This window comes from Bacillus sp. ISL-4 (genome assembly GCF_018613275.1).
Classification (GTDB): Bacteria; Bacillota; Bacilli; order Bacillales; family DSM-1321; genus Peribacillus; species Peribacillus simplex_E.
In genome coordinates, this window is sequence record NZ_JAGGQN010000001.1 from 1 (window position 1) to 213,146 (window position 213,146).

202 protein-coding genes, 1 tRNA gene, 1 other RNA gene, 9 pseudogenes and 1 riboswitch are annotated in these 213,146 nt (G+C 39.3%); of the genes and pseudogenes, 45 read left to right on the forward strand and 168 right to left on the reverse strand.

Annotated features, from left to right (window positions below):
• The first annotated feature begins 404 nt into the window (after positions 1–404).
• Positions 405–716 (forward strand): hypothetical protein, encoded by a 312-nt coding sequence (locus J7J00_RS00005; protein WP_214786361.1) that lies wholly within the window; start codon positions 405–407, stop codon positions 714–716.
• Between the two features lie 125 nt (positions 717–841).
• Here J7J00_RS00005 and J7J00_RS00010 read toward each other — a convergent pair whose 3' ends face one another.
• Positions 842–1,513 (reverse strand): hypothetical protein, encoded by a 672-nt coding sequence (locus J7J00_RS00010; protein ID WP_214786363.1) that lies wholly within the window; start codon positions 1,511–1,513, stop codon positions 842–844.
• A 345-nt stretch (positions 1,514–1,858) separates the two neighbouring features.
• On the opposite strand from J7J00_RS00010, the gene J7J00_RS00015 reads away from it, so the two are divergent.
• Positions 1,859–2,068 (forward strand): YqaE/Pmp3 family membrane protein, encoded by a 210-nt coding sequence (locus J7J00_RS00015; RefSeq protein ID WP_192208270.1) that lies wholly within the window; start codon positions 1,859–1,861, stop codon positions 2,066–2,068.
• A gap of 77 nt (positions 2,069–2,145) precedes the next feature.
• On the opposite strand, the gene J7J00_RS00020 is transcribed toward J7J00_RS00015, so the two are convergent.
• Positions 2,146–4,716 carry a helicase-related protein gene (locus J7J00_RS00020; RefSeq protein WP_214786365.1) on the reverse strand — a complete coding sequence of 857 codons (2,571 nt, stop codon included), beginning with the start codon at positions 4,714–4,716 and terminating at the stop codon, positions 2,146–2,148.
• A gap of 555 nt (positions 4,717–5,271) precedes the next feature.
• Between J7J00_RS00020 and J7J00_RS00025 the strand changes: the two genes are divergently transcribed.
• Positions 5,272–6,225 carry a sensor domain-containing diguanylate cyclase gene (locus tag J7J00_RS00025; protein ID WP_214786366.1) on the forward strand — a complete coding sequence of 318 codons (954 nt, stop codon included), beginning with the start codon at positions 5,272–5,274 and terminating at the stop codon, positions 6,223–6,225.
• Positions 6,226–6,508: 283 nt separating this feature from the next.
• Here J7J00_RS00025 and J7J00_RS00030 read toward each other — a convergent pair whose 3' ends face one another.
• Positions 6,509–6,688 carry a hypothetical protein gene (locus J7J00_RS00030; RefSeq protein WP_076369116.1) on the reverse strand — a complete coding sequence of 60 codons (180 nt, stop codon included), beginning with the start codon at positions 6,686–6,688 and terminating at the stop codon, positions 6,509–6,511.
• Entirely contained in the window at positions 6,689–7,432 is a 744-nt protein-coding gene (locus tag J7J00_RS00035) for a type II toxin-antitoxin system SpoIISA family toxin (RefSeq protein ID WP_214786368.1), read from the reverse strand.
• 321 nt (positions 7,433–7,753) lie between these two features.
• On the opposite strand from J7J00_RS00035, the gene J7J00_RS00040 reads away from it, so the two are divergent.
• Entirely contained in the window at positions 7,754–8,839 is a 1,086-nt protein-coding gene (locus J7J00_RS00040; protein ID WP_286201101.1) for an MBL fold metallo-hydrolase, read from the forward strand.
• Positions 8,840–9,156: 317 nt separating this feature from the next.
• Here J7J00_RS00040 and J7J00_RS00045 read toward each other — a convergent pair whose 3' ends face one another.
• The 4 genes from J7J00_RS00045 to J7J00_RS00060 all read right to left on the reverse strand — a co-directional run bounded on the left by J7J00_RS00045 (position 9,157) and on the right by J7J00_RS00060 (position 13,939).
• Complete coding sequence (locus J7J00_RS00045; RefSeq protein ID WP_214786370.1) at positions 9,157–10,104, reverse strand: DMT family transporter; 948 nt, start codon at positions 10,102–10,104, stop codon at positions 9,157–9,159.
• A gap of 377 nt (positions 10,105–10,481) precedes the next feature.
• Entirely contained in the window at positions 10,482–11,948 is a 1,467-nt protein-coding gene (locus tag J7J00_RS00050; RefSeq protein ID WP_214786372.1) for a sodium:solute symporter family protein, read from the reverse strand.
• Positions 11,949–11,965: 17 nt separating this feature from the next.
• Positions 11,966–12,187 (reverse strand): DUF3311 domain-containing protein, encoded by a 222-nt coding sequence (locus J7J00_RS00055; protein ID WP_214786375.1) that lies wholly within the window; start codon positions 12,185–12,187, stop codon positions 11,966–11,968.
• Positions 12,188–12,262: 75 nt separating this feature from the next.
• Complete coding sequence (locus J7J00_RS00060) at positions 12,263–13,939, reverse strand: amidohydrolase (protein ID WP_214786377.1); 1,677 nt, start codon at positions 13,937–13,939, stop codon at positions 12,263–12,265.
• 526 nt (positions 13,940–14,465) lie between these two features.
• Between J7J00_RS00060 and J7J00_RS00065 the strand changes: the two genes are divergently transcribed.
• Positions 14,466–14,792 (forward strand): YnfA family protein, encoded by a 327-nt coding sequence (locus J7J00_RS00065; protein WP_214786379.1) that lies wholly within the window; start codon positions 14,466–14,468, stop codon positions 14,790–14,792.
• 105 nt (positions 14,793–14,897) lie between these two features.
• Here the strand turns inward: J7J00_RS00065 and J7J00_RS00070 are convergent, their stop codons facing one another.
• The 4 genes from J7J00_RS00070 to ssrS all read right to left on the reverse strand — a co-directional run bounded on the left by J7J00_RS00070 (position 14,898) and on the right by ssrS (position 19,268).
• Positions 14,898–16,241 (reverse strand): MFS transporter, encoded by a 1,344-nt coding sequence (locus tag J7J00_RS00070; RefSeq protein WP_214786381.1) that lies wholly within the window; start codon positions 16,239–16,241, stop codon positions 14,898–14,900.
• Positions 16,242–16,934: 693 nt separating this feature from the next.
• Positions 16,935–17,123 carry a hypothetical protein gene (locus J7J00_RS00075; RefSeq protein ID WP_214786383.1) on the reverse strand — a complete coding sequence of 63 codons (189 nt, stop codon included), beginning with the start codon at positions 17,121–17,123 and terminating at the stop codon, positions 16,935–16,937.
• Positions 17,124–17,435: 312 nt separating this feature from the next.
• Positions 17,436–18,803 carry an MFS transporter gene (locus J7J00_RS00080; RefSeq protein WP_214786385.1) on the reverse strand — a complete coding sequence of 456 codons (1,368 nt, stop codon included), beginning with the start codon at positions 18,801–18,803 and terminating at the stop codon, positions 17,436–17,438.
• A gap of 277 nt (positions 18,804–19,080) precedes the next feature.
• Positions 19,081–19,268: non-coding RNA, 6S RNA (gene ssrS / locus J7J00_RS00085), on the reverse strand.
• Between the two features lie 365 nt (positions 19,269–19,633).
• Between ssrS and tatA the strand changes: the two genes are divergently transcribed.
• Positions 19,634–19,840: a twin-arginine translocase TatA/TatE family subunit gene (tatA, locus tag J7J00_RS00090; protein ID WP_048686086.1), complete on the forward strand. Its 207-nt coding sequence runs from the start codon at positions 19,634–19,636 to the stop codon at positions 19,838–19,840.
• A 326-nt stretch (positions 19,841–20,166) separates the two neighbouring features.
• Here the strand turns inward: tatA and J7J00_RS28760 are convergent.
• The 3 genes and pseudogenes from J7J00_RS28760 to bcaP form a co-directional block, all read right to left on the reverse strand.
• A pseudogene (locus J7J00_RS28760) lies at positions 20,167–20,628 on the reverse strand (methyl-accepting chemotaxis protein); the annotation flags it as partial.
• A 297-nt stretch (positions 20,629–20,925) separates the two neighbouring features.
• A pseudogene (locus J7J00_RS28765) lies at positions 20,926–21,465 on the reverse strand (protoglobin domain-containing protein); the annotation flags it as partial.
• Between the two features lie 158 nt (positions 21,466–21,623).
• The gene (gene bcaP / locus J7J00_RS00100) at positions 21,624–23,030 is read right to left on the reverse strand and encodes a branched-chain amino acid transporter BcaP (RefSeq protein WP_214786389.1); all 1,407 of its coding nucleotides are present in this window, start codon (positions 23,028–23,030) and stop codon (positions 21,624–21,626) included.
• A gap of 510 nt (positions 23,031–23,540) precedes the next feature.
• Here bcaP and J7J00_RS00105 point away from each other — a divergent pair.
• On the forward strand, positions 23,541–24,602 hold the full coding sequence (locus J7J00_RS00105) for a DUF3900 domain-containing protein (protein ID WP_214786392.1): 1,062 nt from the start codon (positions 23,541–23,543) through the stop codon (positions 24,600–24,602).
• 496 nt (positions 24,603–25,098) lie between these two features.
• On the opposite strand, the gene J7J00_RS00110 is transcribed toward J7J00_RS00105, so the two are convergent.
• The 8 genes and pseudogenes from J7J00_RS00110 to J7J00_RS00145 form a co-directional block, all read right to left on the reverse strand.
• The gene (locus J7J00_RS00110) at positions 25,099–26,022 is read right to left on the reverse strand and encodes an HNH endonuclease (protein ID WP_214786394.1); all 924 of its coding nucleotides are present in this window, start codon (positions 26,020–26,022) and stop codon (positions 25,099–25,101) included.
• Positions 26,023–26,259: 237 nt separating this feature from the next.
• A tRNA-Arg gene (locus tag J7J00_RS00115) sits at positions 26,260–26,333 on the reverse strand.
• Between the two features lie 369 nt (positions 26,334–26,702).
• Positions 26,703–26,870, reverse strand: coding sequence for a hypothetical protein (locus J7J00_RS00120; RefSeq protein WP_214786712.1), 168 nt, complete (start codon positions 26,868–26,870; stop codon positions 26,703–26,705).
• A gap of 44 nt (positions 26,871–26,914) precedes the next feature.
• Positions 26,915–27,442, reverse strand: coding sequence for a hypothetical protein (locus tag J7J00_RS00125; RefSeq protein WP_214786396.1), 528 nt, complete (start codon positions 27,440–27,442; stop codon positions 26,915–26,917).
• 1 nt (position 27,443) lies between these two features.
• Positions 27,444–27,998, reverse strand: coding sequence for an endonuclease NucS domain-containing protein (locus J7J00_RS00130; RefSeq protein WP_214786406.1), 555 nt, complete (start codon positions 27,996–27,998; stop codon positions 27,444–27,446).
• A gap of 476 nt (positions 27,999–28,474) precedes the next feature.
• A pseudogene (locus J7J00_RS28770) lies at positions 28,475–28,642 on the reverse strand (hypothetical protein); the annotation flags it as partial.
• 207 nt (positions 28,643–28,849) lie between these two features.
• A complete protein-coding gene (locus J7J00_RS00140; protein ID WP_214786411.1) occupies positions 28,850–29,359 on the reverse strand; it encodes a hypothetical protein in 510 nt (169 codons plus the stop codon).
• Between the two features lie 256 nt (positions 29,360–29,615).
• Positions 29,616–30,218 (reverse strand): recombinase family protein, encoded by a 603-nt coding sequence (locus J7J00_RS00145; RefSeq protein ID WP_214786413.1) that lies wholly within the window; start codon positions 30,216–30,218, stop codon positions 29,616–29,618.
• A 280-nt stretch (positions 30,219–30,498) separates the two neighbouring features.
• Between J7J00_RS00145 and J7J00_RS00150 the strand changes: the two genes are divergently transcribed.
• Positions 30,499–30,960 carry a hypothetical protein gene (locus J7J00_RS00150; RefSeq protein WP_214786414.1) on the forward strand — a complete coding sequence of 154 codons (462 nt, stop codon included), beginning with the start codon at positions 30,499–30,501 and terminating at the stop codon, positions 30,958–30,960.
• Positions 30,961–31,447: 487 nt separating this feature from the next.
• On the forward strand, positions 31,448–32,713 hold the full coding sequence (locus J7J00_RS00155; protein WP_214786416.1) for a hypothetical protein: 1,266 nt from the start codon (positions 31,448–31,450) through the stop codon (positions 32,711–32,713).
• Positions 32,714–33,002: 289 nt separating this feature from the next.
• Here the strand turns inward: J7J00_RS00155 and J7J00_RS00160 are convergent, their stop codons facing one another.
• Positions 33,003–33,464, reverse strand: a complete 462-nt coding sequence (locus J7J00_RS00160) for a hypothetical protein (protein ID WP_214786418.1) — start codon at positions 33,462–33,464, stop codon at positions 33,003–33,005.
• 399 nt (positions 33,465–33,863) lie between these two features.
• Between J7J00_RS00160 and sduA the strand changes: the two genes are divergently transcribed.
• Positions 33,864–35,003 (forward strand): Shedu anti-phage system protein SduA, encoded by a 1,140-nt coding sequence (sduA, locus tag J7J00_RS00165; RefSeq protein ID WP_214786420.1) that lies wholly within the window; start codon positions 33,864–33,866, stop codon positions 35,001–35,003.
• Between the two features lie 349 nt (positions 35,004–35,352).
• On the forward strand, positions 35,353–36,861 hold the full coding sequence (locus tag J7J00_RS00170; protein ID WP_214786422.1) for an HNH endonuclease: 1,509 nt from the start codon (positions 35,353–35,355) through the stop codon (positions 36,859–36,861).
• A gap of 307 nt (positions 36,862–37,168) precedes the next feature.
• Here J7J00_RS00170 and J7J00_RS00175 read toward each other — a convergent pair whose 3' ends face one another.
• Positions 37,169–37,585, reverse strand: a complete 417-nt coding sequence (locus J7J00_RS00175) for a hypothetical protein (protein WP_214786424.1) — start codon at positions 37,583–37,585, stop codon at positions 37,169–37,171.
• A 498-nt stretch (positions 37,586–38,083) separates the two neighbouring features.
• Entirely contained in the window at positions 38,084–39,220 is a 1,137-nt protein-coding gene (locus tag J7J00_RS00180) for a hypothetical protein (protein WP_214786426.1), read from the reverse strand.
• Positions 39,221–40,191: 971 nt separating this feature from the next.
• Here J7J00_RS00180 and J7J00_RS00185 point away from each other — a divergent pair.
• A complete protein-coding gene (locus tag J7J00_RS00185; RefSeq protein WP_214786428.1) occupies positions 40,192–40,923 on the forward strand; it encodes a M48 family metallopeptidase in 732 nt (243 codons plus the stop codon).
• An 80-nt stretch (positions 40,924–41,003) separates the two neighbouring features.
• Here the strand turns inward: J7J00_RS00185 and J7J00_RS00190 are convergent, their stop codons facing one another.
• The 6 genes from J7J00_RS00190 to J7J00_RS27745 form a co-directional block, all read right to left on the reverse strand.
• The gene (locus J7J00_RS00190; protein ID WP_214786429.1) at positions 41,004–43,940 is read right to left on the reverse strand and encodes a type I restriction endonuclease subunit R; all 2,937 of its coding nucleotides are present in this window, start codon (positions 43,938–43,940) and stop codon (positions 41,004–41,006) included.
• Positions 43,937–44,527, reverse strand: a complete 591-nt coding sequence (locus tag J7J00_RS00195; RefSeq protein ID WP_214786431.1) for a hypothetical protein — start codon at positions 44,525–44,527, stop codon at positions 43,937–43,939. Before J7J00_RS00195 ends, J7J00_RS00190 begins: the two co-directional genes overlap by 4 nt.
• 64 nt (positions 44,528–44,591) lie before the next feature.
• Positions 44,592–45,788, reverse strand: coding sequence for a restriction endonuclease subunit S (locus J7J00_RS00200; RefSeq protein WP_214786433.1), 1,197 nt, complete (start codon positions 45,786–45,788; stop codon positions 44,592–44,594).
• Positions 45,778–47,259, reverse strand: coding sequence for a type I restriction-modification system subunit M (locus tag J7J00_RS00205; protein ID WP_214786435.1), 1,482 nt, complete (start codon positions 47,257–47,259; stop codon positions 45,778–45,780). The genes J7J00_RS00200 and J7J00_RS00205 overlap by 11 nt, the downstream gene beginning before the upstream one ends.
• An 818-nt stretch (positions 47,260–48,077) precedes the next feature.
• On the reverse strand, positions 48,078–48,245 hold the full coding sequence (locus tag J7J00_RS27740; protein WP_286201102.1) for a hypothetical protein: 168 nt from the start codon (positions 48,243–48,245) through the stop codon (positions 48,078–48,080).
• Between the two features lie 132 nt (positions 48,246–48,377).
• The gene (locus tag J7J00_RS27745) at positions 48,378–48,677 is read right to left on the reverse strand and encodes a hypothetical protein (protein ID WP_286201103.1); all 300 of its coding nucleotides are present in this window, start codon (positions 48,675–48,677) and stop codon (positions 48,378–48,380) included.
• A gap of 390 nt (positions 48,678–49,067) precedes the next feature.
• On the opposite strand from J7J00_RS27745, the gene J7J00_RS00215 reads away from it, so the two are divergent.
• The 4 genes and pseudogenes from J7J00_RS00215 (at position 49,068) to J7J00_RS27750 (ending at position 51,961) form a co-directional block, all read left to right on the forward strand.
• Positions 49,068–50,198, forward strand: coding sequence for a site-specific integrase (locus J7J00_RS00215; protein ID WP_214786437.1), 1,131 nt, complete (start codon positions 49,068–49,070; stop codon positions 50,196–50,198).
• A 58-nt stretch (positions 50,199–50,256) separates the two neighbouring features.
• Positions 50,257–50,793: pseudogene (locus J7J00_RS00220) on the forward strand (DUF3898 domain-containing protein); the annotation flags it as partial.
• A gap of 205 nt (positions 50,794–50,998) precedes the next feature.
• Positions 50,999–51,136 (forward strand): hypothetical protein, encoded by a 138-nt coding sequence (locus J7J00_RS00225; RefSeq protein ID WP_214786441.1) that lies wholly within the window; start codon positions 50,999–51,001, stop codon positions 51,134–51,136.
• Positions 51,137–51,421: 285 nt separating this feature from the next.
• The gene (locus tag J7J00_RS27750) at positions 51,422–51,961 is read left to right on the forward strand and encodes a hypothetical protein (RefSeq protein WP_286201104.1); all 540 of its coding nucleotides are present in this window, start codon (positions 51,422–51,424) and stop codon (positions 51,959–51,961) included.
• 232 nt (positions 51,962–52,193) lie between these two features.
• Here the strand turns inward: J7J00_RS27750 and J7J00_RS27755 are convergent, their stop codons facing one another.
• The 9 genes from J7J00_RS27755 to J7J00_RS00270 form a co-directional block, all read right to left on the reverse strand.
• On the reverse strand, positions 52,194–52,913 hold the full coding sequence (locus J7J00_RS27755) for a peptidase G2 autoproteolytic cleavage domain-containing protein (protein WP_286201105.1): 720 nt from the start codon (positions 52,911–52,913) through the stop codon (positions 52,194–52,196).
• Positions 52,914–54,620, reverse strand: coding sequence for a serine-rich family protein (locus J7J00_RS00235; protein ID WP_286201106.1), 1,707 nt, complete (start codon positions 54,618–54,620; stop codon positions 52,914–52,916).
• A gap of 144 nt (positions 54,621–54,764) precedes the next feature.
• A complete protein-coding gene (locus J7J00_RS00240; RefSeq protein ID WP_214786443.1) occupies positions 54,765–54,902 on the reverse strand; it encodes an SPOR domain-containing protein in 138 nt (45 codons plus the stop codon).
• Positions 54,903–55,025: 123 nt separating this feature from the next.
• Entirely contained in the window at positions 55,026–55,361 is a 336-nt protein-coding gene (locus J7J00_RS28775; RefSeq protein WP_214786684.1) for an N-acetylmuramoyl-L-alanine amidase, read from the reverse strand.
• A gap of 79 nt (positions 55,362–55,440) precedes the next feature.
• Positions 55,441–55,668, reverse strand: coding sequence for a BhlA/UviB family holin-like peptide (locus J7J00_RS00250; RefSeq protein WP_214786445.1), 228 nt, complete (start codon positions 55,666–55,668; stop codon positions 55,441–55,443).
• A 325-nt stretch (positions 55,669–55,993) separates the two neighbouring features.
• Positions 55,994–56,872, reverse strand: coding sequence for a YitT family protein (locus J7J00_RS00255; RefSeq protein ID WP_214786686.1), 879 nt, complete (start codon positions 56,870–56,872; stop codon positions 55,994–55,996).
• A 111-nt stretch (positions 56,873–56,983) separates the two neighbouring features.
• A complete protein-coding gene (locus J7J00_RS00260) occupies positions 56,984–57,223 on the reverse strand; it encodes a hypothetical protein (RefSeq protein ID WP_214786447.1) in 240 nt (79 codons plus the stop codon).
• A 189-nt stretch (positions 57,224–57,412) separates the two neighbouring features.
• Positions 57,413–57,706 carry a hypothetical protein gene (locus J7J00_RS00265; protein WP_214786449.1) on the reverse strand — a complete coding sequence of 98 codons (294 nt, stop codon included), beginning with the start codon at positions 57,704–57,706 and terminating at the stop codon, positions 57,413–57,415.
• Positions 57,707–58,174: 468 nt separating this feature from the next.
• Positions 58,175–58,441, reverse strand: a complete 267-nt coding sequence (locus J7J00_RS00270) for a hypothetical protein (RefSeq protein ID WP_214786451.1) — start codon at positions 58,439–58,441, stop codon at positions 58,175–58,177.
• Between the two features lie 255 nt (positions 58,442–58,696).
• On the opposite strand from J7J00_RS00270, the gene J7J00_RS00275 reads away from it, so the two are divergent.
• On the forward strand, positions 58,697–59,449 hold the full coding sequence (locus J7J00_RS00275) for an alpha/beta fold hydrolase (protein WP_214786453.1): 753 nt from the start codon (positions 58,697–58,699) through the stop codon (positions 59,447–59,449).
• A 7-nt stretch (positions 59,450–59,456) separates the two neighbouring features.
• Positions 59,457–60,041, forward strand: a complete 585-nt coding sequence (locus J7J00_RS00280; RefSeq protein WP_214786455.1) for a TetR/AcrR family transcriptional regulator — start codon at positions 59,457–59,459, stop codon at positions 60,039–60,041.
• Positions 60,042–60,352: 311 nt separating this feature from the next.
• On the opposite strand, the gene J7J00_RS00285 is transcribed toward J7J00_RS00280, so the two are convergent.
• Entirely contained in the window at positions 60,353–61,957 is a 1,605-nt protein-coding gene (locus J7J00_RS00285; protein ID WP_214786457.1) for a phosphodiester glycosidase family protein, read from the reverse strand.
• Positions 61,958–62,233: 276 nt separating this feature from the next.
• Between J7J00_RS00285 and J7J00_RS00290 the strand changes: the two genes are divergently transcribed.
• Positions 62,234–62,548, forward strand: coding sequence for a hypothetical protein (locus J7J00_RS00290; protein ID WP_214786459.1), 315 nt, complete (start codon positions 62,234–62,236; stop codon positions 62,546–62,548).
• A gap of 115 nt (positions 62,549–62,663) precedes the next feature.
• On the opposite strand, the gene J7J00_RS00295 is transcribed toward J7J00_RS00290, so the two are convergent.
• Together J7J00_RS00295 and J7J00_RS00300 are read right to left on the reverse strand one after the other, a co-directional pair.
• A complete protein-coding gene (locus J7J00_RS00295) occupies positions 62,664–63,626 on the reverse strand; it encodes a peptidoglycan-binding protein (RefSeq protein ID WP_286201107.1) in 963 nt (320 codons plus the stop codon).
• A 166-nt stretch (positions 63,627–63,792) separates the two neighbouring features.
• Entirely contained in the window at positions 63,793–64,020 is a 228-nt protein-coding gene (locus J7J00_RS00300) for a hypothetical protein (RefSeq protein ID WP_214786463.1), read from the reverse strand.
• A gap of 532 nt (positions 64,021–64,552) precedes the next feature.
• Here J7J00_RS00300 and J7J00_RS00305 point away from each other — a divergent pair.
• The 3 genes from J7J00_RS00305 to J7J00_RS00315 are packed head-to-tail and all read left to right on the forward strand — an operon-like array spanning position 64,553 to position 65,613.
• Positions 64,553–64,918: a DUF2089 domain-containing protein gene (locus J7J00_RS00305; RefSeq protein ID WP_214786466.1), complete on the forward strand. Its 366-nt coding sequence runs from the start codon at positions 64,553–64,555 to the stop codon at positions 64,916–64,918.
• 13 nt (positions 64,919–64,931) lie between these two features.
• Positions 64,932–65,321, forward strand: coding sequence for an SHOCT-like domain-containing protein (locus J7J00_RS00310; RefSeq protein ID WP_214786468.1), 390 nt, complete (start codon positions 64,932–64,934; stop codon positions 65,319–65,321).
• A gap of 10 nt (positions 65,322–65,331) precedes the next feature.
• Positions 65,332–65,613, forward strand: a complete 282-nt coding sequence (locus J7J00_RS00315; protein ID WP_214786688.1) for a hypothetical protein — start codon at positions 65,332–65,334, stop codon at positions 65,611–65,613.
• A 627-nt stretch (positions 65,614–66,240) separates the two neighbouring features.
• Here J7J00_RS00315 and J7J00_RS00320 read toward each other — a convergent pair.
• On the reverse strand, positions 66,241–66,630 hold the full coding sequence (locus tag J7J00_RS00320) for a tautomerase family protein (RefSeq protein WP_214786470.1): 390 nt from the start codon (positions 66,628–66,630) through the stop codon (positions 66,241–66,243).
• A 407-nt stretch (positions 66,631–67,037) separates the two neighbouring features.
• Here J7J00_RS00320 and J7J00_RS00325 point away from each other — a divergent pair, with 407 nt between their 5' ends.
• Positions 67,038–67,952, forward strand: a complete 915-nt coding sequence (locus J7J00_RS00325) for an iron-hydroxamate ABC transporter substrate-binding protein (RefSeq protein ID WP_214786472.1) — start codon at positions 67,038–67,040, stop codon at positions 67,950–67,952.
• A gap of 92 nt (positions 67,953–68,044) precedes the next feature.
• On the opposite strand, the pseudogene J7J00_RS00330 reads toward J7J00_RS00325, so the two are convergent.
• The 9 genes and pseudogenes from J7J00_RS00330 to J7J00_RS00360 form a co-directional block, all read right to left on the reverse strand.
• Positions 68,045–68,209: pseudogene (locus J7J00_RS00330) on the reverse strand (immunity protein YezG family protein); the annotation flags it as partial.
• Positions 68,210–68,240: 31 nt separating this feature from the next.
• Positions 68,241–68,603 (reverse strand): annotated as a pseudogene (locus J7J00_RS00335) (T6SS immunity protein Tdi1 domain-containing protein); the annotation flags it as partial.
• Between the two features lie 58 nt (positions 68,604–68,661).
• Positions 68,662–69,168 carry an Imm6 family immunity protein gene (locus tag J7J00_RS00340; protein WP_214786474.1) on the reverse strand — a complete coding sequence of 169 codons (507 nt, stop codon included), beginning with the start codon at positions 69,166–69,168 and terminating at the stop codon, positions 68,662–68,664.
• 13 nt (positions 69,169–69,181) lie between these two features.
• The gene (locus J7J00_RS27760) at positions 69,182–69,436 is read right to left on the reverse strand and encodes a hypothetical protein (RefSeq protein WP_286201108.1); all 255 of its coding nucleotides are present in this window, start codon (positions 69,434–69,436) and stop codon (positions 69,182–69,184) included.
• 93 nt (positions 69,437–69,529) lie between these two features.
• Positions 69,530–69,856, reverse strand: coding sequence for a hypothetical protein (locus tag J7J00_RS27765; RefSeq protein ID WP_286201109.1), 327 nt, complete (start codon positions 69,854–69,856; stop codon positions 69,530–69,532).
• Positions 69,857–70,103: 247 nt separating this feature from the next.
• Positions 70,104–70,241, reverse strand: coding sequence for a hypothetical protein (locus tag J7J00_RS00350; protein ID WP_214786476.1), 138 nt, complete (start codon positions 70,239–70,241; stop codon positions 70,104–70,106).
• A 36-nt stretch (positions 70,242–70,277) separates the two neighbouring features.
• Positions 70,278–70,412, reverse strand: a complete 135-nt coding sequence (locus J7J00_RS27770; RefSeq protein ID WP_286201110.1) for a hypothetical protein — start codon at positions 70,410–70,412, stop codon at positions 70,278–70,280.
• Between the two features lie 216 nt (positions 70,413–70,628).
• The gene (locus J7J00_RS27775) at positions 70,629–70,967 is read right to left on the reverse strand and encodes a hypothetical protein (RefSeq protein WP_286201111.1); all 339 of its coding nucleotides are present in this window, start codon (positions 70,965–70,967) and stop codon (positions 70,629–70,631) included.
• 176 nt (positions 70,968–71,143) lie between these two features.
• The gene (locus tag J7J00_RS00360) at positions 71,144–71,482 is read right to left on the reverse strand and encodes a hypothetical protein (protein WP_214786691.1); all 339 of its coding nucleotides are present in this window, start codon (positions 71,480–71,482) and stop codon (positions 71,144–71,146) included.
• Here J7J00_RS00360 and J7J00_RS28780 point away from each other — a divergent pair.
• Entirely contained in the window at positions 71,400–71,597 is a 198-nt protein-coding gene (locus tag J7J00_RS28780; RefSeq protein WP_214786478.1) for a hypothetical protein, read from the forward strand. The two genes, J7J00_RS00360 and J7J00_RS28780, sit on opposite strands and share 83 nt — an antisense overlap.
• Before the next feature lie 66 nt (positions 71,598–71,663).
• Here the strand turns inward: J7J00_RS28780 and J7J00_RS00370 are convergent, their stop codons facing one another.
• The 5 genes from J7J00_RS00370 to J7J00_RS00390 form a co-directional block, all read right to left on the reverse strand.
• Complete coding sequence (locus J7J00_RS00370; RefSeq protein WP_214786481.1) at positions 71,664–72,134, reverse strand: DUF600 domain-containing protein; 471 nt, start codon at positions 72,132–72,134, stop codon at positions 71,664–71,666.
• Positions 72,135–72,145: 11 nt separating this feature from the next.
• Positions 72,146–74,149, reverse strand: coding sequence for a T7SS effector LXG polymorphic toxin (locus tag J7J00_RS00375; protein ID WP_214786483.1), 2,004 nt, complete (start codon positions 74,147–74,149; stop codon positions 72,146–72,148).
• The gene (locus tag J7J00_RS00380) at positions 74,146–74,436 is read right to left on the reverse strand and encodes a YwqI/YxiC family protein (RefSeq protein ID WP_214786485.1); all 291 of its coding nucleotides are present in this window, start codon (positions 74,434–74,436) and stop codon (positions 74,146–74,148) included. The genes J7J00_RS00375 and J7J00_RS00380 overlap by 4 nt, the downstream gene beginning before the upstream one ends.
• Entirely contained in the window at positions 74,436–74,864 is a 429-nt protein-coding gene (locus J7J00_RS00385) for a YwqH-like family protein (RefSeq protein ID WP_098373750.1), read from the reverse strand. The genes J7J00_RS00380 and J7J00_RS00385 overlap by 1 nt, the downstream gene beginning before the upstream one ends.
• Before the next feature lie 239 nt (positions 74,865–75,103).
• On the reverse strand, positions 75,104–75,352 hold the full coding sequence (locus J7J00_RS00390; RefSeq protein ID WP_214786487.1) for a hypothetical protein: 249 nt from the start codon (positions 75,350–75,352) through the stop codon (positions 75,104–75,106).
• Between the two features lie 381 nt (positions 75,353–75,733).
• Here J7J00_RS00390 and J7J00_RS00395 point away from each other — a divergent pair, with 381 nt between their 5' ends.
• Positions 75,734–76,138 (forward strand): hypothetical protein, encoded by a 405-nt coding sequence (locus tag J7J00_RS00395; RefSeq protein WP_098373752.1) that lies wholly within the window; start codon positions 75,734–75,736, stop codon positions 76,136–76,138.
• Between the two features lie 173 nt (positions 76,139–76,311).
• Here J7J00_RS00395 and J7J00_RS00400 read toward each other — a convergent pair whose 3' ends face one another.
• From J7J00_RS00400 to J7J00_RS00490, 19 genes and pseudogenes are all read right to left on the reverse strand, one after another.
• Positions 76,312–76,605, reverse strand: a complete 294-nt coding sequence (locus J7J00_RS00400; RefSeq protein WP_098373753.1) for a hypothetical protein — start codon at positions 76,603–76,605, stop codon at positions 76,312–76,314.
• A 344-nt stretch (positions 76,606–76,949) separates the two neighbouring features.
• Positions 76,950–77,975, reverse strand: coding sequence for a serine hydrolase domain-containing protein (locus J7J00_RS00405; protein ID WP_214786489.1), 1,026 nt, complete (start codon positions 77,973–77,975; stop codon positions 76,950–76,952).
• A 116-nt stretch (positions 77,976–78,091) separates the two neighbouring features.
• Positions 78,092–78,922: an ammonia-dependent NAD(+) synthetase gene (gene nadE, locus J7J00_RS00410; protein ID WP_214786496.1), complete on the reverse strand. Its 831-nt coding sequence runs from the start codon at positions 78,920–78,922 to the stop codon at positions 78,092–78,094.
• 34 nt (positions 78,923–78,956) lie between these two features.
• Positions 78,957–80,426, reverse strand: coding sequence for a nicotinate phosphoribosyltransferase (locus J7J00_RS00415; protein WP_214786498.1), 1,470 nt, complete (start codon positions 80,424–80,426; stop codon positions 78,957–78,959).
• Between the two features lie 61 nt (positions 80,427–80,487).
• On the reverse strand, positions 80,488–81,039 hold the full coding sequence (locus J7J00_RS00420) for a cysteine hydrolase family protein (RefSeq protein ID WP_214786500.1): 552 nt from the start codon (positions 81,037–81,039) through the stop codon (positions 80,488–80,490).
• Positions 81,040–81,053: 14 nt separating this feature from the next.
• Positions 81,054–81,818: an NUDIX domain-containing protein gene (locus J7J00_RS00425; protein WP_214786502.1), complete on the reverse strand. Its 765-nt coding sequence runs from the start codon at positions 81,816–81,818 to the stop codon at positions 81,054–81,056.
• Positions 81,819–82,012: 194 nt separating this feature from the next.
• Complete coding sequence (locus J7J00_RS00430; RefSeq protein ID WP_214786504.1) at positions 82,013–83,542, reverse strand: acyl-CoA carboxylase subunit beta; 1,530 nt, start codon at positions 83,540–83,542, stop codon at positions 82,013–82,015.
• A gap of 23 nt (positions 83,543–83,565) precedes the next feature.
• Positions 83,566–84,348 carry an enoyl-CoA hydratase gene (locus J7J00_RS00435; RefSeq protein WP_214786506.1) on the reverse strand — a complete coding sequence of 261 codons (783 nt, stop codon included), beginning with the start codon at positions 84,346–84,348 and terminating at the stop codon, positions 83,566–83,568.
• A gap of 19 nt (positions 84,349–84,367) precedes the next feature.
• Positions 84,368–85,267 (reverse strand): hydroxymethylglutaryl-CoA lyase, encoded by a 900-nt coding sequence (locus tag J7J00_RS00440; protein WP_214786508.1) that lies wholly within the window; start codon positions 85,265–85,267, stop codon positions 84,368–84,370.
• A 17-nt stretch (positions 85,268–85,284) separates the two neighbouring features.
• A complete protein-coding gene (locus J7J00_RS00445) occupies positions 85,285–85,497 on the reverse strand; it encodes an acetyl-CoA carboxylase biotin carboxyl carrier protein subunit (RefSeq protein WP_076371237.1) in 213 nt (70 codons plus the stop codon).
• A gap of 38 nt (positions 85,498–85,535) precedes the next feature.
• A complete protein-coding gene (locus J7J00_RS00450; RefSeq protein ID WP_214786510.1) occupies positions 85,536–86,885 on the reverse strand; it encodes an acetyl-CoA carboxylase biotin carboxylase subunit in 1,350 nt (449 codons plus the stop codon).
• A 12-nt stretch (positions 86,886–86,897) separates the two neighbouring features.
• Positions 86,898–88,535, reverse strand: coding sequence for an AMP-binding protein (locus tag J7J00_RS00455; protein ID WP_214786693.1), 1,638 nt, complete (start codon positions 88,533–88,535; stop codon positions 86,898–86,900).
• A gap of 124 nt (positions 88,536–88,659) precedes the next feature.
• Positions 88,660–89,802: an acyl-CoA dehydrogenase family protein gene (locus tag J7J00_RS00460; protein ID WP_141994231.1), complete on the reverse strand. Its 1,143-nt coding sequence runs from the start codon at positions 89,800–89,802 to the stop codon at positions 88,660–88,662.
• Between the two features lie 60 nt (positions 89,803–89,862).
• Complete coding sequence (locus J7J00_RS00465) at positions 89,863–90,516, reverse strand: TetR/AcrR family transcriptional regulator (RefSeq protein ID WP_214786695.1); 654 nt, start codon at positions 90,514–90,516, stop codon at positions 89,863–89,865.
• Positions 90,517–90,699: 183 nt separating this feature from the next.
• Complete coding sequence (locus J7J00_RS00470) at positions 90,700–91,458, reverse strand: hypothetical protein (protein WP_214786512.1); 759 nt, start codon at positions 91,456–91,458, stop codon at positions 90,700–90,702.
• A gap of 28 nt (positions 91,459–91,486) precedes the next feature.
• A complete protein-coding gene (locus tag J7J00_RS00475) occupies positions 91,487–92,533 on the reverse strand; it encodes a cytochrome d ubiquinol oxidase subunit II (protein WP_214786514.1) in 1,047 nt (348 codons plus the stop codon).
• A gap of 15 nt (positions 92,534–92,548) precedes the next feature.
• A complete protein-coding gene (locus J7J00_RS00480; RefSeq protein ID WP_214786516.1) occupies positions 92,549–93,910 on the reverse strand; it encodes a cytochrome ubiquinol oxidase subunit I in 1,362 nt (453 codons plus the stop codon).
• Between the two features lie 1,098 nt (positions 93,911–95,008).
• Positions 95,009–95,264, reverse strand: a pseudogene (locus J7J00_RS00485) (biotin/lipoyl-containing protein).
• A 604-nt stretch (positions 95,265–95,868) separates the two neighbouring features.
• Positions 95,869–96,375: an acyl-CoA thioesterase gene (locus J7J00_RS00490; RefSeq protein WP_214786697.1), complete on the reverse strand. Its 507-nt coding sequence runs from the start codon at positions 96,373–96,375 to the stop codon at positions 95,869–95,871.
• Positions 96,376–96,787: 412 nt separating this feature from the next.
• On the opposite strand from J7J00_RS00490, the pseudogene J7J00_RS00495 reads away from it, so the two are divergent.
• Positions 96,788–96,868: pseudogene (locus tag J7J00_RS00495) on the forward strand (hypothetical protein); the annotation flags it as partial.
• A gap of 2 nt (positions 96,869–96,870) precedes the next feature.
• Here the strand turns inward: J7J00_RS00495 and J7J00_RS00500 are convergent.
• A complete protein-coding gene (locus J7J00_RS00500; RefSeq protein ID WP_214786520.1) occupies positions 96,871–97,785 on the reverse strand; it encodes a proline dehydrogenase family protein in 915 nt (304 codons plus the stop codon).
• A gap of 72 nt (positions 97,786–97,857) precedes the next feature.
• On the reverse strand, positions 97,858–99,426 hold the full coding sequence (gene pruA / locus J7J00_RS00505) for an L-glutamate gamma-semialdehyde dehydrogenase (RefSeq protein WP_214786522.1): 1,569 nt from the start codon (positions 99,424–99,426) through the stop codon (positions 97,858–97,860).
• A gap of 848 nt (positions 99,427–100,274) precedes the next feature.
• Between pruA and J7J00_RS00510 the strand changes: the two genes are divergently transcribed.
• Positions 100,275–101,669: an amino acid permease gene (locus tag J7J00_RS00510; protein ID WP_214786524.1), complete on the forward strand. Its 1,395-nt coding sequence runs from the start codon at positions 100,275–100,277 to the stop codon at positions 101,667–101,669.
• Positions 101,670–102,077: 408 nt separating this feature from the next.
• On the opposite strand, the gene J7J00_RS27780 is transcribed toward J7J00_RS00510, so the two are convergent.
• Positions 102,078–102,203 carry a hypothetical protein gene (locus J7J00_RS27780; RefSeq protein WP_286201112.1) on the reverse strand — a complete coding sequence of 42 codons (126 nt, stop codon included), beginning with the start codon at positions 102,201–102,203 and terminating at the stop codon, positions 102,078–102,080.
• 184 nt (positions 102,204–102,387) lie between these two features.
• A complete protein-coding gene (locus tag J7J00_RS00515; protein ID WP_214786526.1) occupies positions 102,388–104,085 on the reverse strand; it encodes a sigma-54 interaction domain-containing protein in 1,698 nt (565 codons plus the stop codon).
• 823 nt (positions 104,086–104,908) lie between these two features.
• Here J7J00_RS00515 and J7J00_RS00520 point away from each other — a divergent pair.
• On the forward strand, positions 104,909–106,360 hold the full coding sequence (locus tag J7J00_RS00520) for a flavin monoamine oxidase family protein (RefSeq protein ID WP_214786698.1): 1,452 nt from the start codon (positions 104,909–104,911) through the stop codon (positions 106,358–106,360).
• A gap of 66 nt (positions 106,361–106,426) precedes the next feature.
• Here the strand turns inward: J7J00_RS00520 and J7J00_RS00525 are convergent, their stop codons facing one another.
• Genes J7J00_RS00525 through J7J00_RS00535 form a run of 3 tightly spaced genes read right to left on the reverse strand, consistent with a single transcriptional unit; the run spans position 106,427 to position 110,057 of the window.
• Complete coding sequence (locus J7J00_RS00525; RefSeq protein WP_214786528.1) at positions 106,427–107,539, reverse strand: Ger(x)C family spore germination protein; 1,113 nt, start codon at positions 107,537–107,539, stop codon at positions 106,427–106,429.
• The gene (locus J7J00_RS00530) at positions 107,536–108,630 is read right to left on the reverse strand and encodes a GerAB/ArcD/ProY family transporter (RefSeq protein WP_214786529.1); all 1,095 of its coding nucleotides are present in this window, start codon (positions 108,628–108,630) and stop codon (positions 107,536–107,538) included. The genes J7J00_RS00525 and J7J00_RS00530 overlap by 4 nt, the downstream gene beginning before the upstream one ends.
• Complete coding sequence (locus tag J7J00_RS00535) at positions 108,627–110,057, reverse strand: spore germination protein (protein WP_214786531.1); 1,431 nt, start codon at positions 110,055–110,057, stop codon at positions 108,627–108,629. The genes J7J00_RS00530 and J7J00_RS00535 overlap by 4 nt, the downstream gene beginning before the upstream one ends.
• 211 nt (positions 110,058–110,268) lie before the next feature.
• On the opposite strand from J7J00_RS00535, the gene J7J00_RS00540 reads away from it, so the two are divergent.
• Genes J7J00_RS00540 through J7J00_RS27790 form a run of 5 tightly spaced genes read left to right on the forward strand, consistent with a single transcriptional unit; the run spans position 110,269 to position 114,579 of the window.
• A complete protein-coding gene (locus J7J00_RS00540) occupies positions 110,269–111,795 on the forward strand; it encodes a spore germination protein (protein ID WP_214786533.1) in 1,527 nt (508 codons plus the stop codon).
• 18 nt (positions 111,796–111,813) lie between these two features.
• Positions 111,814–112,905: a GerAB/ArcD/ProY family transporter gene (locus tag J7J00_RS00545; protein WP_214786535.1), complete on the forward strand. Its 1,092-nt coding sequence runs from the start codon at positions 111,814–111,816 to the stop codon at positions 112,903–112,905.
• Complete coding sequence (locus J7J00_RS00550) at positions 112,902–113,987, forward strand: Ger(x)C family spore germination protein (RefSeq protein ID WP_214786537.1); 1,086 nt, start codon at positions 112,902–112,904, stop codon at positions 113,985–113,987. Before J7J00_RS00545 ends, J7J00_RS00550 begins: the two co-directional genes overlap by 4 nt.
• 39 nt (positions 113,988–114,026) lie before the next feature.
• Complete coding sequence (locus J7J00_RS27785) at positions 114,027–114,338, forward strand: RidA family protein (RefSeq protein WP_286201113.1); 312 nt, start codon at positions 114,027–114,029, stop codon at positions 114,336–114,338.
• Between the two features lie 34 nt (positions 114,339–114,372).
• Entirely contained in the window at positions 114,373–114,579 is a 207-nt protein-coding gene (locus J7J00_RS27790) for a RidA family protein (RefSeq protein ID WP_286201114.1), read from the forward strand.
• 122 nt (positions 114,580–114,701) lie between these two features.
• Here the strand turns inward: J7J00_RS27790 and cysI are convergent, their stop codons facing one another.
• A complete protein-coding gene (cysI, locus tag J7J00_RS00560) occupies positions 114,702–116,432 on the reverse strand; it encodes an assimilatory sulfite reductase (NADPH) hemoprotein subunit (RefSeq protein WP_214786539.1) in 1,731 nt (576 codons plus the stop codon).
• Between the two features lie 27 nt (positions 116,433–116,459).
• Positions 116,460–118,274, reverse strand: coding sequence for an assimilatory sulfite reductase (NADPH) flavoprotein subunit (locus tag J7J00_RS00565; RefSeq protein ID WP_214786541.1), 1,815 nt, complete (start codon positions 118,272–118,274; stop codon positions 116,460–116,462).
• A gap of 334 nt (positions 118,275–118,608) precedes the next feature.
• Between J7J00_RS00565 and J7J00_RS00570 the strand changes: the two genes are divergently transcribed.
• On the forward strand, positions 118,609–119,517 hold the full coding sequence (locus J7J00_RS00570; protein ID WP_214786543.1) for a LysR family transcriptional regulator: 909 nt from the start codon (positions 118,609–118,611) through the stop codon (positions 119,515–119,517).
• Positions 119,518–119,736: 219 nt separating this feature from the next.
• Positions 119,737–120,051: an iron-sulfur cluster biosynthesis family protein gene (locus J7J00_RS00575; protein ID WP_214786545.1), complete on the forward strand. Its 315-nt coding sequence runs from the start codon at positions 119,737–119,739 to the stop codon at positions 120,049–120,051.
• Between the two features lie 257 nt (positions 120,052–120,308).
• On the opposite strand, the gene sigH is transcribed toward J7J00_RS00575, so the two are convergent.
• The 3 genes from sigH to cuyA all read right to left on the reverse strand — a co-directional run bounded on the left by sigH (position 120,309) and on the right by cuyA (position 123,213).
• A complete protein-coding gene (gene sigH / locus J7J00_RS00580) occupies positions 120,309–120,959 on the reverse strand; it encodes an RNA polymerase sporulation sigma factor SigH (RefSeq protein WP_214786547.1) in 651 nt (216 codons plus the stop codon).
• Positions 120,960–121,604: 645 nt separating this feature from the next.
• Positions 121,605–122,108, reverse strand: coding sequence for a DinB family protein (locus J7J00_RS00585; protein WP_214786549.1), 504 nt, complete (start codon positions 122,106–122,108; stop codon positions 121,605–121,607).
• 106 nt (positions 122,109–122,214) lie between these two features.
• Positions 122,215–123,213 carry a D-cysteate sulfo-lyase gene (gene cuyA, locus J7J00_RS00590; RefSeq protein WP_214786551.1) on the reverse strand — a complete coding sequence of 333 codons (999 nt, stop codon included), beginning with the start codon at positions 123,211–123,213 and terminating at the stop codon, positions 122,215–122,217.
• A 562-nt stretch (positions 123,214–123,775) separates the two neighbouring features.
• On the opposite strand from cuyA, the gene J7J00_RS00595 reads away from it, so the two are divergent.
• Positions 123,776–124,489 (forward strand): GntR family transcriptional regulator, encoded by a 714-nt coding sequence (locus tag J7J00_RS00595; protein ID WP_214786553.1) that lies wholly within the window; start codon positions 123,776–123,778, stop codon positions 124,487–124,489.
• A gap of 197 nt (positions 124,490–124,686) precedes the next feature.
• Here J7J00_RS00595 and J7J00_RS00600 read toward each other — a convergent pair whose 3' ends face one another.
• From J7J00_RS00600 to J7J00_RS00690, 19 genes are all read right to left on the reverse strand, one after another.
• Positions 124,687–125,313, reverse strand: a complete 627-nt coding sequence (locus J7J00_RS00600) for a nucleotidyltransferase family protein (RefSeq protein ID WP_214786555.1) — start codon at positions 125,311–125,313, stop codon at positions 124,687–124,689.
• Complete coding sequence (locus J7J00_RS00605) at positions 125,306–126,355, reverse strand: XdhC family protein (protein ID WP_214786556.1); 1,050 nt, start codon at positions 126,353–126,355, stop codon at positions 125,306–125,308. The genes J7J00_RS00600 and J7J00_RS00605 overlap by 8 nt, the downstream gene beginning before the upstream one ends.
• 124 nt (positions 126,356–126,479) lie before the next feature.
• Entirely contained in the window at positions 126,480–127,745 is a 1,266-nt protein-coding gene (locus J7J00_RS00610; protein ID WP_214786558.1) for an MFS transporter, read from the reverse strand.
• 144 nt (positions 127,746–127,889) lie between these two features.
• The gene (locus J7J00_RS00615) at positions 127,890–130,268 is read right to left on the reverse strand and encodes a xanthine dehydrogenase family protein molybdopterin-binding subunit (protein ID WP_214786560.1); all 2,379 of its coding nucleotides are present in this window, start codon (positions 130,266–130,268) and stop codon (positions 127,890–127,892) included.
• Between the two features lie 13 nt (positions 130,269–130,281).
• Positions 130,282–130,758: a (2Fe-2S)-binding protein gene (locus J7J00_RS00620; protein WP_214786562.1), complete on the reverse strand. Its 477-nt coding sequence runs from the start codon at positions 130,756–130,758 to the stop codon at positions 130,282–130,284.
• The gene (locus J7J00_RS00625; RefSeq protein ID WP_214786564.1) at positions 130,758–131,627 is read right to left on the reverse strand and encodes an FAD binding domain-containing protein; all 870 of its coding nucleotides are present in this window, start codon (positions 131,625–131,627) and stop codon (positions 130,758–130,760) included. The genes J7J00_RS00620 and J7J00_RS00625 overlap by 1 nt, the downstream gene beginning before the upstream one ends.
• Before the next feature lie 63 nt (positions 131,628–131,690).
• Positions 131,691–132,140, reverse strand: coding sequence for an SRPBCC family protein (locus J7J00_RS00630; protein WP_214786566.1), 450 nt, complete (start codon positions 132,138–132,140; stop codon positions 131,691–131,693).
• Positions 132,141–132,541: 401 nt separating this feature from the next.
• Positions 132,542–133,501, reverse strand: a complete 960-nt coding sequence (locus J7J00_RS00635; protein WP_214786568.1) for a VOC family protein — start codon at positions 133,499–133,501, stop codon at positions 132,542–132,544.
• A 40-nt stretch (positions 133,502–133,541) separates the two neighbouring features.
• The gene (locus J7J00_RS00640; RefSeq protein ID WP_286201115.1) at positions 133,542–134,330 is read right to left on the reverse strand and encodes an SDR family NAD(P)-dependent oxidoreductase; all 789 of its coding nucleotides are present in this window, start codon (positions 134,328–134,330) and stop codon (positions 133,542–133,544) included.
• A gap of 43 nt (positions 134,331–134,373) precedes the next feature.
• Positions 134,374–134,883: an aromatic-ring-hydroxylating dioxygenase subunit beta gene (locus J7J00_RS00645; RefSeq protein ID WP_214786570.1), complete on the reverse strand. Its 510-nt coding sequence runs from the start codon at positions 134,881–134,883 to the stop codon at positions 134,374–134,376.
• A gap of 21 nt (positions 134,884–134,904) precedes the next feature.
• Positions 134,905–136,206: an aromatic ring-hydroxylating oxygenase subunit alpha gene (locus tag J7J00_RS00650; protein ID WP_214786572.1), complete on the reverse strand. Its 1,302-nt coding sequence runs from the start codon at positions 136,204–136,206 to the stop codon at positions 134,905–134,907.
• A 38-nt stretch (positions 136,207–136,244) separates the two neighbouring features.
• On the reverse strand, positions 136,245–137,030 hold the full coding sequence (nadX, locus tag J7J00_RS00655) for an aspartate dehydrogenase (RefSeq protein ID WP_214786574.1): 786 nt from the start codon (positions 137,028–137,030) through the stop codon (positions 136,245–136,247).
• A 16-nt stretch (positions 137,031–137,046) separates the two neighbouring features.
• The gene (locus tag J7J00_RS00660) at positions 137,047–138,492 is read right to left on the reverse strand and encodes an aldehyde dehydrogenase family protein (protein ID WP_214786576.1); all 1,446 of its coding nucleotides are present in this window, start codon (positions 138,490–138,492) and stop codon (positions 137,047–137,049) included.
• Between the two features lie 12 nt (positions 138,493–138,504).
• Positions 138,505–140,193, reverse strand: a complete 1,689-nt coding sequence (locus J7J00_RS00665) for a thiamine pyrophosphate-binding protein (protein WP_214786578.1) — start codon at positions 140,191–140,193, stop codon at positions 138,505–138,507.
• Between the two features lie 30 nt (positions 140,194–140,223).
• On the reverse strand, positions 140,224–141,015 hold the full coding sequence (locus tag J7J00_RS00670; RefSeq protein WP_098371927.1) for an SDR family oxidoreductase: 792 nt from the start codon (positions 141,013–141,015) through the stop codon (positions 140,224–140,226).
• An 82-nt stretch (positions 141,016–141,097) separates the two neighbouring features.
• Positions 141,098–142,036 carry a VOC family protein gene (locus tag J7J00_RS00675; RefSeq protein ID WP_214786580.1) on the reverse strand — a complete coding sequence of 313 codons (939 nt, stop codon included), beginning with the start codon at positions 142,034–142,036 and terminating at the stop codon, positions 141,098–141,100.
• A gap of 123 nt (positions 142,037–142,159) precedes the next feature.
• On the reverse strand, positions 142,160–142,693 hold the full coding sequence (locus J7J00_RS00680; protein ID WP_214786582.1) for a cupin domain-containing protein: 534 nt from the start codon (positions 142,691–142,693) through the stop codon (positions 142,160–142,162).
• A 287-nt stretch (positions 142,694–142,980) separates the two neighbouring features.
• Positions 142,981–143,796, reverse strand: a complete 816-nt coding sequence (locus J7J00_RS00685) for an IclR family transcriptional regulator (protein ID WP_214786584.1) — start codon at positions 143,794–143,796, stop codon at positions 142,981–142,983.
• A 428-nt stretch (positions 143,797–144,224) separates the two neighbouring features.
• Positions 144,225–144,476: a hypothetical protein gene (locus J7J00_RS00690; RefSeq protein ID WP_214786586.1), complete on the reverse strand. Its 252-nt coding sequence runs from the start codon at positions 144,474–144,476 to the stop codon at positions 144,225–144,227.
• Positions 144,477–145,268: 792 nt separating this feature from the next.
• On the opposite strand from J7J00_RS00690, the gene J7J00_RS00695 reads away from it, so the two are divergent.
• Both J7J00_RS00695 and yppF read left to right on the forward strand, forming a co-directional pair.
• Entirely contained in the window at positions 145,269–146,558 is a 1,290-nt protein-coding gene (locus tag J7J00_RS00695) for an MFS transporter (RefSeq protein ID WP_214786588.1), read from the forward strand.
• Positions 146,559–146,864: 306 nt separating this feature from the next.
• Complete coding sequence (gene yppF, locus J7J00_RS28595) at positions 146,865–147,047, forward strand: YppF family protein (protein WP_081112928.1); 183 nt, start codon at positions 146,865–146,867, stop codon at positions 147,045–147,047.
• A gap of 200 nt (positions 147,048–147,247) precedes the next feature.
• Here yppF and J7J00_RS00705 read toward each other — a convergent pair whose 3' ends face one another.
• The 8 genes from J7J00_RS00705 to J7J00_RS00740 all read right to left on the reverse strand — a co-directional run bounded on the left by J7J00_RS00705 (position 147,248) and on the right by J7J00_RS00740 (position 156,375).
• Positions 147,248–148,573, reverse strand: coding sequence for a GntT/GntP/DsdX family permease (locus J7J00_RS00705; RefSeq protein ID WP_098371922.1), 1,326 nt, complete (start codon positions 148,571–148,573; stop codon positions 147,248–147,250).
• Positions 148,574–148,628: 55 nt separating this feature from the next.
• Positions 148,629–149,351 carry a GntR family transcriptional regulator gene (locus J7J00_RS00710; RefSeq protein WP_214786590.1) on the reverse strand — a complete coding sequence of 241 codons (723 nt, stop codon included), beginning with the start codon at positions 149,349–149,351 and terminating at the stop codon, positions 148,629–148,631.
• Between the two features lie 17 nt (positions 149,352–149,368).
• Positions 149,369–150,382 carry a sugar kinase gene (locus J7J00_RS00715; protein WP_214786592.1) on the reverse strand — a complete coding sequence of 338 codons (1,014 nt, stop codon included), beginning with the start codon at positions 150,380–150,382 and terminating at the stop codon, positions 149,369–149,371.
• Complete coding sequence (gene dagF / locus J7J00_RS00720) at positions 150,375–151,130, reverse strand: 2-dehydro-3-deoxy-phosphogluconate aldolase (RefSeq protein WP_214786594.1); 756 nt, start codon at positions 151,128–151,130, stop codon at positions 150,375–150,377. The genes J7J00_RS00715 and dagF overlap by 8 nt, the downstream gene beginning before the upstream one ends.
• Positions 151,127–152,236 carry a DgaE family pyridoxal phosphate-dependent ammonia lyase gene (locus tag J7J00_RS00725; RefSeq protein ID WP_214786596.1) on the reverse strand — a complete coding sequence of 370 codons (1,110 nt, stop codon included), beginning with the start codon at positions 152,234–152,236 and terminating at the stop codon, positions 151,127–151,129. Before J7J00_RS00725 ends, dagF begins: the two co-directional genes overlap by 4 nt.
• Positions 152,214–153,317: an amidohydrolase/deacetylase family metallohydrolase gene (locus J7J00_RS00730; RefSeq protein WP_214786598.1), complete on the reverse strand. Its 1,104-nt coding sequence runs from the start codon at positions 153,315–153,317 to the stop codon at positions 152,214–152,216. The genes J7J00_RS00725 and J7J00_RS00730 overlap by 23 nt, the downstream gene beginning before the upstream one ends.
• 709 nt (positions 153,318–154,026) lie before the next feature.
• Positions 154,027–155,616 carry a long-chain-fatty-acid--CoA ligase gene (locus J7J00_RS00735; RefSeq protein ID WP_214786600.1) on the reverse strand — a complete coding sequence of 530 codons (1,590 nt, stop codon included), beginning with the start codon at positions 155,614–155,616 and terminating at the stop codon, positions 154,027–154,029.
• Between the two features lie 312 nt (positions 155,617–155,928).
• Positions 155,929–156,375 (reverse strand): MarR family winged helix-turn-helix transcriptional regulator, encoded by a 447-nt coding sequence (locus J7J00_RS00740; protein WP_214786602.1) that lies wholly within the window; start codon positions 156,373–156,375, stop codon positions 155,929–155,931.
• Between the two features lie 121 nt (positions 156,376–156,496).
• Here J7J00_RS00740 and J7J00_RS00745 point away from each other — a divergent pair, with 121 nt between their 5' ends.
• Entirely contained in the window at positions 156,497–157,684 is a 1,188-nt protein-coding gene (locus J7J00_RS00745) for an MFS transporter (RefSeq protein ID WP_214786604.1), read from the forward strand.
• Between the two features lie 340 nt (positions 157,685–158,024).
• Here J7J00_RS00745 and J7J00_RS27795 read toward each other — a convergent pair whose 3' ends face one another.
• From J7J00_RS27795 to J7J00_RS00865, 25 genes and pseudogenes are all read right to left on the reverse strand, one after another.
• Positions 158,025–158,156 (reverse strand): hypothetical protein, encoded by a 132-nt coding sequence (locus J7J00_RS27795; RefSeq protein ID WP_286201116.1) that lies wholly within the window; start codon positions 158,154–158,156, stop codon positions 158,025–158,027.
• 229 nt (positions 158,157–158,385) lie between these two features.
• The gene (locus J7J00_RS00750; protein WP_214786606.1) at positions 158,386–159,429 is read right to left on the reverse strand and encodes an oxidoreductase; all 1,044 of its coding nucleotides are present in this window, start codon (positions 159,427–159,429) and stop codon (positions 158,386–158,388) included.
• A 60-nt stretch (positions 159,430–159,489) separates the two neighbouring features.
• Positions 159,490–159,918 carry a DUF1801 domain-containing protein gene (locus tag J7J00_RS00755; protein ID WP_214786608.1) on the reverse strand — a complete coding sequence of 143 codons (429 nt, stop codon included), beginning with the start codon at positions 159,916–159,918 and terminating at the stop codon, positions 159,490–159,492.
• Positions 159,919–160,275: 357 nt separating this feature from the next.
• Complete coding sequence (gene nagE, locus J7J00_RS00760; RefSeq protein WP_214786610.1) at positions 160,276–161,751, reverse strand: N-acetylglucosamine-specific PTS transporter subunit IIBC; 1,476 nt, start codon at positions 161,749–161,751, stop codon at positions 160,276–160,278.
• A gap of 190 nt (positions 161,752–161,941) precedes the next feature.
• Positions 161,942–163,180, reverse strand: coding sequence for an exo-beta-N-acetylmuramidase NamZ family protein (locus tag J7J00_RS00765; protein WP_396020461.1), 1,239 nt, complete (start codon positions 163,178–163,180; stop codon positions 161,942–161,944).
• Between the two features lie 13 nt (positions 163,181–163,193).
• Positions 163,194–165,133: pseudogene (locus tag J7J00_RS00770) on the reverse strand (glycoside hydrolase family 3 protein).
• Between the two features lie 194 nt (positions 165,134–165,327).
• Positions 165,328–166,338 (reverse strand): MupG family TIM beta-alpha barrel fold protein, encoded by a 1,011-nt coding sequence (locus J7J00_RS28600; RefSeq protein ID WP_214786611.1) that lies wholly within the window; start codon positions 166,336–166,338, stop codon positions 165,328–165,330.
• Positions 166,335–167,705 carry a PTS transporter subunit EIIC gene (locus J7J00_RS00780; protein WP_214786613.1) on the reverse strand — a complete coding sequence of 457 codons (1,371 nt, stop codon included), beginning with the start codon at positions 167,703–167,705 and terminating at the stop codon, positions 166,335–166,337. Before J7J00_RS00780 ends, J7J00_RS28600 begins: the two co-directional genes overlap by 4 nt.
• Positions 167,706–167,737: 32 nt before the next feature.
• Positions 167,738–168,595, reverse strand: a complete 858-nt coding sequence (locus J7J00_RS00785) for a MurR/RpiR family transcriptional regulator (RefSeq protein ID WP_214786615.1) — start codon at positions 168,593–168,595, stop codon at positions 167,738–167,740.
• Between the two features lie 11 nt (positions 168,596–168,606).
• On the reverse strand, positions 168,607–169,515 hold the full coding sequence (gene murQ, locus J7J00_RS00790) for an N-acetylmuramic acid 6-phosphate etherase (RefSeq protein WP_214786704.1): 909 nt from the start codon (positions 169,513–169,515) through the stop codon (positions 168,607–168,609).
• A 385-nt stretch (positions 169,516–169,900) separates the two neighbouring features.
• Positions 169,901–171,082, reverse strand: a complete 1,182-nt coding sequence (locus J7J00_RS00795) for an ABC transporter substrate-binding protein (RefSeq protein WP_214786617.1) — start codon at positions 171,080–171,082, stop codon at positions 169,901–169,903.
• Between the two features lie 22 nt (positions 171,083–171,104).
• Positions 171,105–171,812, reverse strand: a complete 708-nt coding sequence (locus tag J7J00_RS00800) for an ABC transporter ATP-binding protein (RefSeq protein WP_214786619.1) — start codon at positions 171,810–171,812, stop codon at positions 171,105–171,107.
• Positions 171,805–172,569 carry an ABC transporter ATP-binding protein gene (locus J7J00_RS00805; protein WP_214786621.1) on the reverse strand — a complete coding sequence of 255 codons (765 nt, stop codon included), beginning with the start codon at positions 172,567–172,569 and terminating at the stop codon, positions 171,805–171,807. Before J7J00_RS00805 ends, J7J00_RS00800 begins: the two co-directional genes overlap by 8 nt.
• Before the next feature lie 2 nt (positions 172,570–172,571).
• A complete protein-coding gene (locus J7J00_RS00810; RefSeq protein WP_396020462.1) occupies positions 172,572–173,567 on the reverse strand; it encodes a branched-chain amino acid ABC transporter permease in 996 nt (331 codons plus the stop codon).
• A gap of 1 nt (position 173,568) precedes the next feature.
• Positions 173,569–174,432 (reverse strand): branched-chain amino acid ABC transporter permease, encoded by an 864-nt coding sequence (locus tag J7J00_RS00815; protein WP_214786623.1) that lies wholly within the window; start codon positions 174,430–174,432, stop codon positions 173,569–173,571.
• Positions 174,433–175,293: 861 nt separating this feature from the next.
• A complete protein-coding gene (locus J7J00_RS00820) occupies positions 175,294–176,982 on the reverse strand; it encodes a sigma-54 interaction domain-containing protein (RefSeq protein WP_309487117.1) in 1,689 nt (562 codons plus the stop codon).
• A 138-nt stretch (positions 176,983–177,120) separates the two neighbouring features.
• Positions 177,121–177,522 (reverse strand): MaoC/PaaZ C-terminal domain-containing protein, encoded by a 402-nt coding sequence (locus J7J00_RS00825; RefSeq protein WP_214786625.1) that lies wholly within the window; start codon positions 177,520–177,522, stop codon positions 177,121–177,123.
• Entirely contained in the window at positions 177,519–177,971 is a 453-nt protein-coding gene (locus tag J7J00_RS00830) for a MaoC family dehydratase N-terminal domain-containing protein (RefSeq protein WP_214786627.1), read from the reverse strand. Before J7J00_RS00830 ends, J7J00_RS00825 begins: the two co-directional genes overlap by 4 nt.
• 18 nt (positions 177,972–177,989) lie before the next feature.
• Positions 177,990–178,754, reverse strand: coding sequence for an SDR family oxidoreductase (locus J7J00_RS00835; RefSeq protein WP_098371902.1), 765 nt, complete (start codon positions 178,752–178,754; stop codon positions 177,990–177,992).
• A 20-nt stretch (positions 178,755–178,774) separates the two neighbouring features.
• Positions 178,775–179,950 carry an acyl-CoA dehydrogenase family protein gene (locus J7J00_RS00840; RefSeq protein ID WP_034312384.1) on the reverse strand — a complete coding sequence of 392 codons (1,176 nt, stop codon included), beginning with the start codon at positions 179,948–179,950 and terminating at the stop codon, positions 178,775–178,777.
• 26 nt (positions 179,951–179,976) lie between these two features.
• Positions 179,977–181,128: an acyl-CoA dehydrogenase family protein gene (locus tag J7J00_RS00845; protein WP_214786629.1), complete on the reverse strand. Its 1,152-nt coding sequence runs from the start codon at positions 181,126–181,128 to the stop codon at positions 179,977–179,979.
• 38 nt (positions 181,129–181,166) lie between these two features.
• Positions 181,167–182,768 carry a long-chain-fatty-acid--CoA ligase gene (locus J7J00_RS00850; RefSeq protein WP_214786631.1) on the reverse strand — a complete coding sequence of 534 codons (1,602 nt, stop codon included), beginning with the start codon at positions 182,766–182,768 and terminating at the stop codon, positions 181,167–181,169.
• Positions 182,769–183,103: 335 nt separating this feature from the next.
• A complete protein-coding gene (gene parC / locus J7J00_RS00855) occupies positions 183,104–185,548 on the reverse strand; it encodes a DNA topoisomerase IV subunit A (RefSeq protein WP_214786634.1) in 2,445 nt (814 codons plus the stop codon).
• Positions 185,538–187,502 carry a DNA topoisomerase IV subunit B gene (parE, locus tag J7J00_RS00860; RefSeq protein ID WP_396020463.1) on the reverse strand — a complete coding sequence of 655 codons (1,965 nt, stop codon included), beginning with the start codon at positions 187,500–187,502 and terminating at the stop codon, positions 185,538–185,540. The genes parC and parE overlap by 11 nt, the downstream gene beginning before the upstream one ends.
• Positions 187,503–187,909: 407 nt before the next feature.
• Entirely contained in the window at positions 187,910–188,320 is a 411-nt protein-coding gene (locus J7J00_RS00865; protein WP_098371897.1) for a CoA-binding protein, read from the reverse strand.
• 491 nt (positions 188,321–188,811) lie between these two features.
• Here J7J00_RS00865 and plsY point away from each other — a divergent pair, with 491 nt between their 5' ends.
• On the forward strand, positions 188,812–189,399 hold the full coding sequence (plsY, locus tag J7J00_RS00870; RefSeq protein ID WP_214786636.1) for a glycerol-3-phosphate 1-O-acyltransferase PlsY: 588 nt from the start codon (positions 188,812–188,814) through the stop codon (positions 189,397–189,399).
• Between the two features lie 152 nt (positions 189,400–189,551).
• On the opposite strand, the gene J7J00_RS00875 is transcribed toward plsY, so the two are convergent.
• The gene (locus tag J7J00_RS00875) at positions 189,552–189,689 is read right to left on the reverse strand and encodes a hypothetical protein (protein WP_214786638.1); all 138 of its coding nucleotides are present in this window, start codon (positions 189,687–189,689) and stop codon (positions 189,552–189,554) included.
• 312 nt (positions 189,690–190,001) lie between these two features.
• Here J7J00_RS00875 and J7J00_RS00880 point away from each other — a divergent pair, with 312 nt between their 5' ends.
• On the forward strand, positions 190,002–190,145 hold the full coding sequence (locus J7J00_RS00880) for a YycC family protein (RefSeq protein WP_214786640.1): 144 nt from the start codon (positions 190,002–190,004) through the stop codon (positions 190,143–190,145).
• Positions 190,146–190,198: 53 nt separating this feature from the next.
• On the opposite strand, the gene J7J00_RS28785 is transcribed toward J7J00_RS00880, so the two are convergent.
• Both J7J00_RS28785 and J7J00_RS00890 read right to left on the reverse strand, forming a co-directional pair.
• A complete protein-coding gene (locus J7J00_RS28785) occupies positions 190,199–190,366 on the reverse strand; it encodes a helix-turn-helix transcriptional regulator (RefSeq protein ID WP_214786642.1) in 168 nt (55 codons plus the stop codon).
• 245 nt (positions 190,367–190,611) lie between these two features.
• On the reverse strand, positions 190,612–191,100 hold the full coding sequence (locus J7J00_RS00890) for an NUDIX hydrolase (RefSeq protein ID WP_214786644.1): 489 nt from the start codon (positions 191,098–191,100) through the stop codon (positions 190,612–190,614).
• A gap of 90 nt (positions 191,101–191,190) precedes the next feature.
• On the opposite strand from J7J00_RS00890, the gene J7J00_RS00895 reads away from it, so the two are divergent.
• Positions 191,191–191,487: a HesB/YadR/YfhF family protein gene (locus J7J00_RS00895; RefSeq protein ID WP_098371891.1), complete on the forward strand. Its 297-nt coding sequence runs from the start codon at positions 191,191–191,193 to the stop codon at positions 191,485–191,487.
• 37 nt (positions 191,488–191,524) lie between these two features.
• Here the strand turns inward: J7J00_RS00895 and J7J00_RS00900 are convergent, their stop codons facing one another.
• The 7 genes from J7J00_RS00900 to acnA form a co-directional block, all read right to left on the reverse strand.
• A complete protein-coding gene (locus tag J7J00_RS00900; RefSeq protein WP_214786647.1) occupies positions 191,525–191,818 on the reverse strand; it encodes a hypothetical protein in 294 nt (97 codons plus the stop codon).
• A 25-nt stretch (positions 191,819–191,843) separates the two neighbouring features.
• Positions 191,844–192,275 carry an acyl-CoA thioesterase gene (locus J7J00_RS00905; RefSeq protein ID WP_137018482.1) on the reverse strand — a complete coding sequence of 144 codons (432 nt, stop codon included), beginning with the start codon at positions 192,273–192,275 and terminating at the stop codon, positions 191,844–191,846.
• Between the two features lie 159 nt (positions 192,276–192,434).
• Entirely contained in the window at positions 192,435–192,680 is a 246-nt protein-coding gene (gene tlp / locus J7J00_RS00910; protein ID WP_214786650.1) for a small acid-soluble spore protein Tlp, read from the reverse strand.
• A gap of 58 nt (positions 192,681–192,738) precedes the next feature.
• Complete coding sequence (locus J7J00_RS00915; protein ID WP_034312422.1) at positions 192,739–192,882, reverse strand: acid-soluble spore protein N; 144 nt, start codon at positions 192,880–192,882, stop codon at positions 192,739–192,741.
• 140 nt (positions 192,883–193,022) lie between these two features.
• A complete protein-coding gene (locus J7J00_RS00920) occupies positions 193,023–193,151 on the reverse strand; it encodes an FbpB family small basic protein (RefSeq protein ID WP_072272906.1) in 129 nt (42 codons plus the stop codon).
• Positions 193,152–193,565: 414 nt separating this feature from the next.
• Positions 193,566–194,099 (reverse strand): TlpA disulfide reductase family protein, encoded by a 534-nt coding sequence (locus J7J00_RS00925; RefSeq protein WP_214786653.1) that lies wholly within the window; start codon positions 194,097–194,099, stop codon positions 193,566–193,568.
• Between the two features lie 207 nt (positions 194,100–194,306).
• Positions 194,307–197,018, reverse strand: coding sequence for an aconitate hydratase AcnA (gene acnA / locus J7J00_RS00930; protein WP_214786655.1), 2,712 nt, complete (start codon positions 197,016–197,018; stop codon positions 194,307–194,309).
• A gap of 385 nt (positions 197,019–197,403) precedes the next feature.
• Between acnA and sspO the strand changes: the two genes are divergently transcribed.
• Positions 197,404–197,556: a small acid-soluble spore protein O gene (sspO, locus tag J7J00_RS00935; protein ID WP_034312428.1), complete on the forward strand. Its 153-nt coding sequence runs from the start codon at positions 197,404–197,406 to the stop codon at positions 197,554–197,556.
• A 142-nt stretch (positions 197,557–197,698) separates the two neighbouring features.
• On the opposite strand, the gene J7J00_RS00940 is transcribed toward sspO, so the two are convergent.
• Positions 197,699–197,962, reverse strand: coding sequence for a DUF3235 domain-containing protein (locus J7J00_RS00940; RefSeq protein WP_214786657.1), 264 nt, complete (start codon positions 197,960–197,962; stop codon positions 197,699–197,701).
• Positions 197,963–198,075: 113 nt separating this feature from the next.
• Here J7J00_RS00940 and J7J00_RS00945 point away from each other — a divergent pair, with 113 nt between their 5' ends.
• Positions 198,076–198,219 carry a small acid-soluble spore protein P gene (locus tag J7J00_RS00945; protein ID WP_083450736.1) on the forward strand — a complete coding sequence of 48 codons (144 nt, stop codon included), beginning with the start codon at positions 198,076–198,078 and terminating at the stop codon, positions 198,217–198,219.
• A gap of 171 nt (positions 198,220–198,390) precedes the next feature.
• Here the strand turns inward: J7J00_RS00945 and J7J00_RS00950 are convergent, their stop codons facing one another.
• From J7J00_RS00950 to J7J00_RS01020, 15 genes are all read right to left on the reverse strand, one after another.
• Entirely contained in the window at positions 198,391–199,410 is a 1,020-nt protein-coding gene (locus J7J00_RS00950; protein WP_214786658.1) for a thiazole biosynthesis adenylyltransferase ThiF, read from the reverse strand.
• Positions 199,407–200,174, reverse strand: coding sequence for a thiazole synthase (locus J7J00_RS00955; protein WP_076371424.1), 768 nt, complete (start codon positions 200,172–200,174; stop codon positions 199,407–199,409). Before J7J00_RS00955 ends, J7J00_RS00950 begins: the two co-directional genes overlap by 4 nt.
• Position 200,175: 1 nt before the next feature.
• Positions 200,176–200,379 carry a sulfur carrier protein ThiS gene (thiS, locus tag J7J00_RS00960; protein ID WP_076371426.1) on the reverse strand — a complete coding sequence of 68 codons (204 nt, stop codon included), beginning with the start codon at positions 200,377–200,379 and terminating at the stop codon, positions 200,176–200,178.
• A gap of 14 nt (positions 200,380–200,393) precedes the next feature.
• Complete coding sequence (gene thiO, locus J7J00_RS00965) at positions 200,394–201,518, reverse strand: glycine oxidase ThiO (protein WP_214786660.1); 1,125 nt, start codon at positions 201,516–201,518, stop codon at positions 200,394–200,396.
• 1 nt (position 201,519) lies between these two features.
• Positions 201,520–202,131, reverse strand: a complete 612-nt coding sequence (locus J7J00_RS00970; protein ID WP_214786662.1) for a DUF561 domain-containing protein — start codon at positions 202,129–202,131, stop codon at positions 201,520–201,522.
• 41 nt (positions 202,132–202,172) lie between these two features.
• Positions 202,173–202,949 carry an energy-coupling factor transporter transmembrane component T family protein gene (locus J7J00_RS00975; RefSeq protein WP_214786664.1) on the reverse strand — a complete coding sequence of 259 codons (777 nt, stop codon included), beginning with the start codon at positions 202,947–202,949 and terminating at the stop codon, positions 202,173–202,175.
• A gap of 16 nt (positions 202,950–202,965) precedes the next feature.
• Entirely contained in the window at positions 202,966–204,420 is a 1,455-nt protein-coding gene (locus tag J7J00_RS00980; RefSeq protein ID WP_214786666.1) for an ABC transporter ATP-binding protein, read from the reverse strand.
• A gap of 12 nt (positions 204,421–204,432) precedes the next feature.
• Complete coding sequence (locus J7J00_RS00985) at positions 204,433–205,017, reverse strand: ECF transporter S component (RefSeq protein WP_214786668.1); 585 nt, start codon at positions 205,015–205,017, stop codon at positions 204,433–204,435.
• 14 nt (positions 205,018–205,031) lie between these two features.
• Positions 205,032–205,715, reverse strand: a complete 684-nt coding sequence (gene tenA, locus J7J00_RS00990; RefSeq protein ID WP_214786670.1) for a thiaminase II — start codon at positions 205,713–205,715, stop codon at positions 205,032–205,034.
• A gap of 135 nt (positions 205,716–205,850) precedes the next feature.
• Positions 205,851–205,979, reverse strand: a riboswitch (TPP riboswitch).
• Positions 205,980–206,114: 135 nt separating this feature from the next.
• Positions 206,115–206,861 (reverse strand): SDR family NAD(P)-dependent oxidoreductase, encoded by a 747-nt coding sequence (locus J7J00_RS00995; RefSeq protein WP_214786672.1) that lies wholly within the window; start codon positions 206,859–206,861, stop codon positions 206,115–206,117.
• Positions 206,862–206,913: 52 nt separating this feature from the next.
• Entirely contained in the window at positions 206,914–208,551 is a 1,638-nt protein-coding gene (locus tag J7J00_RS01000; RefSeq protein ID WP_214786674.1) for an AMP-binding protein, read from the reverse strand.
• Positions 208,552–208,569: 18 nt separating this feature from the next.
• A complete protein-coding gene (menB, locus tag J7J00_RS01005; RefSeq protein WP_214786676.1) occupies positions 208,570–209,370 on the reverse strand; it encodes a 1,4-dihydroxy-2-naphthoyl-CoA synthase in 801 nt (266 codons plus the stop codon).
• 169 nt (positions 209,371–209,539) lie between these two features.
• Positions 209,540–210,694 (reverse strand): acyl-CoA dehydrogenase family protein, encoded by a 1,155-nt coding sequence (locus J7J00_RS01010; RefSeq protein WP_309487115.1) that lies wholly within the window; start codon positions 210,692–210,694, stop codon positions 209,540–209,542.
• A gap of 269 nt (positions 210,695–210,963) precedes the next feature.
• Positions 210,964–212,286, reverse strand: coding sequence for a sigma-54 interaction domain-containing protein (locus J7J00_RS01015; protein WP_214786678.1), 1,323 nt, complete (start codon positions 212,284–212,286; stop codon positions 210,964–210,966).
• 5 nt (positions 212,287–212,291) lie between these two features.
• Entirely contained in the window at positions 212,292–212,720 is a 429-nt protein-coding gene (locus J7J00_RS01020) for a MaoC/PaaZ C-terminal domain-containing protein (protein ID WP_098371872.1), read from the reverse strand.
• A gap of 110 nt (positions 212,721–212,830) precedes the next feature.
• On the opposite strand from J7J00_RS01020, the gene J7J00_RS01025 reads away from it, so the two are divergent.
• Positions 212,831–212,974: a hypothetical protein gene (locus tag J7J00_RS01025; RefSeq protein ID WP_214786680.1), complete on the forward strand. Its 144-nt coding sequence runs from the start codon at positions 212,831–212,833 to the stop codon at positions 212,972–212,974.
• Positions 212,975–213,146: the final 172 nt, after the last annotated feature.

Genomic DNA, 213,146 nt, shown 5'->3' on the forward strand with positions numbered 1-213,146 from the left:
TTGCACCCATGCCGGGCGCACGAAAAGGGCGCGATTGTGGAATAAAACTTAGATTTTTTAACGACTTTATTGCTAAGGCATCCTTTATAAAAAAATTTAACAACTTTATTTTGCCCCCATCCAAAACAGGATTGGGGTATGCATGTTAGAAGTATTAAACTTAAATAAACTTGATGTAATGAATAGCACTAAGCTATTCCTTTCATTATATTTCCCCTTACTTACCCATTACTTTGTTAAACTTATTTAAGGATGAAGATATAACTTATATATTCTAGCGAGGTATATGTTGAAATTTTTTAATATAAATAAATATTTTAAAGATGATACTTGTAAAAATACCAAAAACATATATTGAAAACCGCCATTTTTAGGCACACTAGCATTAAAAACAGGAGGATATTATGACACCTCGTAATGTTCCGGCTAAAGATGATTTAGAAGTGAAAGATACCCCCGCTTCACCTGATAAGGAAAGTGAAGTAGCCAAACTCAATCGATTATTAGGTGCGGTCATGCGATATTTATCAGATGATGAGCAAGAAGAAATTGATATAGAGTATCTTCTCGAAAACACCGAAGGGCTGCGAGATTGGTGGAGTGAATATAGGGAGCTTGATCGAAAACGGGTCGAAGAAGAAATAAAAAATTCCCTGACAGATCTAACCCTTGAAGAACTTGAAAACATCCGTGAACAAATCCGCATTAAGGAATAATAAAAAAATCCCTGCACTGGGATTTAACCAGATCATACAGGGATTTTTTATTTTCTTCTATATACAAAGACATTATTTTGAAATTAAAAATCATGCCGTTCATGCGGCATCAGAAATCCTTTGATTCAAAGACCACTCAATGAACTTAGTTCTAATTGATTGATCATGGAATCAACTAATGCATCCAATGGATTTAAAACTGTCATTCCTGTCTGAAGTTCATATCTCTTTGCTGCTTCGACCATTGATAGTTGAGCCACCGACAGCGGTCTCTTTTCGTTATTAAACTTGTATAGGAAGTTCAAAATTTCCTGGTTATACCTCTCTCCCAATCCCTGCATAATGAATTCAAAGGCATTGTCGATGATGATAACTTCAAATTCCACAGCACCATATTTTTTAGCATGGGCATTTAAACGTTTAACTGTTCCTTCAACAGTGGCAGGGTTCGTGAATAATATCATCTGCGGTTGCTGTATTTGGCAAATTTGCTCAAAATATGGTTCATCGATTTTAATGATAGGCATGGGTAAGGATAGCTGTTCTTCGTTTAAAATGGCGATGTAGTTTGTACAGGTTATCAAAATGGCATCCACTTTACATTCGGCAATCCATTCGACTTGTTGTTTAACCCTTTTTTGAGCATCCGAATCCTTAAAATTTTCATCCGTTGACACCCGTTGCATCAATCCCGGATCTACAAAATGAAGCCATTCAATATCGAATTTTGAGAATGCGGTTTCTATGTATTCTATATTTGTATAGTGTGCATGTAAACAGCCTATCTTTTTTTTCATATAACTCCCGCTTTCTACAGTTAGTATTCTGATTATTCTAACACACAAAGCGACGTTACACTGACCGCTATCGGCAAAAACGACAATTATCCATAGCCCTCCTGACATCATCGGGAGTCAAAAGACCGCTTCTTAGTGCCAGAAGCTCAGTTGGTATGAATCCGGCTCTTGAGCATATATTTATCAAGGCGATAGCAAGAGATATCATCAGGAAAATGGAACTTCAGTAACCGAATTACTTTTCGATTCAAGTAAAGCATTTGTTTTAAAATAAAAAAATTATCAAAAAGAGAAAAACAAACCTTAATAGTCAGATAAAAATCATTATATTGGAGAGTGTTCACCATTCTTTATTTAATTGCGATTCTTTTCCCTCCATTAGCCGTATTCTTAGCCGGTAAACCCATCCAGGCTGTGTTTAATCTGGTCCTCACACTATTTTTTTATGTCCCTGGTTTAATTCATGCAATCTTAGTGGTGCATGATAAGAAAGCTGATAAACGAATGAAGCTGCAAGCAGCACTTATTGCTAAATCGAAACAAACGACAAAGTGATTTATACAACCGCTAATAACCCGAATGCTGGCACCATGGTGCACTTTATTCGGGTTATTACTATTAAAACAATTTGGTTAATTGTATCTGTGCGTCTTTCTAAGCCCTCTATGATAACAAGCATCACATATATGAAAACGCGAGTCATCCGGAAGCCTTTTTCCACAGCGCTTGCATTTTTTTTGATAATTCAACATTTCGTCTTTTAACTGATCATGAACGCCATCACTGATTTCTTCACGGATACGCTCCCAATAAACAGCTTCCGTCCGCTTACCCATCCGATATAAAAATAGTAGATGAAGACCTATCGCTTTATAAGATAGCTCCAATTCCTCCAGATTTCTAGTCTTGATGATCGGTTCAGGAAGGTCACTGTTCTCGGCAATCGCTTCGACCGTTTCTAGCCACTGCCTGATCAAACTTGGTTCTTTTGCCGAAAAAGGAATATGCAGGAAACCATATAAATCCATTAAAGAAAATCGCGCTTCGATTTCAGTATCCCGTATCAGTTCGTAAAGCTCCCTTTCTTCCGATAGAGAAGCCTTTTTCGTGCCTTTAGGAGGCTCAAACCTCTCCCACATTTCGAAAAATGTCCCTAGGTTCCGGTAATATTTTTGAAAACGTTCAAACACAGCAGAGGTTGGGGCGATAGTGAAGGTTTGAACTGGTTCATCTACCTGTTCCAGCAACTTATTCATGATTTTGATTTCTGCTGTAAATGCTACCTTTCCAGTATCATAAATTCCTTTTCTACCCGCTCGACCTGCGATTTGTTTGATTTCTTGAGAAGTCAATCTTCTTCTCCGTGTCCCGTCGAATTTTTCATTTTCAAGAAAGACGATGCGGCGTATTGGCAAGTTCAATCCCATTCCAATCGCATCTGTGGCAACGACAACTGATGTTTCACCACGATTGAATAACTCTATTTGCCGTTTTCTATTTTCAGGAGGCATACTGCCGTATATCATGCTGACATTATGTCCACTCTCTTTTAACCGTGACGCGGTTTCCAGTACCTGCCTTCTCGAAAAACAAATGAGGGCATCCCCTTTTTTTGTATACTTCAGTCCAAACTCCCTTTGTTCTACCTCAAGCGGTATTTCCCGTCTGTATTCGTGGAGTTCTAAATCAGCTTCATTCAGAAGGTTCAGAAGCATCATTTTGATATTATTACTCCCGATTATGTGTACTTCTTTTGCATTTGCTTGCGTAATTGCCCTGAACCATGAAAAGCCTCGATCTTTATCGGCAATCATTTGGGCTTCATCTATGACGATTACTTCATGGTAGTCTTTCTCATGAAACATTTCAACGGTGCTGGAGACATGTTTAGCCCCCTCAACTGCCTTTTCTTCTTCACCGGTTTTTAATGAACAAGGTACACCGTCCGCATTTAATTTATCAAATACCTCAAGGGCCAACAGTCTAAGGGGAGCTAGATACAAACCGCTTTCCGCTTCTTTCATTTTCTCCAAGGCCTTATGCGTCTTCCCTGTATTGGTTTCTCCGATATGCAAAACATATTTTAATTTTTTTCCTAATGATGGAGTATAGGCCTTACCGATGATGTCATCGATCATCCTTTGCTCTTCTGCGCGCTTCTTGGCTTGCTCTGCCAATACTTCAGCTTTTCTTCTCTCCCTGTTCTCCACGTCTTTTTCGTATATTTCTTCGTGCAATGTTTCATTAAAAGGAATTCCTTCAAGCTTTAGTAAATCAGAAAGGTATTCTTCCTGAAGTTCATCAAAAAAGGACTGAGACAAATCAGCCAATTCATCGCTTAGTATACCTTGAAGGGCATCAACCGTCAGCCTTTCCCCATATGACTCAAAAAAATCATGATGCAGTGCAGCAGATAGATGTTGCATGTATTTGTCAGGGGCTAATTTCATTATGAAATCCGTAACTAATCTTTCATACCTGTAGAAGTAATTTTCATATTCATAACGGTTCCTTCCCCAACCGATTAATGAGTGAATATCGCCTGTTAGCTCTTCAAAAAAATCAGTGACCATTAGGTATTCGGCAGTTTGAAAGCCCCCCTCTTCAACCAATTGTTCTTCAAGCAAGTATGGATCGACATATTGGAATTTAGGCTTATTCTTAAGATCTTTTGTCAAAATTCCAGCAATATAATATCTGACATGTAAATATAAAAGAAGTGAGTTACTTTCGAAAAAGTTATTGGCCTCTTCTTGCAGTCTTGCGCGTATCTTCCAGCGCTGTTTGGCAAGCCGCTGTTCTTCTTGTCGCCTAAAGAATTTTTCCCTTGCATTTTTATATCTCTTCTCCCAATCTTCTTGATTATCAGCAAAGGTTTTTTTAATCCACGTTAAGCCATCAAACGGGCGATACTTTTTTAATTCGTTCCGGAACATGCTATTGATCAGCTTATGATCTGATCCTTCCGTAACAAACCCCCTTTCGCTTAAAAACGCTTTTTTTTCCTTTCTGGGCACATCGTTTGAGGCTTTATTTAACCAAACATTTATCCAAATTTGCTCAATAAAAGTCGTCCTGTCTGATATATAAGCTGAATAAGAAGGCATCGTCTCTTGATTCTCTAAATAAAAATCCATATCCTGGATTATTTTTTCCTTTGTATTCTCTATAGCAATAGGATAAATACTTTCTAATTTTCCCATAATGATCCCCTTTTGAATTATCCAATATGTACTTTATTACTTCCTTTTATCCTCCCCAAATTTTTTTTATAAATAAGCGCGATACATTCGTTTTATCTATTTAAATTCATGTGCACCGTTATCATGCGAAGGTGCAGAAATTCCAAGATCAAATTTACATTCGTTCGCTTCAGGATAAATAAGAAAAATATACTAAGTATGCACATCAAAGGTACTCTTCCCATTTCATTTACAGTATAATGCATGATGAATAGACTGATCATTGAATTAGACTTTATGGATCATGAAGTGATACCCATCCCTGAAATCCAGAAACGGATACAGAAAGCTAATTGATGATATTAAAAAAATGCCGAAAATAAAGTAAAGGTCAATCTTTCAACTTTCTCGTTTACATTATTCATCGATAAAACGAATCCAACCCCTTAATTGAGTTTAGTGGAAATCCGGACAACTGTCACGGTATTCAGATTCCGCTTTTGTGTCTTTGTGGTTCAATATGAGAAATAACATCCGGAAATCTAAAAAGACTATAGATAAAAGAGGAGCCTGAGAATGATTCAGCAAGATTTCAACTATTATAAAAGTTTCGATTCCATCGCTAAAGAAGTATTAGCACTATTAGCTCAAACCATTGAGGTCAATACATTCTTTCTTTCTTTATTGAATCCCATCCAGAGTTTTATGATCAAAACCTTCAATAGAAATGCAAAGTTAATTTGTGAAGGTGACATCCTTCCTTATAATATGGTTTATTGCAAATTAGTTGTTGAGAATGGATTGGAACCACTCGTTATCCCGAATTTGAGGGAACATGAATTGACTAGTGGCCACCCCGCAACGAAGTTTATAGGGAATGGGTGTTTTATGGGGGCTCCCCTAATAAATGAGGGTGAAATCATTGGGACATTATGTGCATTCGACATTAAACCTCATGTTTTTAAAGAATATGATCTGATACTCATTAAGTCTTTGGCAGCTTTGATTAGTCATACCATACTACTTGAAAAAGGGATTATCAGGGATCCTTTGTCAGGTTTATATAATCGGCACTTCATTGATAATTATTTCGATTATCATAAAGATAAAACAAACGATGAAATGGCCCTTCTTTACATCGATCTTGATCATTTTAAATTTTTTAATGATTCTTTTGGTCATGATGCTGGTGACGACGTTATTAAAAAGGCAGCGGAATGTTTTTTGCAAACCGTCCCTGAAGGCAGTCATGTGGCTCGAATCGGTGGTGATGAATTCATTGTATTATTACATCCATCGCATTGTGAAGATTTAATGAAAAACACTCAGCAAAACGCTGAATTATTACTGAACCATTTATCCACCATGCCCATTCACATTAATGGAAATGATCATTTTGTATCAGCTAGCATAGGGATAAGTTTTTATCCTCATAATGGTACGGAAATGGAGTCACTTTTGAAAAAAGCGGACCGTTCCATGTATATGGCTAAAGAGTCTGGACGTAAGAAAATTCAATACTTCCGCTAGCAGTGATTATCTGAAAAATAAAAAAACCAGTCTCCTCGGAGACTGGCTTTCTTTTACCTTAAAAAAATCCAACGTTTAGCTTTCAGCCTTTGTAAAAGCTTTAGCAGATCTGCATTTCCCTTATGTATCCGTTTCTCGGATGGTGAAGCGGAGGGGACCGGGATGTTAACTCTCTCGGGTTTTTTGTTCATATTCTGAAAGACCCTTCCTATTCCTTGATTTTGAATAGTATATGCGGGTTCTCCATTAAATATCATAAGGAAAGCAAAAACCCCTTTCCTTCTTATAAAACATTTTTTAATCGACTGAAGCGTGCAGCTTTTTCTTTTTGCTTCAGGATAATGCGTTCGTTCTGTTTCATCACTTTTTTAGTGTGGGGACTTAAACCTACATCGGGTATTTTCACCTGTGGTTTGATTACGGCAACTGACACGTCATTGCCGGCTTTATCATAAATACTCATTTATCCTTCACCACCTGGTTTTTGTTTTATGACCATATCGAACATCATGATTAATAATGCTATTAATAAACAATCGACTTCTGAAACGAAGCTTTCTGATTTAACGTCAAGGATATAAGGTTCCATCAAAATGCTTACAGGCTGCAAAGCCATTTTTTCTTCATCATTATAATACGTATCTTCTCTTTCCAATGTAGCACGAATGGTACTGCCATTCAAGTTCGGATGCCCATTAATCACCAATTGCTTGTCCTGTTCCGTCTTGAAAGGAAGGATTTTCACGTGCATCCCTTCCTTTGCTGCATACGCTTGCAAGAGTATGCTCAAATAAGCCAAATATTCCTTATTCGTTTGATAATACTCAGGTACTCCTTCTTTTTTTAGGAGATGAAACATATTCTTGACCTTTTCCCTATTATCCGTTAAAAGCTTATCACTTTCCGCAACGGCTTTTGTTGCATAGGATAGCTCGTTATCGCCAATCTTGGATATATACATGCTCAAGAACACAAACATATCAATTAGGATGAATACGATAGCCATAATCAAGAAATTTTTCCACTCATTAAAAATGCTCATCGGATAGAAATTCCAATAAATCAATGCACCCAGTATAAAAATGATATACCAGGTTTTTCGAATCGCTTCAATCCTTTTACTTACCTTGTCTTTATATTTCCAAGAAAGAATGACATAGGCTAATAAAGCAATAAATACTACCCATACAAAGACTCTGAAAAACATTAACAATCGATTTATCACCCTCCCCTTCGGCTGCTACATTCCTTATACCGCTCTCTATATTATTCATTATATATACCTCTATTCCCTGCCTAAGCCGGGTGAAACTTAAACACTTGTCAGAAGTTTTTCACTTGAGAAAAAACACTCCTCCCAATGTGGGTTTACAGTTAATGAATCCTATGTTTCACCATCCATTACCCTTTTTTTAAAAGGGTTCATCTTTATCATATTTCTCGTGGGACATCATAGTAAATAACCTTATAAATTCTGTGATATGATATGTTTTAATAAAAGGTCTGATTATTATGGGAGGAAGCTATCATGATGAAAATTATTAAGATCCTCATTTCTTCTTTTATAATATTGTTACTTTTCCTAAACCTCTATCCTCCATTTGGAAGACGGTCAAACAAAGAAAAAGTGAGAAGTTTCACTACAAAAGAGAATTTTGCCAAGGGAAAATTCCAAAATCAGATTCCTGCCAGTCAAGCGATGAGTCTTAAACATACTGGTTCCATTTTACGTGATTTCATTAAACCTAATCCAAAAAGGAGGCCCGACGGTCCCATCGTTATTGGAACAAAAGAACCTGCATCTGTGAATTCCAATAAAATCACCTGGTTTGGTCATTCTGCATTCATGTTGGAGTTAGATGGGAAAACCATTTTAGTGGATCCCATGTTTGGCAAAGCACCCACTCCCTTTCCTTGGTTTGGGAACAAGCGCTTTAGCGGGGAGCTGCCTATCGATTTGGATATGCTGCCTCCTATCGATGCCGTCCTCCTCTCACATGATCACTATGATCACTTGGATTATTTCTCAATAAAGAAATTAAAAGATAAGGTAAGTCAGTTCATTGTCCCACTAGGTGTCGGTGGACATCTTGAAAGATGGGGCGTTAAACAAGAACTGATTCAGGAACATAATTGGTGGGATGAAGTTTCATTCAAGGATTTGCAATTTGTTTGTACGCCTGCAAGGCATTTTTCTGGAAGAAGTTTACGCGATGGCAATACGACACTATGGTGTTCTTGGGTAATTAATGGAAAACAAGAAAAGGTATATTCCAGCGGCGATAGTGGATATGGCAGCCATTTTAAAGAAATCGGCGAAAAATACGGACCTTTTGATATAACTTTAATGGAATGCGGCCAATATGATGAACGTTGGTCAACCATCCATATGGTTCCAGAAGAAACTGTTCAAGCACACATCGATGTACAAGGAAAACGGATGATCCCCATTCATTGGGCTGGGTTCACCTTGTCTTTTCATGACTGGACAGATCCGATAGAACGTGTAACAAAAGCGGCCAATGATCTTGGTGTCCAGGTCTGCACACCTCAAATAGGCGAACCAGTAGTGATTGGTTCAATAGATTTCCCTCAAACAAGATGGTGGAAATGAAAATATCCCATTCAGTTTGTATAAAAAAAGGGAGTCGGTAAACGTATCTTTTATCAAATGATGTTCCCGAACCAACTGACCCAAAGCAGCAATACCTTCAAAACCTACGGTATCGTTTCTATTTTAATGTTATACCTAAGTTGATCGGAGCGGGTGTGCGAGACTCCTGCTTAGAAAAGCGCGTCCAAGTGAGACCCCTGCAGGCGCAAGCCGAGGGCGGGCAGCCCGCATAAGCGAGTCCTGGAGCGGAAATCAACGACCGAAAATACCGTAGACAAACTGAATGGTCCATCCCTAATGGGACGGACCATTTTCATTCACATTTTCCCTTCATTATATTCCAGATTCACTTTTATTGAATGCTCTTTCTTCACACCAAAATAATTCGTGCCTATTACACCTAAAATGATTAATATCGACCCCAAAATATCATAGATGGTAATTTTTTCATTTAAAATGAGAGCTCCAGCTGTTATCGTGACAACTGTGGAAAGATTAGCAAACACACTCATTTGGGACGCTTTGATTTTTGATAAAATCGTATTGGATAATAACGAAGTGACCAATGAAGCCAATATTCCCAAGTACAAAATGGAACTGATGAATTCCGTGCTCGACCATGGTGTAAAGAATTCATCCATCGATCCTTGTTTTAAGTGGGTGAAGAGAGCAGCCACGTTAAATATGACAAAGCCTGTTCCCATCATGAAAAAGGACATTTCACCTGGTGTATAGTCCTTGGCAAGTGAACGGGTCATCGTTGTGTAACAGGCAGTTGCAATACAGGATAGCAAGATCAACAGCATCCCAAGCATGTCGGAAAAATCGATGGTGCTCCCTTTCATCACAAAAATAAAAATGACCCCAACTACCGACAAAACAATCGAAAGCTTTTGATATAACGATGTTTTCTCCTTTAGGAAATATCCGGCTATCATCAATGTCAGAATTGGGGTGACAGCAGACAGAATTCCAGCATCGGTGGATTGCGAATACTTAAGTCCGAAAGTTTGAAAGGCAAAGAAAAAAGTTGGGAACAACAAGGATAACGGGATCAGATTTTTAACCGACTCCCAGGAATAGCTCACCTTAATGACTTTAACGACGACCAGGAATAAAATGATGATGAAAGAAACCGTGAATCGGAACGCCAAAGTATCAAGCGGATTCGATTCTGCAATCGCCATTTTCGTAAATAAGAAAGATAGACCGACAATACTTGAATGAAATAGCGCTAACATGTATGCAAATGTTCGGGATTTCATGGCTGCAACTCCTCAACTAGATTACTATATTCCTATTTAGGTATAGTACCCTTTGCATCTGTTTTGCAATCCAAGTTAGAGTTAAAAAATCCTGGTCTTTTTTGGAATATTTTACGTATTTGAAATTTTAAAAAGACAACAATGTGGTGTTGACATGTTTATTTTATTAGCCTTTTTTGTTGTTTTAATTTTTGTAAGAACATAGGAGAAAAATGGATGCCCGCTTCTCATGAGGAACGATACTCCCATTTTTCATATAGCTTGAAATTATATTGAAGATTATGCATGCATTTTGTGCTATGCAAGTTAAATCCTATTACAATAATGTATGGTTGAATTAAATCTGAATGCATCAGATCGTAAGAAAGTATTAATTATTAATCGACAATGACAGAGTTTTTTGGATAGGTTTCTTCCACTTCAATGCTATTGTAGGCAATCGGTTCTTCAAAAGTGGTCTGAGCTTTCTGTTTTCTTTTCAAATACATACTAATTGCATAAGTAACTGTGAAGTTGATCAATAAAGCAATTAAGCCAATATTAATATTCAAGAAATTTATCTGTGCTAAATGCATACATATGGCGAACAGATCCCCTGCAATGAGGCCTGCTGCAATACCTGCAGGTCTTATGGATCGGAAAAAGAAAATCGATAATAATCCAGGTAGGAATTGCCCAAATCCATAATATGCTGTGTTAATCAAATTCAGCATCAAGCTTGGCGCCAACAATGTTAACCCCATCGAACACAACAGATAGAGAAGAACAATAATTTGGACCCATTTTCTCTGAGATTTTTCCGGAACATTACTTAATAAATTCCTGGAAACTAAACCTCCAACTGCCAAACTAGTTACAGCAAGTACTAAAATACCTGAAAGAGCTGCCCCAGCAGCTACTAAACCGACTGCCCAAGGAGGAAGGATGCTTGTAACCGTTGCCATGAATGCATGGTTGGGATTATCTAAATTAGGTATTGAAACAAGAGCAAAATATGAAGCTAGTATGAGAAAAGGATACATCAACATGTACAATGGCATGAATCTTTGAGTTCGCTTAATCGTTCCTTCTGACTTACTAGTGAATACGACAGCGACGATGATCGGCATGCAATAGAAGGCTAATGATTGAAAAAATATAGTGGTCATACTAAAAACGATATCTTCTGATTTGTCTATCGTAACCATCGCCCCATGTTGCTTCGCCAAATTGAATAGGTTTGACACTCCATTAATTTCCTTTATAACCACTAACCCAGTGATTATGATCGCTAGAAGCATAATTATATCTTTAAGGATAGAAATGAAAGCTGGAGCTTTCACACCAGAAATCGATATATAAATAAATGCTAAACATCCTGAAACAATGACTGACAGTGTTGGGGATAAATTAAAACCTAAGGCATCGAGCGCAACGACGAGTCCCTCAAATTGCAACTGTCCCCAAGGAATCATGAAGAGCAATGCGGAAATTGCCACTACGAGTTCCAAACCTCTATGTGAGTAATGCCCTTTGAATATATCTGGAAGAGTCATTGCTCCATACCTTTTCCCAGCTCTCCAAATTAAAGGGGCTATATAATATCCAATGGGGTAAGCAAGGAGTATATAGCCTAGAAACCAGATTCCATACCCCGGACCTTTGGCGTATATTCCTCCTGGAAATCCAATCATCGTTCCTATACTATAAATTTCACCTACTGCGAGGAAGAATAGCAATATTCCACTGAATGATCTGCCTCCAACCAAATATTCCTCAACATCAATTTTCCCTCTTCCACCTCGACTTTTCAATGCGATTCCAATTGATAAGAGTATAATAGATCCAAATACAATCGCCGCCATTATCCATTCCTCCTTATCTACCCCATCTTTTCATTTTTATATTGATGACGATCATAAATATGCCAAGATATACAAAGACAAAGGGTAGTTAGTGGAAACCACATAAACACCCAAAAATAAAGGATGGGTATTCCCAGTACACTAAAATCAAGTTTCGCAATAAAAGGAATGATACCAATAATGGCCAGAAATGGAATTATCACACCTATGAATATACCAGCTAATTTTCGGCGAGACATAATTCTCTCCACCTTTCCTTAGATTTTTAAGTATGCGATTCCTTTCGCAAACTTTGCTAAGTGGGAAGTATTTTTTTAACGGCTTAGGTTCAACATATTAAACTCCATCTTTTGGTAAACAACTTGACCATCCACAATGGTGGCAAGCACCGGAATATCCTTAATTTCTAATGGGTCTACCTTCATTGGATTTTCTGAAAGAATAACAAAGTCCGCTCTCTTTCCAATTTCGATACTTCCGGTATTCTTTTCATCAAAATTAAGTTCCGCTCCCCATATCGTCATTGACCTCAGTGCACTTTCTACGTCTATCCTTTGTTCAGGTCCTAATACTTCTCCTCCCATTGTAATGCGATTAACTGCAGACCAAACTGAAAATAATGGTGAGATGGGTGTTACTGGACAATCGGAATGTAAAGTAAATAGTAAGTTATTTTGAAGTGCATCTCTTAAGGGGTTCATTACATTGGCTCTTTCAGGTCCAAGAAACATTTTTTTATGCCTATCCCCCCAATAATAAACGTGATTAATGAAAAATGAACCTGCTACGCCAAGCTTTTTCATTCGTTTTAAATCGTATTTAGTCACGGTTTGCAAATGTTCAATTCGATAGCGGTGATCAATGCGTGGATTATTTTTCAATGCAAATTCATAAGCATCTAAAATGGAGCCAATGGCCCTGTCTCCATTTCCGTGTGTTGTTATGCGAAAACCCCTTTTGTTTAATTCAAGAACTTCTTCATTGAATTCATCTTGTTCATGTAATAATTCACCAGAAACTTTAGGTTTACAATGGTATGGCTGCCGTAATGCTGCTGTTAATCCTTGAATTGACCCATCTTGAAACAACTTTGCACTATCCAGTCGTGCACGACCATATGATTTTTCAATAATCTCCATATTGAGTTCACTAGCTGTATATTTTCCTAATTCATTTCCTTCCCGTAGAAGATTGTGCATAACCATTAATTGCATCCGCATTGGATTTTTTCTTTCTGCCATTGCCTGAAGATGAGCTTCTAGTTCAACTATGCCCATATTCAACCCTACACCGGCATCAGTATTTGTAGTGATGCCTTTTTCTAAGTAATCCTTCGAGCCTTCGCTTAATAGTGAAACCAATATATCCAAAGACGGTGCCGGGATCTTCGGTTCCACCAAATTCATGGCAGGCAGCTCATATAAAATACCATTCAGTCGCCCTGAACTATCCCGGCCTAAATGTCCACCAGGAGGATCCAAAACAGTTTCATCAATACCTGCCATTTTAAGAGCTGCAGAGTTTACCACTCCGAAGTGTGCGGAAACATGCCTGATAAAAACGGGATGATTTGGTACAACTGCATCCAATTCAGCCCGGGTTGGATGCCTTTGTTCTTTTAAAAGAGTATCATCATACCCAAAACCTAAAATCCAATTCTCTTTTTCAGTTTGTTTAGCCATAGAAAGAAGGCGGGCTTGTATATCTTCAATATTTTGGTTAAGAGGTGTGCTGCAGTTTGCTTGTTTTCGAAACTGGGAATACATCAATAAATGGTTGTGGGTGTCGATAAAGCCAGGAAGCAATGTTGCGCCTTTTAAATTGATAACTTGTGTCCGGTTGGAATATTCAATGGACGCGCGAGGAGGTTCCAATTCAGTCCAGATTCCGATGATGATTCCATTACTTACTGCTACAGAACCTCCAATACGACTTTTTTTATCTAATGTCAAAACGTTTGCGTTCGTTATCAAGAGATCCACATGAACCATTAAAATGCCTCCTTTAAAGAGTTATTTAGAATTAATAGAGATAAAAGAAGTAACATTAAAGCGTTAAATTTTCTCTTGTCTCTTTCGAGAATAGTATATAACCCGCTCATCATTATTCAGGCGGAATACACCCTTCCACTATACGTAATAACATTTCCCTATTTAATTTCCTCCTTCTTTTATATTGAATTTGTTTTTACCACATTTAAAACAACTCATCATAACGTCAGTACCACTCTTTAGTGAATGATACACACAACGTTTTGAAAAGTCAATAAAAAGTCAGAATATTCCGCCATATATATTTTAATCTATCGTACTTAAACGTTTATCAATAATTTTTTAACTTCTATCTTAAAAAATATAGAAGGTCAACAGAACTGCACAAACAACCTCATACCTATGTCTCTTTAATAAAGAAACAAGATGTTGCATCAGTATCTTTCAATTAGTTAGAACTTTGTTGAAGTATGATCATTTACAGCTCATATATGATAAAATTTCAACGAGGAAGCGAGGTGTATAAATGTTAGTTACTACTTTAATTTTCCTTATGGCTGGCCTAGCGGAAATTGGCGGCGGTTACCTTATTTGGCTCTGGTTAAGAGAAGGTAAATCCATTTATTTAGGTTTAGCCGGAGGTTTCGGATTGGTGCTATACGGCATCATTGCAACTTTCCAAACGTTCCCTACCTTTGGCCGTGTCTATGCTGCATATGGCGGAGTTTTCATTGTTTTATCGGTTTTATGGGGATGGAGCATCGATAAGAAAACCCCTGATTTTTATGATTGGATTGGTGCTGTAATCTGTTTGGTCGGGGTTTCAGTCATTATATGGGGTCCTAGAAACTAAAAAAATTAAAGGGCAAAAGGCCCTTTAATTTTTTTACCAAATTCTCCATTATTGTTTGGCCGATCATCATCTGATTTTAATACAGTGATTCAGCCTTGGTATACGTTATATCAATTTCTTTTCCTGCCTGATTGCAGTCAAGTTGCTGAAATTATCCTGAATGAACCAAATCGCCGCTGCTGCAATGATGCATGGTATGGCAAAAGCTAAAAAATTGACTTGCAATGACAACTTCATTTCAAGCAAGATCCCGCAGAAAGTAGGCGCGAGTATTCCGCCAATTCTGCCGATACCCAATGCCCAGCCGACACCTGTAGAACGGATTTCATTCGGATAATACTGGGATACATATGCATTCGTTACGATTTGTGTACCAGTTGTCGTACCTCCTGCAATGGCAATCAGTATATAAAGCATGATCATGCTTGGCTTGAAACTCAGCATTGTAAGGGTAATGAATCCAATAACCAAAAAAGTTACCAGAATCCTCTTGGAACCATATCTGTCTGCGAGCTTCCCTCCAACTATTGCTCCAAAAACTGCTCCAAGGTTCAATACGACTAAGAATGTCAAGCTTGAACCTAATTCATATCCTGCCCCTCCCATGATCTTTGGAAGCCATGTACTCAAGCCATACATTACGAACAAACACATGAAAAATGCAATCCAGAACATGAGGGTGCTTAGAGTCCTCCCTTTTTTGAATAACTGTTTAACTGGAGACCCTTTCATTTCACTTTTAAGTTGCTCCTGAAGGACATAATTATCATTCATGGTGTATTGCCCGTCTACATTCACTTGATTCAGAACGTCCACCAATTTGCTTTTTTTGTTTTTTGTGATTAAATAATTAATCGACTCTGGCAACAATTTATATAATATGGGCATGAAGATTAATGGGAGTGCACCGAGCCAAACCACTGCCCGCCAATCAAAGTTCGGAATCAAATACATCGCTCCCATTGATGCGACAACTCCCCCTAAAGCGTGACCGCTGAACATGATTGCGACCAGGGTACTTCTAAGTTTTTTAGGAGCATATTCAGTAATGATTGCAATTAGGTTCGGCATGACTCCTCCCAGTCCAAGTCCTGCAACAAAACGTTGTATTCCAAAAGAAGTTGGTTCATCGGCAAATCCTGATGTAAATGTAAATATGGAAAAAATGACCGTACAAATCAAAATGACTTTCTTTCTGCCGAATTTATCAGCCAGCGGTCCAAAGACCAACGCTCCTATCATCATTCCAAACAATGCATAGCTGCTGAATAACCCTGCCTCTACAGCAGTTATCCTCCACTCCGCCATCAAAGATGGCAGGATTGTCCCAAGCATGAACATATCATACCCGTCACAGATGATGATAAAGATACAACATAATAAAATCTGTAAATGAAAGCGGTTAAATTTTTGTTCATCAATCATTTCAGGCACTTGGATCGTGCGCATTTCCTTCCCCTCTTTCTGCTTTTCCTTGTGACATAGTCTTAAGGATGTCCCTATTTTTTTGGTCGAACTAAAATTTAATGACAACTGATTATGTAGTTACAAAGATGAATTATACATATATAGAACTAAGTTCACTATATATTAACTTAGTTTTTAGAATATTGTCAATAATCAAAGTCGCTTATCCCTATTAATCAACAAAAAAGCCCTCTTATCAAAGAGGGCTCAGACTGTAGACAAACTCGAAGACACACCAGCTTACCTACAATTGTTTTCTATATAACGTTTCACTTGATTTCATTCCATATAAAAAAGTTAAAATATATGAAGGATAACCAAGTCTTCTTTTAAAATCATGGTTGGTTCGGGATTGGACCATTCGGTACCTCCAGACTATAGACAAATTTGAAGACACGCCAGTTTGCCCACAGTTTTTTTCTAAAAAAAGATACCCCAGAGGGAAAAGCAGGTCCAAGGGAGACCCCACAGACGCAAACAGCGCTGGGGGGCGGACCGCCCGCGGAAAGCAAGTGCCTGGAGAGGAAATGTCAACGTTTAAATCTTATTATAAAATTCGGGTAATAATTCCATCGATAAAATCGTGAAAGAGATTCGAAATGAGACCATTCCGAACCCCTTTTGTCAACAAAAAAAAGCCCTCTTATCAAAGAGGGCTTTTAACGAATATAAGGATTAAGCTTCCAAGGCTTCTTTACGCTTCCTTTTCCTTGATTCTGTTATAAGATCATAACCAAGATAAAGGATGATGGCTCCGCCTAACAATTTAAGATATAACGGAATGTCCGCTACAAAGAAATAAATCATTGAGAATAATGTCCCTATAATGCTTAACCAAAAAATTATATGTTTTAAAATTTTCAAAGTAAGACTCCTCACAAAAGATGAGATTATTTTCTAGTTCGCTCCATTTTAAGGAGGAATTAATTATCCGTACCATCATTCTAACATTTATTCTTTATATTTAAAGTGACTCGTATTGCGAAATTATGAACATTTAAGCAACTTTTCTCAAGAATAGGTCAAGCCAAACAATTCCCGGAAAATCTTTCCGCTAATTCTTTTCAATTTCCCTTTTCATATAGATCCATTAATACCTCAAAAAAGGCCAATAAAACAAATATGCATGAAATGACTGCTGGAAGTATCCCTGCTCTGCATTCCATGCATTTAATTTTACAAGACCTTCATTTTATTGGACTCTACCACCATTTCTTCAGTTGGTTCCGAGTGATCATGTTTATAATAAGCCATTTTCACTGGAACGAATGATAAAGCAACCGCGGCAATGAGACCCGGAATAGCGAAGGCGATGAAATTCAATTGGATGGGTAGCGAGATGGATAATAGGAATCCGCCGAGTATGGGTCCGAGCATACCGCCGATCCTTCCGATTCCAGATGCGACCCCTAATGCCGTAGATCTAATATTTGGTGGATAGTACTGGGAAACATAGGCTTGTACAAGATTTTGGGCACCAATGGTACAGGCTCCTGCAACCGCTACCAAAGTGTAAATCACAAAGGAGTTTCCGCCCATTCCCAATAGAGTCAAACTGACTGCCCCAAGCGCATACATCGGCACAAGCATTTTCTTGGATCCATAACGATCACAAAGTTTAGCGATGATAAGTGTCCCTACGATAGCGCCCCCTTGAAGAACGATCAAGAAACCTAAGCTTGAATTCAGCGCATACCCTGCCTCGATCATTAACTTTGGTAGCCATGTATTCAATCCATATACCATCAATAGGCACATGAAAAAGGCGATCCAGAACATCAGTGTGCTTAGTGCACGGGAATCCTTGAATAATCCAACGATTGGCATATTCGTATCTGTTTTTTTCACTTCCACAATTTCGTCATTGATGTCGAATTTACTCTCCGGACTGACCTTGGATAATATCCTAAACAATTCTTCTTTTCTGCCAATTCTGATCAGATGCGTCGAAGCCTCTGGTAAACGCTTCATCATGTAGGGTAAAAATAACAATGGTATTCCTGCAAACCAAAATATTGATTCCCAACCAAGTGAAGGCATAAGCAAGATACCCAATATCGGGGCAAGCATCCCACCGAATGAGTAACCGCACAAAACGATGGAAACGACCATGCTCCGCATCGTTTTCGGTGCATAATCCGTCAATAAGGCTATGACGTTCGGCATGATTCCCCCTAGCCCTAATCCGGCTAGAAATCGGAAAGTCGAAAACGTGGTAGGCGTGTTCGCAAATCCACATAATAATGTAAATAAACTAAATAAAATCAATGAAATAGCGATTACATTTTTTCTGCCAATCCGATCAGCTAATGTACCAAAGAAAATGGCCCCGAACATCATTCCAAATAGTCCATAGCTGCCCATTGCCCCCGCCTCCACAGAAGTGAGGTTCCACTCCTCCGTCAATACCGGGACAACCGTACCGTAAACGACGAGGTCATAGCCATCAAAAAGGATAATGATAAAACACCATGCCAGCAATCCAAAATGAAAGCGATTGAACTTACTGTTGCTAATTACCTCGGTCGTATTAATTTTAGCCATAAAATTTTCTCCTCTCTAGGTGACTGCAGTACTTCCTTCCAAATGATAGCGCTTACGTAATCCTTTTAAAAAATAACGACTCACCATCATTTTATACAAATAGTGAACTGAGTTATCTAATTGTTATTTTAAATGCTAATTATCTGATATTTCAATAAAAATTTTCATAAATATCTTAAAAGGTTTTCTGATCCTATTGATATATACAAAGTTCCGAACATGCGTAAAAACAATAAAAAACCAGTCCCTTATCGGAACTGGTTTCTAGTTATAAAAATAGGAAGCCGCAATTGCCGTATTCAAGTAAGAAAGTTTTAAACCACCACTCCTCAAAGTGGGTGTTTGCAGAAACAATCCTGTTGTCCAAGTCAGTGACGAGGCATAACATTCCTGTCTCGATATAAAACTCCCTATTACAGCTTAAAGGTTAAAACTTAATTATCATTACGAACAACGCAGCTTGTATAGTTATAATACCGAAATATCTTCAATCTTGCAAGTTTAATCGTTCCCATACAACAAAAAAATTTCATATTTTACATTAAGCTGATGGAGCCAATTTGTCATGCCTAAACGGCAAAATTTATGGCTGCACTCTGATTTCTCATACTGTCCTCCTACTTTCATTGATATCTTTTTTAAGGAATAGCATCCATGGGGAAATAATATTTTCAGATAGAATGTGCAAGATAAAATCGGGACGGAATTGAAAGTGTTTGTCTTGCGAAGATCATCGGATGCGGACCTCTATAATATATCCTAAATAATATTTGCAAATACATGGAAGGAGTCTATAATATTAACTAACAGACTTGATTGGAGTTGTTGTTATGCTTTCAAACATTGGTTTTCCCGGTTTGATTTTAATCCTTCTTTTAGCTTTAATTGTTTTTGGACCGAACAAGCTACCTCAAATCGGTCGGGCAGTCGGCACCTCACTAAGGGAGTTTAAGGATGCAACCAAGGGAATAACAGAAGAAATACAAGAGGAATTCAAGGATGACGTACAAGCTGCAAAAAAAGAATCGATAAAATGAAAAAGACGCCTGCACGCAGCAGGCGTCTTTGATGCGTTTGTGGCGCAGAACCGTCAGGCCACATCCCGACGTTTAGCAAAAAGCTTGTTCTTCGACTTACACAAATTAGCTCATCGCTTTATTAATATAACATTAAACTTACTTTATATCAAGTGATTTATTGAGCAGCCTGTTAACTGCATCTTGGATTTGATTTTATTTCCTTCATGTTTGTTGCTATTCTATAAACCGCTTTAGGGCTTTTTAGAAATATTCTATCGAGTTGTTTATTAAAATATGAATGAGCCCCGATAAGGTATTCTATCAAACAAAATCGTTAAACTTCATTACAATTTTATCGTTAATTGAGTCAATTGATCTGAGGAAACGGCCACTTGATTGAACGCTTCATTAATATCTTCGAATATATCATTCAGCTCTATCATTTCCTTTGTGATTTTAATATTCTGCTCTTTAACAGAAAGCATGGAGTTTGCTATTTCAGTAAAAAATATGCCAGTTTCTTTCCCTTGTTTCGTGCCTTTAGTAATTTCACCGCTAACCATGGAAATTGACGTGTTCATGACATCGGTAAAATGAGCAATTCCATTAACCAGTTTCACTACTTCCCAAACTGATTCCTTGGTATTTTCTGAAAGCTTCCTTACCTCACCTGCCACAACTGCAAATCCTTTACCATTTTCACCAGCTCTTGCCGCTTCAATCGCTGCGTTCAACGCCAACAAATTCGTTTGCTCTGCAATTGAAGTGATGATTGTGACAATTCGTTCAATTTCCTTTGACGTATTGGATAGCTGTTCCATATCTTTGGAGATGATCGTCATTTGCTCTTGCGTTTTTACCAATCTTCTCTCTAATCCTTGTAACAGTTCGACTCCCTCATTTGATTTTCCCTCTGCATGTATTGCAATCTCTGACCCTTTTTGAGTGAAATCATGAATTTCGCCTACCTTATTTGCCATTAATTGAGTTGCTGAACTAGTCTCTTGACTGATTGCTGCCAATTCCTCTGCATTATGATTAACCTGTAGTTTAATCGTTTCTTTTTCTTCTAAATTTTTTTGGAGAATCTTCTCGTTTTCAAGTTCATATGCCTCTAAAACTATTTGCTGCTCTAAATTAAAAATTTTAGTGACAGCCAGAATGTTTTCTTGATACTGTTCAATATTTTTTATATCGGAAATCACATGAATGATTAATGATTGCAATAAATCCTGGAAAGCACTCATATACCATTTTGGCTGCAGTCCAATTCGCACATGTACTTGTGCGATAATATAACGCTGTTTAACATATGCATCATCAATGGTACCGCTAAACATTTCGAACATATGGCGCTGCAGTGTTTTTTTCAATCTCTCAACAGAACTATTGTCCGAAATGATTTTCATTAAAGAGGGTTCATTTTCTAGATTTTTATAAAAATTCCCTACAATTTGGTTCAAGTGTTCTTTCACTTTTTCCTGTAAAGAACGAATTATGCACAAATCCCCAATCGTCAAATGAATCATGTCCACTTGATTCATTACATTCGGATATTCCCTGATATTGATACCGACTTGTTCTTTATATTGCATATAGTCTATTGAATCTATCTTTTGTTTACTTCTCCAGATACTTTTCATGATTGAATAGCCCTCCAATTTTTTCTGCCCATATATACTATTTCGACATAAAGTCTGTTAATCTTAATTCACTTTGATAAATTTCCCTCTTTCACACAAGACTTATGAACTATTTATGTCCAAACAAAAAACACTCAAGAGAGTGTCTTTTTTAATGATTATTTTTCCCGCTGATTAAGATTGGAATGTTTACGAGAATAAGTGAAGTAAATGACGACTCCGATCGCCATCCAGATCAAGAACCTTATCCATGTATGACTTCCTAGCTGAGCCATCAAGAATACGGAAAATACGATTGCCAGGCCTGGAACGAGCGGCACAGCCGGGCAATAAAAAGCACGTTTCATATCCGGTCTTGTTTTCCGTAAAACGATGACCGCGACGGAAATCATCGTAAACGCAGTCAATGTTCCAATGTTGACCAACTCAGCCAAATCACCAAGAGGTATGAATGCCCCCAATAAGGCCGCTATCAAACCAAATATCCACGAAGCCGCATAAGGCGTTTTATATTTTTTATGAAGTTTTGATAAGGATTTTGGCATCAGCCCATCACGTGACATCGCAAACATGATTCGGGTTTGTCCATACAACATAACCAAGATCACCGTTGTCATTCCGAGGAAGGCACCTAGATCAATGATCCCTGCAACCCAATTTTGTCCTGCGCTTTGCAAGACCAAAGAAATCGGGTGGTCAAGAGCCTTGCTGAATTGTGCATACGGTACCACACCTGTCATGATTAAACTCACGATCATATAAAGCACTACACAAATGACTAAGGAACCGAGGATTCCGCGTGGTAAATTCTTTCCTGGATTTCTTGTTTCTTCAGCAGCAGATGCAACTGCATCAAAGCCGAGGAAGGCAAAGAACATTAATGCGGCAGTTGAAAATACCCCATCTATTCCAAATGGCATGAATGGCTGCCAGTTTTCCGGTTTCACATAATAAATAGAAGAAACGATGAACAATAAGACAACCAACACTTTAATAACGACCATTATATTATTGATTCTAGTCGTTTGTTTCGTACCAATGGAAATCAAAAAGGTAATCGCCATGACTATCAAAAAGGCTGGCAAGTTCATATAAGTCGTGGCACCTTCAACCGAACCCGGTGCTGCTGTCAATTTCTCCGGAAAGTTAATCCCGAATCCACTTAAAAATGATTGGAAATAGCCCGACCACCCGGCCGATACGGCACTAACAGCCAATAAGTATTCAAGGATTAAATCCCAGCCGATTATCCAAGCGGCGAATTCACCTAAAGTTGCATAAGCATACGTATAAGTCGAACCGGATACCGGCACCGAAGCTGCAAATTCCGCATAAGAAAGTGCAGCGAATAAACAAGCAAGACCAGCAATGACGAACGATAATGAAAGTGCAGGACCAGCATTCACTGCACCAGTACCTGTTAATACAAAAATGCCTGTCCCAATAATCGCTCCAATTCCTAGCATCGTTAAATCCCAAGCACCTAGTTCCCGTTTCAATCCCTTATCGCCCGAACCTGCGTTTTTCAACAAGTCCTCAATGGACTTCTTTCTAAAAATACTCATGTCCTCTCCTCCATAAATTTTATAAACTATTCTGAAAACTACAGACAAATAATTTCGCTTAACATTTATATCGGAGAAATTTCGACAAATTTCCGCAATTCCTGAATTATCTGACTTTCAAATTATACGTATTACCCTTTCCTTCGTCAATGATTTATTATTGTGAAATTCTGTTTTTTAGATCTTCTTTGGAATGTATGCTTTATTATTCAACAGTATTATCCATCATTAACAATGAATGATTAAAATCATTATCTTAATATAGAAAAAGTGAGATATTGTAGTATTTCATGTATTCCTATAAATTATTCTTGTAATAGTTCTTATATATTTGATTCTATAGAGAATCATTATTTATTTTCCCCTATGTATTATTATGAAATAATTCATCAATATTATTCTGATCATTCGTGCACCAATCGTTTGACGGAATCATAGTACATCACTATACTTATTAAGTCTTAAAAAAAGTACGGGAATTATGCTTAATAATTGAAGAAGGTGACATTCATGGATTTTACGATTACCTATCTGTCTTTTTATCTAATCCAAGTTGATGGAAAAGGAGATCAGGCCGATAAGCGTTTTAAACATTTCCAAACTCTTGATACCCAAGAATACGAGGAAAGCCCTCTAAAGGATTTTTTGGATGGGGAATTGATGAAGATTTCCAAGCGAAAAGTGGACCGTCATCCAAAAACTGAACAAATACCGACGAAAATCGGTTCTTTCATTGTTGAAGAAGGCCATGCACTTGATTCCAACCCTAATTACAATGTATTTAACCGTGTTCGATATGCCAAAACGAAAGAAGAATTCCAAGAGGAAAATGAACAATTCACGCGGTCCTATATTGATACAAGTGCCGTCCGTGGCGGTGTCTTCATAATCGCATCGGCTAAATTATCGAAATATCTTGATGAACCATTCGTATTCTTATTAAAATGTGATTTCGAGCCGAAAGTTGCTTCCATTTCGGATGAACGGACCTTGATTAGGCACGTTGAAATGGCAATTACCACTAAAAATATGAAATCCATTCAATACCCATACATGCCCGAAGAAGGAATGGTCGAAGAAGGCGAACTGAAAATCCACCAGGCTTCACATGCACGCTACTTCGAGGACTTTTTGAAATTCGTCGAGTATGGCGAGTCGATGCCGGAAATCATGAAAAACCAGGTCATCCACATGGTCCATGAACATGTATCCGCACAATTCGAAGAAAACAGTGACGAACTGCAGAAATTCGAACAGGACCTGGAAATCTGGGAAACAAGCGATAAGCGGGAAATCCAGGAACGTCTTGAAACCCATCAGGTCGTAGAAGCCACAGCCCAGATTGTCGAGCATACACCTGAAGCCGAACTGCGAATGAAGCTTGGGAGTACATCTATCAAAGGACTGTTAGCCGATTTCGGCGACAGCATCCATTTAGGTAAGATTAACGGGAAGTATGTATTAATGATAGAAGCCGATACAATAGAGTTCGATAAAGGTGTTTCGCCGATTGAGTTTCATAGGCCGGATGATTTGATGGAGATTGTGGAGAAGATTAGTAGGAAGGTTTAGAAGAATTGAGGGGTTTTTGAGGGGTTTGTGAACGCTAAAAGTGTTGATACAACTATGATTTCACGCATTTTTGTGACCATATTTGTGACCACGAAATTAGCGTTCCAAGAGTGTTTGTGACCAAAAATGTGACCACGATTGTGACCACAAAAAATAAAAAATTAAGGTCTTATGGCTTGTATTTTAAGGTTTCCATTTATTGAAATTACCCTTCTAGCCACTCCGCTTGCAAAAAAGCAGAGTGGTTTTTTGTTGATTTTGTTTATAATGAATTCCTAAAAAGAAGCCTAACTAATTTACAGATGTCTTTATGCAGCTATTTCACCTATTCTTATAGATACGATTCCGATATGTATTAGATGATAAGAATGAAACACCCGAGTACACTTCGAATTTTCTATTGTTTACCTATGACGGGCAACCCAGTACCAAAGTAACACTTATGGGGACAGCCTCAATTTAAACTATAATAAACAAATTCAGATAATAGATTACACTATTTTATTTCAAAAATATTCTTCTTATGCCACTTAAAATACAGTCTATTTTCGGAATGAATCTGAATTTTAGCACTTGGTAATAATCCATACTTCAAATAATCTTCATTACAGATGACTGAAGAAATGTGCAAACGTCCTTGTCCATCAAATGCAATTAACCCTTTATCATACAGGGCATCATGATTACAACAAAGAAGTACGCCATTATATGGATTTATACGTTCTTCATTTGTGCTATCTTTCCAAGGTTTCGAATGGCTCGCTCGTAGTAACTCAGGTAAGTCAATACTGCATAATGCGCATTTATAATCCCACAAAGGCATAAGGCACTTGCGAAACTTCTGTTGACCTAAACGAATTTTTGTTTTTACTTCTGATTCTGTTTCTGCAATAACTGGAACTAATGAATTACGTTCTGTTCTTCTCACATTATCAATCGATAACTCAAGTTGTTCCTGGTCTACTTGATATATATTTATATCACTAATCAAATCTAGAAGTTTAATAGCCAGTTCCTCATTACAAGGATATAAATAGCCTTGATTGCCATCACCATTTTTTTGAAATGCCGAATACTTAATTGGGAGTAGTGGGAGAATTTCATTTAACCCAGCCCTAACATTTAAAGGTACATCTAGCTCATGGTATTCTAATTTCACTAAATAGCCTTCATCGTTCCATTTGCTATGATTTTGCATAATAGAAGGTTTAGGAGCATTTTTATAATTATCATTTGCAACGCTAATTGCAACAATTAAACCTTTTACATAATGAAAGATTCGATCGCCTTTTTGTACCTCTTTCATACGTTGCCAAGAGTGCGGTACATTTCCTCCCTTATCCTGTTGTGGCGACCAAATAATCCCTAGATCTTTTTCTTCCTGATATGTGTGACCTTGCATAACGATAAAATTATTCAAATTGTTCCCCCTAAAAAACGTAGCTGTTTTGATATATTCTATTTTACATTAAATATTCTATTAAAATAACAACTTCCAATACAATTCTTCACGGATCGCCAAAATCGTCTTCTGTGATAATGGATTCCTGCCGACGGCAAAACCTACAAACAACACAAAAAAGGTTGATATAGTTCGGACACTCTTGATTATTTCTAACCAGAGAACCCTAATATATCAACCCTTTTCACAAAGCGATGTCCCAGGAGATATTCGAACTCCCGACCGACGCCTTAGAAGGGCGTTGCTCTATCCAGCTGAGCTACTGAGACGTATCGCTGTTTTTCTTCAGTTCAGTATAACGGTCACTTTTCGAACTTAGACCGTAATCGTGATTTTTATTATAACTTAGTATAATACTCATTGCAATACTAGTAATATTATATTTTGAGGTGGGTTAGAATTACAACTAACAAATACTCAAACCATTTGGCAAGCATTCCTATGAAACACCTATATAGGCTCAATGACATCATTGTTAGCCTGGCTAGTATAATACATCATTCAAGTATTAATCCAATACAATGACACTCGAACTCCTACTTTAGAAACAACTTTCTCTATTGATACAATTAAAAAACATCCACTATTTAAATGGATGCCTTCTTACAATTATTTAACTTGTTCTTGTAGCAATTCTTTTAAAATTCAATCGCACTTTCTTCACTCGGGTCATTTGTTCCAAGTTCTCCTTGGAAAGCTTTAGACAAAATAGATGGTTCAAGAAGTTCTAACTTCGATGTTATCTTAACAAATCCACTGCTCGGGACAAAAAAGGTGGAGACGTGTCTCTCGTGATGACTTAACATTTGAGCCATCAAATAAACAGTTAAATTTCATCAACTACCATTTATCAAGAATGACGAACTTTGGCTTTTAAGAACTGTTGATACTTCACAAAAGTGTTTGTATACTGACTGACACATTCATCAAAGGACTGATGCTCAAAGAAGTTTAACTTAACAACTAACTTATAAAGATCTGTGTTTCTTGAGCCTCTAATTAATTCCACTTCGCATCCTAATAACACTCTTAATTCTTCAAGGTGATTAGAAGCAATGGATCGAATTAAGTCTGTTCCCTCTTTTTTATAAGACTCAATAAATACGGAGGCTGTTCGGTCTTTCTTATAAACAAAAACAAACTTCCACGGAATGTTCAAAAACTGATGTCCGACAAAGTAATCTCTTTTGCCACCATAGCGAGCCGTATATTCCGTTTTCGTATTTACGAAGTTTGAAATTTCCTGCAAAAAGGTTGATACATCTTGATCTATGCTAATTTTTCGTTCTTTAGCTGTAGTCTTCTTATTAATATAATAGTCCTCAAGCTTATATGGTGGAATAATTTGATTTGTGTCTAAGATGATCTGATCCTCCAACTTATTCCAACTTATAAGGTTTAATCGTTACACATTTTATATCAATGCTATTCTCATACAACCATGTGCAAACGGAAAGAATTCTCTTATCAATATCTTTTCCAACTATGATAATCCGTTGGCTGTTGTTAAGGATATTGTTTAATTCCTCTTCGATCTCCACTTCTAAAAATTCCATCAGTTCATCCTTAGCATTAGTTACTGCAGAATTCACTTTTACATATTCTTCGTAAGTCTCCAGAATATCATGTGGACTTAGTCTTGCACAATATGAAGCATATTTCAGAGCTTGGAAGTCGACATTGCTACCCGTTGCGTCTCTTTTCACTTCAATGATCACTACATTACCTTCTTTATCGATCGCTAGAAGGTCTAGCCGTTCATTCACTTCAAATTTATCGTATTCATGGGCAATAATCAGTAAGTCTTCGCCTAATACATCTGGGCTTTTACGTATCCACTCTTCGATGTGTTGCCGCTCTTTCAAATCATTTTCGGAGAAAGTAGTTTCTTGGATTTCTTCTAATCTATTGTTGACTGCATCTAATCTATACACTCCTGTTTTCCTCCTATTGCTTAGTTGACATAAAGGTTATCATTGATTGTATTTATGAATGTATCAATTAGATCACCAAATTCTCGATGTAATAACTTATATCTACCTTAGCTACGAAACGGTTATTCGGTACAATCGCAGCTTCATTAATGTTGTATGAAGGTCATGATATACATTTTTCTCCGCTGTCTCTCCCAAGTTAGCAAGTACATCTCATTCCCTCGAAAAAATGAAAAGTTTCTATTCATCCATTTTCTGAAAGATTGTATATGTCCATTATACTATATACATACAAAAAATCAGGGAATCTAGAGGGGTACTATCTTTTCCAACAAAATCATATAACCAAATAAAGTGTTTTTGAAAGGCTATTAAAGAAATTATTTAAGCAAAAAACAGTCACTATTCTCACGACTGTTTTGGTTAGAGCTTATTTCAATAGTGAATAGAATCGATATTTCATTAATTGTCGTCATCTACTTTACTCCACAAAAAAAGCATCTAACCATATTTAGGTTAAATGCCCGATCCAAAGCATTTGGAACACCTACATTCTCCGCTGTTTTAAAGGAAGAAACGCAGCCACAAGTACAAATAGCATTCGGATTATCCATGGTGAAGCCTCCACCCATCATCGATTGCTTAAGAATGTTGATATATCAAGGTTTATAAGTATTTTTGAAGGTTATGAATTGCAATCATGGTTGTTAATTGCAAGCCTACTAGATTATTAATGTCGTTAACTAACTTATACCCAAAGAATTACATTCAAACAAGCAGTAACCACTAATTAATTTCCTAAAGTCTGCCCCAATCCAAATAAAAAACGAATGGGTAATTCCCACTCGTTACTATACATCCGAATGTTCAAAATTAATCGTTATAGGTTTCTCGGTAGACACTGTTGTTAATTGCCAATCATCACTAAAGTAATTCGTAGAATCCTCAAGTCTTACAGAATAGATGCCTTCAGGTAGTGTAAATGAACAAGTTCCTTGGGTATTTACTGTTCCTGTCCACTTTTTCCCCTGACTATCCATAACTGTTACCTTGCCACCAGCAATTGGAGTATATTTCGTGGGAATATTGGTTACACCATCATTAAGTCCTGAGGTAACGTCATTGACTGAAATAGTAAGTACACCTTTGGCTCTTGTTGAATCTGTATTATCAGTTCCCAATTGGGAAACAGTATCTTTTACACTTGCAATTTCTTTTTGTTGGTTGGAAATCAAAGTCTTCAATTCAGCGATTTGTTCTGGTATACTTTTTTCACTTTCAGCTTGTCCATTTTCTACTAATAAAAGTGAACCGATGAATGCAATTCCAACAACAATTAATGACCACTTTCCTTTTTTCAATATAATTTCCCCCTTAAATAAACTGTACCTTATTAGTGTAAAAGATTACTCATCATATAAGTAGCGGAAATATTTTCATTCTGAACAAAAGTTACACGTTATTGAAAAGAAGACAACAATATACAAATGATAATATTCATGGTGTGGATGAACCGACTACGGGTTTATCCCAACCATGACCCCAGTGAATCTGTTGAAATATACCCCCCCCTCCATATCATGAACATAAAGAAAGAGATACCATGATGGAGTCTCCTTAGCTTGCTTCATATTCCTTAACCTTACGATAGAATGTAGCCTTAGTCATATTTGATTTCTTCATTGCTTCAACTGCAGTGATATCTCCTGCTTTCCATTGCTTATAAGCCTCTTCAAATTCGGATGTAATAGATGTCTTAGGTCTTCCGAGGTGTTTACCTTGTGCCTTTGCTGAAGCTATCCCTTCAGCTTGACGAGTCTTAATCTTAGTTCTCTCTTCTTCCGCAACCCATGATAATACTTGTAAAACCAAGTCAGATACAAAAGAACCGATCGAATCATTATATTTGCGTGTATCCAATAATGGCATATCAATTACGACAATATGTGCTTTGATGTTCTGAGTGATATCTTTCCACTCGTTAAGAATCATCTCTTTGTTACGTCCTAGCCTATCTAAAGAATGAATGTATAATGTATCTCCTTTACGCAAACGCATTTTTAAGGCTTGGTATTGAGGTCTATTGAAGTCTTTACCGCTTTGTTTATCGATATGAATATCACGCTCAACAATTCCAACAGCATACATACTATCCAGTTGTCGTACTTCATTTTGGTCTTTACTGCTTACTCGTACATATCCGAATTCTTTGTTGTCCATGGTTAATTCCGCCTTTGTTATTTGATACTCTTATCTTATCTAATTTGTATCAAAAGGTAAATGTTTATTTTGATACGTTTCATAATTGAGATTTATACCATATGAAACTATACGAACCCTTATTCAACCGTTTCACAAAGTGCGTTGCAGAAAGTGTACCTTTTGAGACTGATTTATTTTAATGTTAAATATTTACAGAATACGTTTTTGGTGTTAAAATTGCATAAAGTGTTAATTTAACACATAGTGTTAAATAGATTCATAAAAGGGGGATGTTGAAATGAATAACGAAGAAAAAACTCAACGATTCAATATGTATTTAAACCAATCTCTAGTTGATGGTCTTGATATCCTAGGTGAACAAATTAATGTACCTAAGAACTCATTAATTAATGTCGCAATTGCAAAGTTCCTATTGGAAATGAAAGTATTAGATAACTTAGAAGAACCTAATGCGGCAGAAAAGAAAGTGTTAAAACAAACTGATTACTGTAACTTACTGAATCAAGGAAGACTTCAAAAAAAAGACCATGTTAGTACAATTGAACGTATACATGTAAAAGCAACACAAGAAGATGAAATACGGTTCGCATACTATAAGTACAATAAAAACGATAATGAACGTTTGATTCTCCGCCCATTGGATTTAACTGAAGATGATTTATTTCAACTATTCATCTCAGCCATTGCTGAAGACGTATTTACTACTAAATTCAGAGGCAAATTAAAAAGTATTTTATAAACAAAAAAGCCACCTGTATCATAGGTGGCTTTTTTGTACCTTTTGAAACGTAAATACTTTTCGGAAACAACATTATAAAAGCAACGATATCTTTCCTTAAATACCCATCAATAGGTTACACCCTGCTGTCGATTATTCTTATCGAACAGCATCAGTGTATTTCTGATTGTTGTAACACTTCACCATACTATATCGTGTTCATTATTTGAGTCGTGTCGGAAAATACTGCATGCTTGTGTGTGGAGGATCGTGGTTTCGTTTCTGTATCAAACCAACACACTATCATGGACACCACAGCAGGCTTAGATAATACCTCAGATTCAATCCTAAGTAGTATATATCTTCTGCTTAATGGATTCAGTTTTAATGTGTAAAAGAGAAAAGCGAAGGGATATAACAGGTATATTGTCACGAATTTCCACATTAATAGCGAATCTTGTTGTATAATTTCTACTATATGGATTATTGGCAGGGGAGGAATAAAGTTGTGCAAATAGCATTAAAAGAACGAACGACTGGTCATGTTTCCTACACAAATACAGAAAGTGTCCTTGAAATTTTACAAAACATTGACTCCACTAATATTTCAAGCAAAGGACTTGAAATGCTAGAACGGATAAGAATAACCTTTGATTTTCTAAAAGACACTTTGGATAAAGTAGACCCGTGGTTAGTCTCGGAACATACCATGAACAATATTAACAGTCCAATTTCACAAGTCTTGGCTGAATTAAAATATTTCAAAAATGATAATAACGAACAACGATTGATTAACAGTTTAAATAACATTGAGACTATACTTGTAAATTTATCTCAATTAGTTATATCAAAAACACCGGAGGATATTGAAAGTGTCAGACAATCTACAATTAAATTTAGGCAGTCTGTTGGTCAGCATTTAGGACATGTTGAAAGAGATTTGACAGAGACCTCGACAGCTTTGAATAAAAATACTGAAAAATTGAATGACCTAACTTCTTCCATTGAGAGTCAAAAAAACAGAATCGACTCCATTGTTAGTGAATTTCAAAGTCAATTTTTACAAACTCAAAACCAAAGGAATGAAGAATTTAGTACCCTAATTAAAGAAGCGAATCAAGGGATAGAAGGAATTATAGAATCTTTTGAGTATAAATATAGCCAACAAACAAAGACCCAGCAGGATACCTTTGACTCCTTGACTTTAGATTTTAAGGGAAAAGCACAAATTGAACTTGACCAAATGAATGAAATGAACAAAAAGGCTGAAAAATTACTTGGAATAATGAGTATGAAAGGTCTTGCTCAAGGGTATCAAAAAATCGCAAATAAAGAAGGCTGGAAAGCATTTAGCTGGAACGCTATTTCAATTTTCTCGTTACTGGGTATCTTGTGGTTTGGCTATGAATTTATCATTCAACATGAAGGAGAAATGTCGTGGACTGCTTTAATCAGTAGAATGGTTTTAACTGGTGTCGGAATTACACTGTTTACTTATTCTGCAAAACAAGCTACTAACCATAGAAATGAAGAAAGACGAAACAGAAGGATAGAGTTAGAACTTGCTTCACTTGACCCATATCTAAAAGACTTAGAAGAACCAGAACAAAAGAAGGTTAAGCAAGAACTCGTTGATAAATACTTTGGAGTCGAGCTTCCAACTGCCAATGCACCACAAACCCAGCAACAGAATATTAGCGATACAATTACGAATAACCCTCAAATAATGCAATTAATTGCTGACAAGGTGTCTCAACTGATATCAAAACAATAGGTAAAACTGAATAAATAAAGACTTGGAAGTTATGGTTGAAACTGCTGGATTGTTTATTTTGCTCTTAATTAACCTGAGTTTAAGTACCATCCCTCGCAATTCAATAATCTGGAGTAAACACAAAAGGTAAGCCACGATCGTTGCTTACCTTCTTGTTAGATTCTCAAATTCTAGTCGCTTAGTTTCAAAGAATTCTTCAAACTAAGGTATAATCTCGGGACAATAACGATTTAATCACTGTCATAATCAATCCAAAGAAAAGTTGAATTTTCTTTTAATTGTGATGGAATTATTTGAAGAAGTTTTCTGGCCATAGGAACTCAGGTAAATGTCTACGAATTAAATTAGCTTGATTATTATATCCTCTTTGCTCAAGTTCTCTTACAAATACAGGCCAAGGTGGAATATTACTCTTGTATACATTAGTTGAAGAAGTTGACATACCTCCTCCTACGGATGTTGATAAGCCTCCGTATTGAGCGGTAGAAAGACCTCCATATTGAGCAGTGGACAGACCTCCGTATTGAGCAGTGGACAGACCTCCGTATTGAGCGGTAGAAAGCCCTCCATATTGGGAGGTAGACATGCCTCCGTATTGGGAGGTAGACATGCCTCCGTATTGGGAGGTAGACATGCCTCCGTATTGAGAAGTAGATAACCCTCCATATTGGGAAGTAGATAACCCTCCTCCCTGTGATGTACTCAAATTGCGTGGCCATCTCTTCATTTGTTCATTTATTATTCTATTCATGAAAAACCCCCTATTGTTATCATATTACTTACTAGTTAATACCTCTTCAGAAATGAAATTTCGTTAAGCACAGATTTCACGAAGCTTTCATTTCATAAAATCAACATTCGCTTAGAATAATCGGTTAAATATACCTAAGATGTCATATTTAACCGTAACATAATTTGGATGGTGTTGACACATTTATTTTACATTTACTCTACTAACCTACCTCGTTAGCTCAATAAGTAATTTCATCAACAAAAGGAATTAATCTTTCTTGATTCAACCCTCCCTCAGAAAATAGTAAGTTAATATACCTTTTTTGTAATAGTATTCCGTTTCATTGAAATACAGTATACTGTTAGTAGAGATTTCCAAATCTATCAAAATGCAGTAATTGAGGAGTGTTCACTTAATATGAATGACAAAATTAATGTATGGACAACATCAAGAGACTCAGCTGTTTGTGATGACATTGAATTGAAAAAGACAACTACTACTAGACTTATCTTCAGACCCGAAATAGTGAACAATAGTAAAAATCCTGAGGCGTCTGTTAGAGGATGCTTCATTTTTCAAAAGAAACGAAAAAATGCCTCTTGGGAAGATTATAAGGAGTTAGATCTAAGTAAGTTAAAAGCTGAGGAATGGATTAAGTTAGAGCTAAATTCTGAGGCTATGCTGACTCTAACAAGAGAAATTCAAAAACACTATGCAGTACATGAAAAGTATGGGGTAATGTATGGAGGCTTTCAGCTTTTCAAGAGCAGTCCTGATATTGAAAGGCTGATTGAAATGTTTGAGAGTAACACTGATCTGTTTACTCAACTCCTAGAGGATGACAAGAGTGATGCACTAGAGAAAACATTGGAATGGATTGTTACAAATGATAACCCAGATAAAATAATTGACAGGCTTAAACATCTACAAGAGAAAGATTTAGACCAACTTAATACTCTTGTTGGGATAGCTAACCTTAAAAAAGTATTGTCTATTTGGGAAGGCAACAAACATAATACCTCTGAAAAGTTTTGGCAAAGTATCCTGAAAGAAAATACTTGGATTCTGAGTCAGATTTTCTCTAATCCAACTGTTTTGATTAATGATGAGGCTTATGTAGGTGGAAAGACTATAAACAATGATAGCGGCAAACTAGTTGATTTCTTATATGCGAATCCCTTCTCAAAAGATGCTGTACTGATTGAGATTAAGACTCCTTCAACTCCTCTAATTACTCCCACTGAGTACAGAACAGGAGTATATTCTGTACATAAGGACTTGATGGGAGCAGTTACACAAGTATTGACTTATAAGACAAGCCTACAAAGGGAATATCAGAATATAGACTATAACAATTATAGACAGGGAATCAAAACTGATTTTGACATTATAAACCCTTGTTGTGTTGTTATAGCAGGCAGATTTGATACATTAACTGATACTGCCCTTAGACATTCTTTTGAGTTGTACAGAAAAGAGCTGAAAAATGTAACCGTAATTACTTATGATGAGTTGTTTGAGAGGGTTAAGGGATTAATCAAGCTTTTAGAAGGCTAAAAAAGGGAATGGCAGTTTAAACTTGCCTTTTCTTTTTTAAAAAAAAATTTGCTTTTATCAAGGTCATCTAACCGTGGAACAGAGTGTCTGAAATAAGACACTTGGTGGTATTGTAATAAGAGAGACGAATAGCTAATAAGATAAGATAGAAATAATGCCTCCATGCAGGCAGTGGGTAGAGCAAGGGATCGTTCTGTATCACCATCACATGTTACTTTGATAATAAAACCAATATGTTTCAGAGTTCTGAGAGGAATAATAAGCCAATATGGACAATAGACTATACGTTTTAAAGGGGGAGGCAATACTTAAAATAGAAAAGAGTCACACATAGGAGAGTGAGAGGGAGTTGGAGATACAAGAAGCAGTTGAATTGTTTAGAGAAAACACCGATGAAAAGAACAGGACATGGGGACAAGATAGACCTAAAATCAACCGATTTATAGACTTAGTTGGAGGGAATACAGATGCACAGGAAGCCATAAGTGAAAGTAATCTTGTAGGTTTTTTTGAAACACTGGATAGAAATCTAAGTGGATATTATTTTACTTTGAAAAAGTTCTATACATTTGTACAAGGAAAAGTCTTAAATTTGCCGATAAGCGAAAGAAAGGTGTTTCCACTCGAAGTACCAAAGGACATGAACTTAGAAGGAAACAGTAGGAAACCAAAAGCCAACTACCTTCCGAAGGGATTTGACTTCTATCAACTGTTTAATGAGGATTTCTACGTCCATCTACATAACGAAACCGCTAGCCGAACCATTATGGCATGCATGGCAGTGGGGTTGGGAGCGGGATACAATACAGCGGACATTATAGACATGACCCTTGGGGACATTCAAGTAGATGGTGATACTATTCGAGTGAAGAATGTTTATGAGACCGAGAGCGTTCCGTGGATAGTGTTGACAGGGGAACTGGCGAAATTTATTAAGGTATACTACGACTTACGAATGAAGCTTGCTACTTCATCTGAAGCTACCACTCAACTATTCTTTGAAAAGTATTGGAATGGGAGAGATCTTGAAGTTGAGCCTGACATAGCGGGTGTAAACTCGAAAGGCTTTGTAGATAAGCCATCCAACATCATTGCCCTTATGACTTATATGTTAAGGTACATCTCTTTTAAAGTGGATATCGATCCACACTTATATCCCACTCACTTGTATATCAATACCATACTTCATCAACTTCTACAAACGGATGGTAAGGCATTAGAATCAATCATTCGTACCTTTGGGTGGGAGCGGACGTTTGTTCGAGAGTCCTTCTACCAGTACATTAAGTATCGTGAACAAAAAGAGTCCATAGGGTTCAATCCATTCGACTCGGACTCTCCGAGTGACTTCAATGAAGACCAACATACGGAAAGCGAGGAACAAAGTGATTTTTTTCTCAAATCTTCATCGGATGACGACCCTGAAACTGATGAAGATATTCTAATCATAGAGTTTTTGACAAGAAAGCGGGATACGAAGAGAGTAAGAGAGTTAAAGGTTCTTTATAGGAATTGTTGCCAGATCTGCGGAGAAGCACTAGTGGACATAAATGGCATCGGTTATTCCGAGGTGAATCATATTCAACCTCTGTCTAAACATAAGGGAGTGGATAGAGAGGTAAATATGATTGTACTTTGTCCGAACCATCACACGTTGATGGACATGGGAATTATTACGATAAACCCACAGGACAGAGAGACTATCTTACATGTGGATGGGAATAACCCCCTCCACCAAGCAAAATTGGTTATGGTAAAGCATCCGCTATCTGAGAAGTGTATCCAATATCACCATGATGTTATTTTTAATTCTATGAAAGAACGAATAAATAGAAGTTTGCACGAAAGGACAATCTAGGGAAGCAATAACTATTCCTTCTGAACTACAACATATTGGTGCGAAGAGAACGTAGACTCGCTCTTTCATTACCGTAGAGCAAGGGAGTCTTTAAACAAACTAAGAACAGTTGTAGACGACAGTACTTTTTTAGCTATCCAAATGGATAAGGTTATTCAAGCATTTGGTAACATACAATTCTAAATATGGAAAAGCCTATCATGTAGCAGTTAGTACAGAAAAAGCTTGCGGATGTATACTATCCTCAAGCTTTAAATTCATTGTACTGTTGACTAAAGCACCCGTTAGCTCAATATTTCTCTATTCTTTATCTCTGTTCATTAAGTTTGAAAATAGAGGATAATGTTTCACCGTCTTTCCCTTCCAAAACGCCCCATACCTGCTTTTCATCCTGCACGTCTGCCGAGCCAGTTTCGTTGAACCACACCTTATATTTCTGCCCTTCCTTGTTATCTTGGTCTATAAACCAAAATACAGCATCTTCTTTGCTACCTTTATCAACTGATGCTGTTTTATCCCATTTGACATCTGCTATAATGTCTTCAATCTTTTTGACATTATCTTTATCCAATACAGCTCGTCTATCACTTAATCCACCGTACTCTACTAATTGATAGCCAACGTCTTTTGCCACAGTTGAACCCGAAGTTTTAGAGGAACTTGAACATCCCCATAACGCCACAATGATAACAAGCAAACTGAAACTCCATAATAATTTCCTCATACTACACACCTCTTTTTTGTAAATTGTACCATTTATAAACAGTGTTGATTGAGGAATTTCAGTTTATTATCAACTCTATTTTACTACTTCTTCTTTACCTACCCTGCCTCGTTAGCTCAATAAGTAATTTCAACAAAAAAGGCATTAATCCTTCTTGAGAGTGTCTGAAATGAGACACTATTTGGTACTGTAATAAGAGAGACTAACGCCATAAAGAGAGACGAATACAAATAAGAGAGAGATAATGCCCCCTCAGACAGGCGGTGGGGAGAGCAAGCGATTGGTTCGCTTCCTCCCGATGCGAAAGTATTGAAGTAATAGGGGACGAGCTTCTATGAAAAAGGTAATACATTTTGTTGTAGCAGACTATATAAAAGACGGGTTTTATTAGTTTGTAAAGTCAATGGTATAAGTTCTGACCCCTTGTTCAATCGTCTGATCCAATATATAAAAAAGAGAGCCTCAAATAAGAGACTCCTTCAAAGTGTTTTAATTGCTTTAGACTTTTAACTTATACAAATCGAATAGCTGCTCCATCCACTCCACATACAGATTCTTCAAGTGCAACCTCTTAACACCGAGGTCATATCCTGTAAGGATATCCTCAAGTTCTTGCTGTGTGTAAAAGTATCTAATTATTTCTTCATCTTCTGCTGTGGCAAACCCAACCTTCATTTCCTTGTATTCCTTTAGCTTCTGTTTGTGGCGTTTCTCTGCCTTCTTCATGAAATTGGCTTTACGTTTAAGCACATAGTTAGCTTCATTATGATTTATGAATAGGTCTTTATTATTCACATAGGCTTCTAATGCTTCGGCACAATACGTTTCAAGATATCGCTGCACTGCTTTACTTGTACCTTTCAATATCACAGCGTATTCTTTCCAGTAATACTTAATGCTTAGGACATTGCCAAACTCATCTTTTACTTCTGCTAATGCTTGTTTCCATTCGAGCTTAAAGTTTTTAACCTTTTTAGCATTACGATGTGCAGTTAGATTGAATTCAACAACATCATGCTTCTTCATCAGATCCCGTCTAATATTTTGAATTTTCTTCATTATCTCGGGATTTATACTGATCTTTCCTTCTTTACTATACCCAATCCAGTTCTCATAGAAAAAGATGATACCACATTTTTTCATATGCTCTAAGGTCTTAACCAATTGCCCATATATATCAAGGCAGTGAAGTGTAAACTCATCTAATAGCTTCGTTTGGTCTTCTTCAAGAAGACCATTCTCAATAGTCAAATCAATATGCTTTTGACGTAGAGTACTGCTGCGTCTAGAATGTAATAAGTCAGATTCAAGTTCTGTAATTAGTCCGAATTCAACTGCCCATTTTCCTAAACTCATACTGGCTTGTTTTGTCATATCGTATTCTAAGTGAGTTGCTACAATTATGTCCATTGGGATTCTATGTTCAACTTGTTTTCTACCGCTTCTTACACGACCGTCTTTCCTCATAACCTTTTCATCAAGCTTAGTACATACGTATATGTTACTCCTACCTTGCTTAACGATTTCTACTACATATTCCTGCTCAGCTGTTTTAAAAATAGATTCTCTAGTTCTTGATCCTAGTTTACCGTCCTTTTTGAACTTAGCCTTTTGCGTCTTCGATCCAAATTTCATTACAAATTCTTCTGTTGTTAATGTCACTATATGTTCCTGCTTTCAATTAGAGGACTGCCTTTGACAGCCATTTTTACTCCCTCCTTACATAAATTAGTTAGGTTTTTACAAATAAGTAGACCCCTTAATATAGTGTGCAAGTTTTGTCGTAATATATTAATACTATCTAGATTTATATTATGTCAAAAGATGCACGCTTTTAATAACCTTAAAAACTCATGTTATTACTTGTGTTAAATGGGATTGAATACTCATTTATAGGTATGAGCATGATAGGTCGTCACCTTTAGGTGGCGAAGTGACCGAAGGGAGCGTCCCAAACAACGACCTTAAGGGAGGCGTAGCAGTGAGCGAAGCGAATGCCCTTTATTAAAGCTGATTCCCATATCTGTTTCCAAAGCTACCAAAGTATTCATTAACTTGGGATAGCAACCCTTTTTGCATTTCATACTCATACTTTCATTATACCAAACCCAGAATTGCTGTTTTTCATGGATTTCCCCATAAAAACCTTATGAAGTCTCCACAAATGCCTACCAAGGAACTTTTCATAGGTAATTTATAACATTCAATTACCGAAATTTTCTTTAAGTAACCCTGATACCTTAAGCATAGTCTTGAGCAATCATATTCTTCGAGATTCCTCTAATAAATACTAAGGGACAAGTTGTTTTTGTTAGGTGAAAAACACTGTATATCCGCCTCGTATCGAGGATTTTCAATGAAGCATATACGTGTGGATTGAGGTACTAATACGATTTGATCCAAAGGAACAGGTATGAAATGTGGAAAACCTCCCCCCTCCTTCAAAGCCTATATGATATAATCACATCTTCTTTCCTGACCTCTCATTAAATTACACTCTGAAATAACATAATATACTACACAGCGCCTAGCTGAACTAACATTACCAGTTGCAACGACACACTTCTATCCTTAAAATGGTGATATACAATGGAAGGAGATATATCATGCCTACTTTCCAATATGGAACTACAACTATTGAGTATGACATCGAATATGCGGACGATAAAAAAGACGTATCTATTATTGTTGAATGGATGGAAGGCATTCGGCTCATCGCCCCTATAGGTATTACTGATAAGCAAGTTACAGAAATCATACATAAGAAAGCTCCTACTATCCTTCAGAAGCTAAAAGAGGTAAATGAGATAGTGGAAACACCTTTATCAAAAGAGTTCGTGAGTGGCGAAAAATTCACCTATTTGGGACGAAATTACCGCTTGAAGGTATATAGAGAAGAAAGACTTCAGAAAGCTACGTTAGCTTTTATAAGAGGAAGATTTATCGCAACGATACCATATAGAATTGATGATTATGAAAAGAGACAACAATTGAATGAACTATTTAAGGCCTGGTATCTTGAACATGGTAAGGCGAAGATACAGTCTCGCTTAGAGTTGTATTGCGCTAAGATGGGTGTTGCACCAAATGAATTACAACTAAAGGAGCAGAGAATGCGTTGGGGTACTTGTACACCTGAGGGTAACATCTATTTAAACTGGCGAATTCTGATGTCACCGATGCCCATTATAGACTATGTACTTGTACATGAATTAGCACACTTAAAATATATGAATCATAGCAAAGATTACTGGAATTTCGTTCGCTTTATCCTACCTGATTATAAACAACGGAAGGAATGGTTACGGATAAATGGACCTACATTAACATTTGAATAGATAAAGCCATCCACGAGGGATGGCTTACTTTTTAGACATGGTATCTACTTCCTAATGAACATACTTCTGCACAACCTAAGTCATTTCCTGTAATGCACAGCAGCTAAATCTATTAATTGCTGAGTTAGACTCTCTAACTTATCTTTTGGACAAGGGCTTACACGCAGTTGCTTTTTTATTTTCTTTCGTATCTCACGCTTTACATCATCTTTATTCGTCCATTCCACAACTGCTTCCTGCTGAATAGTGTCCGTGATGAGATGTGTTAATGCCTTTAAATCTTCTACATCTTCATACGGAGGCATTTCTTTCTCAAGCATCTGATAAAACGGATATTGCTCACGAGTAAAGCCATGCTCTTGACTCTTCTCTGCTGTATTCCGCATGTCATTTACCATGCTGCTGAGTTCTGCCAATATCTCCTCAATATCCATCTGGCGGTCTTTGCGCCGTTGAAGCAGTTCTTCTAGCCGCTCTTTTAGGGATGTATAGTACACTGGATTTTCTTCAAGCTTGACTCTTATTTCATGACGAATAGCATGTTCCATTTCCGCAGCTTTACCTTCTGGCGTCTTCTCTTCCTCTATTCGCCTTTTAAATTTATTGGAGAGAATATCTATTGGTTCGTGTACTACATCAATGCCTACTGCCGCAAGATGCTCCTCTATAAGTTGCTTTACCTTTTCCCCGCAGTCACTGATGTCCATTCCATCAATACGATAGCGTGACTTCGCCGCTTGTCGTACCTTGCCCAAGAACTTCAAGTCGCCTATATAACCATGTGCCTTTGGACTTGGCATGACCATATCCATGCTTTCTGAGAGCCGTTTGAACGCTGTATCAAACTCTTTTCGCACGTCTTCTGGCTCTAGAACTTGTAAACACGCTTCTAGATTCTCTTTCGGTATATAGTCAAAAAAACGCATCGCAGAACGGTGACGTGACTGTAACCTTGGAATTTCAGTATCAATGCTCTGTAATGCTCCTTGTACATCTTCGGTATTGAAGATATGAAATGCTTGTTCTAGGAATCTGGAAACACCGAAGTAATCCACAATCAGACCATATGTCTTTTTGTCATAAGTACGGTTTGTACGAGCAATAGCTTGTAGAAGATTATGTTCTTTAATTGGCTTATCTAAATACATTACCTGTTCTATTGGAGCATCAAAACCTGTCAAAAGCTTATCACACACAATTATGAAACAAAGCGGGTCTTCTGAAATTGGCTTCTTAAATCTAGCAATGACTTCTTTTTCTTCATCTTTTGATATGTGATGCTTTTGAAGATGCTCCTTGTCATTATGACCTGCTGATATAATAACCCTTGATTCGTAGTTACTAAGTTCATCCAACATCTCTTTATACATTACTGCTGCTTCCCGACTAATAGCTACAACTTGTGCTTTAAAGCCATTTGGCTGGATATGAGTTTCATAATGTTCAATCATATCCAACACAATACGTTTAATCCGCTTTCGAGATGAGGTTATTGCTTCTTCAGTTACATACTTCTTTTTAATACGTTCACGGTCTTCCTCTTTATACTCACGAAATTGCCGTTCAAAAAGTTCATCTAACGAATCTCCCTGTACATGAAGGTCAACCATTCTCGCTTCATAGAAAATAGGTACTGTTGCTCCATCCTCTACAGCTTGTTCTATAGTGTATTTATCGATGTATGGTCCAAATGCACGATTGGTACTCTTATCTTTCTTATCAATTGGCGTACCTGTAAATGCTAAATAGCAAGCGTTTGGCATGGTACTTTTCATTATCGTCGCCAGTCCACCATACTGGGAACGATGAGACTCATCAATCATTACAAAGATGTTCTCAGCAGTTGATAGATTCTTGAACTCATTAGTCTCAGAATCCTCTTGGAATTTTTGAACCAATGTCATGATGGTAGAACCTGCACCTTGTTTGAGCAGCAGTCTTAATTCTACAACTGATTCTGCTTGTTGCGGATTCGGAAAACCGCATCGACGAAATGTGTTTGTGATTTGGTCATCCAAGTCTTTACGATCTGTTACAACGACGATTGTGGGGTTTTTCAATTCTTGAATACGTCGCAACTTCACCGCAAGATACACCATTGTAAGAGACTTACCGCTTCCCTGTGTATGCCATACGACACCACCACGCTGCGTTTTATCTTTTGCATGTAATATACGGTTCATCGCCTTGTTTACAGCACGGAACTGCTGGTAGCGAGCAAGCTTTTTAATCGTTCGCCCTTCTACTGGCTCATAAACAATAAAATTGCGAATTAAATCTAGCAGACTCTCCTTTGTTAACATTCCAGCTGTTAAAATATCCTGTGGTGTTGGAGAAACTCCAAGTTCTGCTACTGTTCTGGGATATGGGTCTTTCCACTCACCATAATGCTGTGCTTTTGCACCAATCGTTCCTGCTTTGGCACGGTCATTACTCGTGACAATCATAAATTGGTTGTAATGAAATAGCTGTTCATGAGAAATCTGATAGCGGGTAAGCTGACGTACTCCTTCACCAATTTGTTCATCTGGAGGCAGCATTGGACTTTTGCATTCAACAATTACAAGTGGTAATCCATTTATGAGAATAACAAGGTCAGGGCGAATGTTAGCTTTTGCATTGCTAATGGTAAATTGGTCTACCACCAGGAACTCATTGTTCTCAGGTTTTTCAAAATCAATGAGTTTTACTGTTTGGTTCTTCTTCCCTTTCCCAAGGTCTTGTTGAACAGAAATCATGTTGACTATCATCTCATGGAACTTTTGGTTTGCTTCCATTAGACTTGTCGATTCAATATGAGTAATGGAGCGTATAACCTTCGCAAGGTTTGTATCAGAAAGCCAAGGGTTTAATCGTAAGATGGCTTTATTTAAACGTTCCTTTAGTACGATTTCACTTCTTGATTCTCGTTCTGAATCTAGTAAAGAGCCATGAAGATGTTCATAACCTAGTTCTTGTAACTGTGTAATCAAGCGATTTTCAACAAGTTCTTTTTCGTTCCAGTTTTGTTTATTCATCGCCACCTCTCCGATAACTCTTTATCTTTTCTATACATCATGTATTGCAATAAAGATGATGGAAAAAAGTGCCTAGCGTTATACTTTTGACGCCTATAAGCCTCTAACCTATTGTAAATAAAGTGTTCAACATATTCTAAAGAAAATGTTAAGAAAGCTGTTGTTCTTTCAATTTCGTATTCTGACACAACAAGTTTTAAAAACTTCTTTCCGTTACTTTCCAACATAAAATGATTTTCGTGTTCGGACATCATTTCATCGATATCAAGCATAGAAAATCCTACTCTATTAAGAGCATGCTGCAATTTGTGTTGCTCAAAAGCATTTGAGGGATTTGCCCTAGGTCCAGTTTTTACTTCACAAAGTATTCCTGCAATTTCATACTCTTCTAAATAACTAAATAACTTCTCGTCCCAGTCATCTGTTCTACCGCCTACTACCTCTTTTACATACGGTAAACGTATAGCAAGTAAATCAGCATCCCCATCTCGATTATGCTGAGTTCGGTGGTAAACAAAGTTGTCTAATACAAAGAAACCATTAAAACGTAAATACCAATACGCAAGTTCTTCCCCATAATTCTTCATAAAGGCATCTCCTAAAAGTGGTCATATTCCCACAAGCTGTTTCTCATTCCACTTGCAGAGGAGGTCATACTTGTTCCACCTCAGCTTCATCAACTTTTACACGGACTTTTCCTGTGAGAAGGGATTGCATAAGACCTTGTTTTAGTGTTTGAAGATTTGCAAGAGTTTCTTGTTCCTTTTTAATTTTTGCATTAACTGAATTAAGATTCTTAACAATTTCTATTTGCTCATTTTGAGGAGGCAATAATACAGGAAAAGCTTTTAGTTGGGTTGAGTTTATTGATGCTAGGTTAGTTGTCTGTTTGGCACATTTCAAGAAATATGATTTACCATATTCACTTCCTACTAAGAAAGCCAGATATTCAGGTATTATCATAGTTCTATCTACCCTAACACGAAATACGTGATTTTGATGAATGCAGTTAGGTATTTCACTATGCCATATATAGCCTCTTCCTAATTTATCAGCATCTCCACCCTCTGTTAAAAGAATATCACCTTCTTCCAACGCATACCTTTCCAGTTCCTCTTGTGTCACGTCAATGTACTTTATTTCAGACAAGTCTAGATAACCATCTTGAACATTTGCAACCCTTAAATAGGGTACTGGGAATGTTTCTTTATCAGAAAGCTTTCTTCCCTTTGTCACGCCAGACTTAATTTGGGAACAATTTGATAAATGAACCACTTTCCATGATGCAGGAATTGAACCAACATGTGTTTTCACAAATTCCTTATGTCCAATCCCAATTGTAAGAATCTGCTGCATTAATCCTTTTTTTACTTTTTCTGTTTGCTCAATGATAGCTTCTGTTTTCTCTATATCGTCGTCTACAGAAGAAAGAATAGTTGCTATTTTTTGCTGTTCTTTTTGAGTTGGAAGCAGCATCTTGATGTTATATAAATTTTCTCTGTTTAAGCTAGGTACACCCGTTGCTTCGTTCAATTTTGCCAATTCAAAATTCGAGAGGAAATAATACAACCATTTTAGGTCTATAGATTTATTATCAACTGATAAACCATACGCTGTGTCTATAATCCAACAATCTTTATTAATATAAAAAGGTTTGTCAATAGTTCCCTTACGTCCAATCAAAATAAGAGGTGCTTTAAATAAGGGGGACTTTGCGTATCCAACTTGTCCAGATGTACCGTATATAGGATAATCGGAGGACTCAACACGAATTTTATTCGGTGATTTTCCATATTCAATTTTTGAGATATCTTTTAATTTAACATTTCCCCACTGTTCAATCACCATATCCCAACTCCTTTAAATACCCATACATAACCATTTCAATTTCCTCACGTTCTTTCTCCAGCTTACGAAGTTCAGCTAACGCAGATGCTACATCAATATGTTCTTCCTCTTCTGTTGTGTCGATATAACGAGCTATGTTTAAATTATAGTCATTTTCACGAATTTCTTCTATACTCACAGTACGACAATACTTCTCTGCTTCTTCATATTTATCATAGGCTGCTACAATTTTTTCAATATCTGGGTCACGTAATGTATTTTGGTTTTTTCCTTCTTGATAATCCTGAGAGCCGTCTAAGAAGAAAATTTTGTTTTTACGCTCTTCTTGCTTGTTACGGTTTAAGATGAGGATACATGCAGGGATACCTGTACCATAGAATAAGTTTGAAGGTAAACCAATCACTGCTTCAATTAGGTCCTCTTCAATAATCCCTTTACGAATTGTACCTTCTGCTGCACCACGGAATAAAACACCATGTGGCATAACAACCCCAGCTTTACCTTCGTGGTTTAATGTTGCAATCATATGCTGAATAAACGCATAGTCTCCTGCGGTTTTTGGTGGTAATCCAAATCGGAAGCGACCATATTCGTCACTTTCTGCTTCTTCACGTCCCCAGTTCTTTAAGCTGAATGGCGGATTAGCAATCACACGGTCATATAGGATTAGTTCGCCTTCCTCTGTAAGCTTTGGCTCACGAATTGTGTCTCCCTTTTCAATACGATGGTCGCTCAGTCCATGAAGTAAAAGGTTCATCTTACAAATTGCCCATGTATTGAGGTTTCTTTCCTGCCCATGTAGGACCAGATTTCGTGGGTTTCCACCTTTTTCTTTAATGTAGTCGACTGATTGGATAAGCATGCCACCAGAACCCGCTGTTGGGTCGCATACACGCATCCCTTCTTCTGGCTTAATGAGTTTCACAATAAGTTCTACTACTTTGCTTGGAGTGTAGAACTCCCCGCCTTTTTTTCCTGCATCGTCAGCAAACTGCTTAATGAGGTACTCATACGCACGACCAAGCATATCAGGCTCAGACAGACTTGCATTGCTTAAATCAATTTTGGCAAAGTGCTGCAGCAATTGTAGTAGAAGGTTGTCAGGCAACTTCTCCTTATCATTAAAGTCGATAGTTGCTAGTACTCCTTGTAACGATGCGTTTTCTTCTTCTAGCTTTTCGAAAGCCTTATTGATTGCATCTCCAATGTCTTGTGTTTTGGAACGGATATCTTCCCATCTTGCACCTTCTGGAACGAAGAACTGATGCTCGTCACGGTCATACCATCCATAATCATCTTGTTCTTCCTCTTCAATACGTTTTGCTGTTTCCACAAATACGTCATTTAGTCGTTTTAGGAACAGTAAGCCAAATATGTAATTTTTATAATCTGAGGAATAGATGCTTCCTCGTAATATGTTTGCTGATTCCCATAAATGTGATTCCAGTTGTTGTAACGTTAATTTCTCCATGTTGTTTCCTCCATTTGAATTGCATCTAAATAAATATGTATATGAATCAGAATAGCTACTTTCTACTATAGCAAAAGACCTGCTCTACAACTAGGTATTCCCGAAATATAGCAAGTATATGGTAATTGAACCACTTACTTAAAAGTTACCTAATAAAAGCAATATTTCATTAGATACCTAATACATTTGTGAAAAGAATTCAAGTACAAATTCATAGCATCAAAAAGGAATATAAACTATTTGTATCGTGTCCGTCTACCGTGATGTAAGCAAGTGTCTAAACTCTCCACAGTAATAAGGCTATGGAAGTTAAAATACTGCCCCTACTTCTCTCAAAAAAAGAACCGATATTGTTATCGCGCTTCCATATTCCTTATCCTTTAATATATACCTTTGATCTTGGAAAGGGGTGGTAACAAAGGAGAGGCTCAAGCATCTATGAAAATTTGACCAATCACCTTATTAAATATACAGATTCGATCTACAAACCAAACTAGGTAATATATCTTCATGTTACCTCATAAGTGGAACGTAAATTGTTTACTACTTCATCAACATCTAGATCCAATGCTTTAGAACTACAGCTACATTTGCACCTTTATTTAACAATGCATACTTATTAAACCGTATTTGAATGTTATTATGCGTTGGAGAGATTGCTATGAAATCACCAAGTAATAAACAATAGACTATTCTTCTTGCCATATCCTTTCTAATGACCGTATTCTATTTTATCAGTACCTCTAACAACTTCTTCAGAAAGTCATCAAAGGACAATTTAATTTGTTGATGATTTTTCATAATGCTTCCTTCTAGTTTCAACACTTTGCTATTGAAGTCGATATGCCATTTTCAAGCTGAACTAATGTATTTATTCGGATACCAGTTTTATACATCAATAGAACGGCTGCAGCGTCCCTTCCGTAGATGAAATTGCCTAGTCTAATAAAGGAACAGGACACTAACATCATGCTCTGTTGATCCATCTTTCACCTTTTGATCGACTTTAATGTTGATTGTTTTCCAGAATTTAATTTCAATCCAACGGTTATCAAAGCATCTAGAAAGAAAAGCCTTGAGCCATTTTAGACGTATTAATTTGGTCTGATTACTTACATTCATGCATCCAACCATTTATAAATGGTATTGGCAGTGATATCAGCAACACATCGGATATTCGTTACGCTTTGAAAATGCTCTACATGAAGTACATAATCGCTTATTGTACACCTTCTATTACCGCTGACCCTCATTTGCCTTGTAATTACGTCAAGTGCATTTGAAATCAAGATGGAGTCACTTAGAATAGCAGGTTGTTCAGTCATAGCTTTTGAAACGGCAGAACTAGAAACAGTTATTCCCTCTAATAGTCCTCTTACGCCTAATTCAACATCTAATAATCCTTTTCTTTTGGTCATACGAAAAAACCTCCTATATCGTTAGTAATGTAAGTCGATATACGGTGTAATTTCTTACATTACCGTTATACTGACCGTTTCACTAAACGATCTAGTTCGGATCAACCATTGAGATAAAGCCAGAAATCCTCATCCTCTACCGGCTTCATAAAACGATTAGCTAGGTCAATACTTACTTCTTTTTCAGTTGTTACCCTAGTAGTTTAGATAAACAAATTGCGAACTAGATAAAGCTTTTCGTCCTGATATGCTTCAACCTCCCTCTAAACATCTGATGTGAACACATCTATGTAGAGATTTTCAAAACTTCACCTCGAATTTATGGTAAAATAGAGATTATAAATGGAAACCTTTAACAAGCCCTATGACTTTAGTGGAGGTCTTGGAGCTATGAAAGGAAGCATTACTAAAAATAAAAAGACAGGTAAATGGGAGTTTGTTTTCGATAGTGGAACAGACCCTTTAACTGGTAAGCGTAAGCAAATCAAAAGAAGAGGCTTTGAATCTAAAAGCCTTGCAATGGACGAGATGACTAAGTTAAAAGCAGAAATATTAGGAAACGAGTTTCTCGATTTGACACAAATGTCATACTCTCAATACATGGAAGAGTGGTTTCAAGAAAGAAAAAGCCATCTACAGAATTCGACTTTTGAGATTCATTCAATCTTTTACCGAAATGTCATAAAGCCAAAACTCGGTCATTTTAAGTTACAGCAAATTGCACCTATACAAATACAAAAATTTGTTAACGGCCTAGTGAACGATATGTCTTATTCAGAACACACAGTCCATCTCATCTTTCGGATTGTAAGTGCATCCCTCAAGAAAGCTAAAACCCTTAAGCTCATAAAGGATAATCCCTCTATTGGTATTACGCTTCCAAAGGTCAAGCGAAAAGAGATAAATGTTTGGTCCGTGGAACAGGTCAATTTTCTCATTAGGGAAGCTAAGAAGATAAAGCGGCTAACCCGCTGCCATATTGGATTTCTTATATCAATATATACTGGTATGCGTCAAGGAGAGGTTCTTGGGTTGAGGTGGAAAGACGTTGACTTTGAAGCACAAATCATTTACGTGAGGCAAACTCTGACACAGAACGCAGTGATTAAGACAGGAGCAAAAAACAAGGCAAGCCTCCGTTCAATCCACATCCCAAACAAGCTAGTTGATGAGTTGAGAGCCTATAGGAAGCAGGTCTTACAGGAAAAACTGCTTTACGGACAAAGTTACCATGACAACGACCTAGTTGTCTGTACAAAAAGCGGCAAGCCTATGATACCTAGAAACTTCCGAAAAGAGTTCTATAATCTAATAGAACAACTTGGGCTGCCCAAAATACGCTTTCACGACCTTAGACATACTCATGCTACTATCTTGATTCAACAAAATGTAAATGTGAAGCTAATCTCGGAGAGGCTAGGTCATTCAGATATTGAAACAACTCTAAATACTTATAGTCATGTCCTACCAGATATGCAGAAATCCGTCTCGGATAAATTGGACAAAATTATCGGAATGTGACCAAATATGTGACCGATACAAATCCACAGTACCCTAAATGTAGTTATATCAATGTTTCAGCTACCTTTACCCCTACATGCCCGAAGAAGGTATGGTCGAAGAAGGAGAACTGAAAATCCACCAGGCTTCACATGCCCGCTACTTCGAGGACTTCTTGAAATTCGTCGAATATGGCGAATCGATGCCAGAAATCATGAAAAACCAGGTCATCCACATGGTCCATGAACATGTATCCGCACAATTCGAAGAAAACAGTGACGAATTGCACAAATTCGAACAGGACCTGGAAATCTGGGAAACGAGTGAAAAGCGGGAAATTCAGGAACGTCTTGAAACCCATCAGGTCGTCGAAGCCACAGCCCAGATTGTCGAGCATACACCTGAAGCCGAATTACGAATGAAGCTAGGCAGTACATCAATCAAAGGACTTCTAGCCGATTTCGGCGACAGCATCCATTTAGGAAAGATTAATGGAAAGTATGTATTAATGATAGAATCCGATACAATAGAGTTCGATAAAGGCGTTTCGCCGATTGAGTTTCATAGGCCGGATGATTTACAAGTGCTAATTGAAAAAATCATAAATAAAAGTTAAGAAATAGTCCGAGTCACACGAAAATTTGTGATTTGTGACTCGGAACGTGACTCTAGAGTCACAAAATACCTGTGTTATATCCCAATTATGGCGGTCTTCGTGACTGCCTTTTTTTATTTTTCTTCTATTATATAAACTTACCTCATTTGACGTGGGCCACCGCCCGGATCAGCACTATCTTGAAATAATGATTCAAGTCCCTTACATGAACAAGAAAAAAGCTAAAGGATTACTTGATCAATTAAAAGTGAAACAAGAAAAACTAGAGCTTGAAGATGTCGCAGATCGAAAGGTAAATGAATTTTCATTAGATGAGGTGTTCGATAGTGAACCAAAGGGATAAAGCGATTATTTACGACTTGAGACAATTCAGAATGATGTCAAGAAACCAGATAGTTGAATTACACTTTAAACATCTTAAGTTCTTAAGAATCCTATAAATTCAAGTAATAGCGTTTTAAAGCGTTTAACAAGGGATAACTTTATCAAATGCAGTACTCTTCACTCTTCATATGTTTACTTCACCTTTGACTGCAATATTAAACCAGACTCAACTAAAATCCCCCACTTCCTTGAACTTGTCGATTCGGTTATTGAAATGAAAGCCCATAGGGAAACCAAAAACATTATGATTGAGCCAAAATATGGTGACAAGGGAACAATTGACCCAGACATCTTTGCTATTTGGTTTAACCCTATATTTATTGAGGTTCAACGTAATGTTTACACGAAAGAAGTCATGCAAAAGAAAATTGATCTTTATGAAAACTATTATGATACAGGCGATTGGAAAGATGAACCTTGGCAAAAACCAGATAAAAAGGTATTTCCATCTATCCTAATTATTACCCCTACTCGATATGCAGTAAAAAGTACAAAGCTTGAAGTTTATCAATCCCCTTCCATTTCTGACTTTATTGAAAGTAGATCAGGTGAAGCAATATTAGAAGTAAAACCTAAACCTGTTAAAAATATTATTCAAACCGGTGGTTCATTGAAAATGAAAAAAGCCCCTACTCAAAAATTAGTAAGGGTTTTTTTCTATGGTGGTGGTACCACTTATGGGGTAGTAACGTTATCCAATTTTACCCAATTCAGTTCTAATTATTCATCCTATAATACCGCCCTACTCAAAGAGAGTAAGGGCATTTCGATGTTTTGCAGTTAAAAACAAGGTCTAAACTTATGGTATCCAGAGTATTCTTTTGTATTCATCCTACAACAACAATAACCCTCTCAATTAAGAGAAAGGTATAAAAGGTATAGATGAATGAGTTTTCATGTGGAGTATGATGGTGTATTCATTCTTAAGGAAGAAATTTCATTGATCTTTTAGTAGTTTAGAGAAAGATATTGAGGATTCTCTTTTAGCAAGTTATAGCTTGTACAGACTAAAAATATCAAAAATTTAATATTTTTTGTTTTTGAATCAAAAACTCTTCATCCGTTAAAAACCCTTGTTCTTTCAACTTGGCTAATTCTTTCAGGTGCTCAATGGATTGTTCATTTAATTTTGCTAGTTTTTCTAGCCTTTCAACAGTATCCAGATCATTTCTTGATGGTACAGTATTAAGCAAAACCAGTACTTGATTTGGTCCTGTGCGTTTTAATACAAAATATCCTTTCTCCACTTTAGTAGCCATACCCTCATCATTTGGCCAGCAATACCCATGAATCTCACACGTACCGTCATCTCTCACTAAAATCTTACCGAGGAGTCCTACCGGAACCCATTCAGGACGTTTTTTTCTCGGGATGTACTCACGCTGAGGATCCCATCCCGGACTAATAACAGGCTGGATTTCAGTTCGCTCAGGGATCATTTCATTCCTGTTCTGATCCTTTATTGCTGGAAGGATCACTTCATGGTAGGTTCTGCGCCCCCATTCATCGAGTTCATAACGGCCATGCCAGCTTAATCCCGCACTGTCCCCAATTAAACTTGGAGTGGCACTACTAATCCCTAAGATGAAGTCATCGGAGGATGTGGCGATTCTAATTTTATCCTTTTCACTAACTGTGACAAAATAACCGACATCAATCATGTTTCCGTCCACTGTTTCAAACATCTCGGCATAATCTGCCCCACCTGTATTATAAGCAGCACCGTCAATATACATTTAACCATCACTCTCCAGCCATTTTGCTCCTAACCCTCTCGTTACATTTGAAGTACCATTTCCGATAAACCACGAATTAGATTCTTCAGCATCACCAAAGCGTCCCATGATATGGGCATTTTGAAATCCTGCAGTGGTAGTACCCTCTCCTTCTGCATGGGAATTGGTTCCATCCGCAACAGTTTCTTGCCCTTCTGCATGGGATGCACTCCCATTGGCCATTGTTAAAAAACCTTCCGCATGTGCTGCAGGCCCATTAGCGACTGTTCGTTGCCCTTCGGCATCAGAGCCAAGACCATTTGCAATTGTACTTTCTCCTTCGGCATGAGAAAAATCCCCCAAAGCTTGCGGACCAGACAGGGACGTAACATCCTGAGTACCACCTTCCGCATGAGAAGCAAACCCACCTGCAATCGTTCCAATTCCCTCAGAGTGGGCACTATTTCCAAAAGAAAGGTTGGGAGAAGGATTGCTCGATGGATCTACACCGCCGCCTTCCACATGAGAGGCTCTACCACTGGCTGTATTCCCTTCTCCTTCCGCGTGGGCATTAAAACCGCTGACCGTTGTTTGATTATTCAATCCTTCAGTGTGTGAATTAGCTCCGTTTGTTGTTGTATTGTTCCCCTCAGCATGAGAAGCATCTCCATTGGCAGTTGTAAACAAACCTTCGCTGTGTGAAATATCTCCGTTGGCTACCGAAGCTCCTTCCGCATGAGAAGTCGATCCAAAAGCTCTTGACTGGCCTTCGGCATGAGACGCAAATCCATTTGCATTTGTATTGACACCTTCCGCATGAGAAGCATCTCCGCTTGCAGTTGTACTAATGCCTTCGGCATGGGACGCAAATCCACTGGACGTTGTCTGAAATCCTTCGGCATGGGAATCTGTTGCAGTAGCGTTTGTATTGCTACCCTCGGCATGAGAAGCTTCCCCACTTGCGGTTGTACTTTGCCCTTCCGCGTGGGAACGTGGCCCACTGGAGACAGAACCCTCCCCTTCGGCATGGGAGGAATTCCCACCCGCATTTGTTCCTAACCCTTCCGCGTGGGCAGCAAATCCACTCGCATTTGTATTGACACCTTCGGCATGGGAAGCAAGTCCATTGGAGATTGTACTAATTCCTTCCGCATGGGCAGCAGGATTACCGGCAGATGTATCGAAGCCCTCGGCATGAGATGCAGGTCCACTCGCGGTTGTCCCTACGCCTTCTGCGTGAGCACCATCTCCGCTTGCTAAGGTAGGTAATGGATTACCCATTTGATCTACTCCACCCCCTTTTGCATGGGAGGCCCTGCCACTTGCTGTATTCCCTTCTCCCTCCGCATGGGAACCAAACCCGCTTGCTGTCGTAGTAGATCCCTCTGCATGTGCTGTATCCGCAGTTGCCGCTGTCCGAAACCCTTCCGCGTGGGAGGAGTTTCCCGACGCAGTTGTTTCACTTCCTTCCGCGTGGGAAGCAACCCCGCTTGCTGTCGTAGTAGATCCCTCTGCGTGTGCCGTATCAGCAGTTGTTTCGGTATCATACCCTTCTGTGTGTGTAGCGTTACCACCTGCAGTTGTGGTACTTCCTTCTGCATGAGAAGCAGTCCCGTTGGCAATTGTATTGATTCCTTCGGCATGGGAGGCTATCCCATTAGCAGTTGTATTCATTCCTTCCGCTTCCGAACAAGCCCCTATCGGATTTTGGTTACATCCATTAGCCATCATCATTCTCCATTCTTAATTTTGATCATAGTTTATTTAATAATCCTATTATTACGTTATGCTTATACAAAAAAAGGAATAGACAAGCTTCACAAGCTAAATAGCCCTTTTAAGCAAAAAAAGAAGGAGAATACCATATTAATATTAAACAATTATAGTTGAGTATCCTTTTTTCTTCAATTCTGTTGCTAGGTTTTCGGCGTTTTTCTTATCAGAGAATGCGCCAACTTGTACCCTATGTAAAACACTTTTCTTTTCAACTGGTTTAGCTTCTTCTTTCAATTTTTCACCTGATAACGTCTCAGCAATTGCTCTACACATATTATCGAAGTTCTTTTTGTATGCATCAGCGTTAGTTTTAGTATCGACAAAGCATACTTCAATCAGAATAGCTGGTTTAGCTGTTCACTTTAGGAACCCTAAATCAGTCCGTTTCTTAGCTCCTCTGTCTTTAATTCCAAGTGCATCTGCAATTGCTTTTGATACTTTCGCAGCCAATGCTTTATTTCCGTCGCCATAATAAAGAACCTCTGTGCCTCCAGTTTCCTTTGTGCCAGCATTGAAATGTACAGATACATCTAAATCCCGACTTTTGCTATTGTGATATTTTACTATTTTATTGATATTATCCCGTTGAGTTTTTGAAGTATCATCATTAAATGTATGTACTTTACAATTTAGTTCATTTAGATATTCAGCAACTTTCGGTACTACGTTCCTTGCTTCATTAACCTCATCCAGATACCACTTGCACCACGTACTACTTTAGCGTGTCCACTTGAAATAACGAATTCATTCATTTGAAATTCCTCCCTAGTTTTTAATTCTTATTATCTTGAACAATGATTTGTTTAATTTCATTTACATCTTGAGCCAGTGTTGAGAAGGCCTGGGCATGGGCTTCAATTACATCCTGATTCTTCTCAATTACAGCTTGATAATTTGCTTCTCGTTCTTTATTAGTTTTCATTGTTGAGTACAACATCCATACGAATAAGGCTGCGAATCCACCTTCTTTTAAAAACAGGCTTAATATATCTGCTTCCATACTATCCCCCCTTTCATAGCAAAATAAAAGCCGCCCATAGAGACGACTCATTGAACTAAATATATTTTATGTTGATCACGTTTTCGTTCCTCTGTGATTCTCGCATAGCTTAATGTTGTATATTAGGACTGTTCATCTAACAGTTAATATTTTCACCTTTCAAATGTTGCTTCATATACTATCATACCGATTATATTGAAGTAATTATTCCTTGACCGGGGTTACTTTTTTTTTGACTTTGACAATCTCTATTTTTTCTAGTGATTAACACAAACAAAAGCCAACATCAAAATGTTGGCTTTGTTAATAAGTATTTTTTTATAATTTAATGAATATCTTTCTTTTTGAACCGTCCACCACGTACTTCCGCAATATTTGCAATCGCTAAGAAAGATGAAGGGTCAATCTCTTCAACAATTGTAGTTAACTTAGATTCTTCAAGTCTGGTAATTATACAAAAAATAACCTTCTTGTCCTCTCCAGAATAGGCACCTTCACCATGTAAGTATGTCACACCTCGTCCTAAGCGATTATTGATTGCATCACCTAGCTCTCTTGCTTCATCGCTAATTATCCACACTGACTTTGTTTCTTCCATTCCAGTAATAACAATGTCAATGGCTTTAGCAGCTATTACATAAGCTAAGATTGAATACATAGCTCTATCCCATGTGTAAACGAATCCGGCAGAACCAAGTATAAATACATTGATGAACATAACAATTTCGCCAACAGAAAAAGGAACTTTATTACTAATAACAATCGAGAGTATTTCTGTACCATCAAGTGCCCCACCGTTACGAATTACTATTCCTACACCGACACCTAAGAAAATGCCGCCAAATATTGTAGCAAGAAGGATGTCCTCAGTGAAGGGTGGAATAGGATGAAAATATGTTGCAAAAATAGAGAGCATTATAATCCCATATATAGTAGATATAGCAAAAGCTTTTCCAAACTGTTTATATCCCAGATATACAAATGGTAGATTCAATAGAAAAAGAAAGATTCCTAGTTTTACCCCAGTAATGTGAGAAAGCATAATTGAAATACCTGTAATGCCACCATCAATTACATTGTTGGGAATTAAAAATATTTCCAATCCCGTGGCCATTAACAAAGCGCCAATTGTAATAAGAATGGTCCGTTGGATAATTATCAAACGAGATAACTTTCTATGCTGCTTTTTTAGTGCTTCCGTCAGAAAAATCACACCTTTTATTCATTTATTTCTATTATATCCTAATATCAAATTAGGAATAAAAAATTTAAATAATAGAAGTTCTAACCTACCGCACAGTTTGTTCCAAAAGTTTTAATACAGATCAATTTCTTCGATGTTAATGTCGATATATTTTTGTTCAATGTTTAAGGCATTACTTAAGAATCCTTTTACATCCCCACCTGAGATGAAAATTTCCCCGCCAAAGTTATTATTTTCAGCCAGAAGTTTAGAAACCCTTTTATTTTCGTTAACATCAGCTAATTTTACATTTATTTGAGCAATACTATGATAATCATCTTGGTAGGAATGATCAACTAAGGCTTCAATCATTTTTAAAACCCCTTTAGTTTATTTTCATTTTAACGGATACCCCATGTCTGTAAAAGTTCAACAATCATTATCCTGCTGTAAATAATGGAGCACCTGCATCTGTAACAGTTAATTTGTAACGTGTTCCATTTGCGCTATGCATGGACGTTCCTTCAAATCCACCAACAGAATTATTTATCATTGGTTTCGTCATTGACAACCAGATGTTACTTCTACACCATACTTTTGATTTACTCCACGTACTTTATTATTATAAATACGTCCATTCTTTGAACTTGCTGATGCAACAATGGCACTACGTGTACCAACTGTTTCTGTAGTGGAATTAATGATAACATTAGAATGAACTTCTAGCCCATCCAAGCCACTCATATTAAATGCACTTCGTCCACAATTTTCCATTATATTCCCAATAATGTAATAATCCTTGGTGTACCCTAATCCCACAAAACTTTTACTTCCACCTGCAGTAGCAACACTCACATATACCATTTCATTCGTAATTCCATTAACTATGTTATCTTTAACTGATACGTTGAGTATCCCACAACAAAACGAGATGTAGTATTGGAGATATTCCCTCTAATTAATACATCTTCACAGAATGTTAGATACATAGTCTCTGTTCTCCAACTACAAGAGTTTCTGCATAATCTAACAGTTCATTAGCTTGTTCCTCATCAATTTTGTAAGGGAAATCTCCACTTAATACTTTTAATTGTGACCTTTCTAAGTCATTCAAGAACCTTTGACATGCTAATTTTGCTGTTCTCCCTGTTATCTCTTACCATTTAAAACATCGTGAGCGTACTGTATTGCCCTGTGTGTCACCTTTAATTAAGTAACTTATAATTAATCAAAAAAGACAGTGAGCTAATCTTTGCTTCTGTCTTTTCCTTTATAACTAAACAAATAGTTATTCAGTTGTTCCTTCTTCCATTGTTCCCATTGCTAATTCTCCTTTGCAGAAAAGGAACAACCATTGACTCTCATCGTTGCATTGCGTTTGGATTTCCCAATGATTATACGCGAGTTGTTGCCATTAAAACTTAGCGTCGCATCTTTTAATTCCGCTCCACGTTCAATAATTAACCGATTTTCTTCACCAGGCAATTTGATTTTACTATTCACAAACAAAATCTCATCTTCGGTATTTCCTATAAAGAGTATTTGATTATCCGTTTCTGGTTTCTGTAATATATTTGAAATGATTTCCATACTATTCGTACCCTCTTTTTCAAAGTGTTGAAAACGTGTTCATTATACATCATTTTTTACTCAACACAAAGATCGCCTAAGAAAACCTGAGGAGATTTAAATCTGAGGCCTTCGGATTTGCTATTGTTTTGCCCATTATACGGAATAGATATAAAATCTAAAATCATTCAAAATAAACTGCATTTTCTATTGACTAAACGTTCATTCAATAATAAAATAATACTGAAAATTCAGTAAAAAAATGGAGGGGTTGCATTGGATTTACATTTTGAGATTACTGGCAGTGGTCATCCTGTTGTTCTTATTCATGGTGGTGGTGCTGATTTGAGGCAATGGACATTTTTGGCTTCTCTTTTATCTAAGGATTACAAAGTTATTGCTTTTGATGGCCGTGGTGCTGGTAAATCGCCATCCCCTATAAAACATGCAAACTATGTTGACGATGTATTGGCATTAATGGATTACCTGGAACTTAATCAGGCAACGCTTATAGGCCATTCCATGGGCGGACAGATTACAACTGATTTCGCTCTTATTTACCCTGAAAGAGTTTCGAAACTTGTATTAATTGCTCCTTCTTTAACTGGTTTTCCCTATTCAAAGGAGTTTGAACAATATCATGACAAGATTTTGGAAAGTGCCCCCAATATAGATAAGATGTTGGAGCTTGCCCTTCATTCACCAACTTATCAAGTTGTTATCGATAGTCCTCACAAAGATCTCACTGTTCAAATGCTAAGGCATCATTTCGGGCGCATGCTTAAGTGGCCCGCGGATTTCTGCATGAAATGGCCTCAGCCGCCAGCAATGGAACGATTAGAAGAATTAAACCCCGAAACTTTATTTTTTATCGGCAAAAAGGACTTGGCTGACAATTTTCGAGTTGCCGATTGTTTCCGTAAGGTTCCAAACATCCGTTTCATCGAATTAGTGGATGCCGATCATATGCTGCCCCTCACCCATTCTGAAGTTTTATATAAAGAATTCACTGCCTTTATGGAGGATTGAAGTTAAAATGCCCCGTACACCCGAAGAGAATGACCGTATTCGCCAAGCATCCAAAGAAAAAATTCGTGCTGCAGCCATTGAGTTATTTATGAAACAAGGATATTACGCTACTTCTATAAGCGATATAGCCAAGAAGGCGGGTATTTCTAAAGGGTTACTCTATAACTATTACAAAGGAAAAGAAGAACTGCTTTCTGAAATGGTCGAGGCCAGAATCAGGGAAGTGGTTGAAGTCATGGAAGAAGCGTTCACCTTAAATACACCTCGTGAACAGCTTGAACATATAGTCAATGGTGCCATTGAAAATATCCACAAAAAACCGGAAGTCCATCGCTTCTATCTCCACCTGCAAACACAGCCAGAGGCTGATGAAGAGTTGATAAAATACAGTCATCTCATAACTGAAGCAAATGCTAGACAATTTGAGTTTCAATGTAAAATATTTGAAACTATAGGAGAAAAGGAACCAAGGAAACGATCATTATATTTTTCATCTGTGCTACAGGGTATTATGTTGATGATTTCCACCTATCAACAAGGGTTTCCGGTAGAAGAAATAAAAAACCAGATTATAAGGGAGTTTTGTAACTAGTCTACAGTTAACTGGGGCTATCTTGATAAAGTAAAAGGGCTAAAGTGGAGTAAAAGATTTCGTCAATTGAAAACAATCCCCATGATTAACCTTTTATTATGCCACAAGTTCAAACAATAAATAGCTTAATTCTTTGTGATCTTGGTCGGATGATCCCATTATTATTAAAAAATCTCTTCAGAAAAAAATCTGAAGAGGTTTTTTAGTTTATTCGTGACGGCCGGTTTGAACTAAAACTATTATCACTACTTAAAGGTATCTTCTAAATATATGGAAGAAGTTATTCTTTATCTCCTTTACATGTTCATCTATTATTTAACTATCAATATTCCATCGGCAATCGGGCGTTCACCTGTTGCATCAGACGGTCTTGTGACTCGGTCATTCCCAACTGTCATGGTCGTCGATCCGCCTCCGTCAAGATTGATGGCATATACGGCTCCTAATGACTTCATGACTTTTGCACTTTCTTCAAAATTTGCCCCCACACTCCATCCGGGTGCGCGTCCATCGATGGTGACAAATAATAGATTGCCATTCTCTTTTATTCCTGCAAGCGTTCTAGGATTACGACGTTCCCCAAAACGATAATAAAACCCAGGATCTTCTTCCCAGTGAAAGCCTTCCTCTACGGCATTAATGGAAATTTCTCCGTTTTCCAATAATCGAGGACCTCCGTTAATCATGCTAGTGGTTTGGTCTAATTTTAATAGCTTTCCATCCCCGATGACTTCACTCTTCACCTTAATCTTCATCCCTTGTTGGGCATGATCACGAAGCCATTCTGCCGCTTCCCCCGTTCCCGCAAGAACAGAATCGCTGCTTGGAATTATTCCCCCACGATGGTTACGAATTTCCATCACTTCCCCAGCATGATTTACTACCACTTCCACACCATCGCCCGATTCTGTCTTTTCTCCAAATACGGATGTATATTGGATAAGCTCACTTTCATCCGTACAAGTATAATCATGTTTCGGCCGTTCTGTTGTCGTATCTCCTCCAACACCGCCACAATTGCGGATGAATCCCGGCTTACGATTTAATCCATCCACTTCCCTAACCGCACCATCAGATGAAGTAGCCTGAATTGACGTGGAAACAGATGCAATGTTTGCCTTCTCTTCAACAGAAGATAAAATCAGAGCTGAACGGCCATTTATCGCTTCACTGACAAGTTGACCTTTGCTGGCGAATATACCGGCAGGATCGCCTGGTGTACCATCCTTGGCTCCAACAATAAAGTATCCAGCATTAACTCCTGCAATGGCATCATTTCTGTCAGCCATTTGGGTCAATGTTTCTTTTCCTATCACTGCATCATTTGCTAATTTAGGCACCACATGCCCTTGAAATCGATCCCGATCCACTTCAATTACGTTCACTACCCATGGTCCTGTTGTTTTCTCTCCGTCTTCACCCGTAAACACAGTCCTTAGCCCCGAATATCCCTTTTCCGATAACTTGTTTCTCATTTCGGCTGCATCCGCTTCCTGCTGATATTGGCCGATGCGAACAATGTATCCAAGTGGACCTTTTTCCCGGTCATCCAAGGCCCGATCCGGTTCCCTTATTATGCGAGCATTTTTGAAACCGTCTCTCTTTAAATTTCCCAACAATATCTTTGCCTGCTTCTGTGTTTCTAGAAATGCCACATCCACTGTGAAATAGTCTTTAGAAGATGTTTCACCACGATTGATTTTTGTATAGGTCACTCCTGGTGCTGGATTCATAGAAGTTCTTCGCTCATGCAAATTAGACGTTCCCAGCGGAAGCACATGATTTTTCATTTGCACTTGTGAGTGAACATTCAATTCTGCTTGAACTGGAGTTTCTGGAATCGCATTTACAATCATCAATGACGCTAGACTAATAGAGGCGATAGGCAAAATTGGCTTTTTCCATATTTTTTTCATCTTTTTCCTCCAATAAAGTTATGTCCTCCTTTAACTTTATTGTCTAAATGTGATGGGAAATTAAAAAGACTATTATATTTCAGTCAATTTTAAGTGAACAAAAATGAGTATAAATGCTCGATAAATATTACAATTCATAATTGTGTAAGGACGACTTTTAAATATTTTTCCTTTGTAAATCAACCTTTACTTTTAATAAAGCCTTAACCTTGCATCGCTACCAATAAGTGGATATTATAAGATATCGAGTGGGATTATCACTTTGGAGGTAAATAAATGGAGACAGTAAAAAAGAATTTGTTATTAATACCAACCATTTTGTCGGTTATCAATGTTATCTGCCTTGCTTCATTCATCATTGGACTTAGTATGATGAACTACCCAATTTCAAGGATTTTAACAGATCTTGGCTTGTTATGCCCAATTATCGCAACCTTATCATTCTTCTATTTAGTGATTAAAGTGAAGGGTATAAATCATTCCGCATTAAAGTACTTCCATATCGTAAATGCAGTTACATTTCTTGTCCCAGTATGTATTCTTACATTTCTTATACTACGTTTCTTGAACGATTGGGATATTTACATTTAAAAAAACTGCTATTATAAAAATCATTTTTTATTCATATAAAAAAAGCCCTCATTTTTAGGGCTTTTTTTCTAAGCCAATTGTATTTAAGCATTATAGTTTTATTCAATTTCATATATTATCCAAATAATTTTGCAAAGGTATTTTCACCTGCAATACCGTCTGCAGGTACTCCCTTGGCCCTTTGAAATGCCTTAACCGCTATTTCCGTTCCGCTTCCAAAAATACCATCTATGCCATGTGGATTTTGCCCTTCCAAATAAAGTGCAGCTTGAAGGATATAGGTGATATTCCCTTTTGCCCCTTCCCTAACATTAGGTGATGCCGCTTTAGTTTGGGGTCCCCATATCCCATCAACATTAATCTTTGCCCCATATTGTTTATTCAATTCGGTTTGAAAACCCTTTATCAAAGCTTTTTTAGTATTAGGACCATAATAACCATCAACATCTATTTTTGCATTATACCGGCTATTTAATGTCTTTTGGATGGACTTGATAGTCTGATTACCGCTGTCCTTTGCAGGCGTATCTTTTACAATGACTTCCGATTCAACTTGTGTTGCTGGTGGAGTGGTTCCATTCACTTTTGATATCAGTCTAGGCTTTGTTCCCGCTTTTAACTGAGAATAAGTTAGTCCGCCCGTCATATCCAAGTGCGGATAATCTTTAAAGCTTGACCAATCCCCGCCCCATGCAAAGCCCAAGGATTTACCAATAGCCGCTACTCGTTTCCATTTTGCATCAACAGTCCATATGGCATTCTTTCCATCATCACTGACTATGAAGTAATCAATGGCTAGTCCATAGTTATGGTAAGATTGACCTGGCATCGCGTTGGTCACTCTTGGTTTCGATAAATCACTATAGTTTTTTCCATTGTAGATATAACCTAGGCGACCTTGACCATATAGCTTTGCTTGCTCTTCCATAGACCGATAACCTACGCTGATTTGGACAAAAATGCCTTCTTCGTATGCCCGTTTAACCATTTCCAATGCTGATTCTTTTACGACTGGATGAATTCTGCTGCCCATATTCTTTTCCGAACGATCCAATAAAGTTTCTAATTTAACTGTCAATTTTATCACCTCCTAATATGTTATGGTACTTATTAGGAAGTGCTTGTACACCTACCTTGACGTTATAAAAAAACGCCCTTTTATGTGGACCTAGTATGGGTTCATCATCCATACAATTCTTGTGAAATAACAAAAACACAGCCCTTAATGGGACTGTGCTTTTATTTTATAATGGCTTATTTTGATTTTCTTTATCTTTATCTTTATCTTTATCTTTGCCAATAATTTTTATCAATTCATCCAGCTTTTCATTTCTTTCTTGATCTAATCTTGTCTTTGCATTGATGAATTTTATTATTTTAATTATGAAATAAACACTTAAAACAATAAGTCCCAGATAAATCAAAATCGGTATGATTGCAAAAAGCCCTATTAAGCTGCTGGCGTGGTCCATAAATAATTCCTCCTGAATGTAAAATATAGTATTATTATACAGGAAAAACAGGCTAAGAAGACCCCATTCTAAATTTAGGACGGGGGTAAAATATATTCGTTTAATTTTCGATATAAGATACTTCACTGTAGTTAAAAATATAACAATAAAGTCGTTTAAAAATCTAAGTTTTATTTAACAATAGCACCCTATTCTGGAATAACTAAAATATAGACGAAGTAATTTTCAAGTTTTAATTCATTAAATCAATGTGGAATATTAATATCAAATATCCAGGGATTAATAATCAGCATCTCAAAGTCTAAGTAATCGTGCTCATTATGTAACTGGGGATTTTTACCAAGAGGAATATCTACAATTTCAACCACGATGGTAAATATAATACTTGAATGAATAACGAAAACAGATAATCAATAATATTAAACAATAAATTAAAATCATTAATTTTTTGGATAAAAAATTTAAACTTTATTATTTATATTTTTAATTCCTTGTTATATAATCGAATCAAATAAAAGAAAGGAATTTTATTATGGCCTATAAAGTAATCACAAATTGTCCTGTTTGCAGTGAAACATTGAAAATTACAAAGTTGCAGTGCTCTCATTGTCACACCACGATTGAAAATGAGTTTGAATTATCTAAGCTCGCATCCTTATCAAAGGATCAGCTTCATTTTGTGGAAGTATTTTTAACATGCAGAGGGAATATCAAAGAAGTTGAAAAGGAAATGAGGATTTCGTATCCAACGGTTCGAGGTAAGCTAACAGACATCATTTCATCCCTTGGATATGTGCAGAAGAAGAAAAATGAAGTAGACGAGAAAAAAGTCGTCACCATGTTGGAAAATGGCGAAATCACACCAGAAGAAGCTATTAAGCTCTTAAAAGAGGAATAAGGAGGAATTTATCATGAAAGAGGAAATTACAAGAGTGTTAACAATGGTTCAAGAAGGGAAGATTGATGCAGATAAGGGAACGGAACTGATTCAAATATTAAAAGAGAAAGAAGAAACAGGTAATAAGATTTTTGAAAAACCGACTAAATATTTAGATAAAACATTAAAAATTCGTGTTGTATCAGCCGAAAATGATAACGTCACGGTCAATTTGCCTATAAAACTTGTCAAGGTAGTATTAATGGCTGGACACAGCATCGCAGCGAGTATTCCTCAATCGGAAAAATACGTTAAAGATATAAACATAAACCTTATTATTGAAGCAATCGAAAACGAATTAGATGGCCAAATAGTTGATATTAAATCGGCAAACGGGGATACCGTTTCGGTCATCATTGATTAGTGATTTGCTTATGATGCATGTAAAAGTGAAAGCAAAAGACGTTCGGTTTTCCATCCCAATTCCATATGCTTTTTTAAACATTGTTATTTCAATTTTGTCTTCAAAATTTTTTCAGCAAAATGCAAACAAATGGACAAAAGAGCACTTCGAAAGAAAAAAACTGGACTTTACCTTTCCACTAATAGACAAAAAAACGCTAAAGCCTATCGTCAAGGAACTGAAAAATTATAAAGGGGTCGTGCTAGTAGATGTCAAAGCTAAGGACGGCACTGAGGTTAAGGTTAGACTATAATTTAATATAGAATACACCGACCACTGACTGGCATTTTGATTAAATTATCCTTCCATTTAAAGAGGATTGATGTGAATAAATTTAAACAAACGTTTGTTTTAGTGGTATAAGGACATGTAATCAAACTTATAAAAATCTCATACTTAGCTAAATAGAATAACTCCATTTTGAATCAATCCTTTTTCAAAATGGGGTTTTTACATTGACTATTGAATATAGCTTAAAACACATTTTTAATCGATCTTTATTTTAAAGCTCCAAAATTGTTCTTATTAATTTTACTTATAGTGCAAAATATCACTTAAAACAGATGCAAAATATCTCCTAAAGTGACAGCTTCAGTTCCAAAAATCATCCAGCCTCCAGCACCCTTCGCCAATCCTCAGCTTTCGATTAATTTTCATTCGTTTTGTTCTATATTTTCAACCTCCAATGATTAAGCAGGCATATCCATAAGAAAGACAGCTAACTATGGTTCCTTTTATCATGGCGAAGTTGTTAAAATGTCACTCAATGTCTGGGTAGACGATGATATGAAAGATAAAAAAATCATTTGTTAATTGAATATTTCTTCATTAGTTATTTGAATGCTCTTCGTCCAAGGCAAAGGATTTAAGATAATTTTGTTTATAATTTACCATTTAAAAATTGGGCTTCTCCTAGTCCAAAACTCCAATCGGCATCACCATTGGTAACAATTGAAACCATAATATCATTTGGTTCTATTCCGCAATTTTCTCCTAACTCTTGAACCAAAACCTTATAAAAATTTTGCTTCTGATCTTCCCTTCTTTGCTTACTGGTTACACTTATTACTACTAAGTTCTTACTTCTCTCAAAACCTAACCCGGTATCTTCTATTATTAATTCATGAGCTGGATGCTGATGAACAATTTGATATCGATCTTTTTCAGGTACATCGAAAGCTTTAACAACTGCCCGGTGAGCAGCATCTAATAGATTTTTCAAAGAATCCTTGTCTCGCCCTTCTATTAAATCAAATCTAATTAATGGCATTATAAATACCCTCCAAAGTTAATATTTGATTATTTTACACTGGTGCTAGCATAAATAAGACTACTTTAGAGTTAGAACTTTTTAATATCTACTCTATACATTACCTTTTAATACTAAGTCAGGCTTTTTTTAAATCCATGTTCCCCTCGATAAATCGAATAGTATTGGATTTCGCATGCATTACAATTTAATGTGTTGACCCCTTGTTTCCTTACCCTCTTATTACTTCTTTTAGCCCCATTGCACAGATAGTTTTTTTCCTTCATTAGTATACCAGTGCCCATATTCCTTAAAAGTGTCATAGCTTTTCTCCAACCAGCCTCAAACATGTTTCTACAAGTAGGGTGATAGTTTGGTTCACGGAGTTTAGCAATCTTCCGAAAGTTATTGACAAGGAGAAAACCAGAATGAAAAAGCTATTCATACCCTCCCTGCTCTTGTTTGTACTTATTCCTAGTGCTTGCGGGAACAAAGAGACAGCGAACGAAAATAATGCATCCAAGACTAAAAAAGAAACAATAACGTATCAATCAGAAACAGGTCCTGTTGAGATTCCTAAAAACCCAAAAAGAATAATTGCTCTCTCTAATGGACCTAATGTACTCGCTTTAGAAGGTAATGTCGTCGGGATAGATCAATGGACTAATATGAATCCCCTTTTTAAAGAAAGACTAAAGGGAGTGGAAGTCGTATCAGAAGATAACCTGGAGAAAATCATTGAACTGGAACCGGACCTTATCATAGCAGGATCCGAGATGAAAAATATTGGAAAGCTAAATGAAATTGCTCCAACTGTAGTATTCACTTGGGGGAAATTAGATTATTTATCACAGCAAATAGAAATCGGTAAACTCTTAAACAAAGAAAAGGAAGCAAAAGAATGGGTTAATGATTTCAAAACACGTGCAGCATCCGCAGGAAAAGCGATACGTGCAAAAATTGGTGAAGATGCAACCGTTTCTGTAATTGAAAATGATGCTAAAGAGTTTTATGTATTCGGAAATAATTATGCACGTGGAACAGAAATATTGTATCAAGCAATGGATTTGAAAATGCCTGAAAAAGTAAAAGAAAAAGCACTTAAATCCGGCATTTATGTCCTCTCATCGGAAGTGCTTCCTGAATATACTGGAGATTATATAATCTTTAGTAATAACCCAGATGTCGTTAATTCATTTGTGGAGACCGACACATGGAAAAATATACCTTCAGTTAAGAACGATCGTATATTTGAAATAAATAGTAAAGCATCTACATACAGTGACCCAATCACTCTAGAGCATCTTCTGGAATTTTTCGAAAAATCATTTCTTAAGAAATAGTATGCAAAGCAGGAATTCTTTAAATAAGAATTCCTGCTTTCTTTTCTTTTTCAACAATGAAAAGACAAAAGACCTTAACTTTTGCGTTAAGGTCATACATAAGAACAAGCTCCTCTTGTCCTCCAATATTCATTCTTAAGGTATTCTTCTAAAATATTCTTATCATATTCAGATTCAGGTAAAAGACCTAAGCAAGTATATTCCCAAATAACCCTTCTTTCGTGATTATCTGAATCTGATAGATCTTCATAATTATAATCATAATCTTTACAACTTGATTGGTTCTCTCTATTTAATTGGTCCCATGAATTGAGTAATCAGATAAATATGTTCAATAAGTTTCACCTTTTTCAGGTTTTCCACTTTTTCTGGTCCACCTAATCCAAGGAGAGGGGTATAACCAAAACCAAAACATTCATCAAAATCTGGTTCTCCATATTTATCAACTGCTTCAGGATAAGGATTCCATTCTAATTCTTCAACAATAAAGCTATTATCATTTAAATCATCTAGAAAAAAGTCAAAACCAGCTGAAATAACATTTACATTCCCTTTTCTAAAATTTAGCAAGTTTAAATATCTTCCTTTTTCCCAAACAATTATATCGCCCATAGATGTAGCAAATAACGGAATAGCATCTTCGTTTCTTATAGCGCGTGTAAAACAAGAACTTAAAGGGAAAAAGCTGAACAGCCCTTTGTATAATTACTTATTCAATGCTAGATAAAATTTGTTTTCTTATATTTGCATCAATTTTATTATTTGAATAATTATCTTGTAAACTATCAATTAAACGATAGATCATTTCATCCGTTCCATGGTTAATTTCTAAGAAATTATTTATGAAATGATGGAATAGATCTTCATCCACTGATTCTATTGGAGCAGGTAAATATTTTTCCCCTTGCTCAATGTAAGCTTTCCAATTAGCAAAAGCAATTGCATCAATAATGCAGTTCCAAGCCTCGATCTTTAATTCGTTCTCCTCAAATTGCATTAGAATGAATAGACCTGTTTCATCAGCATTATCTAAAAATTGATAGATAGTATCTCCAGAAATGTTTTTGTTTTCAACCCATCTCCAGCATAAGTCAATTGCTTCTACTACATCTTTATACCCAGAAGAGTTCGAAATCATGCCAATAACTTTTTCAGACAAAGTTAAAAGAAATGCTACCTGTAAATCAGCGTTCAATTCATTAATTTTTTCTATCACAAACTTTTCCTCCTTATTCAATCAAAACTCCATTTTTCAAAATAAAGGATAATTTCCCAGCAGGTTTAACCCCCTCTACTGTCTCAGAAGATAACTTTATCGTTAACTCAGGGTACCTTTTACTTAGTTGCATGAATATTCCTGGTTTAACATTTGAATTAACAATTCCTTGTATACAAGTTGTACAGGCACCTTTTGGATTAGATTGATGTAAATTTAATGTACCGGTAACCTCTTCTGCCTTCAATCCTACTCTTTCAACCTCCAAAATGAATTCATTAATTACACCTTCCTCAGCATGTCTAATAGATAAAGGATGGGAAGAAGGTGACTTAATTGGCCTATTGGGCATTACTGTATCTTAATCAGGTAAACCTGCTTCTTTTCTAACTTTAGGTGAGCCACCCTCAAATATTTTACCTTCTAAACCTTTTACATCTGTTTTTCCAATAGCAATTGTTTGAGTTTCAGGAACGCCTAGTTTTATTCCAAGAGTTTCCAAATCCTCTTTCCCAATGTTAATACCCGGTTTACTTCCAGTTCCATTTGAACACTTACCACCATCACTCTTCTCCGCAAACTTCTGCACGATATCCTTAATCGTCGTTTTATCAAATATGACATGTTTATAGTTGTTTCCATACGCCGTAGCTAATTCTTCGACCCTAATCCGGAGAGGTACTTCCACCTTGCCGATTTCCCTGCCGAAGGCTTGAACCTTATGAACCTGCTTTTGCGCAAATTCCTTGCTGTAAGGGACGAATTTTGTACCACTTGCTAATTTTTTCCTACGCCACCTTGCCTGAAGTATGATTTTAAGTCCTCACGGCCTATTATCTGAGGAACCGATAGATATACATATTCTATTTCAACAATGAAAAGACCTTAACTTTTGCGTTAAGGTCATAAAAAGAACAAGCTTTACTTATCCTTCATTATTCTTTCTTGAGGTATTCTTCTAAAATCCTCTTATCATATTCAGATTCGGGTAAAAGGCCTAAACGAGTATATTCCCAAAAAACAAAGCCCACTTTTACTTCACTTTGTAAATTATCAAATAATTTATTTTCCATGAGTTCCTCCTTATATTTATTCTATTTTCCCATCTTTTAAACGAATGAGAGCAAACCATTGGTTTTAACACTGTCATCAATCTCCGATGTTACGACAATTGCTAGGTTTGGATATTTCTTGCGAACTTGATAAAATACGCCACTTTTTTCAATTGGATAAGGTTTCAGCAATCCTTTACTGCACTTATTACAAACACCTCTCGGATTAGATTGGTGAATTCTTAAAGTTCCTGTAATATCGCTTTGTTCGATTCCTGCTTTTTTGACGACAGAATCAAATTCGTTTAAAACTCCTTCTTCAGCATGCCTTGTGAACTGTGCTAATTTAGGGTTTTTTAAGTGATCATACGGGGCCCTAATATCCCTATTAGGTAAGATTTCGTCTAATTAAGGCAACCCTCCTTCTTTTCTTACTTCTGGAGATCCTCCTTTAAAAGTTAAATCTTCAAGTCCTTTGATATCTGTTCTACCCACAGCTATTGTAATAGTCTCAGGAACATTCCACTTTTTCCTTAATTCATCCAAATCAACTTTGCCAACCTCTATCTTATTTCCAGTACTACTAAGGTTCTTTGTTTCACCCGTACCCTTAGAAATATTCTCCCCTGAAACATCCTCTACTTTGCTATACTTCACCGTGAATTTCTGATATGCTTCCTTAATTATCTGCTTTTCCATCATAACTTGGCGAAGGGTTGGTCCTCCTGCGAGGGATACTTGTTCCATACTTATCCGTTTAGGGATTTCTTTTTTACCGACTGCTTCACCTATATTTTTTAACGTGGTTTTTCCTGATCTCGCTATGTCTGTTATTGTAGCTTGAACCTTCTGAACCCTGCTTTTGCGCAAATTCCCTGCTGTAAGGGACGAACTTTGTACCACTCGCTACTTTTTCAGCGATCTTAGCCACACCAGCCACACCGCCGATTCCAAGTGCCATCAACAGGCCGTTCTGGCGCTGTTCCTCGGTTAGTTTGGTTGCCGAACATGTCTTTGCCTGTGACGGCTTCGCCGAGGCCGTTGGTGGCGAGGAGTCCGTATATTCCGTATTCGGTTTTCTGGAAGAGGCTAAAGCCTTTTGTCGTTTTATAGGCATCGAGCGCGTGGTTCGCTGCGTTGAGTCCTTTGGCGGTTTTGTAGATGGCGCTGCCGCCTTTGATGGCCCGGCCGGCCCAGCCGACGGCGGGGATGAATCCAGCGGCGGCCATGGCGCCTGCTGCGATTCTTTCGGCATCGGACAGCTTGCGGCCGGTTAGTGGATCGACTCCGTTATTTGATTTGGTTGCTTTACTTTTATGTCACGTTAAACGACCACTTGCGTACACTCCCATCCCGATTTTTAATCCATATATGTGATTACTTTAACCTTAAAACAATTAAAGCAAAAAAGCCTTGAAAGGCAAAAGCCAATCAAGGTCTTATTTACAAATTCCTTTGTTTCACTTCTTCGAACCATATATCAAAGATATCATCAGGCAGTAGTTCGTCATCATTAGAATATACTAAATCATATTTGTATTGACCTTTTAAACTGTTTTGTTTCACATTATAATGTAATTTTATTTCAGTAGGCATTTCTTTATTAAATTCTTCACACTTTTTATGGATAAGTTTCAAATTTTCATTCCCGATTCTTAAAGTAGCCTTCTGTCTTTCTCTTGAAACATCATACACTACATTATGTTGACCCTCAAAGTTTTTTATTGCTTCATTTAATTGATGTTTATGAACAATCTTTCCGTTGATTTTGTAGAAAACATCAAAAACATACATTTTTGGTTCATAAGAACAATATATATATATATCATCTGCTTTATTATCGACATACTCTAAACAAATGGCCACCATATCTGATTGGTACTCTGAAAAGTAATCTTCAAATACCTTTTCCATAGCTATACCTCCTAATTCTCTATACTAATGAATCTCACACGTCCATCTATTTCATATTCTATATCGAAACCACTCGGTCTCATTTTATCCCCATCATAATTAACTTTAACATTGACGGAAACAAGTTTCCCTTCTTTTATAGCCGTAGCCCATTGATTTTCTAACTTCTTGTATTTACTCAAATTTACACTACTCGATTGAGATACAAGATTATCTAAATCAGGAGAACCTCCAAATCTATCAGCAGCTAAGTGTCCAGCATGATCTCCGGCTTCTTTTCCTGGTGTATTAGATTTATGTGGTAATCTACTTGCTCTTTCTGTTAATTTTAAGTCATCTGCATCAAACTCTATAAGTCTCCCCATGTTGTCTGTCTCATATAAATACTCATATTCTCCTGCTTGATACTTAACATTTTGTTTTAACGTTCTATCTTTATGCATATGACTTCCATCCCTAATGATACCATCTGGAACCTGACTGGTTTTATTACTCGTACCCTTAGAAATACTCTTCCCTGAAACACCCTCGACTTTACTATCCTTCACCGTAAATTTCTGATAGGCTTCCTTAATTGTCTGCTTTTCTATCACAACTTGGCGAAGGCTTGGTCCCCCTGCGAGGGATACTTGTTCCATACTTATCCGTTTAGGGATTTCTTTCTTACCTATTTCATTACCTATATTTTTTAACGTGGTTTTTCCTGATCTCGCTATGTCTGTTATTGTAGCTTGAGCCTTCTGAACCTGCCTTTGCGCAAATTCCTTGCTGTAAGGGATGAATTTTGTACCACTTGCTACTTTATCAACGACCTTGGCCGCACCTGCCACACCGCCGATTCCGAGTGCCATCAACAGCCCGTTCTGGCGCTGTTCCTCGGTTAGCTGGTTGCCGAACATGTCTTTGCCGGTGACGGCTTCGCCTAGGCCGTTGGCTGCGAGGAGTCCGTATATCCCGTATTCGGTTTTCTGAAGGAGGCTAAAGCCTTTTGTCGTTTTATAGGCATCGAGGGCATGGTTCGCTGCGTTGAGTCCTTTGGCGGTTTTGTATAGGGCGCTGCCGCCTTTGATGGCCCGGCCGGCCCAGCCAACGACGGGTATGAATCCAGCTGCTGCCATGGCGCCGGCGGCGATTCGTTCGGCATCGGACAGCTTGCGGCCCGTTACTGGATCGACTCCGATTGAGGCCCTGATAGAATCATAATATCCCGTGAATTCCCCTGTAAAGGTTTTTGTCGTATCCCAGGCTTTTTCGTACCATGGGCGGTTTTCGAGTTCTTCCATTTCTTGTTCGATTACCCGGGCTTCGGCTTGTTGTCTTTTGAAGGTTTGATAGTCTTTCATCTGACCGGCGACTTCATCCTTCACTTGATAGACGTCACTGTTCTTGAATGCCGATTGGTTGAACGTCATCGGCGAAACGGTGCCGTCCTGTTTGGTGGCATCAAGCAAGGCGCGGAAGAGGCCAACGGCCACGTTTTCCTGCCCGACGGACACATCATATTCCTCCACCAATTGCCGGTCGACATTCTCGACCTTTGTCACGGTGTCATCCAGCCTTTGTCCGGCCAGCGTGATTTTTTCATTAAAGTCCTTTTGGTCGAACATATCAAGAGGCAGGATATCGTCAATGCTGTTTAGGATCCTTTGAAGATCGTTCGCTTGTTCATCGACAAGCGACTTCGCTTGGTTGATTCCATTCGAGACTTCCCCATCTAAAAAGGGAACCTCGACCACCGTATTTCCGGATAGGTCCGCCTCATCCAGACTGGCCGGAATGCCTTCCAAAAAACTGATCTGGGTCGTGAATAGTTCCATCCAGGCGTCCGCCACCTCGATTTGCGCTTCATAGAAGCTTTTGATGGCAGTGGCTCCGGCTCCTTGAAACTCGTTGTCCAAGCCGACGATGCCCTGAAATTCCTTTTTCAGGGCTGCGACTTCCTTCTTTAGTTCTTCATATTGCTTGGCGCGCGACTTGGTTGCGGCCGTTAATGTCTTAGCTTCATATATTTTCATCGCGGCTGATACCCATGTGAAGACGTATGGGCGATTGCTTCATCCTGTTCTTTTAATAAGTCAATGTTGGCACGGGTATCTTCCACATTTTTCTGGACAATTTTAATATATTGCTCGAAGACCTTTTCCAGGTTCGTTTCCCGGTCGATCCATTTCGAGGTGAATTCCAATTTATTGCTGCCAAGCTCGCCTGCCGGCAAATTTCCAAGCGTGACTGTACCAAGTGCCGTCTTCACCTGATCGACTTGCTTCGTTACGGCAGGATGATTCAGTTTGATTGTCGTCATTAAAACAACCGCCTTTTTAAATCTGATATTTTACTTTCCAGCTGCTCAAATGCCTCTTCGCCTTTGCTCAAAAGGGAGTCGGCTTCTTGGGCTATATTCCCTGCTATGCTCAGAAGAGTATTTTCGGCATTCAGCTTTGTAATCATTGCCTCGATTTTCCATTGGTAATCGTCATAATCGTCATGAATGATACTAAACATCACATTATAGGCATCATGACGGGCTTCCTGAAATTGATCCGAGCGATTCCCTGTCCAGCTGCCACCTAGCTCAGGGTCTTTTATTTTCCTAATCTCGTTCAGACACATGCTCTGCTCTTTTATAATATCGTTTTTCGCATTTTCTAAACGTTCAATTTTCACATTCAAATCAGCTTTTTTACTGGAGATAGCAGAGTGTATATTACTCAAAATATCTGCATAAACCATGAAACTCACCTCAGAAACAGTATAATCCTACACTAAATGTCATATTTTCCTATTTAACATTATAAGGATTAAAGTCCGAGAGTTAAATAGGGAGAAATATGCTATTTTGTCAGTTAAAAGAGAAGATTGGCATAAAAAAGTTCCTACTTACCATATTCTTTATACCCTGCATTTTACCAATTTTAAACAAGTGAGCAAAATGTCATCTCATTGGAATCTCTATAAAAATTGCCCCCGCTTCATTCAAACTGCCCTAAATTGTATCTGTGCAACAAATCATCCCGAACAAACTCCCTGCAAGTGGAAGATAGATGTGACCGCTCAGGATGTATCAAATCCCCAAAAGGCAAATCACCGACAAACTTAACTTCGCCTTCAAAATCCTGTCCGGATTCACCATCAAAACCGATGACTTTCACAAAGTAGGTTTTGTGACCGGTTTTCATAAAATCAATTACCGTTAACACATGATTATGTACATCATTCATTCTTTTTTCCTCCAACCATGAAAGCATTAAGTAAAGATATTTTTTACTAGCATTATATTTAAGAAACCGATCAAAACAACCATGGCTAAGATCGCTTAAGGCATTAAAACATTGGAAATAGACACACCTACTTTCCATGAATCGCTTATACTTTATTTTTTTATGTATTTTGGTTGATCTATTAACTATAATCTTAGTTAAACTGACGTTAAATGTCCTGACTTCCCAATTCATTCACTTATGCTTTTTTTACGTTACCCGGAATATACTTCCCTTAGTATGTCTATGTTTTCATAATACTTCCATCAAAGGTTAGTCTGGCCCCCCCTCTTCTATATAGATTTATAACCTGCTATAATCTAAGGATTGGAGGTGTGAAAAATGAAAGAAATCATCCAGATATTAGCTGAAATCGTCAATAATCTTCACGATTTCATCCTATTCTTTGTGAGTGACACATTAAATTCAAATGCAACGGACAAAGATTTGCATTTTTGGATAATGGGAATCATAGGTATCATCATATTTTTGTTCGTGTTATTTTTATCTAATTTAATTTCCCGGATGCGTTTTGGGATAACGATACTCTCTTTCCTTTATACCTTTACAGTCATGGTTGTTTTAGTATTTGCCATTGAAATACAGCAAGCCCTTACCAGCAGGGGGAATATGGAGTTTCAAGATGCGGCGGTAGGCCTTTGGGGGTTCATCGTATTTTTCATGATTTTTGCTGTACTATCATCCATATTCCTTTTGGTGAAGAATTTTTTCAAGCAATCAAAATAAAGGTAACGATAGGTCACCTTGCTTAAAACATTCCATTCCAAATGGCCTTTAATAACTTGAAATTCGGATTTTGTATTGGCGGGAATGATAAACTCTCTGTAGCATCATCTTAACCGGAAGTAAGGATACAGAGAAGAAAATTTGATTCGGGGTAAATAAGCATATACTATCAATTACTTCGGATCACTTTCATTGAATAAATCAATGCTAAACAGATTGAAAGAATCGTCGTCATTAATACGTTCCTGGTCATTTCCGGATATATCAGGACTATTTTCCCTGCGACGGCGATTTACTTCCCTTAATTCCGCTTCCAGAAATTCCGCTTGATCGTGGGAAAGCTTGATCGTGATTTCATTATTTTGATCATCTGCAGCTTTCAAGAGGACATAACTATCCGCCGCATTACGTAAAGTCACATTGCTTACTGTTAAGTTCATGTTCGCGAGTTCATATCTTGCCTTCATAAATTAAAAAGAACCTCCATCGGAAAATACCGGTTAAAATAATGTTATATTAAATATACTCTACTTCAAGATATCTAAATATACAAATTCTTTGTTTGAAAAAGCCTTGATACCTAAAGAAATCTGCCTCCTTAAAAGTTCTTCCCAAGACAAGAAATGTGCCGCGTCTTGAATAAAGATACAGGTGAATTATCTTTACTTGAAAATCCAGAAGTTCTGTAAACAATGGAGCAATTGAAAGCGAATTCGTCCCTTTCTTCAATCTAAAACAGGTTCTCCATGAATGAATTCACATGGACTATAAACAAAGGGAACCTTCACAAGCAGAAAGGTTCTATTTGTTTTTATAATTCTTTCTCAATCGCGCAAGTAATATGGTATGGACCCGTGCTTTCATTTGAAGTAATGACGGTTTTCAATCGATTTGCCGGATATACCGCAGAATTGAAACTTACACCCGGGTCATACCCCATAAGATGATATTTGAAAATCGCTTCATTTTTTTTACTTATCCATATGCCATATCCATAGTATTCCCCTTCATCTTCCGTAGCAATATGGGGCTTCAATAAAAGATTGGTATATGCTTCATTCAGTAATTGATTGGAAAATAACCCCTCCCAAAACCTGAACATATCTGATGTTGTAATATACGCACCTCCATCCGCACCGCCTTTGATCGGAAGGGAATAAACATTTGTTCTCCATGCTCCATTTTCTTCGTCAATGTACCCTAATGCAGTATTTTTAGGAAGCTGGTCCATGGAAAAATAACCGGAATTTTTCATTTCACAAGGCAGAAAGTTGTTCTTGTCTATATATTCGGAAAATTCAAGTCCAGTTAGTTCCTCAACAATCAATCCTAATAAAATATAGCCTGCATTATTGTAATGAAATCTTTCCCCGGGTTCGAAAATCATCACCTCATCTTGAAACATTGGCAGGAAATCTTTTAATCTTTTTATATGGTACATCGGATTTTTCTGCCAAAGCTCTTCAAAATCCTCCATCACTTCTTCATCAAAGTAATCAGGAATGCCCGAAGTGTGTGTTAAGAGGTGATGTATGGTTACATTTTGGTTAAAATCAGGAAACACGATCGGAAGACAGTCTTTAAGCTTAGAATCGAACCTAAGTTTCCCTTTTTGTATTAACTGGCAAATGGCTATCGCCGTAAACATTTTACACCCAGAAGCAATTCCAAACTTTGTTTCGGTCGTATTCATGATTTCATCCGCTCGATTGGAATAGCCATGTGCCGAGCTATGGATCAGATCTTCTCCTGCTTTCACACCGATTACACCCGAGAATTCCATTTCCTTGCTCGTTTTTTCAATAATCCTGGATAAATCCATATGTTGAGTCGACATTTATTTTTCCCCTTTGCCGGTAAAATTTCAATACTGATGTGTTGGCCAAGTTGCTCGTTATGTTCTTGCAAAAAAACCCGCATCTTATGTGATGCGGGAAAACTTATCAGCTTCTTTTATTTCCACCAAGTATCATAAACGTTAATGGCTTCATTGCGTTTATGTTCGGTTTTAGTATACCAACCTTCGATGATTTCAGCAGCTTCCGTTCTGATTTCCTTGCCTTCAAGGTAATCATCGATTTCATCGTAGCTAACGCCTAAAGCCGCTTCATCAGGAAGTAACGGTTTGTCATCTTCTAAATCGGCCGTTGGTATTTTCGTATAAAGACGCTCAGGTGCACCGATGAATTTCAGGATTTCTTTTCCTTGCCTTTTATTTAATCGGTATAATGGAATGATATCCGCTGCGCCGTCACCATGTTTCGTAAAGAAACCTGTGATCGCTTCTGCTGCATGGTCCGTACCAAGCACGACGCCTTTATAAAGTCCGGCTAAATCATATTGTACCTTCATTCGCTCACGTGCTTTAACATTTCCCCTTAAGAAATTCGTTAGCTTTTCAGAAACTGCTTCTTCCACAGCTTTTACTGATGCATCCACCGCTTCCTTGATGTTGACTGTAACCGTTTGGCTTGGCTTGATGAATTTTAAAGCAAGCTGCCTGTCATCTTCATCAGCCTGTACTCCATATGGCAAGCTTACAGCAACAAACTTATAGTCGCTGCCATTCGTTTCTTCATTCAATTCATTGACAGCGGTTTGGGCAATATACCCCGCCAGTGTTGAATCTTGCCCTCCAGATATTCCAAGTACTAAGCTTTTCAGAAACGTATTTTTCTTCATATACCCTTTTAATAGATCAACACTTTTCCTGAATTCGACTTCAGGATCGATCGTTGGTTGGACAAGTAATTTTTTTACGATTTCTTTTTGTAATGGACGCATTGGCAAAGCCCCGCTTTCTAATAAAATAGGATTGTCATTTCGTTAGCATTCTTTCTACATTGGCTTTAACTTCATCTATATTCCTCATTTTATTATCCCAACAATCCTGGCTTAGATCTACCGGGTATTCTTCAGGATTAAGTGCACGCAGGTACTCCGGCCATAATACTTGGAGATTTTTTTGCGTGAATGCCTTAATCTCGTCTATGGTTGGCAATTCATAAATCAAACTTCCATCCTTGAAAATATCCACATGCAGATCAACCGCATCGAAATCCGTGACGAATTTACTTAGGAAGGTATGGACAGGATGAAACATTTTTAATTTTTCCTGTTCCTGCGGCTTCTCATATTCCATTGCCAAATAATCACCTTCAGCATGATGGTTCACTTTATTGATGATACGATATACTCGTTTTAAGCCAGGTGTCGTAACCTTTTCTGGGTTAGAAGAAATTTTGATGGTATCTCTCATATTCCCATCTTCACCCTCTATTGAAACCATTTTATAAACGGCACCGAGCGCTGGCTGGTCATAAGCCGTAATCAATTTGGTTCCGATGCCCCAAATGTCAATTCTTGCTCCTTGTTGTTTCAGGTTGATGATCGTATATTCATCCAAGTCATTTGAAGCGACAATCTTCGCATCATGGAACCCTGCTGCATCAAGCATACGTCGTGCTTCTTTTGATAAGTAAGCTAAATCACCGCTGTCAAGACGGACGCCAATGAAATTAATTTTATCGCCCAGTTCCTTGGCAACACGGATTGCATTCGGGATGCCAGAACGCAATGTATCATAAGTATCAACCAAGAATACACAGTCTTTATGGGAAACAGCGTATTTATGAAAAGCCGTATATTCATCTTTATAAGCTTGGATCATGGAATGTGCATGCGTTCCTGAAACCGGAATGCCGAACAGTTTTCCAGCACGTACATTACTAGTGGAATCAAAGCCAGCAATATAGGCAGCTCTCGCTCCCCAAATTGCAGCATCCATTTCTTGCGCCCGCCTTGAACCGAATTCAAGGGCAGATTCTTCACCGATGACCTGTTTGATGCGCGAAGCTTTTGTTGCCACGAGTGTGTGAAAGTTCACAATGTTAAGCAGCGCAGTTTCAATGAGTTGAGCTTCACCGAGCGGTGCCTCCACCCGTAAAATCGGTTCATTGCCGAAGACAAGCTCTCCCTCTTTCATACAGCGGATCGCTCCCGTGAAACGGATGTTTCGCAAATAATCCAAAAATTCTTCATCATAGTGCAGATCATTTTTTAAATAGTCGATATCACTTTCCGAGAAGGAAAAGTTTTGAAGGTAATGGACAATTTTTTCAAGTCCAGCAAAAATCGCATATCCGCTGTTAAATGGAAGCTTTCTGAAAAATATTTCGAAAACTGCCTTTCGGTTATGTGTTTTGTCCTGCCAATAAGTTTGGGCCATATTGATTTGGTAAAGATCAGTGTGTAATGCGTAACTGTCGTCGTTGTACTTTTTTTCCATGGATAGTTCCTCCCAAAAGAGAAGCATTCGCTTCCCTTCTATTCTGTTGAGTTAATGAATATTATAGAATGGTTGCTCCAAGAGATCCTTTAAAATGTCCAAGCGCCCAATGGTGACCGGCATCATTGAACGAGGCCACTGCATTTTCATATACAAAGATTTTATAGCCTAGATTATAAGCGTCGATTGCCGTATGCAAAATACAGATATCTGTACAAACCCCGACTAAATATACATCGGTAATGTGACGTTCCCGCAGGCGGATATCAAGGTCCGTTCCTGCAAAGGCCGAATAACGTGTTTTATCTATATAATGAACATTCTTTTGATTTTTATTTGTTTCATATTCCTCTTTTAACGCCCCGTATAGGTCTCTACCCATTGTACCGCTAATATTATGCGGTGGAAACAAATTCGATTCGGGATGTAAGCGGTCTCCTTCTTCATGTAAATCAATCGCGAAGACCGTGTATTCACCTTGTTCGATAAAACCCTTGGTAATACTGACAAGAGCCTTCTCGATATCCTGGCCTGGCTTCCCGCAGGTCAATGAACCCCCGTCTGCCACGAAGTCATACGTATAATCTATATTGATCAATGCCTTTTTTTCCATAGCACAATTCCCCCTCAATAGTAAATAGAGTCCATGACAACCTCTGCATTAAATCGGTAAAGCTGTGAAGGCCGATACGAATTACGTTTCGTTTTCTTCTGCATTCCCTTTTCATCCAAGACTTTCTCCAAAAACGGGAGTTTCGGGGCTTTTGCATAAAAAAGTGAGTCTGCGCTGATTTTTGCATCATCTCTGGCTGTCAGCAAAACCCGTTGCAGTTCAGAAAGTGTAAATTCATCCGGCAGGAATTTTTGGGCTATCGTCGTTTGCACCATTTCTTTTTTCATTAAATTCATCGCATCGTTTATAATTGTATAATGATCGAATGCAAGATCTAATTGCAAGGCTTCCTGAATCGTGAACAATTCAACTTCGGCTGCATCGTCATTCGCTTTTCTTTGATGAAGAAACTCTTCCTGGACAATTGCATAAAAAGCATTGGATATGATCCATCCCCTGGGATCGCGTCCCGGCCGGTCATAAACCCCGAAATGCTTGACATGGAATCCAGCTACACCCGTTTCTTCTTTCAATTCTCGTTTAGCTGCTTCATAGGCAGTCTCGCCAGCATTGACAAAGCCTCCGGGTAAGGCCCATTTATCTCCTTCTACATTGGGACCTCCTTCTTTATCTTTTGTGGCACGTTTGATTAATAATAGCTTCAAAAACATTTCAGGCGGGGCTTTCTCTGCCGTTTTCTTCGTAGTAATCGTAAAGATCGCAATATCTGCTGTGTATCCATCTGGAGTAATATATTTCTTTTTTACCTGCTGAGCCATGGCAACTCTCACTTTCTTTCACTAAGTATGGGATTAAGTAATTAGTAAATCATTAATTACTAATTATAGTACTCTTCCTTGTGTAATTTAGCAACTCAAAATCAGAAAAATTTTCTAATTATTTAAAAAAATCATTTATTTTCATACATGATAAATAGCCCGGTCATGATGACCGGGCTTGTTTATTGAATTCTTTAAACGGGATAGACTCCATGTTTACGATCGGTAAATGTCAATTGCTTACTGCTATACGCTTCAAACCGGGTGCTCAATTCATCCCGCAGGGCATTTGGCTGGATGATGCCATCAACAATCATTTCGGAGGCTAAGCGGTAGATATCGATATCTTCATTATACTCATTGCGCTTCTGTTCAATGAATGCCAGGCGCTCTTCTGGTTCCATCGCATTTATTTTATTGGCATAGACTGCATTGACCGCAGCTTCTGCCCCCATGACCGCAATCAGTGCCGTCGGTAAGGCAAGTACGCAGTCCGGTTCAAAAGCGGGACCAGCCATCGCGTATAGTCCAGCACCATAAGCCTTACGGACAATGACAGAAATCTTGGGAACCGTGGCTTCACTCATGGCCGAAATCATTTTCGCACCATGGCGAATGATCCCTGCCTGTTCGACCTTCGTCCCAATCATGAATCCTGGAATATCCACCAGGAACAACAGTGGTATATGGAAAGCATCACATAAATTGATGAACTTGGCTGCCTTATCAGCTGAATCATGGAACAGGACGCCGCCCTTGACACGCGGCTGATTGGCTATGATCCCTATCGTTTGTCCATTTAGCCTTGCAAGACCAGTAATTAATTCGGGTGCAAATAGTTTCTTGATTTCACAAAACGATTGCCTGTCTATAACCCTATCGATCAGGTCATACATATTGAAGGGTGCATTCTGATTTTTGGGAATCAGTTCTTCCAATGTTTTTTCGAAATCCGCAGGCAGCTCGGGTTTAACGCTTTTGGGCCTTTCTTGATAATTTCCTGGAAAATAGCTTAAGTATCTGCGCGCAAACGCGATGGATTCTTCTTCCGATTTGACAAGCACATCCCCGCATCCTGACACAGAACAATGCATTTTCGCTCCGCCCATTTCCTCTTCGCTCACCTTTTCGCCAATGACCATTTCTGCCATTCTCGGTGAACCTAAATACATGGATGCATTGCCATCAACCATTACGACAATATCACAAAAAGCTGGGATATATGCCCCGCCTGCGGCAGATGGACCGAACAATAGACAAATTTGCGGGACTTTTCCTGATAACTTCACTTGGTTGTAAAAGATGCGTCCGGCTCCGCGGCGTCCCGGAAACATTTCTACTTGATCCGTAATTCGTGCCCCGGCAGAATCGACTAAATAAAGAAGCGGCAACTGCAACTTTTCAGCTGTTTCCTGAATGCGAATGATTTTCTCGACGGTCCTTGCTCCCCAGGAACCAGCTTTTACAGTCGAATCATTGGCCATGACACAGACCCTCTGTCCATTGATTTTCCCGATGCCTGTAACTACACCATCAGCGGGCAATCCCTCACTGGCACAATTAGCAAAGAAAGCGTCCTCTAATTCAACCCCTTCATCGAAAAGCAGCTCTAGCCTTTCACGTACGAAAAGCTTTCCTTTTTCAGCGTTTTTTTGATGATATTTTTCTAAACCGCCTTTTTTAATCGTTTCAACCGTCTCGGTTAGTTTATCCGTCGTTACCATCCCTGTTCCTCCTTCAATTGAAATCATTGGCCCTTAAAAACCGGTTTGCGCTTTTCCTTGAATGCTGACAGACCCTCCAGTCGGTCACGAGTTTTTAAAGTTGTCTGATAGCAGTCTTTTTCAATTTGCAATCCTGTTTTCAAATTAGTCTCAGCCCCTTGATTGATCGCCGCTTTTGCAGCCCTGAGTGCTAATGGGGCATTGACTGCAATTTCCCCAGCCAATTTTTTCGCTTCCTCAAGTAAATGTTGGGGTGAATATACATGACTGATGATTTTCAAGGCATGTGCGGTTTTTGCATCCAACCTCCTTGCCGTATAAATCAGTTCTTTCGCTGTCGGCATTCCGACTATCCGCGGCAGTCGCTGAGTACCGCCGGCGCCTGGGATGATGCCCAATGACGTTTCTGTCAGCCCAACCTTAGCCGTTTCCGATGCGATGCGTATGTCACAAGCGAGTGCCAACTCCAGCCCTCCGCCAAAAGCCGAGCCGTTAATCGCGGCGATGACTGGAACGGGAAGGTTTTCTACAGCCGTAATCGTGTCACCAATCAACTTGACTGTCTCCCTGACTTTATCATCATTCATACCTGCTCGTTCCTTAAGATCCGCACCTGCACAAAACGCCTTTTCACCTGCTCCCGTTAAAATGACCGTTCGTAAATTGGAATCTCTTTTCAATTCATACAGCCCTTCGACTAAGCAATGAAGCAGTTCTGTGGATAGAGCATTAGCAGCATCAGGCCGGTTCAAAGTCACGAGGGCAATTCCCTTATCTTCATGACTGATCTCCACTAATGAAGTCATAAATTCACCTCAATTTCTCTTATTGTGCGTTATAAACAGCCATCTGATGGCTAGGCAAAGGTTTTTCCAAAAAGCTTTGCATCATGGCCGCAGCCTTCATTAATTTTTCTGGATTGATTCCCGTTTGAATTCCCATTTTATGTAGCATATGGATCAGGTCGTCTGTTGCCACATTTCCACTCGCACCTGGTGCATACGGACATCCCCCTAATCCTCCGAGCGAAGAGTCAAAAGTGTCAACACCATAATTCAGTGATTCAAGGACATTTGCGAGTGCCATACCCCTTGTATCATGAAAATGGAGAGCAATTCGGCTTATATCATATCTTTTTACTGCCTGTTCTAGGAATAAGGCAACTTGTCTTGGAGATGCGACCCCAATGGTATCACCCAATGAGACCTCATCGATTCCATATTCAAACAGTTGATCACAAACACGGAAAACCTGTTCGGTCGAAACCTCCCCTTCATAAGGACAGCCGAAAACGGTTGAAATATAGCCCCTAACTGTTTTTCCGCTGTTTGCTGCTGTCCCGATTACATCCTTCATTATTGGAAAGGTATCAGAAATTGATTTATTAATATTTTTAAGATTATGCGTTTCACTGGATGACATGAACACGGAAATTTCATCGATATTAGCTTCAAGAGCAGACTCCAGTCCCCTTTGATTGGGTACAAGGGCCGCATAAGTGATACCGGGATTGCGCTTTATTCCCTTAGCAACCTCAACGGCATCACTCAATTGGGGAATCCACTTTGGATGGACAAAAGAAGTCACTTCTATATAAGATAATCCCGTATCTGAGAGCTGATCGATCCATTCCATTTTGCTTTGTGCAGGTATCATGACCTTTTCATTTTGCAGCCCGTCACGCGGACCCACTTCCTTAATTGTCACTTTTTCAGGCCAATTCATCTTACCCCTCCGTCCTTTTATTCAATGACGGCCAAAATGTCGCCCTCATTTACGAAGTCCCCCTCATTCACTTTAAGTTCTTTGATGGTGCCAGCTTCTTCGGCTGCAATGGGGATTTCCATTTTCATCGATTCCAAGATAATGATGTCCTGTCCGTCTGTTACACTTTGCCCCTCATTCGCTACGATTTTCCAAACGCTTCCTGCCATGCTAGCCTTTAATTCTGCCATCTTACATTCCTCCTGATCATTTTGTTTTAAAATATGCGTTATACAGTCAATTTTTTAATATATTTCGCAATGAAATCCGTAGTCGTATCTCCTTGGGAAAAAGCTTCATGAGAAATTATTTCCATAAGCAAAGGAAGGTTTGTTTTTATTCCTTCTATTTTATAGTTTGCCAGCGCTTCTCTTAATCTCTTGATCGCTTTATCCCTTGAATCGCCGCTCACTACCAATTTGGCGATCATCGGATCATAAAAGTGGGACACGACGGAAGTTCCATGAACCGCCAATTCATGACGGATCCCTTCCCCTTCCGGAAGTTCCATGCTGGTGATTCTCCCCGGTGCTGGATAAAACGTTTTCGGGTCTTCAGCGTATATGCGCACTTCAATGGAGTGTCCATCCTGTTTAATCTCACTTTGAGTGAATTCCAATTTGTTGCCCGATGCAATTTTAATTTGCTGCTCGACTAAATCCAGCCCCGTAATTTCTTCGGTGACAGGATGCTCAACCTGAAGACGTGTATTCATTTCCAGGAAATAAAAATTTTTATCTCCATCAACTAAAAATTCGAGGGTGCCCGCATTGCTATAACCAATGGATTTTACCGCTTCCACTGCAGCCATGCCCATCCTGTTTCTTGTTTCTTCGTCAAGGAAAGAAGAGGGAGCCTCTTCCACGACTTTCTGGTGGCGTCTTTGAACGGAGCATTCCCTTTCCCATAAGTAAACAGCATTCCCAAAGGAATCCGCCAATACCTGAATTTCGATATGACGAGGCTTCTCAATCAGTTTTTCTATGAACATATCTCCATTGCCAAAAAACAATTGGGCACGTTTTTGATTCCCTTCGAAGGCCTTGGTCAATTCATCTTCATTAGCAACGGCCTGCATGCCGATTCCCCCGCCGCCTGCTGCTGCTTTTAACATGACTGGATAGCCAATCTTTTCGGCAACGGCTGCCGCTTCTGCACTATCAATTAACGGACGTGAAAATCCAGGCACCAATGGAAGTCCCGCTTGTTCCATCCTTTTCCGTGCCTCGACTTTATTGCCCATCTGCTGGATGATTTCTGGTTTTGGACCAATGAATATCAAGCCTGCTTCTTCGCATGAACGTGCGAAATCTGCATTTTCACTAAGAAATCCGTATCCAGGATGAATGGCTTCCACTCCCGTTTTCTTAGCTATTTCCAAAATCTTATTGACATTTAAATAGCTTTCCTGTACTCTCGGGCCACCCAATAAATATGCCTCATCCGCCAATCCCACAAATGGTGAATCCGCATCTGCTTCCGAATGAACGGCGACAGTAAGTATTCCCAACTTCCTGCATGTACGAATAATGCGTGATGCTATTTCTCCCCTGTTTGCGATAAGAATTTTTCGAATCATTCGATACCCTCCTTATTTAGTGAGATCCGATAGCAGATCAAGAGTTTGTTGCCGAAGCTTATACTTTTGGATTTTCCCGGATGCAGTCATGGGATAAGCATCGGTAAATTGAATGTAACGGGGAATTTTATGAAAAGATATTTTCCCTTTGCAATACTCTATCAATTCTTTCTCCGTCAGTGTTTCTCCTGCTTTCAAAATGATCCATGCCGCTACCTCTTCCCCATACTTCTGATCTGGAACGCCGAGTACCTGGACATCGACAATTGCAGGATGTTGATAGAGGAATTCTTCAATCTCACGGGGATAGATATTTTCCCCTCCGCGAATGATCATGTCTTTCAGCCTGCCTGTAATCTTGCAATAACCCCTTTCATCCATCACCGCCAAATCTCCCGTATGTAGCCAGCCTTCCCGGTCAATCGCCTGCTCAGTAGCCTCCGGGTTATTATAATATCCCTTCATTACATGGTATCCCCTCGAACAGAGTTCCCCTTGTTTGCCACGCTGGACTTCTTCCCCGGTAACTGGATCGACAATTTTCACTTCCACTTTCGGCAAAGCCCTTCCCACTGAGGAAACACGAAGTTCGATCGGATCGTCCGTTCTTGTCATCGTAATTCCTGGAGACGATTCCGTTTGACCATAAGTAATCGTGATTTCCGAGATTCCCATCTTATTCACCACGTTTTTCATGACTTCAATCGGACATGTGGAGCCTGCCATGATTCCAGTCCGCAACGAACGTAAATCATACTGGTCAAAGTCATCGAGATTAAGTTGAGCGATGAACATCGTCGGAACACCATGAAGTCCCGTACATTTTTCGGCTTCAACGGTCTGAAGGACGACGCGTGGATTAAATTCCACTATCGGCACCATTGTTGCCCCTACAGAAACCGAGGCCATCGTACCAAGGGAACAGCCGAAACAATGAAAAAACGGAACCGGGATGCAAAGCCGGTCGACTTCGGTAAGCCTCATGCATTCCGCGACATTCAATCCGTTGTTGACCAAGTTTGAATGCGTCAGCATCACTCCTTTTGGAAATCCTGTCGTTCCTGATGTATATTGCATATTAATCACATCATCGGGAGCCAATTCCTCCATCCTCATGTCCAGTGACTCCTCCGAAATGGATTCGCTTCCGCTAATGACATCATCCCACGAAAACGTTCCGGGATAACGCGCTTCACCCAAAATGATGATATTTTTCAATTTTGGAAGTTTCTCAGATTGTAATTTTCCTGGTTCTGCATTTTTCAATTCAGGTACGATTTCGTACAGCGTATCTATATATGAATGATCCTTATATTGTTCCATCAGGATGATCGTCGTCGCATCCGATTGCTTAAGCAAGTATTCCAGTTCACTTGTACGGTAATTAGTGTTGACCGTAACCAGCACCCCGCCCATTTTCGCGGTGGAAAATTGGGATATAAGCCATTCCGGTTTATTGGACGCCCAAATGGCAATATGTTCCCCTTTTTTTATATCGAGTGACATGAACCCCCTGGCCGCCTTTCGGCAAATCTTTTCAAATTCTCGATAGGAATGGCGGAGACCCAGTTCATGGTACACCACCGCTTCATTATCACCATATTGTTCAGCTGTCCTCTCAAGCAATTTCCCGATAGTAATATCTAGCAAATCAGACATCAAACTCCTCCTAATCAAATAAAAGTAAGAATGAACGTGTTTTGCTGTATAGATAACATCTGCTTTTCACCAAAATGAACCAAAGCATCATCGTTCATTTTACGTTCCATAAAGATTAACAGCCTAATTGTCTGGCGATAACGATTCTTTGAATTTCGGATGTGCCTTCACCAATTTCCAATAACTTAGCATCTCTTAAATAGCGCTCCACTTCGTATTCGCGCATGTAACCAGAACCACCGTGTATTTGAATCGCTTGATTGCTGGCCCGGAAAGCGGTTTCACTTGCAAAAAGCTTGGCGTATGCCGCTTCCTTTGCAAAAGGCTTTTTATTATCTTTTAACCACGCCGCCTTATATACCATATTCCTCGCCAGTTCAATTTCCATCGCCATGTCTGCCAGCTTGAATTGAATGGCCTGGAAATTTGATATCGATTTACCGAATTGTATGCGCTCTTTTGAAAAAGCTAAAGCTTTATCAAAGGCAGCCTGAGCGATACCGACGGCCAAAGCTGCAATGGAAATCCTTCCTCCATCCAGAGTGAATAAGAATTGTTTGAACCCTTTGTCTGGATCTCCCAATAAATTTTTCTTTGGTACCCGGACGTTATCCAGAATGATTTCACAAGTATTGGAAGCCCGAACTCCCATTTTTTCATAATTGCTATTGATTGTAAGCCCTTGGGTATCGGTTGGCACGATGAATGCAGAGATGATATTCTTGCCCTTGGAATCTTTGCCCGATACAGCAGTGACGGTAACGGTTCTTGAATAGCTGGCATTGGTAATCCATGTTTTCTCACCATTGATCACATATTCATCACCTTCCAACACGGCAGTGGTTCTCGTACCGCCAGCATCGGAACCCGCATTAGGCTCTGTCAACCCGAAAGCTGCCAGAGTTTCACCTGTCGTGATTGGAACCAGATATTTTTGCTTCTGTTCCTCGGTTCCAAAATAGTAAATTGGACTTGCTCCGAGCGAAACTGCTGCAGCATAACTTAAGCCGGTTCCCCCGCATGCCTTGCCAACCTCTTCAACTGCAATGGCATATGAAATCGTATCTCCCCCCGAACCGCCATATTCTTCAGGGAATGGAATTCCAAGTAACCCGAGTTTCCCCATTTTTTTGAATACATCCTCCGCAAACATGGACTTTGCATCCAACTCAATCGCAATGGGTTTAATTTCCTTTTCGGCAAATTCCTTAACCATTTCCTTAATCATCTGCTGTTCTTTTGTAAGTGAAAAATCCATATGTTCATTCCCCTTTCAATTGAGACCGACTAGTTGGTCTGTTTAAATCAAGTTAATTGTTTAATCGACAACAACATTGTTCTTCAGTAGAAATGGCTGGGTGATTTCCGCATCTTTTTCTTCATCTGTCAATAGGGCATTCAGAATTAAATCTACGTAAATATCGCCGATTTCATCAATCGTTTTTCCACCGTCCCTTTTGTACCATTTGTAGGACCAGTTCACCATGCCGAGAATTGACATTCCGGTAATTTCCACTGGCAATTCGCTGCGGAACACTCCCTTGTCAATGCCTTCTTTGATGACGGAAAAAATGATTTCTTTATACATTTGACGCTTTTTTTTAATTGCTTCAACATAAGGTGGTTTTAAGTAAATGCTTTCTTGATAGAAAACTGAGATGTGTGGTTTATAGAGGTCAAAAACTTTAACGAATGATTGAATGATCTTTTGCATTTTTTCTGTTGGATGGGTACTTTCTGAAATGGCTTCCTGTGCTTTTATTAAAACATATGAAATGAAGTAATCATGAATGACAAATAGGAGTTCATCTTTGGAAGAGAAATGGTGATAAAACCCCCCCTTGCTAGTTCCGCATGCCTTAACGATTTCGTTAACGGAGACACCGTGAAAACCATGCTGATCGAAGAGAGTCAGCGACGTTTCAATTATTTTTTCCTTTAACTCCGTAAGACTGCACCCCCCTTTTTGTATCCGCTTACATTTAACAACATAGTAGTTAAATGGATTTATTTAGATTTTACCAAATATTTAAAAATTGTCAATTTTTAATTATAAACAAAAACAGCCCTCAAAACCAAGAGCTGTCAACTGCTTTATTTAACTACGATATGCCTGAACTATGTCACATTCAAACCTATCCCATGATAACATTCACTATTTATTTCTTCCCTTGACCGGTTTAACTTGGGCTTTTACAAGCTTCCATCCATTGTTATACTTCCATACTGATTTGATTTCCAGTATCGAATCACGTTCATCTGACCCTTTTACATTTTGGACTCCCACAAGCGCTTTCCCTTTCCCAAAAACATTCTTTAAGTCCAGTGAAGAATATGGATCAACCAAAAGCTCTGTCGGTTCATTTAATTTTCCATTTTGATAAATGCCCATTTCATCATAAGCTTGTTTTCTCGAACTGACATCTATCACCACAGGCTTTTGACCTTCAATAATGATTTCCGCTTTGTATCCTGCAAGAAATTGGGCCATTACGGGAACGGATGGAGGGATTTCCAGTTTCCTCACTTTTCCATCCTTGAACGTATAGGCGTAACTGGTTATCAAACGCTCTCTACCTTCCATCAAAACCGTGACCAATACATCCTGGATCCCATCATTATTCAAGTCGGCAACCTTGAGATCTGGATTATACCCAGCTTCAAGCGGGACGCTAATTGTACGGCGATTGCTTTCCACACTTAACTCAATTTTCTTCAGAAACTCGCTTCCTTCCTCATATGGCAAACCCTGAACCTGGATGATGTCTATTTTCTGGTCACCTGTTACATCTCTTTTTGTTGAAATATAAGTGCCATCGACCTGAAAATTTTTATCATGCGCTTCAACTGCTTGATAGCTCAAAAAGAGTGAGATGACTAAAACCGCATATTTTAGCAGATCTAACTTTTTCATAGTGATAACCTCTCTTTTCCAAGATGAACTAATTTGACATTTGCCGCCGTTTGAACATTCGACGCTGATCTTTCATGAAGATGGACCAGAAATAATAGAACCCTGGCACTAATATCGCAAAGCCCACGATATATGTGGCAAAAACAGCCCGGAAAGATGTTGGATCGGTAAATCCTGAAAGAATCGTGACATTTGGATAGATGATATAAGGTAAATGTGCGATTCCATAAACATAACTGCCGATTAAATACTGAATGATAATCGCTATTACAGCGACGCGAGGCATCCCTTTAACCTCCTGCTTAGAAAAATAGGGTAAGTACAGTGCTATCCCGCTAATGATGAAAAAAACGAGCGAGACGAATAACAATGCCGAGTTTTTCATCATTCCTTGGTAAATCCAATTCGCTTCGTTTTTTAACGTGAGCATAACCAACAGAGACATGACTAACATAAGCGGTCCCGTTATCATCGCATCCCTGCGATATATTTTGTATGCTTTCATTTCGTCAGCCTGTTTTGAGTAATCAGACAGGAGCAAAGATGATAAAAAAAGCGTGCTCATGATTCCAAATCCCACAAATGCATACTCATTCGGACTCGTGAAAAGTTTAGATAGATTCAATTCTTCATTTCCTCTCACGCCTTCGACAAATCCAAGATGGGTGATGGGCAATACACTGATTAATAGCCCAGGTATGATCAATCCCGTCAATCCTGAGATATATGTTAACGCTTTTTCATATTTGTCTACGCTATGCGAGAAAACCAAGAAAGCGCTCCTAATACATAGCAGGACCAATATCAGGCTCGCAGGAACGATCAAGGCTACCCCAATCGGGAAAACCGCACCTGGAAATAAACTGTAAATCGCAATTACAAGACCAACCACAAAAGTATTAGTCACTTCCCAAGTCGGTGATAAATAGCTATTTGCAATTTTCGTAGCATTCGTTTCTTCCTTTTTAATGTAAGTCATTGCCCAGAAGCCGGCGCCAAAATCCATAGAGGCCATGATGGCATAAAGAAAAATAAAGCCCCAGACCAATGTTATTGCAAGAAGAGCATCACTCAACCGCCTCCCCCCCTTTTATGAATTCGAATCGAAAAGCCTTACATCTTTCTGTTCTGCCTTATAAATATCATCCATAACGGAATGACGTTTGAAATAATACAAAAGTGTAAATACTACAGAAACGCATAAAATGATATATACAATAATGAACATTGTGAATAAAAATCCAAGGTTTTCGTACGAAGTGACTGAATCCTCCGTAGTCAGCATCCTGTATATCGTCCATGGCTGTCTGCCTGTACAAGCAAAAATCCAACCGCATTCAATCGAAATCACCGAAAGCGGACCTGCAGCAACAAACAGCCAGAGAACCCATTTCGGATAAGTCTCCCTTTTCAGCCATTTATTCCATACCAATGCAAACAGTGCTAAGGCGATTAAGCCGGAACCGATGATGACCATGGCATTGAATAAGATATGGACATAAAGCGGCGGCCAATACTCTTCTGGAAAATCGTTCAAGCCAGTCACAACCGTATCGAAGCTATTACCGGATAGAAAGCTTAATAACCATGGGAATTCAATCCCATACTTCACTTCCTGAGCTTCCCTATCGGTATAACCGAACAAGGTAAGTCCGGCATGGTCCTTTGTTTCAAACAACCCTTCAGCCGCCGCCAGTTTCTCCGGCTGTTCCCTATATAAATGCTGTGTAGTCGCATGACCGTTCAATGCCGTCAAAAAAGAAAAAACCAAACCCAATACAATACTGAGCCTCAGTGCTTTTTGGTGAAAATTAAATTCAGCAGTGCCATATTTATTTTTCAGCATCTTATAGGCTGCAACGGCCGCTACGACAAAAGCACCTGTAGTATAAGCAGTCAAGGCCGTATGACCTGCCGTCACCAAGAAACTTGGGTTGAAAAATGCCGCCCAAGGATCGACATCGACGATTTCCCCATTTTCAAACCGGAACCCAGCCGGTGTACCTTCAAAAGCATGGACATTAGAAATCAAAACCGCCGAAGCCATTGCGCCGAATGCAACAAAGAATAAACTCACGATACGGGCCCATGGCTTTATTTTTTCAGCAGCATACACGTAGATTGACATGAAAAGCGCTTCAACCATGAATGCATAAATCTCGATCTGGAATGGAAGCGCCATGACACGTCCAATCACTTCCATGAACCCAGGCCATAATAGTGATAGTTGCACACCCGCAATCGTACCAGTCGGAATCCCGACCCCAAGCAAAACCCCTAATGTTTTGGTCCAGCGTTTAGCCATGACAACATACTGTAATTCCTTTGTCCTTTGATACATTAATTCCGCTGCCAACATCATCATCGGCAACCCGACGCCGATCGTTGCAAATATGATATGTACAGCCATATTCGTCCCGAACATCGCACGGGCCATTTGTATATGATCCATACTGTCTTCCTTTCAAATCTTTGTCTCTTGGTAGTATCTCCTCTGAGAAGGAAAATATTTAATAATATTCCACAAACAAATTTTTCATGGTTTTGCAGAAAGACAGGATTTTCCTTGATGATGATTTTGGTTGATTGGTTTTTTAAATATTCTATCGAGGTTATTATTGGGATATATTTACTCTGGTTGATCGCTTCATAACCTTGCTTAGGTGCCGTCAAGTCGATTTACTCCGCTTCCATCAATACACTTGTCCGGCCGAATACGAAATACTGCACGTTCCTTCTATATTTCCCCGCCTGGTACATAGCTATTAATCAATACGGTCTGTCGTTTACAATCTTAATTATTCATCGACACCGTCAAAAACAAACATTACGAGACCGGTCGAAAGATACCTTTTTGTTATATCGTCATTTCGTTCGTCACATCAGCAAAAATATAGATTTCACATAAAAACCTGCGTCCAAACCTTTTGGCTTGCCAGAACCACCTGTTAATTTACGGTTCCGCGCAACGAACGGGTCACCGAACAAACACCCTTGATAACACTATCGAGGATCCAGCGGATTCTTCAAAATTCTCTATTGAAATATGTATTCATGTTTCCATCAATAAAAAAATACACACATCCCCTACAATATAGTAGTCTATGTGTGTATTTGCGGCAGGTATTGTCTTTTGCCCAATTTCAAGAATATTGTTCCTAAAAAGAACAATACAATAAAAAAATTAGCTTTATTGTAAAAATCGCCCTATGCTTCTAGCGAGTGGTTTTTGCACCTGAACGAAGGTTTTTATAATAAAAAAACTCTACCATATCGTAGAGCCTTTAAACATATGTGCAATAACTAGTACTTTTATGAATGGAAAAAAAATGAATGAACTCAGTAAATTTATTAAATAAGCTTTCTTTCATTATAAAAAAAGGGATTGCTTCGTTTTAACTAATTAGAAACTCTTGCTTTCATTCATTTATTCCGCTTTGCCCCATTAAAATATACAAAATATTCTAAATATTCATTATACACCATCGCAAGTCTCTCATTTAGAATAATCCATATTCAGGATCCTAAATCTTAAATACCCAATTTTTTATCAATCACTTCCTGTGATTAATAAGTCATCCTATAAACTGAATTAACACTGTTTCATTACTTACATTTTGATTTTTTGTTACTTCAATTGAAACAACATGACCACTTACACCAGTCTCAATTTCTACTTTTTTATTGTCCGTTGTATGAACTACCATTAGTTTTTCCCATTCATATACATAAGAACCTTGACTAACAAATATGTTTTCAACTTTTCCGCAACAAGGACTATAGACAGCTTCTATAACTCTTTTCACCTTAAAAACCTCTCTTTCTAAAGAAATAAATTAGAGATTCCAAATTTCATACTTACACCGAGCCATGTTAGCAGCTGGACGCATATCTATTTGATAATTTTGTGCTATGGAAGAAACCTTTTAAAAGAATGACTATTATTTCGTAATTTTTGTGCCATTTTTTCTGTCAAATAATAGCCTGATTGTTTTGCATCCATTCGAAGTATGAAGCCGTTAATCCACCAGAACTATAATATCTTTGTTTGTTCGAACAATTTGACTTATCGCAGACAAGTTCCCTCGACTTAACTGATCTAATTAAGAAGAGGTAATATTACGGGGAATTGCAAACAATAAGCCTTTTCCCCTATCAACAGGAAGATCAATAATCCCAAATTTTAAATTTCATCGACATGGATAAATCAGTTATTTCTGGATGAAAACGAACTCGTCCCTTTGTAGGTCCAACTATGTTGAGAACGATAGCCGGAAAAAAGACTGGGTGAACTTAGTAAATCTAATGCTTCACTTTGCTTATTGTCCGGCTTTTCAACTTGATCGATATTGATAAGGATTGCCTCTTACCTTCTTTGCACCTCGTAGGTTATAGGTTACTATATGAAAGTTAAGGATAATCTACATTTAAAAACATAGCCACATCTTTGCTTTTTTGTTTTCTCTGTTGCCGCATACTTGCTCGATCTAATGCCGTTTCATGTAATTTTTTTTCTTCTTCTGTCTCCGGAATAACTTTTGGAACACGTGTTGGACGTTTATGTTCATCTAGTGCAACAAATGTTAATAGAGCAGTCGCTGCAATTCTACGAACACTGCTTTTTAAATCTTCAGCAATAATTTTCACAAAAACCTCCATTGAAGATGTGCCGGTCCATGCCACATAAGATATAAAACACACTGAATCTGTTGTACGAATGGGATGTAAAAAGTCAACTGAATCTGTTGAAGCAGTTACACATTCACTTCGACTATGACGTGCTGCAGAAATCGATGCTACTTGATCGACATCACTCATTAATCTGCCGCCAAATAATGTATTATGATTGTTTACATCATTTGGAAATATACGACTCGTTCTTATGACCCTTGATTCTCTGCAATATTTCGCTTCTATAAACCCGTCCTCCTAAAACATGGGACCTGAAATCATCACCTATGTAAACTTTTAGTATATGGTTATATTATGATACAATTTTGCGCTTTTTAACCTTAAAACACTCTCGGCGTATATAGCCTAGTGTTCCGAGAATACGAAGCTTGCTTTCAAATATCATTCACCATCTGCTGTTGCTCAAGCTCTTTAAGTAGCATTAAAGGCTCCTCCTTCTCGAGTGAACTGTTGTCATTCTCTTGGAAGGAACCAGACTTTTCATACTGGTGAATCCACCGGTCAAGGGAGGACGGGGTCGTATTATTTCTTCACTGAGCGCTTTCTTTGATTTCCTGTTCTAGTTGAAACTGCACCATTATCAATGAAGTCGACTTATTTATCAAGATTATGTCGAGCTTCCCATAGTCGGTTCCTGGTAGCAAAAGGTAATGTACCCTTGTCGATAGCTATGACCTCGGTATCAACTTTACTGGCTCCAATCATGACTCCGCTGATCAATTATTTAGAAAAGAATCCTTTAAGGGCAAAAGCAATATTTTGTGGTCTTTCTGCCAAGCGACGCATAAAATAACCAAACCAGTCGTTACCAAAAGGAATATACACACGCATTGTATATCCTTCTTTAGCTAAACTTAGTTGCATGTCTGTTCTAAATCCATATAACATTTGAAACTCAAATTGGTTACGTGAAATATTGTGTTTTTGAACAAACTCTTTTACACTGGCAACGATACGATGATCATGGGAAGCAATCGCCGTATAGCTACCACTCAGCAAATGCTCTTCAATGATTCTCATATAATTTTTATCTACTTCTTCTTTCTCCTGATAAGCCACAGAAGGAGATTCTTGATAAGCTCCTTTAACTAAACGAAGGGGAATTCCTTTTAATTCTTTTACGTCCTGTTCCGCTCGATATAAATAGGATTGAATCACTGTTCCTACATTATCATATGTTTCGCGTAATTCTCTCAGGATATCTAACGTGATTTGGCAATGTGCATGATCTTCCATATCGATTCTGACAAAATTGTTGTATTTCTTGGCTGTCTCAAGAATTAGACACATATTTTGAACACAAAAATTCCGATCAATGTCCAAACCAAGTTGGGTCATTTTTACAGATAAATTACTATTTACTGCTGCACTACCCATAGCTTCCAACGTTCTTACGTTATATTCCGTTGCCTCTATTGCCTCTATTCTACTTGAAACAAATTCCCCTAAATGATCCAGTGTACAAATCAAGCCTTTTTCATTTAATTCTTGAACTTTCTTAATCGCACTTTTGATAGTATCTCCTGCCACAACTTGGGAAGCCCCAAATCGAAGGCCCCATTTTTTCGCAGCTTTATTTAACGCTTTGTTGTTGGAAGCGTGAAGAAAAATATTTTTTGAAACATCTGCCAGCATGAATATTTCCCCCTAAATACATGTCCTCGTTTTATTAAATGGGGCAACCTTTTTAAATTGCCCCAGCTCTTATTAAAGTGTTTCGCTAGTTGTTTTCGCTTGCATGTGTAGAATCAAATAATCAGGGCCACCTGCCTTCGAATCGGTTCCAGACATGTTGAACCCACCAAACGGATGATACCCAACGATTGCTCCTGTACAACCGCGATTAAAGTATAGATTACCTACGTGGAATTCTTCTTTTGCCCGTTCAATATGATCAGGTGTGTTAGAAAGTAACGCACCCGTTAAGCCGTAGTCTGTGTTGTTCGCTATTTCCATCATATGATCGAAATCGCGCGCTTTACAAAAGGCTATAACTGGTCCAAAAATTTCTTCCTGCATCAGGCGTGCTTTTTCATCAATATCCGCAAAGATGGTCGGTTCAATAAAGTACCCTTTGGAGTCGTCCCCTTCTCCACCAGTCATCAACTTGCCTTCTTCCTTTCCTATCTCAATATATTTCATGATTTTATCGTAAGAAGCCTGGCTGATAACGGGTCCCATATAGGTATTTACATCTTCAGGGCAGCCATTCGTTAAAGTCTGAGTTAATGCCACTGCTTTTTCAAGGACTTCGTCATAAACATCCTGATGTACCACTGCACGTGAACCAGCCGAACACTTTTGTCCGGAGAATCCAAAAGCAGAGTAAACAATTGAAGAGGCCGCTACATCCAAATCCGCGTCTTTATCTACGACTACAGTATCTTTTCCGCCCATTTCGGCAATCACACGCTTTAACCAAATTTGACCCGGATGCACTTTTGCCGCGCGTTCATAAATGCGGCAGCCTACTTCACGGGAACCTGTGAAGGAAACAAAGCGAGTTTTCGGATGATCAACAAGATAATCGCCTATTTCCGCGCCACCTCCTGGAATATAGCTAAGTACACCATGAGGAAGACCTGCTTCTTTCATAACTTCAACGAATTTCGCTGCAATCACTGGTGTGTTATTTGATGGTTTCAGAAGAATCGTGTTTCCGGCAACAATCGCTGCAGCTGCCGTTCCGGCCATAATAGCTAATGGAAAGTTGAATGGAGAAATGATGACACCTACACCAAGTGGAATATAGTTGAACTTGTTTGCTTCTCCCTCTCGACTATTTACAGGTGCTCCGTCTTTTAATTGCATCATTTGACGGGCATAGAATTCAAGGAAATCAATTGCTTCAGCCGTATCTGCATCAGCTTCTTTCCATGGCTTTCCAGCCTCTTTAACTAAATAGCCTGAAAATTCATGTTTGCGACGACGAATGATATCCGCAGCACGAAATAAAATGTTAGCACGTTCTTCTGGATTTTCTTTTTTCCATGTGTTGAATGTAGACAATGCTGCTTGCATTGCTTTCTCAGCTAATTCTTTATTCGCTTTAGAAACTCGACCGATTACTTCTTCCTTATTTGCTGGATTTATCGATACAATTTTTTCATTTGTTGTAATGAATTCTTCTCCAATGACAAGTGGATAATTTTTTCCTAGCTCTGATTGTACAACCTCTAAAGCTTTTTTAAATTCACTTTTATTTTCTTCAAGCGTAAAATCTGTAAATGGTTCGTGTTTATATGTTTTAATGTCCGTATTGTTTGTTGTAATCATGTTATTCTCTCCCTTTAAAAATAGTTTTGTATAATCGATGTAATAGCGCAACATCTTAAGTTAATTAAAAGTAATGAATAATTTTCAAATGATAGTAGCTGCCTCAATTTTTTTAAACTGAAAGACTAATTCTTCTTTTACTTTTAATGGATGTTTGTGAAAAAAAGTTTGCTAATCCAATATTGCCTCCTTTATTAACGGAAAATTTATAATACAAACAATATTCAAAAACTTAATATAAACATATTATAATTCCATTTACACACTTTTGTATACCACTTTTAACAAAATTGTCTAAATAAATTAAAATTGAACACTTTTGTTTAATTATTATTCATTTTTTCAAAAAATAGATTTTTACACTAGCTTATAAACTAATCTAAACAGTATATGGATGAATTTATTTTATCTTGGGGAGAATCCACCCCCTATTAACCCTTCTTCTTTTTAATCAATTGCATAGCTTCTAAACCACACAGTTTGTAAATGGCTGGAGGAATGCCTTCAATCATAACAACAGAACGAGCTCGCTTTTTGATTAACCAATGTTTATGTTTTTTTAATAACGTCAAAGTATACATAACTGTATAGTTCATATTCCGCGTCGGGAAATAAATAGACAAATATGCACAAAATGTATTATCATATAATTCTTAATATTTTTTAATCTTTTATTTGTAGTCTATTTGTATTTTGAATTTTTAATTATAATAAGTAGCAGAAATAAAAGAGGAGATTTGTTAATTATTAGTTTATTGTTTTAAGGGTTTTCACTTTCTGATATTTTTTTTGAAAGATTTGAATCTCCTTAATTTTTTTGTTTTTACGTTATAGAAAGGATGTAGGATATGAATCATCAACAACCTGTATTAAAAAAAGAGTTGAAAATTCGGCATATTACCATGATTTCTCTCGGAGGAATCATCGGTGCTGGGTTATTTGTTGGAAGTGGCCCGTTAATTAATACGGCTGGGCCAGGTTCTATTTTCTCATATGCGATAGCAGGATTACTGGTAATTTTGGTGATGCGGATGCTTGGGGAAATGTCAACGGCAAATCCATCAAGTGGCTCTTTTTCCACTTACGCACGAGAAGCGATCGGCCCATGGGCCGGGTACACGATTGGCTGGTTATACTGGTTTTTCTGGGTAATTGCCATTGCAGTTGAAGCAATAGCAGGTGCGACAATTATTCAATATTGGTTTCCTTCTTTGCCTGCTTGGTCAGTCAGCCTTATGCTTACTTTTTTATTAACCCTAACTAACATCTATTCTGTTAAATCATTTGGTGAGTTTGAGTATTGGCTGTCTATGATTAAAGTTGTCAGTATTGTTCTCTTTTTAATTCTTGGAGGAGCCATTATATTCGGTTTCATACCAGGTATAGAATCACCTGGTACTTCAAACCTTCTACATAGAGGTGGATTCCTGCCCTCAGGAATAAGTTCTGTCTTTATAGGAGTTGCCCTTGTTATGTTCTCTTTTATGGGGAGTGAAATTGTGGCGACTGCAGCAGGAGAAACCTCACAACCTGAAAAAGCCATGAGGGTTGCTACAAATACCGTTATTTATCGTATTTTAACTTTTTACCTAGGTTCAATTTTAATAATCGTAACAATTCTTCCATGGGACTCTTCCAGTTTGATGAAAAGTCCTTTTGTTTCTGTCCTTGAACTTTTAAATATACCAGCTGCAGCTCAAATCATGAACTTCCTTCTTTTGACGGCAGTACTTTCTTGTTTGAATTCTGGCATTTACACGAGCTCACGTATGTTATTTTCTATGGCGGAAAATGGAGATGCTCCCCGAATGTTTTTAAAGGTAAATAAGAAGGGGATACCAATGAATGCGATATTAGGATGTACCGTTATTGCTTATATTAGTATTGGGTTCAATTACATCTCTCCAGATAAAGTATTTCTGTTTTTAGTTAATGCTTCCGGAGGTGTAGCACTTCTTGTTTATCTAGTGATTGCCTTCTCTCAGTTACGCATGCGAAGAAAATACGAAAAAGAAAATCCTGGAGCACTTAAGATCAGAATGTGGTTATTTCCTTATTTAACATATGCCACGATTATTACGATCACTAGTATATTTATCTCGATGACTTTTATTGATTCCTTACGTTTACAATTCTTTTTAACACTACTTCTCACTATACTGATTGTCGGTTCTTTCTTTGTCTTAAAGAAAAATAAATCATCGGATTTATTATCAACCAACAAAGAAAAAAATGCCTCTTAATTACAAAACAAAAGGAAATATGTCATAAATAATGGACTCTATTAGAACTTAGGCACGGGCTGGCGCATTAAAAAATCCCAACTCAGATTAGTCATGTAAACAGTCATAAAAAGACTACAGCCATCGAGATTCGATATTCAATCGGAGCTCGGTGGCTGTTTTTGGAATCGTTTGCAGTTGTAATAGAATTTCTTCCATGCCTTGAATCAGTTTTAAAATATTTTGATTCAATATCTCTGATTTACAATGGGGAAAGAACGATTCCACTCAGACATTATCATGTTCGTTTCATTTAATACAAGCTATTGAAGTCGTACTTTGTATGCATGGGATGTGTATCAGAAGCATTGATTCGAATGGTAAATGGTTCTGTATAGATCCCTTTTTGGGTATAAACCATCTAACGTCTCAGATACCTTTCAATTGATTTGGTAAACTTCGTTTCATTTCGCCTCCCCCATTCAAATTCATCTGTACAGCTTTCATTTTCTTTTCCTTTGAATATTTCTCGAACTTTTGCCCTTTTTTAGCCATAATAAAATCCCCTCCAGATAGTTGTGTAATATCCACGATTGTTTGTGGTCTTTTTACACTGTCTACCTTAAGGGGATATTATCAAAGCAGTCTTTTCAGAAACTGGCTCTCGTTTATTTTGTTATCTGCGATAACAAAAGTTTCAATAGAGGGCTTAACTGGGAATTAATAAAATGCAACTAAATCAGTTTAATCTGTATTCTTTAATCTTATTGTAGAGTGTTCCTCTGGACATTCCGAGTAATTTGGCAGCTGCACTTTTGTTTCCATATGTCTTGCTTAAGGCTTCTTGAATCATGGATAACTCTTCTTTTTCCTCTTCCTGAAATGATGTTTCTTGTGGGCCTGAGTAATGGCTATTATGAACATAATAGCTACTAGTTATGTTTTTTTGAAGATGATTGCTTTTAATAATATTTTCATCATTCAGAAGGATAACACGTTCCACAACATTCCGAAGCTCACGGACATTTCCTGGCCATTCATAGTTAACTAAAATAGTTATAACTTCCGATCCAATTTTCGGAACTGGTTTCTTATACTTAGAACTGAACTCTTGCACAAACTGTTCAGCTAATTTGACAATATCTTCTGGTCTTTCACGTAAAGGGGGAATATCAATGTTAATTACGGTTAAGCGATAATAAAGATTTTCGTTGAATTTCCCTTCCTTTACCATTGCTTCTAATGCCTGAGATGTAGAGGCAATTACACGTGTATGTGTCGTCAATAATTCCGTTGTACCTACACGATAAAATGATCCATGTTCTAAGTAGTGTAGAAATTTTTCTTGAATGTCTAATGGCATTTTATCAATTTCTTCAATAAATAATGTTCCATTATGTGATTGTTCAATTTTTCCGTTTTTTCCAGTCTTCTTATCTGCTGTAAAAACTCCTTTTTGATATCCAAATAATTCAATCTCTAAAAGACTGGAAGGAATGGCTGAACAATTAATAGATACAAAAGGGCCGGTACGCTTTGAACCGCCGTAATGAATAGCTTGTGCTAACATCTCTTTTCCTGAACCCGGTTCTCCGGTTAACAGAACCGGAATGTCTGCGTAGGCAACTTTTTGCGCTACCTTCACGGCTTTTTGAATTTCTACATTAACTCCAATAATAGAGGAAAAAGGGTTGTCCTGATGGATAAGTAACGGTAACGAAGAATCAAGTTCCTCGTTTAAACGTACAATTTGAGTAATATCATGTTCTGTTGCAATGCCTCCAATAACTGTATTATCCCTTATAACTGGGGAGGCATTTACTAATACATGATTATCATTATTAGGGCGATGATAAGCCCCACGAACGGGACGTCCCTCATTTAATATACGATGTAATATAATAGACTCTGATTGAAAATGCTCTCCAATCTTTTGACCAAGGATATTTTCACGTTTAATGCTGTATGTTCCCTCAGCTACGGTATTCCAGCAGATAACTTTTCCCTCTTCATCCACAGCTGTGACTGCGTCATTAATGGTTTCAGCCAATGTAGAAAAGTATGCGGATAGCTCCTCATTTTTCAATTCCAGCAGTTGAACCCATTGGTTTGCAGTTATGATTCCAATAATTTTTTCTTTTTCTGGAGCTTTAATTAAGACCGGTCTGCTCCAATCAGTTTGTAACATAGAAAGTTCATCTATTGTAGAAATGGTAGAGGGAGTCCACTTTACCTTTTCAATCCACTCGATTACTGACAGTGAATCATCCATTAATGCCAAGAAATTGCATTCATTCTTTGAAACAATGTAGTATTCCTTCGCTGAAATGATTACAAAATCAAACTTTAAAAAGTTATTCTTTATATCCATTAAAGATGTATAGGGTTTCACTATAGTAAAGGAATTGTCTAGGGTAATTTCTTCCATTTTAAACATAATAAACCCCTTTTATTATATATTTTATGAGAAAGTATAAGAATTTATACAGTATCATCTTCTAAAACAATCATAAAACAAATATGTTTAAATAAAAACTAATAACTTTATTATAATATAAACTTCACTCTATGTTTCTATCGATTGATTTTCTGAAAAAGAAATAAGGAATACTATAATAAAAAAACTCTATCATGGAATAGAGTTTTTTATTATATGTTCAGGAATTAGCACTTTTACGAATGATAGTAATAGTGATATCCCCCACCAAGTATAAATAACTTCATTAACACTGTTTTATGCACACTCGCTTAAATTTATGAAACTATATTAACTCCAATTGTTATGCTTATTAGCGTTTTTTCAAAGACAAAGAACGATAATTGCCTCAGTTATCCGCTTTTTTTCATATATATAGATCGGTGAGTTTTTTCCGAAAATAAGGTTGCGAATAGCATTCTTCGTTATTTCATCCCATTGTTCAAAAAAGCTGAACACTGCTTCTCTAACTTTCTAAATTAAATTCGCTCCATTATAAATTGTAGTCTTTAGATAGTTAGCTTCCGAAAAAAATGGCATCATCTTTTAACAATAAACAACTTATTCATCTTCTGCACCTTAAATTATCTAATAATTGAGTCTTCACATAAAGGATAAACCTAGAGGAATATGATAGTAATAATCAATCATGACAAATTATTGAAGATCCTTCATAAATGGTGACCCAATAGGAATAAGATAGCTTAAATCCCATATAGAAAGTGTACCAAGAGAGGAGAAAAACCCTTTGTCCTTTTTCAAAGATCCGCTTTCACCCGATCAAATGCTTGCTGTTATCAGAAATGGCCTGGGGCATTCCCAGATCCCCAAAAAAATCATCATCATTGGTGCCGGCATGTCTGGGTTGGTTTCAGCATCCCTTTTAAAACAAGCGGGGCACGAGGTTACAATATTGGAAGCAAGCGGGAGGGTCGGAGGGCGTGTTTTGACTATACGTGAGCCATTTTCTGAAGGTTCCTACCTTGAAGCCGGTGCCATGCGCATTCCGAATTATCATTACTTAGTTGCTGAATACATCAAGAAGTATGGTTTACGGGTCAACACTTTTATTAATGCGACTCCTAATGATCCCATTTATGCCAACGGAATCAAGACAACCGCTGCCATATATCAACGGAACCCGGATATACTGAGGTACCCTGTAGCTCCCCATGAAAGAGGTAAAACAGCTGAAGAATTACTCAACATGGCAATTAAGCCTGTGACTGACTTCATCATTCAAAACCCACTTAGAAATTGGGAAATAGTCATCAAAGAGTTTGATAAATACTCCATGAGCTTCTTTTTACAGTACAATCCAGTAGGAATGAGTCTTTCAACAGGGGCAATTGAAAGCATCAAAGTCATACTGGGATTAGAAGGATTCCCGGAACTTTCTTTTCCTGCCATACTTCGGGAGCTTATGCCACTCCTTAATCCAGACATTGAATTTTTTGCAATCGAAGGAGGAAACGACCGGCTTCCTTATGCTTTTATACCGGAATTGAAGGATAATCTAAACTTCAGATATGAAGTGACAAAGCTCATCCAACATGATAATCAAGTCACCATCCACTCTAAACATACTCAAAGCCAAAACCCCTTAACGGTTACCGGTGACCTTGCCATCGTGACTATCCCACTTCAATTGCTGCAATTTATGGATATTGAACCCCGGAATTCATTTTCCCATAATAAGTGGAAGGCAATAAGGGAACTCCATTATGCTGCGTCCACGAAAATTGGACTTCAATTTACACATAGGTTTTGGGAAAAGGAAGGAATCTTTGGCGGTAAATTGACGACCGATTTACCCATTAGATTTTCTTATTACCCCAGCCAAACGAGCAACCAGAGTGAATCCGGTCTCATCTTAGCAAGTTATACATGGGAAGATGACGCCACTTTGTGGGATATACTTCCTGAAAAAGACCGTATACAACACGCATTGAAAAATTTGGCTCAGGTGCATGGAAACCAAGTATACGATCATTTTTTAACAGGGGCTTCATATAGCTGGACACTGAATCAGTATTCATATGGCGCTTTCTCCATGTTTAAACCTGGTCAGGAAACGGACTTGTTTCCATACATCCCAACTCCTGAAGGAAGGGTCCACTTCGCTGGTGAGCATACATCGACCGTACCAGCATGGATTGAAGGAGCCATTCAATCCGGCATCAGGGTTGCACATGAAGTGACGAATCTGCCTAGAACATTCAGTGAGCCTTTTTAAAATAAGCAATCAACTAAAGGGCACTTGACAAAAACCTTCCCATTTGGAAGGTTTTCTTTTGACCAGTCACTTTATCCCTCCCTTTGAACCGAAGTCTATGATCCTTATATCCACTTCATAATTAATATCGGCTTTACTGAAAACTTCGTCCCATTTCTGCTTATTCTTCCCCCAAAACTTTGGATGCTGATTTTCTACATAACGATAAAATCCTGCCACCCCTGTTTTATATTCATGCTGTAATTTGTATACGATTTTCTTGACGTCCTTCTTCACTTCATCCTCGGCAATACGCTCAATCTCTTTTAGATAGGCTTCTTCAAATGAATTTTCCTTACCATACCAATCTTCCGAAAGTCTTCCTGTGTAAGCAACCTTAACATTGATCGTCAAATGATCCCCCTTCAATTCCGTCGTGACTTTCTTCCTTGTCCTTTTGATCACTTCAACACTTAAAGGCTTACCGTGTTGGACCGCTTCGATTATTCCGCCCTTCACATTTCCGTTGAACCAATTTAAAGCAGCTATATCTTCATCATCCATGACCCCGACCAACTTTGAATTGTTGATTACCCCTGCACCCTCCAAAATTAATTTCCCTCTTCTAATATCAACGGCCTGAATGGCAAAGCTTCCATCTGATTGCAAATTTGAGGAAACTTTGCCCATCGTTAAAGGCGGAAGGATTTTATTCGTTCTGTGCTCATTATCTTTCAATTCATAAATTACATTCGAAGGGATCTCCCCATCGTCGGAAAGTCCCAAAATTTCTTTTGTCGGTCTCTTTGTTAAATAAACAAGACAACTTCTCCTTGTGTTATTATCTCGAATTGCCTGATTAATGATCGCTTCCATCGGGATTTTCTTTAATACATCTTCATTAATGAGCATGATACGCTGATGATTGGTTAAAACCGTATTGGTTATAAGCAAAGAATCCCTTATTGCTTCATGCAACGTTTTGGCACTGACTGTAACATTCTTATATTTTAGTTGAGCTTGATTCTCCTGAGCACTACTTCCTGGAGGTACCAGAATTTGTTGGGTTAACATAATTTCGTCTTTCTTTTTACTATTATCGATTCCCATTCCGACCACAAGGGATAACTCTTCTATATTTTGACTGTCCCAACAGCCTGTAAGCAAAGGGATAAGCAAGATCAACCATAATCTTTTCATCCGCTTCTTCTACTCCTTTTCACTTGAACGATCGTAAATGTAATAATTGGCAAGCCAATCAATATAAAGGGAAATACCTTTCCCAGTAAATCGCTCATTTTAAAAATCTCGATTGTATTTTTAGGGATTTTGGCCAGAAAAAAAACGATTGGAACTAAAACAATAAGGTTCGTTGAATATGAATTGCTGAAAATTTTCGTCAGTCCTTCTGCCGCAAAGTAATAGTAAATTGCATGTGTACAAAAGAACTGAAGAATCCAGGTGATTAATAGAAACAGCTCTAACCGCTCTATAAATATCCCTTTTACTTCATACGATTGAATAAAAGAAATGGTTGGCCATGTAACAGCTTTGACTTCGGGAACAGTCAGTGTAGCTACTACCAGAACATATGTAATTACATATAATATCATCGGTATGAAAAAACCGATTAAAACGCCACTTTTTATCTTGTTTTGATTTTTAACGACGCCAAACAAAAAGATGAAAAGTTCAATTCCAAAAAAAGACAAAGTCCCGGAGCCCAATCCTTTCATGACAGGGAGAAATCCTTTTCCAAGTACAGGCTGCAGGTTTTTTATATCGACTACTTTAATACTGAACATATAAATGAACAAAACGATGACAATTGTCAGAGGTAGAAAGAAGACGCACACCTTTGCAATGGCTTTAATTTTGCCTGTCAATAGATGGACACTCGCTAAAATCAATGTGAGTATCAATATTTCAACCGGCGTATCCTCCAACAAATAAAATCGGACCATTTCACTCATCGCAAGCACTTCAAAGCTAGCCACACCTATAAAGTACACCACCACAATCAACCCAAAAATTTTGGAGAGCCACTTTCCATAAGCCTCCTCCATGTATGTGTAATAGTTAGCCACCTTATGTTTTTTTAACAGTACAACCAATAAGCATATGAAAAGGGCAATAGCGATCCCATTAAAAATCAAGACGATCCATCCATCGGATGTATTAACTTTTTCCGTTATCGTCCTTGGAAGCGTAAGCATCCCAACTCCTAACATGGAGCATGAAATGATCGAGGCCAATTCCCCACTAAGAATTTTGCCGTCTGCTTTGCTCAAGAAAATTCTCCCCCTTTTTTCCGCTTCGGTAACCGAAAGAACGCATCCTTCCAGGTTTTTTTACCGATAAAATCCATTGGTTGAAAATAAGGTTCTTGAAAGCTGGTCAATTTCGACAAATGACTGATAACAATGATAAAGTATAAAGTGGTTCCATATAGGCCTAGAACGGCGGAAAAAATCATCGCCCCGAACCTTAATGCCCTGAATGCCAGTCCAAAGCTATATTGTGGTACCGTAAAAGATGTAATCGTCGTGATCGCAACGATTATGACCATCAGGGAACTCACAATATTCGCTTGAACGGCTGCTTGTCCAATAATGACGCCACCAACCAATCCAACCGTTTGCCCAATGGGCGCCGGGAGCCGAATGCCTGCTTCACGAAGCAGTTCAATCGTCAATTCCATTATAATCGCTTCAACGAAAGGCGGAAATGGCACGTTCTCCCTTGTACCAGCTATGGTCATCGCTAGTTCCGTCGGCAGCAATCCAGGGTTGAACGAAACCAAAGAGATATAAATCCCTGAAAGAAAAACGGTAATAAATAAAGAAAAGTAACGAAGAACACGTAGAAAAGAACCCGCTACCCACCTTTCATAATAATCATCAGGTGACTGCAGCAGCATCGTCATCGTCGTAGGTGCCATCAGTGCAAATGGCGAGCCGTCAACCATGATGACCACCCTTCCTTCCTGCAGTGCCGCCAATACTTTATCCGGACGCTCCGTATTCTGGATCTGTGGGAAAGGGCTAAACGATGTATCTTCAATTAATTCTTCAAGCATCCCCGAGTCTTGAAGATCGGTAGCTTTTACTCCATTTATCCGATTATTCACTTCTTTTAACAGAGGATCGCTTGCTTTTCCTTCATAATAGATCAATGCAACTTCCCGCTTTTCAAGCGTCCCTAACTTCTGTTGTTTGACGATTAGGTTGGGATGGTTGGAATATTGCCTTATCAAGCCGATATTTTCCTGGAGACTTTCGATAAACCCAAGCTTCGGTCCACGCACAACCCTCTCTGTCGAAGGTTCACTCAGTGTACGAATTTTCTCCTTTTTCAGATTCAAGACATAACCATTTGCCATTCCATCTATAAATAAAAGTGTTTTCCCGTCAAAAATATGCTCTTTGGCTTTTTCATATGTTTCCACATCCTGTTCCCTGACTGAACAGATTTTGGAAATGACCAGCATCTCGATGGAAACCGGGTGCCTTGATTCGACCTGCGCAGCCGATAAATCCATGACTATCTCATTGAATGCAGGATAATCCATCGTTCCATTGACAAATACGAATAATCCCGAAACCTCATAACCGGGAATGAAAACCTGTTTAAAAACTACATCATCCTGCATATCCAATTCAGATTTCAATTTTTCCTGCTTTTGATCCAATTTAATATGCAAGGGTGTACTTTTCATGGTGAACTCCTTTGGTTAAATGGGTTTTATTTTAGTTTCCACTTTCTTCAATTATTTTATTCGAAAAGGAAATGGTGACAGTTTTTATAACCAATGATTTTTCAATGTATTCCCATTTCCTTTAAAGAGGAACATTAACATTTTAAATGGTTAATTTGTAATTAAATTGCAAATGCTAGGATAACTAGCTTTAGATTAGAGGTGACAACATTTGTTTAACCGCGGAAAGTACAAAAAAAAACCCAATCAACCAAACGATAAAAATGACGAATTAAATAAAGATTCGGATGTAAGGGGCCTATTCAATTCCCTTTCTTCATCCAATGATTTCATAAACCATCAAGGAACATATAATGGCGTCGGCTATTGGGTATCGTTTTATCGCACTTTAATTGATGCACAGGAACTTCACGAAAGTGTTCTTTCTGTCATACCGACTTTGGAAACGATAAATTTGGAGCAAATTAAAGAAAACGTTCCTATTGAAAATACACTGATTACCAGTACCAAGGTTGTAATCGAAGAAAGGATCATGAGAGGCCAAATTGCCATTCGTTTAGATGGAAATCTTGATGAATGCCTATTAATCAATGTTGCGGCCCAACGAGACAGGCAAGTAAATAAACCTGAACTTGAATTTGGAATCATAAGTGCTCAAGAAGCTTTTGTCGAGGATATTGATATTAATCTGAATCTAGTTAGAAAAAGGCTGCCTACCCCTGGATTGCAAGTGAATGAAATGACTGTAGGATCCTTGTCTAAAACGAAAGTGGCAGTGTTATCAATTGACGGGATCGTTAATCAGGAAAATGTTGATAATGTTATACAAAGGATCAATGACGTAGAGTTTGATGAAATATTGGACGGGTCACATCTTGCGCAAATGCTATATGATAATTCAAATACCTTATTTCCCCTTTTCCTAAATACGGAAAGGCCTGATCGCATCGCAAGTGCATTGGCTGAAGGTAAAGTAGCCTTGTTAATCGATAGGTCGTCCTCTGTACTTATTACTCCAACAATATTGTTGGAATACTTTATCACCATGGAAGATTATAATATGCCTTGGATTCCGGCATCTGCTTTCCGTTTATTAAGGATATTCGCGGTCGCTTTTTCCATATTTGCAACTCCCATTTATGTAGCCGTGCTGACCTATCATTATGAACTGATTCCTAAAGATTTGTTGGAAACGATCGTCACTTCAAGGAACTTAATACCTTTTCAGCCTTTGATCGAAGCGTTATTCTTAGAGATTTCCATTGAGTTATTACGTGAAGCCGCAGCCAGGCTGCCAACTAAGGTAGGTCAGACATTAGGTATCGTAGGCGGTATCGTTATCGGTCAAGCGGCAGTTGTAGCTGGTCTGACCAGTAATATCTTATTGATCATCGTTGCCCTCTCGGCATTGGCATCATTTGTTACTCCTATTTATAAAATGGGGAATGCCATTCGGTTACTGCGATTCCCCTTCTTAGTGGGGGCCCAAATTTGGGGCGGACTTGGCATTATCATAACGGCCGTGTTTTTGATGACCCACCTTATCAAATTAACGTCAATGGGACACCCATACCTTGAACCCATATATCCATTTCGCATCCAAGATTGGAAAGATAGCTTTGTTAGGCTTCCTTATAATCTTTTTAAATCCAGACCTGAAAATTTACATCCTGATGATATATACAGACAGCCAAAGCCAAAAAAAGCAAGAATCAAAAAAAATGATTTTAATGAATGATTTAAATGAGGGGCCTATATGAACCAAGCTGATGTTAATGATAAATACAAGGTATCACCGTTCTATGTGTTTTTTTTGGTGCATTCCGTTCAAACGGGAGTAGGCGTTTTAAGTTTTCAAAGAGTTTTAGCAAAGTCGGCGGGAACGGATGGCTGGATTTCGATACTACTTGCCGGACTGATCGTTCATATATTGATCTGGATCATATATAAAATATTAAGTATCGTCCCAGGTGATATCATTTCTGCCAATAATCATGCATTCGGAAAATGGATTGGAAATTTTTTCAGTCTATTATTTATTCTTTACTTTTTGATCCTTGGGATGGATATGATTATTAGCTATATAAATATCATCCATGTATGGATGTTTGAAGAGGTAGCTTCTTGGGCGTTTACAGTGGTTTTATTGCTCCTGATTTATTATATAAATACGGGAGGCTTCCGTACAATTACGGGAATTGCCTTTTTAAGCGTCATTTTGTCTTACTGGATTTTCTTTGTCCTATTCTATGCCATGAAATACTCTGATTTCACCAATTTGCTCCCTATATTCGACCACAATCTATTGGAAATACTGAAGGGAACCCGAAGTACTTCCTTAACTTTGCTTGGTTTTGAAATGATCCTGATGTTTTATCCGTTCATCAAAGATGCTAAAACTTCACAAAAATATGCTCATGGAGGGGCCTTAACAACAACCTTATTAACCGTTTTCATTTATTTAGTTTCACTGATTTTTTATTCACAAAAACAGTTGGAAATGACTATCTGGCCGACACTTACAATGACCAGCATTGTCGAATTGCCCTTTATTCAGCGATTTGAATATATACAAGTTTCTTGGTGGGCCATTTTTGTCATACCCAACATGACCATCTGCTTGTGGGCTGCCAGCAGGGGTATCAAGCGCATATTCAATGTTCAGCAAAAGTATCCATTATGGGCAATGTCCATTATTATCCTGCTCACTAATATATTTGTTTTTGATCAAGATTCCCTATATATATTGAATAAAATAATCAATCCATACGCCGTGCTCTTCCTTGCATTATATTTGCCTCTTCTTTTAGCCATCATTTATATAAAGAAAAGGAGGAAACGTTTATGAGAAAATTCTTTCTTGTCATCCTGGCTTTTTCCCTCCTTTGCAGCTGTGCCCAGCCAAGAGTGGTTGATGAAGTCAATATGTCCCAAGCCATTGGCTACGATATACGAAAGGATAAAATAATCGAAGGAATGTTCGTCATCCCTATCTTCCAACAGGACAAGACGGGGATGTATCAAACCTTAACTGGAACATCGACGACAACGAGTGATGTTCAGGCTATCGTATCCAAAAAAGCAGATAAGCCGGTGATGCTTGGACAGACACGCATCTTTTTATTTAGCGAGAAAATCGTACATGAAATAGGAATAACAGAACTGACCGATTATCTCTACCGTGAGCCTCAACTTGGAAACAGGGTCTTTTTGGCCATCGTTGAAGGAAAGGTCAAGGATTTCATAAATACGAAACCACCAAATACGAATGTAAATATTGGAATCTTTTTATCGGACTTAATCAATCAACAAATTGAAACAGGGAATGGACCGGATACAAACCTCCATCTTTTTTTAAGAAACTCCATGGAAGATGGCGGAGATTCGTTTCTTCCTTTATTTAAAATAATTAATAAAGAAGTTGCAGTTTCAGGAGTGGCCTTGTTTCATGAAAATAAAATGGTCAGTAAAGTTCGAACGGAAGATATGTTCATTTTCAAGACATTAGTTCAATTTCATAAACGGGGAATTTACAAGTTCAAATTAAAAGACAAGCAGAAAAGTGATATCGTAGTGGAAAGTATCCGAAGTGGTTCAAATTATGAGGTATCCAACTCCGAGCGAAATCCGTCCATTACGATTAAGCTCAAAATTAAAGGACAAATTAAAGAATCAATGCGAAGTGACAATCTTACCAATAAAAAGATGATAAAAATAATTGAAAAGGGAATGGAAGATGACATAACCAAGCAAGCAAACCGTCTTATTAAAGATTTTCAAAAAAAAAACATTGACCCGATTGGCTTGAAGGCAAAATATCACGCCAAAAATAAAAAAATGACCTATGAACAATGGAGAAAGATCTATCCCATGATGGACATTAAAATAGAAACCAAAGTTGACATTCTCCAAACAGGGGTCTCTGAATAATAAATTTTTAGGAATACTTTTCGGTAAGGAGCTGACTTTATGAAAAAAAACATGAAATCAGTCATTACTACTTCAGTATTAGGTATAAGTTTAATCACAGGAATCTCTTTTGCTTCCGCAGGTAACGATAAAAATGAATTGAACTCAGATAAAGTGACCTTCTTTGGCTCCACATCTTCTGCGATTTCCAGTTCAGTTGCTGTACCTCAAAGTTATAACCGGTTATTGTTTATCGGAACAGTCCCTCCTCTTTTAAATAAGGATGGAAAAACCACTTATGAGAGATATGGCAATACAGAAAGGCAGGCAATCGGAATCTTAGAAAATTTAAAAAGCAGATTTAAGAACTAAAGGACTATCCCTCGCTGATGTAACCTATTTGCGTGTGTATGTCGCACCAGATCCAAACAAAGGAGATAAACCAGATTATCAAGGTTGGTTTGATGCCTATGCTCTGTTCTTTAATACAAAGAAAAATCCAGTAAAAACAGCTCGTTCTACAGTAGGGGTGCAAAGTCTGGTTTCGCCGGATTATCTTATTGAGATTGAAGCAGAGGTAGCCTATAAAAATAACAGCAAGTCAAAAAAATAAACGATAAGAGTGAATGGTCCTGTTTCAATATCGGTATCCCAGGCTTAGTTATCATTGCACTCCGGAAAAATTTTGAATACAAAAAGAGACAGGAAATTATACCTGTCTCTCGCTGCATTTAATCAATCATGAAAATTCATTCCATCCGTCACTTCTTTAACAATGCCCGCATTGATGACAAAGTCTCCGAAATGCTCTCCTTGCTGACGTTCTTTTGCATAACGGGAAAGAAGTACACGCAATTCTTTTAATATCTCTTCTTCACCGATGTTTTCACGGTACATTTTGCTTAATCGGCTTCCGTCGAAGGCAGCACCGAGATACATATTATATTTGCCAGGTGCCTTACCGATAAAACCAATTTCCCCGAGTGCATGCCGGGCACAGCCATTCGGGCAACCGGTCATGCGAATCGTGATTTCTTCGTTCCTTAGGCCGTTTTCATCAACGATCTTCTCGACTTTATCAAGCAGAACCGGCAAATAACGCTCTGCTTCGGCCATTGCCAACCCGCATGTTGGAAGCGCCACGCATGCAATCGAGCTCCGTCGGAGTGCTGAATGATGTGCACCATCCGTCAAACCGTATGTTTCAAGCAATTCGATGATCTTTTTCTTTTGCTGACTTGACACATCTGCAATGATTAGGTTTTGATTGGCCGTCAAACGGAAATCACCCGAATGGATCTTTGCGATTTCACGCAAACCTGTCATCAGTTTGTAATCATTGATATCGGCAATTCGGCCACCCTCGACAAAAAGTGTAAAATGCCATTTCCCTTGCATGCCTTTTACCCATCCATAGCGGTCACCATTATTATCAAAATGATAAGTTCTCGCTTCCTCCAGTTTCCATTCCAGACGATTTTCCAATTCAGCCTTTACCGCTTCGAGCCCAAGCCTGTCTACCGTATACTTGAACCGAGCATTTTTCCGTACGGAGCGGTTTCCATAATCACGCTGAATCGTAATGACTTTTTCAGCCACATCCAGTATTTGATCAGGGTTGCAAAAGCCGATTATTTTGGCTAGTTGGGGATATGTCGCCTTGTCACCATGGGTCATTCCCATACCGCCGCCGATCGCCACATTAAAACCAACGAGTTTTCCATTTTCAACAATGGCTATGAAGCCAAGATCCTGGGAGTAGACATCAATGTCATTGGATGGAGGGACCGCAATGCCTATTTTAAACTTCCTTGGCAAATAAAGCTTACCATACATTGGTTCGACTTCCTCCACTTCAGGAGTACCAACGACTTTTTCTTCATCCAGCCAGATTTCATGGTACGCCCTTGTACGTGGCAAAAGATAATCACTCAATTTTTTCGACAATTCATATACTTCGGAATGAATTTCGGATTGAAATGGAATCGAATTGCACATTACGTTCCGGTTTACATCACCGCATGCAGCGATGGTATCCAGCATGGAAGCATGGATTTCCTGAATGGTTTTTTTCATATTCCATTTTAAAATGCCATGCATTTGAAACGTCTGTCTTGTTGTCAATTTCAAGGTTCCGTTTCCATATTTCTGAGCTAGGTCATCCATAACAAGCCATTGAGAAGGCTGTGCCACTCCGCCGGGCATGCGGACACGCAACATAAACTGATAGGCAGGCTCCAGTTTTTGTTTCTGACGCTCATTGCGTAAATCCCGGTCATCCTGCAAATAACTGCCGTGATGTTTCATTAGTCGATTGTCATCATCCGGAATACCGGCACTAATCCGATCCTGCATCACTTTTCCAAGTGTACCTCGCAAATAATCACTTTTGTCTTTAATTTGCTCAACATCACTAGGCGGTCCTTCTGGTGCTTTCAATAGTGCTTTCAATAGTGGGTTCACCATGTTGTTATCTCCTTTTCCTCCAAATTTTCAGTACACATCACGTTGATAGCGTTTATTTTGTTGCAATTCTTCAAGATAGGCTTGCGCATCATCATGGCTCATATTGCCTTCTTTTTCAATGATCTCAATAAGCGTATTATGGACGTCATGTGCCATGTTTTTCTCGTCACCGCAAATGTATACAGCTGCCCCTTCTTGAAGCCATTCGTATAATTCCCCGCTGTGCTCACGCATCCGGTTTTGAACATACACTTTTTCATCGGAATCACGTGAAAAGGCAACATCCATTTTCGTAAGTACGCCTGTTTCCAACCACTTTTGCCATTCAGTCTGATAAAGGAAATCCGTCACGAAATGCTGATCGCCGAAAAAGAGCCACGTTTTCCCTTTCGCTTCCGATTCTTCGCGATCCTGGATAAAGGATCTGAACGGAGCTATGCCCGTTCCCGGTCCAACCATGATTATTGGAGTGTCTGGGTTCTTCGGCTGCTTGAAATTCTGGTTATGCTGAATGTAAACAGGCAGCATGTCCCCAGGCTGTAATCGGTCTGCACATAAAATGGAGCAGACACCTTTTCTTTCTCGTCCGTGACTTTCATACCGGACAGCTCCGATTGTCAAATGCACTTCATCCGGATATGCGGATAAGCTACTCGCAATCGAATATAGGCGTGCTGGAATTTTCCGGAGAATTGATACGAATTCTTGCGCCGATTCACCCCATGAGCCAAAATCACGGACAAAATCAAGCAAATCACGGCCTTCACGATATTCTTTTAATCTATCTTCATTACCAGGCACTAAAAGCTCCTTTAAATCCTCGTTATCTGAAAGCTGGGCCGCTTGTTCAATGAGGGATTTTGTCAAAACCGTAATTTCAAAATCGGAGATGAGCGATTCCCTAAGCTGACGAACTTCTCCCTGCTTATTGACCTTCACGGTTTCTTCTGGGTCCCAATTGAGTTCCTTAAGAAGCATATCCACTAAATCCGAATCATTTTTCGGATATATACCAAGGCTGTCTCCAGGTTCGAATGTAAGACCAGAGCCCTCAAGAGATAACTCGAGATGATGTGTCTCTTTATTGGAGCCACGACCGTTCAAGTTTATATTTTCAAGCACTTCCGCTTTAAACGGATTTGTTCTCGAATACGTTTGTTCACCTACTGAAGCCATCGTTGCGGGAACTGCAGCAACAGAACTGCCTTGCCCTTCATTTAAACTAGAAATGACTCCTGCCAGCCATTCGGAAGCAGGCTCATCATAATCAAGGTCACAGTCCATTCGCGGAAATAACCGTGTCCCTCCTAGTTCCTCCAAGCGTTTATCAAATTGTTTTCCCGTTTCACAGAAAAACTCATATGAGCTGTCCCCAAGCGCCAATACTGAAAAGCGGAGACCTTCAAGGCTTGGTGCCCTCCTGCCATGAAGGTACTCATGGAAAGACAATGTATTATCCGGCGGATCACCTTCTCCATGCGTGCTAACGGAAATGAGGAGATTTTGGACTTTTTTCAAATTGTTGAATTTAAAGTCACTCATGGATGAAATGGTAACCTGAAAGCCACTACCCTCAAGCTTACTCGCCGCATTTTCTGCCAGCCCTTGAGCATTGCCCGACTGTGAACCATAAAGTATGGTCACCTCTTTTGATACTGTCTTTCCGCTGCTTTGAGCTTCCAATACCGGAGCGTCGTCTGAACTCATATTCGAAACTGACAAAGATGCAGTCAGATAACCGCTCAACCAAACTTTTTGTGTTTCTGTCAAGCTAGGCAGGAGGCTGTTAAGGCGCTCTGCCTGCTCATGATTAAAGGGACTGTTACTTACCTGAAGTTGCACGATTTCCACCTCACAAAAGGATATTAACTTATCTTAGTTGACACTTAGGTATAACGATTGGGTTAAACATTTTTTTCCATCCACAAAATAATTAACTCGTTTACTCCTATAGACGAAGTCGGTTTTAACTCCAAAAAAAATTGAAAATACAGTCATATAGGTTTATAGCACGCTACAAATAAAAAATAAGGTTATAAAGGACGTTATCCTTCCCCAGCTTATACTCTTCCTAAAATAAGTTTCTCATTAAAACTTTACTGGAAGGCGCATCATTAGTAAAATATATATAATTTATTGTAACTATTAAGAATATTAATAATAAGGAGAAATTTCTATGTACTATGATGCTCTAAAAACATTTGTGACCCTTGTGGAAGTCAAGAATTTTACTAAAACTGCAGAAATGCTTCTTATGTCGCAACCCAGTGTTAGTTTGCATATAAAAAAATTAGAAGAAGAGTTCCAAACCAAATTATTTCTCCGTTCTCCTAAATTCCTAAAAGTCACCTTAACGGGAGAAATTCTTTACGACCGCGCCAAGCAAATGATCACAATCTATGAACAGACCAGACAAGACATTCAGGAACACGATAGGTCCATCAAGGGCGAATTGAAGATAGGAGCAAGTTTTACAATAGGAGAGTATATCCTTCCTTCTTTACTCATCGACCTTCAAGAGGACTATCCTGAACTTGAACTTCAAGTCGTAATCGGAAACACGGAAGAAATCGTTCAAGCCGTTCGGCTATACAAAGTGGATATTGGCTTAATCGAAGGTCAAACTAATGAAAAAGAGCTTTCTGTTCACCCATTCATGCAAGATGAGCTATTCATTGTGTCTTCTAACAATCATGAACTCGCTAATAAAGACGAAGTCGAGATTACTGATTTACATGACCAAGCATGGGTAACAAGGGAAGTTGGTTCTGGGACACGCGAATACCTTAATCACGTCATACGTTCAAATGGATTGAAAATTAAATCGTTACTCACGATAAGCAGTAATCAAGGAATTAAAGAAACACTTATAAAAAACGGCGTAGGGCTGGCCCTTCTTTCCCAAAGTGTAATTGAAAGGGATGTACAAAATAAAATCCTTTCTATTATTCAGGTGAAAAAAGAATCCTTTAACCGAACACTTTCGTACGTCTTTTCCCCAATTATGGAAGATAAAAAGAATGTCAAAACTTTCATTACTGAATTAAACAAAAAATGGCCTATGAAAGCAAAGCCGCTAGGATGATCATTGGGGAGGAATATGTTCTAAAATCGATTATTCGGAGCTTATTTATTTTGGGAAAGCCCCTTTTTTTGAAACTCTATTATATCGCTAGGAAAGGTCTAACACATTAACTTATAAACAATTGGGTATACGAATAAATAGAGGATTCATCATAGATTGATTTTTGTTTTCCTTGTATAGATAAAAAATAATATCAATTTTTGTATGGGAGCGGGTTTTATGAATATTGAGATTAAAGAAGCAGCGATTGAACAACTAAAAAAATTGGATTATAAAGAGAATGAAGGTGTTCGTATCGAAGCCATTTTTGTTGGAAGCTGTTCGATTTATGTGGAACACGAATTGAAAATTGATAATAAGTACGAAGATGATGAGAGATTCATTATTGATGGGGTCCCCATATTAATATCAAGAGAGTCTAAAAAGCATCTTCCGGATAAAGTATTTCTTAACTACAGTGATGGACTTGGATACAAATTATATTCGGACGAAGAAACATTGAGATATAATCTCCAGTTGAATAGAGTGAATTAAAAAAATGAACATAGTTAAAAGCCCTTCTGTTTCAGTAGGGCTTTTTGTGTTTATACTCAGAGAATTTATCTTCGGCATTTACCTATAGGGATATTTATTTTCCCTTGGATGGCACTACATTACTACAAAGCAAATAAATAAGAAAGCCACCACGATTATTAGCTCCAGTACAGGAATGAATGCTTTAACTAGTGTTTTTTCTATTCTATTTTTTTATCGCAAATAATAATCAATGAAAGTTTAAAGAATTATAGTGATTATTCTTCCAACCTCCTAGACTCGAAGTACCGCTCCAACTTCCTTTTTACCCGCTGAAGTGCATTATCGATCGTCTTTTTGTGAATATTCAGTTCCTTTGATATTTCAATATAAGTTTTCCCTTCCAAGTACAATTCCACAACACTACTTTCCAACTCACTAAGGACTTCCGTTAATATTAGCTCAATTTCGCAAATTTCTTCTGATTTTATTAAGTTCGTGACAGGGTCATTTTTTTCCTGTTCAGGGATTAGATCAATTAGGGTCTGTTCCGACTCCCCTTGATAGATAGGCGCATACAATGAAACATAATTATTTAAGAGAGAATGCTTTTGGCAGATAGCCGCTTTAACAGCCGTTATGATTTGTCTTGTAATGCATAGTTCCGCAAATGATCTGAAAGACGACTTTTTGCAATTCTTGAAGTCTCGAATGGCCTTATATAGTCCAATCATCCCTTCCTGAAAGACGTCCTCCTTATCTCCACCCATTAAAAAATACTTCAAAGTAATTGATTGAACGACACATCTGTATTTTTTGATTAAAAAGTCCAGTGCATCTTCATCACCATTATGAATTTTTCCAACCAAGATTACTTCTTCCATATGAGTATAGTTTTCCACATGTTTCTTCTCGATGATTACACTCATTTATTTTCCCCCACTCACTAAGTTGAGTCCCGACATAAAGGTTGCATTACTACTTCAATGTATTAAAGTACATCCAATATTATAATATCTCAGAAATGACGATAATGATATTCGCAAATAACGACATTTTTCTACAAAATTCTGATATTTTTAAGTCCTGCTCTATAACTATACACTTTCAGGCAGCTTTAATTGATTTGATGAAGGTCTCGTCATTGTCATTATAGTCGTTTTGTTTAACACTTAAATATAACGGATTAGTGGTGACGATTACGGTGGGGGTCAAGGATATGGCGGCTTAATAATAGCATAATTATAAATAATATTATTAAAGAACTGTTCTGCACTAATGTTTTAACATAGTCTAATCAAAAGGAAAAGACGGAATAAACGGTAATTGTATGCAAGCTTGTTGATCTATCGAACTTTTTACTTTCTTTAGCTTTAATTGGAAAAACAAGGAGGATGCCCATTAAAACATTCTCTCCAAATTAGCTAGTTTCATTTAAACACTTTCTTTGGCAAAATAAAAAGGCACCCTTTAAAGGATGCCTTTATCATATTATTAACTCATTGATAAAATTAAGAAACTAGGATCCAATGGCGAACGTTTGCTGAAGAACAATACTTAAACTTGCATAGGTTTTAAAGTGGTGGATTTTCCACACCTAGATGAATCCAATCTTCTTTTGGCGGTCCATAAACCCCATAAGGTTTTATTCCTGCTTGACGCATTAGAACCGTAACTTGTCCGCGATGATGAACAATATGCTTGATTAGCCCCATAAGGATGGAAGCATTTGTTTCCTGTCTTCCAAACGCTTCTTGTATTTGTTTCAGGGATTCGTCTGTCCATTGCTGTTCAATAATTTCGGCTGCGTGAGAACTTACATTTTTAAAAGTGATAGCAATTTCCTGGGCTGAAGATGGAACGTTTTCCGAACTTTCTATCCTGTCTATCTTTAACCCGAAATGAGCTAGATAATCTGGAATGTTCGTGGTGAAATGCCATGCAATTCTTCCTAAAGTGCGACCTTCAGGATAAACTTGTTGATCTAATGAATCATCAGTCAAACCATCCAAAACATTTTGAGTCAATATGGCTTCTTTATTCCATTCTTTAATAAAATCGGAAATTGTAATATACATATAATACCTCCCCTATTTCGATAGATAATTACTTACTCAAAGCACATTATATAATGGGAAACACACATAAAATTGTGAGAAATTTCTTAACGAATTTCTCACAATTTTATCCATTAAAGAGAGAAGTATTGGCGTATAACGATGAAGCTCCACCAGAGTGAACAAATAGAATGTTATCCTCAGGCTTAAAGGTGCCTTTTTGAATTAAATCGATGAGTCCCGCTGCCGCTTTACCCGTATATACCGGATCCAGCAAAATCCCTTCCGTTCTTGCCATTAGCTTGACTGCTTCCACCATTTCAGGTGTAGGCAAAGCATAACCCGGTCCGACATACTCATCAAAGCACGTAACAGCCTCACGAGGAATTGCATTTGAAATGCCGATGTGTGCTAGAGTTTCTTTAACTAGCTGATAAACTTTCTCTTCTTGTTCGGCTTTACCTCTGCTTACGTTTATTCCGATTACCGATATTCCACTTTGATTTCCATGAAATCCGGCTGCCAAACCAGCATGCATTCCTCCGCTGCCGCTTACACAAATAACTGCCTTCAAATCAATCCCTTGGTCAAAGGACTGTGCCAAGATCTCCTGTGCGCATGCAACATATCCCGTTGCACCAATGACATTGGATCCCCCCACCGGAATGATGTAAGGTCGATGTCCTTTCTCTGATACCTCTTTAGCCACTTTCTGCATTTCTTGCATTAAGTCCGCTCCATTAGGGACAACTATAATTTGGTCAGCCCCCAATAAATGATAGAGAAAATAGTTGCCGTTAAAATCCGGCTCTGAATTTTTTGAAAGTCCCTCTTCCAACACAAGGATGCATTTCATTTTCTCTTTAACGGCAGCAGCTAGTGTCAAGCGGCAATGATTTGATTGAATGCCACCACATGTAATCAACGTATCTGCACCTTTTTCCAATGCATCGGCAACAAGGAATTCCAGTTTTCTTGTTTTATTTCCCCCAGCAGTCAAACCAAGCATATCATCTCGTTTAACATAAATGGATGGGCCCCCAAGAACTTCAGAAAAATGATCTAATCTTTCAATCGGTGTATATGTTGGTGTATATCGCTTTCTAGGAAATTGTGCTAAATTCATTTAAAAACTCCTCCTGTATTCTCTGTTGTACAATAAATAAAGAAAAAATGAATATCAATCTGATGTTCTCTTTACTTTAGATAATAAATAATAGCAAACGCTCCTTTTCCATCATATCATCTTTGGGTAATCGAGCAACTTCAATGCACTTCTAGCAAGATAGAATTCTCCATATACAACATTCATCGCGGCAAAGTGACACATATCAAAACCGATGTACTATAAGTTTGCTTCCGCTTATTCTATGACACCCTTGTTCCCCCTAATATTATCAGGCAATTCCCCAGTTTCAGGACGGGTGGGGCTTCCCTGATTTTTATACCTTGCCAATAAAGACAGATAGCCTTGTAAGCGTCTTTGGTTATAATTGTTTCATAGATCATTTAAACCACATTTTTATATGAACTAAAACTCTAAATCATTTGTTGTGCCAAAACAGAACCGGACACGCCCCATTGAATTGTACAAATAATTAAAAGTCTGAAGCATTGCAATGACTTCAATCGTTTTTTAAGATAAAATAAATATACTTGTATATAATTGGATTTTAGAAAGGAGCACCATGGAAACCAATCACAATCAATATATTACAGAACAAATAGAACATTATTCTTCTAAGCCCTTAAGGGAAGCTATATTTTTTGTTATTAAAAATGCGATCATTGAAGGGATATTTTTACCTGGAGACCGTTTAACGGAAGATGATATCGCTAAACAATTCAATTGTAGCCGTACACCGGTTCGTGAAGCTTTGAGGAAATTAGAACAGGAAAATTTGCTTCAGGTGAAACCTGGTATAGGGATGGTCATATCCAATGTGGATATTGAACTTTTACAGCAGGAATTGGAAATCAGGAAAATGCTCGAAAACTATTCGATACAAAAAGCTTGTGAAGGAATTACAGAAGAGGAATTAAAAAAACTGGAATGGGCAACGGATAAACTGCAACAGGCAATTAATAGTAATGACCGAATAGCGGCAAGCCGTGCAAACATTGAATTTCACCGCTTATTATATTCCTACTCTAGAAATACCTTTCTCCAAAAAACTACGGATTCGTTATGGCTTTCTTTTCGAATTTCCTTTTTATCGGCCCGTAATGAAGATGTTACAATGGTTGATAAATCTTGGTATGAGGAACGAAACAACGAGCACTTACAGGTAATCCATGCCATTCGTGACAAAGATGTAGAAAAAGCAATAAAGGTCAATACGATCCATATCCAAAAAAACTATGATTATTACCTTGATTACATAAAACGTGTTTCCGAATAAAATTAACATTAAAGGGTGCCTAACTGCGAGTATTCAGTCCGCAATTGTAGGAACCCTTTTAATATATAACTCTTCAAGGCAGCATTTCGAACGATTAGGGGATTATATCGGCCTTCCCTCTCTTTTTCCGGTTCCGCTGCTTTTTCCAACCTTCCAATGGTTTATTCGGCCGAACTTGGTATTCCGTTCAGGATCATTTATTTCATATCAACTGTTTTGCATGATGAATCCAAATGCAATTTTACTTTTTGGAAGTCTTCAGGCGTGTCAATGTCAAATCCCCACATCGAATTGTCAAATGAAACGGTCTCGGTCACCGCATCATATTTTTTGATGATGCTTTTACCACCTTGATCACCATCTATTGAATGGAATTCATTGAGTAATACTGCATCCACTAGTATCGGATGTCCTACCTCCCCTTTTGGTCGAACGATCCGCACTCCTTCATCTTTACACTCAATATATTTATCTATTAAAGATAGTATGATTTCACGTGAAATAAGGGGCTGATCCGCAAGGAAGATCATGACTGCATCCACATGTTCTTTGATGGATTGAACTCCAAGTTTTAGAGAAGTGGACATTCCATCTGCATAATTCGGATTATGAATAATCTTCAATTCTGGATAGTCTTCACTATGTTGACGCATTTCTTCTATATATTTACCGGCAACCAAATAGATGGGCTGCATGTGGCTGCCAAGGATAGAATCAATGGCATGAAGAAATAGAGGTTGGCCCCGCAAAGAAAGTAACAGTTTAGGTTCACCCATTCGAGTCGACATGCCTGCCGCAAGTATGATCGCGCCTACTTTAGGCATGAATCTTTACTTTGCCATGCAAAGGTGCAGGAATTCTTCCATTTCTAACAGACATCAATTCCGACACAATACTTAGTGCAACTTCTTCCATCGTTTCAGCACCGATATCCAAACCAATTGGTGAGTGGATTGGACCGCTGTTGAAGTCTTCTCCAATTGTATTAAGCATTTCCGTTGTACGGGAGATTGGGCCAAGCACCCCAATATATCGTGGATCACTTTTCAAAGCCACTTGTAGGATTTTCTCATCTAAGGACTGGATATGATTCATGACTACCCACCATGATCCAGTAAATTCAGTAGGGTCTATTTCATCTGGGCATTTTTGCAAATTAGAAGCCAATGGAAACAAGCGATCATTATTGAAATTCTTGCGTGAATCCAATACCGTTACGGAAAACCCAGCTTTTGCTGCCAATTCGACAACTGGAACAGCATCCCGGCCAGCCCCGGCAATAATCAATTGTTCACTTGGCTTAATAGCATCAATTAGATATCGTTTTCCCTCCAGATTCACCAATTCTGCTCGGGTTTGTGTATCCATTACCATCCTTGCTTTTTCAATGACTCCAGATGGCACACTTTCATGATTTCCAATGAGGTTGCCATATTTATCGACGATTAAACCTTTACCGGAGGATACATCCAATATCATGGTGAATTTCTGACCTTTCTGGACAATTTGATTTGTCATCATCCAGAATTCGTCATTTGGCTCAATAGGAAGGATAAATATCTCCAATTTACCTTTACAACCTATTCCTAGCCCCCAAATTTCATTCTCGCTCAAATCATATAGGTGTGTAACGCAAGTGTTGGTTTCCATAGCTTTTTCCGCCCAGCCATATAAATCGCTTTCCAAACATCCGCCACTTATCGTGCCAAACATACGACCGTCCGATGCCATCATCATTTTTGCACCTGGAAGTCTATATGCTGAACCCTTGACACCTATCTGCATGACCATTGCTGCTTTTTCGTGGCGCTCCCATGCGGAACTTATATTTTCCAACACGTCTTTTAATTCTTGTAACCTTGACATCCTTAACCCCCCTCCTCTAAATCTGGTATCCACATATTTGGAAGCAGAAAAAGGGAGACAAATGGAAAATGCCCTATTTGTCTCTCTTCCCCATCATTCATTTTCAATGATTTAAATCAGAGCACTAATATCCTTTTCTGACTAAGAAAACACTTAAGAAAAGAGAGAGGGTAACAAAACATAAAAGGGCAATAAACCCGCCATTATATGAACCGCTCATTTGACTGAATAAACCGACAACCATGGGTCCAAGAGCTGCAATTAAATAAGATACACAGCCGAAAACCCCACTGATGCTCCCCATTACCTCGGGTGAAGAGACACGGTGAAGCATGGTCATGGTAAGGGCAGCTGGCATAAACAAAAGACCAATCAATAAAATGCTCAAGACGACAGCAACAGTGCTATTAGTAGTGAAAAGGGAGAAAAGCATGAAAATGATGATAAGCCCACACGCCCCGCCTACAAAAATCGCCCTCTTCATGAATCGATCCGAAAGGAACCCAGCCACCACTTGTACAATAATGGCTAATGCGAATCCACCGGCATTTATAACAGCGGAATTTACAAAAGCAATCCCTTTTTCTTCTGTCAAATAACTTGGTAAAAAGGTCGAAATCCCATAATAGGCAATGGAAATGCAAGAATAAACAATCGTTAAGATCCAGAACATCGGATTCGCAAGAACCGCTTTAACATTATCTTTACTAGCTGTTGGAGTTCCCCCTACTTTTTGGTTATAGTTTAATTCCATTGAATTAACCGCATAATGCTTAGCCGGATTATCTCTTGTCATAATCAAGAATAAAATCAAACAAACGACAGATAATGCCGCAAGTATGAAGTAGCTTTCCCGCCAGCCATATGTGGACGCTATGATTGCTATTAGCGGGAGCCCAAGAATCGGTCCTATCGCATTTCCGTTATACCAAGTTGTCTGTGCCTTTGCTTGTTCATTCTGTGGGAACCAGCTTGAGGTTAATTTCAATGCCATTGGATACAGGACCCCTTCACCGATTCCCAATATGGCCCTGGACCATAAAATCGCACTGATGGAATCGGCCATTCCACCTAAAACCATCGCAAATGCCCACAGTGCGATCCCGATGAAACCGCTGCGCAGTGCACCTATCTTATCAACGATGAAGCCCCAAGCTAATTGACCAAAAGCATAAGTCACTAAAAATATGCTGCTAAGTGTTCCTTTCACTAAATTACCATCAATGCCCAAATCAGTTAAAAAAGGCTTGCTGGCAAGCAAAATATTAATATTTGCCTTATCCATCATGGAAATAGTGAAAAGAACAAGCAAAGGAAAAGCCGTGAAGAACCAACGGGTATTCGTCATTTTGCCCGATGGATCATGCAGTTGTGGATTTAAATTATTCAAAAAAATCAGCCCCTATTATCATGAAATGTTCGTAACTAGTGTAATTCCCTATTTACACCTTCCATTTTCATGCTTGTCTGTCATTCTGTCATGGTATAGGGTATAATCCATCAACAATGAATTCTGAACTGCTAAACGAATTTTTTAACCTATTTCGATTTTGAACTTTTTCCTTTCCGCTTCCTTAATCCAATTACGGAGTTTGCTTGGGCTAATGGGCAATTGATTGATCGTGGCTTCTAATGGATCGAGCGCATCAACAACCGCATTCGCAATGGCTGCAGGCGGGGAAATGGCTCCACCTTCACCTACTCCCTTGATGCCAAGTGGATTTCTGGTAGAGAGGAATTCTTGATGGGACTTTTCTACAGTCGGGATTTCCATGGATGTCGGCAATAAATAATCCATATAAGACCCAGTCAAAAGTTGGCCTTTCTCATCGTAAACGACTTCTTCATATAGAGCTGCACCAATTCCCTGGGCTATGCCACCCTGCACTTGACCATCCACGATCATTGGATTGATGACCTTTCCTGCGTCATGAACCACACTATAACCTTTCAACTCGACAAAACCTGTTTCCTTATCCACTTCCACCAGGGCTATGTGGACGGACGATGAAAAAGTAACAGTGGGCGGAACGAAGTAATGTGTGACTTGCAGGCCTGGCTCCATTCCAACAGGCACCTTGCATCTGTTTCCTGGACGTGCCGCTTTAGCAATTTCCTTATAGGTCACACAATTTTCAGGGTTGGTCTTAACAAAGGCTTTGCCATTTTCCATTTGTAAATCAGATGATTCAACTTCAAGCATGGCAGCTGCGACGGCCAATATTTTTCCCCTTAATTTCGCTGAAGCAATTTGAATGGCCGATCCAGCATTTACTGCACTCCGGCTAGCGTATGTTCCAGCCCCAAAGGCCAAGTTCGTTGTATCCCCGACCCTTATTGTAATATCATTTGGGCTAAGCATTAATTCATCCGCACAGATTTGGGAGAATACCGTTTCGTGACCCTGCCCCTGCGGAGATGATCCAAGGTATGCCACGACCTGACCGGTGCCATCAATCGTGACATAAGCACTTTCGAATGGACCAGCACCGGTTCCTTCTACATAAGTGGAAATGCCGACACCGACTAGCTTTCCTTGCTTCTTCAACTCTTTTTGCTGCTCTCTAAATCCTTCGTAATCAATCATTTTCAAACCTTGGTCCAATGCAGCGGGATAGTCCCCGCTATCATAAATCAGCTTTGCACCATCTTTAACCAAAATCCCTTGGTCATAAGGCATATCCTCCGCTTGAATCATGTTCTTTCGCATTACTTCCACTGGATCTTTTTTCAACCTTCTAGCGACCATATCGATAATTCGATCCATTACGAAAACGACCTCTGGTCTTCCTGCTCCCCGGAATGGAACATTCGGTGTTTTATTCGTTAAGACAATCTGGCAAGTAACATCATAGTTTGGAATCTTATATGCTCCCCTTAAATGGTAGGCACTATTGTAGGCACATGTTAATCCAAAATAATTTACAGCACCACTATCTATAATGAAGTGATCTTTAATTCCCAAAATAGTGCCATCCAGGTTAAAAGCAACCTCAACATCATGGATTTGATCCCGTGAATGGCGGGCACTTGTCATATGTTCTAGACGGTCTTCAATCCACTTGACAGGTCTCTTCAATAACTTCGAAAGATATGGAATTAAGATTTCTTCTGGGTGAACCCCACCTTTTGGTCCGAAACCACCACCTACGTCAGGTGCAGTCACCCTGATTTGCTGTTCAACCAAATCCAATGATCTAGCAATATAAGTTCTAACCTCAAAAGGAAGTTGAGTGGAAGAATAAACATGAAATTGATCTGTACGGTTTTCATAGGTGGAAACGACCCCCCTCGTTTCGAGAGGGTTGGAAGAAACTCTAGGCGTTTGGATTCTTGCCTTGAGAATTTGATCTGCATCTTTAAGGGACTGTACAGCATTTCCAGTCGTAACATGGAAGTCTGACTGGACGTTATTCTGTAAATGCTCTTGAATCAATGGTGCGCCTTTTTCCAATGACTTGAATGGATCGACAACCACTGTTAGCGTTTCATATTCCACTTTTATTAAATCTGCTGCATCTTCGGCCACATACCTGTTATCAGCAACGACGACTGCAATGGGTTGCCCTACATACATCACCTTATTCTTTGCCAGGACATCTTCATAACAATAATGGATAGTGGGATTGATCGCTTCCTCTAGATTGGGAGGCAAAGTACAATGTGATTCAAATTGGACAAGAGGCTTTATGATTCCATCTATATCCAATCCAGTGAGAATGACATGCACCCCTTCCAATGCCTGAGCTTCGGAGATATCAATTCCTTTGATTGTGGCATGTGCATGTGTGCTGCGGACAAAGACTGCTTCAACCATATTTGCCATTCGGATATCTCCCACGAATTGCCCTGTTCCTGTAACCAAACGATAATCTTCCCTCCGCTTAACACTTTGGCCAACGTATTTTGTCATGCCTGTTCCCTCCTTATTTGGACACAGTTTGCGCAGCCTGCTTCACAGCTTTAATAATGTTGGAGTAACCGGTGCATCTACATAAATTTCCTGAAATGCATTTTTTTATTTCTTCTTCACAAGGGTTTGAATTTTCTTCCAGGAAACCTGAAACCGTCATCAAAAATCCTGGAGTACAAAATCCGCATTGCAGGGCATGATTATCCGAAAATGCTTGCTGTAGGTGATTAAGCTTCCCATTCTCCTGGATAAGTGACTCCACCGTCTTGACTTCACATCCATCCGCTTGAACTGCAAGCATTAAACATGAGCGGACTGGATCACCGTTAACATGGATTGTACAAGCTCCGCAAACTCCATGTTCACAGCCAATATGTGTTCCAGTAAGGTACAGGCTCTCCCTGATAAAATCCGATAATAGCAATCTAGATTCTACTTCCCTCGATATATCTTGTCCGTTTACTTTTAGATTTATCTTAACTCCATCCATCACATCACCCTGCCCCCTTTTGCACGAATGGTCGCTTGCTTTAAGGCCCGGATGACCATCGTACCAGATAGTTCCCTTCTATATTCAGCAGTACCATGGAGATCGGATTCAGGTTCTATCATCTCCATTGTTAAAACACTCGCATCCTTATAAATTTCCTCAGTCAGTTCCTTTCCAACCAAAAGCCTTTCCACATCCCCTAAAGCTGTAGGAACGGAATTCACGCCACCTATGGCTAATTTAACCTCAGAAAAACTTCCATCTTCACTTAGATCAACTACCGCAGCCACCTCAACCAGACCAAAATCACCATGCCTTCTGGCCACTTCAACAAATGCCGATCCACTAGACGGCTTTAATATCGGGAACCGAATCTCTTTAACCAATTGATCCGGCTGTAAGGATGTAAGCATATAGGTAAGGAAGAACTCTTCAGGGCTTACTATTTCTTCGCCGTTTACATCGGCAATGACTACTTCTCCTCTTAAAGCGGTTAAAACGCATGGTAGCTCCGCAGATGGATCACCATGGGCGATGCTGCCACCAACAGTTCCCCGATTGCGTATTTGTTCATGGCCTACCCACCGGATCGCATCCGATAACAATGGACACTTCTCCTTAACCAACTCGGATTTTTCAATTTCCCTGTGTTTCGTCAAAGCACCGATGACCAGTGATTCACCATCTTCTTTTATATAGCTCAACTCCTCAGCCCTGCCTATATCAATCAAGTATTTTGGCGTTGAAAGTCTCATATTCAATAATGGAATCAAACTTTGTCCGCCGGATAAAATTTTCGCATCTTCCCCGTATTCTGATAAATAGTGCACAGCTTCTTCCAAACTCGAAGGCCGAAGGTAATTAAACATAGCTGGTTTGATAGGAACCCCTCCATTCGTGATACACCTTTTAAATGGTTTGAATGACCGGCATTAAATTCTTTGATGAGTTTTTAACTGTTTCTCCATATCCTTAAAGAATTTACCTGCCATGAATTTTGCAATACCACCAATAACCCTGCTTCCCACACCAGCGATCATTCCACCTATATCCGCGTTGCATTCCCAAATCAATTGACAACCATCACCATCAGGAATAATTTTACAGTCCATTTCAGCTGAGACAAAACCTGGCTTCCCGCTGCCTTCAGCATTTAAAATATACTGATAAGGCACTTCCAAATCCTTCAATTTCACCTTTCCCGTGTAGTCACCTTTTACAGCTGCAACACCAAGCTTAAGTTCAACATCATATTCGCCATCTGCAACTAATGAAAGGTCATGACAACCTGGAATAGCATTCTTGAGCAATTCCGGATTATGCATGGCTTCCCAAATCACTTCTGCGCTATAAACAAAGTTTATTTTTCCGGATATCTCCATTTTTCCGCCCCCACTTTTACATATTTTTTTAACCTATTGCTCCTTACTTTTTCACATGCATACATGTATACATCTTAGTTTAAAAAAATTCAAGCCACTAACTACTTTCAATAATATTAATATTCCGAATTATTTGTCAATTGTTTTTTCCATTTTGTTGTTAAATTTTTCACTATTATGCCAACCGTACAAGGCCATGGTTGAAGTCCCCTTCCTGCCCATTGCCTTGTATATGCTTTTTACGGTTTCACTTGTCTAGAAAGTTAATCAGTTGATTAGGAGAGAAAATGGCTAGATTTTCGATTTAATGACTACTGGAGTTCGTTATTCCTGATTATGTAAGTTCCAAGTGCTCTGACATTTGTATCCGGAAACCTAATTAATGATCAATTGTTACATGTTTACCCATCAAAACGTTCTAACAATTCAATAATCACTTTATAGGTCGATGTTGTATCCATATAGGCATATCGGCCCTTTCCGTTAAAAAAGTTTCCTGTCTGTATGACCGGATAGCCCATTTCTTCTAACATCTTCATTTTATCCTCCATGTCTTTTACGACAAAAGAGATATGGTGAACACCCTCACCATATGTTTCAAGATGATCTTTCCACGTACTAGGTGATTCGCCCGGCTCGATCAATTCAATTTGAATTAACGGGGTATCGATGAACATATATTTTGATTTTCCTTCAGTGGGCTTCCCTTTGTAAATCACGTTTGTAATATCGGTTGAACCAGAATGAATGATGGGAGGTTTTTCAATACCCAACAACTTACAATATGCATCTGCAGCAGCATCCAGGTCTTTTACAACTAACGCAAGCTGTTCCACTTTGTTAGTCCCTAATAGCGGCTGAACGCTTGCATCTTCTGGTCTCTCCCATGCCGTTTTTCTTGGCTCTGAACTTTCAAGCAGTTCAACTAACGTTTTGTGATCATCCAGTGTATCCACATATACATACCGGCCGTCACTTGAAGTGAATTCACCCGTTTGCAAAGCTGGGTATCCGCTTCTCTCCATGATTGGCAGCCTCTTTTGGATAGAGTCCACGTCAAAAGCTATATGGTGGATCCCTTCACCTACTTCATCCAGGAACTCACGCATCGTTCCTGGATTTTTATCGGGTTCTATTAGTTCAAATTGGACGGTTGGTGTATTCAAAAAAGCCAGTTTGGATTGTGATTCCGTTGGTACACCTCTAAAAGTGACTTTTGAAACAGAACTGTCACCAGTTAGAAATGGTTCTGACTTCTTAATGCCTAGCAGTCTCGTGAAAGCTATATTAGCAGCTTCAATATCTTTTACAACAAATGCGAGTTGATTAATATTCCTATTGCCCAATAGTGATTCAGCCATACTTATAAACCTTCTTCCCATAGTTTATTTTGTAATGTACTCAACCCAGTCCGCGAACTGACAATCCTCCATCACTGGATATGACTTCGCCGGTAATTGCACGTGCTGCGTCCGATGCTAACAGGACATATGCAGCTACATGATCTTCGGGCATCTGTGCAAGCTGAAGAGGGTTTCTTTTTTTAATGCTATTTGCCTTCGTTTCATTATCCACTATTTTAACGAATGGACGTAGGGGAGGAATGACCGATAATGCTGTCAGAGTGCCACCAGGTGCTACAGCATTCACCCTAATGTTAGGAGCAAGTTCAAAGGCAAGTTGGCGCATCAACCCTATTTGGGCATGCTTGCTTGCTGTGTACCACACCCCACCGCCATCCGGATAAAAACTAGCACCGGATACGGTGAAAATAATATTTCCATTCGATTTTTGCAATTCTTCAAGAGCCGCTTTAGCACCGAAGAAAGATCCTTTAACGTTAATATCGATTAGAAAATCATATGCTTCGGAAAGTGCATCGGGTGTTACGTCGGCAAATTTAGCAAATCCATCAAAGACACCTGCATTAGCAACGAAAACGTCCAGCTTTCCAAATTGCTCGACTGTGGCCTGGACAGCCCTCTCATTGTCTTCATATATGCTTACATCGCCTTGGTTAATGAGAATCTCTTCACCAAATTCCTCTTTCATTTTCTTTAGCGTTTCTATCGAGCGGCCGATGATGCTGACTTTTGCCCCTTCTTGTATAAAACGTCTAGTGACAGCCTCTCCGATACCTGAATTGCCCCCTGTAATCAACACTACTTTATCCTTTAACGCCATTGCCATTGTAACCAGCCTCCTTGTTATCTCTTTTTATCCAAGTCAATAATTATACGAAGATAGCAAGATTTCTGGTATTTATCGTTGATTGATCAACAATGAATATCCGTTTGGAAAGTTTCCATTTACCTTCTTCGAAAATGAATTCATCATTTCGTTCCCCCGAAATCAAATCATGTTGAATATCCGTGCTGCGGCTTCGATAGATAAGCAGATAGCTCTTGACGACTGCCTTTTCACCTTCAACAAAGTCTTTAACGCGTACATTAGAGACAAAACGCCGTGTTCTTGACGGCGGTATTTCCGCCCAAGCATAATCCGTTTTCAAACGATCCACGCGCAGTTTAAGCAGCTCAATATCATCATTAAATGTAAACATCTCCGTTGAATAATCCGGGCGTTCCACCCCTTCTTTATTAACACGGACAGGCATTTGATAACGCAAGCTCGAGTGCATTAAATCGAACCAATCATCAAATTCAATATTATCCAGTAGTTGAGCTTCATCATACAGCCACTGTTCAAATTCACATTTGAGCAACATTTTCTCCACATTCATTTCCGTTCCCCCTCCCGCTTATTATTTCGTCATTAATTCAAGCCAGTACTTGTAAAAATTCCTTTGGCTCGCTTCAGTGAATTTATCATCGTAAGCAACACCCGGTCCTATAAAATCAACTGGTTCACGATGAAGCCCCATTGTATAATTGTAGGTTAAATTCTTTAGGAAAGGCATTGGGCCTTGGGCTGCTTCAGTAATATCCGTAAACACTTCCGTATCATCCTGTTCGAAAATACCGGATGGGCTAAAGGTCAATATAAATGAATCTCTTGATCTATCTTTCCAATCTTGGGAGGCGTTCTTTTCCACGAGCATCCAAGCGATCACTTCCATTTTATTGTGACCGATTGGCCGCCACATTCTAATTGAAGTGTTGGAGATGAATTGGTCTTTGATTTTTGTATGGGATATTAAAAATGATAAGTTGGGGAAAACGTTCCCAATCATATTCTTTAAGTTTGATAACACTCCATATTGTTCTTCAGACAAATTAGTTTTAAATTCATCTTTCAATTCTTCCGGGAAAGCGAATTCAGGGTTAGGTGTCCCTAAGTTCAGTCCATGCCCGTTATCCGTATGGATTTGAAAACCACGCTTTGAATAGGTAGCATTGGGCACCATGCCCAGTTTGGCAATGGATCCGTGTGTGACCATCGTATGATAGGAATCACCAACAAAGTTATCGGAACCAACTTTCCAGTTGGAATTAACAACGAATCTTTGCGGAACCCCGATTACTTCCATTTCTGCACGACCTACGAGTATATCCAAATACCATTTAATGTCTCCAAGAAACTCTTCAAGCGGCTCTGCATCTTCATTCCAAGTTCCAAATAAAAGACCTTTATAGGATTCAATCTTCACTTTGTGAAGGCCCATTTCCGCCCGGTCAAGGTTGCCCCCATATATGTCCTTTTGTAATGGCACCCCTACGAGCTCACCAGTGTTTTTGAAATTAAACCCATGGTAAGGACACGTAAATAATGACTTGTTCCCTTTATCTGCACGGCATAGTTTCATTCCGCGATGTGTGCACATATTATAAAACGCCCTGATTTCCCCTTCAGCATCACGAGTGATGATGAGCGAGTAGCCAGCCAGTTCACGGGTCATGAAGTCTCCTTTGTTGGGTACTTCAGAATCATGACCGATAAAAACCCATGTTTTCAAAAACACTTTTTCATGTTCTATATCATAAACCTTTGGGTCTCCAAGGAGGTATGCAGGTATAGCGCCTTCCTCTGGTTTAACCGTTTCGTTCAGATAGTTAATAACTTGCTGTTTCGACATTTCTTCTAAGGATTTATCAGTTTTAAGCATACTTTTTCTCTCCCTTCCAAGCTTTAAATAATAAGTCTTTACCCGATTTGAACGCTCTTTTCCTTATTTTGCAGAGTAGCCAAAACACTTAATGCCGCTAGATAACTCGTTTTCGGATTATTTGGCATCGGATCATTTTCCACTTCCAGTTTCAGTTTCCCGAACGAACCTGACGCTTCTATCAGGTGATTGTTTTTTAACACATTTGGATCGGCAATGATTTTCACTTTCGTCTTTTCAGATCCAAGACCAGCCAAGGACAGCACAATCGCAACATTAATGTTTCTCGGAAACTGTTTAATCGCTTCTGCAGCAGATCCTTCAAATAATACCGTTTCTTCTGTCACTGTAGAACCTGCAGGCAATGCGTTTGGCGGTTTTCTTGTGGTGATGCAAACAGATTCAAGGCCATTCACCGCTTTTGCCGACTTAAGGACATCGAGACCTCCAATCGCACCAGACGGAAGGAGAATATTCACGTTATTGATTTTGCAAATCTGATTTGATTGTTCTTCAAAGGCAGGATTCGCCATCACGCCAATGCTGCTTAGCAAGAGATCCTTCCCGCTTTTAAGCACTTTCAATGCATACTCTTCAGCTGCTTCGATCGTTGCAGCCTCTATGACTAAATCTACTTCGGATTTAAGAAGTTCATCGACATCACTATATGGCTGTGTCCTGAATTCTTCAGCTAGTTGTGCCGCTATTTCTTCACGGCGGGCATAAATCGCAACAATTTCCCCACCTGGAAGTAGCCCGTCGTTATTAATGGCCTGAAGCAGAAATTTCCCGATATTACCGCACCCGATTAAACCTAATTTCATCTAGTTTCATCCTTCCTCAATCAGCAAACCCGTATGAGTCCGCAAAGAATTCCAACCCGCAATGTCTTGTTTCCCGGGAAACACCACTTTCTTTTAAGCCAGGGAAATCCAGAGCCAAGTCGCTGAAAACAGTATGATTATTATGGAAAACCGCACCAGCTTCAAGGCGATCTGCCATTTCGACAGCGATATCTTCATTCTCGGTCCAAACAGATGCACGCAGCGCAAACTCACTATCATTCGCTAATTTTACAGCTTCATCAATATCATTGAAAGGTAAAATTGGAATGATGGGTCCAAATTGTTCTACCCGAACCAATTCGCTCTGCTGATCGACACCAGTAATAATGGAAGGAAGCATATAATAACCTTTATCCCAAGTCTCAGGATTCAACTGAATGCCAGTCGTGATTATATTTCCTCCTGATTTAGCGGTACGTTCGATCAAGCCATTCACAAAGTCATATTGTGCTTTATTATTCAATGGACCCATGGTCACGTCAGGCTGAATGCCATCACCTATTACCATCCGGCTAAACTCTTTGGTCAGCTTTTCCACAACCTCTTCATAACGTGATTTTTGGACGTACACTCTTTTTACTGCAGAACAGACCTGACCCGCTGCTCGTAAAATCCCCATCCTCAAACGTTTGATAGCGGTTTCATCCATATTGGCATCTTCCAAAATGATGGCAGGATCATTTCCGCCAAGTTCCATATATACTTTTTGCAGATTTGCAGCTGATTTCTGCATGATATCTTTTCCGGTTTCCGTACTTCCGACAAACGCCAATGTCCGTACGCGTGAATCGGAACATAGTATGTCGCCAATTGCTTTTCCTGATCCTGAGACTATATTGATGACTCCTGGAGGAAATTGTTCAGCAACTACTTTTAAACAGGTCATTATCGTTAAAGGACAATTCGTTGCAGGTTTTACGACAACGGCATTGCCTGCCAAAACCGCAGGTATAACCCGTTTAAATGTTAATATCATCGGAGAATTCCACGGTGTGATTATTGCCGTGACACCTCTTGCCCTTCTTCGGATCTGGACTTTTTGATTACCAGGGAGCACTTCAGGCTTCCACCAATCAAGTAACTCTGCTGCACAGCCCTTCATGACTTCAACACAGCGCAGTAAATCCTTTTTAGCTTCAACAAGTGTTTTGCCATTTTCACGTACAAACACTGTAACATTTTCCTCGATAACTTTTGAGAGTTCTTCTGCCGCAGTGTTCATCCGTTTAGCCCGTTCCCCGATATCAGAGCGAGACCACGTTTCATATGCATTTTCTGCCGCTACAATCGCGTCATTCACGATTTCTTCAGAGCATTTTGCCACCTGGCCAACTACTTCCGATGTATTTGCCGGATTTACTACATCGACTTTCTCCGGTAATTCTATCCATTCTCCATTAACTAGATATTTCCCTGAAACAAATGGGTATGTCGAAATCATTGTCAATCCTCCTTATAGTTTTTTGGGCTTGAATGCTTCTGCAGCTCCTGGCGGTCCGCCAAATGGCTTGGCCATTGGCCCAACAGCTTCCATATCAACAACGATCATTGAAGGTTTACGTCTTTCCTTTGCCTTTTCCAGTTCGGATATGAATTCATCTCCAGAACCAATACGCACTGCATCAAAATGCATGGACTCAGCCAGTTTCACAAAATCAGGACTCAATAAATCAACGGCTACCTGCCGACCATATGCGGCTGTTTGAATATTGCGAAGAACCCCATAGCCTGAGTCATCGAACAATACGATGATAATTGGTAAGTTTTCTTCGGCTGCCGTAACCATTTCACCGACATTCACCATAAACCCACCATCTCCAGCCATAAGAACGACGGTTTTATCTTGACACCCCATTTGGGCACCGATTGCTGTTGGAAGACCTTGACCAATTCCGCCGCCTGATGCATGAATGGATGTTCTCGGTTCATAGATTTCAAATAAACGGCTGCCCCAAACGTTTGCCTGTACGGTTACATCACGAACCAGAATAGTATCGTCCGGTAATATCTCCCTCATGCCATCCACAAATTGCTCATAAGGCCCAAGCGTTTCCCTGAGTTGAGAGCGCACTTCATTTCTAAGCGAAAGAACTTCTTGTAAATAAGAAGGTTCCGCATGAACTGACTGTTCTTCGAGCTTTTGAATGATGGCAGCCAGCATATCTTTTGCATCGCCAACCAAACCTAACGAAGCTTTATAGTTACGGTTAATGGCCTGCCAATCCGCATCGATCGCTATATGTTCTTGTGGCACAGGCACTTTCCAGTTGGATGTTTCATTCCCCCTAAACCTTACACCTACGCTAATCAATAAATCTGCATTTCTTAAAAGCTCTTTTGTTGTTTCATATGCTGCAAAATGTCCGATGCATTGTTCATGGTTTTCTGGAATCGCCCCTTTTCCTGACTGACTTGTTATAACCGCTGCACCAAGGAGTTCCGCTAATTTTTGCAGCTCTTGCGAAGCATTGGCACTGATGACTCCACCACCAGCCCATATTACAGGACGGCGTGCACCTATCATTTTTTGCACGGCTTGTTCAGGAATAAATGGCAATGAAATTGTTTCAGGTGTTGAAGCCCTCAGCCCTTCAAGTGAAAGATCTTCTATGATCGCCGATTGAAAGTCAATCGGGATTTCCATTGTAACCGGACCCGTTGGTGCAGTTAAAGCTTCTTGGATCGCCTTCCTTACCACTGCTGCAGATTGGTCAGGGTTTCTAAGCCTCACTGCATTTTTACAAGCTCCGCTCATCATTGAAAGCTGGTCTTTACACTCATGTATGTATCCTTTACCTGTACCAAGATAAGAAGAAGCCACCTCACCGGTAAGATGAAGAAGGGGGACACCAGCTGCCCATGCTTCCACTAGTGAACCAGCAGCATTTCCTGCCCCTGTTCCGGTACTTGTAATTACTACACCCAATTTTCCGGTGGCACGGGCATATCCATCAGCCATATTTACGGCACCGCTCTCACCGCGTGAACAAATGAGTTTGATGCTCCCTTCTCTAAGAATTGCATCATAGATTGGCATATTGTGAATACTGACAATCCCGAAAGCAGCTTCCACGCCTGCTTGAACAAGCTCCTTTACGATGGCATCGGCGGTCGTAAACTCTATTTCTTCTTGTATTTTCATCGCGTTATCCTACCTTTTTTAGTAATATATTTATAGTGCCTTTCCGATCGCTCCTGCCGTCTCAATCGTCGAACCCGCTACATAACTTGCTTTGTCTGATGCAAGGAAAACGATGACACTGGCCACTTCTTCCGCTTCACCTACACGGCCAAGAGGGATATTCCGTTTTTTCGCAAGGTCTCCGTAATACTCTTCAGGGTCCATATCAGGTGCATTTTTCAATCTTCTTCGCTCCCATTGATCCGTCCGGATCAATCCAAGACTCACTGAATTAACCAATATATTGTCAAAAGCCAATTCCTGGGACAAGGTTTTGCTTAAATTAAGGAGACCAGCCCTTGCTGCTGCAGTCGCTACCATATGACGTTCAGGTTCTTTAGCAAGCGTTGCATTAATATTAATGATCCGCCCTCCTCCCCTTTTCACTAAGTGGGGATGCGAAGCACGAACGGCATATATGATGGCAAAGAACTTTAACTGAATCTGTTCTTCCCACTGCTCATCCGTTATGTCAAAAAAGTGACCCATCACGCTTTGGCCGGCTGCATTCACCAATATATCGATTCCGCCAAACCTCTCAGCGGTACCATTAATGAAAGAATCCACATCCGATTTAGAGGTGACATCACATGTTGATGCAAAAATATCTGCCTTTTCACCAAATGAGAGCAATTGAGTTTGTGCACTCTCCATACGCTCTGCACTTCTGCCGCATATAGCCACTTTCGCTCCCTCAGCCAGAAACATTTCTGCTGTTTTTAATCCCACGCCCGACGTGCCGCCCATTATGACAGCAACTTTTCCTTGCAATCCTAAATCCACTCTCGTCACTCCTTCTCAAAGCCATTTTCCTTAAACGATGTCCTAACTACGCAAGAATAATGGGAGGAAATCAATATCCTCCTCATTTTTCCGCCATGACTGACTCATCTATCTGAGAATCAACCCAGCCTGGATCGGGATCTCCTCCCATTGCTTTGCGGGCTTCGGGTTTCGGCGGACCTGCAATCCCCCACTGATCCATTAAATGCGGAACCCGTTTCCATACACGTGCTCTCCACTCCGATTCATCTTCAATCGTTTCCAGATAACATGTATACTCCATAACAAAACCGCCTGGGTCTTGAAAATAACAGAAAATATTATCTCCAGGCCCATGACGTCCAGGTCCCCAAAGTTCTGACAATCCCGCTTTTCGCACATTGCTTATTCCTCGCATCAGTTCATCCACGGAATCGACCTCGTATGCGATATGATTGACTGACGCATGCTCATCTTGATTGAAGGCAATGGAGTGATGTTTCCTGTTGCATCGCAGGAATGACATTTGGTGCTCACTCCAATCAGTAACTTTAAAACCAAGTACATCCGTGTAAAACTCAACGATCATATCTAAGTTCTTCGTGTTCATTACAACATGATTCAATTTCACTGGGTCAACATTTTTCTTGCTCCAAATAGACGTTTGTACTTCCACCCAAGCCGAGAGCTCAATCACGCGGTTTTCCGGATCAATAAACCGCAGGCCATAACCGGCACCTGCTTCATCCAAATATCCAGGTGGTTCAATAATTCGAACGCCCTTCGATTGTAATATACCCGCTGCACGATCCACCGAATTTTTATCAACCATGCCAAAAGCTATATGATGCAAACCTCGTTTTTCTCCCTTGTGAAGGCTTAAAATATGATGTTCCGGTCCAGCCCCGCGGAAGTAAACCGTATTCTCCTCTTCCGGAACATCCACTCTATCCAGTCCCCAAACCTTTTCATAAAACTCTGCTTGATCGTCGAAATTCGGAGTTATCATGCTTATATGTCGTAAATGAGTAATCCCAAGCATTTTTTATACCTCCCATAATTTAGATTGCCCTTTAGATAATTTGCATTGGCCATATTTAACAATCTAATCGAAAAGGGCGCCTCATTAATTTTCATAATGCAGGTGCCCTTTTCGGCTAAATGATCAGTCTTTAATAATGGCTTCTCTTTCTTTAGAGCGTTGTTTACGCAGTTCTTCCAGTTCACTGCCTTCAGGATATGTCGGTAAGTTAGGCTTCACTGCCCCTAACATCACGAGCATGCGCGCTTCTACATCCCCGTCATTCCTAATTCCCCGATAAACCCCTGGTGGGCTGCTGATGCAGTCTCTCGCACTTAATTTAATTTCATGCACTTCACTGTAGCTATCCTCTTGAATTAACGCAGTGACTTCACCCTCAAGAATGAAAAACACTTCTTCAACATCATCGTGAAGATGCAATGGCCCGATACATCCCGGCGGCAGCACCATTGTACTAAGAGTGAAATGTTCACCTGCAATTACATTTGTATCATTATTTGCGGTGGCACCGCGTCCGATATATCTCATCTGTGCACGTCTATAAGCTGGATCGATTTCTTCTTGGAACTTCAAGACACCCCAATCAAGCGTACGGTCTTTCAATCGGGCAACATATTTTTTTTCAAAATCTTTCACTGAAAAAGTTTCTTTTGTCATTTTAAAATTCCTCCCTTATTTGCTGTTTCTAAACCACAATGTGTTTTATAAGCAAAACATTGTTTCGTCTATGAATTAATACTAAAATGAAACCGCTTCATTGTCAATGAGTTTTTAGAATATTTAAAACTATTTTTACAATTCACACCTTCTTCCTCTTGGTATAACTTGGAACGATGCAACCACCATATTCCTTTTTTTAACATAAAAAAAGTGCAGATACCCTAGAGTTGGGGATCCACACTTTCGAAGATTATTCATTTTTTTAGATTGGCACTCAATCATGATCAGATATCTTCATGTTGAAACGGCTTAATCCCACTATATCCCATATAAACGGATAACTGCCGAGAAACCTCCAACAGTTTCGGCAAGGCGATTTTATCGATGAAATCTTCCTGATAAGCCGACTCCGTCGCCACGACATTCAAGGCAGCCAATACTTTTCCAGTCCTGTCAAAAATCGGAGCGGCAACAGAACGGATCCCAGGGTGGAATTCCCCGCTAGTCATCGAATAACCATTCTGCCGAATCGAATCCAGCTGTTTTTGAAATTCACCCGGCGCGGTGAGTGTTTTGTCTGTATAAGGAGTTAGATTTGAGATTTTGAACATTTGCATTAGCATTTCTTTCGGTTGATATGCCAAAAGTAATTTTCCATTGGCCAAAGCATGTGCCGGCAACCGCAAACCTATGTTCACATTGACAGCGGATACACCTCTGATTGGGGCACTTCCAACATACACAACTTCCTGTCCATCCAGAATGGATAGATGGCAGGAGGCTCCGATTTCATCACGCAAGTTCTCCATATATGGTTGGACAATTTCCTGGAATTTCAAGCTATTCAAATAGCTGAATCCCAATTCAAGAACCTTTGGCGTTAAACTATAACGTTTGGTATGTTCATCCTGTGACAGATAACCGATATTTTGTAATGTAAATAATAAACGATATGGTACCGTTCTGCTTACTCCCAGTTGTTTTGCAATTTCTGAAAGAGACAAACTCGGCTGTACTTCATTAAAGAGCTTAATGATTTCCAACCCTCTTACCAATGAATTAGCACTATATTTCTCTTTCTCTTTTTCTTCGCTTGCCATTCGAGTATTCCCCCCGTTGTGAATAAATCTCATTTTCTCCTGAATATAACCCATTCAGTAAAGCTTTCTTCATACCTAGAAAGAAGAACTTGCAGTATATGTACATTTTTTCAGTAGTTCATTTGGTGAATGTTTTTGATGCATACTTCAATGGCTGCATACCTTTTCTGGAAAACCCGTACCATAATCATTGAATAAACCGATCCTGCTGATAACATAAGTGGCCAAACTTCCGAACAATGAAAAACTTGGAATTAGGAATCAATGTCCAAAAAAATTTTGACTCACTATCAGTTCACCACACAAGATCAAAGGCGGAACTGATAATGAAGATAGGATGTCCACTTGGTTTAAATTTGATAAAGAGAAAGAAAATGACCGGTATCCTGACGGAAGTTTTGCGGCCAGATGCGTTTCGCCCTTCCCTACTAGACAGAAACATGGGCGCCAGTAGTGCACTGCCTCTGCTTTGCATGTTCATCTGATTTACGTTTCGATGGAATGGAATGTAATCTATTCAGAAATTTCCGTTCACTTTCTTCCTTACTAACAACAGTTGCCCAACGAGTCGCATCAGATATGATCAACGCCTTCACCACTTCCGGAAAACGACCAGTAGAATCGAGAGCATAGCCGAGCCCATCGAATGACCGAGCTGTAACTCCTTGTTTCCCAAACACTGCAGGATAACAAGCGCTTTTACTTTCCTTTTTTCAGATAATGGATCGGGCATTCTTCTAATTGTCTAATTGGCATCCCTTCTAGCCTTATTCTTCATGTTTAAATAGAATATTATATGTGTCAATTAAAGCATATTTACATATATAAAACTATTTGGAAGGCCTAGCTTAATTGACGTATAGATAGAAAAGATCAATACAACCAAATATAACCAATTTAACAAGTGAAAACAAATAAAGAATTTTTAATACATCGATATTTTATGCCAAATCATGATTTTTTTCCATATTAAGTATTTCATATACAAAACAATATAAATGAATTATAGATTTTCCTGAATTTAAATTCAATATCAATAAGTCGGAATTTTTTATAATTTGATAATAATTTGTTTTTTTGACACAAAAGATTAAATACTTCCATTTTTAAGTCCGTGATAGAGGTCCATCCACTCATTTGATTAAATAATTCAAAGAAAGTACAAAAGGGTGCAATGGAACTCTGTTTTTAACATGAAAGCGCTTATAAGTTTGTTTATTCTAAAGATATAAAATTATCAAAATATTAAATTGACAATCAAATTATTTTAATTTATCGTTAAGAAAGTAAAACTTTGTTTTCCTTACAAAACATTTCCGCGACTTTATCTATCAAAAATTATAAAGAAAGGCGGGAAAGCTCTTAAATGAAAAATCAAAACTAGTACCTTTCTAAAGGGACAACCCGTAATTCACTTATTCTCAATGGTAAGTGTTTTAAGGAATGCTAAAAAGCGACAAGGAGATGGTATTATGTTAAATGGGCAAAAAAGATGGTTGTATATTGCCGTTCCAATTTTTTTCTTTTGGTTTTTCGGACAAATTGATAAGGTTGGCATTTCCATCATTCAAACAGATCCTGAATTCTTGCATGCACTCGGTATGACAGGCGATGACAAAAATGCAAAGATCGGTCTTCTATCTTTTGTATTCACCATTGCCTATGGAGTTTCCAATCTTTTTTGGGGCTTCATCATTGATAAATTAGGTGCCCGAAAAACAGCCATTGCCGGTTTATTCGTTTGGACACTCACGATGATTATGTCAGGTCTGGCAAATTCATATGAAATGTTTTTAATAAGCAGGATCATTCTTGGTTTTGGTGAGGGGATGATGATTCCGGTATCCGGCAAATTCATTTCTAACTGGTTTAATAAACGCGAATTGGGGAGGGCCCAGGCATCATGGCTTACCGGTAACTATTTAGGTCCGGCAATGGGAGCAGTTGTTTTGGTGCTCGTGATATCTTTACTCCACTGGCAGGCAGCTTTCTTTATGCTTGCAGCATTCAACTTATTTATAAATATCCCGATGTTCATCTTATTGACACGGAATACACCAGAAGAGCACCCCCGTATAAGTAAGGAGGAATTGGCTTTCATTCGCCAAACTGATGATGAAGTGAAAGAAACCGCTGCCTCCGAGAAAAAGAGTTTCGCCCAAGATTATCGTTTCTGGATTGTTTGGTTCGGCATGCTTGTATGCTCCTTCTTATTTTTCGGTATCAGCATTTGGCTTCCTACCTACCTCATTGAAGCAAAAGGATTCGAAAAGGAAGGAATGTCGAGTATTACTTCACTTTCCTGGCTATTCGCTTTAGGATTTGTCTTGGCATGCGGTTTTCTGGCTGACAAAACCAGACGTCCAAGTTTGATGGCCACGATTCTATTTTCATTGACGGCAGTCTTTCTGACTGTAGCGATTTTCATCCCCAATCCTATTTTAGCCGGACTATGTATGGGACTGGCAATGGGATGTCAAGGCGGTGTGTTCCATTTAAGTAATATGCTCATGGTGAAATACTCAACACCTGAAACGGCAGGACGGGCCGCTGGTCTAATTGGATTCACGAATATCATGGGCGGCTTTTCGAGTTATATCATGGGATGGCTTCGTGACCTGTCTGGCGGGGATTTCAGTTCATCGATCACCATGCTGATTTTTACAGCCATCTTAGGTTTGGCAGCTTATTTATTCTCCATTAAGAGAGAAGCCGCAGAGCTGCGCTTATCACCTATTCCTGTACAAAAGATACAAGCATGAAGCTGAAGCCCCATGTAAAAACAGCGCCAACATTTTTTATCACTGAACAATCCAACCCTTGAATTTCAAGGGTTTTTTCTTGAGCCGACTTAAAAACAAGACGGTAGAATAAAAGTTAGAAAGAGTCCATACCAGTAGGTTTTTGCATATCCCGATAATATTTTATCAAATTTTCAGCACTAGCCCGAATCATTCCATTATTTGTATAAACATGTCGATAGTTAAAATATTCAAAAAATGATATTTTTTTGAATTACCATGTTATATTGTTAATGGAAAAAAATACTTGTCAAGTAAGGTGAGTGTGTGAATATAGAAGTTTTAATCCTCCATTATATTCAGGAAAAACGTCAAAAGCCTAACCATGCCAATGAATTACTGGATTATATTCAGAATGAATATGTAAACGGGAAGCTGTCAATCTTTCAATATAGAAGTCTCTGTCAGGACTTATATCTTCGAGGAGCAAAACAAACGTCTTCTGGATGAAACTACACCCTTGTCACTGTCATACTACTTCCTATTCTGAATGACTTTTGTTTCTGATTTCCGCAATCGACCTATCTTTAATAACCAAGCCAGTCATTTACTCCCTCCCCAACATGTTCAAAACTAAATAAAAGCCTCCTTGATCTGTCACCCCAAAACAGATCAAGGAGGTAAATGCCCTTATTCAGACCCTTTATTTACTAAATGAATATATCCAAAATTAAAACCAAACCGAATGCCACGAAGGAAAGTAAAGTTTCCATGACTGTCCATGTTTTGAATGTTTCTTTAACGGTTAATCCCATATATTCTTTTACTAACCAGAAACCGGCGTCATTAACATGGGAAAACATAAGTGAGCCTGCGCCAGTGGCAATAACGAGTAATTCTAGATTTACACCTGTCATATTGGCAACGACCGGTGAAACGATTCCTGCTGCCGTGGTCAAAGCGACGGTTGCAGAACCCGTGGCAATCCGAATCAATCCGGCCACAAGGAATGCAAGAATGATCGGTGATAAAGATATTTCTTCAGACATGGAAGCAATTGCAGTCCCTACGCCACTATCAATTAAAATTTGCTTGAATCCTCCACCAGCACCGATAATAAGGATTATGGAGGCTAATGGCAATAAGCATTCTTCCGTCAACTTTTTAATTAGCGATTTGTCCATTCCCTGTCTGTAGCCCAAGAAATAGTAAGCAGCAAAACAGGAGATTAATAGGGCAATCACCGGACTTCCGATAAACAATAAGAATTTTTCAATGGAACCCGGTAGCGGCAAATAAGGCGCCAATACAGTTAAAACCATCAACAATACAGGCAAAAGGATGATGAAGAACGAAACTCCAGTCCCTGGTAATCCACTTGACTTTGTTACCACCCGGATCAATTCCGGTTCACCAACAGGAATAACCCGTTTTTGAACCCATTTTGCGAATAGAGGTCCGGCAATTACAGCAGTCGGGAATGCGATGATCAATGAGTACAGAAGTACGTGTCCCATGTTTGCATTATAGATCCCAATAGCCGTCATGGCTCCCGGATGCGGAGGTACCAGCCCATGTACGATCGATAAACCAGCAAGTACTGGAATACCAATTAACAAGATGTTCACTTTGGTTGATTTCCGAATGGAAATGACCAATGGCAGCAATATTACTAAACCAACCTCAAAAAATACCGGAATGCCTATGATGAAACCAGATAAAAGCATGGCCCATGGCAGGTTCTTCACACCAAATTTATTAATGAAAAAGTCAGCAACCTGCATACCGGCTCCAGAGTCGGACATCATTTTTCCTAAGATGGTCCCTAAAGCCAATATTCCAATAAGGTGACCAAGGACCGCTCCGACACCTGTTTCATATGCTCCTACAATCTTGTCCATCGGCAGTCCAGAAAAAACCGCTAAAAATAAACTGGCAACAGTCAAGCTAATGAATGCATGCCATTTCCACCATGATACCCCCAAAATAACAATTACGATAGCTATCAGCGTGATTCCTAATAAATATAGATCCATATGTTCTCCCCACCCTATTGAAATCGCTTACATTCAAACCAATACAATAATTGAATTATTGTACCGGCTCATTATATGTCACAATGTAGTTCTGTTTAGCCGTGTTGTAATACCCTTCACTGTATTCCATAACATTTCCGTCCCCATCACTGGAAATCCGAATCCTTTTTAGTACAGGACTATTGTTTTCGATTTTCAGAGTTTCGCAAATGTGATTCGGAGCGATAGCAACGGCAAACTCATCTCTGAATGTTTCAAGTTTGACGTTTTGATCTTCCAAAAAGCGGTACAAGGAATTGATCTGGACCTCTTTCATATCTTCTTCGTCCATAGCGAGTGAAACATAATGTGTATAGTAAATATAAGGTTCATTGTCCAATAAATATATCCGTTCGATACTTATGCAATGGTCACCAAATAAAGAATGCAGCTTAGAGTCTGAAGAAAGGTCAACATGACTTATGTTTAACACCTTTTTTAAAATGGAGTGCCCTTCCTCCACCAACAGCTCTGTGAAACGCTTTCCTTTTGAAAGTTTGACAACCGAATCATTAGCTATGACCCTAGTGCCTTTGCCGCTTTTCTTTTCAACATACCCCTCTTGCACGAGTTCTTTGATTGCATTACGGACAGTGACCTTACTTACGTTAAATTCTTCTTCCAAAAGAGGCTCAGAGGGAATGTTTGTGTCGATGGCATAAATCCCATGTAAAATACGATCCTTTAATATTTCTTTTATCTGTAAATACATCGGTCCATTTTTTCTGTTCACATTCATTCCTAATCTCCTGCCTTTTATCTCTTAATATCTTCCATTTTACCTTCCATTGCCGAGAGTATCTCCTTTTCGGTTGCCAAAGGAGTATCTCCAACGACAGTACATGCCAGCATTCCTGAAACAGCCGCAAACCTAACTGTCTTTTCAGGGGAATATCCTCGTAATTCTCCATGTAGGATTCCGCTGGTGTAAGCATCGCCTGAACCTATTCTATCATATACGGAAAATGATAGGATATCGGAAAAGTAAAATGTTTCTTCCTTGTATATATACCCCCTCAACGTATGGCTATTATCACTGTTGATTGAACGATGTGTCCCTGCTATCGACTGAATATTGAATTTCTTTGCCACCTCAGGGATCAACTCGATTAGCTGTTCTTCCCTTGTGGAGCCTTCAGACTTCATTCCTAAAATATATAGGGCGTCTTTCTCATTCATCATGACGATATCAGCCAAAGAAAGCATTTCTTCATAATGAGGCTTTGCGTCAGCATAACCTCCCTCCCATAAAGAGGGGCGGTAGTTGCAATCGAAACAGACTGTACCGCCTTTTTCTTTGACTTTTCTAGCCAGCACCTTCATACTCTCCCGTACATTTTCCGCCATTGCAAGCGTGATTCCGCAAAAATGGATGATATCCGTACTTTCTGCAATCCTATCCATGTCATAATCGGATAAGGAGGCTGTATTAAAACTGCTTTCCAGTCGATTGGAATATGTGACACGGCTCGCCCGCTGTCCAAAACCATTTTCCAAAAAGTACATCCCCAAGTATTTGCCACCTCTAGAGATGAAGTTCCTTCCAATACCCAATCGCTGCAAAGATGAAATCGCGGAATCCCCAAGGGGGTTATCCGGTAACTTTGTCACAAGATACCCTTCATGTCCTAGCTTTGTCATCGCAGAAGCAACGTTTACCCCCGTGCCTGAAAAGGAGTATTGCAGAGTGTTGGCCTGTGATAGCAATTCATGCCCTGGTACCTGCAAACGCATCATTACTTCCCCGAATGCCACAATCCCTTTAGGCATATTTTTCAACCAATTTTTTTGTTATGGTCAATAATTTCCGTACATCCTCCCCATTCGTTTTTCCAGTCTCTTTATCGATGATGGAAGAATATACATGGGGAATTACTTTAGGCACTTTTGCTTCTAATGCGATTTCTAGTATAGTCTCGAAATTATTTAAATCGATTCCACCTGTTGGTTCCAAAGCAAATCCCTCTTCACCACAAGCTTTTGCCACGGCACGATATTCATCTTCATGCTTCAGGCCTTTCATCGGGAAGTATTTCAGAGCATTTCCTCCCATATCGCGAACGAGCGCAATGGCAGCTTTGATAGGCACAATGGCAGTTTCACTTGCACCTGCACTTACTGGACCAGTGGAGATATTCACATAACCTACTTTCCCAGTTGGAGAAACAAGTGAATTTATCCAGCTGTCCTTCTCACCTAAATTGGCCCTCGTAGCACCAACAGATGGAAAAACCTGGTTAATATGGCTGCCTGGATAGTATTTTGCTATTTTTGCGACAACCGCTGCCTGTCTATTATCGCCCGCGCCCAATCCTATTGAAACGGCCTCATCAATGGCTTCCCCGTATTCTTTCATTGCTGTAACACCAGATTCCACAGTTGGATAATCCTTTGAAAGTACACCAACCAATACATGGCCTTCCGCTGCTTCAAAGACTTCCACTGCATTTTCTACACTATTTGCAAGTACATTTAAGGCTACACGATCATTCAATAACCGTTTGTTTATGTTTGTCATCCTTGTTTTCCTCCTAATATGGTTCTTAATTGTGCTTCAATGACATGTATATCATCACCTTGCAAAGGACGCGGATCTATATCGAAAAAGCCTTGGCGTATCCCATAATCACGTGTGTATATGGCGATATCCCCATTTCTGAGCTGCTCGTTCACTTCCTTCGCCGTTGTTTCCGTTATTAATGGATCAATGGAAATACGTGCTCTATATATGGCACGGCCGGCTTCATCCTGAACTATCGTTACTTTTACGCCCTCAATGGATTCAAGTGATGTAAGAACTTGTAAACTAGCTTTTTCTTTTTCGCTATTATCCGTCTTGACGAAATACTCATCCAATGCCTGAAGCAACCCAAAGGTAGTTTCCTTTCCAACCTTCATGCTCCTTCCGATACAGTGCAGTTGAATCTTTACCCATTCGATATATTTTTTTCTGCCAGCAACGATACCGGATGTGGGTCCTTCAATGGCCTTTGATCCACTATAAATGGCCAAGTCGGAGAATTGTACATACTTTTCCAAATCCTCCTCCGCTGCTGCATCGACAATCAGAGGGATATTATTCGTTTTGGCCACTTCCCATGCTTCTTCGACCGATATCATATTTTTCTGAACAGCATGATGCGATTTCACGTATAAAATGGCAGAAGTATTTTCATTTATGGCATCCGCAATATGTTCTGCCTTCCCTTCGTTTGCATAACCAACTTCAACCACTTTTCCGCCACCAAGGTAAATCATGGTTTCAACCGGTGCACCATAATGAACGTTATGGCCTTTCAGCATGATGATTTCATTCTTTTGAATGAGATCTTGATGAAGCCTTTCGCTTTTCCTTCTATTTCCTTCAGTAACGATTGCCGCTACTGAAAGCGCAATTCCACTTGATGCCGAGTTTACGACGACAGCTGCTTCAGAATGAAGCAAATTCGCTATATGCTGGCCTGACTTATCGACTAAATCAGAAATTTCAACATAATTTTGCCCACCTTTTTTCATCGCGTCCATCACTGTGTCAGTTGGGGCAGAAACCCCCAATATGCTCATTCTTCCGCTTGCATTTATGACTCTTTTCAAACCGTATTTAGCATTCAATGAATTCTCCATTTATAACCACTCCTTTTACGACAACTCTTTTTTCTGCCATCCTTTTTTCTCCTTCGGAATCCATTAAAAGGGTCGGCTCATTCTTGATCGAGAATAAGGTCAAGTTCGCAATATCCCCAGCTGAAATCCTGCCAAGCTCAGGTTTATGCAACCAAGCTGCTGCATTGACCGTAACAGCATCTATTACTTCCTTTAATGGATAACCCAGATACAAAAATTTTGTAAGCACATTTGCCATATTAAAAACTGGCCCATTCTCTCTGTTTTTTCGATATATATCCGTACTGATCGTATTGAAGCGTATTCCCCGCTTTTTCGCCATTTCTGCAGTTTTAAAAGAAAAGCTTGCCGTTCCATGACCTACATCCAAATGGACACCACGTTCAATCGCCTTACTGAACTCAGGCAGCGGCTCTTCTCTTTCATCAAATAAATTATTCACTTTACCATTTAAGAAATGTGTAATAATGTCCTTTTCCTCAAGTAATTCAAGGACTTCTTTAATATCAGGCGGCCCTGAACCGATATGGACCATTAATGGTAAACCAGTTTCATCCGAGAACTTCCTAGCGATTTTTAATGGTTCGACACCATTTGGACCAACCACGCTTTTACTTATTCTAGCTTTAAGTCCAACAACAAAATCCCCGTACTTTGAAATTGCCTTCCTTAATTCCCCTTCGTCCAGCCATGAAATATCCGATAACTCATCAATCCTTTTCAAACCAATCCGCGAAATATTCAGAAAGGCGAAAACATTCGTTTTGGAATTTTCACAGCTGTTAACGAGATCAGATACCCTATCTGCCCCCGTGCTTCCCGCATCAATGACCGTTGTTACACCCGTTTTATATCCAATCTCATCAACCTCATCACCATAAGGATCGAATTCCGGGAAAGCATGTACATGCATATCAATCCATCCGCTGGAAACAAAAACTTTTTGATCATAATCTATTATCTTATCCCCTGTTGCAGTTCCGGGAAGTGCGATTTCTTTAATCATCCCATTTTCCAGTATGATATCCGCTGCATTTCCCTCTAACATCTTTACATTCTTCAGAACTAACGTATCTGTCATTTCCCTCATCCTTTTCGGTACATCCTATCGATTGCAAGTACTTTGTATACGATTACACTGAATTGTGTAAGAATTCATTTCATTTCTCTTTACAAAAATAGATTATCATATTTTGTTGAACTAATCAATATAACGTTATAATGTTTGATTTAAATTTACAGAATTTTTAATGGATTATCCCTTATTTTTCTATGTGCTTATTAGTTTCTTCCTTATAGCGTGATCCCATTTAGTTTTTTTAAAATTCACCGTGCTATTCTTTACGAACTGTTACAAAATAACGATTGATGTAAGTCTCTACTCTAATTATCAAGAAATAATACTTTTAAAGAGAACTTTATTGAAATAAGTACAATCATCACTGTTTTGAAATTTTTTCCTTAGTTTACTTTGACATCACACTCCAGGCAGTCTTAATAGTTTAATAGCAGATTATTATTCCGGTAAAACACGCTTATCATCTATCAGTCTATGCTAATGGTAAAAAACCAATTTTATCTAAAATAACGGATATATATTGTTTTAAGTCAAACCTTTCATTGGGAAGCCCTCGTTAATTAATCTACATGGTTCCCAGTAATACAGAGGAACTGGTGCTTTCCATAAAAATAAAAACCAAGAATGCTATTAAAAGCATTCTTGGTCTGTTATTTGCCGTACATTATTCGTTTTTAACTTTTTATGACAACTGTTCCTATAATGAAAACCTTTAATTTACCTTTTTCGATCCTTTCCAATGGATTTCCCTCAAACGGTATTTTTGTAGCTTACCTGTTGCCGTTTTCGGTAAAGACTCTACGAATTCAACTGTTGTCGGTGCTTTAAAGTGAGCCATTTTAGAGCGGCAAAAGGTAATGATCTCATTTTCTGTCACTTCCGCATTGGGGTGAAGCACAATGATTGCCTTAGGTGTTTCTCCCCACTTATCGTCTGGGATGGCAATGACCGCCGCCTCCAAAACATCTGGGTGTTTATACAATACCCCTTCCACCTCTGTTGAAGAAATATTTTCCCCCCCGGAAATGATTAAATCCTTAGCCCTGTCCTGTATTTCAATATATCCATCAGGATAGGTCACTGCCAGATCCCCTGTATGAAACCAGCCATCCCTAATTGCTTCGGCCGTCTTTTCCGGATCCTTATAATATCCTTCCATTACAACATTGCCGCGAGTAATGATTTCCCCCAGTTCCTTTCCATCCCAAGCGACTTCTTTCCCATCTTGATTGACTACCATCGTTTCCCCATTGAAAACCAATTCAATCCCTTGTCTTGCCTTTATTATTGCTTGTTCGTCCACCGATTTAGCCTCAAACTCATCCTTCCACTCGTTATATAGGATGAATGGTGAAGTTTCTGTTAATCCATATACGTGAATCATATTCAAACCAAGGATTTCTTGTGCCTTTTGTATAAGCGCTGCTGCTGGAGGTGCACCTGCTGTTGCCATCCTTGGGCGCACATTGATATTTGTTTCTTTTGCTTTAGGTTCATTCACTAGCATATTGACGACAGTAGGTGCCCCACATAATAATGTAATATTATGATGGGCGAATAAATTGAGGATAAGTGGGGGATCGACTTTCCTTAAACATACATGAGTCCCGCCAGTAGCCGTTACCGACCATACACCTCCCCAGCCATTAGCGTGAAACATTGGCAGGGTATGTAAGTATACATCGTCATGATTCACTCCAAGGTGATAAATGAAATTAGCGGCGTTCATGTAATTCCCGCGATGGGTTAACATTACCCCTTTTGGTTTTGAAGTCGTTCCACTCGTATAATTTATAGTCAAAAGTTGATTTTCATCGATTGTAACCTCTGGCAGTGCTTCATCAATTGCATGCAAAATGAAATTCTCATAGTCTATTCCAGGTAAAGTGGTTTCATGTCCTTCAACAGGCACGATAATGATTTTCTCCAATGAAAGTCTAGTAATGATCTTTTCGATCGGAGCAGTGAATTCTTCATCGACTATCAACATTTTTGAATCGCTATGCTTGATGATATATTCCAAATCCTCTGCAGCAAGTCTATAATTCAAAGGAACCATTACCGCTCCCATTTGACAAATGCCATAAAAACATTCCAACATATAATGCGTATTTGGCAACATTACTGCAATATGGTCGCCTTTTTCAATTCCCGAAGAATACAGTGCTTTGGAAAGTTGATCTGTCCTCTGCCCGAATTCCTTGTATGTAAACTCTTTCTCTTCATCGATGACTGCCACTTTATGAGGATAATATTTTACGGCCCTGCGCTTCCAATCCATTGGGGTTAATGGGGAAAACATTTTACCATCTCCTTCTTTTGTGATTCTCTGCTTACAGCACACTTCCTCTGCCTGGTTCGCCATGATTAGTCATTGAGAAAAAAATTTCTTAACCTTTTTGATACATATTCATTTTCCAAAAGTCATATCTTCTTTAATGGATTTCTTACATCATTTAAAGAATCATTGAATACATCTAACCGTTATACCAGGGGAATGACTAATTCTGATATTTTTTAATTATTCTGATAATTAATATCCTAAAAACAGTGGAATTCACTGCTTTAGTCTTTCTTCTTTCTATTATAATGGAAACTATACACGTCAGGAAGACTATATTTTATTCTCTATGCAAGACGATGCATGTTCGGTCAGTTTCCCAACGATTTGTTTGAGCCGTTGCGTTTCCTCTTCATTTAGGACGCTATAAAAGTCACGAAAGATTTTGGCAAAACACTTATTGATGGAATGATAGGTTTCCCTTCCACTTTCGGTGGGTTGGATAAAAACGAACCGCCGATCATCCTCACTGTGTACCCTCTCAATCAACTTCTTCCGTTCAAGCCGGTCAATTAGTGCAGTTCCTGCTGCAGGTTTGATTTTTAAATGATTCGAAACATCTTTAACCGCTATGGATTCAGTCAAGACAATTAATTGCAATGCACGATACTGTACAGAAGTTAAATCATATTTAACCAATAACGGTTCCACCAATTCCTGTGAGAGGCTGCTTAGTTCCTTGATTTCTAGATGTAAATTATACAATTCACTTGAATGCATGATTGACAATCCTTTCTTATTGACACTATCTATCTAAAACTATAACATAATTAACGTATCAAAAAATTAACCATGCGAATTAAATTGGTTATTGATTTTTAAAGAGAGAGAGAGGCTGTCCATGTCAGCAGAACAACGCAAAAAGATCATTATCCTCATGATCAATATGTTTATAGCAATAGGAAGTTTCGGTATCATCATTCCCATTTTACCAGCATACCTGGCCTCCATTAATCAAGGAGGAACCGCCGCTGGCCTAATGATTGCCATTTTCGCAGGTGCACAACTTATCTTTTCACCAATTGCCGGAAAATGGACTGACCAATTCGGGCGCAGAAAAATGATTATTTATGGATTGGTCGGTTTGACATTATCCATGTTTATTTTTTATGCAGTCAATTCCATTTGGTTATTATATGCTTCTCGCATCATTGGCGGGATCGGGGCAGCTTTGCTTATACCCGCAATTTTTGCTTATGTAGCCGATATCACCACATTTGATCAACGCGCTAAAGGCAATAGTTTAGTATCTGCCGCCATGTCACTGGGAATTGTAGTCGGTCCAGGAATTGGAGGTTTTTTAGCTGACTTTGGCTTGAAGTTTCCCTTTTTGATTTCTGCGCTGGTATCGCTATCAGCTGTGGTATTTTCGATATTTGTTTTAAAAGAAAGCGAAACGGCACAGGTTACTCAAGCCATGGATGCAAAAACCGAAACGATGGTTCGGAAGATTGCCTTATCCGTGAAAGTGCCCTATTTCATCCCACTCATCATTACACTTGTAATGAGCTTTGGCTTAATGGCATATGAATCTGTCATTGGTCTTTATCTTGATAATCAATTCAATTCAAGCCCTAAGGACATCGCCTTCATGGTTACAGCCACTGGTATCGTCAGTGTAATTGTACAACTGTTTGTCGTCGACCGGATTGTAAAGCGTTTCGGGGAAGTGAATGTGCTGAATATCTTTATCAGTGTTGCAGCCATCGGTTTCCTCCTATCTCTTTTTGCTTCAAGTTACCTGATTTTCTTTTTAATTTCACTGGTCATCTTCCTTTCCACCTCCATCTTACGTCCAGTTCTAAACACACTGATTTCCAAGATGGCAGGAAATGAGCAGGGCTTTGCAATGGGTATGAATAATGCATATATGAGCATCGGAAATGTGCTCGGACCTACACTTGCCGGAATGATGTATGATGTCCACATTACCTATCCGTTCATGTTGGGCCTTATCCTCTTATTCATTACTTTGATGATTACCATGGCTTGGCAAAGGCGATCTCTTCATGCAAAGGCATTATCCTAAAGCTTAAAAGGCATTTCAAGTTTTATACCTCAACGAAACCCCCGAGTAGCAGGTGCCATTCGGGGGTTTTCATTATGATTTTCATATCTATTTTAAACCTCCAAAACTGTATATCTACCAGTTCAAATACTTCAATCCCTCTAATGTTAGCTTCAAATTCCATGCTGAAACCGCTCAAAATCTTGAGTAACATTTGAATTCACGAGTAAATGCGGCAAATTCACGAGTATATGTATGAATTTCACGAGTATTTGATCCAAATTCACAAGTAAATGGCACTATTTCACGAGTAAACGCCCAATCTCTCGAATATTTGCTCCAAATTCACGAGTAATTGGCACTATTTCACGAGTAAACGCCCAATCTCTCGAATATTTGCTCCAATTTTATGCGTAAACCGCTCAAATTCTTGCGTAACATTCAAATTCACGAGTATATGTATGAATTTCACGAGTATTTGATCCAAATTCACGAGTAAATGGCACTATTTCACGAGTAAACGCCCAATCTCTCGAATATTTGCTCCAATTTTATGCGTAAACCGCTCAAATTCTTGCGTAACATTCGAATTCACGAGTTTTGATTTGCCTAATAAACCGGGAAATCATGCATTTGAGCATAAAAAGCGACCTTATTTCTAAAAATAAGGCCGCTTAACATTCAGTTTTCTCAATTCATATTTTATAAGGGGATATTGAATTTCATTTAATATAAATGGCTTTCTTTCCTTTACTGCTTTCAAAAGCCGCATCAATGATTTTAATGACCGATAACCCTTCTTGGGCAGTGACTGGAGCTTTTTTCCCGCTCAATATACTATCGGCAACTGCCTGGTAATACGTTAAATAAGAACCATGCAGTGTTTCAATGGTTTCATGTATCTCATTTTCTCCTTCAACCGTAACCAGCTTACCATAGAATTCGGGATCATCTGCACCCCAAGAGTCATCCAGCGGTTTTTCCCCCTCACTTAGGGCCGCCTCTTGGCAATCAAGACCGTACTTGATAAATGATCCTTTACTTCCATGCACCTGATACCGCGGTCCATTATTCGGAACGATTGAGCCAGAATGTAAGATAACTCTCAGCTTTTCATATCCTAATATCAAATGGAAATAATCATCCGTTTCTGCATTTTCTTTTTGGGAAAATACATCTGCCCAAACGAATTGCGGCAATCCAAACAAATGCAGTGCTTGATCGATGAGATGTGATCCTAAATCATAAAGCATGCCTGATCCCGGGCCTGGTTTTTCCCTCCATCTATCCCTGACCACAGGCCTGTATCGATCATAATGGACTTGGTATGTATTGATTTCCCCAAGCACTCCATCATTCATAAGTTTTTTCACGGTCAAAAAGTCATTATCCCATCTCCGATTATGATAGACACTTAATAGCAGATCCTTTTCCTCGGCAATCTTAATTAGTTCCTCTGCCTCCCGAACTTCCACTACCATCGGCTTTTCGAGGATGACATGCTTCCCGGCTAACAAGCTTTGCTTGGCCATTTCATAATGCAAACCACTCGGTGTCGTAATAACAGCCAAATCAATGGACGCGTCTTCAAGAATTTCCTCTAAGCTGCTTACCACTTCCACATCTTTCAAATCTTTTTGGACTTTTTCCTTATTGGAGCTGACAACTTTCGCTATTTGAAACTGCCCTAAAACACTTAGTAATGGAGCGTGAAATGTGGCTCCTGACAATCCGTACCCAACTATGCCCACTTTAATTTTTCTCATTTTCGTTCCCACTCGCTTTCTTGTTCCTCTTAAACAATTATAAACTGATCATACGTTCTATTATTTTTCATTGTCCGGGTACTTATCTCTCAAAAACTTGACAGACTGATTAATCAATTCTTTCAATACATTACTATCGATATCTGCCACTTTATTGATGTACACACAGCCTTTTCCGGAAGTGTGTTTTCCAAATGCCTGTAACAATTCTTCCCTTTTTTTATCCCCTGGAGAGAAATATAAACTGATTTTTGCTTTTCGAGGGGAAAAGCCTACCAGGGGGGCATCGCCTTCGTGACCTGATTCATATTTATAATGATAGATACCGAACCCAATGATGCTCGGTCCCCACATCTTTGCCTCATAACCTGTCGTTTTGGTGAAAACATCCAGCAATTCATATGCATCTTCACGTTTTTTGGGATTATCGACGTTCTCAATGAACTCAATGACACTACTGTCAGTTTCTTTGGTTTTTTGTTTATACAAGACTGGAACCCCCCCATACTAAAAGTTTCAGAAATGCAAAAAATATCCCTTGCTCAAAACTTAGTAAACTATATGATCGTGTCTCTAGATTGACGTGTATGTATACAGCCTTCATTACCACTGATTTCCTAATTATTCAAATGATTGGCGAACAAGCTTCATTACTATTTCTCCAAGCTTCATGGCAAATCCTTCATTCAATATCCTTATATATTATAGAACATTGATTCGTTTTATTCTATTTTAAAAGCAGAGTTAATATAGATAAATCTTTTGCGCATTTATAATCAGTACTTTATCATAAAAATCTCTACGATCAGAAAATATAATCCTGATCGTAGATTTTTAGTGTACCAGCTATTGCCGCCGGATCTTTTCAATTTCATCAGCTATGAATTGTACTTGTGTCCCTACGATGACTTGAATGCTTTGGGGACCCACGATATTGATTCCAGCAACCCCTGTTGATTTGATTTTATTCTGATCGACAGCTCCCATATTCTCCACCTCAACCCTTAATCGGGTAACGCAGTTATCTACAGATGTAACGTTAGCGTCACCGCCTAAACCCTCATAAATAGCGGAAGCCATTCCAAAGAATTTACTCTCATCATTCCCGCCGCGACTGCTGTCTGCTTCCTCAATCACTCCTCCGCCATCAAGCTCATCTTCTGTATCATCTTCTCTGCCGGGAGTCATTAAATTGAACCTTTTTATCAAGAATCGGAATAAGAAATAGTAAATGACAGCAAAAGCCAGTCCTTGAAGAAGTAGCATATAAGGTTGATTTGCCAATGGCAATCTTGAACTTAAAACAAAGTCAATGAATCCTGCACTAAAACCGAACCCTGCTGTCCATTGGAAAGTGGCAGCAATAGCCAACGATATTCCTGTTAATAAAGCATGCACAACAAACAGGGCTGGTGCAACAAACATGAAAGCAAATTCCAACGGTTCAGTAACGCCTGTGAAAAATGAAGCGAAACCAGCTGCGAGCATTAATGAGGCGACTTGTTTTTTCTTCCGTGATTTTGCCGAATGGTACATGGCAAGAGCAGCAGCCGGTAAACCGAACATCATGACGGGAAAGAATCCGGCTTGATACATGCCCGTGGTTCCTTTTATTCCTGTTCCAGCCCAGAATTTACCGATATCGTTAAGTCCTATTACATCGAACCAGAATACGGAGTTTAACGCATGATGTAAACCTGTTGGTATCAAAAGCCGATTGAAAAATCCATAGAGTCCTGCTCCAACTGCACCTAATTCACTTATTCCTTCCCCGAATATAACTAACCAGGAGTAGATGAGTGGCCATACGAAGAATAGTATAAGAGAAACGAGTAGCATGACAACCGCAGTAAGGATTGGGACAAGGCGTTTACCGCTAAAGAAAGCGAGTGCATCCGGCAGCTCGACCTTACTGAACCGATTATACATAGCTGCCGCTATAAGGCCCGAGAGGATTCCGACAAATGCATTTTCTATTTTCACAAATGCTGGATTTACATCTTTTACATCAATTCCTTGCAGCATCGCTACCGAGTCCGTGGAAAGCAATGTCGTTACGACTAGATAGGCTACCAGCCCGCTCAAAGCGGCGGCTCCATCTTTTCCTTTCGACATGCCCAATGCCACTCCAACAGCAAACAAGATAGCCATATTATCAATGATCGAAGAACCTGCTTTAATTAAGAAAGCTGCTAACGGACTTCCCGCTCCCCATCCTGCAGGATCTATCCAATAACCGATCCCCATTAATATGGCGGCTGCCGGCAATACGGCTACTGGCAGCATCAAGGAACGTCCAATTTTTTGAAGATATTTTTTCATCCCTCTTTCCTCCTGACAATTACTGATTTAGGGCAAACCCCATATTCTATTAGACAACGGTTCCTTCCATTTTAGAACTTCATTTCATTTATAAATTTGGCTTTATTCAGGAATAAAGTCTTAGCGATTTTCTTCCTCCTTCGAAAGTTCATAAAAAAAGAAAAGTCCAACCGGACTTTTCTTTTTTCACTTATTTATAGAGCAAGTAATTTTTGCGAACCTTTTTAAAAGCATCCTGCTTTGCTTGATATTCTTTCATAATTTCATTTACTGATGAACCTTCTTCAATTCTTGACATTACCCATCCATTGCCAATCAATAAATTGAAATTGTTGGCTGCAAGGAATTCGAAATCTCCAGGATATAAATCCTGAATGGTCTTGATGATGTGAAGTCCGGTAGGGACAGCCTTGAATTCCTCTCTGTCCGTTATATAAATTTCCACTCCGTGGCTAAGTTTACCTGCATGTTTTGAAAATGTAGGTGTAAAGGAGGCTGCTCTGAATTTTACGCCAGGTAACCTTAATGCATTTAATTTCCCAGCAAGCTCATCGCTGTTTATATAAGGGGCACCAATCAACTCGAATGGTTTAGTCGTTCCTCTGCCTTCCGAGACATTCGTTCCCTCGATCAAGCCTGTAGCCGGATATACGAACGTTGTGGAAACTGCCGGCATATTCGGTGAGGGCAAGACAAAAGGGAGACCAGTTTCGTCATAATCCATATATCGCTTCCAGCCTTTCATCTTGATGACCTTTAGATCTGCACCAATTTTAAATTCCTTATTGAACAAAGTAGCGAGTTCCCCAACAGTCATCCCATGCTTAAGGGGTATTGGGTACAAACCAACAAACGATGAGAATTCAGGTTCAAGTACTGGCCCATCTACCGACTCCCCGCCTTGTGGGTTGGGCCGGTCCAGCACGATAAATGGAATATCATTTTCTTTGGCTGCTTCCATTGCATAAGCCATCGTGTAGATGTAAGTGTAATAGCGTGTTCCGACATCCTGGATATCAAAAACAAGGACCTCAACATCCTTTAACATTTCAGGCGTCGGTTTTTTCGTTTTGCCATATAAGCTATAAACGGGCAACCCTGTTTTTTCATCAATATAATATTCAACGCTTGCACCAGCTTGCGCATCTCCACGCACTCCATGTTCAGGACCAAATAACGCTGTCAAATTAATATCCGGATCATCATTAAGTAGATCGACGATGCTGGTTAAATTAGAGTCGATGCCGGTTGGATTCGTAATCAAGCCGACTTTCTTTCCGCTTAACACGTCCTTTTCTTCTTTTAAAAGAACTTCAATACCGGGACTGACCTTTTGTTTTTTCTTCTCTTTAACAGCGGTTACACTTTTTGAGGAAACGATGCCGAAAGTCAACAGACAAATGGTAAATAGGATTATCATTCTTTTCAAATTGCATCCCTCACTATTTTTTAATGGGTCTTCCAGATTTAATATCTAATCCATATCCAAATTTATAAAGGCTTTCATTGGGCTTGGTTACTGATGGTATATCGACAGGCAACGTGCCTTTAGGTTTTGATTCTCCAAAAATGGTCGAGATGCCTGCCGGAATATTTGGCTGTCTATAACGCCCATTCGAATACCCTTTGAACCCGTAAACAGCAAGAACCGCTTTCGCTTCTTCAAAGTTTGCAACATCATAAGGGTTTCTTAAACTCATTAAAACAAATTCTTTATCTTTCTTCTTAGCATGATTCATGACAGCCCTAGGGAAGGCTGTTGCCCACTTCGCCGAATCTTGAATGCTATCATCTATCACTCCATCATTGACAGCCGGATCGTTTTTGATAATATAGGAACCAGCTATGACAAAGTCCGATTCATCAATGAGTTTGGCCACTTGATCTGAAAATGACTTTCCTGAAAAACTCATACCCGTTATTTGGACTTTCTTGATTTTCTTTTTGTCAGCTAGTTCTCTGATGCTCCTGGACATGGATTCAACTTGATCATCAAAAGGAGCAAGAATTAAAACTTTATCATTTTTCTTAGGTTTGAAAGGCAATGTTTTGTCTTCATTTTTCAAAAGAGTGATGGCATCTTCCGCCATTTTCCTTTCTTTTTTCAAATGATCTTCATTTCCGACCACTTTAAGCGCGGTTTCGATTTTTTTATCGATTGGAGTGTCATCAGGGTTTAATATCCCTCTCTTCACTTTCAGTTCAAGTATCCTCGTTACAGATTGATTGACTTGACTTAGAGGAATTTCCCCACTTTCCACTGCTGACTTCACTGCATTGAATACAGAGGTTATATTCTTTTCATTTGAAGCGAATTAACCTGTGCAGGCATCAGTGCAATATCAACGCCAGATTTAAGGGCAAGGACCACAGCTTCTTCCTGTCCGAAGTTGTCCGCGATGGCATTCATATTCAAAGCATCTGTAACCACAACACCGTTAAAACCCATTTCCTCACGTAATAGACCCGTGATGACCTTTTGTGACAACGTTGCAGGAACCATTATTTCTTGACCGTCTTTTTTACTGATATACTTAGTGTCATCGAAAGCAGGAAATTGAACATGTGCTGTCATCATCATATCAACTCCAGCATCGATGGCCCTTTGGAAAGGAACCAACTCGATGGAACGCAAACGTTCTTTATCATGAGAAACAAGGGGGAGACCATAATGACTATCGACTGCTGTATCTCCGTGTCCGGGGAAATGCTTGGTCGTCGCTATCATGTTCTGATTTTGCAATCCTTTTATCATCTGAATGCCAAGCTTTGATACAAGTTCCGGATCAGAACTGAAGGAACGAACGCCAATAACAGGATTTCCGGGATTATTATTGACATCGACAGACGGCCCGAAATTGACATTTATGCCAAGTGACGACAGTTCCCTGCCAATGATTTCTCCAGATTGATAAGCGTAACTCTCATTTCTGGCTGCACCAAGTGCCATATTTCCAGGAAGATTCGTTCCAGTTTGAAGGCGAGTTACGATTCCTCCTTCCTGATCGATCGTTATGAACAGCGGCAGGTCCGGGCTTGCCATCTGCAAGCCATCTGTTAGCCGAACCGTTTGTTCGGTATCGACTACATTCTCAGCAAACAGAATCACACCGCCCAGATGATATTTTTTGATGATGCTTGCAACTTCTGAGTTCATTTCAATAAACCCGGTCGCCTTCGCTTCTCCTTGTTTTTTCCAATTACGAAAATCCGGCATTAGTATTTGACCGACTTTTTCATCGATTGTCATGCTTTCTACGATTTCCTGAATATCCGATACAGATTTTTCCTTCTCTGATCCCTTTGCTGTCGCATTCCCTCCTAAAATGGATAAAACAAAGAATAATGCGATTCCAGCAGGGGCACATATCCTTTTTATCATTTAGGCTTCCTCCCTTGTATACTTTTTAGTTCCGTTAGCAACAATTCCATATCCACTTTCATAAAAATGAATGGAAATGAACTATATAGATCCTATAAAGAAATCAAGGCAGCATTGGAAACCCCGCAGCCGCCTCTTTTAACAAGCCTTCATGAAATATATCCATTTACCCCCTGTATAATTGATTCAATTGGTCACTCAATTACAAGGTTTATCGTTTGACCAGGCTTTAGAAGGGACAGCAAGGGAATATCTTCTTCTATAACTCGACCTATAACATTAACTCGGTGATTTGCCCCTAGGTCTCTCTTGCAAATTTGGACCTCCCCCCGATATCTTCCGTAAGCATCATTGTCCATCGTTATGGACCCAAGGCTGCGTGCAACTGTATTACTCGGCTCAACATTTGCTTTGACCCGGGTATTCTGCAGCCGGAAAACATCTTGAGAAACATCTGGCCTCAATTTATACTGACCGCTTTGCAAGATTCGGGATTCCATTCTAACAGTTAGAATATTTAGATTTTTATAGGCGGATAGATTCTCAAGCAGATTATTCTCCGTTCCTTGATCTCCAACGTAAACTCCTTCCACATGCTGAATCAGCTCAATACCGGCAGCGTAAGGATTCATCAACCTGTGTTTTTCAAGTGTTGGAAGGCCCTCATGAAGAGGACCGCGTTTACTTCCTGAACCCGGGATGAAAGCAAAGATCGGTATGCCGTATTTCTTGAACATTCGATTTTGTTCATGAAAGAACCCTTCCTCAAGGCCCGTTTCGGGCCTCGGATAAAAGTTGTGCCAAGCTATCAGACTTTCCGTTTCCACACCGCCCCCAAGCACGGCTAAAAGTTCTTCTTCATTCAATGTACTTGCATTTAGTGAGAGTGAAAACACCTTAGATAAAGATATGACCGTTTCTTTATCAAACCCATCATCAAGGCGAATACCTTTAATACCTAATGGCCATAAATCCGTAAATTTGCTTATCCCCAAATGATCAAGCGTGTTTAATGAGACATCTGCATGGATTTCCAGTCCATAGGCCTCTGAAAGCTTTAAAAGCGTGATCATCCTCTTCACGAGATCACCCTTCTCTTCAGGAATATGAAGCGAGGTAAATGCTTTCTTCACCCCCAGGTTAGCAGCATGGATGATTTGTGTTTCTGCATGCGGGTCTTGTAAATAAAAAGAAATTCCGATCACTTGAATTCAACCGCCATTTCATCTTTGAATCCAAACAAATACGTAAAAATAAATCCTGCTATATAGGAAATGAACAACCCAGCGAGGAACAATCCGATTTGGTTTGGATGAACTAAAAAGGTAAGCGGCAGTCCGGACACACCGATGGACGACGTTGCGATTCCGAATTGAGCTTGGAAGGCTCCACCTACTCCTGCACCTAAACATGCAGTTAAGAAAGGCCTGCCTAATGGCAGGGTCACTCCAAATATAAGGGGTTCACCGATACCTAGCATCCCGGAAGGAAGGCCCCCTCCGATAGCTCGCTTCAAACTTGCTTTCTTCGTTTTCATATAGATGGCAAATGCCGCTCCAACTTGGCCCGCGCCACCCATCGCCAAAATGGGAAGCAGTGGATCATCACCAATCGAATTGATCAATTCTAGATGGACAGGTGTTAACCCTTGATGTAAACCAGTAATGACGAGAGGGAGGAAGGCCGCACCAAGTACGAATCCAGCTACGACACCACCGAAATCCAAAACATTCAATAACCCAGTCGTAATGGCATCCGATAAAAACCCACCTACCGGCATAAATACAATGTAAGTGACAATCCCAGTAATGAGTAAAGCGATGGTTGGCGTCAAAATGATATCCAGTGATTGAGGAATGAATTTCCTGACCCGTTTTTCCACCAAGGCTATGAAAATAGCTGCAAAGAGGACTCCTATCAACCCACCGCGGCCAGGGAGCAAGTTTTCACCGAACAATGAAATGTCGCCGACGGCCGGGTTTATGACCAAGATACCTGCAAGTGCACCAAGTGCAGGTGATCCACCGTATTCTTTTGCTGCATTGGTTCCAACCAAAATCCCCAAGTAGGCAAACAGCCCTGATCCGATAACGGTTAAAATGATGGCTAATTGCGATTCTGCGGCAAGCCAGCCCGCTTGAACGATTGCTTTTGTAATACCGGTAATCAAACCTGATGCCACTAAGGCGGGAATTAAAGGGATGAAAATACTTGCAATCCTGCGTAAAAAAAGTTTAAATGGTTTTGCGTTTTTCCTATTAATCTCAGATTTATTCTTCGAGGCTACTTCTTTTAAGTTCAAATCGCTAGAAGATTCCTCCAGAAGCTTTTCAAATTCTGTATGAACCTTGTTCACCACGCCTGGCCCGAGGACGATTTGTATCGTTTCCTCTTCAATGACGCCAAAAACACCTTCCGTATTTTTTATATCTTCCATTTTTACTTTCGAACGATCGATTGGCAGTACCCTGAGTCTGGTCATACAATGTGCAGCATCGGCAACATTAGATGCCCCACCCATTTTCCCCAATAACTCTTCTGCTAAGTTGGCGTACTTATCCCCCTTACCCATTCAAAAGCCCCCTTTGTCAAATCTCGTATCAATCATTTATATCGATCTGTCATCGATTTAATGGCAGACCTGGTGTTATCGATATATTGGACAGTCTCTTCATATTGTTCTGAAGCCATCCCCAAAAATAAAATGTCAATCATATATAATTGCGCCAATCGTGAGGATGTTGCTGCACTTCGAAATGGTGCTTCATTCGAATAGGATGTATACAGTGTGGCGTCACACAAGGATGATACCGTTGTTTGGCCATAATGAGTCAGCCCGATTGTCTTGACCCCACGTTCTTTTGCCAGCTTCAATATATTGACAACTTCAAGTGTTTCCCCTGAAAATGAAATGGCAAAAACGATGTCATTTTCATCAGCATTTGCAATCAGGGTTGCAACTAAATGCATATCCGTAAAAGCCGTTGCCCCTTTATTGACGCGAAGTAGTTTTTGCTGAGCGTCAGCAGCAACTATATTCGAAGCACCCACACCGCAAAAGTGGACGGTTTTAGCATTCAGCATCAGCTTTATCGCATGTTTGAGATTATCGTGATCGATTATTTCAGATGTGTCCCTAATGGTCTGAATCGAATTACTCGTTGTTTTCTCCACAATTCGATATAGTGATTCGGAAGGCTCGATATCCCGATAACCCTGTTCAACGGTCTTCATCAAATCTCCAGCAATCCTTATTTTCAAATCTTGAAACCCTTTTATTCCAAGCGATTTACATAACCTAATAACAGCGGCCCCGCTAGTTTGGGCAGACGTACTTAATTCCTGTACAGTGCTGTTCACAACTTCATGAGGATTCTGTAGAATATATTCTGCTAGTTTTTGTTCTGATTGCGGCAGCTTGCTCAACATCGTCTGTATGATGGATAATCCTCCTGTAGCCATTGCTTCCCTCCTTAATCTTCATAGATCGAGATGGCTTTTCTAACATCTCCATCCGCATTCTCCAGTAACTCCATTGCTTTTTCATAATCTGTTGCCGTTTTTATCATGACAATCGCTGGTTTAACTTGATTATTTGCCTTTTCAAGCGTATTCAAAGCTAGATCATAGTCAGCATTCGTTACAGTTTCTATGATGCTTATTGCACGGTCCTTCAGTTTTTGATTACTGACATTAACATCGACCATCAGATTTTCATAGACTTTTCCCAACCGGATCATGGTTGCAGTTGAAATCATATTGAGTACCATTTTATGTGCAGTTGCCGCTTTCATTCTCGTGGATCCTGTTAACACTTCCGGTCCGACCACCACTTCGATCCCTAAATCAGCTGCTTCCGTGATGCTCGCGTTTTTATTGCATGATAATGCCACCGCTTTAGCCCCAACTTTTCTTGCATAACGTAAAGCGCCCCTCACATAAGGGGTACGTCCGCTAGCCGCGATGCCAATAACCGTATCATTTGCTGTAAGTTTCACGTCAATCAGATCACATTCCCCAAACTCTTCTTTATCCTCTGCTCCTTCAACAGCCCGAACAAACGCCTTTTCCCCTCCTGCGATTATTCCCAGCACCCTATCAGGTGGTGTGCTGAAAGTCGGGGGACATTCCACGGCATCCAGAACACCGAGTCTTCCGCTCGTTCCTGCTCCGATGTATATCAGTCTCCCTCCGTTTTTTAATGATTCACAAGCCCATTCAACTACCGTTTCAATCTCTGGCAATACCTCCTGAACCGCTGCTGCCACTTTAAAATCTTCCATATTGATTGCAGAAATGACTTCCATCGTATTTACACTATCGATATTCATCGTCTTTTCGTTCCGTAATTCAGTCGTTAATGAACGCAAATGTTCCTCCATAGACAATTAAATCCTCCTATAAACAATTACTTAAATATAATTTCATTTTTTAATAGAAAATAATGAAATTATATTTCATATTATATTTAATGATAGCGTTTTCATTACTCGGATACAAGATATTTTTGTAAAATTTGTTAATTATCATCATTTTTCTTTCCTCAATCCCCCATTGCCGGATAACTCCTTATTAAATAAAGTATGCATCCATGGCAGCTTTCTTAGTGCCGTAATTTACCCGTAGGAGCCTGCTATTTTTGGGTGTAGATTTTTTCAACAATAAAAAACGTGTACCGTCCCTATGATCAGGAACGATACACGAACAAGTATTTAACAAAATGCTAAACTAGTATACTACCCGGAACACCTGCATCCCTTTACCCAGTTAACGGACAGGGACTACTTTCCCGTTTTCTACTGCACCGACGACAATAGTTGATGCAAATCCTCCATTTTCATCAATCGAGGGAATATTGTATATTTTTTGATCTGGCCCTATATTTGATAGTCCATCTTGCATATGTTTACGGATGGCCTTCGCATCATCAACGCTGCCTGCAGATTTCATCGCTTCCACAAACGCATACATGGCGATATAATTCAATCCTACTTCGGAGCTTGGATCTTCCTTATAATCCTTTTGATATTTCTCAATGAAAGCAGGCACTGCTTCTTCATCTGAGTCCATTAGTGGCAGAACGCCAATTGAGCCTTCCAATGTTTCATATGAACCTGCAATCGGCTTCATTTGATCCAGCTTTGCTTGATCCATGATGATGAAACCGCCCTTAAATCCTAGCTCCCGAGCTTGCTTCGCTACTTTTGCCGTAGGTTCCGAAGCACCACCGATAAATAGCACATCAGGATTTTTTTTCAAGGCATTGGTGACAATCGTAAAGAAATCGGTTTCTTTGGCGAAATCAATCGAGGAATTATAAACGACTTTTCCACCTTGCTTTTCCCAATGTGGAAGCACGGCTTCCGTCCAGTCTTTACCGTATTGCGAAGATGTTGGCAAAGCGGCAATCTTCTTGCCGAAATGTTCCATTGCATATGTTGTAAAAGGTTCAATATACCCCTCGTAATTCGGTGGAATCCGAACGGTTAATGAATTTCCGCTCTCGGTCACTGCCGGCTCACTCGTATATGCCCCAATGATGAATTCCTCTTGTTCATTAAAAACCTGAAGTGCCAGCACACCTCCGCTATGAGGCGTGAAAATGATCGGCGTATCATATTCCTGAATTAGTCGTTTAGCATTCGACCCTGTTTCATTAGGTAAGTATTTATCATCCAACGATACTAAATTCAGCGTGTATTTCTTACCATCTACTTCAAACCCGCCAGCATCGTTAATTTCATTGACGGCCATTTCGACACCATTCAATGTCCGTTTCCCATATAAGGCTGCTGCCCCGCTTAAAGGACCGCTAAAACCGATGTTAACGACATTTTCACCTTTGCCTTTACTGCCACTGCTTGACACAGAGCTATCCCCATTATTGCAACCGGCCAAAACAGTGAAGATTAGCAGGAGAAAGACAAATAATACTTTCAGTTTTTTCATAAAAATCCCCCATTCATTTTTTTCAGGCCCCTATATACGCTTTCCTTACTTCATCATTGGCTAATAACTCACTTGCTGTCCCTTGAACGACAATTACCCCATTTTCGAAAACATATCCTTTATCTGCAATGCCGAGGGCAGCATTCGCGTTTTGTTCAGCAAGCAGGACCGCGATTCCTTCGCGATTTATTTCTTCAATGACCCGAAACATTTGTTCGACAATAAGTGGAGCGAGTCCCACCGAAGGCTCATCAAGCATCAACAATTTTGGTTTTGACATCAAAGCTCTTCCAATTGCGAGCATTTGCTGTTGGCCTCCGCTCAGGCTTCCCGCTTCATCATGATGTTTTTCTTTTAAAATCGGGAATAAGTGATAGACGTATTCCAAGGAATCCTTGATCTCCGCTTTTTTCTTTCGATGCACATAAGCACCCATCCTCAGATTTTCCTGGACGGTCATTTGTGGAAACAGTTTACGTCCTTCGGCACACTGGACGATTCCCTCCCGAACATTCTTATCCGGGGCACGGCCCCCTATCGGCATGCCCAGAAAATGAATTTCCCCCTTGGACAGCTTACTGATTCCGCTTATGGAACGAAAAGTCGTGCTTTTTCCTGCCCCATTAGCTCCTAATAAAACAACGATCTCTCCCTTGGCAACTTCGATATTCACATGTTTTATCGCAGTGAAACTCCCATAATTCACGGCGACATCGGTTAACTTAAGCACTGGCACTACCTCCCAAATAGGCTTTAATCACCGTTTCATTTCCGCGGATTTCCTTAGGTGTGCCCTCCGCAATTTTTTCTCCGTAATTAAGGACCATGATGTGATCTGCCAAGTTCATGATCATATGCATTTTGTGCTCTATTAAACAAACGGTCAGTCCCGATCGATTCAATTTTTTAATCAGTTCTGTCAAGCCTTCCGTTTCATCCGGGTTGATTCCCGCAGCAGGTTCATCAAGAAAGATAATTTCCGGTTCCGTCGCAAGGGCAAGAGCAATGGCTGTCCGTTTCTTTTCCTCCTGGGAGATGCTGGAGACCATTCTGTCAGCCGATTCCGTCAATCCAACAATATCAAGTACCTCCATCGCCTTATCCCTGCATGCCGCTTCCTCCCGTTTTAATCGTTTTGTTCTTAGAATGGCATCCACCAGATTGGATTTGGTTCGCAGTCTATGCCCGACAATGACATTATCCAATACGGTCGATTGATCAAAAAGGCTTGTCGTTTGAAAGGTTCTTGAAATTCCGAGCCCCGCTATTTCATTGGCAGGAAGCTTGGTGATATCAATCCCTTTAAAAAGGACCGTCCCAGAAGTTGGTCGATGAAAGCCGCTGATCAAGTTAAAAAAAGTTGATTTTCCTGCACCATTTGGTCCGATTATTGCATTGATTCTACCTTTTTCAATCGTAAAGTCCACATTATTGACGGCCGCCAATCCTCCAAACCGCTTTGTCAAATTCTTCGTTTCGATTAGCAATTTCATCCCTCCTCAGCTTTTATGTGCATTTCGCTCCTCACCCCGGACAGCTCATTATCTTTTCGCTTTCTTTGCCAATCAAAGAAGGCCCCTGCGATTCCGCACGGATAAAAGATAATGATCACCGTAAGCAATGGCCCGAATATCAACATTCGATATTCTTGAAGGAATTGCAAATTCTGCGAAAGGATTACTAACAATAATGTTCCTACCAATGGACCTGAAAGTGTCCCGATTCCACCAACCAATAAATACATCAATAGATCGAACATTATGGCAGTTGATCCGATATCAGGTCCAATGAAACGAATGAATGAAGCATACAAGGCACCTGCCAAACCTGCAAAGAATGTGGATAGGACAAATGCGGTTAACTTATTCTTCATTGTGGATATACCAATCGTTTGGGCAAGGTCCTCGCTGTTCCTGATGGCCATATACGTCCTGCCGGTCAACGAGCGTATAATTCGATACACGATTAAAATCACTGCAAGCAGGAAAATGAGGACTAGATAATATTGGGATGCTGCAGTATCGAATGTGATTGGCCCTATATTCCCAGGAGCAGGTATACCGATTAATCCCCTAACTCCCTCTGTAAGTCCCTCCCATTTATCGATGACTAGATATATGATGTAACCCACACATAGAGTATAAATCGCGAAAAAGTGTTCCTTTGTCCTCAGCGCGATCAAACCGATCAAAAACCCAATTGCACATGTGATTATACATGCCGCTACAAGTGCCAACCAAAAGTTCATTCCCGCTTTTACCGTCAGCAGGCCTAGTGAATATGCTCCAATCGCAAAAAAACCAGCATGTGCAAGCGAGAGATATCCAGTATAGCCTGATAATAAATTGATTCCATAAACAGCTATCGCCCAAATGAACGAAAGTGTCAGCATATGGAGATAATAGTCGTTTTGCGCGATAAAAGGGAATGAAAAAGCAAAGATGACAAGTGCGATAATCCCATTTCTTTTCGTTAATATCTTCACGCTACCTCTCCCCCTTGGCAAAAAGACCTGTTGGTTTCACGGTTAATATTACGACTAAAAGAATGAATGCAATGATGTCTTTAAAATCATTTGAAATATAAGTTGCGCCCAAGCTCTCACTGAAACCTAGGATATATCCGCCTACGATCGCCCCCGGGATGCTCCCCATCCCTCCCAAGATGATAATGACGAATGCTTTTAGGATGACTAAGTGCCCCATGCCTGGAAAAACAAGGTTAATCGGTGATGCAAGGGATGAAGCGATCGCTGCTAATCCACCCGATATCATGAAGGTAAGCATCGCGACTTTATTAATGTTGATTCCCACTAATGACGCCCCTTCACGGCTTTGGGACATCGCTATTATCGTTGAACCGGCATAAGTTTTCTTAAGGAAAAGGTAAAGTAAAACCATCACTGCGATAGCTGACACGATGATCAATAATCGCTGAAGTGTGAATGTCAGGCCCATGATATTGACCACTTGTCCGTATGGAGAAGTCATTGTATGGAAGTCGGCACCCCAGACAAATTGGGCAAAAGCTTCAAGAAAAAGGAGAATTCCGATTGCTGCAATCTTATCGTGCAATGGAGGTGCCTCCCTTAACAGGCGGAACACGAAACGTTCCAAAAGTACTCCCAACAAACCAACAACGATAATGGATACGAACATGGCAATCCAGTAATTGACCCCAAATAATGTCATCATTGACAATGTGATATATCCACCCAACATATATAGGGCACCGTGGGCAAAGTTCGGGATATGCAAAATTCCATATACTAGCGTCAATCCCAGGGCAACAAGACTATATACGCTGCCAATCGTCAAACCATTAAAAAGCTGCTGGATCAAAATTTCCATTTACTTCCTCCTTGAAAATTATTGAACTTCACTTTGCTGTTCATTCCCTGGTCCACAGTCCTGTCCATATTTTGAAAGCACACATCTGTGACGAGAAACACCTTCACTTATTTCCCCACAGGCTCAAACTCTTGGAGAGGAACAGCAAGTTTTATTTCCCTATGTTCTCCACCAACAGATATAGCTTAGGGTGTAGCGGAAAAAGCTCCTTGACCATTTGATAGCGCTTTCATTTTTGATGACCACTTAATTCAATTGGATATCATCAGAAATCATCATAGTTTCATTGACTCTATTTAAGGATTAAGTGGTAGCTGACAAGCATATGCTGTTTTAGGGATAGCCAATGATTCCATCTTCTCTTTAATAACGGTTTACCCATGATAATCGTCTGGTTCGTTCACCCCTTTCACCTTGCACCTTCTATAGGAGGATCATTCCGCAGATTAATTTCCTGTTATCCTGTTAATAAATGCAAGTGCCGTGCCAAACATTAAATCACCGTCAATAAGGCTATTTACCAGCCAGTGAATTCATTATTGAATTGTAAAAATCAAAAGTATCGATTCCATATGGGTTGTCCGTCATTCACTATTGACTGAAAAAATCATTTCTGAATCAATAAAGGAATTAATTGAAAACATAAAATGTAGAGGATTCAAAATTCCCCTTTATAACTACAATCATTTCAAGCAATAGCAGGTCAATAAACAACTTTACAACCAATAAATTTCTAAAAACCCATAAGGTAATAAAGCGCATCCCCCAAAAAAACGCGTATATAATTAGGAATTTCAGTCAAAAAAACAGCACCTGCATTGTTGAATAATGTCCAACAATGCAGGTGCTGTTCATACTTATCTATTCTTTTCCACTGACCTTTAATCGATATTTTTTAAGTTTCCTCACAATTGTTGCCTGACTGGAATCAAGGGCTTCCGCGATTTCATATGTAGTTTGGTAGGTTTGAGCCGCTTTCGTCAAGATTTCCTTTTCGGCCCTTTCCACCGCTTCTTTTAAAGTTAGGGTAGCATTGAGGTTCGGCTGATTCCGATTTTCCGGCTGATATTCTTCCGGAAGGTCGTTAATCGATAATATTTGATTATCCGTTAGCACGACGAGCCTCTCCACTATATTAATCAATTCACGGACATTTCCTGGCCAATCATGTTGATAAAAATATTCCTTCAACCGCGAATCTATTTCTTTTGAGAATTTATATTGTTCGTTTGCCTTTGTTAAAAATAAGTCAGTCAATGCCAAGATATCCTCTCTTCTTTCCCTTAGAGGAGGAATCGTAATCGGAATGACATTCAGCCTGTAAAAGAGGTCTTCCCGAAAATCACCCGATTTGACCATCTCCGATAAATTTCGGTTCGTGGCTGCTATTATCCGAACATCGATTCTCTTTGGCTTTGTACCTCCGATTCTTTGAATCTCCCTTTCCTGAAGGGCCCTAAGCAGCTTCACTTGAAGTTGCAAGGGAAGCTCACCGACTTCATCCAAGAATAAGATCCCACTCTCTGCCAGCTCAAACATCCCTGGTTTGCCTTTTTGATTGGCTCCCGTAAAAGCCCCTCCTTCATATCCAAAGAGCTCGGATTCCAATAAATCAGCGGGAATTGCCCCACAATTTATTTTGATGAAATCCCCTTTTTTAGATCGGATGCTCCGATTATAAATATTGCGGGCAAGGACATCCTTTCCAACACCCGTTTCTCCCAGAATGAGTACGGTCGCATCGATATCCGATATTCTTTCAGCAATCTCATAGATCATTTTCATTTTATCACTGACAAATACGACCCCATCCTTGCTTGTTATCTTCCGAAGTTTCTCAATTTCCTGCTTATATTGATTATTCAGCTCATTAACTTTCGTCAACTCATGCATCAGTTCATTTAAATCAGATAAATCCCTTATATTCGTAACGACTTGCTCTATTTCCCCTTCGGCATTAAAAACGGGACTTCCTGTAATCAATGTTTCCTTTCCAGCAAAATTATCCTGTACGACCGATACCGTTCGTCTCAGCTTCACTACCTTATGCGTCACCGAAGCATTCAAGATGCCGCGTTTAATCAATTGGTCCACCGATTTGCCGATATAATACTCTTTTGGTATACCAGTGATTCGTTCAATTGCCGAATTGGTATAAAGCGTGACTCCATCTTGATCGGTGATGTATATCCCATCATAGGAATTTTCGATAATGGCATCCAGTGCGCGATTCAATTTATCCGTTTTATGAGCATCAATCAATAAATCATCCAAAAATTCTGTTTCACTGCCTATATATAGACTATTGTCAGTGTCCATTTGTTTCATTAATAAAAATAAATACCGTTTATCATGCAGCCTCGCAGCTGCAAGCCTTTTATTATCGAGAAATTGCCACTCATCGAATTGTTCGGTTAGTGTATTATTACCATTCTGACTTAACGATTGATTAAAATAGGTGCCCCAACCCTTTATCCGATTTGCAGAATCCACGACTAGTGCAGGAAAGGTCCACTCTTTGAGCAAATTAATCTGAGAATCCTGTTTCACTTGATTCAATACTATTCACCGCCGCAAAAAGAATTCATTTTAAGTACAATTCTGGACAAATTTCGAAACTCCTTTAAAATTGTCGATTTTCGCTCCTAAAAAAAGTAGTGATGAAATAATTTTCATCACTACTTTCCCTCAGTAAGTCTTAAAAATAACCTCTCCACTGATCGCTTCCTTACCTGACTGGTTAGTGGCCGCTACATTGAAAAAATATCTATTCCCATTTTTTCCCTTTAGATCCGCATGAAGAGTTATGACATCATTCAAGAAAACCATTCCTTTGAAGCGAATCTTGTATTCTTCGATAAATCCATTTTCATAAAGATTACTGAAAAGCTTTGCGAGGTTTCCCATCGTCCACATTCCATGTGCGATAATACCAGGAAGACCAGCATTTTTTGCTTCCTCATCAATGGTATGAATGGGATTGAAATCACCTGATGCGCCAGCATATTTAATGAGGTCCAATCGCGTTACAGGCGGAAGCTCGATTGAATGTATCGAGTCACCAATATGAAGTTCGGTTAATGTCGTCACTTACTCATCACCTTCCTTCTGATCGATTCATTTAAAATGACAAGCTGTTCAGCAGTGAAGACAATTTCCCCATTTGCATCCGTCCCATAATTTTTAAAGGCTAGAAATCCCATTTCCCCTTGTTTCCCTTTTTTCTCATAGTAGTCTTTCACTTCCGTATAACAGGTGATTTCTTCCCCTACCTTCAGCGGCCTGTTATAGCGATATATCTGCTCACCATGAAGCAATCCTTTATTCGGGAGATTTAAACTTTCAATCGTCCCAAAATCAAAGACCCTTGGGAAAGTTGGAGGAGCTATATTGGTTCCGTACCTTGATTGCCTGCCTATTTCTTCATCAATGAAAATCGGGTGGGGATCACCAATCGATAATGCGAATTTTTTAACGGCTCCCCGTTCAACTATATTTTTAACGGGGGTGGATCGTTTTCCAATACTTTCGTTGAACATAACATCCCGCCTTTTCCCTTAATTTTTTGGACCGCCCGCAACATATAAAACCTGCCCACTAATGAATGAGGATGCTTCATCGGCAAAGAATGCAACAGCATGAGCAATATCACTTGGCAAACCGCTTCTTGCAACCGGAATACTGTTTGCCCTATCCTGGATGAATTGCTCAAAACTCACTCCCACCCGCCTAGCTGTTTCTTTCGTCATTTCAGTTTCGATAAAACCTGGTGCGACCGAATTAGCCGTTATCCCGTATTTGCCAAGTTCAATCGCCAGTGTTTTTGTTAACCCTTGAAGCCCGGCTTTAGCAGCTGAATAATTAGCCTGACCGCGGTTCCCTAGGGCCGAAGTGGATGATATATTGATGATTCTTCCGTATTTATTTGCAACCATATGCTTCTGGGCGGCACGTACTGCATTGAAAGTACCTTTTAAATGCACATCCATTACCGTCTGCCAATCTGAATCGGTCATTTTGAAAAGTAGATTATCCCGGATGACCCCGGCATTATTCACGAGAATATCAAGCGATCCGAATGTATCGGCTATTTCTTTTATGGATGCTTCCACCTCTTCGGAATTGACCACATTGGCCACTTTGGTAAAAATGGTATACCCCTTATCCCTTAATACATTTCCTGTTGATGTCAAAACCTCTTCGTTGATATCGATAATCGCCACGTTTGCGCCTTCACTGGCAAATAGTTCGACGATCGCCAGGCCAATCCCTCTGCTTCCACCTGTAACTAAAGCCGTTTTCCCTGAAAATCTCCCTGTCATAATCGTTTCCTCCTAATCTATTATAAGAATTGTCCTAATTTAACATGCCCTTTAATCAAATTTCGGGAAATGATCATACGCTGTATTTCATCCGTACCATCATAAATCCTCCAAAGCCTGGCCTCGCGGTACCAACGCTCGATGGGAAGCTCCTTCGTATAGCCCATGCCTCCGTGTATCTGCAATACGCGATCAACGACCCGATTCCCCATATTGGCTCCATAAAGTTTAGCCATTGAAGCTAAATGGCGATTGTCTTCCCCATTATCCAGTGTAAAAGCTGCATTCAATACAAGCCATCTTGCAGCTTCGATCTCTACGGCCGAATCAGCTATCTGCCATTGAATGGCCTGGCGCTCCGCGATCGGTTTACCGAATGTGACTCGTTCTTTAGCGTATTCTATAGCCATTTGCAGCAATCTTTCTGCAGAACCGACAGCGCGTGCGCCCACGATCCATCTTGCAAACCCAATCCATTCCAAGCCTAGTTTATAACCACCATGCACTTCCCCTAAGATATTTTCTTCGGGTACCCTGACATTATCAAAAACTAAACCAGCCGGTCCCCATTCTCCCATCGTATTGATATACTCTGATCTCCAGCCCATATCACGGTCAACAATGAAACAGGTTACCCCTTCCGTCCCGGTTGCTTGATGACGTTCTTTGTCGGTTACAGCAATGACCATGACGAAATCGGCATCATTTCCTCCGGTAATGAAAGTTTTTTCACCGTTAAGCACCCATTCGTTCCCTTCTTTTACTGCCGTCATTTTAATATTTCGCGTATCTGACCCAGCCCCCGGCTCCGTCATGGCAAAACAGGACTTTTTCTCACCGTTAATCGTAGGGATCAGATATTTCTGTTTCTGTTCTTCATTTGCATAATAAAGTATGTTATCAGCCGAACCTCCAAAGCTGAATGGTACAAACGTTTTTGATACTTCCATCAAGACAATTGCCATCATAAGCTGTCCTAGGTCTGCCCCGCCATATTCCTCCGGGGTATTGATGCCCCAAAACCCAGCTTTTTTTGCTTTTTCCTGTAAATCTTTCAATGTCCCCTCTGGTAAACTAGGTTTTCCTGCCATTTCATTGCGAAGCACTTCATTTTCCAAGGGAATCAATTCATTTTCCACGAACTTGCGTATTGTTTTTTGTACCATTTTTTGTTCATCCGATAGTCGTAAATCCATCTTAACCCCTCCGCTTTCCAATTAGACTAGTTTTGATATTTTCTCTTCAATTGTCCGGTAATGATATTTTTTTGGATTTCGGACGTGCCTTCATATATTCTAGTGATTCGGGCATCCCGATAGAAACGTTCAACCGGATAATCCTTCATGTATCCCATCCCGCCATGAATCTGAACGGCCTTATCAGCGACACGATTATATACTTCCGAACCATACAATTTAAGCATTGCCGCTTCTTTAATGATTTTTTCATTCTGATCGACCATCCATGCAACCCGGTATGTGAATGAGCGAAGTGCTTCTATTTCCATTGCCATCTCGGCAATCATATGGGATACGGCTTGATGATCAATGATCGGGACATTGAATTGTTCACGTTCTGTGGCATATTTAGTAGATAGGTCAAGCAGGTATTGACAGGACCCCAAATTACGGGCAGCAAGGCCTGCGCGGCCATTTGCAAGGATCCTCAATGCATTTACATACCCTTGGCCAACGTCCCCCAGTACATTTTCGGCAGGAACCTCGCAATCTTCAAAAACCAATTCGGCCGAATGTGAGCCTCGAAGACCCATCTTCCTTTCCAGGCTACCAACTCTAAAACCCGGAAAATCCTTTTCTACTATGAATGAGGTGATTCCTTTCGCCCCTTTATCTTTGTCCGTTACGGCCATAACTGTAAAAATATCTGCTACATCTGCATTCGTTATATAATGCTTGGTCCCATTTAGAATATATTTATCGCCATTTTTGACAGCTGTCATTTTGAGATTCGTTGCATGGGACCCCGCTGCAGGCTCAGTTAAAGCAAAAGCGCCAATTCTATTACCGCTTGCCATATCTGGTAGATACTTTTCCTTTTGCATTTCATTTCCCATTTCAACTATTCCTACCGTCCCTATACCGGTGTGGGCCCCTATCAGAGTGGTATATCCATTATGGGTTTTGCCGATTTCCTCATATAAAGCACATTTTCCCACCATCCCGATTCCGAGCCCGCCATACCTTTCCGGGATACTAAGTCCGAATAGCCCGATTTCCTTCGATAAATTTATTATGGATTCCGGGATATGATCTTCATCCTCTATCTGCATGGAAAATGGATCGATTTGCTCTTCGATAAACTGGCGTATATTTTCTTTTAATAGCAAGATGTCTTCATCTAAGCGAAAGTCCATTTGCATTCCCCTTTATCTGTGAATTATTGTTAACGCTTTCATATTTTATCCGTATAAGCGATATGTTTTTCTTGAAGTTTGCGTTTTAAGATTTTACCGACCGCCGTCTTCGGAAGTTCATTTTCAAATGTGATTGCTTTTGGGACTTTAAAGGCAGCGAGCTGCTTTCGGCAATAATCCTTCAATTCGTTTTCAGCTATTCTTTCATTCGGTTTAAGAACTACCGCAGCATGTACCGTTTCACCGCGATATTGATCGGGAACGCCAAAGACGGCAGCTTCCAGAACCTTAGGATGGCTGTATAGTATATCTTCAATTTCAATTGGATAAATATTGAAACCGCCTGCGATGATCATCTCTTTCTTCCGTCCCACAATGTAAAAGAAGCCATCTTCATCCATTTTGGCAATATCACCGGTATGCAGCCATCCGTTTTGAATCGTCTGCCGCGTCTCTTCATGCATGCCCCAATAGCCTTTCATTACCTGTGGACCCTTTATGACCAATTCGCCTGGTGTATCAACCAAGAGGGCTGGCTCCCCTGTAATACTGTCAATGATGGCGGCATCGGTATTTTGTATAGGAATCCCGATACTTCCGGGTTTTTGCAGGCCGCTAACTGGATTCCGGTGTGTGACTGGTGACGCCTCGGACAGGCCATAGCCCTCTGCAATCTTTGTTCCACTCAATTCGTTGAATCTTGACAGTACATTCAATGGCAATGGTGACGATCCCGAAACGCAAGATTTCAATGTATGCAAATCAAATGGATGGGACTGGTAATATTGTAATAAAGCAATATACATCGTCGGTACCCCTGGAAAAATGGTCGGTTTAAGATTATTGATAATATCGACGATCTCCGACACCTGAAACCGGGATACAAGAATTAATTCCCCGCCATTATAGAACGTCAGGTTCATCCCTGAAGTCATGCCGTAAACATGAAATAATGGGGAAACGCCAAGTACCCTTTCCTTTCCTCTTTGAGTATTGATTCTTGAAGTGGCTGCACTTTGCAGCGTATTGGCAACAATATTACGATGGGTTAGCATCGCCCCTTTAGAACGCCCTGTCGTTCCTCCTGTATATTGGAGAACGGCGACATCTTCGGCAGGTTCAATCTCCACAGTGAAATCCGCCTCTGTTACAGATAGTAGCTTTTTTGTCATTTCACATTTGCCCATTTCCAGCGACACGCTCAACACCTTTTCAACATCGGTTTCAGCTATAACAGCTTCAACTATTGGCAATAAATCGTCGAGCACAATGATGTGCCTTGCACCTGAATCTTTCAGGACATGTATTAATTCGTTCGCCTTATACATAGGATTGATTTGGACAACAATGGCTCCATTCAAAAGGGTTCCAAAAAAACCAATTGGATATTGGGGACAATTGGGAAGCATAAGAGCCACACGATCTCCCTTTCTAATACCCTCATCAGCAAGCACGCGTGCACATCTTTTCACTAACTTCCCCAACTCTGAATATGTATACCTTTTCCCCATGAACGTAACCGCTGTTTTATTCGAATATTGTTCGACTGATTGATAAAATAGTTCTGTCAAAGACATTTCAGGAATATCAATCTCAATTGGATTTCCTTGCGGGATATGCTTTTTCCAAGGTCTATCCATTGGTCCTCCCCTTTCTTCATTCAAAAAAATAAAGAAGTCATACTAAACAATATGCAAGGAGTGTGCCAAAAATAAATCGTTATGTTACATAGATTCAATTAATGGTAAAATTCAAAATTGAATTATTTGCTGTCCTATTAATAATATTAGGTTCATAATACTAGGATTTAAATTTGACTCAATAAGTCATTTTTGAATTGAGCGATTACTTTCGTAAAAGGACTCAACTTGTAGTGCGGGGCAGGTGGGGATTATTTTCTGGAGGGATATAACTAGTCATTTATAGAAAAATAAACGGGATGCTGATATGATCAGCATCCCGTTCAAAAAATGATTCACTGCTCTTTAGCGGAGTCATCTTCCAATGATATTTTCCATAATTCTTTTGCTTTTCCACTAACCGTTTCATCAAAAACAAATGATCCATTCGTATATCGATCATGATTTTTTAATGAAGCGGCATGAATCGTTTCAATGGTTCCCTTGTCAGAAAGAATGAATAGACTGTCGGTTTTGTTAATAATATCGAAACCAATGACCCTATGAGGATTCGATTTCAATTCCCTCAAGACCACGACACCGCGTTTTGCCCGGCTCGTTTTTTCAAACTCGGTTAATTTCATTTTCTTTATGGCCCCGCGCTGTGTAACGATAAAGATCGATTCTTTACTATCCTTGGCCAAAACCTTTCCGCCAATGACATAGTCATCTTCTTTCAAATTAATCCCTTTGACTCCTGCTGCCCGGACACCGACAACACTTACTTCTTCTTCATCAAACCATAAACCGTATCCGTTATGAGTGACTAGGAAAAGGTCAGCCTGTCCATCGGTATGGTGGACATCGACCAGTTCATCGTCACCTTTTAAATTGACACCAACCAGCGGTTTTGAATGGCGCTGGGCTTTATAGGAAGCTAATTCTGTCTTTTTCACCATACCATTTTTCGTGATGAACACTAAGAATTCCGGCATGGTAAAATCTTTGATAGGAATCGCTTTTATGATTTGTTCTTCCCTGTCGATTGGAATGATGTTTGCGATATGCTGACCGGTTTCCTTCCAGCGAATATCAGGAAGCTGATGAACTGGACAGTAGAGGTAGTTCCCTTTGGATGTGAACAGCAAGAGGACATCTGTTGTATTCATCTCCAGCCTCTGGAGCAGGCGATCGGAATCCTTCATGCCAAAATCAAGACCTCCTGATGCTGCATAAGATCGTAATGATGTCCGTTTGACATAGCCTTCTTTCGTCACGGTAACCATCACGTCTTCACTCGCAATCAAGACTTCAAGATTGATTTTGATTTCTTCAATTTCTTTTTCGATTTTGGAACGCCGTCCGTCATCAAAGCCCTTTTTAATGAATCGAAGTTCTTTTTTAATTACTTGAAGAAGAACTTTTTCACTGCCAAGAATCTTTGTCAGTTCCTCAATTTTGTTCTTCAATTCCGCTGCCTCTGCTTCAAGTGCTGTAATATCCGTATTTGTCAGCCTATATAACTGCAAGGAGACAATGGCTTCAGCTTGCGCTTCTGTAAAAGCGAATTTAGCAATGAGATTATCTTTAGCATTCCGTTTGTCTTTAGATGCCCGGATGACAGCGATGACTTCATCTAATATGGATAAAGCCTTCACTAAACCATCGACGATATGTGCCCTGTCATGTGCCTTTTGCAACTCATAACGTGAACGGTTCACGATTACCTCTTTACGGTGGTCGATATATGCATCGAGCATTTTAGGCAGGCTCATCAATGTTGGCCGTTTTTTATAAATCGCAACCATATTGAAATTGTATGCGATTTGGAGATCGGAATTTTTGTATAAATAATGCAGGACTCCATTTGCATCTGCTTCTTTTTTCAGTTCAATGACAATGCGCAGTCCTGTACGGTCGGTTTCATCCCTTACTTCGGCGATGCCTTCCACTTTCCGGTCTAGACGGAACTCATCCATTTTCTTGACAAGGTTTGCTTTATTGACTTCATATGGGATTTCAGTGATGACGATTTGCTGCTTGCCGCCCCGAATCGTTTCCACTTCCGCCAACCCGCGAATGATTATTTTCCCTTTACCTGTTTCATAGGCCTTACGAATGCCTTCAATTCCTTGAATGATACCGCCAGTAGGAAAATCCGGCCCTTTAATGACCGTCATTAAATCAGCGACTGTCGCATCCGGCTTATCGATTCGCATAATGGCAGCATCAATGACTTCACCTAGTTGGTGTGGCGGGATTTCAGTGGCATAGCCGGCTGAAATTCCTGTAGAGCCATTTACAAGCAGGTTAGGGAACATTGCAGGCAATACAATTGGCTCTTCTGAAGTATCATCAAAGTTCGGTACGAAATCGACCGTCCTTTTTTCTATATCCCGCAGCATCTCGGAGGCAATCGATGAAAGCCTTGCTTCCGTATACCGCATCGCAGCAGGCGGATCACCATCGATACTGCCATTGTTTCCGTGCATTTGGACCATGACCTTCCGCAGCTTCCAGTCTTGGCTCATCCGAACCATTGCCTCATAAACGGATGAATCTCCGTGAGGGTGATAGTTACCAATTACATTACCGACCGTTTTTGCGGATTTCCTAAACCCTTTTTCCTGAGTATTTCCTTCGACATGCATCGCATACAATATCCTGCGCTGCACCGGTTTTAAACCGTCCCTAGCATCTGGAAGTGCCCGATCTTGGATAATATATTTACTATAACGCCCGAAGCGGTCACCAATTACCTCTTCAAGCGGCAAATCTCGAAACTTTTCTTCAAATACCATCGTTAATGACCTCCTCTTCAATCGACATATTTTCATTATCTAAAATATTCGATTCCTCTTCGAGACCAAAAGCGACATTGGCTTCAATCCACTTACGACGCGGTTCAACCTTATCTCCCATCAACGTTGTCACACGTCTTTCTGCACGGGCACCATCATCGATCTTCACACGTATCAATGTCCTTGTTTCCGGGTTCATGGTGGTATCCCATAATTGATCGGCATTCATCTCACCCAGCCCTTTATAGCGCTGAATCATATAGCCTTTCCCCACCTTGTCTATCGCTCCCTGAAGTTCTTCGTCACTCCAAGCATATTCAATGACTTCTTTCTTCCCGGTCCCTTTGCTCACTTTATATAAAGGGGGCAAGGCAATGTAAACTTTTCCTGACTCTATTAACGGCTTCATATAGCGATAAAAGAAAGTCAGCAGCAGCACTTGGATATGGGCCCCATCCGTATCGGCATCAGTCATGATGATCACTTTATCATAGTTAGTGTCCGGCGTGTTGAACTCCGCCCCGACACCTCCGCCGATGGCATGGATGATCGTATTTATTTCCTCATTTTTAAAAATATCCGCAAGTTTTGCCTTTTCCGTGTTGATAACTTTACCCCGTAATGGCAGCACTGCTTGGAAACGGCGATCCCGCCCTTGTTTAGCGGATCCCCCAGCAGAGTCCCCTTCTACAAGATACAATTCATTCCTTTCGGGATTTTTCGATTGAGCTGGTGTTAATTTGCCAGAAAGGATGGCATCGGATTTTTTCCGTTTCTTCCCGCTTCTTGCGTCTTCACGAGCTTTGCGTGCCGCTTCCCTTGCTTGGAAGGCTTTAATCGCTTTTTTAACCAATAGGGTACTCGTGGTTGGATCTTCTTCAAAAAAGTAGGCTAAGTGCTCTGATACGATGGAATCGACTGCAGAACGGGCTTCACTGGTTCCAAGCTTGCTCTTGGTTTGTCCTTCGAATTGAAGAAGTTCTTCAGGGATACGTACTGAAATGATTGAAGACAAGCCTTCACGTATATCGGTACCTTCGAGGTTTTTATCTTTTTCCTTTAATAGCCCCATTTTTCTGGCATAATCATTAAATGCCCGTGTCATGGCCGTTTTTGCACCTATCTCATGGGTGCCTCCGTCTTTTGTACGAACGTTATTTACAAAACTTAAAATATTTTCTGAATAACCGTCGTTGAATTGAAAGGCGAGTTCGACCTCTATCCCATTTTGTTCCCCTTCCAGGCTGACTACACTATGAAGGGTCTCTTTTTCTTCATTTAAATAATCAACAAACGCTTCAATTCCATTTTCATAGTGAAAAATTTCATTATGGTCGTTACGCTCATCCGTCAATTCTATCTTCATGCCTTTTAAAAGAAAAGCCGATTCGCGAAGACGCTCACATAGGATATCATAATTATAAGTCGTCACCGAAAATATTTTTGGATCGGGCTTGAAGTGGATTTTGGTCCCAGCTTGATTGGTTTTACCGATTTTCTCCAGTGTGGTTTCTGGCTTTCCGCCATTGAAAAAACGTTGTTCGTAAATGAACCCGTCCCTTTTGATCGTCACGACAAGCCATTCAGACAACGCGTTAACGACTGAAGCACCTACTCCATGAAGGCCTCCACTCGTTTTATATCCGCCTTGTCCAAATTTACCTCCAGCATGAAGAATCGTCAAAATGACTTCAGGCGTCGGTTTACCTAATTTATGCATGCCAATAGGCATTCCACGCCCTTTATCAGACACACTTACACTGTTATCTTTATGTATTTTCACACTAATTTGGTCTCCATATCCCGCTAAAGCCTCATCTACGGAGTTATCTACAATCTCGTACACTAAATGATGAAGTCCGCGTGCATCAGTACTGCCGATATACATACCGGGACGTTTTCTGACCGCTTCGAGCCCTTCCAGTACCTGAATTGCATCATCATTGTACTCGATTGTTTTTACTTTCTTTGCCACAGAAATTCCCCTTTCCTTACTAAACACAATTTCCGGGCCAAATCATACTGCAATGAAATGACTCACTAGCTTAACAAATCCATTAATTCGTTAATATCATATTAAAAAGTATAATACTTTCACGGACAAAGAACAAGTGTTCTATTTTTTTGTCCTTTTTATTAGCGTTTGCACATTTGTGTGGAACAAAACGTATCATAGCTACCATTCTAATTGTAGCGGTAAATTTTCATTTGGCAAATATACTTTTATTATTTTAATTAAATTAAGCTTTAATGGCCTAAATTTGCCCGACCGCTCAATGCCCGCTATGGCTTCCTTTTAGTTTCTCTCCGGTTGAGATACAGCGATGCCTAAAAAAAAGAACGGAAGTTCCGCTCTTCATTTTACTTTGTAAGGGCGTGTTCGACTTTTATGCATCGATTCATGATGACAGTATATCCTTTTTCTTTCAAAAAATTATAGGCTTCTTCATTTTCCACCCCTAGCTGCGCCCAAAAGATATCTGCATCGATTTCTGCAAATTCCTTGGCTATCTCCGGAAGGAACTCTGAACGGCGGAAAACATTGACGATATCGACGTGCCCTTCAATATCTTTCAGGGCTTTAACTGCCTTGACACCCAGCACTTCAGATATAGCAGGGTTTACCGGGATGATTTCGTATCCGCTTTCCTGCATGGCCTTCGATACCATATAAGAAGTACGCTCAGGGTTATTAGATAAACCAACGACAGCAATGCGCTTCGATTTTTTCAACATCTTTCCCATTTCTTCCCTGCTTGGATTTTCTATCATTCTTTTCAATCCCCTTTATAATAAAATGTAATATTTGACTAAAGAGTATTCCTAACAAAGGTATTTTACAGACAAAAGCTGTTTATTACCATTATTAAGAAAAACCATTATACAAGAAAGAAAAAGTTTCGAAAAGGCATGACTCAATTAACTACCTTATGTTCATACAGACTACCACGTATTGTAACAATTTATACAAGGAGGCATCCTTCATTTTATATTGACGAAAATAAGGAAGGCTAAACCTTTCACCCTTCATGAACTTAACGTATATCAAAAGATGTAAGTTCATCAAGGAAAATTCATTTTTTTAATGGATTTTTTTTGGACAGCCGTACCATTTTGTCACGAAAATGTTACAATAAGAGAAGCTTAACAGGTATTTAAAGGCTGTTTTTAGCTATTTCTACACGTTTATTTTTGAAAAAGGGAACAATCGACCCTTAAACGTGATAAAAAAAGAAGATTTTTCTTAAAGAAAGGGTAATAGAATGCTTACATTTATCACTATACTGGCTGCCTACCTGATCGGTTCGATTCCTTCCGGTTTAATAATTGGTAAAACATTTTACAAAATCGACATCCGGGAGCATGGCAGTAAAAATCTGGGCGGGACAAATACCTTCAGGACACTTGGTGTCAAGGCAGGGCTAACCGTTACTATCATGGATATACTTAAGGGTACCCTAGCAACTTTTCTGCCGTATATGCTAGGCGTGGACATGCATTTATTGCTAGCCGGAGTTATTGCTGTAGTCGGTCATATGTTTCCCATTTTTGCAAACTTTCGGGGCGGAAAAGCGGTGGCAACTTCTGCTGGTGTCATTCTTGCTTATGAACCATGGTTTTTTGTCTTTGCCGTCATCATTTTCTTTATATCCTTATACATATCCAAATATGTCTCGCTTTCATCCATGATTGCTTGTCTGCTTGCTCTCATCTACAGTTTAGTTTTTCATATTAAAGATTTGCCGCTCATTATTGTAATCAGTATAATAACGATCTTCATTTTTTACCGGCATCGCGCAAACATCAAGCGGATTATCGATAAAACTGAACCGAAGGTAAAGTGGTTGTAAGAACATGCGAATATCCAAGTGAAAATAGGCCCGTATGCATGGGCCTATTTTCCATTCTGCATGCCTCGAAACCTTTTCAGCGGCATTTCCGATTTCCTGGATGAATGACACTAATCCCTGATTTGATGTTTGTACGATTGCATCTATTTCAGTTATTGATTTTTAGTCTGTTCAGCAAGATTCCTGACTTTATTCGCCACAACCGCAAATCCATTACGATAAGCCCTCTGTTTCTTTTGCTTTTTGAAACCAAATTGGTTTTCCGGCTTTGCTTTCTTGAAAATCCCCATCTCCCCCTGATTTTGTAACTCACATATGGCCAAGATATCCCATCAGCTTGACATGTGTCTATATATCCATTTAATCAAAAAAACAAATCACATTTAAAATATACAATCCATTTGGACTACATATATTTTATCCCAGCCTCATTTTAATTTTTTCACCAAGGTAAAAGGACCTAGACCATTTCCACATTAACTTCCCATGAAAGGGATAGTATGGATTTCGTTTAATGGAGAAATGGTCAAGTAAGGATTGAATAATAGAAGAACAGAGGCTACACTGTAACTAGTTATTAAATATCGTTAGGAGAAAGTGCCATGAAGCCATTGCAAATATCACCGGAAACCGCATTAAAGTTATCCAAGTCACTAAACTTGCCTTTAGAGCAAATCATGCATCTGCCTACACCCGTCTTGCTGAGAAAGCTTGCCGAGGCAGAAGCAAAAGAAAATACAAAATAGCTGCAGGAATCTGCAGCTATTTTTGTGCGCACTCATATGTGTGCGAAACAACCTTACGGAGTATATCTTGAAAGGAGTTCCATTCTGCCCATTGATCTTGAAACTGAGCAAAACCCAATTTCGCCGCATAAATATTTCCTTTTCAGTCCTTCTAAGGAATCCTTCCGGTAACTATCTAAATACTCTTTCTCTTCCAGCCTTTTTAAAGCTGGATATAGCATGCCTTCTTTTATAATGTAATAACGATCATCTCATACCCATACATATCCTTTTGAGCCAAAAATGAAAGCAGCACCCTCTCCGTACTCCCTTTTAACAGCTCCGTTTCCGCAAATCAGCATCTCCAGATGGTATTTTGTTTTTAGCTTTATAATTTTCAGAATCTTGCTTACCCCATTAAATATACCAATTCCCCGAATATTCTAGGAATCAAAATAGGCAAAAAAAAACCGCACTTGGGAGGTTTTTAATTGGTGAAGATCAATTCTTTTGCGAAATCAGGCAATGGCTTCTTTTTGACTGATATTAAGTGTTCATTTTCATAGGTACAGGCAAATTCTAGTGGTGGTTCATCCTGTAATATATCTTTTAGATAATACTTTATGTTGGACACAACTTCATTTGACTCCAAAACCCATTTATATGGCTTCCAGGCAAGTTCCCCTTCATCACAGGCAGATAGTCCGCCCCCTGCATCTTCAGCTCTGTAAACATACATTCCGCCCGTTTGATTCCATGTTACGATTCCTCGAAAGGCCATCGCCCGTACCTTCAATCCAGTTTCTTCAAGAATTTCCCGTTCCATCGATTCATCGATGGTTTCACCTTGTTCTATTTTCCCGCCTATACCATTCCATTTATGCCTATTCGGATTCTTTTGGCGAAATAGCATCAGCACTTCAACTTCGTTGGATTTTTTTCGAGTTATGAAACAAATATTATATATAATATCCATGGTTGTTTCCTTTCTTAAACGCACATTATTCGCATCTACTTCATAATTACTTTATACTTAAATAACGAACCTCTAGGAAGGAGAATTAGTATGAAACTGACCATTTCCGATCAAGCAGCCAAGTGGTATATTGATGAGCTAGGGCTTCAAGAAGGCTCTCATTTGCGCTTTTATGTAAGATATGGCGGGCATAGTACCGTCCAAAGCGGCTTTTCATTAGGTATCATGCAAGAAGAACCTGAAACAGCAGCAGCAGTTACAACTATGAATGAGATTAATTTTTATGTAGAAGAAAAGGATTTATGGTACTTTGATGATCACGATTTACTCATTACTTTTAATGAAAAACTGACTGAACCAGAATTCCACTATGAAAAGAGTGCCTGACAATAAAGCAGCGGTGTTAACTGCTGTTTTTTCTTGTTCAATCGAGCAGGCGCTCTTTTATATGTTCCGCCCTTAAAATTTCCGCTTGCTTGTCCCCTAAAAGATCGAAATGAGAATAGCCATCCTTCCTGTGGTGAATCCACTCTTTTTTAAGCCCGTATTTCTTACCCCACTCCGATAAACGCAGTAAATCTTTGCATCCCACTTTTGTAACCGTCTTACAGCCTGGAAATCGGTCATCTAGCCAATAATGAGTTAAAAAAGCTATTTGGCCTTGATCGATTTTCTGCTTCCAGGCTACTATGTCACCCCGTTTAATTCCAAAAGCCATTTCTTGATCACCTCATTAAATATAATTAAACCAATTCATCCTGCTTTTTATTTTTCTCATAGGCCTCATGCCATTCAGGATACATGCGTTTAATGGATATCGGGCGGAAGCTCTCCTTTTTAACGCAAACGTGAGAAGAATGACCTGTAGCCGCCACTTCATTTTTCCCATTAACGATCTCATACCCATAAATGACCCGTAAGCCGTCATACTTTTCAATCCAGGTTTTAACTTTTACCTTATCACCATATCTAACAGGGGTTTTATACGAAGCCTGAATATCCATAACAGGTGAGAGGATGCCATCCGCTTCCATATCAGCATAATAAAACCCTAAATCATTTATCAATTTTGTCCTGCCTAATTCCATCCATATAAAATAATTCGCATGGTAAACAACACCCATTTGATCTGTCTCTGCATACCGCACTTCAATTTCGTTTTCAGCTATGAACATTTTGTTTCCCCACTTTCATTTCTATTGCAATAAACATTCTACCATATCAAATGTGCAAATTTCATTTAAGCTGTCTTGATTGACTGCTTCCCTGCCATGAAAAACCAAAATTAAAGGGGAGAAAGATTTTGCGCCTCTTTCTCCCCTTTACTTAGTTGTTTAAATATTATCGTTTCTATAACCGCTTTCCCGTGCTTCTTGCTCATCTTGCATTTCTTCCTTCATTCCTTCAATGCTCTTTCTTCTTCGGTCATTTTTGGCCTCAATTGCCTGTTTCTCCACACCTGAAGAGAATGATAACGTTTCATTTGCAGCGGTTATGTTTTCTTCTGTATTTTGAATCGCATCCTGAATTTTTTCAACATTATCCAAACGGTTATCCTGATTGTGTTTATAAGAGCCCATTAATTTCACCTCATGTTTTTTTGTTTACATAATATTATTACGACTTTTTTATTAAGGATTACTCGCCTTTAGTTTGGATGACCTGAGCATGTTTGCCGGATTTGTCCTGCATTTTCTTACCGTTATTCCCACCCGCTGCTATTGGTTGTGTCCCTAGATGGCTCGGTCTAAAGTGTTTGGAATCTTTTTTTGGATTACCCATTTTATCGCCTCCTTCTCTTATCATGGATAAAAAAGAGGAAATTCATGAATGCCAGTTTTTGAAAAAAGCCATAAAAAAGAGCCAGCACTTTGAAGGGACCTTCATGGTACTGGCTCTTTTTAATATATTTTTTGCAAAACTTATTCAGCTTTTTGCATATGTTTTTTTTCAAGACGTTCTTCAAGTCTTTCCATTTGTTTAACGTCCATCAATAATTCCCTTTTGTTTTCTTTAATTAATTCTTCAAATGTCCTTTTTCTTTTTTTCATGCTTTTCACCTACTTATTTTAATATACTATTCAGTATTGCCAAATTAACGTAAAATTATGACTAAATGGTTTCCATCCCTAAAATTGTCATAATTATCAGATTTTTAACCCGATAAAGTTCCATTTCTCCACTCTCTATACTTTAACCCTTTTTTCATAAACATTAACCATATTTTTTTAAATTTTTTGATTTTTTCATTAAAATATGACAACTTTGTTAACATACAATAAAACGGAACCTCATAAAGGTCCCGTTCGACTGTAGTCAAATTTCGGTGAAAGGCTAATTGACCTACCTTTTTGTTCTGAAAAAAACGTTCCCGTTGTTTTTAAGAATATCCGCTCCCTTACCGCCGGCTGTCTGCCAAGTGACGCTAATTTCTTCAATACTGATGGAACCTCATAAAGGTTCCCCTACTGCATACTATTTATATTTCGTTCCATATCTTTAAGTTGCATGGCTGAAATTACCTTATTCCTGATAATGCCTTCTTTGTCGATGAAGTAAGTTGTTGGTATGCTAAGAATCTTGTAACGCTCATTCACTGGATTCTTGGCACTTTGACTGTCCAGCGGAATTGTAAAAGTAATTCCATTATCCTCTACAAATGCTTGTACATCGTTTTCGGGGTCAATATTGACGGCTAGAACGACGACATCATCACCAGCTTGCTGTGCATATTTCTCCATATCCGGCATTTCCTTCTTGCAAGGCGGACACCACGTTGCCCAAAAATTCAGCATTACCTTTTTACCCTTATAATCAGATAGTTCAACTTGTTTCCCATCCAAAGTTTTCAGGGAGAAATTCGGAGCTTTAGCTCCAATTTTCAATCCGCCCAAAGCATCTTTTTCGTCATTTCCCTTTGATTCATTATCCATCGCCTGCACGATCGCTACCGTAATAAGTGACAGTAAGGCCACCGAAGCAATAATTTTTTTAAGCATACTCGTCCTCCTAGTCCCATTACAATAAAAATATTAGTCCATTTCCAGAAATAGAACAACTTCCCTATTCCATCTTAACAATAAAAGGACATCCGGAAAAGTGTAATTCCTTCAAATCATATCATGATATCGCTTTGTTTCATAAACTTGACACAAAAAAAAGCGGTAAACCTGACAAGTAGGTTTACCGCTTTCTAAAAGCTGAAATTAGCCTTTTAATTTATTACGTAATACCATTTGAAGGATACCACCGTGACGGTAGTAGTCGATTTCGATTTCGGAATCGAAGCGAACAAGCACATCAAATTCTTTTACGTTTCCAGCTTCATCAGTAGCTGTAACTGTTACGATATCACGAGGTTTAACTGTTTCGTCGATTTTAACTGCAATCGCTTCTTTACCAGTCAATCCAAGCGTTTCAGCGTTTTCGCCTTCTTTGAATTGAAGTGGAAGAACACCCATTAATGCAAGGTTAGAACGGTGAATACGTTCAAAGCTTTCAGCGATGACTGTTTTGATGCCAAGAAGGTTAGTACCTTTCGCAGCCCAGTCACGAGAGCTTCCCATACCATAGTCTTTACCAGCGATGACTGCAAGACCAGTTCCATCAGCTTTATATTTCATACAAGCATCATAGATAGCCATTACATCGCCTGTTGGCCAGTAAGTTGTGTATCCACCTTCTGTACCTGGAGCAACTTGGTTACGGATACGGATGTTTGCGAACGTTCCGCGCATCATCGCTTCATGGTTACCACGACGAGAACCGTAAGAGTTAAAGTCACGTGGTTTCACACCGTTTTCACGAAGGTAGATACCAGCTGGTGTATCTTTACCGATTGCACCTGCAGGAGAAATGTGGTCAGTTGTAACTGAGTCACCGAATTTACCAACTACACGCAAACCGGAAAGTGGGTTAACTGAACCAGGTTCTGGTGATAATCCTTCAAAGAATGGAGGATTTTGAATGTAAGTTGATTTAGAATCGAAAGCATAAATCGCTTCGTTGCTAGTTTGGATTTCGTTCCAACGTTTGTTATCGTTGAATACCGTTTCGTATTCTTTACGGAATAACTCAGGTGTAACTGTTGCTTTAACAGCAGCGTTAACTTCTTCTTGTGATGGCCAGATGTCAGCAAGGTATACATCGTTACCATCTTTGTCTTTACCAAGTGAATCGTTGTTTAAATCAAAGTCCACAGTTCCAGCAAGAGCGTAAGCAACAACCAAAGTAGGAGAAGCAAGATAGTTTGCTTTCACAAGTGGGTGAATACGTCCTTCAAAGTTACGGTTACCTGAAAGTACTGATGTTACCAGAAGATCTGCTTCAGCAACAGCTGCTTCGATTTCGTCAGCCAATGGACCTGAGTTACCGATACATGTAGTACAACCGTAACCAACTACGTTGAATCCTAATTGGTCAAGGTATGGTTGAAGACCAGCATCACGAAGGTAACCAGTAACAACTTTAGAACCTGGTGCCAATGATGTTTTAACATAATCTGGAACAGTTAAGCCTTTTTCAACTGCTTTTTTAGCAATAAGACCCGCTCCAAGCATTACATATGGGTTAGAAGTGTTCGTACAGCTTGTGATTGCAGCAATTGCAATCGCACCTGTTTTCATTACCGTTTCTTTACCATCGGCAAATTTAACAGTTACTTCTTTATCCAATTCAGAATTGTCCATGCCGAAACCTTGGTTGCCCATAGGTGCATTGATAGCGTCATGGAAAGATTTTTTCATTTCAGAAAGTGGAATCAAATCTTGCGGGCGTTTAGGGCCTGAAAGGTTTGGTTCAATTGCTGAAAGGTCGATTTCCACAACATCATTGTATGCTGGATCTTCGTTTTCAGGAGAGTAGAACAATCCATTTTCTTTGCAGTATGATTCAACCACTTTAATTTGTTTTTCATCACGGCCTGTTAAGCGCATGTAATCGATCGCTTCTGCATCAACAGGGAAGAAACCAACTGTAGCACCGTATTCAGGAGCCATGTTAGCGATTGTTGCACGGTCAGCAAGTGGAAGGTATCCTACTCCTGGGCCGTAGAACTCAACGAATTTACCAACTACGCCGTGTGCACGAAGAACTTGTGTTACTTTCAATGCAAGGTCAGTAGCCGTTGTACCTTTAGGAAGTTCGCCAGTCAGTTTAACACCAACCACTTTTGGAACTGGGAAGTAAGATGGCTGTCCAAGCATGCCTGCTTCTGCTTCGATACCGCCGACACCCCAACCAAGAACACCAATACCGTTGATCATTGTAGTATGTGAATCTGTACCGAAAACAGAATCAGGGAATACTTCGAAGTCGCCGTTTGGAGTTTCAACAGCATGAACCACGTTTGCAAGGTACTCTAGGTTAACTTGGTGAACGATACCAGTTGCCGGTGGAACTGCACGATAGTTGTTGAATGATTTTTGAGCCCAGCTTAGGAACTGGTAACGCTCTGCATTACGTTCGAATTCAAGATCCATATTGGCATCAAGGGAATCCATTGTACCTGCTTTATCAACTTGTACAGAGTGGTCAATTACAAGGTCAACCGGGATTTCCGGGTTGATTTTGTCAGGATCTCCACCAAGTGCTGCGAAAGCATTACGTAAAGAAGCTAAGTCAACAACAACTGGAACACCAGTGAAATCTTGTAGGATTACACGTGATGGCTTGAACGGAACATCTATATCTTGTTGATCGCTTGTTCCCCATTTAGCAAGGTTCGCAACGTGTTCTTTTGTGATTACTCTTCCGTCCACTTGGCGAAGTACCGCTTCAAGTAATACTTTAATGGAATATGGAAGGCGTGATACTTTGCCATCCCCTGCTTTTTCAATAGCGTCTAGGCTGTAGTAGTTGTAGCGTTGCCCTTCAATTTCAAAGGACTTACGCGCTTGGTATACGTCATTTTTCGTCATGAATATTACCCCCTATTAAACTGTCAGAACTTATTCTGCACATAAAAGTAAAACCTGGTTCACTGAAACCATGTTTACTATAAATATAAATAAAAAAGTTAGTTTGTCGAATTTTCTCTCTCTTCTCCCACCCTAACTCTTCCTTCAACTTAATACTAATATAGAAATGAGTATAAGTAAATAACAAGAAAGTTATTGTTTTTGATAAGTTTCTCTTATAGAAAAAAATTCCCCACATATTAAAGTGCATTTAGGAAGCCTTGCTGATGTGCATTTTATTGAAAATACCCCAATTTGCAGCCTGGTAAATTATTCCGGCAAAACATATTAGCACTTCATACATAATCATTCAACATTATCGCATTCTATGGGTGGAGGTGTCGAAATGACAAAACAAAAGGCAAATCATGTTATACCAGGTATGAATGCTGCAAAAGCGCAAGGTAATGGAGCAGGATACAATGATGAACTGGGAAATGAACCGCCATTATCGGAAATGCAAAGGCAAAATAATAAAAAAAGAAAGAAAAACCAATGATTTCCCTCATTCCTAGGCTTTAAATAGGATAGGCTTTTTGAAATGGCAGATGTACTGCATTTTTTTCAAAAAGCCTATTCCATTCTAAAATCAGGAAACGCACAAGTAAAGCGCATGAACTCACGATGATGGAACCTGTCACTCAATAGTCCTCTGAATTGACCTCATTGACGATTGCCTGAATATCCTGTTCGAATTTTTTCAATTGTTCTTTCTGATGTTCGGAAGCGGTGACTAAAGCAGATCGTATTTGCTGATAGGCCTCGTTCACTTCCTGCTTCACATGGTTCAATTCCGTTCCGTAATTCGGTGCGTTCTTCTCAATGGATGAGTATACATCAAATACTTGTTGATAACTTTGCTGGGCTTCCTGGAAAGACCTTCGCTTATCTTGTTTATCCTGCATTTGGTTCAGCTCCTTAATTAGTGTCCATCCATAGCATGTACGACGTTTGCAAATATATGTATGTGAATAAAATTTCTCGGACTGATTATCTTAAGAGATAGGAGGGATCGCACATGAACAAAAACGATGGTAAAGATATTCGAAAAAATGCACCTAAAGGAAATAACCCAGGTCAACCTGCACCGTTAAGCGGTTCTCATAAGGTGAAAAACCGACAGCACTCCCGTCAGAAGCATAATAGCAGTCATGATATGTAGGCTGCTTAAATAAACGTTCCAAAACAAAGCGGTGCCGCCCAGAAAAGGCAGACACCGCTTTCGTTTTATGTTCGTTAAGCAAATATGTCACAAAAGGAATTTCCGATTCCTTCCTATTATAATGGCCACTGATTTTAACCTTTTAAGTTTTTGTCATTCCATTATTACATTTCAGCCAATATAACGATGATATAACGTTTTTGCTTCGGCAATATCTTTTGTTCCATGAATCAACGCCCGCCCATCTTTAAAAACGACCAACCGATGGGTTCCGACCGTAAATGAAAGTAAATAAGGATTCCTAACGATCCTACCACCTTGTGCGAGAAGATTTTTTTCGAGTTCCGCTAAGTCTCTTTCAAGATTCATCGCCGGCCGAATCTGGACAGAATCCCTTCCGCATAAAACGGCTGTTTTCGTTCGATTTGAATAGGAGAGATGGGGGTACGTTCGATTTGACCCGCATGACAAACAAGTATCTTTTTTTAATTGCCCTACATTTATGGATGAATGTTCATTTTTCCAAAGATCAAACGAAACGATTTTGTTTCTTAGTGATTCAAAATCTTCCACAAGGATTTTCAATGCTTCAGCCAGTTGATGGGCAACGACCATTTGAACAGTAGGGCTGATGATTCCCGCCGTATCACATGTCAGTCCCCCCATTGGAACCGTTTCCAGCAAACAATTCAAACATGGGGTCGCCTCTGGGATCACCGTGTAACTTATCCCATAACTCCCTACACAGGCCCCGTAAATCCAAGGTATTTTATATTTTTGCGCAGTATCGTTTATAAGCATCCTCGTATCGAAATTATCTGTGGCATCCAATATTAAATCCACGCCTTCAACAAGCTTCGCCAGTTCATCAACCGAAACATCCGCCACATGCGATTTTACGATAACGTCCGAATTTAGCGCATTCAAACGATTTTTCGCTGCCACTGCTTTCGGTATTCTTTTTTGTGCATCATCTTCACAATAAAGCTGTTGTCTTTGAAGGTTGCTCCACTCTACATAATCTCTGTCCACAATGGTGAGTTTCCCAATTCCTGCTCGTACAAGACCTTCTGCACTTCCCGTACCGAGAGCACCCGCTCCAATCACCAAAACGTGTTTTTTGCGAATTTTCAATTGCCCTTCTTCCCCTATAGGGCCAAAAAGTTCTTGACGCGAATAACGTTCATTCATCCAATGCTCAATCCTTCAACTGGGCTGCTTGCTATCGCGTAATCATTTTTTGCGATTCTTCCTGCTTCATACCCTAACCGACCTGCCTCAATGGCAAGTTTCATTGCTTTCGCCATTTTGACGGGGTCTTTTGCGCCGGAAACAGCAGTGTTAAGCAATACGCCATCCGCCCCTAATTCCATGGCGATTGCCGCATCGGAGGGTGTTCCAATCCCTGCATCGACAATTACTGGAACCTCTGATTGTTCCATGATGAATCGTAAGTTCAGTGGGTTTATTATGCCTTGACCAGAGCCAATTGGTGAAGCTCCAGGCATGATTGCATGGCACCCCACTTCTTCCAGGCGCTTAGCGAGCAACACATCATCCGAAGTATAGGGTAATACGGTGAATCCCAGTTTCACTAATTCTTCAGCAGCTTTTAAGGTTTCAATCGGATCCGGCAGCAGTGTTTTTTGACAGCCAATGACTTCTACCTTAATCATGTCACATAAGCCAGATGCCTTTGCAAGATGGGCTATGCGCACTGCTTCCTTGGCAGTTTTAGCTCCTGCTGTATTGGGAAGGAGTGTGTATTTTTTCAAATCAAGCTTTTCTAAAAAATTGGGCTGACTGGCTTCAAAAATATTCATTCTCCGGACCGCAAATGTTAATATTTCCGTCTCCGAAACCTCCACTGATTGCTTTTGAACATCGAAGTTTGGATACTTTCCGGTACCTAATAACAATCTTGAAGAAAATTCATAAGAACCTATCTTTAACATATCATCCGCCTCCCACAAAATGTACAATCTCTACCTTGTCTCCATTTGACAAAAGTGTTTCACTTAGACTTTCTTTTGCTAATATTTCATCATTCAATTCAACAATCACCACTTTTTGATGTAAATCAAAGTGTTGCAAAAGCCCTGTAACTGTTGATTCATCAGCAGGAATCCGTATTTTTTCCCCGTTAATAATCAATTCCAATTCATCCACCTCCATTAAGAAAAAAGGGTCTGTATCGAACGATCCAATCGAAAAGCGGACCATTCTGCATTTGTCTTCCTTTCTAAAAGATCAGCTATAAGTACACCTGTAATTGGAGAAAGCAGGATGCCATTCCTGTAGTGCCCCGTTGCAATGAAAAGTCCTTTGCATGCTGGATGTTCACCAAAGTACGGCAATCCGTCCCCTGTTTGGGGGCGTATACCTGCCCATGTCTTTTCCAATTCGGTTCCTTTAATCGCCGGAAGCAATTGCGTTGCCTTTTCTATTAACGTAGCAATCCCGTCAAGACTTACCTTTTGATCGAAAGTGTTCGCTTTAACCGTTGCCCCGACAATGATTCTTCCGCCAACTTTAGGCACAAGATAACAGCCATGTGAGAAGATTGTCTTTTCAAGCAATGGACGATCGGTCAGGACGGAAAAGCACTCACCCTTTACTGGATAACTGTCGAGTCTCATCCCTGATTTTTCAAGGAGGAAAGCACTCCAAGCCCCAGCTGCTACGATGACATTTTCACTTGAAAATCTACCTATGTTCGTGTCCACTCCAGTCACACATCCGTTTTCCGTAACTAAATCGGAGACATGGACAAATTCCTTTATATCTACACCAAGGGCAGCTGCAGATTCAGTAAAAGCGAGCGACAGCCTAGTGGCTGAAACTTGTCCATCCTTCGGAATGAACATGGCTCCCTTAATCTCATCTGATAGAAGCGGTTCCGTTTTCCTTATTTCGGCAGTCGATAGCCATTCAGCCTCAAGTCCCGCATCTTGCTGGACTCTGATCATGTTCTTCAACTCGGCTACCTGATCATTCGTTAGCGCCACCTTAAACATGCCCTTGTTCACTAATTCGATGTCTATTCCACTTATGTCTTTTAATTCTTCCGCCAGTGCAGGAAACATCCCCCTGCTTCGGCTTGCCAATGTAAAAAGTGGGTCATCAGCATCCAACTCGGATTGTGCCCCTAACATCCCGGCTGCAGCACTGGATGCTTTACTGGCGAGTCTATCTTTTTCCAATAAGAGGACCTTTTTACCTCGTTTGGCTAATTGAAAAGCGATGGATCCACCTATTACTCCTCCCCCAACAATGATTGCATCATATATGGAATTCATCTTATGTCTCCTTTCCCAAAGCCTTCGAATATTCTTTAACGGCTTTAATCGGATTTTCAGCTTCAAGCACACCTGACATGACGGCAATTCCGCGTGCCCCCGCATCAAGAACGACTTGGCAATTGAAAGGTGTTATTCCGCCTATCGCAATTATCGGAAGATTGACATTTCTTGTGATTGCATGAAGCTCCTTTACTCCCTTAGGAGGAAGTCCGATTTTTGAATCCGTTTCAAAAATATGTCCATAAATCGCGGAATTGGCCCCTTTGCTGAATGCAGTTTTCGCTTCATCCATGGAATGGATCGAACAGCCAACATTCATCCCTGGAAAAGCTCCTTTTACGACTCCCGCATCTAAACTATGAAAAGCCAATTGCACACCAAATACTTTGTGTACCCAGGCTACATCCACCCGGTCATTAATGACGATCTTAGAAAGCGGAATCTTATTATCATTTAATAGGGTCACTGCTCGATAGAGTTCCGATGCACTCATTTGCTTTTCCCTTAGATAAAAGAAATCAACATGTTCCTGAATGTTTGAAGCTATCTCCACAAACTTTTCAATTGGCTGTTTCCCAGTAGAAATAATATGCAATTCATGTGCATTCATACTAAGAACCCCTAACTAGTAAAGTTACAATCTCAAAAAAATCAAATAGATACTAACGGGAATTGAATCGATAGATAAAAGCCAGCCAACAGCAGGATGATAAAATACAAAATGAAACCATGATCCTTTTTTGAAAACCCAAATTCATAATAGTATGTTCGATCCCGAGTGTCTGTAAATCGCTTTGCCTCCATCGCAACCGCGATTCGGTGAGCACGTCTGATGCTTCCGGATAACAATGGGATGGAATAGGCTTTCATTTTAAAATATACCGATCTTATCCCTTTTCCTCTTTCGAAACCGCGTACCTTCATCGCGTTTCGTATCGTTTGGAACTCCTCCATCATGATGGGGATCAGCCTTAATGCCGCCATGAAACTATAGGCATATTTCGGTTTAAGCTTAACTTGCTGCATTAACGAATAAAACAAGTTCACTGGCCTCGTCGTTAAGGAAAAAGTTAAACCAAGGGCCGCAAAGAACAAAGCCCGAAAGCCCACCAGTAATCCCCTCATGAAACTTTCTTCCGTAATCGATATTAGGCCCCACTCAAACCAAAGCGTCTCACCTTGCCCGAATAATATCATTGCAGAAGAGGTGGATATAAAAATGAAACAAAAGGGAATCGACAAAAGTAAGATTCGTTTTATCGAATGCCCGGTAAAAAACAAAAATAAAAGTAATACGCCAATGGTCATATTCATCATATAATTCAGGTCATGAATGAATAACGCCACGATGCATAACACAATCAGTACACCAAGTTTAAGGCTTGGATTAATTCTATGGAGCCATGTTTCTGCATTTGAAACATTCATCTACATGACACTCCTTTTAAAGTGATAAAACTTTAGTCTCCAATAATCCGGCCTGTGCAATGTTTTCATCACTTATTACGTTTCCGTCCTTAACCGTCCAGATCCTGGTTGCAAAGTTTTTTGAAATTTGATCGTCATGAGTTACCATGATCACTGTTATTCCGCGCCTTCGATATTCCTCAAACCATTCCAGTAAAGCAAAGGTATTTTTCGAATCTTGGCCAAAGGTTGGCTCATCCAGGAGAATGATTTTTTTGTCTATTACGATTGAAGCAGCTACGCTTAAGCGACGCTTTTGACCCATTGATAATTGAAACGGATGTTTATCCCGATGTTCCTCAAGGCGGAACACTTTAAGCAATGTGCGGACTCTCTCATCTATTTCTTGTTGCGGCCTTTTGTCAATTCGCAATGAATAAGCAATCTCTTCATATACAGTATTGGCAACGAACTGAAACTCAGGATTTTGAAAGACAAACGTCATATGATCCGTTGGGTTTTTCACCCTTTTAATGGGGGTCCCCATTAATTCATACTTACCATTCGTTTTTATGAACTGCATCAGTGCATGCAACAGAGTACTCTTCCCCGCGCCATTTTCTCCCCTGATTACAATCCATTCCCCTGAATGAACCTTCAGCTCTTCAACCTTGATTTTTCCCTCTTTATTCCGAAAACCGCTAAATCCTTGCACATGCATAAGGAGTGAACCATCTGTAAATTGTTCACGAATGGGTGCATACTTCTGTATATATTCATCCCAAACACCAGGGAACCAAATTCCATGTTCTTTCATTTCATTTTTATATAGTGAAAGAATGGTGTCTCTTGGACCATCAGCCATGATTTGACCTTCATCGTTAAAAAGCACGATTCGTTCGATGAATTCTAAAACATGGTCAATTTTATGCTCGACGATAATAACCGTTTTGTCTCGTCCGACTTCCTTCAATAAGTCCCAAATTTCTTTTGTTCCTTCCGGATCAAGCATGGCGGTCGGTTCATCTAAAAATATCACTTCTGGTTCAAGGGCCAATACTGAAGCAATTGCCAGACGCTGCTTCATCCCGCCTGATAATGTTTCTATACTTGTATGGCCTAGGTTCAATCCTACATTACGGATATGATTTTGGATTTTCTCTTTCATTTCTTCTCTAGGGACGGAAAGATTCTCAAGTACGAAGGCAATTTCCTCATCGGCAAATGGCATGCAAAACTGACTATCAGGGTCTTGAAAAACATATCCCCATGAAGAAGGGCATTTCAATTTCTCAGCTTTCATCGGTACTTCGATGGAATTCGGAATCAATCCGCTTAACACTTGCAAAAGTGTGGATTTACCACATCCTGATGGCCCCAACAATAACACTTTTTCTCCTTTATCAAACGATAAGGATAGATCCTTGAATATCAAAGATTCATCACCGGGAAATTTCATCCTTAACTTCTCAACTGAAACGATTGGTTCCATGGCCCTCAACCTCTACTTTTGATCCAGTTCTGCATAATCTTTACTTGTAACCGGACGAACAAGATTGGTTACTCCTGTTGCTTCCAGAACTTTGACTAGATAATAGGCAGTCACACCTGCAAAGAATATGGAACCCATAAACCTCGCTATCATGAACAACAAAAGATTCCAAGCAGAAAGTGCACCTATTTCCCCGTATGCAAAATCCATTAGTACTGATGCAAGGCATGAAGCTACCGCAGCTAAAACAGCCACCGACATATTGAATTTTTTATATTTGAACGCCATGAACACCAGTTCCGCGAACAAACCTTGGACCACACCATATAACAGTACGGTCAGGCCCCAAGGAGAACCTAGAAAGAATTCCCCGGAAGCTGCAGCAATCTCCGCCAAAAGTGCCACACCCGGTTTCCTTAAAATTAAAAAGGCGACGGGGCCAGCTATAAACCACATTCCATAAATAAGTTGATCCAGATGTAATCCTAATGGTTTAACGGAATAGTAAATCGAACCCCAAAGGATATAAACGATTCCAAATGCTACCGCAATCACGATCGTGACTAATATATCCGTTAATTTCAATCCTCTTTTCATTATTTCATTCTCCTTTATACTTCTAGTGTTTCCTGATGCACAGGCCAAGTCTCTAAACGATAAGCCATTTCCCAAAATGAGTATTCATATTGGCTGCTAAGGATAAAATGCTCTTTCATTCTCTCCTTATCTTCATCTGTTACTTTTTCAGCAATCTCATCAAGCCTCGCAATTTGTTCTTCCACCAAAGTGCGGAACCACTCTCCTCCGTAGGCCGCTATCCATTCTTGATAAATCGGCTCTTCGGGTATGCACCCTTGCAGCTTTTCACCTATTTCATAATACAGCCAGTAACACGGCAAGATAGCTGCAATAACATCCCCTAAATGTCCCGAATAAGCTGCACGATACATATGGGAAGTATAAGCATAAGCAGTCGGGGCGGGTTTGAAATTTTCCCTTTCTTCTTTTGTGATGCCTAATCTCTCAGAAAAATTCTCATGAAGCTTCAACTCCGCTTCATATGTTCCTTGTGCATGGCCGGCAAGCCTGCTTGTTGTATGTAAATCTGTAGCTTTGACTGCCCCTAAAGCTTGAACCCTGGCAAAATGAGATAAATAGTAGGCATCTTGCATGACATAAAAACGAAAACACTCCAATGGTAATGTGCCATCTCCTATTCCTGCAACAAACGGGTGATTAAAACTAGCTTCCCAAATATGATCAACTTCCCGACGAACTTCCTCTGAAAACTTCATGTCCATTACCTCCAAATTGTATTTTTCAATGAATCTTACAGAAAAAAAACTTTTATCACCCCTTTTTTTGCAAACAAAAAACCACTTTCTTAAACGTAAAGAAAGTGGTTGTACTTGAAAAAATACAGAAACGTATTGTTCCAGACCCCACTTCCCTACGCTGGTATAAACCAGATCAGGTTCTAAGGGTCTTAAAGTCATACTTTAATCTCAGCTTCTGCGGTAAAAACATCTTTTACCTATAAAGCACCCCTAGTGGTACAAATTGTATATTTAATTTTCATTTGCCTTTATATTAACACGATAAATCCAATTGTCAAACGTATTAGAAAAAGTTTTCAACCTAATGCTTTAGGTTTACTAGCCTTTCAATTTTGTATAACCACCTAACTTGATTGATTAAACCATTGTTAATCCACCATTTACGGAAAGTGTTTGCCCCGTAATATACCCTGCATCTTCCGAAACGAAATAGGCAACGGCACTGGCAATGTCCTCTGGTTGAGCTAGCCGACGAAACGGAATCGCTTTTTCCAAGGCGCCTGCTATACCTTCATTATAAGAGCCTATTTCTTGAAATAGGGGCGTATCAGCAGGACCTGGCGCAATACAATTGATGTTGAGTTTGTGACGTGCCATTTCTCTTGCTATCGTTTTTGTAAAGGCAATCACTCCTCCCTTAGCAGCCGAATAAACTGCCTCTCCACTTGATCCTACTCTAGCCGCATCGGATGCAATATTCACTACCTTTCCGTAACCATTTTCAATCATGAGAGGTAAAATTTCCTTGCAAGTATGGATCTGCCCAAGTAAATTAATATCGATAATCCTTTTCCAAGTGCTAGGATCACTCTTTAAAAAAGGTTCCACCTTATCCCAGCCTGCATTATTAACCAATATATCTATTCTATGATAATGGTTCACTGATTCTTCAACGGCTTTTTTAACACTTTCTAATTTCGTTACATCACAATGGACCGCTCTAGCTTCAAAACCCGACTTTTCGATTAAAGAAACCGTTTCCTCAGCATTTTTATAATTTATATCAGCCACTATGATGTTAAAATTGCGAGAAGCCAATTTTTTTGCAATCTCTCTGCCTATTCCGCTTCCAGCACCGGTAATAAATGCCACTCTTTTATTCATCATATTTCCCTCCACTTTCACCATTTAGTCAATATGGATTTATTTAAGTTGCTTATATATTGTCGATTATCTTTTCATTTATCATTTCCCGGAGCCGGAATTTCTGGATTTTCCCGCTTGCCGTACGAGGAAATTCATCCATTATTTCAAGAAATTCAGGCCAATATTGTTTGGCCAAACCCTTTTCCGAGAGAAATTCCTGCATGGAATCCATCGTGATCGGGCTCTTGCCCATTTTCATGCTGATACATGCACATGCTTTTTCCTGAAGACGGGAATCTGGAACAGCAATAACCTGAGCGCTAGAAATATCCGGGTGTTCATATAATACATTTTCAACATAAGCGACTGGAATATTTTCACCGCCACGTATGATTATGTCTTTGTTTCTTCCAGAAATCCGAATATATCCGTCTTCATCAATGAATGCTCGATCACCGGTAATGAACCATCCGTCACTATACTCAGCTAAAGTATCATCGATTTGTTTAAAATAGCCGACAAAAAGAGCCGGACCCTTTACTAATAAAGAACCTTCTATATTCGGGGCACAGACCTCCCCTTCAAAATCGACGACCTTTAGTTCCATTCCCGGAAACGGAATTCCGTCGGTATTCGTCAGTTTTTCTTCTGGATCTTCAAGTCTCGTCAAGGTTACCAAGCCATCTTCTGTTTGCCCCCATCCTGACAATATCTTGAACGGTACTTTTTCCATGGCTTCCTTTACTAAATGCCTGGGAATCGGGGCACCTAAAGCTACGAAGACTCGTAGCGAATTAAGGTCATACCTTTCTATCCCCTCCATTTGAACCGTATCTTGCAGAAAAGGAGTGGCTCCGGCCGTAAACGTTATCTTTTCCCTCTCAACCCAATCAATAAATTCTCTCGGATTCCAAATGTCTTGATAGACTCCCGTACCTCCAATATGAGTAGGGAGCCTAACTCCATAACCAAAACCTGTTTGATGGGCGAACGTTGACGCCATGAAAAGAACATCATCGGATGTTAACTGTAAGCGGTCAATCCAAAAATTCGTTGATATACAAAGAGTATTATGTGTATGCATAACTCCTTTTGGACTCCCTGTGGTTCCCGAGGTAAAGATAATTTCAGTCACATCATTGGGGTCATGTGTGATTTCATCCAAAATGGATGAATCCATCCGGTCTTCCCAAGGTTCCTCAAATAAGGAGGAGAACAGTTTCATCCCATTCGGCGCACTGTCACCGATCACATATTTATGTTTCATTGATGGCCATTGATGACTTAGTCTTTCAATCATGTCAGGGTAATAAAACCCACGGAAATACTCTGGTACAACAATCATTTTAGATTCTGCCATCCCAACCATATAGCCAATTTCCCTATCTCGATAAATAGGTATCAATGGATTACTAATGGCACCGATTCTTGTAACAGCATAGTGCAAGATTATAAATTCATTCCAGTTAGGCAGTTGAAAAGAGACAACATCCCCCTTACCCAATCCTATATGCAAGAGACCCAAAGCGATCCGATCGACCAACTTACCAAGCTGCTTGTAAGTAAAACTACTTTTTTTATCGATAATCGCCATCTTATCTGGATGCTTTACTATAGCATCATTCAAATAATCCAAGATGGTTCGGTTTGGCCAAACGCCTTGAAATTCCCCCACATATTCCTGAGTCAAAATCGTCTCCAATTTCACCAGTTTTCATCCCCCTCATCAACCTCTGAATTTTTTAAAATCTACAGGCCTCTTTTCTAGGAAGGCGTTTTTTCCTTCTTCCGATTCTTTTGTATTGTAAAACATCGCTAAACTGCCCATCGATAGTTGAGAAATCCCTTGAATGTTGGCACTATCTGCATTAAAGGAATATTTGAGCATTTTTAGCGCAGTAGGACTCTTTTCAAGGATCTTTCTTGCCCATTCTTCTGCTGCCTCGTGAAGTTGTTCCGAGGCAACGATTTTGTTTACAAGTCCCATTTCTTTTGCTTCTTGTGCAGAATATTGTTCACATAAATACCAGATTTCCCTTGCTTTCTTTTCTCCGACAATTCGTGCTAAATAAGCTGAACCAAAACCTGCATCATAACTACCGACCTTTGGTCCACTCTGGCCAAATTTTGCCGTGTCAGAAGCAATTGTTAGGTCACAAATGACATGAAGGACATGCCCGCCTCCGATGGCAAACCCATTAACCGCTGCAATGACCGGCTTAGGAATGTTGCGGATCGTTTGGTGCAGCGTTTCGATTTCCAGTCCCATTCCGCCACCTAAACCACCCGAATGATTATATCCCCCTTCTTCTCCCTTTTCTTTTTGATCTCCACCTACACAAAATGCCTTCTCACCTGCTCCAGTCAGAATCACTATACCAACACGATTATCATCCCAAGCGTCCCGGAAAGCCCAAATTAATTCCTGAATGGTTCTGGCACGAAAAGCATTGTAAACTTTAGGTCTGTTCATTGTTATCTTTGCAATTCCACCTTTTTTTTCATAGATTACATCAGTTAATTCCATCGTTTTCATTCCCTTCATTATCTCAGTCTATTAAGGATGTTTTGCCTTGTATCACATCAATTCACTGTTAATTACGAACTTAATCGGTACCTAATACGACTGCAAATAATTTCGATTTCTTCGTAATAATTTCCGTTTCAACTGAATGTAAAAATACTAATCCATTGGATTAATGAGAACGGAACTCCTTTCCTATAATGTCCTTTGCAATGACCATCATATTGGCTTGTGCAGTGCCATCACCAATTTCCAACCCAATCACATCACGCAAGCGTTGCTCAAGAGGCATTTCCTTCGTATAAGCATAATGACCATTCAACAATAAACATTCATGGATAGCTTCTACACTATATTTAGGACCTAACCACTTAACGGAAGCCGATTCTTTACTATGATTCAGCCCTTGGTCACGAAGCCAAAGTCCTCGGTAGGCTTGCCACTTCACCAGTTCTAATTGGGTATAGTGGGTCACAATGGGGAAGGAGACTCCTTGATATGTCGCCAACGGTTTACCAAATGAATGTCTGATTTTCACATATTCGATGGTTTCATCGATACTTTGTGAAGCGGTGCCCACACATTGCAGCCCTATTAACAGCCGACTTAAATCGAACCCATTCATCACTTGGGAAAACCCTTTATTTTGAAGACCGATCCTATACTCTTCCGGAATCTCGACATCGGTTAAATATATCGAACCTCTTCCAATGGGGATATTCCCCATGTCCGTGTACCCTCTACATTCAACACCCGGAATATCGGCAGGAACCATGAAAGCACTTATCCCTCGATTTCCCCGTTCAGGTTCCGTCTTTGCAAATAAAACAAAGGCATCTCCACACATAGCTACACTTATTCCAGACTTTTCTCCATTAAGCACATACTTATTCCCTTTATGTACAGCTGTTGTTTTAATTCCGCCTGCATCCGTACCGGCGGATGGCTCCGTAATGGCAATTCCAACAATTTTTTCACCACTTGATATTTTGGGAAGCCACTCCTTTTTCAGTTCCTCGCTAGCGTGATTATTGATAATTTCACCGATTAATGCATTCAACATCACCGCGTAAGTGAGATTGAAATCACCACGACCTATCTCCTCAGCAGCTATCCCCGTTGTCACACAGTCCGCACCGCTTCCGCCATATTCCACTGGAATCCGGAGACCATTCACGCCAAGTTCCCCTAGCATTTTCCACAAATGTTTTGGAGTAATCTCTTCGCGATCCCATTTTGTATAATGTGGAAGCAACTCTTCCTTCGCAAATTCTTTCAATATTTTACGAAAATAATCTTGTTCTTCCGTAAATGAAAAATTCAGCACATCATTACCCCCCTGATTAATTACTAATTTATCTGACACCTATATTTTGAACATTCTACTAAACATGAAACCTCTTACATGACAAACTATTATTGCAAGTTGTGTGCCAACTTGAATCCGCTGCATATTTGGCCATAGTTTCCAAAACCTTTCGCATGTTTGCATTTTTCTCATTTCTGCAAATCAAATTTGCGAAACTTCAAAAAAAATACACACTTTATAAGTGTGCTCTAATGGTTACCCTGATTACATTTCATTGGATGATACCGCTATTTCAATTTGTATTTGGCAATTTTCCTATATAAACTAGCAACATGAATTTTCAGCTTTTGAGCTGCTAAAGAACGATCCCCTTCCGAATCTTTTAATGCTCGCTGAATGGCGGATTTTTCAGCATTACCTACAATTTCATCCAACGTACCGGTCATAGAATTATCCATAGATGAGGGAACCTCCAATATGAAATTAGGTGTAAAATATAAAGAATCCAGAGTTAGAGTCCCTCCATCTACGATATTCATTCCGCGTTCGATTATCGCTTTGATTTCACGGATGTTACCAGGCCATTCATATTGGATAAGCCAATCTTGGAGTTTAGGATCAATTTCTTTCACATCGGACCCTAACTTGTTATTGAAATACTCGATGAAATGATATGCCAGAGGAAGAATATCTTCGTGCCGCTCCCTTAAAGAAGGAATTTTCAATTCAAAAACATAAAGTCGATAATATAAATCTTGGCGGAATTTCCCTTCTTGAATAAGGGTTCTTAAATCCCTGTTCGTCGCCGCGATAATACGTATATCAACATTTTTAGTCCCCGTCCCGCCTAGTCTTTCCACTTCCCTTTCCTGTAAAACTCGTAATAGCTTTCCTTGAGCCTGATAAGGCAATTCAGAAATCTCATCTAAAAACAACGTACCATTTTGGGCTAATTCTATTTTTCCAGGCTTACCTTCTTTTTTCGCCCCGCTAAAAGCGCCAGCTTCATAACCAAAAATCTCCGATTCAAATAATTCATCTGGAATCGCGGCACAATTTACCGGCACAAAAGCCTGTGCTTTTCTTGTACTCAAACTATGGATCGCTTGGGCAAAAAGTTCCTTTCCCGTTCCCGTTTCCCCTGTAAGCAGTACTGTTGAACTGCTAGTAGCTATTCTGGCGGCCAGCTCTTTTACCCTCCCAATCTCCTTACTCTTGCCAACAATCTCTTCGAAGCTATATCGACTTTGAACCACGGAATTTTTCTTGGCTTTATTCTTCTCCAAAGAGTTAGCAAAATACACTAAATCACTGTATTCCAGTTCGTCTTGGCGGATTATTACGGTATAAATGGTATCAGCTTCTCTTCGAAATACCCTTATAAAACAAGAGTGTCCGCTGATCACACCAGAAAACACATGTTTGTGGGCCAGACCTTTCAAAGAAAAGTTGGAAGAAGTGTGAATGACTCTCGTAATGGACTTTCCTATCAAATCAGTCGGCATAATCATGAAATATTCATAAAAATCAGCAGTGGCGCCTATAATTCTTCCATTTTCATCAACTTCAATTGATCCCCAATTCCTTATTACGTTTTTAACATTTTCCATTCACATCACCTAATACCTTGATTACTTAAGACAAAGATTACAACTTGACCCTTAATGACTTCAATTCCTGCCTGATTAAAACAAGTCACCTTTTGCGTAACCCAATCTCTATTCAAATTAATATCAATGACCTCCAGTTCCGCTGAAATCATATCGCCTATATGTACTGGATGATAAAAGACCAATTCCTTTTGTAAAAGTATACAGGCACTACCAGGGAGTTTTTCACTGATCACTTGAGTGATAAGGCCTTCCGTTAACAAACCAGGTACAACCGGCTTGCTGAAATTACTTTTCCATGCTTCTTTATTCACTTGATAAATCGGACTATAATCTTTTGTTAATTCATTACATAATTTTACGTCAGATTCATTAAATGTACGTTGCATACTAGCAACCTGGCCGATGAACAAATCAGTGATTGTTAAACTCATAACACCTCTCCTTATTTTTTCAGAATATTCAATTTTAATATACTACTAACTATACATAACTTTCCCATGAAATACTATAAAATGGGAGTTCGTTTGTAGTTTTACGCGAATTGGGATGGTTTACCCTTGAGCTTGGCCTGTTTACTCATGAATTTGGATGGTTACACATGAATTTGATTGGTTTACCAGTGAGTTCAGCCGGCTTCCTTCGTGAATTTGGGTGGCTTACTCGTGAGTTTGTTGTTTCCTCGTGAATTTGGCGGTATTACTCGTGAGTTTAGATAGTTTACTCGTGAATTTGGCGGTTTTACTCGTGAGTTTTGCCGATTTACTCGTGAATTCTTTTATTTTCTAAGCTATGTTAATGGATATTGTTGATTTTCATAATAAAAAAGAGAACTCAATAATTTGAAGTGAACCCAAAAA

Bases quoted from the DNA above. Each gene is read 5' to 3' on its own strand.
- J7J00_RS00725 (WP_214786596.1), bottom strand. From the start codon at position 152,236: ATGGAGAATTCATTGAATGCTAAATACGGTTTGAAAAGAGTCATAAAT.
- J7J00_RS00515 (WP_214786526.1), bottom strand. From the start codon at position 104,085: ATGTTTAAAATGGAAGAAATTACCCTAGACAATTCCTTTACTATAGTG.
- J7J00_RS00900 (WP_214786647.1), bottom strand. From the start codon at position 191,818: ATGGCTTTTGGAATTAAACGGGGTGACATAGTAGCCTGGAAGCAGAAA.
- murQ (WP_214786704.1), bottom strand. From the start codon at position 169,515: ATGGAGGAACATTTGCGTTCATTAACGACTGAATTACGGAACGAAAAG.
- J7J00_RS28785 (WP_214786642.1), bottom strand. From the start codon at position 190,366: ATGCTATATCCAGCTTTAAAAAGGCTGGAAGAGAAAGAGTATTTAGAT.
- J7J00_RS00675 (WP_214786580.1), bottom strand. From the start codon at position 142,036: ATGCTTGGGATTACTCATTTACGACATATAAGCATGATAACTCCGAAT.
- J7J00_RS00740 (WP_214786602.1), bottom strand. From the start codon at position 156,375: ATGCATTCAAGTGAATTGTATAATTTACATCTAGAAATCAAGGAACTA.
- J7J00_RS00035 (WP_214786368.1), bottom strand. From the start codon at position 7,432: ATGTTTTTCAGAGTCTTTGTATGGGTAGTATTTATTGCTTTATTAGCC.
- J7J00_RS00685 (WP_214786584.1), bottom strand. From the start codon at position 143,796: ATGGCAAGCGAAGAAAAAGAGAAAGAGAAATATAGTGCTAATTCATTG.
- J7J00_RS00105 (WP_214786392.1), top strand. From the start codon at position 23,541: ATGGATTTTACGATTACCTATCTGTCTTTTTATCTAATCCAAGTTGAT.
- thiO (WP_214786660.1), bottom strand. From the start codon at position 201,518: ATGAATTCCATATATGATGCAATCATTGTTGGGGGAGGAGTAATAGGT.
- J7J00_RS00950 (WP_214786658.1), bottom strand. From the start codon at position 199,410: ATGAATGAACGTTATTCGCGTCAAGAACTTTTTGGCCCTATAGGGGAA.
- J7J00_RS00225 (WP_214786441.1), top strand. From the start codon at position 50,999: ATGAACAAGAAAAAAGCTAAAGGATTACTTGATCAATTAAAAGTGAAA.
- J7J00_RS00630 (WP_214786566.1), bottom strand. From the start codon at position 132,140: ATGGAGATATCCGGAAAAATAAACTTTGTTTATAGCGCAGAAGTGATT.
- J7J00_RS00060 (WP_214786377.1), bottom strand. From the start codon at position 13,939: ATGGTTCATGTGGATCTCTTGATAACGAACGCAAACGTTTTGACATTA.
- J7J00_RS00570 (WP_214786543.1), top strand. From the start codon at position 118,609: ATGTACTATGATGCTCTAAAAACATTTGTGACCCTTGTGGAAGTCAAG.
- J7J00_RS00305 (WP_214786466.1), top strand. From the start codon at position 64,553: ATGGCCTATAAAGTAATCACAAATTGTCCTGTTTGCAGTGAAACATTG.
- J7J00_RS27745 (WP_286201103.1), bottom strand. From the start codon at position 48,677: ATGACCAAAAGAAAAGGATTATTAGATGTTGAATTAGGCGTAAGAGGA.
- J7J00_RS00350 (WP_214786476.1), bottom strand. From the start codon at position 70,241: ATGGAAAATAAATTATTTGATAATTTACAAAGTGAAGTAAAAGTGGGC.
- J7J00_RS00615 (WP_214786560.1), bottom strand. From the start codon at position 130,268: ATGACAAAATACGTTGGCCAAAGTGTTAAGCGGAGGGAAGATTATCGT.
- J7J00_RS00785 (WP_214786615.1), bottom strand. From the start codon at position 168,595: ATGGCTACAGGAGGATTATCCATCATACAGACGATGTTGAGCAAGCTG.
- J7J00_RS00500 (WP_214786520.1), bottom strand. From the start codon at position 97,785: ATGCTGGCAGATGTTTCAAAAAATATTTTTCTTCACGCTTCCAACAAC.
- J7J00_RS00040 (WP_286201101.1), top strand. From the start codon at position 7,754: ATGATGAAAATTATTAAGATCCTCATTTCTTCTTTTATAATATTGTTA.
- J7J00_RS00405 (WP_214786489.1), bottom strand. From the start codon at position 77,975: ATGTCGACTCAACATATGGATTTATCCAGGATTATTGAAAAAACGAGC.
- tatA (WP_048686086.1), top strand. From the start codon at position 19,634: ATGCTTTCAAACATTGGTTTTCCCGGTTTGATTTTAATCCTTCTTTTA.
- J7J00_RS00705 (WP_098371922.1), bottom strand. From the start codon at position 148,573: ATGGATCTATATTTATTAGGAATCACGCTGATAGCTATCGTAATTGTT.
- J7J00_RS00030 (WP_076369116.1), bottom strand. From the start codon at position 6,688: ATGAGTATTTATGATAAAGCCGGCAATGACGTGTCAGTTGCCGTAATC.
- J7J00_RS00715 (WP_214786592.1), bottom strand. From the start codon at position 150,382: ATGCCTAAAGGGATTGTGGCATTCGGGGAAGTAATGATGCGTTTGCAG.
- cuyA (WP_214786551.1), bottom strand. From the start codon at position 123,213: ATGAATTTAGCACAATTTCCTAGAAAGCGATATACACCAACATATACA.
- J7J00_RS00815 (WP_214786623.1), bottom strand. From the start codon at position 174,432: ATGGAAATTTTGATCCAGCAGCTTTTTAATGGTTTGACGATTGGCAGC.
- J7J00_RS00995 (WP_214786672.1), bottom strand. From the start codon at position 206,861: ATGAATAAAAGAGTGGCATTTATTACCGGTGCTGGAAGCGGAATAGGC.
- tlp (WP_214786650.1), bottom strand. From the start codon at position 192,680: ATGGGCTCTTATAAACACAATCAGGATAACCGTTTGGATAATGTTGAA.
- J7J00_RS00055 (WP_214786375.1), bottom strand. From the start codon at position 12,187: ATGTCTCGCCGAAAATTAGCTGGTATATTCATAGGTGTGATAATTCCA.
- J7J00_RS00395 (WP_098373752.1), top strand. From the start codon at position 75,734: ATGAAAGAAATCATCCAGATATTAGCTGAAATCGTCAATAATCTTCAC.
- J7J00_RS00650 (WP_214786572.1), bottom strand. From the start codon at position 136,206: ATGCTTAAAACTGATAAATCCTTAGAAGAAATGTCGAAACAGCAAGTT.
- J7J00_RS00605 (WP_214786556.1), bottom strand. From the start codon at position 126,355: ATGTCAAGGTTACAAGAATTAAAAGACGTGTTGGAAAATATAAGTTCC.
- J7J00_RS00645 (WP_214786570.1), bottom strand. From the start codon at position 134,883: ATGAATGTGGAGAAAATGTTGCTCAAATGTGAATTTGAACAGTGGCTG.
- J7J00_RS00920 (WP_072272906.1), bottom strand. From the start codon at position 193,151: ATGAAAAAAAGAAAAAGGACATTTGAAGAATTAATTAAAGAAAACAAA.
- J7J00_RS00680 (WP_214786582.1), bottom strand. From the start codon at position 142,693: ATGACAAAAGAAACTTTTTCAGTGAAAGATTTTGAAAAAAAATATGTT.
- J7J00_RS00400 (WP_098373753.1), bottom strand. From the start codon at position 76,605: ATGAAGGCAAGATATGAACTCGCGAACATGAACTTAACAGTAAGCAAT.
- J7J00_RS00535 (WP_214786531.1), bottom strand. From the start codon at position 110,057: ATGAAAAGTACACCCTTGCATATTAAATTGGATCAAAAGCAGGAAAAA.
- J7J00_RS00440 (WP_214786508.1), bottom strand. From the start codon at position 85,267: ATGAATTGGCCTGAAAAAGTGACAATTAAGGAAGTGGGTCCGCGTGAC.
- J7J00_RS00390 (WP_214786487.1), bottom strand. From the start codon at position 75,352: ATGAATGATGTACATAATCATGTGTTAACGGTAATTGATTTTATGAAA.
- J7J00_RS00280 (WP_214786455.1), top strand. From the start codon at position 59,457: ATGCCCCGTACACCCGAAGAGAATGACCGTATTCGCCAAGCATCCAAA.
- J7J00_RS00550 (WP_214786537.1), top strand. From the start codon at position 112,902: ATGAGAAAATTCTTTCTTGTCATCCTGGCTTTTTCCCTCCTTTGCAGC.
- J7J00_RS00460 (WP_141994231.1), bottom strand. From the start codon at position 89,802: ATGGATTTTTCACTTACAAAAGAACAGCAGATGATTAAGGAAATGGTT.
- J7J00_RS00980 (WP_214786666.1), bottom strand. From the start codon at position 204,420: ATGGAACCAATCGTTTCAGTTGAGAAGTTAAGGATGAAATTTCCCGGT.
- J7J00_RS00025 (WP_214786366.1), top strand. From the start codon at position 5,272: ATGATTCAGCAAGATTTCAACTATTATAAAAGTTTCGATTCCATCGCT.
- J7J00_RS00545 (WP_214786535.1), top strand. From the start codon at position 111,814: ATGAACCAAGCTGATGTTAATGATAAATACAAGGTATCACCGTTCTAT.
- J7J00_RS01015 (WP_214786678.1), bottom strand. From the start codon at position 212,286: ATGGAAAATGTTAAAAACGTAATAAGGAATTGGGGATCAATTGAAGTT.
- J7J00_RS00895 (WP_098371891.1), top strand. From the start codon at position 191,191: ATGAAACTGACCATTTCCGATCAAGCAGCCAAGTGGTATATTGATGAG.
- J7J00_RS00890 (WP_214786644.1), bottom strand. From the start codon at position 191,100: ATGGATATTATATATAATATTTGTTTCATAACTCGAAAAAAATCCAAC.
- J7J00_RS00595 (WP_214786553.1), top strand. From the start codon at position 123,776: ATGGAAACCAATCACAATCAATATATTACAGAACAAATAGAACATTAT.
- J7J00_RS01020 (WP_098371872.1), bottom strand. From the start codon at position 212,720: ATGAGTTTAACAATCACTGATTTGTTCATCGGCCAGGTTGCTAGTATG.
- tenA (WP_214786670.1), bottom strand. From the start codon at position 205,715: ATGAAGTTTTCAGAGGAAGTTCGTCGGGAAGTTGATCATATTTGGGAA.
- J7J00_RS00520 (WP_214786698.1), top strand. From the start codon at position 104,909: ATGCTTGCTGTTATCAGAAATGGCCTGGGGCATTCCCAGATCCCCAAA.
- J7J00_RS00970 (WP_214786662.1), bottom strand. From the start codon at position 202,131: ATGAATGCACATGAATTGCATATTATTTCTACTGGGAAACAGCCAATT.
- J7J00_RS00830 (WP_214786627.1), bottom strand. From the start codon at position 177,971: ATGTTCAACGAAAGTATTGGAAAACGATCCACCCCCGTTAAAAATATA.
- J7J00_RS00730 (WP_214786598.1), bottom strand. From the start codon at position 153,317: ATGACAGATACGTTAGTTCTGAAGAATGTAAAGATGTTAGAGGGAAAT.
- J7J00_RS00750 (WP_214786606.1), bottom strand. From the start codon at position 159,429: ATGAGAAAAATTAAAGTGGGCATAGTTGGGTACGGATTGTCAGGAGCC.
- plsY (WP_214786636.1), top strand. From the start codon at position 188,812: ATGCTTACATTTATCACTATACTGGCTGCCTACCTGATCGGTTCGATT.
- J7J00_RS00865 (WP_098371897.1), bottom strand. From the start codon at position 188,320: ATGATAGAAAATCCAAGCAGGGAAGAAATGGGAAAGATGTTGAAAAAA.
- J7J00_RS00840 (WP_034312384.1), bottom strand. From the start codon at position 179,950: ATGGATTTACGACTATCGGATGAACAAAAAATGGTACAAAAAACAATA.
- nagE (WP_214786610.1), bottom strand. From the start codon at position 161,751: ATGAAAAAATATCTTCAAAAAATTGGACGTTCCTTGATGCTGCCAGTA.
- J7J00_RS00835 (WP_098371902.1), bottom strand. From the start codon at position 178,754: ATGACAGGGAGATTTTCAGGGAAAACGGCTTTAGTTACAGGTGGAAGC.
- J7J00_RS00745 (WP_214786604.1), top strand. From the start codon at position 156,497: ATGTCAGCAGAACAACGCAAAAAGATCATTATCCTCATGATCAATATG.
- J7J00_RS00625 (WP_214786564.1), bottom strand. From the start codon at position 131,627: ATGTTTAATTACCTTCGGCCTTCGAGTTTGGAAGAAGCTGTGCACTAT.
- nadE (WP_214786496.1), bottom strand. From the start codon at position 78,922: ATGCGTCCATTACAAAAAGAAATCGTAAAAAAATTACTTGTCCAACCA.
- J7J00_RS00145 (WP_214786413.1), bottom strand. From the start codon at position 30,218: ATGGACAACAAAGAATTCGGATATGTACGAGTAAGCAGTAAAGACCAA.
- J7J00_RS00915 (WP_034312422.1), bottom strand. From the start codon at position 192,882: ATGGGTAATCCAAAAAAAGATTCCAAACACTTTAGACCGAGCCATCTA.
- J7J00_RS00205 (WP_214786435.1), bottom strand. From the start codon at position 47,259: ATGGAGAAATTAACGTTACAACAACTGGAATCACATTTATGGGAATCA.
- J7J00_RS00080 (WP_214786385.1), bottom strand. From the start codon at position 18,803: ATGGCTAAAATTAATACGACCGAGGTAATTAGCAACAGTAAGTTCAAT.
- J7J00_RS00635 (WP_214786568.1), bottom strand. From the start codon at position 133,501: ATGGCTGAATCACTATTGGGCAATAGGAATATTAATCAACTCGCATTT.
- J7J00_RS00195 (WP_214786431.1), bottom strand. From the start codon at position 44,527: ATGAAGAATTATGGGGAAGAACTTGCGTATTGGTATTTACGTTTTAAT.
- J7J00_RS00875 (WP_214786638.1), bottom strand. From the start codon at position 189,689: ATGGGGATTTTCAAGAAAGCAAAGCCGGAAAACCAATTTGGTTTCAAA.
- J7J00_RS00050 (WP_214786372.1), bottom strand. From the start codon at position 11,948: ATGGCGGCGATTGTATTTGGATCTATTATACTCTTATCAATTGGAATC.
- J7J00_RS27740 (WP_286201102.1), bottom strand. From the start codon at position 48,245: ATGGATCAACAGAGCATGATGTTAGTGTCCTGTTCCTTTATTAGACTA.
- J7J00_RS00300 (WP_214786463.1), bottom strand. From the start codon at position 64,020: ATGGACCACGCCAGCAGCTTAATAGGGCTTTTTGCAATCATACCGATT.
- menB (WP_214786676.1), bottom strand. From the start codon at position 209,370: ATGGAATTAACTGATGTAATCTATGAAAAAAAAGGTGGAATTGCAAAG.
- J7J00_RS00430 (WP_214786504.1), bottom strand. From the start codon at position 83,542: ATGGTAACGACGGATAAACTAACCGAGACGGTTGAAACGATTAAAAAA.
- J7J00_RS00200 (WP_214786433.1), bottom strand. From the start codon at position 45,788: ATGGTGATTGAACAGTGGGGAAATGTTAAATTAAAAGATATCTCAAAA.
- sigH (WP_214786547.1), bottom strand. From the start codon at position 120,959: ATGAGTGTAATCATCGAGAAGAAACATGTGGAAAACTATACTCATATG.
- J7J00_RS00370 (WP_214786481.1), bottom strand. From the start codon at position 72,134: ATGGAAAAGGTATTTGAAGATTACTTTTCAGAGTACCAATCAGATATG.
- J7J00_RS00215 (WP_214786437.1), top strand. From the start codon at position 49,068: ATGAAAGGAAGCATTACTAAAAATAAAAAGACAGGTAAATGGGAGTTT.
- J7J00_RS00285 (WP_214786457.1), bottom strand. From the start codon at position 61,957: ATGAAAAAAATATGGAAAAAGCCAATTTTGCCTATCGCCTCTATTAGT.
- J7J00_RS00375 (WP_214786483.1), bottom strand. From the start codon at position 74,149: ATGAAAATATATGAAGCTAAGACATTAACGGCCGCAACCAAGTCGCGC.
- J7J00_RS00845 (WP_214786629.1), bottom strand. From the start codon at position 181,128: ATGGACTTTCGCTTAGATGAAGACATCTTGCTATTAAAAGAAAATATA.
- J7J00_RS00185 (WP_214786428.1), top strand. From the start codon at position 40,192: ATGCCTACTTTCCAATATGGAACTACAACTATTGAGTATGACATCGAA.
- J7J00_RS00780 (WP_214786613.1), bottom strand. From the start codon at position 167,705: ATGGGTAAGGGGGATAAGTACGCCAACTTAGCAGAAGAGTTATTGGGG.
- J7J00_RS00175 (WP_214786424.1), bottom strand. From the start codon at position 37,585: ATGAGGAAATTATTATGGAGTTTCAGTTTGCTTGTTATCATTGTGGCG.
- J7J00_RS27750 (WP_286201104.1), top strand. From the start codon at position 51,422: ATGATTGAGCCAAAATATGGTGACAAGGGAACAATTGACCCAGACATC.
- J7J00_RS00235 (WP_286201106.1), bottom strand. From the start codon at position 54,620: ATGGCTAATGGATGTAACCAAAATCCGATAGGGGCTTGTTCGGAAGCG.
- J7J00_RS00985 (WP_214786668.1), bottom strand. From the start codon at position 205,017: ATGAAAAGAGGATTGAAATTAACGGATATATTAGTCACGATCGTGATT.
- dagF (WP_214786594.1), bottom strand. From the start codon at position 151,130: ATGACAAACATAAACAAACGGTTATTGAATGATCGTGTAGCCTTAAAT.
- J7J00_RS00250 (WP_214786445.1), bottom strand. From the start codon at position 55,668: ATGGAAGCAGATATATTAAGCCTGTTTTTAAAAGAAGGTGGATTCGCA.
- J7J00_RS00470 (WP_214786512.1), bottom strand. From the start codon at position 91,458: ATGAAAAAGTTAGATCTGCTAAAATATGCGGTTTTAGTCATCTCACTC.
- J7J00_RS28780 (WP_214786478.1), top strand. From the start codon at position 71,400: ATGGCCCGGCCGGCCCAGCCGACGGCGGGGATGAATCCAGCGGCGGCC.
- J7J00_RS00850 (WP_214786631.1), bottom strand. From the start codon at position 182,768: ATGGATAGACCTTGGAAAAAGCATATCCCGCAAGGAAATCCAATTGAG.
- J7J00_RS00660 (WP_214786576.1), bottom strand. From the start codon at position 138,492: ATGATTTCGACATACCCATTTGTTTCAGGGAAATATCTAGTTAATGGA.
- J7J00_RS00420 (WP_214786500.1), bottom strand. From the start codon at position 81,039: ATGGAAAAAAAGGCATTGATCAATATAGATTATACGTATGACTTCGTG.
- J7J00_RS00415 (WP_214786498.1), bottom strand. From the start codon at position 80,426: ATGGAAAAAAAGTACAACGACGACAGTTACGCATTACACACTGATCTT.
- pruA (WP_214786522.1), bottom strand. From the start codon at position 99,426: ATGATTACAACAAACAATACGGACATTAAAACATATAAACACGAACCA.
- J7J00_RS00150 (WP_214786414.1), top strand. From the start codon at position 30,499: ATGAATAACGAAGAAAAAACTCAACGATTCAATATGTATTTAAACCAA.
- J7J00_RS00005 (WP_214786361.1), top strand. From the start codon at position 405: ATGACACCTCGTAATGTTCCGGCTAAAGATGATTTAGAAGTGAAAGAT.
- cysI (WP_214786539.1), bottom strand. From the start codon at position 116,432: ATGGTGAACCCACTATTGAAAGCACTATTGAAAGCACCAGAAGGACCG.
- J7J00_RS00480 (WP_214786516.1), bottom strand. From the start codon at position 93,910: ATGGATCATATACAAATGGCCCGTGCGATGTTCGGGACGAATATGGCT.
- J7J00_RS00065 (WP_214786379.1), top strand. From the start codon at position 14,466: ATGTTAGTTACTACTTTAATTTTCCTTATGGCTGGCCTAGCGGAAATT.
- J7J00_RS00640 (WP_286201115.1), bottom strand. From the start codon at position 134,330: ATGGCAATGGCGTTAAAGGATAAAGTAGTGTTGATTACAGGGGGCAAT.
- J7J00_RS00325 (WP_214786472.1), top strand. From the start codon at position 67,038: ATGAAAAAGCTATTCATACCCTCCCTGCTCTTGTTTGTACTTATTCCT.
- acnA (WP_214786655.1), bottom strand. From the start codon at position 197,018: ATGACGAAAAATGACGTATACCAAGCGCGTAAGTCCTTTGAAATTGAA.
- J7J00_RS00575 (WP_214786545.1), top strand. From the start codon at position 119,737: ATGAATATTGAGATTAAAGAAGCAGCGATTGAACAACTAAAAAAATTG.
- J7J00_RS00510 (WP_214786524.1), top strand. From the start codon at position 100,275: ATGAATCATCAACAACCTGTATTAAAAAAAGAGTTGAAAATTCGGCAT.
- J7J00_RS00180 (WP_214786426.1), bottom strand. From the start codon at position 39,220: ATGAAATTTGGATCGAAGACGCAAAAGGCTAAGTTCAAAAAGGACGGT.
- J7J00_RS00290 (WP_214786459.1), top strand. From the start codon at position 62,234: ATGGAGACAGTAAAAAAGAATTTGTTATTAATACCAACCATTTTGTCG.
- J7J00_RS00665 (WP_214786578.1), bottom strand. From the start codon at position 140,193: ATGAAAATACAAGAAGAAATAGAGTTTACGACCGCCGATGCCATCGTA.
- J7J00_RS00070 (WP_214786381.1), bottom strand. From the start codon at position 16,241: ATGCGCACGATCCAAGTGCCTGAAATGATTGATGAACAAAAATTTAAC.
- J7J00_RS00795 (WP_214786617.1), bottom strand. From the start codon at position 171,082: ATGAAAAAACTGAAAGTATTATTTGTCTTTCTCCTGCTAATCTTCACT.
- J7J00_RS00905 (WP_137018482.1), bottom strand. From the start codon at position 192,275: ATGTTCATAGCTGAAAACGAAATTGAAGTGCGGTATGCAGAGACAGAT.
- J7J00_RS00160 (WP_214786418.1), bottom strand. From the start codon at position 33,464: ATGAATAGAATAATAAATGAACAAATGAAGAGATGGCCACGCAATTTG.
- J7J00_RS00925 (WP_214786653.1), bottom strand. From the start codon at position 194,099: ATGCTTAAAAAAATTATTGCTTCGGTGGCCTTACTGTCACTTATTACG.
- J7J00_RS00425 (WP_214786502.1), bottom strand. From the start codon at position 81,818: ATGGCTCAGCAGGTAAAAAAGAAATATATTACTCCAGATGGATACACA.
- J7J00_RS00270 (WP_214786451.1), bottom strand. From the start codon at position 58,441: ATGGAAATCATTTCAAATATATTACAGAAACCAGAAACGGATAATCAA.
- J7J00_RS00045 (WP_214786370.1), bottom strand. From the start codon at position 10,104: ATGAAATCCCGAACATTTGCATACATGTTAGCGCTATTTCATTCAAGT.
- parC (WP_214786634.1), bottom strand. From the start codon at position 185,548: ATGGTATTTGAAGAAAAGTTTCGAGATTTGCCGCTTGAAGAGGTAATT.
- J7J00_RS00600 (WP_214786555.1), bottom strand. From the start codon at position 125,313: ATGCCTAAAGTAGGCGCGATCATACTTGCGGCAGGCATGTCGACTCGA.
- J7J00_RS00380 (WP_214786485.1), bottom strand. From the start codon at position 74,436: ATGACGACAATCAAACTGAATCATCCTGCCGTAACGAAGCAAGTCGAT.
- J7J00_RS00310 (WP_214786468.1), top strand. From the start codon at position 64,932: ATGAAAGAGGAAATTACAAGAGTGTTAACAATGGTTCAAGAAGGGAAG.
- J7J00_RS00260 (WP_214786447.1), bottom strand. From the start codon at position 57,223: ATGATTGAAGCCTTAGTTGATCATTCCTACCAAGATGATTATCATAGT.
- sduA (WP_214786420.1), top strand. From the start codon at position 33,864: ATGAATGACAAAATTAATGTATGGACAACATCAAGAGACTCAGCTGTT.
- J7J00_RS27755 (WP_286201105.1), bottom strand. From the start codon at position 52,913: ATGTATATTGACGGTGCTGCTTATAATACAGGTGGGGCAGATTATGCC.
- J7J00_RS00955 (WP_076371424.1), bottom strand. From the start codon at position 200,174: ATGTTAAAGATAGGTTCTTATGAATTTTCTTCAAGATTGTTATTAGGT.
- J7J00_RS27775 (WP_286201111.1), bottom strand. From the start codon at position 70,967: ATGGAACAAGTATCCCTCGCAGGAGGACCAACCCTTCGCCAAGTTATG.
- sspO (WP_034312428.1), top strand. From the start codon at position 197,404: ATGACAAAACAAAAGGCAAATCATGTTATACCAGGTATGAATGCTGCA.
- J7J00_RS00585 (WP_214786549.1), bottom strand. From the start codon at position 122,108: ATGTATATTACAATTTCCGATTTTATTAAAGAATGGAATAAAGAAGCC.
- J7J00_RS00385 (WP_098373750.1), bottom strand. From the start codon at position 74,864: ATGGTTTATGCAGATATTTTGAGTAATATACACTCTGCTATCTCCAGT.
- J7J00_RS00320 (WP_214786470.1), bottom strand. From the start codon at position 66,630: ATGCCATTAATTAGATTTGATTTAATAGAAGGGCGAGACAAGGATTCT.
- J7J00_RS00445 (WP_076371237.1), bottom strand. From the start codon at position 85,497: ATGGCAGAATTAAAGGCTAGCATGGCAGGAAGCGTTTGGAAAATCGTA.
- J7J00_RS00620 (WP_214786562.1), bottom strand. From the start codon at position 130,758: ATGGATGGAGTTAAGATAAATCTAAAAGTAAACGGACAAGATATATCG.
- J7J00_RS00695 (WP_214786588.1), top strand. From the start codon at position 145,269: ATGTTAAATGGGCAAAAAAGATGGTTGTATATTGCCGTTCCAATTTTT.
- J7J00_RS00735 (WP_214786600.1), bottom strand. From the start codon at position 155,616: ATGTTTTCCCCATTAACCCCAATGGATTGGAAGCGCAGGGCCGTAAAA.
- J7J00_RS00315 (WP_214786688.1), top strand. From the start codon at position 65,332: ATGATGCATGTAAAAGTGAAAGCAAAAGACGTTCGGTTTTCCATCCCA.
- J7J00_RS00975 (WP_214786664.1), bottom strand. From the start codon at position 202,949: ATGAATGTTTCAAATGCAGAAACATGGCTCCATAGAATTAATCCAAGC.
- J7J00_RS00450 (WP_214786510.1), bottom strand. From the start codon at position 86,885: ATGATTCGAAAAATTCTTATCGCAAACAGGGGAGAAATAGCATCACGC.
- J7J00_RS00945 (WP_083450736.1), top strand. From the start codon at position 198,076: ATGAACAAAAACGATGGTAAAGATATTCGAAAAAATGCACCTAAAGGA.
- J7J00_RS00020 (WP_214786365.1), bottom strand. From the start codon at position 4,716: ATGGGAAAATTAGAAAGTATTTATCCTATTGCTATAGAGAATACAAAG.
- J7J00_RS00940 (WP_214786657.1), bottom strand. From the start codon at position 197,962: ATGCAGGATAAACAAGATAAGCGAAGGTCTTTCCAGGAAGCCCAGCAA.
- J7J00_RS00710 (WP_214786590.1), bottom strand. From the start codon at position 149,351: ATGAATGTGAACAGAAAAAATGGACCGATGTATTTACAGATAAAAGAA.
- J7J00_RS27780 (WP_286201112.1), bottom strand. From the start codon at position 102,203: ATGGCTAAAAAAGGGCAAAAGTTCGAGAAATATTCAAAGGAAAAGAAA.
- J7J00_RS00120 (WP_214786712.1), bottom strand. From the start codon at position 26,870: ATGTTAAGTCATCACGAGAGACACGTCTCCACCTTTTTTGTCCCGAGC.
- nadX (WP_214786574.1), bottom strand. From the start codon at position 137,030: ATGAAATTAGGTTTAATCGGGTGCGGTAATATCGGGAAATTTCTGCTT.
- J7J00_RS00010 (WP_214786363.1), bottom strand. From the start codon at position 1,513: ATGAAAAAAAAGATAGGCTGTTTACATGCACACTATACAAATATAGAA.
- J7J00_RS00435 (WP_214786506.1), bottom strand. From the start codon at position 84,348: ATGACTTCATTAGTGGAGATCAGTCATGAAGATAAGGGAATTGCCCTC.
- J7J00_RS00880 (WP_214786640.1), top strand. From the start codon at position 190,002: ATGAAGCCATTGCAAATATCACCGGAAACCGCATTAAAGTTATCCAAG.
- J7J00_RS00190 (WP_214786429.1), bottom strand. From the start codon at position 43,940: ATGAATAAACAAAACTGGAACGAAAAAGAACTTGTTGAAAATCGCTTG.
- J7J00_RS00525 (WP_214786528.1), bottom strand. From the start codon at position 107,539: ATGAAAAGATTATGGTTGATCTTGCTTATCCCTTTGCTTACAGGCTGT.
- bcaP (WP_214786389.1), bottom strand. From the start codon at position 23,030: ATGAGTATTTTTAGAAAGAAGTCCATTGAGGACTTGTTGAAAAACGCA.
- J7J00_RS27785 (WP_286201113.1), top strand. From the start codon at position 114,027: ATGAAAAAAAACATGAAATCAGTCATTACTACTTCAGTATTAGGTATA.